This window comes from Kitasatospora sp. NPDC087314 (genome assembly GCF_044744365.1).
In the GTDB taxonomy this organism is placed as follows: Bacteria; Actinomycetota; Actinomycetes; order Streptomycetales; family Streptomycetaceae; genus Kitasatospora.
In genome coordinates, this window is the sequence record NZ_JBIUYE010000009.1 from 54640 (window position 1) to 284846 (window position 230207).

The following is a 230207-nucleotide window of genomic DNA, read 5'->3' on the forward strand; positions in this document are numbered from 1 at the left end:
CGACTCGGTGGACGCCGTCCGGCACGCCTACGTCACCCACCTGGCCGCCCGCGTGGTGCTCTCCGGGCAGTGGCTCCCGGACGGCTTCGCCACCCCCGAGCAGCTGCGCGAGGCCGAACGGCGCCGGGAGGCCCGGATGCGGGCCGGCCGGCCCGCCTGGCTCCAGGAGGTCCCGGACCTGCACGGCAAGCCCTCGGTGGAGACGGTCTGGGACCGCCACGTCGAGTGAGCGCCGGGCCCGGCCCCGGAAAACGACCGGGGAGCGGACCCCAAGGCCCGCTCCCCGGCTAAGTGTTCAGGTGTCGCCGTGGTCAGCGCGTCAGCGCCACCACTGGACCGCCTTCTCGGCGTTGATGATGCCGGCGCCGTAGAAGCCGTTGTCGTCCGCGCCGCCCTCGCAGGTGGCCTTGTACTGCCCGGTGCCGCCCGGGTTGTACTCGCCGGTCGGGCACGGGTGCGACTCGGCCTGGTTGGTGAGCAGCTCGGTCAGCTCGTCCGGGCTGGCCCACGGGAAGGTGCTGGCGAGCAGGGCGACCACGCCGGTGACGTGCGGGGTGGCCATCGAGGTGCCCTGCATGTAGCCGTACTTGTTGCCCGGGATGGTGGACAGGATCCGGCCGTTCTTGTCCGGGGTGTCCGGGATCTGGTAGCGGGCGTCGCCACCCGGCGCGGCGACGGTCACGACGCCCTTGCCGTAGCTGGAGTAGTACGACTTCTCGCCCTTGACGCCGACCGCGGAGACGGCGACGACGCCGGGCAGCTCGGTCGGCAGCGACAGGCAGTCGTTGGTGACCGGGCGGGTACCGGGGGTGGTGTCGTCCGGGCTGGAGACGTCAGTGGTCTTGTGCGCCAGGTCGATGTTCTCGTTGCCCGCCGCGGCGACGTTGAGGACGCCCTTGCGCTGCGAGAACGACACCGCCTTGCGGACGGCGGCGGTGATCGCGGCCTGGTCCTTGTCGTTCGGGCAGTTGAACATCCACGGGTCGACGTAGTAGCTGTTGTTGGTCACCTTGAAGCCGTGCTCACCGGCCCACACGAAGCCGCAGATGGCGTACTCGGGGTAGATGAACCCGCCGTCGTCGACGACCTTGACCGCGGCCAGCTTCACGTTCGGGGCGATGCCGACGACGCCCTTGCCGTTCTTGGCGGCGCCGATCGTGCCAGCCACGTGGGTGCCGTGGTCGCTGGTGGTGGGCTGCCAGGACTTCCAGTCGGTGTTCGGCTTGCCGCCGTCGATGCAGGAGACCGACTGCGAGGCGTCCACGTTGGCCGCCAGGTCCTCGTGCGTCGCGTCGATGCCGGAGTCCAGCACACCGACGGTGACGTTGCGGCTGCCGAGCGAGAGCTTGTGCGCCTTGTCGACACCGATCTGGCGCATGTCCCACTGGTTGGCCTCGTACGGCTCCTGACCGTCCGCGGGGGCGGCGGCGGGCGCGGGCGCGACGTCGGCCTTCGTCTGGTCGGCGGCGGTGATGCCCTTGGTGCGGCTGGCACCGACGGAGTCGACGCCCTTGGTCTGGCGCAGCTTCGCGGCGAACGCGGTGTCGTTCGAGCGGGCGATGACGACGCCGATCTGCTCGTACGAGTACACCACCGAGCCGCCCAGGGCGGTGATCGCCTTCTCGACCTTCTGCACCTGACCGTGGTTGGCCTTGGTGTTGACGACGTAGCTGAGCAGCGGACCGGTCGTCGAGCCCGCCGAGGGGGCGGCCGCGACGGCGGTGCCGGCCGGCAGCGCGAGGGCGCCGGCGGTGGCGAGCACGAGGCCCACCGCCGCGAACCGGGTCCGGCTGATCCGAGGAACTCTCATAGGGGTTGGCCCTCCCGAGTCGTCATGCGGCAGCTGCGGTGTGGCAGGTGCGCTGGAATGATCGGGACGCTAATGAATATTCGCTGAGATGCGCAAGAGGTAGTCATCTAATCGTCACATCTTGGCCAACAGCGGAGGGCAGGAGTCCACAGTTCAACCGTGGAAACAGAGTTGAAGAGTGTTAAAAAGTGATGGTTCGCCGACGGAGCTGGTCGACGAACCATCGGATACAGTGCGGGCGGCCCGGAGCCAACGGCGGCGCACAACAGCTGCCGAACGGCGGCGGTTCGAGCGTCCCGCCCGCGGGCCGGGGTGCCGGTCAGTAGCGCCAGCGGGTGGCGGCGACCAGTTGCTCGGGGGTGGCGGCGGCGTACTGCTCGCCCTCGGCCCGGCGCACCGCCAGCACCGCCTCGTACAGCGGCCCGCCGAGCGCCTCGCGCAGCACCGCCGAGCGCTCGTACGCGGCCAGCGCCTGCGCCGGGCCGACCGGCAGCCGGGGCACCGTGCCGGGCTCGGCGGCGGCCGGGTCGCCGGTGAACTCCGGCGGTAGCGAACGGTGTCGGTCGAGACCGGCGAGGCCGGCGGCGAGCACCGCGCCGACCGCCAGGTACGGGTTGGCGCTGGCGTCGAAGCACTTGATCTCGGCGTTCGCGGCGGCCGCCCGCTCCCCCGCGGAGCCCGTCACCAGGCGCAGCGCGGCCTCGCGGTTCTCCAGGCCCCAGCACTGGTAGGCGCCGGCCCAGCGCGAGGGCACCAGCCGCAGGTACCCGGCCGGGCTGGAGCAGCCCAGCACCAGCAGTTCGGGCAGCGCGTCCAGCACGCCGGCGAGGAAGCCCTCGGCCTCGGCGGTCAGGCCGTGCGGGCCGGAGCCGCCGTCGCCGAGGTTGCGGCCGTCCCGCCAGAGGCTGAGGTGCAGGTGCCCGCCGTTGCCGACCGTGTCGGGCTCGACCACGGGGGCGAAGGAGACCCGCAGGCCGTGCCGGGCGGAGACGGCCCGGACGGTGTGCCGGACCAGGACGGAGGTGTCGGCGGCGCGGACCGGGCCCTCGGGGGCCACCGAGACCTCGAACTGGCCCGGGGAGTACTCGGGGTGGATCTGCAGGACGGTCAGCCCCTGCTCGCCGAGGGCGCGCAGGACCTCCCGCAGGTAGTCGGAGAGGTCGGTGAGCCGGTGCATCCCGTAGGCGGGGCCGTGCGTCGGGTACTGCGGTTCGTCCTGCGGCCCGCCGGCCAGGGCGACCACCCACTCGACCTCGATGCCGGCCTTCAGGGCCAGCCCGCGCTCGGCGGCCGCCGCCTCCATCCGGCGGGCGAACAGCCGCTGGCAGCCGGGGTGCGGGGAGCCGTCCTGGGTGTACCGGTCGCCCGGGGTCCAGGCCCAGCCGGGCTGGGCGGCCAGCGGGACGACCCGGGTGAGGTCGGGGTAGAGCCTGAGGTCCCCGATCGGGCCGCCGACGCCCGGGCCGGTGGTGAAGCCGTCGTCGGCGAGGATCGCGTCGAAGCAGGACGCGGCGCCGACGCCCCACTGCGCCGCGTGCACCAGGCCGCCCAGCGGGACGGCCTTGACCCGGGTGATGCCCGCGTTGTCCACCCAGGTGACGGCCACCGCCTCGACGGCGGCCGTGCGCAGCCGGTCGGCGGCCGCCTCGGCCTGTTCGACCCGCACGGCGCGTGGGGGCAGCGCGACGGCGGCCGACTGCCCGTCGAGGCCGGCGTCCTGCCCGGTGGGGCCGGAGGGGGACGCGGTGGGGCCGGCGGCGGTTCCGAGGGTCATGCGGTCCATGCTGCCCGGCCCGCCGGGGCCAGGTAATTCCCCGATCGGGTGGTCCGGCCGGACGCCCGTCCACCCGTTCACCCGTTCGGGTCGGCACGGGCAGGCCCGCCCTCGTCGAGGTTTCCGCCCGCACCCCCTTCCTACTCGTGAGTAGCTTCGCTACAGTGGCCGCACGCATCACCGCCGGGCTTCGGGAGCCGCACCGGCGGGGTCCTGCGGTCGCCGTGTCTGCGGCGGGCGCGCGGTGCGTCTTTCACCGGCCGGTGCCGCGAACCGCGGCGAGCCGGGTTCCCTTCCTCGTATCAGAGTCGCTTCCTCGTCACCCCTGAGCGCCTGAGCACCACGGCACACCCGCAGTTCGGCCGGAGCGGACCGGCCGCCGCACCGGTGTGCCGGAACCCGTCATCTCCCCACCCCCGCGCGCGGACCCTCCTCCGGCGACGGCCGCCCCCGCACGTACCCGCGGGCGCGGCGGCCCGCCCGCCGGGGCACGCGCGGGCCCCTCATGACTAGGAGTCAGGACAGATGAAGCGTCCCTTTTCCACGGTCGCCGTCGTCGGCCTCGGCACGATGGGTGCCGGTGTCGCGGTGGCCGTCGCCAGGAGCGGCCGCCGGGTGATCGGCATCGAGGCCACCGAGGACTCGGCCGCCCGGGCGCTGGCCCGGATCGAGGAGGCGACCGCGCACGCGGTCGACCGGGAGCGGATCACCGCCGGGGAGCGCACCGCGCTGCTGGCGCTGATCTCGGTCGGCCACGAGCTGTCGGCCGCCGCCGAGGCGGACCTGGTGATCGAGGAGGTGCCCGAGCAACTGGAGCTGAAGCGGGAGCTCTTCGCCGAGCTGGACCGGATCTGCCCGGAGGCGACGGTGCTGGCCACCGGCACCACCGCGCTCTCGGTGACCCGGATCGCCGCCGCGACGGCCCGCCCGGAGCGGGTGCTGGGCCTGCACTTCTTCAACCCGGTGCACACCATGAAGCTGGTCGAGGTGGTCCGCACGGTGCTGACCTCGCCGCAGACCGCCGAGGACGCCGCCGCGTTCGCCCGGGACCTCGGCAAGGAGCCGGTGGCGGCCGGCGACCGGGCCGGCTTCGTGGTGAACGGCCTGCTGTTCGCCTACCTGAACCAGGCCGCCGCGATGTACGAGTCCAAGTACGCCTCCCGGGAGGACATCGACGCCGCGATGCGGCTCGGCTGCGGCCTGCCGATGGGCCCGCTGGCGCTGCTCGACCTGATCGGCGTGGACACCGCGCGGACCGTCCTGGAGGCGATGTACGAGCAGTCCCGGGACCGCCTGCACGCGCCCGCCCCGATCCTCGGCCAGCTGGTCGCGGCCGGGCTGCTGGGCCGCAAGTCCGGCCGCGGCTTCTACACCTACGAGGCGCCCGGCTCGTCCCGGGCCGTGGACGCGGCGACCGGACCGGCGAGGCCCGGGGTGGCGGGTCGGGAGGTCCGTACGGTCGGCGTCTGCGGCTCGGGCACCATGGCGACCGGCATCGCCGAGGTGTTCGCCAAGGCCGGCCACCCGGTGCTGCTGGCCGCCCGCAGCCAGGACAAGGCCGACCGCGCCAAGGCACAGCTGGCGAAGTCGCTGGCCCGCTCGGTCGACCGGGGCCGGCTGAGCGCCGAGCAGCGGGACGCCGCGCTCGCGCTGGTCACGCCGGTCGGCCAGTACACCGAGCTGGCCGAGGCGGACCTGGTGATCGAGGCGGTGGCCGAGGACCTGGCGGTCAAGCGCGAGCTGTTCGCCACCCTGGACAAGATCGTCAGGCCGGGCGCGGTGCTCGCCACCACCACCTCCTCGCTGCCGGTGATCAGCTGCGCGACCGCGACCTCGCGGCCGCAGGACGTGATCGGCATGCACTTCTTCAACCCGGCGCCGGCCATGAAGCTGGTCGAGGTGGTCTCCACCGTGCTCACCGCGCCGGACGTCACCGCGACCGTGCTGGAGCTGACCGCCAAGGTCCGCAAGCACCCGGTGGAGTGCGGCGACCGAGCCGGCTTCATCGTCAACGCGCTGCTCTTCCCCTACCTGAACGACGCGGTGCGGATGCTCCAGGAGCACTACGCGACGGTGGACGACATCGACACCGCGATGAAGCTGGGCTGCGGCTACCCGATGGGCCCGTTCGAGCTGCTGGACGTGGTCGGGCTGGACGTCTCGCTGGCCATCGAGCAGGTGCTGCACCAGGAGTTCCGCGAGCCGGGCCTGGCCGCCGCGCCGCTGCTGGAACACCTGGTCGCGGCGGGCTGCCTGGGCCGCAAGACCGGCCGCGGCTTCCGCGACCACGCGCGCCGGTGACCACGCCACCGGCCGGGGGCGCCGCGCCCGGGACCGCTCCCGGCCGGGCCTGGCCGGGCTGGAGCCCTGGAGCGGTGTCCACACGCTGGCCCAGACCGGCCGTGACCGGCCCGGTCGCGCCGGCCCTGCGGGGAAGGGCCGCAGCCGTGCCGTCGGGGCCGTGTAGCGTTCCGGACATGGATCGGGTTCAGTCAGCCACCCCGCAGCACTCCGCCGGACCCCGCGGCGCCGACCGGACGGCCCCCTCGACCGGGGGCACCGGGCCGGAAGGCGGGCCGGGCAGCCGCCGGGCGGCGGCGCAGCGCCAGCAGATGCGTCAGGACCTGGCCACCGCCGCGATGGAGCTGTTCTCCTCGCAGGGCTACGAGGAGACCACGGTCGATCAGATCGCGGCCGCCGCCGGGGTGGCCCGGCGGACCTTCTTCCGGTACTTCCGGTCGAAGGAGGAGGCGATCTTCCCCGACCACGACGACACCCTCGTCCGGGTGGCCGACCTGCTGGCCAGCGCCGAGCCGGAGGAACACCCGCTGGACGTGGTCTGCCGCGGCATCAAGGAGGTGCTGCGGATGTACGCCTCGACGCCGGGGGTGTCGGTCGCGCGGTACCAGCTGATCCGTCAGGTGCCGGCGCTGCGCGAGCGGGAGATCGCCGTGGTGGCCCGGTACGAGCGGCTGTTCACCCGGTACCTGCTGGGCCGTTTCGACACCGGCGAGTCCATCCCCTCGGGCTGGCAGCGCGGCGGCGAGGACGACTCGATGCTGGCCGAGGTGTCGGCGGCGGCGGTCGTCGCGGCGCACAACCACGTGCTGCGGCGCTGGCTGCGGGCCGGCGGGCGCGGGGACGTGGAGGCGCAGCTGGACCACTCCTTCGAGGTGATCCGGCGGACCTTCTGGGCCTCCAGCGAGCCGGGTGCCAGGCGCCGGGGTTCGTTGGTGGCACCGGGTGCCAGTGGGGCACCCGGGGACGTCCTGGCCGAGAGCGCACTGAGTGCCAGCCCTGGAGGTGAGGTACTCATCACAGTCGCCCGGACGGACGCTCCGCTGGACGTGGTGGTGGACAGCATCCGGGCCGCACTGAGTGGCGCCCGGGAGTCCTAGGAGCAGCGTTTACACAGGTCAGAGCAGTATCGAGGGCCCGCGTCGAACAGTCGGCGCGGGCCCTTCGCATGCCCGCCCGAATGCCGCCGCAGGCCGTTCCAGCGCGCCGGAATTCGTGACACCCGGTGTCTTTACGAGTGGCACAGGGTGCCACTACCTTGTTGTCCACCAGTCGCGGCGCCGCGGCTCCCCACCTCGGCGCGCCGTCGTCCGGCGTTCCCACACCCCCGGGAGCAGCGTCCCGCCCGGTCCACCCGGGCGCCCAGCCTGACCGACCACCACCCACCTCAGCGAAGCCGGTGTCCGCTCCCGGCTACCCCAGACGCCCTGTGCCCTCACACAGGTACGCCTTCGGAGGCAGCCATGCAGGAAATCCTCGACGCGATCCTCAGCAACGACGCCACGTCGGAGGACTTCGCCGCCGTCAAGCTGCCCGAGTCCTACCGAGCGGTGACGCTCCACAAGGACGAGGAGCAGATGTTCGCGGGCCTCGACAGCCGCGACAAGGACCCCCGCAAGTCCCTTCACCTCGACGAGGTCGCTCTGCCGGAGCTCGGCCCCGGCGAGGCCCTGGTCGCCGTCATGGCCAGCGCGGTGAACTACAACACCGTCTGGAGCTCGATCTTCGAGCCGGTCTCCACCTTCTCCTTCCTGCAGCGCTACGGCCGGCTGTCGCCGCTCACCAAGCGCCACGACCTGCCGTACCACGTCGTCGGCTCCGACCTCGCGGGCGTGGTGCTGCGCACCGGCGCCGGCGTCAACGCCTGGAAGCCGGGCGACGAGGTGGTCGCGCACTGCCTCTCGGTGGAGCTGGAGTCCCCGGACGGCCACGACGACACGATGATGGACCCGGAGCAGCGCATCTGGGGCTTCGAGACCAACTTCGGCGGTCTGGCCCAGCTCGCCCTGGTGAAGACCAACCAGCTGCTGCCCAAGCCGAAGCACCTCACCTGGGAGGAGGCCGCCTCCCCCGGCCTGGTCAACTCCACCGCCTACCGCCAGCTGGTCTCGCGCAACGGCGCCGGCATGAAGCAGGGCGACAACGTGCTGATCTGGGGCGCCAGCGGCGGCCTCGGCTCGTACGCCACCCAGTACGCGCTGGCCGGCGGCGCCACCCCGATCTGTGTGGTCTCCAACGACCAGAAGGCCGAGATCTGCCGCGCCATGGGCGCCGAGGCGATCATCGACCGCTCCGCCGAGGGCTACCGGTTCTGGAAGGACGAGAACACCCAGGACCCGCGCGAGTGGAAGCGCCTGGGCGCGAAGATCCGCGAGTTCACCGGCGGCGAGGACGTCGACATCGTCTTCGAGCACCCGGGCCGGGAGACCTTCGGCGCCTCGGTGTACGTCACCCGCAAGGGCGGCACCATCGTCACCTGCGCCTCCACCTCCGGCTTCATGCACCAGTACGACAACCGCTACCTGTGGATGTCGCTCAAGCGCATCGTCGGCTCGCACTTCGCCAACTACCGCGAGGCCTTCGAGGCCAACCGCCTGATCGCCAAGGGCAAGATCCACCCGACCCTGTCCAAGGTCTACTCCCTGGAGGAGACCGGCCAGGCCGCCCTCGACGTGCACCACAACAAGCACCAGGGCAAGGTCGGCGTGCTCTGCCTGGCCCCCGAGGAGGGCCTGGGCGTGCGCGACGCGGAGTTCCGTGCCCGGCACCTCGACGCCATCAACCGCTTCCGCAACGTCTGAGGCCGATCCGATGACCGACCAACGTGTCCAGCGCGACCGCCCCTGGCTGATGCGCACCTACGCCGGGCACTCCACCGCGAGCGACTCCAACGCGCTCTACCGGCGGAACCTGGCGAAGGGCCAGACCGGCCTCTCCGTCGCCTTCGACCTGCCCACCCAGACCGGCTACGACTCCGACCACATCCTCGCCCGCGGCGAGGTGGGCCGGGTCGGCGTCCCGGTCGGCCACGTCGGCGACATGCGCACCCTGTTCGACGGCATCCCGCTCGAACAGACCAACACCTCCATGACGATCAACGCCACCGCGATGTGGCTGCTGGCGCTCTACCAGGTGGTCGCCGAGGAGCAGGGCGCCGACGTCGCCAAGCTCACCGGCACCACCCAGAACGACATCGTCAAGGAGTACCTGTCGCGCGGGACGCACGTCTTCCCGCCCGGCCCCTCGGTGCGCCTGATCACCGACATGATCGCCTACACCGTCGGCCACATCCCCAAGTGGAACCCGATCAACATCTGCAGCTACCACCTGCAGGAGGCCGGGGCCACGCCCGTCCAGGAGATCGCCTACGCGATGTGCACCGCCATCTCGGTGCTCGACGCCGTCCGCGACTCCGGCCAGGTGCCGGCCGAGCGGATGGGCGAGGTGGTCGCCCGGATCTCCTTCTTCGTGAACGCCGGCGTGCGCTTCGTCGAGGAGATGTGCAAGATGCGCGCCTTCGCCCAGCTGTGGGAGAAGGTCACGCTGGAGCGCTACGGCGTCCAGGACCCGAAGCAGCGCCGCTTCCGCTACGGCGTCCAGGTCAACTCCCTCGGCCTGACCGAGGCCCAGCCGGAGAACAACGTCCAGCGGATCGTCCTGGAGATGCTGGCCGTCACCCTCTCCAAGGACGCCCGCGCCCGCGCCGTCCAACTGCCCGCCTGGAACGAGGCGCTGGGCCTGCCCCGGCCCTGGGACCAGCAGTGGTCGCTGCGGATCCAGCAGGTGCTGGCCTACGAGTCGGACCTGCTGGAGTACGGCGACCTCTTCAACGGCTCCGAGGTGGTCGAGGCCAAGACCGCCGACCTGCTGGCCGGCGCCGAGGCGGAGATCGCCAAGGTGCTGGAGATGGGCGGGGTGATCCCCGCCGTCGAGTCCGGCTACCTGAAGTCCAACCTGGTCGCCTCGCACGCCGCCCGCCGGGCCCGGATCGAGTCCGGCGAGGACCGGATCATCGGCGTCAACTGCTTCGACACCACCGAGGAGAGCCCGCTCACGGCCGACCTCGACACCGCGATCATGGTCGTCGACCCGGCCTCCGAGCAGTCCGTGCTCGCCGCCCTGGAGGCCTGGCGCGGACAGCGCGACGAGGCCGCCGCCCAGACCTCGCTGGCCGAACTCAAGGCCGTCGCGGCCACCGAGGCCAACCTGATGCCGGCCACGCTCGCCTGCGCCCGGGCCGGCGTCACCACCGGCGAGTGGTCCTTCGCCCTGCGCGAGGTCTTCGGCGAGTACCGCGCGCCCACCGGCGTCGGCGGCGCACCCGTCGCGGTGACCGCCGAGCCCGGCGGGGAGCTGGCCGCGGTGCGTGCCGCCGTCGCCGCCACCGCCGAGGAGCTGGGCACCGGCAAGCTGCGCCTGCTGGTCGGCAAGCCCGGCCTGGACGGGCACTCCAACGGCGCCGAGCAGATCGCCGTCCGGGCCCGCGACGCCGGGTTCGAAGTGGTCTACCAGGGCATCCGGCTGACGCCGGAGCAGATCGTCTCCGCCGCCGTCGCGGAGGACGTGCACTGCGTGGGCCTGTCGATCCTCTCCGGCGCCCACTCCGAACTGGTACCCGACGTTCTGCTGCGGCTGCGCCGGGCCGGGGTGCAGGATGTCCCGGTGATCGTGGGTGGCATCATCCCGGCAGCGGACGGCGAGGCCCTCAAGGCCGCCGGCGTCGCCGCCGTGTTCACCCCGAAGGACTTCGGCATCACGACCATCATCGGCCGGATCGTGGACGAGATCCGGCTCGCCAACAAGCTCCAGCCCTGGACGCCCGCACCCGCGCCCACCAGCTGACCACTGGGAAGGAACCGAAAGACCCTCATGAGCAACCTGAACCGCCTGCGCCCGCGCCGCTCCTGCCTCGCCGTGCCCGGCAGCAACCCGCGCTTCCTGGAGAAGGCCCAGGACCTCCCCGCCGACCAGGTCTTCCTCGACCTGGAGGACGCCTGCGCCCCCCTGGTCAAGGAGAGCGCCCGCCACCTCGTCGTCGACGCGCTCAACAACGGCGACTGGGGCGGCAAGACCCGCGCCGTCCGGGTCAACGACTGGACCACGCACTGGACCTACCGCGACGTGATCACCGTCGTCGAGGGCGCCGGCCCCAACCTCGACTGCATCATGCTGCCCAAGGTCCAGGACGCCGAGCAGGTCAAGGCGCTCGACCTGCTGCTCACCCAGATCGAGAAGACCATGGGCTTCGAGGTCGGCAAGATCGGCATCGAGGCGCAGATCGAGAACGCCAAGGGCCTGGTCAACGTCGACGCCATCGCCGAGGCCTCGCCCCGGCTGGAGACCATCATCTTCGGCCCCGCCGACTTCATGGCCTCGATCAACATGAAGTCCCTGGTGGTCGGCGAGCAGCCGCCCGGGTACCCGGCCGACGCCTACCACTACATCCTGATGCGGATCCTGATGGCCGCCCGTGCCAACGACCTGCAGGCGATCGACGGCCCGTACCTGCAGATCCGCAACCAGGAGGGCTACCGCGAGGTCGCCGGCCGCTCGGCCGCCCTCGGCTTCGACGGCAAGTGGGTGCTCCACCCCGACCAGGTCGCCGCCGCGAACGAGATCTTCTCGCCCTCGCAGGAGGACTACGACCACGCCGAGCTGATCCTCGACGCCTACGACTGGTGCACCTCCGAGGCGGGCGGCGCCAAGGGCTCCGCGATGCTCGGCGACGAGATGATCGACGAGGCCAGCCGCAAGATGGCCCTGGTCGTCGCCGGCAAGGGCCGGGCCGCGGGCATGGAGCGCACCACCAAGTTCGAGATCCCGGAAAGCTGAGGGCCGGAGCCATGCAGTTCGGACGCACCTACGAGGAGTTCGAGGTCGGCGCGGTCTACAAGCACTGGCCCGGCAAGACCGTCACCGAGTACGACGACCACCTCTTCTGCCTGCTCACCATGAACCACCACCCGCTCCACATGGACACCAACTACGCGGAGCGGACGACGGACTTCGGCAGGAACGTCGTGGTGGGCAACTACATCTACTCGCTGCTGCTGGGCATGTCCGTCCCGGACGTCTCCGGCAAGGCCATCGCCAACCTGGAGATCGAGTCGCTGCGGCACATCGCGCCGACCTTCCACGGCGACACGCTCTACGGCGAGACCACCGTCCTCGACAAGTGGCCGTCCAAGTCCAAGGACGACCGCGGCATCGTCCACGTCGAGACCAAGGGGTACAAGCAGGACGGCACGGTCGTCTGCGTCTTCCGCCGCAAGGTGATGGTGCCGACCGAGACGTACATCAAGGAGCGCGGCGGCGAGCAGCCCGGCCGCCCCACCCCGCTCTCCTGATCCGCTCCACCCCTCTATGACCCCGGAGGGGGCGGGCCGCCGTCATCGGCCGACCCCCACCCGGAACGGGGGCCCTGCTGCCGCAGCCACGCCGGCAGGGCCCCCGGCAATCCCCCCCCCCGACCCTCAGACTTTTTCGGAGCCGCACGATGGGACGCCTGGCACAGACCGACGGCCTCACCGAGATCCAGCGGGACATCCTCGCCACCGTGCGGGATTTCGTCGACAAGGAGATCATTCCGGTCGCGACCGAGCTGGAGCACAAGGACGAGTACCCCACCGCCATCGTCGAGGGCATGAAGCAGCTCGGCCTCTTCGGGCTCACCATCCCCGAGGAGTACGGCGGCCTCGGCGAATCGCTGCTCACCTACGCCCTGGTGGTCGAGGAGATCGCCCGCGGCTGGATGAGCGTGTCCGGCATCGTGAACACCCACTTCATCGTGGCGCACATGATCAACGCCCACGGCACCCAGGAACAGAAGGACCACTTCCTGCCGAGGATGGCCGCCGGCGAAATCCGCGGCGCCTTCTCGATGTCCGAGCCCGGCCTCGGCTCCGACGTCGCGGCCATCTCCACCAAGGGCGTCAAGGACGGCGATTCCTACGTCCTCAACGGCCAGAAGATGTGGCTCACCAACGGCGGCACCTCCACCCTCGTCGCGGTCCTGTGCAAGACCGACGAGGGCGGCGACAGCCCGTACCGGAACATGACCACCTTCCTGATCGAGAAGACGGCCGGCTTCGGCCCGAACCCGACCGTGCCCGGCCTCACCGTGCCCGGGAAGATCGAGAAGATGGGCTACAAGGGCGTCGACACCACCGAGCTGGTGCTGCAGGACGTCCGGATCCCGGCCGACCGCGTCCTCGGCGGCGTCCCGGGCCGCGGCTTCTACCAGATGATGGACGGCGTCGAGGTCGGCCGCGTCAACGTCGCCGCCCGCGGCTGCGGCGTCGCCCGCCGCGCCTTCGAGCTCGGCATCTCCTACGCCCAGCAGCGCTCCACCTTCGGCAAGAAGATCGCCGAGCACCAGGCCATCCAGTTCAAGCTCGCCGAGATGGCCACCAAGGTCGAGGCCGCCCACCAGATGATGGTCATGGCCGCCCGCAAGAAGGACGGCGGGGAGCGCAACGACCTGGAGGCGGGCATGGCCAAGTACCTCGCCTCCGAGTACTGCAAGGAGGTCGTCGAGGACGCCTTCCGCATCCACGGCGGCTACGGCTTCTCCAAGGAGTACGAGATCGAGCGGCTCTACCGCGAGGCCCCGATGCTGCTCATCGGTGAAGGAACTGCGGAGATCCAGAAGATGATCGTCGGACGCCGGCTCCTGGAGGAGTACCGGATCGCGGACTGAGCACCAGGTCACCCCGGCTCGACGAGCGGCCACCGGACCGCTCCGGGCCGGCCGGACGACCTCTCCGAACCGCCGGTGACGGGCGTGCGGGCCCGTCACCGGCAGCCTGCCGTGCCGACCCGACCCCGGCCTGGTCCGCCTGGGGTCCGGCACGGCCCTCCGGAAGCGGCCGCAGGGCGTACAGCTGCGACAACACGCCCTGCGGCCGCTTCCGCACACCCTCGGCAGGCCGTGTCCGCCGCCCTCCGCAGCGCGCGAACGGCCCCGCCCCCGCACCGGGTTCCGTCGACAGACCTGTTGAGACAAGTGTCACCAGCCCCGTCGGGTCCCTTGGGAACCGGACCGGGTCGAGCTACGGTCGTATCGGTGGACGCGCATACGCGCTGCCACCGGACACCTGAACGAGCAGGCGGGTTGCCCACCCACCGTGTGCTCCCGATAGCATCCACCGGGACAGCAAGCCGTCCCTCTATTACCCGATCCCGCGGTGGCCCCCGTCCAGCGGCCATGATCCCCCGCGACAAAGGTCTTCGATGCCCATCAGCCCGTCCCCTCACACCTCCGTCACGGACCGCGATGCCCTCGCAGCCACGACGGCCGGTCGGCGACCCCGCGTGACCATCGCGCGCGGAGCCACCCCCTGGTTCGTCCCCACCCTCGCCACGGCCGCCGTGACCACCGCCCTCACCCGGCGCAGCGGCAAGTGGGCCCTGGCAGCGGTACCCGCCTGCGCGCTCGGCGCGGGCATGCTGTGGTTCTTCCGCGACCCCGAGCGTGAGATCGGCACGGGCAGAGTGATCTCCCCCGCCGACGGCGTGGTGCAGAGCATCGACGCCTGGCCGGACGGCCGCACCCGGGTCGCGATCTTCATGAGCCCGCTCAACGTCCACGTCAACCGCGCGCCACTGCCCGGCACGGTGACGTCGGTCGAGCACGTCGCGGGCGGTTTCGTCCCCGCGTTCAACAAGGACAGCGACCAGAACGAGCGGGTCGTCTGGCACTTCGACACCGAGCTCGGCGACATCGAGATGGTGCAGATCGCGGGGGCCGTCGCCCGCCGCATCGTGCCGTACGTCGACGCCGGTACCAAGGTCGAGCAGGGCGACCGGATCGGCCTGATCCGGTTCGGCTCCCGGGTCGACACCTACCTGCCGGCCGGCGTCGAGGTCGGCGTCGAGGTCGGCCAGAAGACCACAGCCGGGGTGACGCGCCTTGACCGTGACTGATCCTGAGACAATCGTCGGCCTGGACGACGAGGAGACGGCCCTGCGCCGCCGCCGCTGGGCGCGCGACCGCGAGCTGCGCGCCCCGCGCTCTCCCCAGCACCTGTCCACCGCCGACTTCCTGACCCTGGGGAACGCCGTCTGCGGCTTCCTGGCGATCTACTCGATCACCACCGGGGTGCTCGTCCCGCACATCACCAACCCGGACGTCGCTCCGGACCGGCACAGCGCCGCGACCGCGGTCACGCTGCTGCTCATCGGCTCGATGTGCGACCTCTTCGACGGACTGGTGGCGCGCAAGCTCCGCTCCTCCGCCCTCGGAGCGGAACTCGACAACCTGGCCGACCTGATCAGCTTCGGCATCGCGCCGGCCTACTTCGTCGCGGTCTGGGGCATGGTCTCCCAGGGCTCCAACACCAAGCTCTCGGCGGTCATCGCGCTGACCGTGCTGCTCGCGGTCGTCCTGCGGCTGGCCCGCTTCTCGGCCGTCAAGATGAGGCCCGGGGTGTTCCAGGGCATGCCCTGCCCGATGGGCGCGATGACGGTCATCGCCATCGTGCTGCTCGACCCGCCGTTCCTGCCCGGTCTGGTCGCCATCTTCGGCGCCGCGTACCTCATGGTCAGCCGGATCGAGTACCCCAAGCCGCAGGGGCTGCTGGCCACCGCGACGCTCTGCTGGATCGTCGTCTCGATCGGCTGCCTGGCCGCCTGGGCCACCGGTCTGCCCGGCGGCGACGCCCTGATGCACGTCGGCGCCTTCGCCCAGATCACGCTCGCCGCGATGGCCCCGCTGCTGGTCATCCGGCGCAAGGTCGGGCAGAAGGTCGGCGACGTCCGCGCCCGGCGGGCGGAGTCCCGCCTCGGCTGAGCCGTTGCGAGCCGCCTGGAATCGCACATCGCATGAGGAAGGGCCCGGATCCGGTCGGATCCGGGCCCTTCCCGCGTTCCCGGGGCCTACGCGCCGCCGGTGTGGACGCTGAACGCCGAACGGCGGGCCGCCCGCGCCACGCCCGGATCCGGGTGCACGCCCGAGACCGCCGTCAGCACCGAGGCCGCCCGCGGGTGCCCCGACTGCCGGGCCCGGGCGAACAGCCGCACCGGATCACCGGCCGAGGCGCCCTCGACGTGGCCCACCAGCAGCTCGGTCTCCCCGTGGTCCAGCACCGCGGCCGCGGTGTCCACCCACAGCCAGGCCGCGTCCTCCGCGCCCAGCACGTCCGCCGGGGAGACGCCCTCGTCCGAGCGCTCCGCCAGCCACAGCAGCGCGTACGGGCGCAGCACCGGCTCGTCCACCGCCGCCCGCACCGCCTGCTCCGCCGGGCCGCCGGCCACCCGCAGCGCCTCGAAGGCCAGTCCGCGCACCAGCGCGTCGTCCCCCTGGGCCGCGTCCAGCAGCTCGGCGACCGCCCGGTCCGCCGGGCGGGCCGCCACCCAGGCGCGGAACTCGGCCCGGGCCGGGCCCGGCGAGTAGTCCGCGCAGGCGTTCAGCAGCTCGAAGGCGCTCTGCTCGATGTGGCCGGCCGCGGTCTGCGCGACCGTGCAGATCTCCTCGAGCTTCGCGCGGACCGCCCAGTGGCCCAGCGGCGACAGCTCGGCGGCGTCGTTCCTGCGCACCACCGCGCCGACGGCCGCCAGGCCGTCCAGCATCCAGTCCAGGACGGCGGCCACGTCCGAGGGCGAGGGCGGGGTGTCGATCTGCGGCTCGCGGCAGGTCCCGCGGACCGCCGACACCGCCGAGGCGGCGTGCGGCACGGGCGACAGGCCCGAACCGTCGGCGCCGCCCACCCGGCGCTCGTCCAGGCCTCGGCGCAGCAGCTCCAGCAGTTCGTTGTCCGAGACCGGGCCGTCCACCAGGTGCAGGAAGGACAGCAGCTGGGGCGCCTGGTCCACCGCCTGCCCGGCCAGCACCGCGAACACGCCGCGCAGGGCGGCGGGCGGCACCGGGGCCAGCAGCGTCCAGGCGTCGAACAGCGCCGACCAGCCGCGGATCACGGCCTCGTCGTCGTGCTCCCAGGCGTGCAGGCGCCAACCCGGGCCGGCACCCCCGTCCCGGGCCTCGACCAGGCCGACCAGCAGGGCCTGCCCCCACGCCTTGGCGGCGGCGGCGACCGTCATGGCCAGCGCCCGGCCCGCCGCACGGGCGTCCTCCGGCAGCAGCTCGCCCCGCTTGTCTACCTCCTCCAGCTCCCCGGCCCAGCGGGCGATCCGGACGGCGTCCACCAGCATCCGGCGCGCCAGCGGTGCCAGCTCGGCAGGCGCCGGGAAGCCGTCCGGCAGGGGAACCCGCCCTCGACCGGGCGCCGGAGCGGGCCCTCGTCGGCGGGGTACCCCGGCCCCGCCCGGCCTGCCTGCGGCGGGTCGATGGGCTGTACCTGGGAGACGGGTCACCGTCGCACCGGTACCGATCGTCGGCGGGAGCGGGGCATCACGGTCGCGCGGATTCCGAGACGTCACGTCGAGCAGTCTTCCCCTTGTACCGGCCTTCTGTCACATCCGGTTGGCCGTACGGACGGGCTGCCGTCGACGGCACCTCCCCAAGATCGGGCAACAGAGGCAAACCGCCTGGCCGGAAACAGGTGGCGGGGTCATGCCAGGCCGGCCCGACGCCCGGAACGCCGGTCGCGGTGCCCGTTCGAGCGGTCACACTGCGTGCGCATCGGGTGGCTGGAGAGGCCGTATCCGGCATCCCGAAACGGGCGCCGACTCGCGGGGGGGCGGAATCAGAGCAAGGGGGTGAGCCAGCGGCGGAGGAGTTCGGTGTAGTGGGTGGGGGCGGAGTTCCACAGGGTGGCGTGGCCGGCGCCGGGGAAGGGCTGGAGGCTGACCACACCGGGGCGGGCGGCGGCGAGGCGCTCCGCGGCGCCGTAGGGGGCGAGCTCGTCGTCCGGGCTGTGCAGGAGGAGGGTGGGCACGCGCAGGTCGGCGCCTTCGGCGATGCGGGAGAAGTCGGCGAGGTCGACGCCGGTGCGGCCCTCGGCGGCGAGGGCGCCGAGTTCGGCGGCGGCACCGGTGTAGCCGGCCCGGGCGGCGCCGCGGCGGGCGGTGGCGGGCAGGTCGAGGACCGGCGAGTCCAGCACCAGGCCGCTGATGGCGTGGGCCCAGGCGGAGCGGGCGGCGGTCTGGAGGGCCATGGTCGCGCCGAGGGACCAGCCGTACAGGATGACCCGGCCGGCGCCGCTGTCGAGCGCGAGCCGGACCGCCGACTCGACGTCGCGCCACTCGGACCCGCCGAAGTGGCCCAGCCCGTCCGGGGAGGCGGGGGCGCCCTGGTCGCCGCGGTAGGTGACGGCGAGGACGGGAAGCCCGAGACGGTCCAGGACGGGGAGGACCGGGAGGGTCTGCTGGCGGTCGGCACCGGGGCCGTGGATCAGGATCACCCAGACACCGCGCTTGCCGTCCAGGCGCCAGGCGGGGAGGGCGCCGAGTTCGCCGTCGGCGGCGGTGTCGGTGAACGGGAGGCCGAGCGCCTCGGTGGGGTCGCCGAGGTGGACGCGGGGGGTGAAGCGGACCTCGGTGCCGGGGGCGAGGGCGCCCCGGTCGGCGCGGACCAGGCGGCGGGTGACACCGTGCTCGTCGCCGTGCAGGACGTCCTCGACGACGGCGTGGCCGTGGTCGTCCCATTCGACGGCCCAGCGGCCGGGGCGCAGGCTCTCGGGGCTGCGGGTGAAGGTGACCCGGCCGGCGGCGAGGCTCTGCACGCGGACCGGGCCGGACTCCTGGACGGCGCTCGCCGGGTGGACCATCCGTTCGGAGGCCCGGCGGCCTATCACCAGGACGGCGGCCCCGGCGCCGACGGCGGCGGCCGCCACGGCGGCCGCGGTTCCCCAACGCATATCGCTCCCCGCTCTGCTGGTCTCGGACCGGACGGTGTTCGTACACCAGTTCATCGGGGGGCCTCGCGGGTGGCCACCGGACTGGGCCGTCCGGGTTACGGCGGTGCGGGCGGGAACGGGAGGGGCAAGCGGGTGCGGTCGGACGGGGCCGGCAGGTGCGTCAGACCGGAACGTCCGGTTCGAGTCGCCCGAGGAGCTCCCAGAAGCGTTCCGCCAGCGGGCGGTCGCGGGCGGGTTCGGGCCGGGCGGCGGGGTCCGGGGAGCCGCCCCAGCTCCCGGAACCCCAGTGGCAGGAGACCTGGTTCTCCTGCTGGAGCACCGTCAGGACGGCGGCGAGGTCGTTCCGGTGGACCGGGACGATCCGGGCGATCGCCCGGACGTGGGCCTGCCAGCGGCCGTCGAACGCACGAAGCGGCCCCGGAGGCCCCTTCGGGCCGCTGGACGATCGCACAGGGTGTCATTCCCCTGCGGGCCGCCTGATCGGAGGTAGCGACGGGGCCCGCGTGTGACCAACCCCTCCGTGACCTCGGTTGACGCCCGGTTCGGCCGCGTGATGGGATCCTGGGGCCAAACGGAGGCATGCAGAGGAAGCCGGTGCGAGTCCGGCGCGGTCCCGCCACTGTCACCGGGGAGCACGCTCGGATTGTTGTTGCCACGGCGGGCCGTCAGAAGCCGCTGGAAGGCCCGGGGGTGCGTTCGACCCGGAAGCCAGGAGACTCTCGCCCCCGCTACGTCGATCCAGGGCGCGGACCCTGAGTGAGGACACGCACGCGATGCAGGCTGCCCCGCCCCGCCGGACCCCACGCGGCCTTCCGCCGAACCTGTCGCGCCCGCCGATACGTTCGCTCCCGTCGTGCGCCCGCTGACCCGCGCCGCCGCGTTCGCGCTGGGCGCCGTCGCGGGCTATGCCGCCGACACCCGCTTCGGCGATCCCCGGCGCGGCCACCCGGTGGCCGCGTTCGGCGCTGCGGCGACCCGGCTGGAGCGCCGGGTGTGGCGGGACGACCGGGTGGCCGGCGCCGGGTACACGGCGCTGTGCGTGGGCGCGGTCACGGCCGGCGCGGTGGCCCTGGACCGTACGGTGGGCCGGCGTCCGCTGGGCCGGGCCGCGCTGGCGGCCGCTGCGACCTGGACGGTGCTCGGCGGCACCTCGCTGACCAGGGAGGCGCGCACCGTCGGCCGTTCGCTCGCCGCGGGCGATCTGGCGGCCGCGCGGGAGCGGCTGCCGCACCTGTGCGGGCGGGATCCGAGCGCGCTGGACGGGCCGCAGATCGCCCGGGCGGTGGTCGAGTCGGTGGCGGAGAACACGGCGGACGCCGTGGTGAACGCACTGGCCTGGGGCACGCTGGCGGGCACGCCGGGGCTGCTGGCGTTCCGCGCGGTGAACACCCTGGACGCGATGGTGGGCCACCGCTCGCCCCGGTACGCCCGGTTCGGCTGGGCGTCGGCCCGGCTGGACGACCTGGCGGGCTGGCCGGGCGCCCGGCTGACGGCGCTGCTGACGGTGGCCGCCGCGCCGGAGCCGCGGACGGCCTGGCGGGTCTGGCGGCGGGACGGCTCGGCGCATCCGAGCCCGAACGCGGGCCAGGCGGAGGCGGCCTTCGCGGGAGCGGTGGGCGTCCGGCTGGGCGGGACCCTGCAGTACGGCGAGCGGGTGGAGCACCGGCCGGTGCTGGGCGCGGAGCTGCGGCCGGTGACGGTGGACGACATCGAGCGGGCCTGCGCGCTCTCCCGGCGGGTGGGCGTGCTGGCCCTGGGTACGACGGTCGCGGGGCATCTGGCGATCCGGTCGTTGGCGGCTTCGAGGCCACGGACGGCTTCGAGAAGGAGGGGCACGGCATGAGCAACGCGCTGCTGGTCGCCGGGACGACCTCGGACGCGGGCAAGAGCGTGGTGACCGCGGGCATCTGCCGCTGGTTGGCCCGTCAGGGGGTCTCGGTCGCGCCGTTCAAGGCGCAGAACATGTCGCTGAACTCCTTCGTCACCGCCGACGGCGCCGAGATCGGCCGGGCGCAGGCGATGCAGGCGCAGGCGGCCCGGGTGGAGCCGGAGGCGGCGATGAACCCGGTGCTGCTGAAGCCGGGCGCGGACGGCCGCAGCCAGGTGGTGCTGCTGGGTCGGCCGGTCGCCGAGGTGGGCGCGCTGGACTACCGCGAGCGCAAGCCCGTCCTGCTGGAGCGGGCGCTGGAGTGCCTGGCGGATCTGCGCAGCCGCTACGACGTGGTGGTGTGCGAGGGCGCCGGCTCGCCCGCCGAGATCAACCTGCGGGACCGGGACATCGCCAACATGGGCCTGGCCACGGCCGCCGGGCTGCCGGTGGTGGTGGTCGGGGACATCGACCGCGGCGGCGTCTTCGCCGCGATGTACGGGACGCTGGCGCTGCTGTCGGCGGAGGACCAGCGGCATGTGGCGGGCTGGTTCGTCAACAAGTTCCGCGGCGACGCCCGGCTGCTGGCGCCCGGCCTGGAGATGCTGCACGGGCTGACCGGCCGCCCGGTGCTGGGCACGCTGCCGATGCTGCCGGGACTGTGGCTGGACGCCGAGGACTCGCTCGATCTGACGACCGTGGTGGACCGCACCGAAGGGCGCGGGCCGCTGGGCGCGGACGTGCTGCGGGTGGCCGTGGTGCGCTTCCCCCGGCTGTCGAACTTCACCGACCTGGACGCGCTGGCGCAGGAACCGGGCGTGCTGGTGCGCTGGGCGACCCGGCCGGAGGAGTTGGCCGACGCCGACCTGGTGGTGTTGCCCGGCACCCGGGCCACCGTGGCCGACCTGGCCTGGCTGCGCGAGCGCGGCCTGGAGCCGGCGCTGAGGGCGCGGGCGGCGGCCGGGCTGCCGGTCCTCGGGGTGTGCGGCGGCTACCAGATGCTGGCCCGCTCGATCGAGGACGAGGTGGAGTCCAAGGCCGGCTCGGTCGAGGGCCTGGGACTGCTGCCGACGAACGTGCGGTTCGGCGCCGAGAAGGTGCTGGCCCGGCCGGTCGGCGAGGCGTACGGGCAGCGGGTCGTGGGGTACGAGATCCACCACGGCGTGGTGGCGGTCGAGGGGGGCCAACCCTTCCTGGACGGCTGCCGGGTGGGCTCGGTGTGGGGCACGACCTGGCACGGCGCGCTGGAGAACGACGGGTTCCGCCGTGAACTCCTGCGCGAGGTCGCCGAGTTGGCGGGCCGGGCGTTCGTGCCAGCGCCGGACACCTCGTTCGCCGAGGCGCGCGAGGCCCGGCTGGACCGGCTGGGCGACCTGATCGAGGAGCACGCGGACACCGACGCGCTGTGGAAGCTGATCGAGGGCGGGGTGCCGGCGGCCGGATCGCTGCCGTTCCTGGCGCCCGGGGCACCTGGGGAGTATGCATGAGTGACGTCCGCTATCCGTTCACCGCGATCGTCGGCATGACCGACCTACGACTCGGGCTGCTGCTCAACGCGGTCTCCCCGGCCGTGGGCGGCGTGCTGGTGCGCGGGGAGAAGGGCACCGCGAAGTCGACCATGGTGCGCGCGCTGGCCGGCCTGCTGCCGTCCCTCGCGGCCGTCGACGGCTGCCGCTTCGCCTGCGACCCGTCGGCTCCGGACCCGCAGTGCCCGGACGGCCCGCACCTCGACGCCGGCTCGCACCGACGACCGTCCGAACTGGTCGAGTTGCCGGTCGGCGTGGCCGAGGACCGGATCGTCGGCTCGCTCGACCTGGAGCGGGCGCTGGCCGAGGGCGTCAAGGCGTACGAGCCGGGGCTGCTCGCCAAGGCGCACCGCGGCGTGCTCTACATCGACGAGGTGAACCTGCTCCAGGACCACGTGGTGGACCTGCTGCTGGACGCCGCCGCGATGGGCCGCTCCTACGTCGAGCGCGAGGGTGTGTCGGTGCGGCACGCGGCCCGCTTCCTGCTGGTCGGCACCATGAACCCGGAGGAGGGCGAGCTGCGGCCGCAGCTGCTCGACCGGTTCGGCCTGACCGTCGAGATCGCCGCCACCCGGGACCCGGTCGAGCGCGCCGAGGTGGTCCGCCGCCGGCTCGCCTACGACGCCGACCCGGCCGGCTTCGCCGCGCGGTTCGCCGAGGACGAGCGGGCGCTCGCCGAACGCATCACCGCCGCCCGGGAGTTGCTGCCCAAGGTGGAGCTGAGTGAGGTGGCGCTGCGTCAGATCACTGCGGTGTGCGCCGCGTTCGAGGTGGACGGACTGCGCGCCGACATCGTGATGGCCCGCACCGCCGTCGCGCTCGCCGCCTGGGACGGGCGGACCGAGGTGCTGGAGGAGGACGTCCGCAAGGCCGCCCGGCTGGCGCTGCCGCACCGGCGGCGCCGCAACCCCTTCGACGCGCCGGGGCTGGACGAGGAGCGGCTGGACCGGACGCTGGAGGAGCACACGCAGCCGGAGGACCACGAGCCCGAGGGCGGGGGCAACGGCGAGGGGCAGGGCGACGGCGACGGGCCCGAGGACGACGGCCCCGGGCCGGACGGCGGCCCCGGCGACGGCCCGGACGGCGGCGGGGCCCCCGAGCCCTCGGACGCCGGGTTCTCCGACGCCGGACCGCCGGACGCCGGGTCGGAGGCGTCCGCCGCCGGCACCGAGCAGCCGGCCCAGCAGCCGGTACCGGCCCAACACCCCGCCCCCGCCCGGGAGTCGGCGCCGGTCGCGGCCGGCGATCCGTACCGGACCAGGCTGTTCACCGTGCAGGGCACCGGCCACGGCGCGCAGGGCCGCCGCTCCCCCGCCGAGACTGCCGGCGGGCACACCGTGCGCGCCCGGCGCCCGCAGGGCACGCTCAGCCGGCTGCACCTGACCGCCACCCTGCAGGCCGCCGCGCCGCACCAGGCGGCGCGCGGGCGGACCGGCCGGGCGCTGGTGCTGCACAAGGACGACTTCCGCGAACAGGTCCGCCAGGGCCGGGAGTCCAACCTGGTGCTGTTCGTCGTCGACGCCTCCGGCTCGATGGCCGCCCGGCAGCGGATGACCGCCGTCAAGGGCGCCGTGCTGTCGCTGCTGATGGACGCCTACCAGCGGCGCGACAAGATCGGCATGATCACCTTCCGGGGCGCGGACGCCGAACTGGCGCTGCCGCCGACCTCGTCCGTGGAGGTCGGCGCGGCCCGGCTGGAGTCGCTGCCCACGGGTGGGCGGACCCCGCTGGCCGCCGGGCTGCTGCGCGCGCACGAGGTGCTGCGGGTGGAGCGGCTGCGCGACCCGAGCCGCCGCCCGCTGCTGGTCGTGGTGACCGACGGCCGCGCCACCGGCGGGCGTGACGCGCTCGCCCGGTCCCAGCGCGCGGCCGGGCTGTTCGCCGCACAGGGCACGGCGAGCGTGGTGCTGGACTGCGAGTCCGGCCCGGTCCGCCTCGGCCTGGCCCGTACCCTGGCCGGGCTGCTCGGCGGCACCGCCGTCAGCCTGGACGAGCTGCGCCCCGAGGGCGTCGCCTCGCTCGTCCGCGAGAACCGACCCACGACGATGCGAAAGGCGGCCTGAGCGCCATGCCCAAGGGAGTGCCCGAGAACGTCCCCGCCGACGGCCTGACGACCCGCCAGCGCCGTACGCTGCCGATCACCGCCGTGCACACCGGCCCCGGCAAGGGCAAGTCGACCGCCGCGTTCGGCATGGCGCTGCGGGCCTGGAACCAGGGCTGGCCGATCGGGGTGTTCCAGTTCGTGAAGTCCGCCAAGTGGAAGGTCGGCGAGGAGAACGCGCTGCGCGTGCTCGGCGCCTCCGGCGAGGGCGGGACGGTCACCTGGCACAAGATGGGCGAGGGCTGGTCCTGGGTGCAGCGCGACATCGAGAGCAGCGAGGAGGCGGCCAAGGAGGGCTGGGAGCAGGTCAAGCGCGACCTGGCCGCCGAGTCCTACCGCTTCTACGTGCTCGACGAGTTCACCTACCCGATGCACTGGGGCTGGATCGACGTCGAGGAGGTGCTGGCGGTGCTCAAGGACCGTCCGGGCAGCCAGCACGTCGTCATCACCGGCCGGTACGCCCCCGAGCCGCTGACCGAGTTCGCCGACCTGGTCACCGAGATGACCAAGGTCAGGCACCCCATGGACGCCGGCCGCAAGGGCCAGCGCGGTATCGAGTGGTAGGCCGTTGAGTACCGTTCCCCGCCTGAGCACCGTTCCCCGTCCGAGCGCCGTCCCCCGCCTCGTCGTCGCCGCGCCCTCCTCCGGCGCCGGCAAGACCACCGTCGCCACCGGCCTGATCGCGGCGCTCGCCGCGCGCGGGCTGGCGGTGTCGCCGCACAAGGTCGGCCCCGACTACATCGACCCGGGCTACCACGCGCTCGCCGCCGGGCGCCCGGGCCGCAACCTGGACGCCTTCCTGTGCGGGCCGGAGCGGATCGCCCCGCTGTTCCTGCACGGCGCGGCGGGGGCGGACGTCGCGGTGGTCGAGGGCGTCATGGGCCTGTTCGACGGGGCGTCCGGGCGCGGCGAGCTGGCCTCCACGGCGCACGTCGCCAAGCTGCTGAAGGCGCCCGTGGTGCTGGTCGTGGACGGCTCCTCGCAGTCCCGGTCGGTGGCCGCGCTGGTGCACGGCTTCGCCTCCTGGGACCCTGAGGTGCGGCTGGCCGGGGTGATCCTCAACCGGGTCGCCTCCGACCGGCACGAGCACCTCCTGCGCGAGGCCCTGGAGGAGGGCTCGGGCGTGCCCGTCCTGGGGGCGCTGCGCCGTTCGACGGCGGTCGCCACGCCGTCCCGCCACCTCGGGCTGATCCCGGCCGTGGAGCGCTCGGCGGAGGCCCTCAAGGCCGTCGCCGACATGGGCGAACTCGTCGCCGCCTCGGTCGACCTGGACGCCCTGCTCGAACTCGCCCGGACGGCACCGGAGCTGGACGCCGAGCCGTGGGACGCCTCGGCCGAGGTCGACCCGGTGGCCGGCACCCCGCGGATCGCGGTCGCGGGCGGCGCCGCCTTCTCCTTCTCGTACGCCGAGAACGCCGAACTGCTCACCGCCGCGGGCGCGGAGGTGGTCCCGTTCGACCCGCTGCACGCCTCGGCCCTGCCGGAGGGCACGGCCGGCCTGGTGATCGGCGGCGGCTTCCCCGAGCTGTACGTCCGGGAGTTGAGCGGCAACGCGGCCCTGCGCGGGGCCATCGCGGCGTTCGCCGCCGACGGCGGCCCGATCGCCGCCGAGTGCGCCGGACTGCTCTACCTGGGGCGGGAGTTGGACGGTCTGCCGATGTGCGGCGTGCTGGACACCGGCGCCCGGATGACCGAGCGCCTGACCCTCGGCTACCGGGAGGCCGTCGCCCTGCACGACTCCCCGCTCGCCCGGGCCGGCACCCGGCTGCGCGGCCACGAGTTCCACCGGACGGTCTGCGAACCGGGCGCGGGCGAGTCCCCCGCCTGGGGCTGGCGGCTGCCCGCCGGGCCGCGCACCGAGGGCTTCGCGGACGGCTCCGTCCACGCCTCGTACCTGCACCTGCACTGGGCCGGAACGCCGTCGCTGGCCACCTCCTTCGCCTCCGCGGCGGCCGCTCACCGGGCGGCTGCGGCGACCTGATCGGCCTCGACGGCGACTCGGGCTTGTCTGACACCTCGCGCGCGCGGCGGGAAGTGTCAGACAGGCCCTGGGACGCGGGACTCGGCCCCGGGCATCGCCCGCCACCCGCGGTCACCCGGCAGCGGTCACTCCCGGTCGAGCAGCGCGGCGACGTAGCGGGCCACCTCGCCGCGCAGCGCGTCCAGGGTGAGCTCCTGGCGGTGGCCACTGCCGGCCGTCGCGTTGAACAGCACCCCGTCGCACCAGCGGATCAACCGGCGGGCGTCACCGGCCGGGTCGGAGGATCCGGAGCGGGCCAGCAGCACGGCCGCGTGGTCGTGGAAGCGCGCGCCGAACCGGTCGTAGACGGCGCGCAGTTCGGGCCGCCGGGCGGCCTCCAGGGCGAGTTCGAGGCGGGCCAGGGTGAGCGTGCGCCCCACGGTGAGCGCCTGGTGCAGCGCGTCGGCGCCGGTCCGGACGAGCAACTCCCGGGACGGCGCGCCGGCGAGGGGCTCATCGGCCAGGGGCTCGCCGGCGCCGGGCCCACCGCCGGCGCCCAGGTAATCGCCGGTCTCCACCTCGACGATCCGGGTGAGCGCGAGTTCGAGCAGGGCCGCCCTGGTCCGGGCGAGGTTGGAGGTCGAGCCGGCGGGCAGGCCGGCCGCCTCGTCGACCGCACGGTGGGTCAGCCCGCGCAGGCCGCGTTCGGCGATCAGGGCGATGGCGGCGTCGGCGATCAAGGTCGGGCGCGGGGCTGTCATGCGTCCGATCATGACCGTTCTCCCCGGCCGACCCCAACTCACTACATGTGTAGTACGGTGGAGGCTATGGCAACTACAGACGTAGTGCGATGAGAGGAGTCCCATGGGCAAGCGCCAGGCGATCGTCATCGGCGGCGGCATCGGCGGACTCACCGCCGCGCTCGCCCTCCACCGGCAGGGCGTCCCGGTGACCGTCCACGAACGCGCCGCCTCCCTCGAACCCGTCGGCGCCGGCCTCGCCCTCGCCCCCAACGCCCTTCGCGCCCTCGACCGGCTCGGCGTCGGCGACCGCCTGCGCGCCCTCGCGACCCCGTACCCCGCCCTCGGCCTGCGCCGCCCCTCCGGCCGCTGGCTCGCCCGCACCAGCAGTTCCGCCGTCGAGGCCTACTTCGGCGACACCGTCGCCGCCGTCGCCCGCGCCGACGTCATCGCGGCCCTCGTCGACGCCCTCCCGGCCGGCACCGTCCGCACCGGCTCCCCCGCCGAACTCGTTCGGCCCGGGGACACCGGCTCCCCCGCCGTCGTCCGCACCGCCGACGGGGAACAGCCCGCCGCGCTCGTCGTCGGCGCCGACGGCATCCGCTCCGCGACCCGCGGCGCCCTCTTTCCCCGGCACCCCGGCCCCCGCTACAGCGGATTCACCACCTGGCGCACCATGGTCACCCCCGCCCGGCCCCCGGCAGCCGTCGGCGAGGTCTGGGGGCGCGGGCGGCTCGCCGGAGTCGTCCCGCTCGCCGACGGCCGCGTCTACGTGTACGGCGCCGCGCTCGCCCCGGCCGGCGAGCGGGCCGCCAGCGAGCACGCCGAACTCCTGCGCCGGTACGGCGACTGGTGCGCGCCCGTGCCCCAGTTACTCGCCCTCGCCGACCCCGAGCGCATCCTGCGCCACGACGTCTGGGACCTCGCCGACCCCCTGCCCGCCTACCACCACGGCCGGGTCGCCCTCCTCGGCGACGCCGCCCACGCCATGTCACCCTTCCAGGGCCAGGGCGCCTGCCAGGCCATCGAGGACGCCGTCGTCCTCGCCTCCCCCCTGTCCCCCGGCGACGACCCCGCCACCACCCTCCCCGGCTACACCGCCGCCCGCCTCCCCCGCACCACCGCCATCGTCACCGGCTCCCGCCGCATCGGCGCCCTCGTCGCCGTCCGCTCCCCCGCCGCCGCCCTCCTCCGCGACACCGTCCTCGCCCTCGGCGGTCTCCTCCCCACCCGAGCCCTCCTCAGCCGCTCCGCCGCCACCTACGACTGGCAGCCCCCGGCCCCGCGCGGCGCCGCCTGAGGACCGCCGGTCCGATGTCAGTGGGGGTTGCGACAATGCCCGCCATGAGCGACCCCACCCGCGCCATCGCCGACTACTGGGACGCGGCCGCCCCGTCCTTCGACGACGAACCCGACCACGGACTGCGGAGTGCACCGACCCGCGCCGCCTGGGCCCGGCGGCTTCGCGCCTGGCTGCCGCCCGCCCCCGCCGACGTCCTCGACGTCGGCTGCGGCACCGGCTCGCTGTCCCTGCTGCTCGCGGCGGACGGACACCGGCCGACGGGCGTGGACCTGGCGCCGCGCATGGTCGAACGGGCGAGGGCCAAACTGGCGGCGGCCGGCCTGTCGGGCCGGTTCCTGGAGGGCGACGCTTCGGCGCCCCCGCTCGGCGCCGACACCTTCGACGTCCTGCTGTCGCGCCACCTGCTCTGGACGCTCCCCGACCCCGAAGCCGCACTGCGCACCTGGGTGAAGCTGCTCCGCCCCGGCGGCCGACTCGTCCTGGTCGAAGGCCGGTGGCGCGAAGCCGGACAGGCCTCGACACCGTACGTGGCCGGGGCGGACCACCTGCCGTGGAACGGCGGCGTCGGCGCCGGCGAACTCGCCGCCGCGCTACGGCCCCTGGTGGCCGGGCTGCGCGTCGAACCGCTCGACGGGGACACCGACCTGTGGGGCGGCCCGGTGGACGACGAACGCTACGCGCTGATCGCCCGGCTCTGACCCGGCACGGCGTGCCGTTGCCGAAGGTGCCGGCCAGCGGGTCCCTGCGGTGGCAGGTGGCGCAGCGGAGGCGGGTGTGGATCGAGTTTTTCGGGGTGGTTGGGAGCCACTTGATGTGCTGGTGTGTGAGATGCCGCTTTCGGAGTCATCGGGTGGTGTGGGCCGTTCGACCGTCACGCTGCGCTTGTTGATCACGGTCCGGGGCAGGGAGACTGCCGGTGAACAGGTCGCGTGAGGTGCTGTCCGAGAGGATCCGCCGAGCCCATCGCGGGCAGGGACTGTCGGGACGGGAACCGGCGGCATTGAGCGGGCACGACGAGAGGGGCGGCCGTGGGCGGGAACAGCGAGGACCAGGGGCGGCTGAGCGGGCGGATCTGCGTCATCGCCGGCCCCATGGATCGCGAGGACCACGGCCTGTTGGAGACGACCCACGAGGTCTGGGAACGGGTCTTCCAGGCCGTCCTCACCCCTGCGGTGCTCAGCTGCCGCTACGGGGTGCCGGTGATGAACCCCGGCGGCTCGGTCGTGCTGACCGGCTCCTTCCTCGCGGGCATGGGCGCCGCGACCGCCCAGATGGCCTTCTCCGCGGCCAAGGCCGCGGTGACCCAGCTCGGGCGCGACCTGGGCACGCATCTCGCACGGCGTGGCATCCGCGTGAACACCCTGGCTCTGGGCCCGGTCGAAGCCCCGGAGACCCGTGCCATGTTCGATCGGATGGGGGAAGAGGAGACCCGACGGCGCTTCGCCCACATCCCGATGGGCCGCTTCGCCACCCTCGACGAGATCGCGGCCGCGGCCGCCTACCTCGCCGGCCCGGATTCGGGCTACCTGACCGCCTCCGAACTCCCCGTCTACGGCGGCATCCGCGCCGCTTACACCCTCCCGGACCACTGAGTCCCCGGCGCCCGCGAGTGTGCCCCACCGCCGGGGCGATCGCGGGCACCGGACGGCCAGGCCCTGGGGGCGTTGACGCGCAGTTCGAGGCCGGGACGGGAGGCATCGCACCCCACGCGCGGAACGCGAAGGCGTCGCCGATGCGGAGGTGGTCGTCCGGGGCCACGACGTCCGCGAGGCCGGATTCGTCCACCCGGTGCAGGGCCAGCCGCAATGCCGTTGACCTGCGTTGCCGACGGTGGCTCACCGGACGCAAGGGGTGGTGTCCGTGGCCGCTCGGTCGGTCACGCCAGTGACACACGAAGATCAACATAACGTCCTCGCAGGTCGGGGCCGTCACGCAACCCGTGTACGTGCCTACGCCACGCGCCACCCCACCGGACGAGGACTAGCCGAACAGGGACTCGGTGTCTCCGTGAGCGATGAGGAGCTTCCGGAGCAGGGCGTCCAGTTGGGCGCGCTCGTCGCCGTCGAGGACGGCGAGCAGGCGTTCCTCGTTCCGGACGTGGCCGGCGAGGGCGGCGTCGATCAGGTCCTTGCCGGCCGGAGTGAGGCGGACCAGAACGGCGCGGCGGTCGTTCGGGCAGGGGTTGCGTTCGACGAGGCCCTTGGCGGACAGGCGGTCGACGCGGTTGGTGATGGCGCCCGAGGTGACCATGGCGGCCTTGAGGAGGGCGCGGGCATTGAGCTCGTAGGGCTCGCCGGCGCGGCGGAGGGTCGCCAGGACGTCGAACTCGGAGGAGTCCAGGCCGCAGGAGACGAAGTACTCGCGCAGGGCGTTGTCGACTCGGACGTTGAGGCGTCGCATCCGGCCGATCAGGCCGATGACCTCCAGATTCAGGTCAGGGCGGGTCCTGGTCCACTGCTCGACGATGTCGTCGACGGTGTCGCGCTGCTGCATGGTCCTCCACCTTTCACCGCCCTGGACTGACGGCAACTATCTTAACATTCACATACTTGACGTTCGCTCATCTCGGGGCGTAGAACTTATCTCAACGTTCAGATAATCAACGTTGAGGGGGATGTCATGGAGGGGAAGCGCGCAGGGATCGCCGTCACGGCGGCGCTGGCTCCGGCGGCCTGGGGCACCACCTACCTGGTCACCACGCAGCTGCTGCCCGAAGGCCGTCCACTCCTGCTCGCCGCACTGCGGGCGCTCCCGGCGGGGCTGCTCCTGCTGCTGATCGGCCGCAAGCTGCCCAGAGGCCGCTGGTGGGGGCGCGCGGCGGTGCTCGGGATGCTCAACATCGGGCTGTTCTTCCCACTGACCTTCGTCGGCGCCTACCGCCTGCCCGGCGGCGTCGCAGCCACCATCGGGGCGATCCAGCCCCTGCTCGTCGCCGGGCTCTCGATCGGCGTGCTCGGCGCCCGGCCCGGGCGGCGGGCACTGCTCGCGGGTCTGGTCGGGGTCGGCGGGGTCGCCCTCCTGGTCCTCAAGAGCGGCGCCCGGCTGGACGGCGTGGGGATCGCCGCGATGGTCACCGCGATCGCGCTGATGGCCGTGGGCACCGTCCTCACCCGACGCTGGGGGCGGCCCGAGGGTGCCACCCTGCTCGACCTGACGGCCTGGCAGCTCCTCGCCGGCTCCGTTCTCCTGGTCCCGCTCGCCGGCTTCGTCGAGGGCGCACCGCCGGCCCTGAGCGCCACCAACCTGGCCGGCTTCGCCTATCTCGGACTGTTCAGCACCGCGCTCGGGTACGTCCTCTGGTTCCGCGGCATCGAACGCCTCGGCGCCGGCCCCGCCTCGTTCCTCGGACTGATCAACCCGGTCGTAGCGACCGCGGGCGGCCTCGTCGTCCTCGGCCAGACCCTCACCGGATGGCAACTTCTCGGCCTGCTGCTGGCCCTGGGCGCCATGTTCGCGGGCCAGGCCCCCGCCCGGCAGCCCAAACCCGCCGCACCCCCGCTCACCCCTGTCGCCCCCGCCACCCCCGTCACCCCCGTCACCCGCTGACCGGCACAAGGAGTCACACCATGCACTACATCGTCATCACCCGCACCGACAGCACCCCCGACGCCGACCTGGGCCACTACCTCGCCAACGTCGGCGCCACCATGGAGCCCCACCAGGGCCGCCTGCTCGCCTTCGACGCCCCGGCCCGCCTGGAGGGCGACACCACCTACACCAAGACCGCCATCCTCGAATTCCCCACCGAGGCCGACGCCCGCGGCTGGTACGACTCCCCCGCCTACCAGGCCCTCGCCGCATGGCGTACCGCCACCATGGGTCACCCCGTCACCATCGCCGCCGTCCCCGGCCTGCCGGCCTGACCCGCCGCAAACCACCAAGGCCCCGCCAGGCACCACCGGCGGGGCCGAGGCACGTCGGCGGCCGGCCGGTCCGCCGGAGGTCCCCGACTCCCGTGCGCCCGGCGATTCCCGGCCAACTGCGCTCCCGGCCACACCTGTTCGACTCCCGGGGCGTGGCGCGTGAGGCCCCCAGGCGGGTGGCCGACCGCCAGCCTGCCCGAGCGATCGGGGCGTGTCCCGAGCTGCCGGTGGCGCGGTCAGCCGGTGGCGCGGATGTAGATGTCGGCGGCGCCCGGGGGGCCGCCGGGGATGGTGGCGACGTAGATGCGGCGGGCGGTGGGGGCGTGGGTGGGGGGCGCGGTCGGGGTCGGGGTCGTCCTCGGACCGGGGGTCAGGGTCTCGGTCGGGAGCGGGGCGGCGGCGAGGCCGGGGACGACGGTGGGCGTGGGCTCGGGGGTGTCGTCGGCGGGGTCGGGGTCCTGGTCGGCGGCGTCCGGGTCGGGGGCTGGGTCGGCGGCCTGGAGACCGGGGGGTGCCGGGTCGACGGTGGGGATGAGGGTGGGTGACGGCGTCGGGGTCCAGGTGGGAGGAGGAGCGGGCGTGGGCTCGGGGTCTTCGGGGAGTTCGGGGGCCTCGGCCGGTTCGTCGCCGCCGAGGGCGGCGGTGAGGTCGGGCGGGAGGGGGGCGGTGGCGCCGGGGGCGGGGAGGTCGTAGGTGCGCAGGAAGTCGCCGAGGCCGACGTCCTTGCCCGCGATGCGGTAGTGCAGGTAGGCGATGGGGGTGCCGTCGGCGGCGCGGGTGTAGATGGCGCCGACGGGGACGTAGTAGCGGCCGGCGCCGGGGTGCTGGGAGGGGTGGAGGCCGGCGAGGCGTTCGGCGCGGTCGCGGTCGGTCTCGCGGCCGGTGCCACCGACGGTGAGCGAGTTGACCCCACGCACCACCAGGGCGGCCGCGACCGACACGCAGAGCACCAGCCCGACGGCGACGGTGCGCCGCAGGACGGGTCGGCCGTGCAGGGCGGGCCAGGAGTCGGTGACCGTACGCTCGGGTGGAATGCCGTCCACGGTTCTCGTTCCCCCGTTCGATCAGGACGTCACTGTGCTCGACGAGGGACCGTAGCCCAGAGTTCCTCAGCCCAGGTAGGCGGGGGCCACCGCAGCCTGGGTGACCCGCCGGGGAGCGCCGCCGCCGTCGGCCGGGACGGTCCACAGGTCGGCGCCGTAGTCGCCGGGCATGGCGTAGAGGAGCGTGCCGGTGTCCGACCAGACGGCCTGGTCGTCGATGTTGCGCTGCTCGGCGGTGGCGGTCTCGGTCATGGTGGCGAGGTCGAGGACGTACAGCCGCCAGGGCGCGTCCGGCGACGCGCCGGGGACGCGCTTCTTGTACGCGATGCGGGTGCCGTCCGGGGAGAGCGAGGGGCACTCGACGTTCTCGTGCAGGGTGGTGAGGCTGTGGGCGGCGAGGTCGCCGTGGACGAGGTAGGTGTGGCCGCCGGTGGCGAGGGTGGCGTAGAAGGCGTTGTCGTCGGCGAAGGTGACGCCCCAGATGTTGATGTCGTGGGCCTGGTACGGGTGGCCGTCCTTGATCACGTCGAAGGTCTCCAGGTTGTCCCGGAGGTTCCAGTCGCGGACGTCGACGATCGAGGTGCGGGTGGAGAAGTCGGTGCCCGCGTAGGAGTCGCCGCTGACGAAGACCGTCCAGGCGGCGAGGTGCCCGGACGGGGAGACCCGGGAGCGGGTGGGGATGCCGGCGGCCGGGAAGGAGCGCCGCTCGCGCAGGTGGTCGTCGAGGACCACGGCGCGGTAGGTGTCCTCCAGGGCGCCGTGCTGGGACTGGAGGCAGATACCGGTGCCGGCGGCGGCGTAGAAGCGCAGGCACTGGACGCCGGAGGCGGTGCGCGGGCCGTCGGGCCGGTCGGCGGGGACGGCGGTGAGCTCGTCGCGGTGCGGGCCCCAGGCCATGTTGCGGAACACCAACTCCCGCCCACCGGAGGGTCCTTGCAGGGTGACGGCGCCTTCGCCGACGGCGGGGCCGCCGGGCTGGGCCTGGTCGCGCTGGGCGGTGCGGTCGGCCGCGTAGAGGACGGCCCCGGTGCCGACGGCGCCGAGCAGCAGCACGGCGACCAGCAGCACGATCACCCTGGTCCGGTTCTGGAGTCGGTTCACGAGGGCTCCTCGGAGGCGGTGGCGGCGGGTTCGCGCGGGGCGGCGGGTTCACGCAGGACGGCGGCCGCGCCGAGCACGCACAGCGCGAGCGCCCCCGCCGACCAGCCCAGCGCGCCGGTGCCGCCGACCGCGCTCCACAGCGCACCGAACAGCAGCGAGCAGGCGAACCGGGCGAGCGCCTGCCCGGTGCCGACCAGGGCGAGCCCGGCGCCGCGCTGCTCGGCCGGGACGGCGTCGGCCGCGGCCGCGGCGAGCACGCCGTCGGTGGCCGCGTAGAACGCGCCGTGCAGCAGCAGGACGCAGACGACCGCGGGCACGCCGTTGACCGGCGAGAGCAGCAGCCCGTACGCGAGCAGCAGGACCGCGTGCCCGGCGAGGAAGAGCCGGCGGCGGCCGATCCGGTCGGCGAGTGCGCCGAGCGGGACGGCGAGCAGCAGGAAGGCGGCGGCGGTGCCGAGCGGCAGCAGCGGGAAGAGGCTGGTGCCGAGGCCGAGCCGGCGCTGGATGAGCAGGTAGAGGAAGGAGTCGCTGACGGTGGTGAGTCCGAGCAGGACGGCGCAGAGCGCGAGCCGCCGCAGCCCGGGAAGCCGCAGCAGGGTGAGGCTGTCCCGCAGCGAGGGGGCCGCCGCTGACGGATCGTCAGCTGTCTGTCGATTCGGCACGAACAGCAGCAGGATCAGCACGCCGAGCGCGGCGACGCACGCGCTGACCGTGAACACCGCGTCGTAGCCGTGCCGTTCGCCGCCGTCCGCGAGCAGCGGCCCGCCGGCGAGGCGCAGGACCAGGAAGGCGGTCAGCGGGCCGAGCAGGGCGCCGGCCGTGTCCATCGCCCGGTGCACGCCGAACGCCCGTCCGCGGTGGGCGGGTTCGGTGGAGAGCGAGATCATCGCGTCCCGGGGCGCGGTGCGCAGGCCCTTGCCGGTGCGGTCGACGGCGATGACGGCGCCGATCAGCGGCACGGTGTGGACGAGCAGCAGCAGCGGCTTGCAGAGCGCGGACAGGCCGTAGCCGACGGCCGCGACGGCCTTGTGGCGGGCGGCGCCGTCCCGGCCGCGGCGGTCGGCGAGGTGGCCGCCGGCGAGGCGGACGAGCGCGCTGAAGCCGTTCTGGATGCCGTCCAGCAGGCCGAAGCCGAGCGGGGAGAGGCCCAGCCCGGTGAGCAGGTAGAGCGGCAGCACGGCGCTGACCATCTCGGAGGAGACGTCGGTGACCAGGCTGACGGTACCGAGGGCTAGCACCGTCCCGGGTACGGCGCGCAGGGCCCCCCGCCGCCCCGGCCCGCCGGATGCGGGGGCCGGGGCGGCGGGGGCCTTGGAACTGCGGGAATCCGCGACGTACACGGGCGTCAGTTCCAGATGCCGGCGATGTCGGCGGCGTTGGCGGCGTTGCCCGCGTGGGTGCTCAGCCCGGCGAGGTCCTCCAGGGTGCGCAGCACGTTGTAGTGGTTGTAGCGGGTGCCGGTGCTGCTGCCGGGGGTGACGTGGGCGCCGTAGACGAGGGTCGGGATGCGGTTGCCGGCGAGGCGGTTGTCCTCGTCGAAGGTGACCACGAGCAGGCTGTTGTGGCTCTTGGCCCAGTCCGCGTAGGCGGCGAGGTTGGTCTGGAGCCAGGTGTCGCCGGTGCCGACGGAACAGTCGTGCATGTCGTTGCAGAGGTCCGGCACGACGAAGGAGACCTTGGGCAGGGTCGTGTAGTCGGTCGGGAAGGCGTCCATGCCGTAGGCGCTGGAGGCGGGCACGTTGCCGAAGCCGAACCACGGGTTGTGCTTCTGCGCGTAGTTGTCGACACGGCAGTCGGTGGCGCCCTGGGAGGGCAGGCCCTCGTTGTAGCTGGCCCAGGTCTGGCCGGCGGCGAGCAGCTCGGAGCCCAGGTTGGGCTGCTGGAGGGCGCCGACGTCGACGCAGCTGTCGTCGGTGACGCCCTGCGCGCTGCCCGAGAACAGCATGTAGTAGTTGGGCTGGCTGGGGTGGGTGAGCGCGAAGGACTGGGTCAGCGTCGCACCGCCGGCGACCAGCGTGTTGTTGGTGTACGGCGCGCTGGAGCTGTCGATGACCTGCGAGTAGGCGTGGTTCTCCATGACCACGACGATCACGTGGTCGGGCGAGGGCAGCCCGGCGGCGGTGTCGGCGGCCGCGCTGCCGCCGGCGGCCCACAGGCCGAGCGAGCCGCCGACGAGACCGAGTCCGGCGGCGAGGGCGGTGAGGGGGCGGCGGAGCGGGCGGCGGGGGCTGGTGGTTCCGAGGGTGCGGAGTCGTGCGAAGGCCATCGGGTCCTCCGTGCGTCGGGGCTGCCTGGATGGAGCGCCCAGAACAGTAGGATCGCGCCGGTGTCGTGTACCGCACAAGAAGAATGAAGAACAGACGAACAGCTGCCGCCCACCGGCGATGCGCGTCACAACCGCCCCGATTGACCCGTTCCGGCCGGGCGTGGTGGGATCACGGGGGCTTGTGACCACGGGTGCTCGTGGGTGCTCGTGGGGGCTCGTGGCGAAGGAGCGGGACGTGATCGGACTGGTCGCCCTCAACGGGGCGGGCCGCCTGCTGGCCGAGGAGATCCACACCGCCTGGCCCGACACCACCCACGTCTACAAGGCCTCCGTCTCCTCCTGCTTCGGCCCGACCGAGGCCCTGGACCACGCCCTCGACCGACACGACCTGGTGGTCTGCCTCGCGTCCGTCGCGACCACCGTGCGGCTGTTCTCCGACGCTTCGCACCAGGGCTCGCGCCGGCCCGGGCTGGTCAGCCTGGACCTGGGCCTTCGCTACGCCGTGCCGCTGACCGACCGCGGCAGCGGCGCCGAGGAGCTGGCCGAGGAACTGGCCGCCCTGCTCGGCGTCCGGGCGGTCCTGACCGGCGGCCCGCCGCCCGCCGAGGCCCCGGGCCGGGCTCTGGCGCCGACCCTGACGCCGACCCTGGCCGGGCACCTCGACGGGCTTGCCTCCACCGCCACCCGCGGCCCGCGCGGGGCGGCGGCCTCGCAAGCGGTCGCCGAGGGCCGGCCGGTCCGGCTGGAGAACGACCTGGCGTACCCGCTGCCCGCCCTGCCGCCCTCGGTCCGTCCCGACGCGCCCGCCGACGCCCCCGTGGTGCGGGTCACCGACCGCAGCTACCCCGACGAGGACGTGCTCCTGGTCCACCCCCGCACCCTGGTCGTCGGGGTCGGCGCGGGCGGCGGCGCCGAGCAGAGCGAGCTGATGCGGCTGCTCGTGGACACGCTGGAGGAGGGCGGCCTGGCCCGGTCGTCGGTGGCCCGGTTGGCCACCGTGGCCGGCAAGGCGGACCACCCGGCGGTGCGCTGGGCCGCCTTCTGCCTCGGCGGGGTGCCGGTGGACGAGCACCCGGCGGCGGCCCTGGCCGCGGTGCCGGTGCCGACCCCGTCGGAGCTGGTCGGCGCGGCCGTGGGCACGCCGAGCGTCGCCGAGGCGGCCGCCCTGGCGAGCGCGCCCGGCGGCGAACTCGTCGTCACCAAGCGGAAGTCGGCCGCGGCCACGGTCGCGATCGCCCGCACCGCGCCGCGCGGGCGGCTCGCCGTCCTAGGGCTCGGGCCCGGCGAGCAGGATCTGCTGGTGCCCCGCGCGCTGGCGGAACTGCGGCGCGCCTCGGCGGTCGTGGGCACGCCGGGCGCGGTCGAGGCGGTCGCCGGACTGCTCCGGCCCGGGACCCGGCGGATCGCGACGGACGACTGCACCGAGGCGGCCCTCACCCTGGCCGCGCACGGGCACGCCGTCGCGCTGGTCGCCCTCGGCGACGGCGCCGCACCGACCGTGCCGCCCGGCCCGTACGACGTCCACCGCGTCCCCGGCCTGCCCGCCCACCCGCAAGGAGACCCCGCGTGACCGCCCCCGAACCCGACCTTCGCCACCACGGCGACGCCGAGGTGCGCGCCGACGGGTCCGGCCTGGTCGACCTCGCCGTCAACGTCCGCACCGGCACTCCCCCGGCCTGGCTGCGCGAACGGCTCGCGGCCACCCTCGGCGACCTCGCCGCCTACCCCGACCAGGGCGCCGCCCGCGCCGCCGTGGCCGCCCGGCACCGGCGGCCCGCCGCCGAGGTGCTGCTCACCTCGGGGGCGGCGGAGGCCTTCGTCCTGCTCGCGCGCGTCGTGACGGCTCGTCACATCGTCGTGGTGCACCCGCAGTTCACCGAGCCCGAGGCGGCGCTGCGGGACGCCGGGCACCAGGTGCACCGGGTGCTGCTCTCCCCCGACGACGGGTTCCGGCTGGGGTCCGTCCCGGAGGAGGCCGACCTGGTCGTCCTCGGGAACCCGACCAACCCGACCTCCGTCCTGCACCCCGCCGACGCCGTCGCCGCACTCGCCCGCCCCGGGCGCACCCTGGTGGTCGACGAGGCGTTCATGGACACCGTGCCCGGCGAACGCGAGTCCCTCGCCCCGATCCGGGACCTGCCCGGCCAGGTCGTCGTCCTGCGCAGCCTCACCAAGACCTGGGGCCTGGCCGGACTGCGGATCGGCTACGTGCTCGGGCCGGCGCCGCTGATCGCCGCGCTCGGCGCCGCGCAGCCGCTGTGGCCGGTCTCCACCCCCGCGTTGGCCGCCGCCGAGGCGTGCAGCGCACCGGCCGCGCTCGCCGAGGCCGAGCAGGCGGCCGCCGAACTGGCGCTCTGGCGTGAGCACCTGCTGAAGGGGCTGGCCGGATTCCCGTCGGTGCGGGTGTACGGCGAGCCGGCCGCCTCCTTCGTCCTGGTACGGCTGCCGGGCGCGGCGGTCGTCCGGGAGCGGCTGCGCGGGCGAGGCTTCGCCGTGCGGCGCGGGGACACCTTCCCCGGGCTGGGCGAGGAGTGGCTGCGGATCGCCGTCCGGGACGAGGCGACCACGGACCGCTTCCTGGACGCCCTCGCGGCGGTCCTCGGCTCGGCCTGACCGCCCGTTGCCCGCTGGCCCCCCGGTGGCTGCTCAGCCGAGCCTGACCTCGTCCCCCACCGCGATCCGGCCGGGCGCCAGCACCTGCGCGTACACGCCCGCGCAGGGCAGCGCGGGCATGCCCTCCAGCGGGACCAGCCGGTTGTGCTCGGCCGGTCCGCGCAGGGCGGACGTGCTCCGGGGCAGCGGACCGTGCCGCAGGGTGGGCACGGCGCAGCGCGGGGTGGGCACCACGACGCGCAGCCGCAGTGCCGGCCCGATGGCCAACTCCCGCCCCACCCAGGCGTTCTCGACGTACCCGTCGCCCTCGGTGCGGATCACCAGGTTGGGGCGGTAGCGCTCCGCCTCGGCGCCGGTCGCGGCCAGCGTGGAGGTGGTGATCAGGTGCAGCGGGGCGAAGTCGAAGAACCCGCCGGCCGGCGCCTCCCGCCCCAACTCGTTGACGGTGACCTCGACTTCGGCCTCGATACCGTGCGCCAGCACCTCTTCCGGGACGGCCCGCTCGATCGTCGCCCCGGGCGGGCGCTCCGCGACCAGGACGACCTTGCGGCCGAGCGCCTCGGACAGTTCCGCCTCGTCCACCTGCCGTCCGTCCGGCCCGGTGATCGCCACGCCGTCGCCCGTCGTCGCGGTGCCGGTGACCGTCGCCGCCACCGCCGTGTAGCCCAGCAGGCCGGCCCACCGGCGCGGGTTCTTGGCACTGGCGATCCTGCCGGTGCCGAGGTCGAGCAGGGCGCGGGCGCGGTCCCGGTCCACGCCGCGCACGTCCACCTCGGCCGCCGCCAGCTCCTCCCCCAGCAGCGACTTCACCGGGTAGCGCCGCAGCCGTTCGACCGTCCCGAGCCTCATGCCGCGGCCGCCCACTCGCGCAGGGTCGCGAAGTCGCCCTCGCGCAGGCCGAGTCGGGGGTTGATGTGCAGGGCGAGCGCCGGGCCGGGGTGGTGGGCGGCGATCCACTCGTCGTCCTGCGGGCCGAGTTCGTCGTCCACCCAGACGAACGGGCGGCCGTCCGCCCAGGCCACCACGTCCCGGGTCTTCCAGTGCAGGCCGTCCGGGTCCGCCCCGAAGAGGGCCGTCCAGCGGATGTACGGGAGCTCGGGCAGGCCGATGTGCGGGCCGATGTGGGTGTTCGCGTCGGCCATCCAGGTGGTCGCCCACACCAGTTCGTAGGGCAGCGCGAGCAGTTCCGGCCCGTGTGCCGGGTTCAGCCACACCCGCAGCGGCTTCGCCCGCGTGTCCGAGCGGTGCGCCTGCCGGTCCGCCCACCAGGTCGGGAGCATGCGGTACGTGTCGTAGCCGTCCGGCCGGCGCGTCTTCGGCGCGGCGTAGGGGTTGAGCGGTCCGTCCACGTCGAGGAGGAGCAGGGGCAGCGTCATACCCCGAATTCTCCGGCCGCCCCGGCGGATTGACCACCGAATTGACCACGGGATCAATGACCGGACCGACGACGGGATCTCGGCGAGCGTCTGGCCGAGGTGCCGGCCGCGGAACGACGGAACGGCCGCCGGGCCTCCCCTCGCGTGGAGGGGAGGCCCGGCGGGGTGCTCAGGGGAGGGCGGCTCAGACGAGGCCGGCCTTCTCCAGGGCGGAGCAGCAGGTGTTGACCAGGAGGCGGGTCACCACGTAGGGGTCGACGTTGGCGTTCGGGCGGCGGTCCTCGATGTAGCCCTTCTGGTCCACCTCGACCTGCCACGGGATGCGCACCGAGGCGCCGCGGTTGGAGACGCCGTAGCTGTAGACGTTCCACGGGGCGGTCTCGTGCTTGCCGGTCAGGCGGGACTCGATGTCGGCGCCGTACTGGGTGACGTGCTCCAGGACCTTCTCCTGCGAGGCGCCGAGCGACTCGCAGGCGGTGATGATCGCGTCGTAGTTCTCGCGCATCGCCTTGGTGGAGAAGTTGGTGTGCGCGCCGGCACCGTTCCAGTCGCCGCGGGCGGGCTTGGCGTCGAGGGTGGCGTCGATGCCGAACTCCTCGGCGGTGCGGTAGAGCAGGTAGCGGGCGACCCACATGTGGTCGGAGACGGTCAGGGCGTCGACCGGGCCGATCTGGAACTCCCACTGGCCGGGCATGACCTCGGCGTTGATGCCGCAGATCGCCAGGCCGGCGTCGATGCAGCGGTCCAGGTGCAGCTCGACGATCTCGCGGCCGAAGACCTCCTCGGCGCCGACGCCGCAGTAGTAGCCGCCCTGCGGGGCCGGGAAGCCGCCCTCGGGGAAGCCGAGCGGGCGGGAGCCCTTGAAGAAGGTGTACTCCTGCTCGATGCCGAAGATCGACTCCTGAGCGGCGAACTGCTCGGCGATCGGGCGCAGCAGCGCACGGGTGTTGGACTCGTGCGGGGTGCCGTCGATCTCGTTGACCTCGCACAGGACGAGGATGTTGTCACCGCCGCGGATCGGGTCCGGGAAGGTGGCGACCGGCGCGAGTACGCGGTCCGAGGCGTGGCCCTCGGCCTGGTTGGTGGAGGAACCGTCGAAGCCCCAGGTGGGGATCTTGTCCGCGTTGGCCAGGACACGAGTCTTGGAACGGAGCTTCGCGGTCGGCTTGGTGCCGTCGATCCAGATGTACTCGGCCTTGATTGCCACGGCGGTGTACCTCGCATAGCTGGGTGGTGGGTGCCCGCGTAGCGTCGCAAGCCGCCGTTTCCCGGTTGTTCCTCTCGTGTAACGCGCATGTGAACCAACCGTCCGCGTTGGCACGGTCACGGTGCGGGAGTGCCGGAGGCGGCACTCCCGCACCGCGGGGTGCCGAGGCTCAGTGCCGGCGGGCGTGCGCGGCCCGGCGGCGCCGGGTGGCCCACAGCGCGCCGGCCCCGCCCGCGACGAGGGCGGCGGCCCCGGCGGCCAGCGGGCCGGTGGCGCTGCTGCCGCCGGTGGCGGCGAGGCCGGCGGCCGGGGCCGGCCTCTCGGCCTTCCCGGTGCTCCCGGGCTTCCCGGTGGCGGCCGGCGGGGCGGCGGCGTCGGTGGTGGTGTCGGCCACCGGCTGGGCGGCGGAGGCGGTGGTGGGCGCGTCCGTGGCGGGGACGGTGGCCGGGGTGGTGGGCGGCGCGGTGGGCTTCTCGCAGCTCACCGAGGCGACGGTGATCGTACCGGTGACCTTGGCGACGTTCAGGTTCAGCGGGTTCACCTCCACCTGCACCTCCAGCGCGGAGGCGGCGGCGGTGGTCGAGGTGGTGGTCTTCTTGGAGAGCTCCACGGAGACGCTGCCGATCAGCGGCACGTCCACCTTGGTCGGCCCGTACAGGCCGATGGTGACGGGCTTGCCGAGCACGGTCAGCCTGGCGGGCGCGACGACGTTGGCGGTCGGCTGCCCGTCGACCGGGCAGGTCGCCTCGGCGCTCATCGCCTCGAGGCCGAGCAGCGTGGTGGCGGGCAGGCCGGGGGCGTGCACGTCGGCGTTGACCAGCTGGACGGAGGCGGCGGTGCCCTTGGCGTCGGCGTGGGTCACGGACTTGCCGATGTCGGCCTTGACCAGGGTGACCGGGCCCTGCTGGTCGACGCCGTCCACCTTCGCGGTGAGGACCGAACCGTCGCGCTGCGCGGGCGTCTCCACCTTGTTGAGCGCGATGTTCACCGGGACGTCCACCGCCTTGTTCAACAGGCTGACGTCCAGGGTGAGTTCGGCGGTGACGGCGCGCGCCTTGCCGGGCGACGCGGCGGGCGTCCCGGCGGGCGCCCCGGATCCGGCGGGCGCCGGGGCGGCCCCCGGAGCCGCCGGGGCGGCGTAGGCCGGTGGAACGGTGAGCAGGGTGCAGGCCGCGACGACGGCGGCGGCGGAAACGATTCGGCGAGAAGGCCGGGAAGACATGGCGGTACCCCCACAGGTGCTGTTGCTCCGGAGCACGCCCAGGACGTCACCCGCGACAGGCGGGGAGGGGCCGGCGCTCCGAACGGTGAGCCGCCAGTCTTCTCGAACAATCCGTCACATGAGTCACACAGAACGTCATTTCACTCGTTGGAGTGAGATTGACGCCTGCCACCGACTCCGGTCTGCTAGGGCCTGCCCGGCGTTCAGCTCAGCGGCACGATCTCCGGGGCGCCGAGCCGTACCGCGTCCGCCGTCAGGTCGTCCGGCTGGTGCTGCGCCTCACGCTCGGCCTCGACCCGCTTGAGGTAGTGGTCGACCTCGCGCTCGATCTGCTCCGGGCCCCAGCCGAGCGGGCCGGCCATCAGCTCGGCGACCATGCGCGCGGAGTCCACGCCGCGGTCCCAGGTCTCGATCGAGATCCGGGTGCGCCGGGCCAGCACGTCGTCCAGGTGCCGGGCACCCTCGTGGGTGACCGCGTAGACGGCCTCCACCCGCAGGTAGTCGTCGGCGCTCGGCAGCGGCTCGCCGAGCGAGCGGTCCTCGGCGACCATCGCGAGCAGCTCGTACAGGAGCGAGCCGTACCGGTGCAGCAGGTGCTCGACCCGGGCGACGTGCAGGCCGGACTGCTCGGCGAGGGTGTGCCGGGCGTTCCAGATCGCGTGGTAGCCATCGGCGCCGATCAGCGGGACGTCCTGCGTGGTGCTCGGCGGGACCTTCTCGTCCAGGTTGCGCACCGCCTCGTCCACCGCGTCCTTGGCCATCACCCGGTACGTCGTGTACTTGCCGCCCGCGACCACGACCAGACCGGGGACTGGGTGCGCGACCAGGTGCTCGCGGGAGAGCTTGCTGGTCTCGGCGGCCTCACCGGCCAGCAGCGGCCGCAGCCCCGCGTAGACGCCCTCGACGTCCTCCGGCGTGAGCGGGGTCACCAGCACCTTGTTGACGTGTTCCAGCAGGTAGCCGATGTCGCTGGAGCTGACTGCCGGGTGGGCCTTGTCCAGATCCCACGCGGTGTCGGTGGTGCCGACGATCCAGTGCCGGCCCCACGGGATGACGAAGAGCACGCTCTTCTCGGTGCGCAGGATCAGCCCGGTGCGGGAGTTGATCCGGTCGCGCGGCACCAGCAGGTGGACGCCCTTGGAGGCCCGGACGTGGAACTGGCCGCGGGTGCCGGCCATGCTCTGCGTGTCGTCGGTCCACACGCCGGTGGAGTTGATCACCTGCTTCGCCCGGACCTCGAACTCCTGCCCGCTCTCCAGGTCCCGGACCACCGCGCCGACGACCCGCTCGCCCTGCCGCAGGAATCTGGTGACCCGACTGCGGTTGGCCACCAGCGCGCCGTAACAGGCCGCCGTGCGCACGATGGTGACGGTGTGCCGGGCGTCGTCCACCTGCGCGTCCCAGTACTGGACGGCGCCGACCAGAGCGTCCGAGCGCAGCGCCGGCGCCTCGCGCAGCGCCTGCCGCTTGAGCAGGTGCCGGTGGTGCGGCAGGCCGCGCGCGGTGCCGGAGGTGATCCCCATCGTGTCGTACAGCAGCACGCCGGCGCCGACGTACGGTCGCTCCCAGATCCGGTGGGTCAGCGGGTAGAGGAACGGCACCGGGCGGACCAGGTGCGGGGCGAGTCGCTGGATCAGCAGGCCGCGCTCCTTGAGAGCCTCGGCGACCAGGCGGAAGTCGAGCATCTCCAGGTAGCGCAGGCCGCCGTGGATCAGCTTGCTGGAGCGGCTGGAGGTGCCGGACGCCCAGTCGCGGGCCTCCACGAGTCCGACGCTCAGGCCCCGGGTGACCGCGTCGAGGGCCGAGCCCGCGCCGACCACGCCACCCCCGACCACCAGCACGTCGAGCTCGCGCTCAGCCATCCGGGTGAGCGCCTCGGCCCGGGCCTGCGGGGAAAGCGGCACTGGCTTCGCCATGGTCTAGCCCTTCTCTCTCTCGTTGAGGTGCTACTTGGCGTACTACTTGACGTCGACCCAGTCGAGGGTGCGCTGCACGGCCTTCTGCCACCCCGCGTACCCCTCGGCCCGCCGCTCCTCGGTCCACGAGGGCTCCCAGCGTTTCGACTCCTGCCAGTGCAAGCGCAGTTCGTCCTCGTCCCGCCAGAAGCCGGTGGCCAGGCCGGCCGCGTACGCGGCGCCGAGCGCGGTGGTCTCGGCGACCACCGGACGGCTGACCGGGACGCCGAGCACGTCGGCCTGGGCCTGCATGCACAGGTCATTGGCCGTCACCCCGCCGTCCACCTTGAGCACGTCGAGGTGGACGCCGGAGTCCTGCTCCATCGCCTCGACCACGTCCCTGCTCTGGTAGCAGATCGCCTCCAGCGTGGCCCGGGCCAGGTGCCCGTTCGTGTGGTACCGGGCCAGGCCGACGATCGCGCCGCGGGCGTCGGAGCGCCAGTAGGGCGCGAAGAGCCCGGAGAAGGCGGGCACGAAGTAGACGCCCTCGCTGTCGTCGACCGTGCGGGCGAGCCGCTCGACCTCCGGGGCGCTGTCGATGATCTTCAGCTGGTCCCGCAGCCACTGGACGGCCGAGCCGGTGACCGCGATCGAGCCCTCCAGCGCGTACACCGCCGGGCTGTCGCCGAACTGGTAGGCCACCGTGCTGAGCAGGCCGTGCCGTGAACGGACCAGCGTGGTACCGGTGTTGAGTACCAAGAAGTTGCCGGTACCGTAGGTGTTCTTCGCCTCGCCGGGCGCGAAGCAGACCTGCCCGACGGTCGCCGCATGCTGGTCGCCGAGCACCCCCGTGATCGGTACGGCTGTGCGCAGCGGCCGCGAGGTGCGGGTGGTGCCGTACGCCCCGGCGTGCGAGGACGGGTGGATCACCGGCAGCATCGCGCGCGGAATGCCGAACAGCGCCAGCAGTTCGTCGTCCCAGTCCAGCGTCTCCAGGTTCATCAGCATGGTGCGGCTGGCGTTGGTCACGTCGGTCGCGTGGGTCCCGCCCGCCGGGCCGCCGGTGAGGTTCCACAGCACCCAGCAGTCGGTGGTACCGAAGATCGCGTGGCCCTGCTCCGCGTCCGCCCGGACGCCCTCGACGTTGTCCAGGATCCACTTGATCTTGCCGCCGGAGAAGTACGTGGCCGGCGGCAGCCCGGCCTTGCGGCGGATCACCTCGCCGTGCCCGTCGCGCTCCAGCGCGGCCGCGATCGAGTCGGTGCGGGTGTCCTGCCAGACGATCGCGTTGTAGTACGGTCGGCCGGTGCGCCGGTCCCAGACGACCGTCGTCTCACGCTGGTTGGTGATCCCGATCGCCACCAGGTCGGCCGCCGACAGGTTGCCCTGCAGGACGGCGTTCTGCATCACCGAGTTGGTCCGCTCCCAGATCTCCACCGGATCGTGCTCCACCCAACCGGGGCGGGGCAGGATCTGGGTGTGCTCCAACTGGTGCATCGCCACCTCGTTGCCGGCGTGGTCGAAGATCATGAATCGCGAACTCGTGGTCCCCTGGTCCACCGCTCCGATGAACTCTGGCATGGCTGCCGCCTCTGCTTCCGTGCTGCCGCTTCCGCCTTCGCGTCCGCCGGGTGGGGCTGGTACTGCCGGCCGGTACGGACGACTCAGCTGATCGACTTGACCGGCTCGATCGGGGCCTGGCCGGGCTCCTCGGGCCCCTCGGCCCCGAGATGGGGAGTGACCAGGTAGCGGTACCCGACACCGCCGACCAGACAGCCGATCAGCGGGCCGACGATCGGTACCCAGAAGTACAGATGGCCGTACTGGTCCCGCCAGGCATGCGAGTATCCGGTGAGGTAACTGGCCAGGCGCGGTCCGAAGTCGCGGGCCGGGTTGATCGCGTAGCCCGCGTTGGTGCCCCAGGCCATGCCGATTCCCACCACGATGAGGCCGACGACGAGCGGGCCCAGGTTGGCTTCGGGCGGCGTGGTGAGCACGTCGGACACCGCGAGCACCAGGAAGACCAGGATGGCGGTGCCGATGACCTGGTCGCGCAGCGCACCCCAGTCGCTCACCGGAGCCGTGCCGTTGCCCGGGAGGGTGGAGAAGACGCCCTGGGTCTTGAGGGTGTGGCCGGGATCGACCTTGTTCAGCACCTCGGTGTAGTTCCAGCGCACCAGCAGCGCCGCGACGAACGCCCCGGTGGTCTGTGCCAGCACGTACGGCAGCACCTTGCGCCACTCGAATCCCCTGAAGACGGCGAGCGCGACGGTGACCGCCGGATTGAGGTGGGCTCCGCTGATCCGAGCGGCCGTGTAGATGCCGAACGTGACACCGAGGCCCCAGGCCCAGGCGATGCTGTCGTGGTCGCCGATGCCGCCGGCGACCACCTGGGCCACCACGCCGACGCCGAAGAGGATCAGGATCATCGTGCCGGCGAACTCCGCGCTGAGTTCACCGAGCAGTCTTCGGGTGGAACTGTGCGTGGCCCTGCTCGCGCTCGGCGTCTTTCCCGTGTTCTCCGTCATGGAATCCGATTCCCGTCGACCGGGGTCGCCCGTGAAGGCTGTACGCGACCCAGCCTCTGCGAGAACCGGCACGGTGGCCCGCGGAGACGGCCATTCGAGCCACGCCGATCGGGCTCGCAGGGGTTGCTCGGCGTCGGTCGGACGGCGGCCGCATCCGGCTCGGCGTGCTCGTGGATCGGTGTGCCGGCGGTGCGCCCCGCCCGGTGCGACGGGGTCCGACTCAACCGGCCTGAGGCAGCCGCCAATCCACGGGCTGCGCGCCCTGCTTGATCAGCAGCTCGTTCGCCCGGCTGAACGGCCGCGAGCCGAAGAAGCCGCCGCTCGCCGAGTACGGGCTCGGGTGCGCCGACTCGATCGCCGGGATCTCCCCGAGCAACGGCCGCAGGTTACGGGCGTCGCGCCCCCACAGGATCGCCACCAGCGGACCGCCGCGCGCCGCCAGCGCCCGGATCGCCTGCTCGGTGACCTCCTCCCAGCCCTTGCCCCGGTGCGCGGCGGGCTTGCGCGGCGCGGTGGTCAGCGCGCGGTTGAGCAGCAGCACGCCCTGCTGCGTCCACGGCGTGAGGTCGCCGTTGGACGGCTGCGGCAGGCCGAGGTCGGTGCCGTACTCCTGGAAGATGTTGACCAGGCTGGCCGGGATCGGCCGCACCTCCGGCCCCACCGAGAAGCTGAGCCCGACGGCGTGGCCCGGGGTCGGGTAAGGGTCCTGCCCGACGATCAGCACCCGCACGTCGGCGAACGGCTGCTGGAAGGCCCGCAGCACGTTCGGGCCGGACGGCAGGTAGGTACGGCCGGCGGCCAGTTCGGCGCGCAGGAAGTCGCCCATGGCGGCGACCCGCCCGGCGACGGGTTCCAGGGCGGCGGCCCAGCCGGGCTCGACGATCTCGTTCAGTGGACGCGGTGCCATGGTGGCCACCCTATCGGCCTACGCCGACAGCGCGTTCAGCGGATGATCATGTGAACGAAGGCCCCCGAGGCAGGCGTGAGAAGGCCCGCGCGACAGGTGGACGCCGGCCCGCGCGACAGGTGGACGAAGGCTCGCGGCAGGTGACCGACGCCCCGCGCGATCACCCGACCGGGCGGCCGCGCAGCACCACCAGCCGGGGATCGGCGAGCACCCGGACGTCCGCCCGCGGATCCTCCCCGTAGACCACGAAGTCGGCCGACGCGCCCTCCTCCAGCCCCGGCCGCCCCAGCCACTCGCGTGCGCCCCAGGTGGCCGCCGACAGCGCCTCCGCCGGGCTCAGCCCCGCCTTCACCAGCTCCGCCACCTCGTCCGCCACCAACCCGTGCGCGAGCGAGCCGCCCGCGTCCGTCCCGACGAACACCGGGATGCCCGCGTCGTGCGCGGCGCCCACGGTGGCGTAGCGGCGCTCGTGCAGCCGGCGCATGTGGGCCGCCCAGGCCGGGAACCTGGCCTCGCCGCCCGCCGCCAGGCCCGGGAAGGTGGCGATGTTGACCAGCGTCGGGACGATCGCCACGCCGCGCTCGGCGAAGGCCGGGATCAGCTCCTCGGTCAGCCCGGTGGCGTGCTCGACGCAGTCGATGCCGGCCGCCAGCAGGTCCGGCAGCGACTCGGCGGCGAAGCAGTGCGCGGTGACCCGCGCGCCTTCCTCGTGCGCCGCCGCGATCGCCTCGGCCAGCGCGTCGCCGGGCCAGCAGGCGGCGAGGTCGCCGCGCTCGCGGTCGATCCAGTCGCCGACCAGCTTCACCCAGCCGTCGCCACTCCGGGCCTCCGCGCGGACGTACGCGGCGAGGTCGCCGGGCTCGATCTCGTGCGCGTAGTTGCGGATGTAGCGGCGGGTGCGGGCGATGTGCCGCCCGGCGCGGATGATCCGGGGCAGGTCCTCGCGCTCGTCGATCCACCGGGTGTCGGCGGCCGATCCGGCGTCGCGGATCAGCAGGGTGCCGGCGTCACGGTCGGTGACCGCCTGCTTCTCGCTGGTCTCCGCGTCGACGGCGCCGTGCGCGTCCAGGCCGACGTGGCAGTGCGCGTCCACCAGACCGGGCAGCACCCAGCCGGTCACCGTCCGGACGTCCTCGGCGCCGGGCGGGCGGGTGAAGCTCACCCGGCCGTCCACCACCCAGAGTTCGTCCCGGACGTCCTCCGGACCGACCAGCACCCGACCCCGAACGTGCAGCACCGCGCCATCGCTCATGGCCGCACTCTACCGAGGGGCGGGTTCCGGGTGAGCGGCGAGAATGCGGCAGACTCGTTCTCGTCCCCACCACGCCGTGTGCGAAAGGTCCCCACCGTGAGCCCCTTCCTCGACCTCCCCCCGCTCAGCGCCGCCGAGTTCGCGGCGATCGAGGACCAGGTGGCCGCGCTGCTGCACACCAGCGCCGATGTCATCGTCACCCAGGGTGAGGCGCTCCTGCCGCTGGAGGCCGCGATCCGCGGCGCCGCGCACCCCGGTTCCACCGCGCTCAACATCGTCACCGGCCCGTACGGGCAGACCTTCGGCAACTGGCTGCGCTCCTGCGGGGTCGAGGTCGTGGACCTGGCCGTCCCCTTCGACAGCGCGGTCAGCGCGCAGCAGGTCGCCGATGCGCTCGCCGCCCACCCGGCCGTCGACTTCGTCTCCCTGGTCCACGCCGAGGCCGCCACCGGCAACACCAACCCCGTCGCCGGGATCGCCGCCGTCGTCCGCGAGCACGGCGCCCTGCTGATGCTCGACGCGGTCGCCTCCGTCGCCGCCGAGCCGCTGCTCACCGACGAGTGGGGCGTCGACCTGTGCGTCATCGGCGGCCAGAAGGCCATGGGCGGCCCCGCCGGGGTCTCCGCCGTCTCCGTCTCCGGGCGCGCCTGGGAGCGGATCGCCGCCAACCCGGCCGCCCCGCGCCGCTCCTACCTCTCCCTGCTGGACTGGAAGGAGCGCTGGACGGACGCCGGACGCACCGTACTCCCGCACGCCCCGGCCCAGTTGGAGATGCTCGCCCTCGGCGCCTGCCTCGACCGCATCACCGCCGACGGCCTGCCCGCCGTCATCGCCCGCCACCGTGCCGCCTCCGCCGCCACCCGCGCCGGTGTCCGCGCCCTCGGCACCCTCACGCCGTTCGTCCCCGAGGACGCCCACGCCGCGCCCGTCGCCACCACCCTGCGCACCCCGGACGGCCTGCCCGCCACCGACCTCGCCGCCGCCGTGCTCCGCCTCGACCCGGCCCTCCCCGTCCAGCCCGGCGGCGGCACCCTCGCCGCCTCGATGCTCCGCATCAACCACTACGGCCCCGCCGCCTCCCTGGCCACCGTCCACGCCTGCCTCACGGCCCTCGCCACGGCCACGAACGCAGGGGCCGCCCCCGCCCTGGCCGCCGCCGACGCCGCCTGGACGGCGACCGTCCGGGCCTGAGCACGCCGGAGCGGCCCCCGTTCGCACGGGGGCCGCTCCGTTCACGCGGGCGGAACCGGCCGCCGATGCCGACCAGTACCCTTCCGCAGCAGCGCCAGAGGCGTGTCCTCCTGCGGCTCGATGAGCTCCCCGTCCCGCCGCACAAGCAGCGGATACGCCTCCGCAAAGTCGTCCGCGACCGCAAGCGGCCGCCAGGCCCGGCCGTCCCACTCGACCACCAGCCGCGGGAGGTCCTCGAAGGGGTGCAGCTCCCGGCGGTTCTCAGGAACGATCGCCAGCGCGTCACGGGTCCCCGGCGGCCGGTGGCGGTCGGCGCGGGCGGCGTACCAGTCCGAGAGCGATTCGTCGTCGGGAAAGACCACGTTCTGATCCTCCTGCTCAGCGTCGGTCCGAGGGTAGCCCGTTCCGCCCCCACCTCCATCGGCGGCTTGCCCTACTTCGGCTCCTGGTTGAGCACCGACAGCCGCTGTGCCGATCGGAGTCGCAGCGCAGCCGGTTCCGCAAGCTGTTCGGTCGCCCACCTCGCCAGCACCGCCCGCAGGTCCGCCGAGAGGCCGAGGAAGTCCCGGCCGCCGAGGTCCGGCGGCAGAGCGGAGCGAAGCGGGGCCGGGCCTCCGCGCACGGCGGCTTTCGGCCATGGGTTGCCGACACAGTTCCCCCGGCGTTCATCTGCCCGGCACGCCGATCTCACCGGCGCCCGGCAGGCTCCGGCCAGGGCGAAGTTGGCTATACAACTCTGCCCGGGAAGCCGCCGAGGAGGAGACCACCATGACCGAGCTGCCGCCGTACTGGCTGCGCGACAACTGCCCGTGCGCCGAGTGCCGGGACCCCCGGAACGGGCAGAAGCTGTTCCAGATCAACGATCTGGAGGAGGGGCTGACGATCTCCGCGAGCACGGAGATCGACGGCCACCTGGAGACCCTCTGGTCGGACGGGCACCGGTCGCGGCACCCGCTGGCGTGGCTCGACGCGGAGAAGGACGGCGACGGGCGGACGGAGGCCGACAAGCGACTCTGGGCGGCGGCGGACTTCGCCCGCGGCCTCCCCGAGGCGCAGTGGGCGGCCTACCTGGCGGACCCCGCCGAGCAGGCCGCCGTCCTCACCGCCGTGCGCCGCAGCGGCTTCGCGGTGCTGCGCGGGGTGCCGGCGGTGGAGCGGCAGGTCCTCCAGGTGGCCGAGACCTTCGGGTACGTCCGGGTCACCAACTACGGGGAGCTGTTCGACGTCCGGGTCGAGCCGGACCCGAACAACCTGGCCTTCACCAGCGTCGCGATCGCGCCGCACACCGACAACCCGTACCGGGACCCGGTGCCGACCCTCCAGCTCCTGCACTGCCTGGAGAACTCGGCGACCGGCGGCGACTCCGGCCTGGTGGACGGCTTCCAGGCCGCTGCGATCCTCCGGGCGGAGGCGCCCGCGGACTTCGCGGCGCTGACCGGCACGCCCGTCCCGTTCGTCTTCCGCGACCGCCGCACCGAGCTGCGCGCCGACCGCCCGCTGATCGAGCTGGACGCGCTCGGACGGATCCGCGAGGTGCGGTTCAACAACCGCTCGATCGGCACCCTGCGCGGCACCCCCGAGGAACTGAACGCCTTCTACGCCGCCTACCGCCGCTTCGCCGCGATCACCCTGCGCCCGGAGCTGCAGCTCACCTTCCGCCTCGACCGCGGCGACTGCCTGATCTTCGACAACACCCGCCTGCTGCACGCCCGTACGGCCTTCCAGCAGGACGGCCACCGCCACCTCCAGGGCTGCTACGCCGACCTCGACTCCCTGGCGAGCACCCTCGCCGTGCTGCACCGCCGCACCGCCGCCCTGGACGCGATCGCCGAACTGTTCGCGGGCGAGGGCGCCGGGGAGTACCTGGGCGAGGAGGTCACCATGGCCGAGCACATGCTGCAGGCCGCCGCTGCCGCCGAGGCGGCCGGGGCGCAGCCGCACCTCGTCGCCGCCGCGCTGCTGCACGACGTCGGGCACTTCCAGGGCGCCCTGCACGGACGGGACCTGATGGGAGGCCAGGACAACCGCCACAGCGACACCGGCGCCGACTGGCTGGCGCGCTGGTTCGGCCCCGAGGTGACCGAACCGGTCCGCCTGCACGTGGCCGCCAAGCGCTACCTGTGCGCGGTGGAGCCGGGCTACCGGCAGCAGCTGTCCGAGGCCTCGGAGTACACGCTGCAGGTGCAGGGCGGCCCGATGGACCAGCGGCAGGCCGCCGCCTTCGCCGAACTCCCGGGCGCCGCCGACGCGCTGGCCGTGCGCCGCTGGGACGAGCAGGCGAAGGTGGCCGGCGCACCGACGCCGGGCTTCGAGCACTACCGCCCGCTGCTGGCCGCGCTGATGGGCTAGCGCTTGCCCGGCAAGCGCCAGGGCCCCGAGTCGGGAGGCCCCGCCCGGGCGGGGCCTCCGCTCAGTCCTGTTCCCGCGCGTGCCGCGAAAGCGCCGACGTGGCGAGCGAGTTGTGGATGCTGAACGCCACCGTCCCGGGCAGGTAGCGGTCCTGGGACCACTCCACCGGGGTGCCGGTCGGGTCCGTCGTACGCCGCCGCTCGCGCAGCAGCGGGCCGCCGCGGCGGCAACCGAGCAGGCGGGCGTCCTCCGCGTTGGCGGCCACGATGTCGATGGTGTGGTCGGCGTCGGTGAACAGGATGCCGTGCTCGCGCAGGACCTCGGTGTGCGAGACGACGTCGGGCGGCAGCTCGGCGACGATCTCGCCGACCCGCGGCGGGTAGATGGTGCGCTCGACCATCACGGGCGCGCCGGAGAGGGTCCGCAGCCGGACGGTCACGTACACCTCGGCGCCGGGCTCCAGCCGCAGCTGCTCGCGTTCGGCGGCGTCGGCCGGGCGGCGGACCAGCGAGTCCAGGATGCCGCCGGGCTCCTCGCCCATCGAGTACGCCCAGTGCGTGAAGCTGAGCAGTTCGGAGAAGCTCTGCACCCGGGCGCCCCCGAGCACGACGCGCCGGGTGCCGCGGCGGGAGGTGACCAGGCCGTCGGAGCGCAGGACGGCGAGCGCCTGGCGGACGGTGCCGCGGGAGACGCCGTACTGCTCGGCGAGCGCGCCCTCGGCGGGCAGCCGGCCGGCCTCGCCGTACGCGCCGGTGGTGATCGCCTCGCGCAGGTCGGCGGCCACCTTGCGGTAGAGCGCACCGGGGGCGCCTGCCACGGCCGGCGCCGGGCGCTGCTCGGCGGCCGGACGCTGCTGGGCTGCCGGGCGCCGCTCGGCCGCCGGGCGCTCGGGCTCAAGTGCCACGTCAGTCAATGTCCCTCCTGGGGCGGTGTCCTGCGCAGCCGTACCGGCACGGACAGCCCGACCTTATCCCGCTGCGCCTTCGAAGCATCGCACCGAACGGATCACGCTCCGATGGCCTGATTCCACCGTTCCCGCAGCCGACCCCGGTTCTGGGCCGTCCGTTCACCTTCCCGTCACCGGACTCCGGCGTACTTACCTCCGTCAGCGAAGTTGGCTAGTCAACTCGGACGGTCTCGAACGGACCCGGGTGACTCCGAACGGCACCGGGCACACCAGAACGGCTCCGAACGGCCACTCGCACGATCCCCCGATCAGACAACCCCCGCAGCTCACCCCCTTGCAGTACACCCGATCAGGAGACTGACCCGTGTCCGTGCACCGCGCCCGTTCCGCCGCCTTCGCAGCGGTCTTGACCGCCGCCGCGCTGTCCCTCACCGCCTGCGGCTCCGCCGGCTCCTCCTCCGCGAAGTCCGGCGACGCCGCGGGCGGCAAGAACGCCAAGACCGCCACCTCGGTCGCCGACTTCGGCGGGATGGACGGCCTGATCGCCGCCGCCAAGAAGGAGGGCAAGCTGCACGTCATCACGCTGCCGCGCGACTGGGCGAACTACGGCAAGCTGATGGACGACTTCAAGGCGAAGTACGGCATCGAGATCGAGGACGAGAACCCGGACGGAGCCAGCCAGGACGAGATCAACGCGGTCACCTCCCGCAAGGGCCAGGACCGCGCCCCCGACGTCCTCGACCTCGGCTCCGCCTTCGCCATCAGCGCCGCCAAGCAGGGCCTGCTGGCCCCGTACAAGGTCGTCGACTTCGACAAGATCCCGGACACCATGAAGGACCCGGCCGGCCTGCGCTACAACGACTACGGCGGCTACATGTCGATCGCCTGCGACGCCAAGAAGGTGTCCGCCTGCCCGAAGACCTTCGCCGACCTGCTGAAGCCCGAGTACAAGGGCATGGTCGCCCTGAACGGCAACCCGACCAAGGCCGGCGCCGCGTTCGGCGCCGTCTACGCGGCCGCGCTCGCCAACGGCGGTTCGCTGGACAACATCCAGCCCGGCATCGACTTCTTCGCCAAGGTCAAGCAGGCCGGCAACTTCAACCCGGTCGAGGTCACCCCGGCGACCATCGAGAAGGGCGAGACCCCGATCAGCATCGACTGGTCGTACCTGAACGCCGGCTACGCCGACAAGTTCAAGGACAAGGGCATCGACTGGCAGGTGGCCATCCCCTCGGACGGCTCCTACGCGCAGTACTACAACCAGGCGATCAACAAGGACGCGCCGCACCCGGCCGCCGCCCGCCTGTGGGAGGAGTACCTGTACAGCGCCGAGGGCCAGAACGGCTTCCTGGGCGGCTACGCCACCCCGGCCCTGTTCGACGCCATGAAGACGGCCGGCACCCTGGACAGCACGCTGGCCGCCAAGCTCCCGCCGGTCGAGAAGCCCTTCACCACCTTCCCGACCCAGGAGCAGACGGACGCGGCGAAGAAGACCGTGACCGAGAACTGGGCCAAGGCGATCGCGGGCTGACCTGACGATGACCACGGCTCCCACCCCGGTGCCGGCCCACGCCTCCGCCGCCCAGAGCGGCGGGGGCGCCCCCGGCCCCGCAACCCCCGCCGGCACGGCCGACGCCGCGAAGGCCACCACGGCCACCGCCGCGAACGCCACCGCCCCCACGACCACCACCTCCGGTGCCAAGGCCGCCAAGGCGCCCCGCCCCGGCAAGGCCCGGACCAGCCGCGGCCGCGCCTGGCTGGCCGCCCTCCCCCTGCTGCTGTTCTTCCTGGTCGGCTTCGGCCTGCCCGCCGTCGCGATCGCCATCGGCGCCTTCACCACCTCGTCCGACGCCCCCGACGGCGGCGGCACCTTCACCACCGACAACCTCACCAACTCGCTGCAGGGCGCCTACTGGACCGCCCTGTGGGGCAGCGTCAGGCTCTCGCTGCTGACCGCGCTGATCGCCACCGTGGTCGGCCTGCCGCTGGCCCAGGCCGTGGCGACGTCCCGGTTCCGGATGTTCCGCGAGGCGGTGATGTCCGCCTCCGGCGTGCTCGCCAACTTCGGCGGTGTGCCGCTCGCCTTCATGTTCGTCGCCACCCTCGGCAACGCCGGTGAGGTCACCAAGCGGTTCGGCCTGACCTCCCACGGCTGGAGCCTCTACACCTTCTCCGGCCTCTCGGTGGTCTACCTGTACTTCCTGGTCCCGCTGATGGTCATCACCGTCACCCCGGCCCTGGAGGGCCTGCGCACCCAGTGGCGCGAGGCCGCGTACAACAACGGCGCCACCGTCGTGCAGTACTGGCGGCACGTGGCGCTGCCGGTGCTGGTGCCCTCGCTGCTCGGCGGCTTCGTGCTGCTGTTCGGCGCCTCCTTCGCCGCGTACGCCACCGCCGAGGCCATGGTGGGCAGTTCGGTGCCGCTGATCTCGATGCAGATCGGCGACGCGCTGTCCGGCAACGTCCTGGTCGGCCAGGGCAACCTCGCCCTCGCCCTCGGCCTCGACATGATCGTGGTCGCCTGCCTGGTGATGGCCGTGTACCTGCCCCTTCAGCGCCGGAGTGCCAAGTGGCTCGCCTGATCAACCGCATCCGCCTCGGCCGCGGCCTCGTCCTGCTGCTCTGCGGCGTCTACTTCGCGGTGCCGCTGGCCTCGTCGGTGTACTTCAGCATCGACGACAACAAGGGCGGCACCACCTTCCGCGCCTACACCGACCTGCTGAACGCGCCCGGCTTCACGGACAGCCTGGTGCTGAGCCTGGAGCTGGCCGGCGTCACCGTGGCGGTGCTGCTGCTCCTGCTGGTCCCGGCGATGCTCGCCGCCCGGCTCGGTGCGCCCAGGCTGCGCCCGGTGATCGAGGTGATGTGTTCGATGCCGCTGGTCGTCCCGGTGGTCGCGCTCACCACCGGCATCATCGGCGTGCTGCGCTGGGGCCCGGACTACCTGCAGGACACCCCGCTGTTCCAGACCATCGTGGCCGTCCAGGATCCGAAGTTCCCGATCGTCCTGGTCATCGCCTACGTGCTGATGGCGCTGCCGTTCGCCTACCGCGCGCTGGACGCGGGGCTGCGCGGCGTGGACGTCGCCACCCTGGTCGAGGCCGCCCGCAACTGCGGCGCCGGCTGGCTGCGCGCGGTGTTCACCGTCGTCCTGCCGAACCTGCGCAGCGCGCTGCTGAACGCGGCGGTGCTCACCGTCGCCCTGGTGCTCGGCGAGTTCACCACCGCCTCCATCCTCGGCTTCGCCCCCTTCTCGGTGTGGATCAACTCCAACGGCAAGAGCGACGGCCAGATGTCCGTCGCCGTCTCGATGCTCAGCCTGCTGATCGTCTGGGTCGTCCTGCTGCTGATGTCCGCCGTCGGCCGGGGCCGCAAGGCCGCACGGTCCTGAACCACCCCACGCTTTCCAGGAGTTACCAGCCATGACCACGGTTACCGCCCCCGTCACCGGTGTCGCGCTCGCCCCCGGCAGCGCCACTGTCGAGTTCCGGTCCCTCCGCCGCTCGTTCGGCGCCACCACGGCCCTGGACGGCCTGGACCTGACCGTCCACCCCGGCGAACTCGTCGCCCTGCTCGGCCCGTCCGGCTGCGGCAAGACCACCGCGCTGCGGATCCTGGCCGGCTTCGAGCAGCACGACTCCGGCGAGGTCCTGGTCGACGGCCAGGACATCACCGCGATCCCCGCGCACAAGCGCGACGCGGGCATGGTGTTCCAGTCGTACAGCCTCTTCCCGCACCTGACCGCGCTGGACAACGTCGCCTTCGGGCTGCGGATGCGCGGCGCCGGCAAGGCCGAGCGCCGCAAGCGCGCCCAGGAACTGCTGGAACTGGTCGGCCTGCCGCACCGCGCCGAGCACTACCCGCACCAGATGTCCGGCGGCCAGCAGCAGCGCATCGCGCTCGCCCGCGCGCTCGCCCTGCAGCCGCGCGTGCTGCTGCTCGACGAGCCGCTGTCCGCGCTGGACGCCAAGGTCCGGCTCCAGCTGCGCGAGGAGATCCGCCGGCTCCAGCAGGAGCTGGGGATCACCACCCTGTTCGTCACCCACGACCAGGAGGAGGCGCTGTCGATGGCCGACCGGGTCGCGGTGCTGCGCGCGGGCCGGCTGGAGCAGTGCGCCGCGCCGTCCGAGCTGTACGGCCGGCCGGCCACCGCCTTCGTCGCCGAGTTCGTCGGCACCATGAGCCGCATCCCGTGCACCCGCACGTCGGAGGGCGTCGAGGTGCTCGGCCGCCGGCACGCGGTGGACGGCGAGCTGCCGGCCGACGGCGAGCTGCAGGTGCTGGTCCGCCCGGAGAACGTCACCCTGACGCCGGCCGAGAACGGCCCGGCACTGGTGGTCGCCGCGTCCTTCCTGGGCGCCGTCACCCGGCTCACCGTCCGCCTCGACGACGGCACCGAGGTCAAGGCCGACCTGCCCACCGAGGCCACCGCCGCCCTGCCGGCCGGCGCGCGCGCCGAACTCGTGCTGCCGGAGCGCCCGGTGCTGGTGGACCGCCGCGCCTGACCGCCCTGTCCCGGCTCGGCGTCTGACCGCCCTGCCTGACCGTCCTGTCCAGGCGGCGGCGCCCGATCGGCTCGCCGTCTGAAACCCTCGTGTCTCCACCTGATGAACCACCGAAGGTACCGCCATGCCTGAGACCGCCCTGCCCGCCGCCGTCCTGTTCGACATGGACGGCACCCTGGTCGACACCGAGCAGCTGTGGTGGCAGACCGCCGCCGAGCTCGCCGACGAGCTCCACCACCCGCTCACCGACCGGGACGCCCCCGAGGTGCTCGGCCAGGCCGTCGAGCACACCGCCGCCCACCTGCACAGGGTCAGCGGCACCACCCTCTCCGAGGCCGAACTCGCCGACCGGCTCGGCGAGTCCTTCGCCGGCAAGGTCGCCGCCGAGACGGTGCCGCGCCCCGGCGCCCTCGCCCTGCTGGCCTCGCTGCGGGACGCCCGGGTGCCCACCGCGCTGGTCTCCGCCTCGCCGCGCCGGGTGGTCGACCTGGTCCTCTCCGCCATCGGCCGGGACTGGTTCGCCGTCACCCTCGCCGCCGAGGACACCGCGCGCACCAAGCCCGCGCCGGACCCGTACCTCGCCGCCGCCGAGCGCCTCGGGCTGGACCCGGTCACCTGCGTCGCCGTCGAGGACACCCCGACCGGGGTCGCCTCCGCCACCGCGGCCGGCTGCGCGGTGCTGGCCGTGCCGTCCACCGCGACGCCGATGCCGGACGGCTCCCGGATCACCCTGCTCGCCAGCCTGGAACAGGCCGACCTCGCCCTGCTGGGGAAGCTCGGCGCCGCTCCGGCCGTTTGACGCTGACATGCCTTATCTCCTGCTCTCCCTCGCCATCCTGAGCGAGGTCTGCGCCACCAGTTGCCTCAAGCTCACCGAGGGGTTCACCCGCCTCTGGCCGAGCGTGGGGGTGGCCGTCGGCTACGTGCTGTCCTTCGTCCTGCTGGGGCGCGCGCTCAAGCACATACCGGTCTCGGTCGCCTACGCCGTCTGGTCGGGGGCCGGGACGGCCGCGGTGGCCGGGATCGGCGTGATCGCCTTCGGCGAGTCGCTGGGCCGCCTCCAGTGGCTGGGGATCGCCCTGGTGATCGTCGGGGTGGTCGTCCTGAACCTCAGGAGCGGTCACTGACGTCCTGACGGGCCATCCATCCCGAAGGTGCTGGTCAACTCCCCTTTCGGAGCGGGAAGTCGGGTGGGCCGACTGCCCGCTCCGGCCGGTTCGCTACCGTGACCCCATGACGGATCCCCGCCCCCACCACTACCGCTTCGTCCACCGCGAACTCCCCCGCCAGGTCCTCGAATTCGGCCCGCGGCTGACCGTCCCGGACGGCGGTGGCAGCCTCCTGCCCGTCCTCACCGGCATCTGGGACGACCTCGGCCAGACCCTGCCGCCCGAGGACCGCCTGCCCAGCCACGGCCTCGACTGCCGCCACCTGGAGGCCGACGGCCACCCGCTGCTGCTGGTCGTCCTCCCCACCCCGGTCGGCGCCACCGAGGCCCACTTCGTCGCCGCCGTCCACCCCAAGGGCACCAAGGGCGTCCGCTACCTGACCCTGGAGCACGCGTTCAGCCCGCTCGACGGCAGCCCCGGCACCGTCCTCGGCGAGTGGTCCGCCGAGGGCCACGTCAACCACGGCCAGGGGCCCTCCCCCGTCGCCGAGCTCTTCGTCGCCGCCGTGGCGAAGCTCGTCACCCCGAAGAAGCGCGGCTTCTGGCGCCGCTGACCCCGGGGGCAGCCGCCCGTCCGGCGGCCGCCGCCCGCCCCGTACCGAACCCGTCAGCGTGGCGGAAAGCCGCCGTCAGAACGGATCGCCTGCGTACCGACTGCGGCTATGCTCGGCCGGTCACGCCATCGACACACCGGGGGAGAAGTGGCCGACTTCACGGTCAGCACCGAGTTCCTCGCCAAGCTGGCCAAGGACCTCAAAGGCTGCGGCGACGAGCTCGACCAAGGACTCAAGGCGCTCAAGGAGGCGAGCCGCAGCGGACTGGGCTACGACTTCCTCGACGAGGCCTGCGGGCACTTCCAGAGCAAGTGGGAGTACGGGCTCAAGAAGGTCCGCGAGTGCGTCAAGGTCCTCGACGAGGGGCTGGAGAAGGTCCAGCAGACCTACGACGGCACCGAACAGAGCATCACCAAGGCCCTCACCCCGGCGGGGCAGTCGTGACCGACCCCGCGCCCGACTGGTCCGGCCTCGGCTTCAACCCGGCCCCCGGCGACGCCGCCGCCGTCACCGGCCTCAGCGGGAGCCTGCGCCGGGTCGGCCAGCACCTGACCGACGTCCACACCACGCTCTCGCAGCTCTCCGCCAACCAGGGCCAGTGGACCGGCGAGGCCGCCAAGTCCTTCGCCGGCCAGTTCGGCAAGCTCCCCACCTACCTCCAGGACGCCGCCGACTCGATCACCGCCGCCTACCAGGCCCTCGACGTCTGGTACCAGGCGCTGACCGAACACCAGCCCAAGGCCGCCGAGTTGGCCCGCGCCGCGGTCGCCGCCAAGCGGCAGAAGGAGCAGGCCGACCAGGCGCACACCGCCGCAGCCGCCGCCCCCGACCTCAAACTCGCCGGCCAGACCTTCCCCGACGACGCCGGCCTCGCCGCCGCCGAACAGCGCTACGCCAAGGCGAGGAACCACCTGGACGCGGCCGCCGACCTCGTCCGCAGCGCCGCCGCCGACCTCACCGGCCTCCGGAGCCAGGCCCACGAACTCGCCGAAGGCCACAAGGCGGACGCCCGCAAGACGGCCGACGCCATCCGCAAGGCCGCCGACAGCAAGGCCCCACCGGAGCCCGGCTGGCTCAGCAAGGTCGGCACCTGGCTCAAGAACCACGGCGCGGACCTGCTGACGGTCGCGGCCGGCATCTGCGGCGTCGCGGCGATCTTCTTCCCCGCCTTCGCGTTGCCGGCCATCCTGCTGAGCGCCGCCGCGGCGGGTACGCACGCGACCAAGTACGCCCTTGAGGGCAAGCTGTTGCCGCCGCAGAAGAACATCAGCAACTGGCTGACCCTGGGCGGCGACGTGCTCGGCGCGATCCCCGGGGTGGGCGTCGCCAAGTCCGGCTTCACCGCCGCCCGGGAGGCGAGCGCCGCCGGCGCGGGCGTCCGTGGAGCCGTGAGCGCCGGAACGACCGAGGTCCGGACCGCCGCCCGCGCCGTCGACCCGGCCAACCCGATCTTCACCACCGCGATCGAGAAGCCCGCCATCAAGCTCGGGGTCTCCAAGGCCACCGCGATGAACGTCTCCGACGGCGTCCAGGCCGTCACCACCGTCGGGCTCAACGCCCCGACGGCGTACGCCCTCACTCAGGACAACCCGAGCGACGGCCTCACCAGCGCCGTCAACTACACCACCGGCGGCAACAGCCTCATCGGGTCGGTCGGCGTCGGCACCGGCGGCGGCAAGGCCAACGCCGTCATCGGCACCGTGTCCACCGTCGGCAACCTGCTCGGCATGGGCGGATGGGCGGCCGGCTATGGCCGTTGAGACCACCGAGATTCCGCCACTCTGGCTCACCCTGCCCGCAGGCTTCACCACCCTCGACCTGGACGAGGACCTCGGCGACCGGATGGCCCGCACGGCGGAGAGCCTGGACGCGGCCTTCCCCGGCGCCCGGCCCGAGCAGAAACTCAGCACCGTGATCGCCGCCGAGACCGCCTTGCAGGCCCAACTGCGCGAGGGTGCCGTCCACGTCTCCAGCTGCCTGGTCCGGGCCGAGGACGGCGAGCCCATCCACGGCATGCTCACCGTCTTCGTCCGCCCGCAGGACCTCGGCGCGCCCGGCAGCTACCCCGCCCGGGTCGCCGAACAGCTGGCCGAGGCCTGGCCGGACGCCGACGTCGGCGTGGTGGAACTGCCGACCGGCCGCGCCGCCCTCGCCGCCCGCGACCTGACCGTCCCGGTGCCCGGCGCGGTGTTCGGCGTGCCCGAATCCACCGTCAACACGGTGCGCCAGCTCGAACTGCTGATCCCGCACCCGTGGAGCCCGCACGTGGTCGCCGCCGTCTTCACCACCGAGGACATCGACTACTGGGACGAATGGCTGCCGCTCCTGGCCACCGCGTTCCGCGGCATCGCCTTCCACCCACCCCGGAACGAGAGCGCCGACGCGCTGCCGCCCGACCAGTGGGACAACATCCGAAAGGCCTTCGGATGACGGCCGCCACCGGCCCGGCTCCGCCGAAGGCCGAACCCCGCCGGGGCTCGATCCCGCTGACGATCGCCCTGGCGATCGCCGCGCCGCTGTCGATCGTCGGTCTCACCGCCGCCTACGGCGCCTACGGCTGGCCCGCCGGCCTCGCCGTCCTGGTGCTTGCCACCGCCGTCCTGTCGACAGGCCTCGGCCGACTGGCCGGCGGGACCCGCGGCTGCCTCGCGGCCCTGATCGTCCCGATCGTGCTCCTCGTCGCGGCGTCCGCGACGAGCAACATCCGCGACGACCTGGTCCTGAGCTCCGGGCCCACCGTGACCGCCCGCGTCGTCGACAAGGAGCGCACCGCCGGGACGCGCGACCCTTCCTGGGACTACAGCCTGGCGACCGTCGACGGCGCCCCCGTGCCCGGCGGCCGCCTCAACCAGCGCGACCAGTCCCTGCGGGTCGGCGACCAGGTCACCGTCCGCTTCGACCCCGACGGCACCGCCAGTCCCAAGCGCCCCGAGCAGATCGACCTCGGCACCGACCTCTTCTGGGCCGTGGCCGTCCTGCTCGCCGCCGCCCTCGCCGTGGCCTGCCTCGGCCTCTCCAGCCGCCCGGCCAGCCCGCTGCGGGACCGTCTCGCCGCCCGCTCCCGCACCGGCCGCGAACGGGCCGGCCGCCTCGGCGCCGCCCGTACCGCACTCGCCTGGAGCGCGGTCACCGCGCCCTGGCTGCTGGTCTACCTGCTCGCCCGCCAGTACGTCGGCAGTCCGCTGACCACCGGACTGTTCGCGCTGTACGTGCTCGCCGTCACGGCCTGCTCCTGCTGGCTCGTCACCGACAAGAACTCCGTCAAACCCGGCGTCACCGTCCTCGCCACCGGCTCCGCCTGGTTCGTCCTCACCCTCTTCCTCTGATGAGTGACCCAGATCACGCCAGCTCGCTGAAACGTCGCCGTCCCATCCCATCGTCCTACCCTTCGCACTTTCTGACGCACTGACGGTCACACACGGGGGATGACACCATGGCAGATGACGGAGCGAAAGCCGGCGGCCCGGAATTCAAGATCCGGCCCGGGGACCTGAAGGCGGCCGCGCCGACCTTCGAGGCTCAGAGCAAGGCGCTCAAGGACGCGCTCGACACGCTCAAGCACAGCCTCGCCGACGCCGGCAGCCCGTGGGGCGACGACAAGCAGGGCAAGGAGTTCGCCCAGGCCTACAACGGCCCGCACGACCACGTGCTCTCCGCACTCGACACCCTGGTCAAGGGGCTCACCAGCATCCACGACGGGCTGAACGCCCACGCCGACAACCACACCGACGCCGACAACCACGTCCGGAAGAACCTGACGCCGTGATCGGCCGCCCTTCACGGAGGGAGTCGGCGCATGGGTGAGTCCACGGCGGAGAAGATCGTCCGCAAGGTCACCGGCATGTGGTGGCCCGACGCCGACCCCGGCAAGCTCCGCAAGGTCGCCGACGCCTGGGACGCGATGGCCACCGCCATCGACAACGTGACCGCGCCCACCAACCAGGCCGCCGCCGCCATCGTCGCCAACAACCACGGCCCCGCCATCGACGCCTTCGGCACGTTCTGGGGCAACTACTACGGCGGCAAGGACGGCGCGGGCCAGGGCAAGGGCTGGCTGCCCGACGCCGCCGCCGTCTGCCGGGCCCTCGCCAAAGCCCTGCGTGCCTTCGCCGACGAGGTCGACAAGGCGCTCAAGAAGCTGAAGGAGGAGGCCGCGATCGTCGGCGCCACCCTGGTCGCCGGCACCGCCCTCGCCTTCTTCACCGCCGGCATCTCCGAAGCTGCCGCCGGCACCGCCGCCGCGGGCATCATCGCCACCGCCGCCGGCCTCGGCGTCGCCGTCTCCGAAACCATCGCCACCATCGCCGCCACCGTGCTGGTCGGCGCCGCCTTCGGCGCCGTCGAGGCCATCACCGTGGACATCGCCGTCGCCCAGCCGGTCCGGATGTCCTTCGGCGACGGCGGGTTCAGCCTCACCGAGGCCGTCGACTCCGCCGAGACCGGCGGCATCATGGGCGGCGCCGGCTCCGCCCTCGGTGCCGGCGGCCGGGTCGTCTCCACCGCCGCCGAGGTCTCCGACAGCACCTCCGTCGCCCTCGCCGCCGCCGGCAAACTCGCCGGCGCCGCCGACACCCTCCCCGGCCGCATGGTCACCGGCGCGGGCCTCACCTACGGCTACGACGCCGCCTTCCAGACCGGCCCGGTCATGCCCCTCGACCTCGTCCTCGGCGCCGTCGGCGGCGCAACCGGCCCGAGCGGCAAGGGCGTCGACACCGCCAAGCGGATCGCCGACCTCGGCGGCGAGGGCCACGCCCCGGGCCGCCACGTCAAACCCGACGACACCGCCCTGCAGACCCGCCTGGGAACCACGATGACCAACCCGGACGGCTCGCCGAAGATCTACACCCAAGCCTCGAACAACGCCGGCCACGTCAAGTCGAAGGACCACATCGACCCGCTAACCGGCACGACGGTGGACGGCGAAAATGGCGGCGTACACAAGTGCGGGCCGTACGCGACACGGTACGACGATCCCGCAGACCTGGTCACGGTCGACAAATACATGCGCAAATACATCAGGGAGAACGGGCGCCCGCTCAACAGTCCGGTCCCCATCGAAGATATCCTCGGCCCCGAGGGGCACAAGCGCTTCACCGGCTTCTACAAGGATCCACAAGATCCGATCCGCTACTTGCCGGTCGACTTCGAAGGCGGCAATATCGCCACCTTCTACGAACCTGATGCACATGGAAAGTGGCATCTCGTCACTTCCTATGCGAATCCCGCACAGGGAAAGCACCCGTAAGGACATCATGGAACCAGAACTCGCCGGATTCATGCAGCAGTATCTGAACGTCGAGATGGCTCACTCCTACCTGGAGCGCATCAAGAGGACCATCAACATGTCGAACCCCGTATGGGGCGAGGACCTGCAGAAATGGTTCAAGCAACTCTTCGAGGAGCGGGACCTCACCCGGGGCGAGTACTGCGAACTCACTTGGGTCGAGTTCGAGACAGACGAGGAAATGTATGCGTATCTGGAGAAGGTTCACGCGTACCTCCTCCTCGGCTCCGAGGAAGTTCCGATCCCACCCGATTGAGGCTTCAGCCCTTTGTGGGCGGATCCGGCCACGCCCGAACCGCCCACGCTCCGAACTAGCCGAACTCCCCGCCATCCGGCGTCGCAGCCGATGACCGGGACCCCGCCCGGAGGCCGTCAGGATCCGGGCGTAGCCTTCCACCCCGTCGTAGGGAGATCGGGGGAGGCCATGGCCGGGGAGAGAAGCCGCCGCGGAACCATCGCGCTGACGGGCGCGCTGGTGGCGGCGGTGCCGGTGGGGACGTTCGGGCTGGTGCTGCTGAGCACGTACGTCAGCGGGGGCCTGGCGTGGCTGCTCGGGCTGGTTGTCGGGGTCGCCTGGATCGTGGGCGCCGTCCGGCTGGTCGGGGTGGTGGGCTGTTGGGTGGCGATCCTGTCCGTCGCGCTGTGGGGCGGCGCGCTGGGAGAGGTGATCGCGGCCCGGGACGCGGTGGTCCTGAACGCCACCGGGGTCACCACCTCCGCCCGGATCACGGCGGCACACGACCACCCCGAGAGCAAGCACCCGGACTCGACGTACGACCTCGCCGACGAGTGGGGCATGCCGATCCCGAACGGCACGGTGTACGGGGGCCTCCGCTCGCACGCGGTCGGCGACCGGCTCACCGTCCGCTACGACCCCAGGGGCGTCGCGGCCGCGCGCACCCCTGACGACATCGACCTCTCGAAGGACCTGGCCATCGCCGGCGGCCTGGACGCCGTCCTGATGGCGGCCGTCGGCGGTCTGGGCGTGGCCGTGGTCCGCAACGGTCGCCCACGTCGGGTCCCGTTCCGCCGGGCGGGCGGAGTCCGGGACACCCCCCGCGACTCCGCCCGCCCGTAGCGCGCTGGACCAACCGCCTCTAACCGAGCAGCGACGGCAGTTCCGCCACCGAACCGAGCACGTGGGTCGCCCCGTCGGCACGCAGGCGGGCCTCGTCGTGGGCGCCGGTGAGGACGCCGGCGACGACCGACGCGCCCGCCCGCACACCGGTCAGCATGTCGTAGCCGGTGTCCCCGGCGACCGCGATCTGCCGCACCGAGTCAACCCGGGTGCGCAGCAGCGCGGTGAGCGCGAGGTCCGGGTACGGGCGGCCGCGGCCGGCCTCGGCGGGGCAGAGGGTGAGGTCGGCGATGGACTGCCAGCCGAGCGCGGTGAGGATGCGGTCCTGGGTGGCCCGGGAGAAGCCGGTGGTGAGGACGACCTTCCGGCCCTGGCCGCGGAGTTCGGCGATGGCCTCGGCGGCGCCGGGCAGGGCGGCGCAGTGGCCGGCGTCGACGAGGTCGTGGTAGGCGGCCTCGAAGGCGGTGTTGGCCCGCTGGGCCTTCTCCTCCTCGCCGAACAGGTGCCGGAAGACGGAGATCTTGGACTCGCCCATGGTGGCGCGCACGTGCGCCACCATGGGCTCGTAGGCGGGGCTGCCGGCCTCGACGCCGAGCGTGGCGGCGGCGGCGCCGAAGGCCTGCTCGACGAGACCGTCGTCGGCCACGGTGGTGCCGGCCATGTCGAGGACGACCAGGCGGATATCAAGAGACATGTCAATTACCCTTACAGATTTGCGAGTTCGGCGGTGGTCTCGGCGATGGCCGGGGAGCAGGTCATCCCGCGGCCGCCGGGGCCGGTGACCAGCCAGACGCCGTCGCGGACGCGTTCGCGGTGGACGACCCGGGTGGTGTCGACGCACTGGGCGTACACCCCGGCCCAGCGGCGGCGCACGCGCGGCAGCGGGCGGCCGAGCAGTTCCTCGGCGACGCCGACCAGGTGGTCGTACGGGTCCTCGACGACGTCGAAGCCGAACGGCTGGTCGTACTCGTGGGTGTCGCCGATGGTGAGGCCGCCGTCCCGGCGCTGGACCATGAGCAGTTGCATCTTGTGCTCGGCGGCGACGTCCGGCTGCGGCTGGGTCTCGCGCAGGCGGTCCAGGGCGCTGCCCGCGAAGGCGGGGTAGTAGCGGAAGCTGTCGCCGTCGGCGACGGAGGTGGTGAGGGTCTCACCGAGCGGGTCGGTCTGCATCATCTGCAGCCGGACCCGGCGGACGGGCAGGGCGGGGGCGAGTTCGCGGACGAGGCCGCCGAGCCAGGCGCCGGTGCAGAGGACGACCAGGTCGCCGGTGTGGACGTCGCCGTGGTCGTCGCGGACGGCGTTCTCGCCGATCACGTCGCGGACCTCGCGGCCGGGCAGGAAGGTGTAGCGGCCGGTGGCCTGCAGGGCGGCGCGCAGCGCGGGCTGGGCGGTGCGGGGTTCGACGGCGGCGTCGCGGTCGCACGACAGGGCGCCGAGCAGCTTGCCGCGCAGGGCCGGGTTGGCGGCCCTGGCCTGGTCGGCGTCGAGCAGCCGGTAGCCGCGGGCGGCGGCGTCCGGCAGCGTGAGCGCCTGTTCGGCGACGGCGAGTTCGGCCTCGGTGCGGATCGCGGTGAGCGACCCGTTGGCGCGGAAGCCGAGGTCGGGGACGCGTGCGCCGATGCCCTCCCACAGGTCGCGGGCGCGCAGCGCGGTGTCCAGTTCCTCGCCCTGTGCGCGGCCGCTGACCCAGACCAGGCCGAAGTTGCGCACCGAGGCGCCGCGCGCCTCGGTCTCGCGCTCCAGGTGGACGACCTCGTGGCCGCGTTCGACGGCCTGCCAGGCGTGCATGGTGCCGAGCACGCCTGCTCCTACGACGATGACTCTCATGCGGCCAGGCTGATGCGGCCAGGTGTCCGAGGGGCGTCCGGGTGACGTCCCCCAGGTGAATCACCCGAAAAGTTGTACAGACAACATGGCCGGACAACCCGGCCAGACAATCCAGCCAGCCAGCCCGGCGGGGCAACCCGATCAGAGACCCCACCACCGGGCCGTCACCGCAGCACCCGCGCCCGCAGGTAGTTGCGCCGCCCGAAGTTCGGCTCGTCCACCGCCGTCAGCTCCTCCACCTGGAACCGGTACAGCGCCGCCGCCCCGCCCCCGGTGAGGAACTGCCGCCGGACCTCCTCGTCCTGCGCGAAGGACGGGTACCGCCCCTGGTAGGCAGCGAGCGCCGCCTCGGCCTGCCGCCCCCAGGCCTCGCTCGCGCCGCCGGTCAGCTGCAGGCCGCGCAGCTGCTCGCCGAAGACCGGCGGCGGCAGGAAGACGGCGGCGGCGGCCCGGGCCTCCTCGGCGAGGTGGTGGCTGTGCCGGGTGGAGCGCTCGCTGACGAAGTAGAGGACGAGGTCGTCGTCGTACGCGAAGAAGGCCAGGTTGGCGTGCGGGCCGTGCTCGTGGCCGGCGGTGGCGAGGGTGAGCACCATGGCCTCCGAGAGCAGGCCCTCGACGCCCTTGTGCGGCGACTCGCCCGGCCAGTCCCCCTGCGTGATGTCGAGTCGGTACGGCATTGGCACTCCCTCCGCTGGCACGCCCGGCGCTCCCGCGCCCCGGCACGACTGAGCCGGGCGGGTTCCCCGCGAAGGGGCCCCACGCCCGGCTCACATGCTCTACCCGCCACCCCGGCCAGACAAGGGTCGGACGGGCTACGGGCAGGCTACGGAATCAGTGCCGTCGGGTCTCGTACGAGGCGTGGCCGCGGGCGACGACCGGCAGCGTCCCCGGGCCGAGCAGCGGGCGCAGCGCGCCCGCCCGCATCCGGTCCACCAGCGGTCCGCAGCGCCCGACGAGCGGCGCCAGCACCAGCGCGACCAGGAGGCCGACCAGCGCGCCGACGGCCACGTCGTGCGGGTAGTGCACGCCGACCCAGACCCGGGAGGCGCCCATCAGCACCGCGAAGATCCCGGCGATCCAGCCGAGCCGCCGGTCGGCGAACCAGAGCGCGGTGGCGGCGGCGAAGGCGATCACGGTGTGGTTGCTGGGGAAGGACCAGTCGCCGGCACCCGGGCAGGTCTCCAGCGAGACGCTGCCGGGGATCTGGGCGCACGGCCGGACCTCCTCGACCATGCCCTTGAGGACCGAGTTGACGCCGTACGCGACGACCACGATCACCGGAGAGGCGAGCACCCGGGCCATCACCACCGAGTCGGCGCCGCGCGCCCGCCACCAGGCGTAGAGCATGAAGACCGCGAACAGGCCGAGGCCGATCGCCGACCAGACCTTGATCAGCTCGTCCAGCCAGTGCGGGGCGTCTTGAGCCCACCCGTTCACCCGGGTGTAGAGACTGCCGTCGATGCCGCTGCCGTCGTACACGGCCAGAGCCCGAGAGGACATCACGCGTCACCTCCGTGACGGCGCGCCTTACGGGCGCGGAACAGTTCGAGAACAATGGGGAGCACGGAGATAACTACTACCAGACCGATGATCGGGAGCAGATATTTGTCGATGCTCGGGATCGACGATCCGAGCCCGTACCCGGCGAGCACCACGCCGACGGTCCAGATCGCACCGCCGGTCACCTGCCAGAAGGTGAACGAGCGGGCCGGCACTTCGAGCACGCCGCAGAGCGGGTTCAGCACCGTTCGGACCACCGGGATGAACCGGGCGAGCACGATCGCCTTGCCGTGGCCGTACTTGCCGAGCAGCTCCTCGGCCCGCTCGACGCCCTCCAGCAGGCTCTTGCGCTTGGTGCGGCGCAGCAGCGCGCGGCCGCCGCGCTTGCCGATCAGGTAGCCGACCTGGGCACCGGCCAGCGCGCCGACCAGGGCGGCGGGCAGCACCTGGTAGAGCTCCAGCTGCGGGCCCTTGGTGACGCCGGGCACGCAGAGCAGGCCGGCGGTGAACAGCAGCGAGTCGCCGGGCAGGAAGAAGCCCACCAGCAGGCCGGTCTCGGCGAAGAGCACGACGGCGATGCCGAGCGCGCCGAAGGCGGCGAGCAACGAGGACGCGTCCAGCGGGTTCACCGCGAGGTGAGCGGCCGGATCGGCGAGGAACTGAAGCAAGGCTGGCGGACCTCCCGTACGTTGGAGGGCGGATCGCAGCGAAACCCACCCTGACCGTCTACAGTGACGTAGACGGTCTACATGACTGTAGACGAAACCTGGAGGAAGCGCCGCCATGTCCGACGTACCGTCCGCCCGCCGGCCCGCCGGGGAGCTGGAGGCCGAGGTGCTGGCCGCGCTCTGGTCGGCCCGGCAGCCGATGACCCCGCAGGACGTCCAGACGGCGCTCGGCGGGGACCTCGCCCGCACCACCATCGCCACGATCCTCGCCCGGCTGCACGACAAGGGCACCGTGGAACGCACCCGGGCCGGCCGCGCCTACGCCTACACTCCGACCGTCCAGGACACCGCGGGCCTCGCCGCCCGCCGGATGCACACCGAGCTCGGCCGCGAGGCCGACCGCTCCACCGTGCTCGCCCGCTTCGTCTCCGACCTCTCCGCCGAGGACGAGCAGCTGCTGCGCGACCTGCTCGGCGACGGCACCCCGGGGCTCGGCGACGGCGCCGGTGCCCCCGGCCTCGGCGACGGCATTCCCGGCTTCGGCCACGGCGCCCCCGGCCTCGGCGGCGGAACCCCCGGGGCGGCCGGATCGTGATGCTCGCCGTCTGGGCCCCGCTGCTGCTGCCGTTCCTGGCCGCCCCGCTGGCCCGCCGCCTCGCCGACGCCCTGCCGCCCCGGGCCGCCGCCTGGATGCTCGCCGGGACGGCCGCCGTCCTGGCCGTCGGCACCCTCTGCTCGCTCGGCCTGCTCGCCACCGCCGGGCTGCTCCAGCTGCCACCGGTCGCCGCCATCGGCCACCTGTCGCTGCCCTGGCTCACCGCCGCCGCACCCAGCGCGCCGCCGGCGGCCGCCGCGGCCGGCCTGGTGCTCGCCGCGCTGACCGCCCAGGCCGTCCGCACCGCCCGCCGCCACCGGCTGGAGCTGAGAGCGGCCCGGGCCGCTCTCCCGGCCTGCCCGGCGGCGGCCGACGACCGGCATCCGGACACGCGCCCCCGGCACGCCACCATGCGCCGGGCGCGCACCCCGCAGGCCGTCCTGGCCTGCGCCCACGCCCTGCTCCAGCCGGGCGAGCACCCGCTCGCCGTCCTCGACGACGAGCGCGCCGACGCCTTCGCCCTGCCCGGGCGGCTGCGCCGACCCGGCCGACCCGGCGAACCCGGCCGGATCGTGGTCACCTCCGGCATGCTGCGCGCCCTCACCGGGCCCGAGCGGGCCGCCCTGATCGCCCACGAACGCGCCCACCTGACCGCCCGCCACCACGTCTTCCTCGCCCTCGCCGAGCACGCCGCCGACCTCCACCCGGCGCTGCGTCCGCTGCGCGCGCCCCTCGGGTACCACCTGGAGCGCTGGGCCGACGAGGTGGCGGCCGCCCGGGTCGGCGACCGCGCGGTGACCGCCCGCGCGGTCGGCCGGGCCGCCCTGGCCGCCAGCCGCTCCCCCTGGCCGGCCCGGCCCCGGCTGGTCCCCGCCGCCCACTCCGGGCCGGTCCCGCGCCGGGTCGCCGCCCTGCTCCAGCCCCGCCCGGCCACCACCGGCGCCCGGCTGCGCCCGGCCGCGATCGCGCTGGCCGCCTGCCTGGCCCTGAGCACCGCCGCCACCCTGGAGGCCACCGCCGACCTGCACCACACCGTCGAGGCGGCCCAGCGCGGCACCGGCGCGGAACGCTGACCCCGGCACCCACGACTCCGGCGACGCCAGGGCCCGTCCGACCGATCCCGCCGGTCGGTCCTAGCCGTCACACCTCGACATGTCCACGGTCATACCGTCCGGTATGCCGAGTTGGCAGACCCCATCCCCAGATACCCACCGCCCCCGTACTCTTTCGTCAGCGCGTCGACCCCGGCGCGTCCTCGAACGGCGGCGAGGAGCAACGCGAGTGCGGCAGACCGGACGGCAGTCCCGACGACCAGAACGCCGTACCCCGCCGACCGCGGCCGAGCTGGCCAGAGTCCACGAGCGCACCCTCGCCGAAGCCGCCGCCCGCGAACTCGCCCAGCCCCCGTTCCCCGACCCCGCCGCCCCCGGCCGGCTCGAACCCCGCCCCGAGATCGGCGACTCCTGGGCCCGGCTGCGCCGCCTCGGGCTCGACCCCGACGCCGGCGCCGCCGCCGTCCACCTCGGCCCCGCCGAGATCGAGCAGCGCCGCCGCGCCAGCGGCCTGGACGCGGTCATGCCGGTGCTGCGCGACACCCTGCTGGAGCCGGTCGGCCAGACCCCGCTGATCCTCGCCATCGCCGACGCCGAGGGCCACGTGCTGTGGCAGGAGGGCGAGCGCGGCCTGCGCCGCAGCGCCGACCGGATCGGCTTCCTCACCGGCGCCCGCTGGATCGAGGAGAGCGTCGGCACCAACGGCATCGCCGTCGCGCTGCGCGCCCAGCGCCCGATGCACGTCCACTCCGCCGAGCACTACCTGCGCAGCCACCACTCCTGGACCTGCGTGGCCGCTCCCGTGCACGACCCGGGCACCGGACGGCTGGTCGGCGCGATCAACCTCAGCGGCCCCGCCCGCAGCATCCGCCCGTACCTGCTCCAGCTGACCGCCACCGCCGCCCGGCTCGCCGAGACCGAGCTGCGCGCGCACCGGCTGGAGGCGTTGAACCAGCTGCGCACCCTGGCCGCCCCGATGCTCGCCCGGGTGGCCGGCCCGGCCCTGGTGGTGGACGCCGCCGGGTGGACCGCCGCCGCGGCCGGCCTGCCGCCGCTCGGCCGGCTGCGGGTGCCGGTCGACGGTTGGGGCGCCGCCGCCGTGCACTGGGTGCCCGGCCTCGGCGAGTGCGCCCTGGAACCGCTCGCGGACGGCTGGCTGGTCCGGCCGGTCCGGCCGCCCGAGACGGACGGCTCCGGCACGGTGACCGCCGAGCAGGCCGAGGGCGCCCGGCTCCGGCTCGACCTGCGCCGCCACGACCGGCCGGAACTGACCGTGCAGGGCGCGGCCGGCAGCTGGTCGCACCCGCTCAGCCCGCGCCACGCCGAACTGCTGCTCCTGCTCGCCACCGGCCGCGAGGGCAGCACCGCCGCGCAGCTCGCGGAGGCGCTGTTCGGCGACCCGGGCCGGACGGTGACGGTGCGCGCCGAGCTGTCCCGGCTGCGCCGCTACCTGGGCGGCCTACTGGCCCACCGGCCGTACCGCTTCGCCGAGTCGGTGCTGGTCACGGTGGACGGACCGGAGGACCCGTACGACCTGCTGCCCGCCTCCTCGGCCCCGGCCGTCCGGCGGCTGCGGGCCGGGCTGGCCGCGGGGACGGTCCGGCTGCCCGGCACGGCGTCCGTCCCGCAGCCGCGCGCGCCCGGGGACGCCCCGACCGCGCCTCAGCCGCCCGCGAGCAGCGCGGCCAGCTGGTCGTCGGTCGGGCCGCAGGCACGCTCCGCCTCGCCGGAGACCAGCGCGTAGGTACGGTCCAGCCAGGCCTGCACCCGGGGCTTGGAGGCCTCCAGCAGGGCGCTGCCGTGCGGCGATTCGAGCGCCAGGTGCAACGTCGAGCCGTGGCACGGGCAGTACGCCGGCCACAGTTTGACGTCGCCCTGACCGCTCAGCGTGTGCAGGCCGTCGCGCAGCAGCTCGCGCGAGAACACCCAGTCGGCCTCGTCCGGGCGTCCCAGGTGGAAGGTCAGCAGCACCTCGTACGGGCGGGCGGCGTCGAACCGGAACCGGGTACGCACCTCGCCGACCACCTCCTCACCCAGCGAGATCCGCAGGGTCAGCACCTCCTCCACCGCCGCCGGAGCGGCGGTGGAGCCGTCCCCATCGCCGCCCGTGGGGGTGGCGGCGAGGGGTGGACTGGAGGCTGCGGACAGCGGGTCGGGCGGCATGACGGTCTCTCCGGGACGGCGTGGGATGACCTCAGCCTGGTCCACCGCGGGCCGGGCGGGCAAGGGTTGCAAGGAGGTTGCAATATCCTCCGTTCGGGCGAAGAGACCCTTACCGGCCTTGTCAGACTGACCGTCAACTTCCGCATGTCGAACGGGTGTCCACGTAATGGATGGAAACCGTCCGGGATGCGATCACCCGCTGGTACGCTCTCCCCCTCCCGGCGTGGGCCCCACCCGGACCCCGGCCGACCGACCCCGGGCGGCCGATGCCGACCCGGCCTCGGCGCGTGGGAGAATACCGCGACGGCGACTTCGGGGAGGGAGGGGTCCGGTGGCTGTGCGCGAGGACGCCGCACGGGACGTGCAGCACGAGCCCGTACGACACGGCCGGCACGGGCGGCCGCGCCCGTTCGGCGGCCGGCTCCGGCTGCCCACCCTGCGCTTCTCCGGTGCCGCGATGGCGATGTCCACCGTCGTCGGCATCAGCATCGCCACCACGCTCCTGCTCAACGAGCAGCAGGGCGTGGGCCGGCGGGCCGGGGTCGCCCGGGTCGGCACCACTCCGCCGCCCACGCCCACCCCGGGCGAGCAGGCCCAGGCGGCCGCCGACCAGGTCCCGGCCGGGCAGAACCCCACCGATCCCCCGGCCACCGGCCGGCCCTCGGCGCCCCGGCCCGCCGAGTCCCGGGCCCCGTCGCAACACTCGGGAGCGGCGTCGAGCACAGCCTCCGGATCGGCCTCGCCCAGCGCGTCCGGCACCCGGTCGGAGGTCCCGGTGGAGACCGGCGGACAGGCCGCCGCCGATCGCGGCTCCGGCCGCGGGCCCGGCTCCTGGCCGGCCGACACCGGCACGCCCGCCACGCAGGCCGACGCCGCCGCCGGGCCCTCGCCGTCGGCCCAGCCCGGCGTGCCCGCCACCGACCAACCCACCGCGACGCCTTCGACCTCCCCCTCGCCGACCGTGCCGCACGCGCCCGGGCCCCGCCCGGTCGGCGGCCCGACGCCCGCCCCGGGTGAGTCCACCGCCCCGTCCGGCCCCTCCGACGGCACCGGCACCGGCACCCCCGCCCCGGGCGCCGACCCGGACGTCGACCAGGCCCTGGCCGGCGTCGCGACCGTCACGCCGCTCGGCCGCGACGGCCTCCGGCACCAGCTCGACCTCGCCGCCGCCGAGCCGCTGACCGCGCTTCAGGCCGAATTCCGGCTATCCCCGGGCGAGTTGGCCCCCGGCAGCGGCACCGCCTGGACCGATCTGCCCGGCGCGGTCGTCACCGCCCAGCAGGACCGCGGCACCCTGGTCTACCGCTTCACCACCCCGGCCGGCACCGACGTCCCGCCTGGCCGGTACACCTTCGTCGTGCGTGGCACCCGCCCGACCGCCGGTCCGTCCGGCCCGTCCGGCCTGGTCCGCAAGCCCGCCGCGGTGGAGAGCTGGAGCGCCGCCGCCTTCGGCATCGACCACCCCCGGGCGGTCGCCGCCCTCGGCTCCTTCGGCCCGGTCGCGCCCCAGCCGGCCGAACCGCAGGCGCCCGGGCTCCCGCCGGCCACCGCACCGCGCACCACCGCATCGCAGAACACCGCGCCGCAGAACACCGCGCCGCCGGCCATCGCACCCCGCTGAGGCCCAGCCGTACCGTCCGACGATCCGACAGGTCACCGCCCCGGACGGGCTCATCCCGGCACCCCCGTTCGTTACTGTGGGCAGCACCCGGCCCGGTGGCCCCGACGGCCCCGGCCGGCCGCCGTTCCGCACCCGAGGAGGAGTCCGTGTCCACCGTCCTGACCCAAGGCGGCAACGCCCCGCTGACCGCCGCGCGGGTGACTGTCGAGGTCACCGCACCCAAGGCGCTGGACGTCTCCGGTCTGCTGCTGACCGACGCCGGAAAGGTGCGCTCGGACGACGACTTCGTCTTCTTCAACGCCCCGCACGGCCCCGGCGTCAGCCACCGCCCGGCCACCGCCGGAACGCCGGACGCGATCACCGTCGACACCCTGGCCGTCCCGGCCGACATCACCAAGATCGTGGTGGCCGCCAGCCCCGCCGACGACTCCGCCACCTTCGCCGGAATGGAGCCGACCGCCACCGTCCGCGACGCCGACACCGGACAGGTCCTGGTCACCTTCACCCCGCCGCAGCTGGGCCGGGAGACCGCGCTCATCGTGGTCGAGGTCTACCTGCGCGGCGGCGCCTGGAAGGTGCGCGCGGTCGGCCAGGGCTACGCCAACGGCCTGGCGGGCATCGCCACCGACTTCGGCGTCACCGTCGACGACGCCCCGGCCCCGGCCGCCCCGGCCCCGGCCGCCCCGGCCCGGACCGCGCCCGTCCCTCCCGCGCCGCCCGCACCGCCCGCCGCACCCGTCACTCCCCCTGCGGCCCCACCGGCCCCCGCCCCGGTCCCGGCCCCCGTCGACCCGCGGATCGCCCTCGCCTCCACCGCACCCGTACCGCCGGCGCCCCCGGCCGCACCCCCGGCCCCGCCGGCCCCCGCCAAGGTCACCCTGGACAAGGGCCGGGTCAGCCTGGTCAAGGGCAGCTCGGTCTCCCTGGTGAAGAACGGCCGCCCCTTCCTCTCCTCAGTCCGGATGGCACTCGGCTGGGAGCCCGCCGGCCGTGGCCGCAGCGTCGACCTGGACGCCTCCTGCCTCGCCTTCGACGCCCGGCGCAAGAAGCTGGAGACGGCCTGGTTCATGAAGCTGACCGTCTTCAACGGCGCGATCGCCCACTCCGGCGACAACCTCACCGGCGGCGGCGCCGGCGACGACGAGTCGATCACCGTGCACCTGGACGGCCTGCCGGCCGAGGTCACCGGCCTGGTCTTCGTCGTCAACTCCTTCTCCGGCCAGCGGTTCACCGAGGTGAAGAACGCCTACTGCCGCCTGCTGGACGCCCGGACGGAGGAGGAACTGGTCCGCTTCGACCTCACCCACTCCGAGCCGAGCACCGGCGTGGTGATGTGCAAGCTGGTCCGCCAGACGTCCGGCGAGTGGGTGATGACCGCGCTCGGCGAGTACGTCGACGCCAAGACCGCCCGGGCGATGGTCGATCCGTCCGCCGCCCTGCTCTGACCCACTCCGGGGGACGGCCCAACGTCACGGTCACGCCGACGAATTCACCCCCCTGAGGTATCAAGTCGTCCACACCGCGACTCGATTTACCTCTAGGGGGGTGAATCGCGCTCTCCCGCGCACTCGTTGAGGGAGAGACCGTGCCACGCTTCCTGTCCCGCCTGGTCGTCGCCGGCAGCGCCGTCGTACTCACCGCCGGCCTGATCACCCCGTCCGCCGCCGAGGCCGCCGCCAGGCCGTCCGGCCGTGCCGGGGCCCTCACCTGGGCCGCGCTCGGCGACTCCTACACCGCCGGCGTCATCGAGGCCACCGGCGACGAGACCGAGCCCCACGACGGCTGCGCCCGCACCACCCTCTCCTACCCCGAGGTGATCCGCCGCGACCTCGGCCCGCTGCTCGACCTGCGCAACGCCAGCTGCGGCGGCGCCACCGCCAAGGACGTCTACCAGACCAAGCTGACCCCGCTCGGCCGCCCGCTCCCGCCCTTCGGCACCGACCCCGACGCCCCCTTCCCGCCGGTCCCGCCGCAGATCGACACCGTCTCCCCCGACACCGACCTGATCACCGTCGGGGTCGGCGGCAACACCCTCGGCTTCGCCGAGATCCTCAAGGCCTGCATCGAACTCGGCGCGGGCAACCTCGGCAAGGGCACGCCCTGCAAGGACGAGTACGACGCGAGCCTGCCCGGGCGACTCGACCAACTGCGCGGCGACTACGACCAGATGCTCGGCGCGCTGCACGCCAAGGCCCCGTTCGCGCGGCTGCTGACCGTCGGCTACCCGCACCTCGTCCCCGAGGACGCCACCCGCTGCCGGTACGGCGACCTGCACCAGTTCGCCACCTTCACCACCGGCGACCTCGCCTGGGCCCGCACCGCCATCCTGGAGCCGCTCAACGCGGTCATCACCCAGGAGACCGCCGCCCACGGCGACACCTTCGTCGACCTCTACCCCTCCACCGCCGGCCACAGCGTCTGCGACGACGACCACTGGCTGGACGGCGTGCTGACCAGCATCATCCCGCTGCGCTACGCCCTGGTGCACCCCAACGCCAAGGGCCAGGCCCACGCGGCCGCCCTGGTCGAGGACGCCATCCTCGGCTGACCACGCCGGACGATCCACACCCGGACGATCCGCACCCGGCGGGCGGAGTCCCGAAAACCCGTTGCCCCGCCCGCCGGGTACGGATCATGCTGAGCGGATGCTCATCCGCGAAGCCACCGCCGAGGACTGGCCGGCCATCTGGCCCTTCTTCCACGCCATCGTCGCCGCCGGCGAGACCTTCACGTTCCCGCTCGACCTGGACTTCGAGCAGGGCCGGGGCTGGTGGCTGCTCACGGCCCCGAACCGCACGGTGGTCGCCGTCGACGAGACCACCGGCGCGGTGCTCGGCACCGCCAAGATGAACCGCAACCACCAGGGCAACGGCTCGCACATCGCCAGCGCCAGCTACATGGTCGACCCGGCCCACTCCGGCCGGGGCATCGGCCGGGCCCTCGCCGAGTACACCATCGCGTGGGCCCGTGAAGCCGGTTACCGGGCGATGCAGTTCAACGCCGTGGTCGCCTCCAACGAGCACGCGGTGAAGCTCTACGAGTCGCTCGGCTTCACCGTCATCGGCACCTTCCCGGAGGGCTTCCACCACCCCACCGAGGGCTACGTCGGCCTGCACGTCATGCACCGGCCCCTGTAGGGAACTTCGCTACTCCTCGATCGCCCCGCCGACCCGCCGCAGGTGCTGCCGGAAGCTGTACGACGGGTCGGCGGCCCGGCGCTCCAGGTACGCGTCGAAGGCGGTCTGCCGGCGCAGCGTGTCGCCGGAGGCGATCCGCTCGGCCTGCGCCCGCTCGGTGCGGGCGATCGCGGCGGCCGTCTCCAGGACCTCCCCGGCCCGGTCGGCCGGCACGAACAGCACCCCGTCCGCGTCGCCGAACACCACGTCACCGGCGCCCACCAGGTGCGGCCCGACCCGCGCGGCCACGAGGGCCTCCGGCTCCCGCTCGTCCAGCCGCATCGGCCCGAGCGGCAGCGCACCGTAGCTGAACACCGGCAGCCCGATCTCCACCAGTTCGGGGGTGTCCCGGTGCAGCCCCCACACCACGATCCCGGCGACCCCGGCGGCCCGCGCCTCCAGCACCGCGAGGTCCCCGATGCAGGCCTCGTCGGTCCGCCCGCCGTTGTCGATCACCAGCACGTCCCCGTCCCGGGCCGCACCGTACGCCTCCAGGAACACGTCCACGCTCCCGTAGTGCCGCACCGGCAGCACCCGCCCGGCGACCCGGCCCCCGGCCGTCACCGCCGCCACCCCCGCCGGCGCCGCCCGCAGCCCCACCCCCAACCGCACACACGCATCCGCCACCACCGGCGTCGACAGCCCCGCGAACTCCTTCAGCATCCCCAACTCCTCCCGCCAAACGCCCAGTTCACCAAGCTCCGATCCTAGTCCGAAACTCAAACCCACACATCGAGTGAAATCAAACCGTGCACGGCATAACCCGGTTCGGCACTCGCTAGCGTGACGTCCATCTGAAGGAGGGGCATCATGAGTGCTGTGGCGCATGAGCAACCGATCACGGACTCCCCGTCGCAGGCCGACATCCTGCTGGAGAGCTTCCTGAGCCTGCACTCCCCCGAAGGCTTCCGAGCCGAGCTCATCGAGGGAGAGATCATCGTGGCACCACCGCCGGACGGCGATCACGAGGACCACATCAGTCACCTGATCAAGCAGGTGATCCGGCATTCCACGACCGACATGAGCGTTTCCGGCGGCAAGGGCCTTCGACTCGCGAGTGGCGGTCTCTGCCCGAAGAACCACGTCATCCCCGATGCCACCTTCGCCCCCGAGGATCTCCGCCTCTTCCGGGGCGCCCCGTCCTGGATGGAGCCGGACGGTGTCGCCATGGTGGCGGAGGTGACGTCCGGCAAGCCCGACCAGGACCGCATCGCCAAACGCCACTGCTACGCCCGCGCCGCGATCCCGCTCTACCTCCTCATCGACCGCGAGAGGTCGCAGATCAGCCTGTTCGGCAAGCCCCACCGCGACGAGTACACCGAGGTCCAGCTGGCCGCCTTCGGCGAGCCTCTCGCACTGCCCGAACCCTTCGGCTTCGAGCTGGACACCAAACCGTTCCTCTGACGCGAAAACGGCCCGCCCCCCTTCCACCGGGGGTGCGGGCCGTTCGACGTGGCGTCAGGGTCAGCCGCGGGTGGCCATGGCGCGCAGGAAGAAGGTGAGGTTCGCCGGGCGCTCGGCGAGGCGGCGCATGAAGTAGCCGTACCACTCCTGGCCGTACGGGAGGTACACGCGCATGGTGTTGCCCTCGCCGGCGAGGCGCAGCTGCTCCTCGGGGCGGATGCCGAACAGCATCTGGTACTCGAAGGAGTCCCGCTTGCGGCCGTTCCACTGGGCGAGCTGGCCGGCGATCTTGATCATGTTGGGGTCGTGCGAGGCGATCATCGGGTAGCCCTCGCCGGCCATCAGGATCTTCAGCGCGCGGACGTACGCGAGGTCGACCTCGTGCTTGCCCTGGTACGCGACCGACTCGGGCTCCTTGTAGGCGCCCTTGCACAGGCGCACGCGCGAACCGGGGCCGGAGAACTCGCGGCAGTCGGCCTCGGTGCGGCGCAGGTAGGCCTGGAGCACGACGCCCAGCCAGGGGAAGTCGGCCCGCAGCTCGCGCGCGATGGCGAGGGTGGAGTCGGTGGTGGTGTGGTCCTCCATGTCGAGGGTCACCGTGGTGCCCGCGTCGGCGGCGGCCTCGCAGATGCGGCGGGCGTTCTCCAGCGCGATCTTCTCGCCGTCCACCGGGAGGAACTGGCCGACGGCCGACAGCTTGACCGACACCTCGGCACCGGCCGCGAGGCCGGTCTCCTTGAGCGCCTTGAGCAGGTGCTCGTAGGCCTCGGCGGTGCCGGCGGCCTGGGCCGCGTCCTGGGTGTCCTCGCCGAGGTGGTCCAGGGTGACCTTGCGGCCGGTGGCAACCAGGTCGTCGCAGGCGGTGACGGCGTCGTCGAGGGCCTCACCGGCGACGAAGCGCTCGACTATCGCGTGGGTCGGCGGGAACTTCTCGACCACGGTGCGGACCTGCGGCGACCGGGAGGCCGCGAGAAGGGCGGAACGGAGCATCGTGACTCCTGGAGCTGGTGCTTCTAAGGGTGGCAGAAAGGGGCCGGGGCGGCGGTACGGGGGTGGGGCCCGCCGCCCCGGCGGGCGACGCCCGGCTGCGGGGCCGGGCGTCAGGTGACCGATGTGGTCGGGAGGGGCACTCAGCCCATGTGCGGGTAGCGGTAGTCCGTCGGCGGGACGAAGGTCTCCTTGACCGAGCGGGTCGAGGTCCAGCGCGCCAGGTTCTGCTTGGCGCCGGCCTTGTCGTTGGTCCCCGAGGCCCGGCCGCCACCGAAGGGCTGCTGGCCGACGACGGCGCCGGTCGGCTTGTCGTTGATGTAGAAGTTGCCGGCCGCGAAGCGCAGCTTGTGCATGGCGTCCTGGGCGGCCGCGCGGTCCTGGGAGATGATCGAGCCGGTCAGGCCGTACGGGGACACCGACTCCATCTGGGCCAGCATCTCCTCGTACTTCTCGTCCTGGTAGACGTGCACGGCGAGGATCGGGCCGAAGTACTCGTCACGGAAGTACTCGGACGCCGGGTCCTCGCAGACCAGGACGGTCGGGCGGACGAAGTAGCCGACCGAGTCGTCGTACGTCCCGCCGGCCAGGACCTCGACCTCGGGGTCGGCCTGGGCGCGGTCGATGGCGGCCTTGTTCTTGGCGAAGGCGCGGTCGTCGATGACGGCGGACATGAAGTTCGCCAGGTCGGTGACGTCGCCCATGGTCAGGCCCTCGACCTCGGCCGCGAACTCGTTCTTGAGGCCGGCCCAGATCGAGGCCGGGACGTAGGCGCGGGAGAGCGCCGAGCACTTCTGGCCCTGGAACTCGAAGGCGCCGCGGGTCATCGCGGTCTTCAGCACGGCCGGGTCGGCGGACGGGTGGGCGACCAGGAAGTCCTTGCCGCCGGTCTCGCCGACGATCCGCGGGTAGGTGCGGTACGAGGCGATGTTGGTGCCGACCTCGCGCCACAGGTGCTGGAAGGTGGCGGTGGAGCCGGTGAAGTGGATGCCGGCCAGCGCCGGGTGCTTGAGCGCCACGGCGGAGACGTCCAGGCCGTCGCCGGTCACCATGTTGATGACGCCCTTGGGCAGGCCGGCCTCCTGCAGCAGCTGCATCAGCAGGTGCGCGGAGTACTGCTGGGTCGGGGACGGCTTCCACAGCACCACGTTGCCCATCAGCGCGGGCGCGGTCGGCAGGTTGCCGGCGATCGCGGTGAAGTTGAACGGGGTGATGGCGTAGACGAAGCCCTCCAGCGGGCGGTGGTCGCTGCGGTTCCACACACCGTCCGAGGAGATCGGCTGCTCGGCCATGATCTGGCGGGCGAAGTGGACGTTGAACCGCAGGAAGTCGACCAGCTCGCAGGGGGTGTCGATCTCGGCCTGCTGGGCGGTCTTGGACTGGCCGAGCATGGTGGCGGCGGCCAGGGTCTCGCGCCAGGGGCCGGCCAGCAGGTCGGCGGCCTTGAGGAAGATCGCGGCACGGGAGTCGAAGGAGAGCGCCTGCCAGGCCGGGGCCGCGGCCAGGGCAGTGTCGATGGCCTCCTGCGCGTCCGCCTGGGTGGCGTTGCGCAGGGTGCCGAGCCTCGCCGCGTGGTTGTGCGGCTGGACGACGTGGATCTCGGTGCCGCCGCCCATCCGGCGCTCACCGTTGATCGTCATGGTCAGCTGGACCGGCTCCTGGCCGCCCAGCTCCTTCAGCTTGGCCTCCAGGCGGGCCCGTTCCGGGCTGCCCGGGGCGTAGCTGTGGACCGGCTCGTTCACCGGCGCGGGGACCTGGGTCACAGCGTCCATAGAGCGCACGCTCTCCTTCGTTGTTGCGGGGGGATGCCGGCGCGGGTCGCACGCCGGCCACAGCACGAACGCTATTCCTGCCCCCGGGGCCACTTGATTGGCCGGAAGGCTAAATTCCCCCGTACGGCGTTGTCCGGCCCGACGAAGGGATCACGGCGCGGTCACGGCCCGCCCCTGACGGCCCGTCGCGGCGCCCGTCGCCGCGGAGGCCACCGGGCGGTCCCAGTCGATCCGGTGGCCGTGCACCGGGCGGAGCATCTTCTCCGGGCTCATGAAGGTCCGCATCGCGATCGGCGCGAGCAGCCGGAACAGCGCCCGGCCGACCGGACCGGAGGCCTTCTGGTTGTTGGTGCGCGCCGCGTCGGCGGCGATCTTCTCGACCCGGGGCCGGCGCAGCGCCTCGTACGCGGCGAAGGCGGCGGTGTGGTCGGGCAGGTCCCGCAGGCAGCGGGCGAGTTCGACGGCGCTCTCGACGGCCAGCGAGACGCCCTGGCCGGAGCTGTTGGAGGGCGCGTGCACGGAGTCGCCGACCAGCACCATCCGGCCGCGGCACCAGTGCGGGACGGACGGCATGATCTCCAGCCGCGGGAAGACCTCGACGGTGTCGGCGTCGGCCTCGCGCAGCACGTCCCGGGCGGGCAGGTCGTCGGCGTGCAGGTCGCGGACCCGGCGCAACCACTCCTCCCGGCCGACGGCGCGGACCTGCTCGGCGCTCTGCTGCTCGGGCTGCGGGATGTTGCTGAACCAGGCCGTCCCGGCGCCGTCCGGCAGCCCCCAGTAGCCGAAGAAGGCGCGGGCGCCGTTGGCGAAGTGCATGGTCTCGCCGCGTCCGGCCCGGCCGGGCAGCCGGTGGGGGCTGTAGCCGCCGACGCCGAGCAGGCCGGTGTACCGCGCGCCGGGCGCGGCCGGGTCGATCAGCGTGCGGACGGTGGAGCGGGTGCCGTCGGTGCCGATCAGCAGGTCGCCGGTGGCGGTGCTGCCGTCGGCGAAGCGGGCGGTGACGCCGTCGGCGCCCTCCTCCGCGCCGACCAGCCGTTTGCCGTACCGGACCTCGATGCCGGTCTCCCGCAGCCGCCGCTGGAGCACCTCGTACAGTTCGGCGCGGCGCATGACCCGGCCGGGCGGCAGGTCGGCGAGGCCGGCGAACTCGGCCAGCACGCCGCCCTTGCCGTCCTCGATCAGCATCGGACCGATCGGCTGCCCGATCGCCCCGACCTCCGCCGCCAGGCCGACGACCGCCAGGGCGTCGAGCCCGTTGGGCGCGATCATGAAGGTGCCGCCGATGCCCTCGGCCGAGGCGTCGTAGGCCTCGAGGACGACCGCTTCGATGCCGGCCTTGCACAGGGCCAGCGCCATCACCGGTCCGGCGATCCCGCCGCCGATGACCAGCGCCTTCTTCGCGGTGCGGATTGCGTTCACTGCAGACTCCCGAAGATCTCGTGCCAGGTCCGGATGAACTCCGGCTCCTTGAGCTGTCGGACGAGGTGCTCGACGAAGCGGCTCTCGGCCTCCAGCCCGCCGGCCCGGTACTCCTCCTCGATCAGGAACATCCAGGCCACGCCGTCGTCCAGGGCCGTCCGCAGGCTCGCCCGGATGCCCGTCACCTCGGCGGCCAGCGCGGCCAGGCGCTGCTCCAGCAGCTCCACGGCCTCGGCCGGCGGGAGCACCATGAGCAGCGACAGCGAGACCCCGAACGCGGGGTACTCGTGCCGCGGTTCGGCGACGAGTTCGCGCATCCAGTCGCGGAGCTCCGTCCGGCCCTCGGGGGTGACGGCGTAGACGGTGCGCTCCGGTCGCTGGGTGTCGCGGACGGTCTCCTGCTCGGCGACGAACCCGGCCTTCCGCAGCTGCTCCACGACCATGTAGAGCGAGCTGCGGTTGTACTTGATGTTGCGGTCCTTGCCGTGCTCCTTGAGCCGGCGCCCCATCTCGTACGGGTGCATCGGCTCGGCCACGAGCTCGGCCAGGACCGCGAGGGCCAGCGGGTTCGACACCTTGCGTCGCTTCGCCACGAGACGTCCTCATCTCTTGGTCAGTACCGACTATCCACTCCTGAATAGTCAGAGTCAACTATTTACGAAAGCCGGACCGCAAAGCTGTCCGCCCGGCTAAAATCAACCACACGGCCTTGTCCGAGCGGATGAAGGAGGCCCGATGACGACCCCCGGCCTCCCGCTCCGGCAGCTCCTGATGTCCCTCGGCGAACCCCTGGTCGAACTGCAGGCCGCCCCGCACGGCCTGGACGTCCCGGTCCGCGACGTGGCGATCCTCGACCCGGAGGACCCGCCGACCGCCGCCCCCGGCGAACTCGTCCTCGCGATCGGCGCCCGCGGCCGCGCCGCCCTCCCCGCCCTGCGCGCCGCCGGACGGGCCGGCGCCGCGGCGGTGGCCGTCAAGCTGGACGGCCCCGGCCAGGCGGACGCGCTGCGCGAGGCCGCCACCGACGCGGGCGTCGCCCTGCTCTCGGTCCGCCGCGAGACCCGGTGGGAACACCTCGACTCGCTCGCCCGCGCGATCATCGCCGGCCCGGACGCCCCGGACACCCCCGGCGCCCCCGAGCCCAACGCGGGTGACCTCTTCTCCCTCGCCCAGACCGTCGCCGTGCTCACCAACGGCATCGTCTCGATCGAGGACACCTCCAGCCGGGTGCTGGCGTACTCCCGATCCTCCGACTCGGACGAGGTCGACGACCTGCGCCGGCTCTCCATCCTCGGCTGGCAGGGCCCCGAGCCGTACCTGTCCAAGCTCCGCGAGTGGGGCATCTTCCAGCACCTGCGCAGCTCGGACGCCCCGATCGCGGTCGAGCCGCACCCCGAACTCGGCCTGCGCCGCCGCCTGGCGATCGGCATCCGGGCCGGGGCACAGCCGCTCGGCACCATCTGGGTGCAGGAGGGGGCGCAGCCGCTGGCGCCGCTCGCCGAGCAGGCCCTGGTCGGCGCCGCCCGGGTGGCCGCCGCCCAGCTGGTGCGCCGCCGACGGGAGTTGTCCGCCGACATGCGGCTCACCCGGACCCTGCTCACCGGCCTGCTGGAGGGCTCCACCGGCCCGCAGTCGCTCGCCACCCACCTGGGCCTGGACCTGCGCCGCCCGGCCACCGTGCTCGCGTACAGCGCGCACACCACCGAGGCGCTGCACCGCTCCGACGTCACCGGCCTGATCTCGGTGCACACCGCCGCCCGGCACCGCACCGCGCTGCTCGCCCCGATCGAGTCCCGGGTGTACGTGCTGCTGCCCGAACTCCCGCCCGGCCTGCCGATGGCCACCGTGCGCGGCTGGGCGGACGAGGTGGTGACGGCCGCCCGGGAGCACCTCGGGGTCCCGCTGCGCGCCGCGATCGGCTCGACCGTGGACGGCCTGGCCCAGGTGCCGCACTCCCGCGTGCAGGCGGACCGCATCCTGGACGCGATGGGCCGCGGCGGGGTGGACCTCGACGTGGCGGCGCTGATCGACGTCCAGGCCGAGGTGCTGGTCAGCGAGATGCTCGCCCTGCTGCAGGAGCGCACCGGCCTGCGCGACCCCCGGCTGACCGCGCTCGCCGCGTACGACCGCCGGCACGGCACCCGGCTCGCCGCGTCGGTGCTGGCCTGGCTGGACGCGCTCGGCGAGGTCCGGGTCGCCGCCGACGCCCTGCACATCCACCCCAACACCCTGCGCTACCGGGTGCGCCGGGCCGAGCAGTTGACCGGCATCGACCTCGCCCAGCCGCAGCAGCGCCTGCTGGCGATGCTGCAACTGCGGCTGCCCGCGGACGAGTGACCGCGGGCAGCCGATTCACCTCACACTACGAACCCCGGGTCACTCGCCGTAGCCCTGTCCGCGCTTGTGCTCGTTCAGCCGGTGCCACGGGCCGGTGATGGCCAGCTGGATGCCCGGGGTCTGGATGTTGGCGAAGAGGGTCTTGCCGTCGTCCGAGAAGGTCACCCCGGTGAACTCGCTGAACTCCGGCTTCTCGGCGGTGCCGATGTTCAGCTCGTTGCGGGCGATGGAGTAGGTCAGCCCGTCCTCGGTGGCGCCGAACAGGTGCGACACGCCCTCGCCGTCCTCGGCGATCACGATGCCGCCGTACGGCGAGACGGTGATGTTGTCCGGGCCGTCGAAGTTGTCGTGGTCGCCCCAGACGTCGGTGTTGACGCCGAGCAGCACCTTCAGGGTGATGGTGCGGCGGGTCGGGTTGTAGAACCAGACCTGGCCGTCGTGCTGCACCGGGCTCTCCGAGCGGGCGAAGCTGGAGACGAAGTAGAAGCCGCCGTCACCCCACCACATGCCCTCCAGCTTGCGGGCACGGGTGACCTCGCCGTCCTTGAACTGCTTGCGGACCGAGACGGTCCTGGCGTCGCGGTCCTGGACCTTGACCCAGTCCGCGCCGTAGGTGGTGCCGACCTTGGTGGCGCGGGAGAGGTCGTCGACGAACTTGCCCTGGGCGTCGAAGACCTTGAAGGCCTCCAGCACGCCGGCGTCGGCGGCCAGCTTGCGCAGCTGGTAGCGGCCGTGCTTGAAGCCGGCCGGCGGGGTCCAGCGGAACAGCAGGCCGTTCGGGTTCGAGGCGTCCTCGGTCAGGTAGACGTGGCCGCGCTTCGGGTCCACCACGACGGCCTCGTGCGCGTACCGACCGAAGGCCTTCACCGGCTGCGGGTCGCGGTTGTAGTCGTCGTCGAACGGGTCGACCTCGAAGATGTACCCGTGGTCCTTGGTGAAGCCGTTCTTGCCGGCCTTGTCCTCGGTTTCCTCGCCGGACAGCCAGGTGCCCCACGGGGTCACACCGCCCGCGCAGTTGGTGGAGGTGCCGGCGATGCCGACCCACTGCTCGACCGAGCCGTTCCGCTTGGCGTGCACGATGGTGCAGCCACCGGCCGCGCCCGGGTCGTAGACGTGGCCCTCGGTCAGCGGCACCGGGTGCGGCCAGTTGGCGCGGGCACCGGACAGCTCGTGGTTGACGACCAGCAGGTTGCCGCCGCGCTCGTCCTCGAAGGCGGAGGTGCCGTCGTGGTTGCTCGGGGTGAACTCGCCGGTGCGCAGCTTGGTGACGCCGGCGCGGTTCACCACCTTGTACGAGAAACCCTTCGGCAGCGACAGCAGCCCGGCCGGGTCCTGCACCAGCGGGCCGTAGCCGACGGCGGCGCGTGCGCCGTCGGCGACAGCGGCGGCGGCCGCGTCCGGCAGCTCGCCACCGGCCGGGGCGGCGATCGCGCCCGGGGCGCTGGCCAGCGCCTCCGCGCTGCCGGCGATCAGCACGCCGGCCCCGACGAGGGTGGAACGGTTGACGAAGTCCCGGCGGGACAGCGGCATGGCAGCAACTCCTGAGGAATCGGCCGCCGGACCGGGGCGGGCCCGGTGGCCGGCGAGCGGGGCGTCGAGGCAGGTCGTCGACGCCCAGCAGACTCCGCCGCAGGGATGAACCGGGTATGACGCCCACCTCACGCCGAGGCGGCCATTTGCCAACCGATGACCGACGCATGACCTCCGCTTTGCCTTGGTCCGCCCTCGAACCCGCACCGGTGCGCCCGGCCGGAGGTCATCCTGCCCGCCCGGCCGGAGGTCATCCGCGTGCCCGGCCGGAGGTCATCCTGCCCGCCCGGCCGGAGGTCATCCGCGTGCCCGGCCGGAGGTCATCCTGCCCGCGTCGCCCGCCACTGCTCCCAGGCCGACAGCCACAGCTGCTCGGCGAGCCGCTGCTCCTCCCAGACCCCCGGCCCGCCGCCGCCCGGCCGCTCCCGCCACAGCTGCTCCCAGGCCCGCTGCGCCGGCAGGCTCGCCACCTCGCTGGCGAACACCGTGTACCGGACGACCTCCTCGACGGCCGCCGTGCCCTCCGGCGTCCCGATCAGCCAATGCGTCTGCCGGGACAGCCGGTTGAGGTGGTTGACCATCCCGGTCACCGCCACCGTGGCCTCCTCCCGGGTCTCGGTGGCCAGCCGCATCTGCTGACGCACCGCCACCTCCCAGCGCACCGCGTAGCCGTCCCCGCGCAGCCCGCGCGGACGCCGCGGGGTCCGCCCGGCCCGGACCTGCGCCTCGATCGCGGCGGACTCGGCGATGCTCTGCACGATCAGCTCCCGGTGCGCCTCCAGCCCGACGGCGGGCGGCAGTTCGCGCTCCTCGACCGGGACCTGCCGGGCCCGCCGGGCGGCCAGGTCGTCCAGCACCTCGGTGCGGCCGCGCAGGTACGGCTCGAAGTCCGCGATCCCGCCGAGTTCCACGCCGCCGGGCGACACCCCGCGCCCGCACACCGTCACGGTCAGCCCGCCGATCCGCAGCCGCCCGGCCCAGACCGGGCCCGCCCCGCCGCCGGCCGGCGCACCCGGCCAGAGCACCGGCCGGTCCTCGTGCACCTCCACCGGGCACGGCTCGCCGTCCACGGTGATCCACTCGCGCAACGCCCGTACCCGGCCGGGCCCGTCGCCCTCGTCGACCCCCAAGTGGTCGTAGACGCGGTCGCGTTCATCCTCGACCACGTCCTCCAACTCGGGCAGGTCCTCGCCGAGCTCGGCGCTCGGCCGGTAGGTGCGCACGGTCACGTACGGGCCGGCCGCCGAACCCCGGTCGCCGGACTGCACTTCGACCCAGGAGAGTTCGCCGCCGGAGGTCTCGAAGGCGGCCAGCGCGTCGCCCCCGCGGTCCAGCCCGGCGACCACGCCGTACACCGGGAAGTCGGCCGCCGCCAGGGTCCGGCGGGAGAACTCCTCCACGGCGGCGAAACGATCCTCCTGGCTCCTCGGGTCGGGCACGCGCGCACGACCCGTCCGCTCGACGTTCCGCTCGGCGTTTCGCTCCGGGGGCCTGCCGCCGCTCTCCCGCATCATCCTGTGCCGCACCCCCGAGTCCTCGCGCCCGCATCGCCGACGCCACCTTACGTGCCGGGGACCTGCCGGGTCATCAGCTCGGGTGCGGGGCAGGGACGCAGACCGTGTCAGGACGCGCGGTTGTCAGCAGTGCTCCCTACCCTGGCGGCATGACAGCAGAGAGCAGCCTCCCGGCCCGGATCAGCATCGTCACCCTCGGGGTCGCCGACCTCGACCGCAGCACCCGCTTCTACGAGGACCTGGGCTGGCGGCGGTCCTCCGCCTCCAGCCCGGAGATCGTCTGGTTCCGCACCGCCGACTCGGTGCTCGGCCTCTTCCCCACCGAGGAACTGGCCGCCGACGCGGGCGTGCCCGCCACCGGCGAGCCCGCCTTCCGCGGCGTCACCCTCGCGGTGAACCTGGAGTCCCCCGCGCTGGTGGACGCCGCGCTGAAGACGGCGGTCGAGGCCGGCGCCGTGGTGGTCAAACCGCCGGCCCCGACCAGCTGGGGCGGCTACTCGGGCTACTTCGAGGACCCGGACGGCCACCTCTGGGAGCTGGCCCACAACCCGTTCTTCCCCTTCACCGAGGACGGCTCCCTGGACCTTCCCTAGGGCGCCGCGGGAAGCCGCGGAAAGCCGCAGGAAGGCACGGGAAGCCGCCCCCGCGCAGCCCGTCAGTTCTTGGACCGCGCCTTGAAGGCCGCCTTGCGGGCCTCCTTGGCCACCGCCCGGTCCAGGTGCAGCTCCCCGACGGCCTCCAGGACGTCCGCCGTGTACGGGTGGTCGACCCGCCAGAGCTCGCCGAAGTAGGACGCCGGGTTGCCGGTCACCGGAAGGTCCGCGATCAGCTCGCGCAGCAGCCCGGCGTCGCCGCCGCTGTCCAGCAGCTGGGCGGCGAAGGTGTCGACCACCGTCCACAGCGCCATCGCCCGCTCCGGCACCGGGACGTCCGTGGCACCCAGCGAGGTCAGCCAGGCCCGGGCGGCACCGCCCAGCTCGGGGTCGTCCAGCACGTCCCGCACGGCCGGCTCGGCGGGCGTGCCCAGCAGGTCCAGCGCCGAGACGGTGAGCATCCGCCGCATCGGGGCGTACGCGTCCTCGCCGCGCGCCGCCGCCAGCAGCTCGCGCGCCGCCGCCACCGGCTCCCGGTCGGTGATCCAGACCCGCAGCTCCTCCTCCGGCAGCACGTTGGCGGACTCGCACACCGCGCGCAGCAGCTCGGCCGCGTCCCCCTGGGCCAGCTCGCCGACCAGCGGCGCGTCGTAGCCGTCCTCCAGCAGCCACTGCCGGATGCCGTACTGGCCGAGCGGGGTGAGCCGGACCAGCCCGAAGCGCGCCGACTCCTCCTCGTCCAGCGGCGCCTCGCCGACGAGGGCGGGCTCCTCGCCCTCGGCGCCCTCCTCCTCGTCGAACAGCTCCGGGTCGATCGGCCGGTACTCCAGCAGGCCCAGCTCGGCCAGGTCGCCCAGCATCGGGTCCAGTGCGACCATCACATCGGTGATGTCGCCCAGCAGCTCCTCGCTCGGCTCCTCGCCCTCCGGCACCACCAGCAGCGCGGCCAGCACGCCCAGTGGCACCGTCTCGTTACCGGGCTCGGCGAAGGCGGTGGTCTCGTACAGCACCTGCAGCGCCTCGTCCAGCAGCTCGGCGGCGGCGTCCCGGGCCTCCTCGACCTCGTTGAGGCCGTCCTCGTCCTCCTCCGCGCCCGCTGCGGTCGCCGTGGCCGTCGTGGCCTCGGCACCGGCCTCGGCCTCCTCCTCCGGCAGCGAGTCCGCCTCCACGGCCAGCTCCCGGACGATCCCGGCGGCGGTGAGCCACAGCTCCAGGACGGTGTCCGGGTCCCCCTGCTCGGCGGGCTCCAGGTCCGGGCCCGGCACGGCGACGTGTTCGCCGGCCGCGGTCGTCCCGATCTCCACCAGGTCCAGGTCGCAGGCCAGCGACCAGGCCCGCATCGCCTCGATCTCCGCGTCCTCCGGCACCTCCCCCTCCACCGGGGCCAGGCCCAGCAGCCGCGCCGCGGGGGTCCGGTCCTCGTCCACGAGGTCGCCGAACTCGTCCACCGCCCGGTGCGGGGCGGCCCAGCGGGCCAGCGCCAGCGCGTACCCGAACATCGGTACGGCCTTCGCCTGGGCGGCCAGTTCCTCCTCGGTGGGCAGCTTCACCGGCGGCACCAGGACCGCCGCGTCGTCGAGGTCCTCGTCGTCCAGCCCGTGCGCGGCGAACGCCCCGTAGAGGTCCTGAAGCTCCAGGTCGGCGGGCAGGACCGCCTCGGCCGCACTCTCTTCCGCCGAAGCCCCGGCGTTCTTCCGACGTCGTCCGGCCATCGTTGTGCGTTCTCCCTCAGCCAGCGGTCCGCCCATCAGCTCAGCGTCCCGATCCACAACCTCAGCGTATAGGCCGGGCACCCCCGATGCCCGGCCTCAAGGGGCGCGCGCCGCAACCGTGCGCCCACCCCTTATCCTTCGACTCGGTACCGTGCACACCCCGTACGGGCCATCGGGCAACGAAGCCCTTCGCCCTCCCCGCCCGACCCCGGGCAGGAGGGGCCCACTTCAGCTCACCCGCTCCACCAGGGAGCCCCGCACCGCGGCCACCACCACAGCGCCTCAGGACGGGCGCGCCGGCACACCCAGCCGACCCCGGTGGTGCCCGGCTACAGGAGACCCCTGCCATGGCGGACCTCTCCCCCGCCGGCTCCGGCCTGCGCACCGCGCAGCTCGACGGACGCCGACTGTCGGAGGCCCTGCTTCCCCTGGAGCTCGCGCCGCGTGCCCAGCTCCAGCTCGCCGCGATCAGCCGCTGGAACGCCCTGCGGGGCGTCCGCGTCGGCCTGGTCGCCGCCGCCCTGCTGTTCATGCTCATCGGTGCCAACCTGGCGACGCCGATCTACCCGCTCCTCCAGCAGCGCCTCGGCCTCGGCCCGCTCGACACCACGATCCTCTTCACGATCTACGTGTTCGCGCTGGTCCCCGTGCTCGCCGTGGTCGGCCACTGGTCCGACCACCTCGGCCGCCGCGCCCTGATCCTGCCCGCCGTCGCCCTGGCCGCCGCCGGCGACGTCGTGTTCGCCACCTCGGGCAGCTTCTGGCAGCTCGCCGCCGGCCGGGCCGTCCAGGGCATCGCCGTCGGCCTGTCCACCGGCGCCGCCGGAGCCGCCCTCGGCGACCTGCTGCCGGACCACCCGACGCTCGCCGCCAAGCTCACCCTGGCCTGTTCCGCCGGCGGCGTCGCACTCGGCCCGGTGGTCGGCGCCCTGCTCGCCGGCGGCTCGGACCCGCTGCTGACGCCCTTCCTGCTGCACGCCATCGCCCTGCTGGCGCTCTGCGTGCCGCTGGCCCTCGTCCACCCGCGGATGCCCGGCCGCAACCGCCCGCCGACCACCCCGCCCCGCATCACCACCCCGGCCCACCTGCGCCCGCGCCGGCTCGCCCTGCCCCGCACCGGCCGCCGCGAGTTCCTGCTCGCCGCCTCGGCCGGCTTCGTCTCGTACGCGGTGTTCGGCGTCTACCTGGCGCTCGCCCCGGCGTTCTCCGCCAAGCTGCTGCACACCTCCTCGCACCTGACCGGCGCGATCGTGGCCGCCCTGCTGCTCGGCTCGTCCGCGCTGGCCCAGCTGCTCGTCCCGCCCACCTCCGACCGCCTGGTCATCGCCCTCGGCATGACCGGCCTGGCCGCCGGCCTCGCCCTGGTCGTCGCCGCCCAGTACACCGAGACCCCGGCACTGCTGTTCATCGGCAGCGTCCTCGGCGGCGTCTGCCAGGGCGTCGCCTTCCGCTCCCTCTTCACCACCGCCGTCGCCGCGATGGACCCGGAACGCCGTGGCTCCGAGCTGAGCTCCCTGTGGATCATCGTCTACCTCGGCAGCTCCCTGCCCATCGTCGCCGTCGGCGCCCTGGTCCAGCACTACGGCCTGCTCCCCGCCGTCAGCGGCTTCGCCGCTCTGGCCGCCACCCTCTGCGCGGCCCTCGCGATAGCCGTCGCCCGCAAACCCAAGCAGGCCTGACCAAGCCAGAAACGCCGCCGCCCGGGACGAGGATTCGTCCCGGGCGGCGGCGCATTCACCTCGGGCCTACGCCCAGGGCTTCCATTTGTCGGTACCGATCTCAACGTCAAAGGGGTTCGGCAACCGAACGGTCTCACCGAACTTCCACTCCCCCAACACCTCGACGTCCCCTCAGTCTTGTTCGGCACACCGAACAATGTGACACCGGGCTGCCGTGGATCGCGATCCACCAGCAGGTAGTACGGCACACCCGCCCGCGCATACCCGCTCCATTTGGTGGGCTTACCGGATACCGGGCGCCGGTCATTGTGTGCGTTGGGATGCGCAGTGACCTCAGCCACCAAGCTGATCTCGCTTGGACTGAGATATCGATCTTCTACCCTTGCCAAAAGATCCACCTCAGCGGTCACCACAATGAGGTCGGAGCAGTAGCCATCCCCGATCTCCGCGAGATCGACGCCGACATGCTGCACCATCTGCCACGGGAAACCTCCACCCCCGAGTTCGGCGCGGAACAGCCATTCATGAATGTCCCTGAGCATCAGGGCGTGGTTCACCGGCGGATATGGCGTCACAACGAACTCCCCACCGATCACCTCAACCCGCAGCACTTCTGGCAGCCCCAGCCGTTCGTCGAGCTCGCCCCGAACCCAGAGCGCGTAGGGCGATTCGGGCAAGGTCCACTGCCCGAACGCAACAAAAGACGACATAGCCCCACCTTGGCTGCCCGCTGCCGCGCAAAACTTTTCCCCCGAAGGGGAGGTTTGCGCGGCAGCAGGTTGACGAAAGGCCCGCCGTCCGACGATCAGCAGATGGGGCGGAACATCGAGTCGTAGCGGGGCGCGTCCGGGAACGGCTGCATGGTGCCCATCCACCGGTAGCCCCACCGTTCATACAGAGCCCGCACCCTTGGGTGCTCCTCCTCGACCAAAAGGTGCGAACGCTCCTCGATGCGGTGGGACAGCAGTTCGTCGTGCAGAATGCGGGCGATCCCGCTCCCGCGCCACGGGGAGCGGACCATCACCTCACACAAGGCGAAGGTGCGGGTGTCGGTCTCCGCGAGGTCCTCGGCTGGCACCGGAGTGACCAGGCCGTTCCACCGGTACGAGGTTGTACGGGCGAAACCGTAGGCGTAGCCGACCGGCTCACCACCGACTTCGCCGAACGCGCAGCCCCAGCGTGGGGCGGCGGCGTGGGAGTGGAGGCGCTGGGTGAACCGTTCGATCGAGAAGAACGGATCGCTGGCGGCCTCTGCCGCGTAGACCTCGGCGTACACCGCGATGAGCCGCTGCTCGATGGCGGGCGAGTCCTCCGCGGTGCAGTAGGTGACGGTGAGCGTTGTGGCAGCGTCCACGGGCGACTGCTTCCTGTCAGGCGGTGTACATCGAGGCATAGCGTTCTACGAATGCTTTGGCCTCGGGAAGGTTGGCACCGGCCAGCTTGGAGCTGAAGCGGCCCAGACGTACGGCCCAGCGGGGGCAGTTGACCGACTTGTACAGGTCGAGTGCCTGGTGCCCGGTGGCGGTGGCCTGTTCGGGTCGGCCGGCCGCGAGGTGACACTCAGAGAGATGGACGAGCTTGGCGAAGCGGTTACGGCGAAAGCGCGGGTCGAGCAAGGCCATCCCCTGCTCTTCCTGATAGGCGGCTCTGTCGGGTTGGGCGAGATCCATGTGGGCCATGGCGGCGGCACCGAGAACTTCTCCGGGGCCAACGAAGGCAAGCCAGGCCGGTGGGGTGCTGGCGGCCCGGTCGAGGCAGATCTCGGCGCGGGCGAGGGCGCCCGCGCAGCGGGAGCTCTCGCCGGAGGCGGCATAGCCGAGGGCCATGCGACCGTGCAGGAGAGCGCTGAGGCGGTGGTCACGGCCTTTGCGGGTTACCTCCAGAGCGGCGCGGGCAATGGTGACGGTCTCCATGGCACGACCGAGTTCCCAGGACTGGCGGGACATGTAGGACCAGATGCGGGCCTGGAGCATGCGGTCGCCCGCCAACAGGCCCGCGCGCAGACCGGCATCGAAGTTGTGGGCGGCGCGCGGGTGGTCACCGCTGTCGAAGGCGAACCACCCGGCGGACGCGTGGAGTTCGCCGATGACCTGGTAGAGGGCTTTCTCCACGTTCGGCCCGTACAGGCAACGGGCCATTGCGCCCTCGATCTGGCGGACGTAGTTCTCGGCGACGTCGGCGAGTTGCTCGCCGCCGTAGGCGTCATCGACGGCGTGAAGCTGGTCGATGCTCTCGCGGATCCGCCCGACATCGCTCATCCCGACGCGGCCAGCGGCCGGAAGCGGGGCGAAGGCGAAGCTGAGCAGGTTGCCGGTGGCGGCGAGGACGAAGTCACGGCGGAGCATGGTGGATGACTCCTGGAGATCGGCGGGACGGTCTGGGAGGGGCGTGGATCCGGCTTCCAGAGTGGCCAGCTGCCGCGACCTGGAGCCGGTGAGTGCGAAGCCGAGCTGTTCGGCCGGCACCTTGAAGACCGTTATCAGCGCCGTGAGGTAGTGCAGGTGCGGGGTGCCTGACTCGCCTGCGAGCCAGCGTCGAATCTGTCGGTCGGTGGCGTTGCCAGGGCGCCCAAACAGGGATTCCTCGGCTGTATTGATGGCATCGGCGAGCTTACGGGCGCTCAGCCCGTACTCGTTCATCAACGCCTTCAGGGCCAGGTTCGGATGGACTTCGGCCATGGCGCTCCTCGGTTCCGTACCGGTGACCGTACTCGGCTTGGCCAGCCAGTCAACACGGCACCACCTCAACGAAAAACGTCCGGGGGCTGGGGCCGTGATGCTCCCGGAAACGTCCTATCTCATGATGCGTGATCACACGTTTACTTACTGTCATCAGCACCCAGCCCGCCTCCAGGACACCCCTGGAGGCCCGCCTGAGAGGAATGTCCGCGATGAGCAACTCCGGCAACGAGAACGAGAGCGGCAACCAGCACGAGAACGACGGCGGGAACGAGAACCACGCCGAGTAGTCCCACCGACGTCCCGCCGGGGCGCCCGGGCGCCCCGGCAGGCACCTCCGCACCACCCAACCAGCAACTCCGAAGGCCGAAGGTGTACAGGTGATCGAGCAGAAGCCCCCCAAGCACCCGATGGGGACAAGCTGGGCTCGCTGGAGCGTGGACAGTCGCCAGCCCGATGCCGTGCCACGAGTTCGCGGCCACATCCTGGCCAATCTCGCCTGCTGGGGGATGCGCCCTGATGACGAGCAGCCTTTCACCGTCGGCCTGGTAGCCACCGAGCTCGTCACCAACGCCATCCGTTACGGCAATCCGCTCCTCGACCTGGTCGACGTCCTGATGTGGACCGACGACGGCACAGTGACCATCGTCGTACACGACAGCACCCCGACCGGCCTCACCGAGACCGTGGCCGGAGAGGACGACGAGTCCGGACGAGGCCCGGCCTTGACCCGGGCATGCGCTCGGCAATCCGGCTGGTGCCGCCAGGAAGACGGCAAGCGCGTCCGGGCGATCATCGGGCCCGACCCATTGACCGCAGCCAACACGTCTCCTGAACCCCTGGTTTCCGCCCGCGTTCCCACAGTGGGCACACCGGACGGACGGAAGTCGGTACCGGCCGCGTGAGCCCACGGCACGCGGCCGACATCACCACCTGAGCTCCGAAACCACCGTTGAGCAGAAGGAAGGACCTTGATGCATCGGAGGCCCGGAAAGGAACGATGGCGTTGAGGATGTCACAGCCCCTACCCAGCAAGGAATTTCACACTATCCAGATCATGGAAGCACGGCACCTTCGACTGGTCGAGACACCCGCTCCGCAGCTCTCCGTCGAGCATCAGTCGGCCAGGGACCACATTTGGGAGAACGCCGTCCGTGCCAACCCGTCCCTGTTCGACGGCCCAGCCGTGGTGTGCACGGCGCTGGTGTGGGAGGACAAGGGCGTGTTGTGCTTTTCCTGGGCGCGAACCACCTACCGGTCCTTCGCCTTGCGTCGAGTTCCCGGCGCGCCCGCCGTGTCGTCCGTGTTCGTGACCGTCGCGCAGCCGACCGACGATGGCCGGCTGGTCGTGGGACGCATGTCGCCATCGACGGCGGCCCCGGGCCGGTGGCAGTTCCCCGGCGGCAACGTAGAACCGCCGACCGCAGGCCGGACGCTGGACGAGAACGAGCTGCGCCGCCAGGCCTGCAAGGAACTGGCCGAGGAGATCGGCGTGCACGTGGCACCCGAGGATCTGACGCTGTGGACGGTCACGCGCGGCGAGCACGGCAACATCGGCGTGCACTTCCAGCCGCAGCCGCTGCCGGAGGACATCCTGCTCAGGCAGTTCGAGGCCCTGACCGAGTCGGAGACGGCGGACGGCCGCACGCCGGAATTTGAGCGGATCGTCGCCGTGGACTGCGCCGACGCCGGAAGGCTGGAGGGCCCGCACGCGGACTACCTGGAGACCCTCCTCGCCCAGCACAGCCCTCAGACCGCTGGGAGGTCCGATGATTGACCCCGGCCACGCCCCCGCGTGGGTCATCGAAGCCGCTCAAGAGCTGCGGTCGGCCGAACTGTCGGGCCTGGCCACGGTTCCCCTGTCGAGGGCTTATCCCGGCCTGACGCTGGAACAGGCATACCGGATCCAGGCGGTGGCGATCGGCCGCCGTCTGGCTGGCGGCGACCAACCTCTCGGGCACAAGATCGGCCTCACCTCACTGGCCATGCAGCAACAGATGGGTGTGAACGAGCCGGACTCCGGAATCCTTCTGGAAGACATGCAGGTCGCCTGCGGCGGCTACCTGCGCACGAGCACACTGCTCGCCCCGCGCGTCGAGGCGGAGATCGCTTTCCGGCTCGGCCACGACCTGGACGGCCCCGCCGTCGACGGCCAGACAGCCCGCGCCGCCGTGGCCGAAGTGTTCCTCGCACTCGAAATCATCGACACCCGATACGGGGACTGGGGGATCACGCTGGAGGACAGCGTGGCTGACAACGCCTCCGCCGCTCGCTTCGTCATCGGGGCGGCCGTACCCTACAACGCCGACATGGACCTCGGCGCCGCGTCCGTCGCGGTCCTGGCGAACGACGTGCTGACCGCCGACGGCCACGGCCGCGATGTCCTCGGCGACCCGATCAACGCCCTGGTATGGCTCGCACGCCGCCTGAACGGCCTCGGCGCAGGCCTGCACGCCGGAGACATCGTGTTGCCCGGCTCGGTCCACGCCAGTATCCCCCTGCGCCCCGGTACCACGGTTGAGGCGTCGTCGCCGCACCTTCCCGCCGCACGGTTCCGTGTCATCTGACCAGCCGTCTCCCGCACTCCCCACTCACCACTGTTCTGGAGCAACCGTGCCCGTGAACAACCGGCTCAACGTCGCCGTCCTCGGGGCCGGCCTGATCGGCATCGACCTGCTGGACAAGATCCACCGCTCACCCTCACTCGACTGCCGTCTCGTCGTCGGCCGCAACACCCAGACCGTCGGACTGACGCGAGCCGCCGAGATGGGCTACCCGACCACGGCCGGCGGCATCGCCGCGCTCATGGAGTCCGACACCGCCTTCGGCATGGTCTTCGAAGCCTCGAACGCCGACTCCCATGCCGAGCACTGGCGGCACCTGGAGCCCACCGGGGCCACGCTCGTGGACCTCACCCCGAGCAACCTCGGCGCGCTGACCGTCCCCACCGTCAACGGGGCCGACGCGCTGACCGAGCACCACATCAGCCTGATCAGCTGCGGCGGCCAGGCCGCCATTCCGGTCCTCCACGCCATCGCCCAACACCGCACACCCCACTACGTCGAGGTGGTCTCCACCGGCGCCAGCCGAAGCGCGGGCCGGGCGACCCGTCTGAACCTGGACGAGTACATCGCCACCACCCGGGACGCCGTGTGTGTCTTCACCGGCACGCCCCGGGCCAAGGTCCTCGTCAACGTCACGCCGGCCACGCCGCCGCCCCCGTTCCGCGTCACGATGACCGCGCTGGCCGCCGACATCGACCCGTACACCGTGCACCACCTGATCGCTGCTGCTGTCGACCGCGTCCAGGCCTACCTGCCCGGCTACAGCGTGGCCCGCATCGAGGCCTCCCCCGAGCGGGTCACCGCCACCGTCGAGGTCATCGCGCCCGGCCACCGCCTGCCTGCCTACGCCGGAAACCTGGAAATCATCAACGCGGCAGCGATCTACCTGGCCCGGATGCACGCCGACGCTCAGGTCTCCGAAGGAGCGCGCCCGTGATGACGAACCGCCCCCGCGTGGTGATCCACGACCCGACCCTGCGCGACGGCCACCATGCCGTACGCCACCAGCTCGACCGCGAACAGCTGGCCGCCTACGCCGCAGCCGCCGACCGAGCCGGGGTGCCCGTCATCGAGGTCGGCCACGGGAACGGCCTCGGAGCCTCGTCCCTGCAGATCGGCCTGGCCAAGCTGAGCGACACCGAGATGCTCGCCACCGTACGCGGAGTCCTCACCTCCGCCCGCATGGGCGTCTTCATGGGCCCCGGCTGGGGAACCAGCGACGACCTGCGTCTGGCCGTCAGCCACGGAGCCCAGGTCTTCCGCATCGCCGCGCACTGCACCGAAGCCGACGTCACCGAACGCCACCTCGGGTTCCTGGCCGAGGGGGGCCTGGAAGCCCAGGGCGTCCTGCTGATGAGCCACATGGCCACTACCGGCCAACTCGTCGAGCAGTGCGCGCTCATGGCGCGCTACGGCGCCAAGGCCGTCGGGATCTACGACTCCGCCGGCCACTATCTCCCGGCGGACGTGGCCGAGCGCATCACCGCGATCACCCAGGCCGTCACCGTCCCGGTGGTCTTCCACGGGCACAACAACCTCACCATGGCCACGGCGAACTCGATCGCCGCCGTCCAGGCCGGGGCGACGATCATCGACGCCTGCGCCCGCGGCTTCGGCGCCGGGGCCGGCAACACTCAGATCGAGGCCTTGGTGCCGGTCCTGGAACGCCTCGGCTACGCCACCGGCATCGACCCGCAGGACCTCTTCGCCGCCGCCGATCTCGCCGAACAGCAACTGATGAAAGCCCCGCCCTGCACTGACTCCGTGGCGGTGATGAGCGGCCAGGCCGGGGTGTTCTCCGGCTTCAAGGACCGCGTCCTCGACGTTGCCGCCCGCGAGGGCATCCATCCCGGCGTCCTGTTCGCCGAGCTCGGCCGCCGCCAGGCCGTCGCCGGTCAGGAAGACCTGATCCCGCAAGCCGCCATGTACCTCAAGGAGGAGACCGTGACCGACACCGCGCCGATGGAGATCGACCCCGGGCTGAAGGACATGCTGGTCCGCGAGCTGCGCGTGAATCCCGGAGCGATGGACCCGGGCGCGACGCTGGAGGCGCTCGGGCTGGACTCCCTCTCCGTGGTCGAGCTGTCCGTGATGCTGTCCGAGCACCTCGGCGTCCGGGTCACCGAGGACCAGATCCACGACGTGCGCACGCTGGCGGGCCTGAGCCGCTTCGTCCTGTCGCACCGTACGAGGTGACCGCGGTGACTACACCCCGCCTCGGACCGGTGTGGTTCATGACCCCCGGCACGCGCCCGGACCGGTACGCCGCTGCGACAACGTTCGGCGCCGACGTCGCCCTGGTGGACCTGGAGGACTCGGTCGCCCCAGACGCCAAGGAGCAAGCCCGGCAGGACGCCTGGAGATTCTTCGACCGCCCAGAGGCCGGGTCGTGCACGCTCGGCATCCGCGTCAACGCGCTCGGCACCCTGGACGGCGTGAAGGACCTCGCGGCCATCGCCGCCTACCGGCACCAACCCGCCGTCGTGCTGATCCCCAAGACCGAGTCTGCCCGGGACGTCGCCATGGTGGCCGGCATCCTCGACACCGTCGTCTACAACCCGTTCCTGTTCGCACTGATCGAGACCCCGCGCGCCATCGCAGACCTGCCCGCGATCGTGGCCGCGCCGCGCCTGGCCGGCGCGGTCTTCGGGTCCGCCGACTACGCCGCCCTACTCGGTACCGGCACGGCAACCAACTGGGAGCCGATGCTCCACGCCCGGCACACCGTGGCCAACGCCTGCTCCGCCGCCGGGCTCCTGGCCATCGACACCCCCTTCTTCGCCATCGACGACCCCGACGGCCTCAGGGAGGAGGCCCAACGGGCCAAGGCGATCGGTTTCCACGGCAAGGGCGCCATCCATCCGCGCCAGATCGCCACCATCACGGCCGTGTTCCAGCCCAGCGCGGCAGAGATCGCCGAGGCCCGCGCGATCGTCGCCGCCGCCGAGCACAGCGCCCGCCACATCACCTCCGTCAACGGGCAGATGCGTGGCAGGCCGTTCTTCGCCAAGGCCCGCGCGTTGCTCGACCGCCTCGGCGAGCAGACCGCCCAGGAGCAGCAGGCACGACAGGAGCAAGCGCGGTGAGTGTCACGATCCCCCTCGGCTTTCGGCAGGTCGGCAGGAATCGCATCCGCGAGGTCATCGGCATCGGCTACGACGACATCACCGAGGGCCTGGTCATCGAGCATCGCCCCGGCCGCACTGTCACTGACGCCGACAACGCCCTGATCACCACCCTCAGCGGCAACCAGGCGCCGATCCACACCGACGCCGTCTACGCCTCCCACACCGAGTGGGGCCGGATCCTGGTGTGCAGCGCCGTCACCCTGGCGATCGTGGGCGGTATGACCGCACGCTGTGTCAGCGGCCTGACGACTGCCAACCTCGGTATGGACGACGTGCGGTTCCTGAACCCGGTGTTCGTCGGGGACACCCTCTACGCCGAAACCGAGATCACCAGCAAGCGCCCCTCACTCAGCCGCCCGCACCAGGGCGTCGTCACCTGCCGCACCACCGGCGTGAACCAGGGCCAGCAACCGGTGCTCACCTTCAGCCGAGCGTTTCTCGTGCCGATCGACCCCGGCCCGATCCGGGCCCTCACCAACTACTAGGAGGCCGCCGCACCGTGGACGACGACATCTCCTTCATCGAGGCCGACGACGGGCTGATCGCGGAGTACGACGCGATGGCCGAACGCAGCTACGGCCACACCATCGGCGACATCGCGCACCTGCGCGGCCGCGCGGACATCCGGGTCGCGATCCAGGCCGGCAACGTCGTGGCCGGCGGACTCGGGCTCCTCGTCCCGCAGTTCTTCGGAGGTGCCCCGGTGCCCAGTGCATGCCTCGCCGCGGGCAGCGTCGCTCCTGAGGCCCGCGGCGGCCGACTGTCCGAGCGGATGGTCGCCGAACGGCTACGCCCGCTCCGCGCGCAGGGCGCGGTGATCTCCACCATCTCCACGGTCTCCAACGGCTACGCCCGCCGCATGGGCTGGCAGGCCCCCGTGTCAGTGTTCTCCTGGACAATGCGCACCGACGAGCTCAAACGCAGCTTCGCCGCCGGGGGCTTCCGCATCGAGCACGGTCTCACCAAGGACGCCCTGGGCCTTCAGCAGGAACTTGCCCGGCCCTGGAACGGGCCTGTGCGGCGCCCCAACTGGTGGTCGGCCTGGAAGGCGGCCAAGGACCGTCTCACCACCTACCGCTTCAACCAGCCCGATCAGCCAACCGCCGGCTGGTTGTCCCTCTCGACCAGCCGCCGCGACCAGCACGGCGTGGACCTCACCGTCCACGACTTCTGGGCTTCCAACGAGGACTGCGCCGCTGCGATGCTCGCTTTCCTCGGCCGACACGACAGCCGTGCCGAAACCATCCAGTTCCGCCGAGGCACCCTGCCGCCGTACCCGGTGCTACTGCACAACCTCCACCGGCACCGCGTCACCGCCGACGCCTGGCACCCGTGGATGCTGCGGGTCCTCGACCTGCAAGGTGCGATTCGGCTGCGTGGTTGGCCAGCGGACATCGACGTTGAGATCCCCGTCGAAATCGCCACGGCCGGCAGCACAGCGCCGCGCCGCTACCTGCTCCGGATCTGCGCCGGGTCCGCCGACATCACCCCCACCCGAGATCAAGGACATGTGACATTCACCGACGGCCAGTTCGCGGCCTGGTACGCCGGGGGCTACCGCAGTCCCGCTGCAGCCCGGCTGTCTGGCGTCCGAGCCCGCACGGACGATTCCCTCGTGGCGCTCCTGCGGCTCACCGCCGATGCGGAGCCCTGGCTGCCCGACCACTTCTGACCCACAGTCATATGCACTGCTCTGGCGCCGGATGCCACAAAAGGCCTCACGCTGCGTCAAGTGCCGTGATACGTTCCGTACTCGAACAGAAAATAGGCGACCCCGGCAGCGCGCCAACGCTCCGGGGTCCGGCAACAGGAGCAGACCTCCCGATGCGCGTCCATCGTAGCGCCCACGTGCGCAACTTCACCGTGCTGCCCAACGCCGCACTCCAGTACCGGCGGCTGAGCTACACCGCCCGCGGCCTGCTCGCGGATCTCCTCTCCCGTCCCGACGGCTGGCGTGAGGACGGCCGGCACATGGCCGACACGAGTCCGCAGGGGCGCGGCGCCATCCGCAAGGCCCTCAAGGAGCTCACCGCCGCCGGTTTCTACCGCGTCGAGAAGATCCGCATGCCCGACGGCACGATCCGCAGCGAGGCCCACGTCTACGACACCCCACGGCCTTCCACTCCGAGTGCCACCCCTCCGGCGCCCGGTGAAGCGGCAACCGGCGCTGCTGGCAGCCCTGTTGTAAAGAACCGGCAGGAAGGAACCTCCCTCCCCGCGAATCCGGCCGACGGGAAAGACCCGGGCGGAGGGGAGGGAACTCCCGGGAACGCCAGGAGGCCAACTGCCGTGCCGGATGAACAGGTCCGCGAAGCAGTGGCCACCCTGTTCCGCGTGATCCGGCCCGAACCCCGCCTGCGCCTGGGCCAGGCCGAAACGCAGGAGCTGGCGCCCCTGGTCGCGCAGTGGCTGGAACGCGGCAGCACCCAGGCCGACTTGGCCCAGGCCCTGCTGCCGGGCTTGCCCGTCCCGGTGCACTCGGCGGCGGCCGTACTCCGCTACCGCCTGGAGCACAAGATGCCTCCCTCACGCTCGCAGGAGCGGCCCCCGGAAGCCCGCTACTCCGAGTGCGCCAAGTGCCACGACCCGGTACCCCGGCCGGGCATCTGCCGCGCCTGCGCGGGCCTCGGAAGACGAACTGTCGCGGTCGGGGGCGGGGCTTCCGTGGCGGCCAGAGGTGCCGCACGCGCACGCGCAGCCCTCCTGTCGGCTGGGGCGCCGTTCCCCGGCTCTCGCCCCGGCGAGGCCATCGCCCGCTGAGGCGCAGATACCGCAGATACACCGCTGCCGCGCGAACCCTTCCCCCGAAGGGAGGATCGCGCGGCAGCGGGTTGACCGAAAAGCCGTCCGTCAGACGTTGAAGCCGAGTGCGCGGAGCTGCTCGCGGCCGTCGTCGGTGATCTTGTCGGGGCCCCACGGCGGCATCCAGACCCAGTTGATGCGCAGGTCCTGGACCAGGCCGTCGGTGGCGGTCTTGGCCTGGTCCTCGATGACGTCGGTCAGCGGACAGGCCGCCGAGGTGAGCGTCATGTCGATGGTGGCCACGTCGGACTCGTCGATGTGGATGCCGTAGATCAGGCCCAGGTTGACGACGTCGATGCCAAGTTCGGGGTCGACGACGTCCATCAGGGCCTCGGTCAGGTCCTCGACGGACACGGTGCCGGCGGTGGTGCCGACGATGTTGAGCTGGCCGGTGTCCTCCGCGGCGGGGGACGCGGCGTCGGTGGTGTTGTCACTCATGGTCTGTCCTCCTTCGCGGATTCAGTCGTTCACGGCGGGGTTCTGGGCGAGCGCCTTGGCGGTGGCGTCCTTCCAGGCCATCCAGCTGAGCAGCGCGCACTTGACCCGGGCCGGGTACTTGGAGACGCCGGCGAACGCGACCGCGTCCTCCAGCACCTCCTCGTCGCCCTCGCCCTGGCCCTTGCTCTGCATCAGCTCCAGGAAGGCTTCCTGGACGGCCTGCGCCTCGCCGACGGTCTTGCCCACGACCAGGTCGTTCAGCACCGAGGCGCTCGCCTGGCTGATCGAGCAGCCCTGGGACTCGTACGAGACGTCGGCGACCGTCGGGCCGTCGAGCCGCACCCGCAGGGTGATCTCGTCACCGCAGGTCGGGTTGACGTGGTGCACCTCGGCGTCGCCGTCCCGCAGCCCCTTGCCGTGGGGGTTGCGGTAGTGGTCCAGGATGATGTCCTGGTACATCGAGTCGAGCTTCATGTCCTGCCCTGTCCCGTCAGCCGAAGAAGTTCCGGACGTGGTGCAGGCCGTCGATCAGCGCGTCGACCTCGCCCGGCGTCGAGTACAGGTAGAACGACGCCCGCGTGGTCGCCGGAATTCCGTACCGCAGGCAGACCGGCCGCGCGCAGTGGTGGCCGACGCGCACCGCGATGCCCTGCTCGTCCAGCACCTGGCCCACGTCGTGCGGGTGGATGTCGCCGAGGGTGAAGGAGATCGCGGCGCCGCGGTCGACGGCCGTGCGCGGGCCGATGATCCGCAGGTCCGGGACCTCCAGCAGGCGCTCGACCGCGTACGCGGTGATCGCGTGCTCGTGCGCGGCGATCTTCTCCATGCCGATGCCCGACAGGTAGTCGATGGCCGCGCCGAGCCCGACCGCCTGGGCGATCGGCGGGGTGCCGGCCTCGAACTTGTGCGGCGCCGGGGCGTAGGTGGACGAACCCATGGTGACGGTCTCGATCATCTCGCCGCCGCCGAGGAACGGCGGGAGGTCCTCCAGCAGCTCCTGGCGGCCCCAGAGCACGCCGATGCCGGTCGGGGCGAGCATCTTGTGGCCGGTGAAGGCGACGAAGTCGGCCTCCAGCGCCTGGACGTCCAGCACCATGTGCGGGGCGGCCTGCGAGGCGTCGATGACGACCAGCGCGCCGACCGACTGGGCCTTGCGGACGATCGTCTCGACCGGGTTGACGGTGCCGAGCAGGTTGGAGACCAGGGTGAAGGACACCACCTTGGTCTTCTCGGTGATCAGCTCGTCGATGTTCGAGAGGTCGAGCCGGCCCTCGTCGGTCAGCCCGAACCACTTCAGCTTCGCGCCGGTGCGCTGCGACAGCAGCTGCCACGGGACGATGTTGGAGTGGTGCTCCATCTCCGTGATGACGATCTCGGAGTCCGCGTCCACCCGGTACGGCTCGTCGGCCCAACCGAGCATGTTGGCCACGAGGTTGAGCGACTCGGAGGCGTTCTTGGTGAAGATCACCTCGTTGCGGCTGGGCGCGTTGATGAAGTCCGCGACCTTGTCCCGGGCGCCCTCGTAGAGCGCCGTGGCCTCCTCGGCGAGCACGTGCACGCCGCGGTGGACGTTGGCGTTGTGCCGCTCGTAGTAGGCGGTCAGCGCCTCCAGTACCTGGCGCGGCTTCTGCGAGGTGGCCGCGTTGTCCAGGTAGACGAGCGGCTTGTCGTCGTGCAGCAGGCGCTGCAGGACGGGAAAGTCCTTGCGAATCGCATCGGTGTCGAGCAGACCCGTCAGGGACGCCGACTCATGGGCATGGGTCACTCGGAAGCGCCACCCTTCACGTACGCCTCGTAGCCCTCGTTCTCCAGCTTGTCGGCCAGCTCCGCGCCGCCGGACTCGACGATGCGGCCGCCCGCGAAGACGTGGACGTAGTCGGGCTTGATGTACCGCAGGATGCGGGTGTAGTGGGTCACCAGCAGGGTGCCGACCTCGCCGGTCGAGCGGACCCGGTTGATGCCCTCGGAGACGATCCGCAGCGCGTCGACGTCCAGGCCGGAGTCGGTCTCGTCGAGGATCGCGATCTTCGGCTTGAGGAGCTCCAGCTGGAGGATCTCGTGGCGCTTCTTCTCACCGCCGGAGAAGCCCTCGTTCACGTTGCGCTCGGCGAAGGCCGGGTCCATCTGGAGGGCGGCCATCGCCTCCTTGACCTCCTTCACCCACAGGCGCAGCTTGGGGGCCTCGCCGCGGACGGCGGTGGCGGCGGTGCGCAGGAAGTTGCTCACCGAGACGCCCGGGACCTCGACCGGGTACTGCATGGCCAGGAAGACGCCGGCCTTGGCACGCTCGTCGACGGACATCTCCAGGACGTCCTCGCCGTCCAGCAGCACCGTACCGCCGGTGACGGTGTACTTGGGGTGGCCGGCCAGCGAGTAGGCGAGGGTGGACTTGCCGGAGCCGTTCGGACCCATGATGGCGTGGGTCTCGCCCTGCTTCACGGTCAGGTCGACGCCCTTCAGGATCTCGCGCGGGCCGGTCTCGGCGTCGACGGAGACGTGCAGGTCGTGGATTTCAAGGGTTGCCATGTGTACTCAGGACTCCTGGTTGACGGAGACGAGCACATCGTCCCCTTCGATCTTTACGGGGTAGACAGCGACCGGCTTGGTGGCGGGCAGGCCGGAGGGCTTGCCGGTGCGCAGGTCGAAGCTGGAGCCGTGCAGCCAGCACTCGATCATGCAGTCCTCGACCTCGCCCTCGGAGAGCGAGACGTTCGCGTGCGAGCAGATGTCGTTGATCGCGAACACCCCCTCGTCGGTGCGGACGATCGAGACCGGCACGCCGTTGAGGTCCACGCGCTTGGGGACGTCCTCCTGGAGGTCGCTCAGCGCGCAGGCACGGAGGAAGGTCATCGGGATCAGACCGCCGCTTCCAGCTCGGCCTCGATCTTCTCCATCAGGTGGTCCTGGATCTCGGCGACGCCGATCTGCTGGACCAGCTCGGCGAAGAAGCCGCGCACCACCAGGCGGCGGGCCTCGTCGGCCGGGATGCCGCGGGCCTGCAGGTAGAAGAGCTGCTCGTCGTCGAAGCGGCCGGTCGCGGAGGCGTGGCCGGCGCCGACGATCTCGCCGGTCTCGATCTCCAGGTTCGGGATCGAGTCGACCCGGGCGCCGTCGGTGAGCACCAGGTTGCGGTTGTGCTCGTAGGTGTCGGTGCCCTCGGCGGCGGCGCGGATCAGCACGTCGCCGACCCAGACGGCGTGCGCGTCCTGGCCCTGCAGCGCGCCCTTGTAGACCACGTTGGAGCGGCAGTGCGGGGTGTCGTGGTCGATGACCAGACGGTGCTCCAGGTGCTGGCCGGCGTCGGCGAAATAGAGGCCGAACAGCTCGGCCTCGCCGCCGGGCGCGGCGTAGTTGACCCGCGGGTGGATCCGGACCAGGTCGCCGCCGAAGCTGACGACCACGGACTTGAACGAGGCGTCCCGGCCGATCAGCGCGGTCTGCTGGGCGACGTGCACCGCGTCACGCTCCCAGTCCTGGACCGAGACGAAGGTGAGCTTCGCGCCGTCGCCGACCAGCAGCTCGACATTGGCGGCGCGGGTGCCGGTGCCGGTGTGGTTGATCACCACGACGGCCTCGGCGAACGGCTTGACGTCGATCACCACGTGGGCGAAGCGGGTGCCGCCCTCGCCGTGCACGTCGATCTTCACCGGCTCGGTGAGCACCGTCTCCTTGGGGACGGTGACCACGAGCGCCTGCTCGAAGGCGCTGAACGCCTGCGCGGCGACCCGGTCGACCGGCGTGCCGGCCTTGCCCAGGCGGGCGTCGTCGCGGCCGACCGTCTCGGCGGTGACGCCGTCCGGCAGGCTCAGCTCGACCTTGTCCTCGCCCTTGGCGGCGCTGACGGCCGAGCCGTCGTGCAGGCCGGCGAGGCGGTGCAGCGGGGTGAAGCGCCAGTCCTCCTCGCGGCCGGTGGGCACCGGGAAGTCGTTCACGTCGAACGAGGGCTTGACCGCGACGCGGGCGTCGATCGGCTGCTGGACGGTGGCGCGGCCGGTGCCGGGGCCGGCGAGCTGCGCGCCGGCGCCGGCAGTGCCGACCTCGATCGAACCGGCGGTCGTGGAGCCGGTGGGGGTGTTGACGTCAGCCATGGCTGTCGTGGTGCTCTCTTCCTCAAAAGTGCGGACTGGACTGCGTGCGGCCGTTCGTCAGCCGACGGAGCCCTCCATCTGCAGCTCGATCAGCCGGTTCAGCTCCAGCGCGTACTCCATCGGCAGCTCGCGCGCGATCGGCTCGACGAAGCCGCGGACGATCATCGCCATCGCCTCGAACTCGGTCATGCCCCGGCTCATCAGGTAGAAGAGCTGGTCCTCGCTGACCTTGGAGACCGTCGCCTCGTGACCCATCGACACGTCGTCCTCGCGGACGTCCACGTACGGGTAGGTGTCCGAGCGGGAGATGGTGTCGACCAGCAGGGCGTCGCAGAGCACGTTGGACTTGGCGCCCTTGGAGCCCTCGCCGATCTCGATCAGACCGCGGTAGGAGGTGCGGCCGCCGCCTCGCGCCACCGACTTGGAGACGATGTTGGAGGAGGTGTTCGGCGCCATGTGCACCATCTTGGCGCCGGCGTCCTGGTGCTGGCCCTCGCCGGCGAAGGCGATCGACAGGGTCTCGCCCTTGGCGTGCTCGCCCATCAGGTAGACGGCCGGGTACTTCATGGTCACCTTGGAGCCGATGTTGCCGTCGACCCACTCCATGGTCGCGCCCTCGTACGCCACGGCGCGCTTGGTGACCAGGTTGTAGACGTTGTTCGACCAGTTCTGGATGGTCGTGTAGCGGCAGCGGCCGCCCTTCTTCACGATGATCTCCACGACCGCGGAGTGCAGCGAGTCGGAGGAGTAGATCGGCGCGGTGCAGCCCTCGACGTAGTGGACGTAGGCGTCCTCGTCGACGATGATCAGCGTCCGCTCGAACTGGCCCATGTTCTCGGTGTTGATCCGGAAGTAGGCCTGGAGCGGGATGTCGACGTGGACACCCTTCGGCACGTAGATGAACGAGCCGCCGGACCACACGGCGGTGTTCAGCGCGGCGAACTTGTTGTCACCGGCCGGGATGACGGTGCCGAAGTACTCCTTGAAGATCTCCGGGTGCTCACGCAGCGCGGTGTCGGTGTCCAGGAAGATGACACCCTGCTGCTCCAGGTCCTCGCGGATCTGGTGGTAGACCACCTCGGACTCGTACTGCGCCGCGACACCGGCGACCAGGCGCTGCTTCTCCGCCTCCGGGATGCCGAGCTTGTCGTACGTCGCCTTGATGTCGGCGGGCAGGTCCTCCCAGGACTCGGCCTGCTTCTCGGTCGACCGGACGAAGTACTTGATGTTGTCGAAGTCGATGCCCGAGAGGTCCGAGCCCCAGGTCGGCATGGGCTTCTTGCCGAACAGCTTCAGGCCCTTGAGACGCAGGTTGAGCATCCACTCGGACTCGCTCTTCTTCGCGGAGATGTCGCGGACGACGTCTTCGCTGAGCCCGCGCTTGGCGGTGGCACCGGCGGTGTCCGGGTCCGCCCAGCCGTACTCGTAGGTGCCCAGGCCTTCGAGCTCCGGGTGCGAAACGGTGTCAGTCATGCGAGCTTCCTAACGCGCGGACGCTGAATCTTCGGTGGACGTACCGGCAGTCGGCACTGCATCGGAGCCCTGGCCGGCGGGGCGCCGGGCAGGCGACGATGCGGCACCGGGTGCCGGCACATAGGTCGTGCAGACCCCGTCGCCGTGGGCGATGGTGGCCAGCCGTTGCACATGGGTGCCCAGGAGTTGCGAGAAGACCTCGGTCTCCGCCTCGCAGAGCTGGGGGAACTGCTCGGCGATGTGCGCGACCGGGCAGTGGTGCTGGCAGAGCTGGGCGCCTGCCGGGGCCTTCGCCACGGCCGGCGGGACCCGCCGCACCGTGGCAGCGTACCCGTCGGCGCTCAGCGCCTGGGCGAGCGCCTCGGTGCGCTCCCCCGCCTCGGCCAGCCGCAGGATTTCCAGGTACTTCTCGCCCTGCTTGCCGAACCGGGCCCGGGCGAAGGCGGCGACCGCCTCCTCGCCCGCCTTGCCGCCGCCGACCGAGTCGGAGATCCAGCGCAGCGCATCGGCGGCGAGCTGGTCGTACGCCTGGTAGAAGGCGTCCCGGCCGCCGTCGGTGAGGGCGAAGACCTTGGCCGGACGGCCCCGGCCGCGGCTGCCGTAGACCCGCTGTTCACGGGACTCGACCAGGCCTGCGGCGGCCAGCCCGTCGAGGTGGCGGCGGACGGCGGCGGCGGTGAGGCCGAGCCGGCTCGCCAGGTCGGCGGCGGAGGAGGGGCCGTGGTCGAGGATCGACCGGGCGACCCGGTCCCGGGTGGCCCGGTGGCCCTCCAGCAGCACCTCGGCCGCCGTCACGGGCACGTCACAACCGGGGGCCGACTCGGCCTCCTGGTCCGTGGCGTGCTCGCGCATGTTTTTCACAACACCAGTGTTGCGTAATTACTTCCGACAGGACAAGCCGTGATGCAGGCCTCACTCGTGTCATCTGTCACGCAGGCAAGCCTTACCTGACCTGCGGAAACGATCACCGAGGCCGCCGTCCGGGCCGGGCGTTCGCCCCTCTTAGACTCGCCGGTATGCACTCCGAACCCGCGGTGAAGATCGCCGGGCTGGTCAAGCGCTACGGCGACAAGCCCGCGGTGGACGGCCTCGACCTCACCATCGCACGCGGCGCGATCACCGCCGTCCTCGGCCCCAACGGCGCCGGCAAGACCACCACCATCGAGACCTGCGAGGGCTACCGCCGCCCCGACGCCGGCACCGTCCGCGTCCTCGGCCTCGACCCGGTCGCCCAGAACGCCGCGCTGCGCCCCCGGATCGGCGTCATGCTGCAGTCCGGCGGCGTGTACGCGGGCGCGCGCGCCGTCGAGATGCTGCGCCACACCGCCCGGCTGCACGCCCACCCGCTGAACGTCGACGCGCTGGTCGAACGACTCGGCCTCGGCTCCTGCGGCCGCACCACCTACCGACGGTTGTCCGGCGGCCAGCAGCAGCGGCTCGCCCTGGCCATGGCCGTGGTCGGCCGCCCCGAGCTGGTCTTCCTGGACGAGCCCACCGCCGGCCTCGACCCGCAGGCCCGGCGGGCGACCTGGGAGCTGGTCCGCGACCTGCGCCGGGACGGCGTCACGGTGGTCGTCACCACCCACCACATGGACGAGGCCGAACAGCTCGCCGACCAGGTCGCCATCGTCGACCGGGGCCGGGTGATCGCGACCGGCAGCCCCGAGGAGCTGTGCCGCGGCGGCGCCGAGAACGCCCTGTGCTTCGACGGCCCGCCCGGGCTCGACCTCGGCCCGCTGCTCATGGAGCTGCCCGAGGGCGCCACCGCCGCCGAGACCTCCCCCGGCGGCTACCGCATCGAGGCGCCCGTCGACCCGCAGCTGGTGGCCACCGTCACCGGCTGGTGCGCGGCCTCCGGCATCCTGCCCGAACGGCTGTCCGTGCGGCGCCGCAGCCTCGAAGACGTCTTCCTCGACCTGACCGGACGGGACCTGCGCTCGTGAGTACCACCGACTACGCGCCCGAGCCGGACGCCACCGACTACACCCCCGAGCCGGGCGCCGCCCCGGTCGGCCGGATGCTGCTCGCCCAGACCGCCTTCGAGACCAGGATGCTGCTGCGCAACGGTGAGCAGCTGCTGCTCACCGTGGTCATCCCGACCGTGCTGCTGGTGCTGTTCTCGGCCGTGGACATCGTCGCGGTCGAGGGCCCGGGCAAGCGGGTCGACTTCCTGGCCCCCGGCCTGCTCGCGCTGGCCGTGATGTCCACCGCCTTCACCGGGCAGGCCATCGCCACCGGCTTCGAGCGCCGCTACGGCGTGCTGAAGCGGCTCGGCGCCAGCCCGCTCCCGCGCTGGACGCTGCTGACCGCCAAGACCGGCTGCGTGCTGGTCACCGAGGCGCTGCAGGTCGCGCTGCTGTCGGTGATCGCGCTGGCGCTCGGCTGGTCCCCGCAGGGCAACCCGCTGACGGTCGCCGCGCTGCTGGTCCTCGGCACCGCCGCCTTCTCCGGGCTCGGCCTGCTGATGGCCGGCACGCTCAAGGCGGAGGCCACCCTGGCCGCCGCGAACCTGGTGTTCATCCTGCTGCTGCTGGCCGGCGGCGTGATCGTGCCGCTGAGCAGGTTCCCCTCGGCGGTGCAGTCGGCGCTGGAGCTGCTGCCGATCTCCGCCCTCTCGGACGGCCTGCGGTCGGTCCTGCAGCACGGGGCCTCGGTGCCCTGGTCGGACCTCGGCATCCTGGCCGGCTGGGCCGTCCTCGGCCTGGCCGCCGCAGCCCGCTTCTTCCGCTGGGAGTAGGCCTCCCAGCCCCCGTAACGCGAACCGCCCCCCGGCCACTTCGGCCGGGGGGCGGTTCGCGTGTGCCACGGAACGTCAGCTCTGGTTTCCCCGGCGCTTGCGGGCCAGCAGGACGAGCGCGCCGCCGACCAGCAGCACGCCGCCGCCGGCCGCCGCGATCATCGGGGTGGCGTCGCTGCTACCGGTCTGGGCGAGCGCCGGGCCGCTGCTGGTGGGCGACGGGACCGGGGTCGGGGTCGCGGTCTTGCTCGCGGTGGGCGAGGCCGACGGGGTCGGGGTGGCCGACGGGGTCGGAGTCGGCGTCACGGTCCGCGACGGGGTCGGGGTCGGGGTGGGGGTGGGCGTCGAAGTCGGGGTCGGAGTCGGGGTGGGCGTCGGGGTGGGAGTGGGCGTCGGAGTCGGCGTGTGGCACGGCTCGATCGCCTTGGTCTCGTTGATGTTCCAGCCCTTTTCGTTGGGGTTCTCCGTGGTGTTCACCACGAGGTTCGCCTTGATCGGGGCCGTGTGGTCCTTCACCGGGAAGGTGCCGTGGAACTCCGCGGGGAAGGCCTTGGCGTCCAGGACCTTCTCGCCGTCGATGGTGAGGCTGACGGTGTTCTTCACGTCAGGCTTGGGGCTGTAGTTGATCAGATCGATCACGATCTTGTCGCAGGTCACCGACCAACTCGGCACGTGCGCCGAGGCGTTGGTTGCCAGCGCCAGAGGCAGGAGAATTCCGGCCGCCGCCGTCCCGGCGAGTGCCGCCGCGCCGATCCGCATGTGCCGCTGCTGTCGCGCCATTTACGCTGTTCCCCTTCGAATGGTCTTGCGCAGCAGGCGTGTTGAAGGTTTCGCGGTGGCCCGCTACGACTGTCCGGGGGACTCTACCGGCACTCCCGCACCTCTCCACACCCCGCCGCACGACCGGATTTCGTCTGTTGGTCCGTCGCCTGATGTGTATGACCAGCCCATCACAGCCGCCACCTCGCAGAACGCGGATTCGGCAAACTTGAATGAACTTCGTCACCTGACTGAAAAACGTGCGCCCCCGGCGATCAGGTTCAATCACCGAGGGCGCAGCACCGGTCGACCGGCGAAACCGTCAGGCCTTCCGGACCGCCCGACGCCGGACAGCGACCACGATCGCGCCACCGGCCGCGAGCACCACCGCGCCGCCGATCGCCAGCGGCACCACGGGCCCGGAGCCGGTGTGCGCGAGGTTGCCGCCCGCGTTCACCTGGGCGGACGGGCTCGCCGAGGGCGAGGCGGAGGCGGAGGCGGCCGGCACACCCGCCGAGCCGGTGGCCGACGGACTGGCGGAGGCACCCGTGCCGGGCTTGCCACTCCCCGAGGCGGACGGCGTGGCCGAGGGGCTCGCCGAGGTCCCGGGGGTGGCCGAGGCGCCGGGCGTCCCGGGCGTGGTGGGCGTGATGGAGGCCGACGGCGTGCCGCTCGGCAGCACCGGCGGCACGGTGGACGTGGCGGACGGCGTCGGGACGACGGCCGGCAGGCACCCGGTGAAGGGGTAGTGGTGCGTTTCCGCGCCACCCTTTCCGGTCAGCGAGGCGGCGATCACCGAGCCGTTGACCGGGCCGCCGCTGCCGAGGTCGAAGGCGGCGTTCGGCGCCAGCACGGTGCCGGCCCAGGCGGCGGCGCCGTTCTTGACCACCTTGGTCGCGGTCGAGAAGTTCCAGAGCAGCTTGGCCCGGATCGCCCCGCCCGCCGCGCTCTGCAGCTTGTCGTCCAGGACGAACGACGCCTTGCCCTCGTCCCACAGGTGGAAGCCGGTGGTCCCGGCCGCCGCCATGTCATAGGAGCCGCCGGTCACGTTGACCACGGTGACCGAGCCGGCCGGCACCTTGAGGTAGACGTCCTTGGCGCCCTGCAGCTTCGCGGCGTCGACGGTGAAGCTGTTGTACTTCGCGTCCCCGCCGGTGAACGTCAGCTTGGCGCCCTCGGCCTGGACGCCGGCACCGGCGGTCTGCGGCGCGGCGGCCAGCGCGGTGGAGGCGGCGCGCAGCTTGGCGAACTCGGCCTTGAAGTCGATCGGCGAGGGGCCCTGGGCGACGGCGCCCTGGTGGGCCTGGACGACCGCGCCCTCGGCCTTGCCGCCGTAGACGCCGTTGCCCTTCATCACCTGGGTGTTGTGGCCGGCGATGCGGCCGGCCACGACCAGGGCGTTGTGGCCGGGCAGCGCCGCGACCTGGTCGGCGGTCAGTTCCTGGCCGACCGAGAAGCCGCCGGTGAAGTCGGCGTTCCCGCCCACCGCGACAGCGCCCTCGGCGTCTGGGGTGTGGGTGTCGTCGCCCTCGATGAACTCGCCGTAGAGGTTGGCGACCCCGAGGCTGCGGCACTCCTGGCCGGGGTCGGCGGCGTGGGCGGTGGGGGCGATCAGGCCGGCCAGTGCGAGCGAGCCGCCGACTGCGAGCGCGGCGGCGGACGTGGATATGCGCATGTGCAGGATCTCCGCTTACGTGCGGGAGGAGTGGGAGAGGCCCGAAAAAGGTATGGACCAATCCGCACTCTTTCGGCCGAGCGGGTGATTGGTCAAGACCATTGACCGCCTTGCCCGAACAGTCCGGTTTGCGCCCACCCGATCCCGGGTAACCGTCGCGCCCGCGCCCCGCCCCAAGATCGGCTGTAAGGGCGCCTACGATTGACCCCGTGCCTAACCCCTTCTCCCTGCTCGCCGACCGCTGGCAGCCGTCCGCCGCGATGGTCCGGCGCGCCGCGTTCGCCGCGCTGGTGATGAGCGTGGTGATCGTCGTCACCGGCGGCGCCGTCCGCCTCACCGCCTCCGGCCTCGGCTGTACCACCTGGCCCCGCTGCACCGACGAAAGCCTGACGCCCACGGCCGAGATGGGCTTCCACGGCGTCATCGAGTTCACCAACCGGATGCTCACCTACGTGCTGAGCGCCGCCGTCGGCTGGGCGATCCTGGCCGCCCGCTGCCACCGTCCGTGGCGGCGCAGCATGACCAAGCTCGGCTGGGCGCAGTTCTGGCTGGTGATGAGCAACGCCGTGCTCGGCGGCATCACCGTGCTGACCGGCCTCAACCCGTACACCGTCGCGCTGCACATGGTCGCCGCGATGGCCCTGGTCTGGGTAGCGCTGCTGATGTGGGAGCGCAGCAAGGAGGGCGACGGCCCGGCCAAGCTCTCCGTGGCCCGACCGATCCACCAGCTCTCGTACGTCCTGGTCACCGTGATCGGCCTGCTGGTCGCGGCCGGCACCCTGGTGACCGGCGCCGGCCACCACCCGGGCACCCCCAAGGACAACAAGATCGTCCCGCGGATCCCGATCGACTACGACCGCCTCGCCCAGTTCCACGCCGACTTCGCCTTCGTCTCGGTCGGCCTGGCCATCGCGGTGATCTTCGTCTTCGCCGCCGTCAAGGCCCCGCAGCCCGCCCGCGCCCGGGCCAAGGAACTACTCGCCGTCCTGCTACTGCAGGGCGTGCTCGGCTTCATCCAGTACTTCACCGACGCCCCCGAGCTGATGGTCGGCATCCACATGCTGTTCGCCGCGCTGACCTGGATCGCCGCCCTGCGCATCCCGCTCGCCCTGCGCGTACGGGAGACCGAAGCACCCCCCGAGCAGCTGCCCGCGCAGACCCCACAAGCTGCCACCGTCTGAACACAGGCCCGACGTACGGCGAAGGCCCCCATCCCGCGATGGGGGCCTTCGCCGTACGCCAAGGAGTCACATCGGCCGAAGGGCTATCGCAACGTGAAACGGCGGCTCCGGGTCGCGTCCATCGATGATCAGCTCCAACATGGTCGTTTACTTCGACTAACCGAGCGGCACCTGGGCAAACGACTGCCGCTTGTTCACCCACCCCCAAGGGGGACCTTCCTTGTCACAGTACGTGTCGGCCGTCGTGGGTTCGGATACTCGGTGTTGTATCGCCCCGAAGCGCGTCCAGGACGCGTACGGCGTAGACCTCGGCCATGCGGTCGGAGACCTCGGCCGGCGTGAGCCAGTCGACCTCGACCGACTCATCCGAAGGCCGCTCGGCACCGCCCTCCGGTGTGCAGCGGAAAACGAGGGCGACGATCCCTCGACTTACGTTCTTGTACACGCCGGTCAGCCGTTCCATGCCGACCTTGATCCCGGTCTCCTCGTAGACCTCGCGTCGGACGCCGTCCTCAATGGCTTCACCCAGCTCCAGCACGCCACCCGGGGGTTCCCAAGTCCCGTTGTCGGCCCGGCGAATCGCCAGTACCCGACCGTCCTCCCGCACCACCACCCCGGCGACGGACACCGAGTGGAGCGGCGTTGACTGGAACTTCCCGGCACTGTTACTCATGTGCAGGAGAATAGGAGCCCTGAAGGACTATGGCGAGTAGTGAGGTGGCCTCGTCGGCCACGGCGAAGTACCTGCAGATCGCAGCTGATCTTGCCGCACAGATCAAGTCGGGCGCTCTCGCTCCCGGTGCGACCGTGCCCAGCGAGGCCGAGCTCATGCAGCGATACGGAGTCGCATCCGGGACGGTTCGCAAGGCCATCGCCGAACTCCGAACAACTCAGCTCATCGAGACGCACCATGGTCGAGGCTCATTCGTCCGCTCCCGCCCACCGGTTCAGCGCAAGTCTGCGGACCGATTCCGCCGCGCCCATCGCAAAGCCGGCAAGGCCGCGTACCTCGCAGAGGCGGAGACCTCCGGCGGCATCCCGTCCGTGACCGTGCTGTTCGTGGGCCCCACAGCAGCACCTCCCGAGATCGCCGATCGCTTGGGTCTTCCCGCCGGCACCCAGGTACTGGCCCGCAAACGCCGGTACTTCCGAGATGGGGTGCCCACCGAGGAGGCCACGTCATACCTGCCGTGGGACGTGGTCAAGGACATCCCTGAAGTCTTCGCCGAGAACCCCGGTGACGGCGGCATCTACGCCCGCCTCGAAGAACACGGCCGCTCCCTCGCCGAGTTCACCGAGTCCGTGCGGGCCCGACTCGCGACCAAGCCTGAAACCAAAGCGCTCACCCTGAGCCCCGGTGCGCCAGTGATCCATCTCGTTCGTGATGCCATCACTGCGGATGGCCGCGTGGTGGAGGTGTGCGACACCGTCATGGCCGCCGATCAGTTCGTTCTCGACTATCGCTTCCCCGCACATGACTGACTAGCGATCAACTCCCTCGACCCGTCGCGAGATTCCTCCCGCGACGGGTCGACTCATGTACAGGAGTCGGGCACTCTTCTACTCGTCACTCATGTACATGAGTGCATGGAAACACCAGGAGATGGTCGTGTCCGAGGCCGACATCCTGGAAGTTCCCATGCAGCACGCTTCGACGGAGAGTCGTGCGACTCTCGACACCAACTCGATGTCGGCGTCAACGGCAGCGGAGCTGCCGCTGCCCTACCTGCCGGAGTCGGTGGCTGTGACCCGCCGGTTCGTCGCGGCGAAGCTGCGGGAATGGGGGCTGGACGAGCTGGTGGACGACGCCGTCGTCATCGTCAGCGAGTTGGTCACCAACTCGGTCGAGACCTGCTGCCAGACCCACATGCTCGTCGGCATCCGCCGCCCGACCGACCGGATCGTCCGCCTCCTCGCCGGTGACGGTTCCCGCTCGATGCCCGTGATGGTCCAGGCCGGACCCGACGCCACGTCCGGCCGGGGTCTGGCGTTGGTCCACCGGCTCGCTCACGGCCGCTGGGGCGTCACGCCCCTCCCGTTCGGGAAGGTCGTCCATGCCGACCTCCAGGGCTCCAAGAACGTGCACTTCTGCCGCACCCGCGAGCAGGCCCGCGTACTGTGCGAACTGGCGCCCTCCCCTATCGTCCAGCAGCGCGCCCGGGGCGTGGAGTTCACCACCGACTGCCTGACGGACCACAACGGCCGCACCTCCGCGATCCTGCGCCGGCGCCTGATGGTCCAGGCCGGCATGTCGATGGTCGCCGTCACGATCGACGACCCGGAGGCCACCAAGCGGGTCACCGAGGCGATCCGGGCGATCCGCGCCGTCGGGCCGGTGGACGTCCAGGGCTTCATCACCGAAGGCGCCGACCCACGGGTGGTCCTCACGGAGATCAACTCCCGGCTCGCCGCCGGATTCCTGCTCGCCGAGGAAGCCGGAGCCGACCTGGTCCGCCAGGCCATGAACGGCCTCTTCCGGCAGCCCGTCGACCACCGGCGGCTCACCTACCGCAGCGGCACCTTCCTCACCAAGTACGTCGCCGTGATGTCCACCGAGCCCCGTGCCATCCCCGGCGCGCTCTGACGAAGGAGCACCCGGTCTTGACCCCGACCACCACGCGACCCCCGGGCGTCGAACGCAACGCCGCGCCGCTGCTGCACGGCACCGAAGCCGCCGCACTGGCCGCCGTCCTGCCCGGCGGCCAGTGGGGACACGGCCCCGCCACCGACCAGTTCGAGGCTGGCGTGGCCGACCTGCTCGGCGTCACCGACACCGTCGCCGTGAACTCCGGCACCACGGCACTGCACCTCGCTGTGCGCTCGACCGGCATCGTTCCCGGCGACGTCGTCGTCCTCCCCTCGCTCACCTTCTGCGCCAGCGTCCAGGCCATCACCTGGAACGGCGCCGCACCCCGCTTCGCCGAGATCGATCCCCGCACGCTGGCCGTCACCCCGGACACCGTGCTGGAAGCCCTGACCCCGAACACCCGGGCCGTCATGCCCGTGCTCTACGGCGGCCGGGCCGTGGACCTCACCCCGATCCGCGACCACCTGGCCAGCCGGGACATCCAGATCATCGAAGACGCCGCCCACGCCTTCGGCTCCCGCCACCCGGACGGAACCATGGTCGGCGCCGACCCCACCGTGCTGACCTGCTTCTCGCACGACCCGATCAAGAACCTCACCACCGGCCAGGGCGGCACGATCATCCCCCGCACCCGCGAGGAAGCCGACACCCTCCGCAGCCTGCGCCTGTTCGGCATCGTCCAGTCCAAGGACGCCCGCGCCTCCCTGACCTCCTACGAGGTCCAGGGCCCCGGGATGCGCTTCGACATGTCCCAGCTGAACGCCGCCATCGGCGTCGCCCAGCTGAAGCACTTCCCACAGACCGCCGCACACCGCCAGCACCTGTGGCGCACCTACCAGGCCGAACTGGCCGGCCTGGACGGCGCCCGCCTGGTCGACGTGGACGTGGCGAACACCGTGCCGTTCAACTGCGTGGTGGTCCTCGTGGTCTGCCTGGGCAACCACAACCGCTCGCCGCTTGCCGCCGCGGTGCTCGCCCACCTCGGCGGGGAGAAGGTCGAGGTCCGTTCGGCCGGGCTGCGCGAGCGCCACGTCGGTGCCCCGGCGCACAGCAACGCCATTCGGGCCGCCGAGGACGCCGGCTACGACATCCGCGACCACCGCGCGGTCAAGGTCAACCACCGCATGCTCGACTGGGCCGACGCCGTGCTGGCCATGGACCGCGCCGTCCTCGCCGAACTCCAGACCATGACGGACGGCACCCCGGCCGCCGGAAAGCTCGACCTGTACATCAGCGGCGAGGACGTGCCCGACCCCTGGGAGAGTGACTACCCGGCCTACCTGCTGTGCGTGGACACCGTCCAGGCCGGCGCCGTCCGGCACCTGCTGGACCTGGAGAACTAACGGTCCACGACCGACAGCAGCACGTCCACGAGACGGTCAGCAGCATCCGGCCGACCGTGCTCGGCGGCCCGCCGCGCGATGTCCGCGCGGCGGGCCGGGTCGGTCAGGAGCGGCCCGATCGCGTCCTGAAGGGTGTCCGGAGCGGCCCGGCCGATCAGGGCTACCGCCGCTCCGGCATCCGACAGGTGACGGGCGTTGTGCTCCTGCTCGTTCCCGGCCGACGTCGCCAGTGGGATGAACACCGCGGCCCGCCCCAGCGTGGTCAGCTCGGCCAGCGTCCCCGCACCGCTGCGGGAGACGACCACGTCCGCGAGGGCCAGCACGTCCGGCAGCTCCGGGCCGACGAAGCCGGTCACCAGGTACCGGGCACGTAGGTGCTCGGGAAGCGACGCCGCCCGCTCCCGCAACCGCGCTTCGTGGCTGGGCCCGCACTGGTGGACCACGTTGGCGTGGCCGAGCAGCCACGGCAGAATCTCGCTGACCAGCTCGTTGATCTGCTGGGAGCCCTGCGCTCCGCCGGTCACGTACACGGTAGGCAGGGAACGGTCGAAGCCCCACAGCCCGAGCGCCTGAATAGCCTTGTCGCCCTGGCCAGTCAGTACCTCCGGGCGTACCGGGTTGCCGGTCACCACGGCGGTGGCACGGGCGGCTTCGGGCAGGAACTGGAGCGTCGACTCGGAGGAGACCGCGACACGCGTCGCCACCCGGGCCAGGGCCCGGTTGCCCAGACCGAGCCGGACGGTCTGCTCGTGAACGACCAGCGGCCGGTGACACCGGGCGGCCATCCCGACCGGCACCGCGACGTAGCCGCCCGTGCCGAGCACCACGTCCGGAGCGAACTCGGCGACCGCTGAGCGGGCCTGCGCGACGCCCAGGGGGACACGGCCCATGTCCTTGACGTTGGCGGGCGACACCAGCTTGAGCGGGTTGGCGGAGCGCCGGATCTTCCCGGTGGCGACGGTCCTGAACGGAATGTCCTCGGCGGCGGTCACCTTGGCCTCAAGGCCGGTGGCAGTGCCGATCCACAGCACGTCCAGCGCGCCGTCGGCCTCGGCGAGACGCGAGCGCAGGGCACGGATCGCGGTGAGGGCCGGATAGGTATGGCCGCCGGTCCCGCCGCCCGTGACGATCAGCCGCAGAGGCCGGCCAAGACGAGAGACGAGAGCGCTGACGTCACGGTTCACGCCTGGAACACAGCAGCCTCCGGGCCACGTGCCGCCGGGCACACCATGACGGCCCGGCTCCCCCGAACGGAGGAGCCGGGCCGTCGGCGTTCCCAGGGGCCTCAGCCGCCGAGCTGGATGCCAGCCATCCGCTTCCACTCGTACGGGCCGGTCTTCACCTTGAGGGCCAGCTCGCCCTCGAAGTCGTCGTGCAGGGTCAGCCCGGCCAGCTCGGCGGCCCGGCGGCCGACGGCGTAGCTCGGGGCCACCTGGTCGCCCCAGGCGCCGTCCGCGCCGACCACGACGATCCGGGTGGCCACGGCGCCGACGTACTCGACGACCGCGTCGGCGCCGCCCCCGTGCTGGCGGGCGAAGCTGCTGAGGTGCTTGGCGATGCGCTTGGCGCGGCGCTCGGTACGGGCGTCCGGCGCGGCGGCGGTGGCGGTCTCTGCGCTGCTCATGCCCGCATGCTACCCACCGGTAGCGGCGCTGGCGACGGGGGCGGCCTGTGCACCGGGCCACATACTGGAGGGGTGACCTTCTCCGGCTGGCCGGCCGAGGCGTTCGACTTCTACGAGCACCTGGAGGCCGACAATTCGAAGACCTTCTGGCAGGCCCACAAGGACCGGTACGACGACGCCGTACGGGCCCCGATGGAGCTGCTGCTCGCCGATCTGGAGCCCGAGTTCGGGCCGGGGAAGATCTTCCGCCCGAACCGCGACATCCGCTTCAGCGCCGACAAGTCCCCGTACAAGACGCACATCGGCGCGCACCTGGAGGCCGGCGGCTACATCCAGCTCTCCGCCGACGGCCTGGCCTGCGGCAACGGCATGTACCGGCTCGCCCCGGACCAGCTGGAGCGCTACCGCGCCGCCGTCGCCAAGGACGTCAGCGGCGCCGAGCTGGAGCGGGTGATCGCCGCGGTGGAGCAGGACGGCCCCCAGGTGTTCGGCCGGGACTCCCTCAAGTCCGCCCCACGCGGCTTCCCCAAGGACCACCCGAGGATCGAGCTGCTGCGCCACAAGGGCCTGGTGGCCTGGCAGGAGTGGGCGCCCGCGAAGTGGCTGGGCACCCGGACGGCCTACACCCGGATCACCGCCTTCCTGCACGCCTCCCAGCCACTCAAGGACTGGCTGGACGGCCACGTCGGCCGCTCCGAACTGCCCGCCCGCTGAGACGGTTCAAGGACTCGAAAGTGCCCCCGGACGCGAGAGAGCCCCGGTCCACCGGACCGGGGCTCTCTCGCGTCAGCCTCTACTTCACGAACGGGTCGATCGCGCACACCACGAACAGCAGCGACAGGTAGGTGATCGACCAGTGGAACAGCCGCATCTCCTTCAGCTTCGCGCCCACGACCCCGGCCTTGGCCCGCGCGTACAGCGCGTGCGCCTCGCGCAGCCAGAACGCGCCGAGCAGCACCGCGGCGACGGCGTACAGCCAGCTCATGTGCCCCAGCGGCCACACCGCCAGCGAGGTCGCCACCATCACCCAGGAGTAGACGACGACCTGCTTGCCGACCTCGACGTTGCCCTTGATCACCGGCAGCATCGGCACACCGGCCCGCTCGTAGTCCTCGCGCACCTTCATCGAGAGCACCCAGGTGTGCGGCGGCGTCCAGAAGAACACCACCAGGAACAGCGCCACGGCCGCCCAGGACAGCGAGTTGGTGACCGAGGACCAGCCGATCAGCACCGGCATGCAGCCGGCGATGCCGCCCCAGACGATGTTCTGCGAGGTGCGCCGCTTGAGCCCCAGCGTGTAGACGAACACGTAGAACAGCAGCGCGCCGAGGGCCAGTCCGGAGGAGAGCCAGTTGACGCCGAAGCCCAGCAACAGGGTCGAGACGATCGCGAGGACGACGCCGAACACCAGCGCCTCGCGCGGCGACACCATCCCGGTGACGATCGGGCGCCGCTCGGTCCGCGACATCACCGCGTCGATGTCGCGGTCGATGTACATGTTGAGGGCGTTGGCGCCGCCCGCCGAGAGGTAGCCGCCGACCACGACCTTCAGCACCAGCAGCATGTTCGGGACACCCTGCTGGGCCAGGAACATCACCGGCACCGTGCTCATCAGCAGCAGTTCGATGATCCGCGGCTTGGTCAGTGCGACGAAGGCGCCGACACGGGCCCCGATGGGCCGGTGCGCAGGAGTCGCCCCGGTGACCCCGGCGGGACGGGTTTCGACGGCGGTCACTAACACCCCAACTGAAGATGAATCCTCGCAGGCGTCCACGGGAACGAAGGTCCCGAATCGTCCGCTCTGCGCGTACCACGCCACCTTAGACGCTCCATATATCCCATCCGGCTCCGGGGTCCCTCGGCGAGGCCGATGGCACACCCCCGAGTGAACCGACTGGGTGAAGCGACGAAACCGCCCCGGCGCGCGTGCGCTCCCCCGTCCTGACCACCCGAGCGGCAGGGTGCCGTAAATCAGGAGAGGCTGGGGCAAAATCATGCAGACCGCCCTCGTGGGAATCACCATACGGATTTCCTGGTTGTCCCAGCACGGAGGGTGAGCCCCGGCCCGGACGGTAGGCTCGCACGCAGAAGCGGGATCTACCCTCCGTGACCGGCACCACCCAGCGTCGAGACCACAGCGCCGTGGCCGACCCGGTCCCCATTCACGGGGTCACTCTTCACAACGGAAGGAGCCCTGAGACAGGGTGAGCACGACGCCGACGAACGCATTCGAGTGGTCCGAACTGGATGAGCGCACGGTTGACACAGCGCGGGTTCTGGCCATGGACGCCGTCCAGAAGGTCGGCAACGGACACCCCGGGACGGCCATGTCGCTGGCCCCGGCCGCGTACCTGATCTTCCAGCGGTTCCTGCGCCACGACCCGACCGACCCCTCCTGGGTCGGCCGCGACCGGTTCGTGCTGTCCCCGGGGCACACCAGCCTGACCCTCTACACCCAGCTGTACCTCTCGGGCTACGGCCTGGAGCTCGACGACCTGAAGGCCTTCCGCGTCGCGGGCAGCCGCACCCCGGGCCACCCGGAGCACGGCCACACCGCGGGCGTGGAGACCACCACCGGCCCGCTCGGCCAGGGCATCGCCAACGCGGTCGGCATGGCGATGGCCGCCCGCTACGAGCGAGGCCTGTTCGACCCGGACGCCCCGGCCGGCGAGTCTCCCTTCGACCACACCGTCTGGGCCATCGTCTCCGACGGCGACCTGGAGGAGGGCATCTCCGCCGAGGCCTCCTCGCTGGCCGGCCACCAGAAGCTGGGCAACCTGGTCGCCCTGTACGACGACAACCACATCTCGATCGAGGGCGACACCGAGACCGCCTTCTCCGAGGACGTCCTCAAGCGCTACGAGGCGTACGGCTGGCACGTCCAGCGGGTCACCCCGAAGTCCAACGGCGACATCGACGTGGCCGCCCTGGCCGACGCGCTGGCCGCGGCCAAGGCCGAGACCGGTCGCCCGTCGATCATCGCGATGCGCACGATCATCGCCTGGCCGGCCCCGGACGCCCAGAACACCGCCAAGGCGCACGGCTCCGCGCTCGGCGCCGCCGAGATCGCCGCCACCAAGAAGGTCCTGGGCTTCGACCCGGAGAAGACCTTCGAGGTCGACGACCGGGTGATCGAGCACGCCCGCGAGGTGATCAAGCGCGGCAAGGCCGTCCGCACCGGGTGGGAGCAGTCCCTGGAGGCCTGGCGCGCCGCCAACCCGCACCGCGCCGCCGAGTTCGACCGCATCCAGGCCGGCGAGCTGCCCGAGGGCTGGAAGAAGGCCGTCCCGTCCTTCCCGGCCGGTAAGGACGTCGCCACCCGCAAGGCCTCCGGCGAGACCCTCAAGGCGATCGGCGCGGTGATCCCGGAGCTGTGGGGCGGCTCGGCCGACCTCGCGGAGTCCAACCTCACCACCATCGACGAGGACAGCTCGTTCCTGCCCGAGGGCAACCCGCTGAAGAGCGCCAGCCCGTACGGCCGGACGATCCACTTCGGCATCCGCGAGCACGCCATGGGCTCGACCATGAACGGCATCGCGCTGCACGGCAGGACCCGCGTGTACGGCGGCACCTTCCTGGTCTTCGCCGACTACATGCGCCCGGCCGTCCGCCTGGCCGCGCTGATGAAGCTGCCGGTCACCTACGTCTGGACGCACGACTCGATCGGCCTCGGCGAGGACGGCCCGACCCACCAGCCGGTCGAGCACCTGGCCTCGCTGCGCGCCATCCCGGGCCTGGCCATGGTCCGCCCGGCCGACGCCAACGAGACGGCCGTCGCCTGGCGCACCGTCATCGAGCGCCAGACCAGCCACCCCGGCCCGGTCGGCCTCGCGCTCACCCGCCAGAACGTCCCGACCTTCGACCGCGAGGTCTTCGGCTCCGCCGAGGGCACCGCCAAGGGCGCCTACATCCTGGCCGAGGCCTCCACCGGCGACCCGCAGGTGATCCTGCTGGGCACCGGCTCCGAGGTCCAGCTGGCCGTCAAGGCCCGCGAGGTGCTGGAGGCCGAGGGCATCGCCGCCCGGGTGGTCTCGGTGCCGTCCTTCGAGTGGTTCCAGGAGCAGGACCAGGCCTACCGCGACAGCGTGCTGCCGCCGTCGGTCAAGGCCCGGGTGTCGGTCGAGGCCGGCATCGGGCAGGGCTGGCGCGAGCTGGTCGGCGACCACGGCCGGATCGTGTCGCTGGAGCACTTCGGCGCCTCCGCCGACTACAAGGTGCTGTTCGAGGAGTTCGGCCTGACCGCCGAGCGCGTGGTGGCCGAGGCGCACAACGCCCTCCGCTCCCTTGAGGCCGTCAACCGCTGACGCCTCCTCGGGCCGTGTGCCCGCCCGCACGCGGGCACACGGCCCCTCCGACTACCCCACGAAGACAGCGGAAAAAAGGACTGAAGCACCATGACTGACGCATTGAAGCGCCTCAGCGACGAAGGCGTGGCGATCTGGCTGGACGACCTCAGCCGCAAGCGGCTGAACACCGGCAACCTCGCCGAGCTGGTGCAGAACAAGCACGTGGTGGGTGTCACCACCAACCCGACCATCTTCCAGAAGGCCATCGGCGGCGGCGACAGCTCCTACGACGGCCAGCTGCGCGACCTCGCCGTCCGCAAGGTCACCACCGACGAGGCCGTCCGCATGATCACCACCTCGGACGTGCGCGACGCGGCCGACGTGCTGCGCCCGGTCTACGACGCCTCCAACGGCCGCGACGGCCGGGTCTCCATCGAGGTCGACCCGCGCCTGGCCCACGAGACCGCGGCCACCGTGGCCGAGGCCAAGCAGCTGTGGTGGCTGGTCGACCGCCCGAACGTCTTCATCAAGATCCCCGCCACCAAGGCCGGCCTGCCGGCGATCAGCGAGGTGATCGGCCGGGGCATCAGCGTCAACGTCACGCTGATCTTCTCGCTGGAGCGCTACAAGGCCGTCATCGACGCCTACCTGACCGGCCTGGAGGCCGCCAAGGCCAAGGGCCTGGACCTCTCCCAGATCGAGTCGGTCGCCTCGTTCTTCGTCTCCCGCGTGGACACCGAGATCGACAAGCGCCTGGACAAGATCGGCGGCGAGGCGAAGAACCTGCGCTCCAAGGCCGCCCTGGCCAACGCCCGCCTCGCCTACCAGGCGTACGAGGAGGTCTTCGGCTCGGTCGACGGCAAGACCGCCGGCGGCGCCCGCTGGCGTTCCCTGGAGGCCGCCGGCGCCAAGCCGCAGCGCCCGCTGTGGGCCTCCACCGGCGTCAAGGACCCGGCCCTGCCGGACACCCTGTACGTCACCGAGCTGGTCGCCCCCGGCACGGTGAACACCATGCCCGAGGCCACCCTGGAGGCCACCGCCGACCACGGCGTGGTCACCGGCGGCACCATCGTCCCCAACTACGCCGACGCCAAGGCCGTGATGGACGCCATCACCGCCGCCGGCGTGGACTACGACGACGTGGTCCAGGTGCTGGAGGACGAGGGCGTGGAGAAGTTCGAGCAGTCCTGGAACGAGCTGCTCGACACCGTCACCGCCTCGCTCGCCTCCTTCGCCGACGAGAAGTGACCGTTCGCTCACACAGCCAGCGCACGAAAGCGGAGCCCATCAAGTGAGCACTGATTTCCCCGAGTTGACATCGGAGTCGGACGCGGACGACCTCCCGCCGGCGCCGATCAACCCGCTTCGTGACCCGGCCGACCGACGGCTCCCGCGCATCGCGGGGCCGTCGGGGCTGGTCATCTTCGGAGTCACCGGCGACCTCTCCCGCAAGAAGCTCATGCCGGCCATCTACGACCTGGCCAACCGCGGCCTGCTGCCGCCGGGCTTCTCGCTCGTCGGCTTCGCCCGCCGCGAGTGGGACGACGAGGACTTCGCCAAGGAGGTCCACGACGCGGTCAAGGACCACGCCCGGACCCCGTTCCGGGAGGAGGTCTGGCAGCAGCTCGCCAAGGGCATGCGCTTCGTCCACGGCACGTTCGACGACGACGACGCCTTCGACAAGCTGCGCGAGACCATCCAGGAGCTCGACAAGGCGCAGGGCACCGGCGGAAACTTCGCCTTCTACCTGTCCGTCCCACCGAAGTTCTTCCCGACCGTCGTCCAGCAGCTCAAGAAGCACGGCCTGGCCGACCCGCCGCAGGGCTCCTGGCGCCGCGCCGTCATCGAGAAGCCCTTCGGCCACGACCTGGAGAGCGCCCAGGAGCTGAACCGGATCGTCCACGAGGTCTTCCCCCGGGACGAGGTCTTCCGGATCGACCACTACCTGGGCAAGGAGACGGTCCAGAACATCCTGGCGCTGCGCTTCGCCAACCAGATGTTCGAGCCGATCTGGAACCGGTCGTACGTCGACCACGTGCAGATCACCATGGCCGAGGACATCGGCATCGGCGGCCGGGCCGGCTACTACGACGGCATCGGCTCCGCCCGCGACGTCATCCAGAACCACCTGCTCCAGCTGATGGCGCTCACCGCCATCGAGGAGCCGGCGTCCTTCCACCCGAAGGCGCTGGTGGCCGAGAAGCTCAAGGTGCTCAGCGCCGTCAAGCTCCCGACCGACCTCGGCCGGCACACCGTGCGCGGCCAGTACGCGGCCGGCTGGCAGGGCGGCGAGGAGGTGGTCGGATACCTGGACGAGGACGGCATCAACCCGGACTCCAAGACCGACACCTACGCGGCGATCAAGCTGGAGATCAACAACCGCCGCTGGGCGGGAGTTCCGTTCTACCTGCGCACCGGCAAGCGGCTGGGCCGCCGGGTCACCGAGATCGCGGTGGTCTTCCAGCGCGCCCCGTACCTGCCGTTCGACTCCTACGCGACCGAGGAGCTGGGGCAGAACGCCCTGGTCATCCGGGTCCAGCCGGACGAGGGCGTGACGGTGCGGTTCGGCTCCAAGGTGCCGGGCACCTCCTTCGAGGTCCGGGACGTCACGATGGACTTCGCGTACGGCGAGTCCTTCACCGAGTCCAGCCCGGAGGCGTACGAGCGGCTCATCCTCGACGTGCTGCTCGGCGACGCCAACCTGTTCCCGCGCCACCAGGAGGTCGAGCTCTCCTGGCAGATCCTCGACCCGATCGAGAGGTACTGGGACACCCACGGCAAGCCCGCCCAGTACGCGGCGGGGACCTGGGGCCCCGTCGAGGCGGACGAGATGCTCGCACGAGACGGCAGGAGCTGGCGCCGGCCATGAAGATCGACCTCACCAACACGACGTCCAGCAAGATCAACGCCGCGCTGATGGAGGCGCGTCGGGCCAGCGGCTCCACCGCCGCCGGCATGGTGCTCACCCTGGTGATCGTGACCGACGAGGGCAGCGCGTACGACGCCCTCAAGGCCGCCAACGACGCCTCCCGCGAGCACCCCTCGCGCACCCTCGCGGTGATCAAGCGCGCCGGGCGCTCGCCCCGGGCCCGCGCCGAGACCCGGCTGGACGCCGAGATCCTGGTCGGCACCGACGCCGGCTCCGGCGAAACGGTCATCCTGCGCATGCACGGCGAACTCGCCGCGCACGCCCAGTCGGTGGTCCTGCCGCTGCTGCTGCCGGACGCCCCGGTCGTCGTCTGGTGGCCCGACAACGCGCCGCTGCACCCGGCGCAGGACCCGCTGGGCGCGCTCGCCCAGCGCCGGATCACCGACGCGGTCACCGCCGAGTCCCCGGTCGGCCAGCTCGCCCAGCGGGCCCAGAGCTACACCCCGGGCGACACCGACCTGGCCTGGACCCGGATCACCGGCTGGCGCTCGATGCTGGCCGCCGCGCTGGACCAGCGCCCGGCCACGATCACCTCCGCGGCGGTCGAGGGCGAGTCCTACAACCCCAGCGTCGAACTGCTCGGCCTCTGGCTGCACAACCGGCTGCACGTGCCGGTCGAGCGGGTCGTCACCGGCGGCCCCGGCATCACCGCGGTGCACCTGCGCACCAAGGACGGCGACATCACCCTGGACCGCCCGGACGGCCTGATGGGCACGCTCTGCATGCCCGGCTCCCCGGACCGCCAGGTCGCGCTCAAGCGGCGCGAGACCTCGGAGCTGATCGCCGAGGAACTGCGCCGGCTCGACCCGGACGACATCTACGCGACGGCCGTGCGCACGCCCGTCGAGCAGCTGCGCGAGCCGGTCAACGCCGAGACGACGGCGGCCGAGCGGGTCGCCCGCGCGGCGGCCGCCGAGGCCGCGGTGGCCAACCCCGCCCGGGTGACCGCCAAGGTCACCGCCGAGGGCGCGGCGTCGGCCGACGAGGCGGCGGAGGAGGCCCCGGTCAAGAAGCCCGCCAAGCGTGCCGCCAAGGGGAGCGCATGACCGCCGCCACCCCGCAGCTGGTCGTCCACCGGGACAAGGAGCTGATGGCCCAGGCGGCCGCGGCCCGGCTGATCACCCGGATCGTGGACGCCCAGGCCGCCCGCGGCGCCGCCTCGGTGGTGCTCACCGGCGGACGCAACGGCAACGCCCTGCTGGCCGCGATCGCCGCCTCCCCGGCGCGCGACGCGGTCGACTGGGCGCGGCTGGACCTCTGGTGGGGCGACGAGCGCTTCGTCCCCGCCGGGGACCCCGAGCGCAACGCCGTCCAGGCCCGCGCCGAACTGCTGGACTCCGTCCCGCTCGACCCGGCGCGGGTGCACGAGATGCCCGCCTCGGACGGTGTGGACGGCTCGGACGTGGAGGCCGCCGCCGCCCGCTACGCGGAGGAGCTGGCGAAGGCGGCCGGCCCGGGCGACCGGCTCGGCGTCCCGGCCTTCGACGTGCTGCTGCTCGGCGTCGGCCCGGACACCCACGTCGCCTCGCTCTTCCCGGAGCACCCGGGCGTGCGGGAGACCGAGCTGACCGTGATCGGCGTGCGCGGGGCCCCCAAGCCCCCGCCGACCCGGATCTCGCTCACCCTCCCGGCGATCCGGACGGCCCGCGAGGTCTGGCTGCTGGCGGCCGGCGAGGACAAGGCGGGCGCGGTCGCGATGGCCCTGTCCGGTCCCGGCGAGCTCCAGGCGCCCGCCTCCGGCGCGTACGGCCGCAGCCGCACCCTGTGGCTGCTGGACCGGGCCGCGGCGGAGCAGATCCCACCCCAGCTGTACCCGCCGGCCTCGGCTTAGCAGCCGGCGAACGCCGAAGGGCGCCACCGTCGTCGACGGTGGCGCCCTTCGGTCGTCAGGGTCAGATCTCGCCGCGCAGCTTGGCCAGCGCCTCGGCGAGGATCGCCTCGCCGTCGGCGTCGGTGCGCCGCTCGCGGACGTAGGCGAGGTGGGTCTTGTACGGCTCGTTGCGCGAGGGCGCGGGCGGGTTGTGCTCGTCCTGGCCGGCGGGGAAGCCGCACCGCGGGCAGTCCCAGGTGTCCGGGATGACGGCCTCGGCGGCAAAGCTCGGCCGGGTCTCGTGCTTGTTGGCACACCAGAAGGAGATCCGGTTGCGCGGGGCGGACTCGCCGCGCTCCGCCTCACCCATCGGGCCCGCTCCGACCCTGCTGCCACGGATGGCGTTGCCACTTGCCACGGTCTGACTCCCTGCGTGCTGGTGCGCCGACCCGCCGCGGTGCGCGTCGGTGGCGAAAGTCGTCCTAGTGTAAGCAGGAGTTAAGCGTCCACCGCCATCGCCTCCGCCCCCGACCGTCCCAGGATAGGCGCTCGGGCGACGGGGCGTCAGGGTTACGTCAGCTCTTGTACTTCAGCACCAGGCCCAGCACGATGATGCAGGCGAACCAGCCGAGACCGACCACGATCGTGATGCGGTCCAGGTTGCGCTCGGCCACCGCCGAACCGCCGCCGGTGGACATCGCGCCGCCACCGAACATGTCCGACAGGCCGCCGCCCTTCCCCTTGTGCAGCAGCACCAGCAGGATCATCAGCAGACTGAAGATGATCAGGGCAATCGAGAACCCGAGAACCACGACGGGACCAACTCTCTCGTATCTTCTTCGGCGACGGGGCCGGGCCGCTTACGGCGGTCCGGCCCCAAAGCCTACGTTGCTGCGGAGGCGTTAGCCTACTGCCTGCTCACGGTAGCGCACGATCTTGACGAACTCGTCGGCGTCCAGCGAGGCACCGCCGATCAGGCCGCCGTCGATGTCGGGCTTGGCCATCAGACCGGCCGCGCTCGACGACTTCACCGAACCGCCGTACAGGACACGGACCTTGTCGGCCAGCTCGGCGTCGTACAGCTCGGCGATCCGCCGGCGGATGGCGGCGCAGACCTCCTGCGCGTCCTCCGGGGTGGCCACCTCGCCGGTGCCGATCGCCCAGACCGGCTCGTAGGCGACCACGATGGACTCGGCCTGGTGGGCCGGGATGTCCGCCAGGGCGCCGTCCAGCTGGGCCAGGGTGTACTCGACGTGGGTGCCGGCCTTGCGGATGTCCAGCGGCTCGCCGATGCACAGGATCGGGGTGATCCCGGCCCGGTAGGCGGCCTTCACCTTGGCGTTGACGATCTCCTCGCCCTCGCCGTGGTACTGGCGGCGCTCCGAGTGGCCGATCACCGCGAAGGTGCACTTCAACTTGGCCAGCATCGGGCCGGAGACCTCGCCGGTGTAGGCACCGGAGTCGTGCTGCGAGATGTCCTGCGAGCCGTACTTGATCTTCAGCTTGTCGCCGTCGACCAGGGTCTGCACCGAGCGCAGGTCGGTGAACGGGACCAGGACGGCGACCTCGACGGCCTCGTAGTCCTTGTCGGCCAGCGCGAAGGCCAGCTTCTGGGTGTGCTGGATGGCCTCAAGGTGGTTGAGGTTCATCTTCCAGTTGCCCGCCATCAGCGGGAGACGCTCAGTCATTGCTTTCAGCCTTCCAGGGCGGCGAGACCGGGGAGGGTCTTGCCCTCCAGGTACTCGAGGCTGGCGCCACCGCCGGTCGAGATGTGTCCGAATGCGTTCTCGTCGAAGCCCAGGATGCGGACGGCCGCGGCGGAGTCGCCACCGCCGACCACGGTGAAGCCGGGGCTGTCGAGCAGGGCCTGCGCGACGGCCTTGGTGCCGTTGGCGTAGTCCGGGTGCTCGAAGACGCCCATCGGGCCGTTCCAGAAGACCGTCCCGGCGTCCGCCAGCTTCGCGGCGAACAGCTCACGGGTCTTCGGGCCGATGTCCAGGCCCTCCTGGTCGGCCGGGATGGCGTCCGCGGCGACGGTCCCGAAGTCCGCCGGCGCCTTCGTCTTGAGGTCGGGGAAGTCCTTGGAGACCAGGACGTCCACCGGCAGCACGAACTCGACGCCGCGCTTCTCCGCCTCCGCCAGGTACTCCAGGCACCTGCCCTTCTGGTCTTCCTGAAGCAGCGAGATGCCGACCTCGTGGCCCTTGGCCGCGAGGAAGGTGTACGCCATGCCGCCGCCGATCAGGATCCGGTCGGCCTTCTTCAGCAGGTTGTCGATCACGCCGAGCTTGTCGGAGACCTTGGCACCGCCGAGCACGACCACGTACGGGCGCGCGACCTCGTCGGTGAGCTTCTTCAGCACGCCGACCTCGGTGGCGATCAGGTCGCCGGCGGCGTGCGGCAGGCGCTGCGGCAGGTCGAACACCGAGGCGTGCTTGCGGTGCACCGCACCGAAGCCGTCGCCGACGTACAGGTCGGCGAGGGTGGCCAGCTGATCGGCGAAGGCGCCGCGCTCGGCGTCGTCCTTGCTGGTCTCACCGGCGTTGAAGCGCAGGTTCTCCAGCAGCGCGACCTCGCCGTCGCCCAGCGCGGCGACGGTCGCCGTGGCGCTGTCGCCGACGGTGTCGGTCGCGAAGGCGACCGGCTTGCCGAGGATCTCGCCGAGGCGGCCGGCCACCGGCGCGAGGGAGAACTGCGGGTCCGGCGCGCCCTTGGGACGGCCGAGATGGGAGGCGACGACGACCCGGGCGCCGCGCTCGACGAGCTTGGCGATGGTCGGGGCGACGGCGCGGATCCGGCCGTCGTCGGTGATCCGGCCGTCCGACAGCGGGACGTTCAGGTCCGCGCGGACGAACACGCGCTTGCCGGCGACGTCGAGGTCTTCGATGGTCTTCACGGGGATTGGCTCTCCTGGGGAGATGGTTGGTGCGCAGAGGCGGCACGGCGCAGGGGCCGCCTGAGAAGTCCTTGTGCGCAGAACGAGGGCCCGGTCGGCACAGTGCGCCAGCCGGGCCCTCGCCCCTACATCACGTCAGCTCCCGCTGCGTCAGAGCTGGCCGCCGACGAGGGAGGTCAGGTTGACGAGGCGGTTCGAGTAGCCCCACTCGTTGTCGTACCAACCGAGCACCTTGACCTGGTTGCCCTGGACCATGGTGAGCTGGGAGTCGAAGATGCAGGAGGCCGGGTCGTTGACGATGTCCGAGGAGACGATCGGGTCCTCGGTGTAGGCCAGGATGCCCTTGAGCGGGCCCTCCGCGGCCTTCTGGAACGCGGCGTTGACCTCGTCCTTGGTGACCTCGCGCTCCAGGGTGACGACCAGGTCCGTGATGGAACCGGTCGGGACCGGGACGCGCAGCGAGGTGCCGTCCAGCTTGCCCTTGAGCTCCGGCAGGACCAGGGCGGTCGCCTTGGCGGCACCGGTCGAGGTCGGGATGATGTTCTGCGACGCGGCGCGGGCGCGGCGCAGGTCCTTGTGCGGGAAGTCCAGGGTCACCTGGTCGTTGGTGAACGCGTGGACGGTGGTCATCAGACCCTTGACGATGCCGAAGCTCTCGTTCAGCACCTTGGCCATCGGCGCCACACAGTTGGTGGTGCAGGAGGCGTTGGAGATGATCGTGTGGTTCGCGGCGTCGTACTTGTCGTCGTTGACGCCCATCACGATGGTGACGTCCTCGTCGGTGGCGGGCGCCGAGATGATGACCTTCTTGGCGCCGGCGGCGAGGTGCTTCTTGGCCGCCTCGGCCTTGGTGAAGATGCCGGTGGACTCGACGACGATGTCGGCGCCCAGGGCGGCCCACGGCAGGTTGGCGGGGTCACGCTCGGCGGTGACCTGGAAGGTCTTGCCGTCGACGGTGATGCTGTCCTCGGTGTGCGAGACCGTGCCCGGGAAGGTGCCCAGGGTGGTGTCGTACTTGAGCAGGTGAGCCAGGGTCTTCGTGTCAGTCAGGTCGTTGACACCGACGATCTCGATGTCCGCGCCCTGCGCCTTGACCGCGCGGAAGAAGTTGCGGCCGATGCGGCCGAATCCGTTGATGCCTACCCGGATCGTCACGAACCGATCTCCTCGTTAGGTACGCCGGAGCTAAGCCGACGGGGGTGAGATTTGGGAAGTCCCCGACCGCCTATGACCCTACCCCTCCTACGCCTGGGAGGGCACATCGCGCCACGTGCGACGACCTGGCGTGGCGCGAAATCAGGCCGACCGTCCTTGGCCGTCAGGGCAGTTGGTCCCGGCCCAGTGGTCTCTACCAATTTCGATGCCCGGGCGCGTCCGGGCACCCCGTCCGGAGACAACGGCGGCCGGTGCCCGGAATCCGGACACCGGCCGCGAATCAGTCACGCAGCGTGGCGGTCAGTTCATCGCCATCTCGTCGGTCAGGTTGGCCTCGGTGCTCGGCAGGCCGAGCTCGGAGGCGCGCTTGTCCGCCATCGCCAGCAGGCGGCGGATCCGGCCGGCCACCGCGTCCTTGGTCAGCGGCGGGTCGGCAAGTGCGCCCAGCTCCTCCAGCGAGGCCTGCTTGTGCTGCATCCGCAGCTGGCCGGCCGCGGCCAGGTGGTCGGGCACCTCGTCGCCGAGGATCTCCAGCGCCCGGGCCACCCGGGCGCCGGCCGCCACCGCGGCGCGGGCCGAGCGGCGCAGGTTGGCGTCGTCGAAGTTGGCCAGGCGGTTGGCGGTGGCCCGGACCTCGCGCCGCATCCGGCGTTCCTCCCAGGCGAGCACCGACTCGTGCGCGCCGAGCCGGGTCAGCAGCGCGCCGATCGCGTCGCCGTCGCGGATCACCACCCGGTCCACGCCGCGCACCTCGCGGGCCTTGGCCGGGATGCCGAGCCGGCGGGCCGCGCCGACCAGGGCGAGCGCGGCCTCGGAGCCGGGGCAGGTGATCTCCAGCGAGGAGGAGCGACCCGGCTCGGTGAGCGAGCCGTGGGCCAGGAAGGCCCCGCGCCAGGCCGCCTCGGCGTCGCAGGTGGCCCCGGAGACGACCGCCGGGGGCAGCCCCCGGATCGGTCGGCCGCGGCCGTCCACGAGGCCGGTCTGGCGCGCGAGCAGTTCGCCGTCCTTGACCACCCGGACGACGAAGCGGCTGCCGCGCCGCAGTCCGCCGGGGGCCATCACCACGAGGTCGGAGGAGTGTCCGAAGATCTCCAGCAGGTCCTTGCGCAGCCGGCGCGCAGCCGCGCCGGTGTCCAGCTCCGCCTCGATCACGATGCGGCCGCTCACGATGTGCAGCCCGCCCGCGAACCGCAGGATCGCCGACACCTCCGCCTTGCGGCAGCAGGCCCGGGTGACCGGGAGCCGGCTGATCTCGTCCTTCACCGCTGGAGTCATCGCCATGGCCCGATCCTTCCATGTGTCCGGAAAATCCGGTCGTACGCGGCCGCCAACAGCTCCGGGTCGTGTCGCGGGGTGCCGTCGGTGCGGGCCACCCGGCCGAGCACCAGGGCGGCGCCCATCCGCTCGGCGGCCTTCTCCAGCCCGGCCAGGTCCGCCTGGCCGAAGGCGCCGCCGGTGACGGCGCGCTCGTCCACCAGGATCGCATCCACCGCGAGGCCGGGGGCGTGGTCGGCGATGACCTCCAGGTGGCGCTGCGGGGTGAAGCCCTCGGTCTCGCCGGGCTGGGGGGCCAGGTTCAGGGTGAGCAGGCGGCGGGCGCGGGTCTCGGTGAGCGCCTTGGCCAGCTCCGGCACCAGCAGGTGCGGCAGCACGCTGGTGAACCAGGAGCCGGGCCCGAGCACCACCCAGTCCGCCTCCCGGACGGCGGTGACCGCCTCCGGGACGGCCGGCGGCCCGTCCGGCAGCAGCCGGATCGACTGCACGGTGCCGGGCGTGACCGCTACGCTGGCCTGGCCGCGGACGGCCGTCACCTCGCCGGGGCGCTCCGGGTCGTGGCCGCGCACGGTCGCCTCGATGTCCAGCGGCACCGCCGACATCGGCAGCACCCGTCCCTGGACGTTCAGCAGCCGGCCGACCCAGTCCAGGGCCGCGACCGGGTCGCCGAGCTTCTCCCAGAGCGCGACGATCAGCAGGTTGCCGACGGCGTGGCCGCCCAGCTCGCCGGTGCCGGTGAAGCGCTGCTGGATCACCTCGGACCAGGTGCGGCCCCAGTCGTCGTCCCCGCACAGCGCGGCCAGCGCCTTGCGCAGGTCGCCGGGGGGCAGCACCCCCAGCTCGGTGCGCAGCCGGCCGCTGGAGCCGCCGTCGTCGGCGACGGTGACCACGGCGGTCAGGTCGCTGGTGAGCCGGCGCAGCGCGGAGAGCGAGGCGGACAGGCCCTGGCCGCCGCCGAGCGCGGTGATCCGGGGGGCCGGATTGGCCCGGGCGGGGCTGCTGCGCGGCCGGCTCGGGGCCGGCGGCCGGGCCGGGCCACCCGCCCGGTCGGCACTCCTGTTCTGCGGCTGCCGCCCGGGCACGTATCCCGCCACACTCACCTCGCGTTCCTCGCCGCCGCCACCGGCCCCGCCGGCGACCCGGCTAGGAGGCGGCGGTCACTCCCGTCCCATGTCACGGTGGACGAGCACCGTCTCCACTCCGTCGGCGATGAGACGCTTGGTCAGGCGCTCGGACATCGCGACGCTGCGGTGCTTGCCACCGGTGCAGCCTACGGCAAGCGTCATGTAGCGCTTCCCCTCGCGGCGGTACCCCTCGGTGATGATGCGCAGCAGCTCCGCGTAGCCGTTCAGGAACTCGTTGGCGCCGGGCTGCTGGAACACGTAGTCGGCGACGTCCGCGTCGGTGCCGGTGCGGGCGCGCAGCTCGGGCACCCAGTGCGGGTTGGGCAGGAAGCGGCAGTCCACCACCAGGTCGGCGTCGACCGGCAGGCCGTACTTGAAGCCGAAGGACATCACGGTGGCGCGCAGCTCGGGCTCGTCGTGGTCGGCGAACTGGGCGTCCAGCTTGGCGCGCAGCTGGTGCACGTTGAGGTTGGAGGTGTCGATCACCAGGTCGGCCTCGCCGCGCAGGTCGCGCAGCAGGTCGCGCTCCTGGGCGATGCCGTCGACGATCCGGCCGTCGGCCTGCAGCGGGTGCGGGCGGCGCACGCTCTCGAAGCGGCGCACCAGCGCGTCGTCGGAGGAGTCCAGGAACACCACGCTGAGCCGGACGCCGCGCTTCTCCAGCTCGTCGAGCGAGGTGAGCAGGTCGTCGAAGAACTGGCGGCCCCGGACGTCCACGACCACGCCGATCCGGGCGACGTTGCCCTGGGAGCGTGCGCCCAGGTCGACCATGGTCGGGATCAGGGCCGGCGGCAGGTTGTCCACCACGAACCAGCCCAGGTCCTCCAGGCACTTCGCGGCGGTGGAGCGGCCGGCTCCGGACATGCCGGAGATGATCACCAGCTCCGGCGCGTTCTCGGCCACGTCTGACACGGTCACTTCGGTTCCCCGCTCTCGGTCTTTCTGCTGGGGAGAACGCGCAGGGCACGGCCGCCCTTCCCCTGCCCGGACAGGCGGGCGGGAGTGGGGCGCGCCGCCCGACGGGCGACGTCGGCCGTCATGGCGTCTCCTGGGATGGTGCGGTCTGGGGTGCTGCGGCCACCGGCTCGTCCCCGTCCCCGATGATCTCGCCGGTCGCGGTGTTCACCGCGGGGGCGGCGGGTGTACGGGACGACAACGCCGCCGCAACAGTCTCCGCCGTGCGGCGTCCGATGCCGGGTACGGCGCAGAGTTCGTCGACGGTGGCGGCCCGGAGCCTCTTCAGCGAGCCGAAGTGCTTGAGCAGCGCCTGGCGGCGAGTCTCGCCGAGGCCCGGGACGGAGTCCAGCTCCCCGGCGGTGAGTCGCTTGGAACGCTTGCTGCGCTGGTACGTGATCGCGAAGCGGTGGGCCTCGTCGCGGACCCGCTGGAGCAGGTAGAGGCCCTCGCTGGAGCGCGGCAGCACCACCGGGTCGTCCTCACCGGGCAGCCAGACCTCCTCCAGGCGCTTGGCCAGGCCGCACAGCGCGACGTCGTCGATGCCGAGTTCGTCCAGGGCGCGTTTGGCGGCGGCGACCTGTGGCTGGCCGCCGTCGACGACCAGCAGCTGCGGCGGGTAGGCGAAGCGGCGCGGACGGCCCGTCTCCGGGTCGATCGGGCCGGCCGGGGCCACGGTGCCGTCGGCGGCGCCCGGGTCGTCGGCCTCGGGGACGACCCACTCACCGGTCTGCTCGCGCTCCTGGAGGTAGCGGCGGAAGCGCCGGCCGATCACCTCGTGCATCGAGCGGACGTCGTCCTGGCCCTCGAAGCCCTTGATCTGGAAGCGCCGGTACTCGCTCTTGCGGGCCAGGCCGTCCTCGAAGACGACCATCGAGGCGACCACGTCCTCGCCCTGGAGGTGGGAGATGTCGAAGCACTCGATGCGCAACGGCACCGAGTCCAGCTCCAGCGCGTCGGCGATCTCCTGCAGGGCGCGGCTGCGGGTGGTGAGGTCGGAGGCGCGCTTGGTCTTGTGCAGCGCCAGCGCCTGCTGGGCGTTGCGCTGCACGGTGGTCATCAGGTCCTTCTTGTCGCCGCGCTGCGGGATGCGCAGGTCGACCTGGCTGCCGCGCAGGCCGCTCAGCCACTCCCGGACCGGACCGGCCGGCTCGGGCAGCGCCGGGACCAGCACCTCGCGCGGGACGGACTCGTTGCGCTCGTCCTGCCCGGCGCCGCCGTAGAGCTGCTGGAGGGCGTGCTCGACCAGGGCGGCGGTGTCGACGTCCTCGACCTTGTCGGTGACCCAGCCGCGCTGGCCGCGCACCCGGCCGCCGCGGACGTGGAAGATCTGGACGGCGGCCTCCAGTTCGTCCTCGGCGACGGCCAGCAGGTCGGCGTCGGTGGCGTCGGCGAGCACGATGGCGTTCTTCTCCATCGCGCGCTTGAGGGCGCCGATGTCGTCCCGCAGCCGGGCCGCCTTCTCGTACTCCATCTCCTCGGCGGCCTCCCGCATCTGCTCTTCGAGCCGGCGCAGGTAGTTGCCGGTGCGCCCGGCCATGAAGTCGCAGAAGTCCTCGGCCAGTGCCCGGTGTTCGTCCGGCGTGACCTTGCCGACGCAGGGCGCGGCGCACTTGCCGATGTAGCCGAGCAGGCAGGGCCGGCCGATCTGCCGGGCGCGCTTGAACACGCCGTTGGAGCAGGTGCGGACGGGGAAGACGCGCAACAGCAGGTCGACCGTCTCGCGGATCGCCCAGGCGTGCCCGTACGGGCCGAAGTAGCGCACGCCCTTCTTGTGCGCCCCGCGCATCACCTGGACCCGCGGGTACTCCTCGTTCAGGGTGACGGCGAGCTCCGGATAGCTCTTGTCGTCGCGGTACTTGACGTTGAACCGCGGGTCGAACTCCTTGATCCAGGAGTACTCCAGCTGGAGCGCCTCGACCTCGGTGGCCACCACCGTCCACTCCACCGAGGCGGCCGTGGTGACCATCGTCGCGGTGCGCGGGTGCAGGCCCGCCAGATCCTGGAAGTAGGACGACAGGCGCGGCCGCAGGCTCTTGGCCTTGCCGACGTAGATGACCCGGCCGTGGGCGTCACGGAACTTGTAGACGCCCGGCGAGGTCGGGATCGCGCCCGGCGCCGGCCGGTAGGTGCTCGGGTCAGCCATGAGTCCACCGTACCGAGTGGGGCCGGGGCTGCGGAGGGGAGATCAACTGCTTCAGCTCGGGGTCACCTTGAGGTTCCCGCCGTCGACCGTGACGGTGTAGGCGGGCAGCGGGCTGGGGGCCGGGCCGTCCTGGACGGCGCCGTCGGTGATGGCGAACCGGCTGCCGTGGCAGGGGCACTGGATCTGCTGGTTCTTCACCTGGTCGACGATGCAGCCGGCGTGGGTGCACTTGGCGCTGAAGGCCTTGTACTCCCCGGCGGCCGGCTGGGTCACGACGATCTTCTGCTCGCGGAAGACCTTGCCGCCGCCCTCGGGCACCGCCGAGGCCGGGCCGAGGTCCACCGGACCCTTGGCGGCGGTGCTCGCGCCGGAGGAACTCGTGGCGGAACCGCAGCCGGTGACCGCCACCGCGCCGCCGGTCGCGAGGACGGCCGCGGCCCCGCAGAGCAGGGTGCGGCGGGAGGTGGCGGGGCTCGTCTCGGGGGCCTCTGACATCGGTGCGCTCCTGCGGTTCGGCGTGCTGCGTGGGACGTCGGAAGTCTATGCGGCACACACCCCGCCGTTCCCGGGGACGGGAGCGGCGGGGCGGTGTCGGCCGTACTTCTTCGCTGCGGCTCTACTTCTTCGCTGCGGCGGCCCGCTTGCGCGGGGCGGCCACCTTGGCCCGCGTCCTGGTCGGGGCGGCGACCGGGGCGTCCGCGAACCCGCCCGGCAGGATGTCCCGCAGGAACTTGCCGGTGTGGCTCTCCGGGACGGCCGCGATCTGCTCCGGGGTGCCCTCGGCGACCACCGTGCCACCGCCGGAGCCGCCCTCGGGGCCCATGTCGACGACCCAGTCGGCGGTCTTGATCACATCGAGGTTGTGCTCGATGACGATCACCGTGTTGCCCTTCTCCACCAGCCCGCTGAGCACCTTGATCAGCTTGCTGATGTCCTCGAAGTGCAGGCCGGTGGTGGGCTCGTCCAGCACGTAGACCGTCCGCCCGGTGGAGCGCTTCTGCAGCTCGGAGGCGAGCTTGACGCGCTGCGCCTCGCCGCCGGACAGCGTCGGCGCGGACTGGCCGAGCCGGACGTAGCCGAGGCCGACGTCGTTGAGCGTCCTGAGGTGCCGGGCGATCGCCGGGACGGCCTCGAAGAAGGCCAGCGCCTCCTCGATCGGCATGTCCAGCACCTCGGAGATGGACTTGCCCTTGTAGTGCACCTCCAGCGTCTCCCGGTTGTACCGGGCGCCGTGGCAGACCTCGCACGGCACGTAGACGTCCGGCAGGAAGTTCATCTCGATCTTGATGGTGCCGTCGCCCGAGCAGTTCTCGCAGCGGCCGCCCTTGACGTTGAAGGAGAACCGGCCCGGCAGGTAGCCGCGGACCTTCGCCTCCTGCGTCTCCGCGAAGAGCCGGCGGACGTGGTCGAACACCCCGGTGTAGGTGGCCGGGTTGGAGCGCGGGGTGCGCCCGATCGGCGACTGGTCGACGTGCACCACCTTGTCCACCAGGTCGGTGCCGGTGATCCGGGTGTGCCGGCCGGGCACGCTGCGGGCGCCGTTCAGCTCCCGGGCGAGGTGGGTGTAGAGGATGTCGTTGACCAGCGTCGACTTGCCGGAGCCGGAAACACCGGTGATCGCGGTGAAGGTGCCGAGCGGGAAGCCGACCGTGACGTCCTTGAGGTTGTGCTCGCGGGCGCCGTGGACGGTCAGCTGGCGCTTCTTGTCCCGGTCGCGGCGGCCGGCCGGGATCGGGATGGACCGCTTGCCGGAGAGGTACTGGCCGGTCAGCGACTCCTTGTTGGTCAGCAGCTGCTTCAGCGAACCGGAGTGCACCACCTTGCCGCCGTGCTCGCCGGCGCCCGGGCCGATGTCGACCACCCAGTCCGCCGTCTTGATGGTGTCCTCGTCGTGCTCGACCACGATCAGGGTGTTGCCGATGTCGCGCAGCCGCACCAGCGTCTCGATCAGCCGGTGGTTGTCCCGCTGGTGCAGGCCGATGGACGGCTCGTCCAGCACGTACAGCACGCCGACCAGGCCGGAGCCGATCTGGGTGGCCAGCCGGATCCGCTGGGCCTCGCCGCCGGACAGGGTGCCGGCCGCGCGGTTCAGCGAGAGGTAGTCCAGGCCGACGTCGACCAGGAAGCGCAGCCGCTCGTTGACCTCCTTGAGGACGCGCTCGGCGATCTGCTTGTCCCGGTCGTTGAGCTTCATCGCGCCCAGGAACTCGGCGCAGTCGCTGATCGACATCGCCGAGACGTCGGCGATCGAGCGGTCCTCGACGGTGACCGCGAGCACCACCGGCTTGAGCCGGGTGCCGTCGCAGGTCGGGCAGGGCACCTCGCGCATGTAGCCCTCGAAGCGCTCGCGGCTGCTGTCGCTCTCCGCCTCGGTGTGCCGGCGCTGGATGAACGGGACGGCGCCCTCGAAGCCGGTGCTGTACGAGCGCTCGCGGCCGAAGCGGTTGCGGTAGCGGACCTGCACCTGGTGCTTGTGCCCGTACAGCAGCGCCTTCTTGGCCCGGGCGGGCAGCCCGGCCCACGGGATGTCGGTGCGGAAGCCCAGTTCCTCGGCGAGCGCGTCGATCAGGCGCTGGAAGTACTCCTTGGCGTGGCCGGCCGACCACGGGTGGATCGCGCCCTCCTCCAGCGAGCGCTCCGGATCGGGGATGACCAGCTCCGGGTCCACCTCCATCCGGTTGCCCAGGCCCGAGCAGTCCGGGCAGGCGCCGAACGGCGAGTTGAAGGAGAACGAGCGCGGCTCCAGCTCCTCGAACGACACGTCGTCGTACGGGCAGTAGAGGTGCTCGGAGTACATCCGCTCGCGCTCCGCGTCGTCCTCGGGAAGGTCGACGAAGTCGAGCACGACCATGCCGCCGGACAGCCGCAGCGCCGTCTCCACCGAGTCGGTGAGCCGCCGCTTGGCGCTCTCCTTGACGGTCAGGCGGTCGACGACCACCTCGACGGTGTGCTTCTCCTGCTTCTTGAGCTTCGGCGGCTCGGCGAGCTGGATCGTCTCGCCGTCCACCCGGGCGCGCGAGTAGCCCTTGGACTGGAGGTCGGCGAAGAGGTCGACGAACTCGCCCTTGCGCTCGCGCACCACGGGGCTGAGCACCTGGAAACGGGTGCCCTCGGCGAGCTCCAGCACCTTGTCGACGATCGCCTGCGGCGACTGCTTGGCGATCGGGCGGGCGCAGTGCGGGCAGTGCGGCTTGCCGATCCGGGCGAACAGCAGGCGCAGGTAGTCGTAGACCTCGGTGATGGTGCCGACGGTCGAACGGGGGTTGCGGTTGGTGGACTTCTGGTCGATCGAGACGGCCGGTGAGAGGCCTTCGATGAAGTCCACGTCGGGCTTGTCCATCTGCCCGAGGAACTGACGGGCGTAGGACGACAACGACTCGACGTAGCGGCGCTGGCCCTCGGCGAAGATCGTGTCGAAGGCGAGCGAGGACTTGCCGGAGCCGGAGAGGCCCGTGAAGACGATGAGGGAGTCGCGGGGCAGGTCGAGCGAGATGTTCTTGAGGTTGTGCTCGCGAGCACCGCGGACGATGAGGCGGTCGGCCACTGCTTCTGGCGCCTTTCTCCGGGGCGAGAGGGCTTGCGGTGAGATTCGGTACTTCTTCCAGGATGCGGCAGCCAGCCTATAGCTCAGGCGTTCGAATATCGACCTTGTCCAGTGGAGTCCACCCGAACGAGTGAGGGCGCCCCTCGGACCGTCCGCACCCGGACCGAAAAAGGCCCTGCTCAGCGGCCGGATTCGGCGGTAGCGTCAGCTGGTCAACGAGCGAAGCCCCGTGCGGGCAACGCGCCGTCTCCCACAGAAGGCCGATCCGATGACCGACCCGCAGACCGCCGCCGCCTCCGCCGCCCTCGCCACCGAGCGGCTGGGCCTGGTCGAGGAGAGCACCCGGCACCTGCTGCACACCGTGTCCGAGCTGAAGCCCGCGGCCGTCGCCGAGCCCTCCGCGCTGCCCGGCTGGACCAGGGGCCACGTGCTGGCCCACATCGCCCGCAATGCCGACTCCCTGGTCAACCTGCTGAACGGCGCCCGCACCGGCACCGACATCCCGCAGTACGCCAGCACCGAGGCCCGCGACCGGCAGATCGAGGACGACGCGCCCCGCCCGGTGGACGTCCAGCTGGCCGACCTGGCGGCCAGCCACCAGCGCTTCGCCGCGGCGGCCGCGCCGATGACCGGCGAGGCCTGGACGGTCGAGGTCCGCCACCGCACCGGCTACGTCTTCCCGGCCTCCGACATCCCGTGGAAGCGCCTCGCCGAGGTCGAGTACCACCACGTCGACCTGGCCGCCGGCTACACCCCCGCGCAGTGGCCGGAGGCGTTCGCGGTGGCCGAGTTTGGCAGGCTCGCCGCCGGGCTGGCCGGCCACGCCGGGCTGCCCGCCGTCCGGCTCGTCGCCGACGACACCGAGGACCGCGGCACGATCGGCGAGGGCGAGCCCGCCCTGACCGTCGAGGGCCCCGTCCGCGCCCTGCTGGCCTGGCTCTCCGGCCGCTCCGACGGCGACGGCCTGCGTCGCACCCCCGACACCGCGCTCCCCCAGCTTCCCCCCATGGGCTGACGGCGGGACGATGATCCTGACCCCTGCAGTCGGACGAGGAGCGGACGGATGACGTACCACGGAGCGGTCAAGGTCGGCGGACCGCCGGACGTGCGCGAGCTGGCCCACCTGATCATCACCAAGGTGGCCGTGGGCCCGTACGACAACAACGCCTACCTGCTGCGCTGCCGGGCCACCGACGAGCAGCTGCTGATCGACGCGGCCGCCGACGCCCCGACGCTGCTGGAGAGCATCGGCGACGAACTGGCCACGGTGGTCACCACCCACCGGCACCACGACCACTGGGGCGCGCTCGCCGAGGTGGTCGCCACCACCGGCGCCCGCACCGCCGCCGGTGCCCACGACGCCGAGGGCATCGGCGTGCCCACCGAGCTGCTGCTCGCGGACGGCGACCGGCTGCGGGTCGGCCAGGTCGAGCTCACCGTCCGGCACCTGGTCGGGCACACCCCCGGCGCGATCGTGCTGGTCTACGACGACCCGCAGGGCCACCCGCACGTGTTCACCGGCGACTGCCTCTTCCCGGGCGGCGTCGGCAACACCTGGGGCGATCCGGCGGCCTTCGAGAGCCTCTTCCGGGACGTCACCGGGAAGCTCTTCGACGTGCTGCCGGACGAGGCCTGGGTCTACCCCGGCCACGGCAACGACACCACCCTCGGCGCCGAGCGCCCGCACCTCGACGAGTGGCGCGAGCGCGGCTGGTGAACCCGGACACGGCCGAGGCCCCCGCGACCGTCAGCGGTCACGGGGGCCTCGGCCGTCAACGGGCTCAGGCGTCCAGCTTCTCGGCCTCGCGCTCGGCCCGCTCCCGCTTCTTCGAGGCCGTCAGGCTGGTGACCGTGGTGACGGCCAGCACGACCACGATGACGCCCAGCGAGAGCGGGATGCCGATCTCCGGCACGTTCGCGCCCGCCTCGTGCGCCGCGTGCAGCACCAGCTTCACGCCGATGAAGCCGAGGATCACCGACAGGCCGTACGACAGGTGGACCAGCTTCTTCAGCAGGCCGCCGATCAGGAAGTACAGCTGGCGCAGGCCCATCAGGGCGAAGGCGTTGGCGGTGAAGACGATGTACGGGTCCTGGGTGAGGCCGAAGATCGCCGGGATGGAGTCCAGCGCGAACAGCACGTCCGTGGTGCCGATCGCCAGCATCACGATCAGCATCGGGGTCATCAGCCGGCGGCCGTTCTCCCGGATGAAGAGCTTGGTGCCGTGGTACCTGTCGGTGGACGGGAAGCGCTGCTCGATCGACTTGAGCAGGCGGTTCTCCTCGAACTCCTCGTCCTCCTCGCCGGCCCTGGCCTCCTTGATCAGCTTCCAGGCCGTCCAGATCAGGAAGGCGCCGAAGATGAAGAACACCCAGGAGAACTCGGAGACCAGCGCCGCGCCGCCAGCGATGAACACCGCCCGCAGCACCAGTGCGATGATCACACCGAACATCAGCACGCGCTGCTGGTAGATCCTCGGCACCGCGAACTTGCCCATGATCAGGATGAACACGAAGAGGTTGTCGACACTGAGCGACTTCTCGGTGATGTAACCGGCGAAGAACTCACCGGCCGGCTGCGCGCCGGAGTGCCACCAGAGGAACCCGCCGAAGATCAACGCCAGCACGATCCAGACCGCGGTCCAGATCCCGGCCTCCTTGATCGAGACCTCGTGCGGCTTGCGCCCCCCGATGAAGAAGTCCGCCACGATCAGTGCGATCAGCACACCGATCGTGGTGACCCACATGGCTACGGAAACGTCCACTACTGCTCCTCCGGCAGGTAGGCGAGACAGTCATCGTCACTGCCGGAGGTCTCTTCCGCCCGCCGGGCCCGCTCCGGGGCGTCCGCACGGACCAGCGCCCCGGGGCGCCGCTCGTGGGCACCCGTGATGACGGGACAACTGCAGGGGAATACTCCCCTCCGCTGCCATCGAGAGTAACAGGAAGCCCAAAGAAAGGTAAAGAAGGTAAAGAACCGTCAGAGGTACGGCTCGATCGCCGGGAGCAGGTCCTGGAAGGTCCGCCCCTTGGCCGGCGCGCCGATCGCCTGCATCTCCCAGCCGCCGGACCCGTCACGGAACACCTTCGCCATGATCTGCCCGGTGTGCGGCCCTCCCCCGGCCAGCTCGTACCGGGCCAGCTCCTCGCCCGTGGTCTCGTCCACCAGCCGGCAGTGCGCGTTCTGCACCTCCGCGAAGGTCTGCCCGGTGTACGAGCTCACCGTGAACACCACCTGGGTGATGTGCGGCGGCACGTGCAGCAGGTCCACCAGGATCGCCTCGTCGTCCTCCGCGCCGGAGCCGCCCTCCAGGTTGTCCCCGGTGTGCCGGACGGAACCGTCCGTGCTCTCCAGGTGCTGGAAGAACACCACGTCGGACGGGGTCTTCTCGGCGTACAGGAGCGCCGAGGCGTCCAGGTCGATCGTCCTGGTCCGGCTGCCGAACAGGCCCCGCTTGGGCGCGGCCTGCCAGCCGAGCCCCATCCGGACCACGGTGAGCGTACCGCCGGGCCCCTTCTGGAGACTGACCCGCTGGCCCTTGGCAAGGTTCACCGACACGGCGTTGTCCTCTCTGCCCGGCCGCGCGGTCGGTCCCCGCGCGGCACCACGGTGGAACACCCCGTGCCGTCCCCCGGCTGAGGCCCCCTGTTGCTGCCGCACCGCCCCGTCCCGAGGTCGATGCCGCAGGCCAGCCTAGGGCCTGCGGAACCCTGCTTCCCCCGGCGTTCGCCGCTTTGTGGCAAGGCTGAGACAGCGCCGGGCTTGACCGGTGTCACACCGGCCCGGCGGACCGACGACCCCCGGCGGCCCCTGCGCCCCACTCAGGCCACGCCCGCCTCCCGCATCTGGCGCAGCTCCTTCTTCAGCTCCTTCACCTCGTCGCGCAGCCGGGCCGCGACCTCGAACTGGAGGTCGGCGGCGGCCGCGTGCATCCGCTCCGTCATCGACTGGATCAGCTCCGCCAGCTCGGTGGCCGGCCGGCTCTCGCCCTGCTTGCGCTCGATGCCCAGAGCCGGCACCGGCGCCTTGCCCTTCGACGCGGCCCCGCGGTAGCCGGTGGAGAGCAGCTCGTCGGTGTCCACGTCCTCGCGGGCGAGGGTGTCCAGGATGTCGCCGATCTTCTTCCGCAGCGGCTGCGGGTCGATCCCGTGCTTCTTGTTGTAGGCCTGCTGCACGGCCCGGCGGCGGTTGGTCTCGTCGATCGCCTTCTCCATCGACGGGGTGATCCGATCCGCGTACATGTGCACCTGGCCGGAGACGTTGCGGGCGGCGCGCCCGATCGTCTGGATCAGCGAGGTGCCGGAGCGCAGGAAGCCCTCCTTGTCCGCGTCCAGGATCGCCACCAGCGACACCTCGGGCAGGTCCAGGCCCTCGCGCAGCAGGTTGATGCCGACCAGCACGTCGTACCGGCCCGCCCGCAGCTCGCGCAGCAGCTCCACCCGGCGCAGGGTGTCCACGTCGCTGTGCAGGTACCGGACCCGGATGTCCAGGCCGAGCATGTAGTCGGTGAGGTCCTCGGCCATCTTCTTGGTCAGCGTGGTGACCAGGACGCGCTCGTCCCGCTCGACCCGCAGGCGGACCTCGTGCACCAGGTCGTCGATCTGGCCCTCGGTCGGCTTGACGATCACCTCCGGGTCGATCAGGCCGGTCGGGCGGATGATCTGCTCGACCTGGCCGTCGCCGCGGGACAGCTCGTACGGGCCCGGCGTCGCCGACAGGTACACCGTCTGGTCGGTCCGCTCCAGGAACTCCTCCCACTTCAGCGGGCGGTTGTCCATCGCGGAGGGCAGCCGGAAGCCGTGCTCGACCAGGGTGCGCTTGCGCGAGGCGTCGCCCTCGTACATCGCGCCGATCTGCGGGACGGTGACGTGCGACTCGTCGATGACCAGGAGGAAGTCCTCCGGGAAGTAGTCGAGCAGGGTGTTCGGCGGGGAGCCCGGCTCGCGGTCGTCGAAGTGCATCGAGTAGTTCTCGACGCCCGAGCAGGTGCCGATCTGGCGCAGCATCTCGATGTCGTAGGTGGTGCGCATCCGCAGCCGCTGGGCCTCCAGCAGCTTGCCCTGCTTCTCCAGCCTGGCGAGCGTCCCCTCCAGCTCCTCCTCGATGCCGGTGATCGCCCGCTCCATGCGCTCCGGACCGGCCACGTAGTGCGAGGCGGGGAAGACGTACACCGACTCGTCCTGGCTGATGATCTCGCCGGTGAGCGGGTGCAGGGTGTACAGCGCCTCGATCTCGTCGCCGAACATCTCGATCCGGACGGCCAGCTCCTCGTAGACCGGGAAGATCTCGATGGTGTCACCGCGGACCCGGAAGGTGCCCCGGGTGAACGCCACGTCGTTGCGCGCGTACTGGATGTCCACGAAGCGGCGCAGCAGGACGTCCCGGTCGATCTCCTGGCCGACCTTCAGCGGCACCATCCGGTCCACGTACTCCTGCGGGGTGCCGAGGCCGTAGATGCAGGACACCGACGCGACCACCACCACGTCCCGCCGGGTCAGCAGTGAGTTGGTCGCCGAATGCCGCAGCCGCTCGACCTCCTCGTTGATCGAGGAGTCCTTCTCGATGTAGGTGTCCGTCTGCGGGACGTACGCCTCGGGCTGGTAGTAGTCGTAGTACGAGACGAAGTACTCGACCGCGTTGTTCGGCAGCAGCTCGCGGAACTCGTTGGCCAGCTGGGCGGCCAGCGTCTTGTTCGGCGCCATCACCAGGGTGGGCCGCTGCAGCCGCTCGATCATCCAGGCCGTGGTGGCCGACTTCCCGGTACCGGTGGCACCGAGCAGGACGACGTCCTTCTCGCCGCCCTTGATCCGCCGCTCCAACTCGGCGATCGCCGCCGGCTGATCCCCGTTCGGCTGGAAGGGACTGACGACCTCGAAGGACGCCACTGACCGCTCAATACTCGTGATGGGTCGCACGGGTCCACCGTACGACCCATCACTGACAAGCGGCACCGGTCCGCTCAGGCCGCGTGCGCCTCGAACCTCATGGCGGGCTCGCGCGCGGGGTCGATCCGGACCACGGAGTCGAAGGCGGCGGCCAGTCGCTCGATCAGCGGCAGCGTCGGATCGACGCCGCTCTCCTCGATGCTCTCGACCGTCTCCTCGTCCAGCCCGGCACGCTCTGCGAGCTCGGCGGGCGTCCAGCCGAGAGCGGACCGGCGGGCGTACACGGCCTCGGCCAGCGCCATCCGCCGCCCGGCCGCCCGGTACTCCTCGCTCTCCCGATGCTCCGGCGGCACGACCCACCGCGTGTGATAGCCGCTGCTCACTCGCGCACCTCGGGTTCGATCTCGATCGAGTAGCCCTCTACGGACCCGCCACCGGCCATGCGTCCCCTCCTCTGTTCCAGGAGGGAGCAACGTCCGACCGGAGTCGCGGGTTACGGGCTCAGGCCTTCGCGCTGTCGCGGGCGAGGGCGACCAGGCGGGAGATGGCGCGGAGGTACTTCTTGCGGTAGCCGCCGCGGAGCATGTCCTCGGGGAAGACCTGGTCGAAGGGGAGGCCGGAGGCGGTGATGGGGAGTTCGCGGTCGTACATGCGGTCGGCGAGGACGACCAGGCGCAGTGCGGTGGACTGGTCGTCGGCCTGGCGGACGCCGCGCAGGCAGACGGCGGTGACGTCGTCGAGCAGGGCGCCGTAGCGGCTGGGGTGGACGGCCGAGAGGTGGGCGAGGAGGGTGTCGAAGTCGTCCAGGGAGGCGCCGGGGGTGCGGGCGGCGACGGCCTCGACGGTCTCGCCGGGGTAGGGCGGCGGGGCGTCCGGGAGGCCGCGGTGGCGGTAGTCCTGGCCGTCGATCCGCATCGGGCGGAAGTGCGCGGACAGACCCTGGATCTCGCGCAGGAAGTCGGCGGCGGCGAAGCGGCCCTCACCGAGCTTCTCCGGCAGGGTGTTCGAGGTGGCGCACAGCTTGACGCCGTTGTCGACGAGGCGGCCGAGCAGGGTGGAGACCAGGACGGTGTCGCCCGGGTCGTCGAGCTCGAACTCGTCGATGCACAGCAGCGTGTGCCCGGAGAGGGTCCGGACGGCCTGCTGGAAGCCGAGGGCGCCGACCAGGTTGGTCAGCTCGACGAAGGTGCCGAAGGCCTTGGGACCGGGCGCGGCGTGCCAGAGCGAGGCGAGCAGGTGGGTCTTGCCGACGCCGTAGCCGCCGTCGAGGTAGACGCCGGCCGGGCCGGTGGGCGCGGGGGCGGAGCGGCGGAACCAGCTGCGCTTGGGCGCGGAACCGTTTCCTCCACCGAGGGTGGAGGCGAACTGCTCCAGGACCTGGACGGCCTCGTACTGGCTGGGCTGGTTCGGGTCCGGGATGTACGTCCCGAAGCTCACGTCGGAGAACCGGGGCGGCGGGACCATCTCGGCGACCAGCCGCTCGGCGGGCACGACGGGGCGGCGGTCGGCGAGCGCGATCGGGGAGCCGGCCGCGCTCGCGGCGGCTATCGACTCGGTCGCGGTGTCGGGGCGGGGAGCTGCGGGCACGTTAGTAGAGGGTACGCCTGCTCCCACCCCCCTCCGGACGGCCTCCGGTGGAAGACTGTTGGCATGCAACAGTTGATCAGCCCGCTGGGCGAGCCGGTCGCCGACCCGGCCTCGCTGGAGTCGCTCGCCGCCGTCTACGCGTACCCCGACCAGGTGAACCGGGGGCGGCCCTGGCTGCGCGCCAACATGGTGGCCGGCCTGGACGGCGGGGCGAAGCTGGACGGCCTCTCGGAGGGCCTGTCCGGGGACGCGGACAAGCGGATCTTCGGTGTGCTGCGCGCGCTGTCGGACGTGGTGCTGGTGGGCGCGGAGACGGTCCGTGCGGAGGGCTACCGGCCGGCCCGGGCCCGGGCCGAGTTCGCGGCGGCGCGGGCGGCGGCCGGGCAGGCTCCGGCCCCGGCGATCGCGATCGTGAGCCGCTCGCTGACCCTGGACCTGAGCGCGCCGCTGTTCACCGCGCCGCTGGTCAGGACGGTGGTGATCACCACCGCGGACGCACCCGAGGAGCGCCGCCGGGCGGTCGCCGAAGTGGCCGACCTGGTGCTCGCCGGCGAGGGGTCGGTGGACCTGCGGGCGGGCGTGTCGGCGCTGGCGGAACGGGGCTGGACGCGGTTGCTGAGCGAGGGCGGCCCGCGGCTGCTGGGACAGCTGGCGGCGGCGGGCCTGCTGGACGAGCTGTGCCTGTCGCTCGCCCCGCTGATCACGGGCGGCGACGCGCCGCGGATCATCCACGATGCGGAAATGCCTGACGTGCAGCGGATGCGACTGGTCTCATTGATCGAGCAGAAAGGATTCCTCTTCACCCGCTACCTGCGTCCGCTGACCCCGTGACCCCCAGGTCCCGATCCCGTTCCCCAGTGGGGCCTTCGTCCACGTGGCCGGTGTGCCGGGGGAGCCCGGACGAGCGGCGCGTGGCGAAAGCTTCCGCCGGGCACCATGGGATCCGATGCCGGGGCCCGGGGGCCGGCCACTGGAAGGGACTCACGTGTTCAAGACGGTACTGATGATCGAAAAGGCTCTCTCCGACGCGGACGTGGAGCTCGTCACCACGCTCCACAGCGACGAGAAGGTCTCCTTCGTCGTCCTGATGCAGCCGCGCGGCAAGCAGGACGAGCTGCTGCGGGCGCTGGACGACGTCGCGCTCGGCCACCTCGACAAGATGGTGCACGAGCACGACGAGTCCGAGACCGGGCCGACCGTGGCCTCCGAGTCGCTCGAACACAGCCTGCGCCACCTGCGCGAGGCCGGGGCCGAGGCGGTCGGCGAGCTGGTCGAGGAGAAGCCGCTGGACCGGCTGCGGGCGGCGGTCGAGGAACACCGGGCGGACGAGGTGGTGGTGCTCACCTCCCCGCACTTCGTGGAGGAGTTCTTCCACCGCGACTGGGCCTCCCAGGCCCGGCACAAGGTGGGGGTTCCGGTGCTGCGGCTGTTCGCCAGCGACTCCTAGGACCTGTCGGGTCGGTCTGCGCGGGCCCGGCAGGATCGGCCGGACAGGCCCTGAGTCACCCGGCCGGTGGTGCAGAATCGTCCTTGCGGTCCGCCCGCGAGGACGATTCCCCTCGTCCGCCCGATCTGTCCCGCCCTCCTCGCCCGCCGCCGGGCGGGAGGGGTCCCCATCGCCCTACGGAGCCCCGCCTTGAACGACGCCGCGCACGACCTGCACGCCCCGCACTTCATCGGCATCGGCGGCGCCGGGATGTCCGGCCTGGCGAAGATCCTCGCGGTGCGCGGCGCCAGCGTCTCCGGCAGCGACTCCAAGGAGTCCGAGACCGTCCTCGCGCTGCGCGCCCTCGGCGCGACGGTGCACGTGGGCCACGCGGCCGAGCACGTGCCGGACGGCGCCAGCAGCGTGGTGGTCTCCAGCGCGATCCGCGCCGACAACCCGGAGCTGGCCGCCGCCCACCACCGTGGCATCCCGGTGGTGCACCGCTCCGATGCGCTGGCCGCGCTGATGGGCGGCCGCCGGGCGCTGGCGGTGGCCGGCACCCACGGCAAGACCACCACCACCAGCATGCTCGCCGTCGCCCTCGGCGAGCTCGGACTGGACCCGTCCTACGCGATCGGCGGCGACCTCGACGCGCCCGGCTCCAACGCCCACCACGGCGTCGGCGAGATCTTCGTCGCCGAGGCCGACGAGAGCGACCGCAGCTTCCACAAGTACGTGCCCGAGGTGGCGATCGTGCTCAACGTGGAACTGGACCACCACGCCAACTACGCCTCGATCGAGGAGATCTACGAGTCCTTCGAGGCCTTCGTCGGCCGGATCTCCCCCGGCGGCACCCTGGTGGTCTCCGCCGACCACGAGGGTGCCCGCGAGCTGACCGCCCGGGTGGCCGGCCGCGAGGGCCTCACCGTGGTGACCGTCGGCGCCGCCGAGGACGCCGACGTCCGGGTCCGCTCGGTGGTCGCCCACGGCATGACCAGCGAGGTCACCGTGGAGCTGGACGGCGCCGAGCTGGTCTTCACCGTCTCGGTGCCCGGCCGGCACTACGCGCACAACGCGGTCTCGGCGCTGGCCGCGGGCGTCGCGCTGGGCGTCCCGGCCGCCGACCTGGCCAAGGCGCTCGGCGCCTACACCGGCGTGCGCCGCCGCCTCCAGCTCAAGGGCGAGGCCGGCGGCGTCCAGGTGGTCGACTCCTACGCCCACCACCCGACCGAGATGACCGCCGACCTGGAGGCGATCCGGGAGGGTCTGGAGGGCGAGGGCCGGGTGCTGGTGGTCTTCCAGCCGCACCTGTTCAGCCGCACCCAGCAGCTCGCCGAGGAGATGGGCCAGGCGCTGGCGCTGGCCGACGCCTCGGTGGTGCTGGACATCTACCCGGCCCGCGAGGACCCGATCCCGGGCGTGACCAGCGAGCTGATCATCGACGCCGCCCGCCGGGCCGGCGCCGACGTCGCCGCCGAGCACTCCTTCGCCGCCGCACCTGCCCTGCTGGCCGGCCTGGCCCGCCCGGGCGACCTGCTGCTCACCATGGGCGCGGGCGACGTCACCAACCTGGGGCCGGCCGTCCTGGACGAGATCAAGGGAAGCCTGAAGCACCTCTCGAACGTTGCCTCCAACGTCTGACGTACCCCGACCGGGAGCCGTGATGAGCTACGAGATCGAGAAGACCGAGGCCGAGTGGCGGGCCCAGCTGAGCCCCGAGGAGTACCACGTGCTCCGCGAGGCGGGCACCGAGCGCCCGTTCACCGGTGAGTACACCGACACCAAGACCGTCGGTGTCTACGGCTGCCGGGCCTGCGGCGCGGAGCTGTTCAGCTCCGAGACCAAGTTCGACAGCCACTGCGGCTGGCCGTCGTACTACGCGCCGCTGGCCGGGGACCGGGTCCAGTACATCGAGGACACCACGCTCGGCATGCGCCGGGTCGAGGTGCGCTGCGCCCGCTGCGGCGGGCACCTGGGCCACGTGTTCGAGGGCGAGGGCTACGGCACGCCGACGGACCAGCGCTACTGCATCAACAGCGTCTCGCTGACGCTGAAGCCGGCCGAGTAGGACGGCACAGGAGGCCCGGGCAGCCGTGACGGCGGTCCGGGCCTTCGTGCGGTCCCGTGCCGTCCCGTGCTATCCGGCGACCGGGGCGAAGCGGACCGGGAGGTGGACCAGGGCGCGGTGGAAGGGGCCGGGGCGCCAGATCAGGTCCTCGGCCGGGGTGGCCAGCTCGAGGTCGCTGAGCCGGCTGGTCAGCTGCTCGATCGCGGTGATCGCGATCAGCAGCGCCGGGTCCCGGGCCGGGCAGGCGTGCGGGCCGGCCGCCCAGGCCAGGTGGGCGCTCTCACCGCTGCGCAGTTCGGTGCCGTCGGTGGGCGGCGCGGCCTGCGAGTTGGCGGCCGCGTAGGAGACCAGCACCAGGGTGCCGGCCGGGATCTCCCGGCCGTGGAAGGTGATGTCGTAGCGCGGGTAGTGGGCGGAGAGGTTGGCCAGCGGCGGCTCGTGCCAGAGCACCTCGTCGATCGCCTGGTAGGCGGTCATCGCGCCGCCGATGAGGGAGCCGGCGTAGCGGGCGTCGGTGAACAGGCGCAGCAGGGCGTTGCCGATCAGGTTGGTGGTCGGCTCGTGCCCGGCGATCATGGTGAGGGTGATCTGCCGGATCACCTCCTCGTCGTCCAGCTCCGCCGGGTGGGTGACGAACCAGGAGGCGAGGTCGTGCCGGGGCCGCTCGCGCCGCTCGGCGACCATCGCGGTGACCACCGCGACGAGGTCCCCGTACGCGGCGACGGCCTTCTCGGTGGACTCGATCATCCCGGCGATCCCTGCGACCAGTCGGGCGCTGTGCTCCTCGGGCACGCCGAACCAGGTGGTGAGGACGAAGGCGGGCAGCTGGCGGGCGTACTGGGCGATCAGGTCGGCGGTGCCGGCCGCCTCGAAGCGGTCGATCAGCTGGTGGGCGACCTCGGCGACCCGGCGCTGGAGCCGGTGCGGTTCGAGCAGGGCGAGGCCGTCGGTGATCACCGCGCGGTAGCGGGCGTGCACCTCGCCGTCGCTGAACAGGGCGGTCGGGCGGTAGCCGAGCACCGGCAGCAGCGGGTTGTCCGGCGCGACGGTGCGCTGCCAGGCGCGGGAGTCCTTGGAGAAGGTGTCGGTGTCGCGCAGCAGGTCCAGGGCGGCCTGGTAGTCGGTGACCAGCAGGGCCTCGACGCCGGGCGCCAGCTCCACCGGGGCGACCGCGCCGTGGCGGCGCATCCGGTCGTAGACCAGCTGCGGATCGGCGGCGAAGACCGGGCCGTAGATCGGGGTCGGGCGGGTCTCGGTGGTCACGGGCGCTCCTCGGCGGCGGAGGCGGCAGGGGCGGGGGCGGGCGGCACGGGAGCGGCAGGGGCGGGGGCTGCCTCGGCGGGCAGGCCGTCCAGGACGTGCTCGGCCAGCGCGATCAGCGCGTCGAGGCTGGCGCCGCGCTCGCGGGCGTCGCAGAGCAGCAGCGGGGTGGCGGGGTGCAGGTCCAGGTGGGCGCGCAGCACCTCGACCGAGTGGACCGGCGCGTCCGGGAAGCAGTTGACGGCGACGGCGTACGGCAGGCCCTGCTCCTCGACCATGTCCATGATCTCGAAGGAGTCGGCGAGCCGTCGGGTGTCGGCGAGCACCAGGGCGCCGAGCGCGCCGCGGGCGATGTCCTGCCAGAGCGGGAAGAAGCGGCGCTGGCCGGGGGTGCCGAACATGTAGAGCACGAGGTTGCCGGGCAGGGTCAGCCGGCCGAAGTCGACGGCGACCGTGGTGGTGGCCTTCTCGGGCAGGCCCGCCAGGTCGTCCACCGGCCGTCCGGTCTCGGTCATCGCCTCCTCGGTGTGCAGGGTGGCGATCTCGGAGAGGGTGCGGATGAGCGTGGTCTTGCCGACCCCGAACGGGCCGGCCACCAGCAGCTTCATCAGCGTCTGGTCCCGGTCGGGCAGGTAGCCCACCCGGCTCGGCCGGTCGGCCGGGCTACCGGAGCGCACGGAGTCCAACGAGGAGCCTCTCGACGATGGAGCGGTCGGTCTGCCGGGCGCGGGGGATCGGCGCGCGGGCGCGCAGGCAGCCCGCCTCGACCAGATCGGCCGCGAGGAAGACCGTGGCGCTGACCGGCAGGCGCAGGTGCGCGGCGGCCTCCACCACGGTCAGCGCGCCGGGGCGCAGCAGTTCCCAGAGCCGGTGGTGTTCGGGTTCCAGTTCGCGCGGCGGTTCAGCGCGGTCCGCGAACAGCACGGTGAGCCGGTCGAAGCCGGCGGTGCCGGGGCGGGTGCGGCCGCCGGTGGCCAGGTAGGCGGGCACCATCCGCCTGCGAGGTACGGCGGTCATGATCGGGCGGTGCTGTCCTGCTGCCGGGTCGGACTCGCGAGGGCACGGCCCAGGGCGGCGACCTGCACCTGCATCTGGTAGGCCACGTTGCCGAGTTGGGCCTCCGGGGAGGTGAACACGGCGAGTGAGGTGTTCTCCCCGGCCGGGACGACGACGGCGTAGCCGAGGTCGGACTCGACCACGGTCTGGGCCAGCCGGGGCCGCTCGGTGTCGGTGAAGGCGCTGGTGAACGCGCGGGCGGCGGCGTGCACGGTGGCGGTCATCGCGGCGACCCGCTCGGCAGAGGCCCGGTCGAGCCCGTCCGAGGCGCCCTCGACGAGGCCGTCGCCGGTGGCGATGACCGCGTGCAGCACCCCCGGCAGCTCCAGCAGCGGGGTCAGCACCCACGAGATCTCGTCGGTGGTGGTCGGGCTGGGCGTGCTGCTCACTGCTCGGCTCCTTCAGGGGTCGGGGCGGGCGGGCGGCCGGTGGTGCGGGCACCGGTGTCGCGGGCGGCCGCGGGCGGGCCGGGCTCGCCCGTCGTGCCGGTCCCGCCGTCCGGGCTGGTCTCGTCGGTCGTACGGGTCTCGTCGGTCGTACGGATCTCACGGGCGGCCCGGGTCACGGCGGCCCGGCCGGAGCCGGTGCCCTGCTGCAGTGCCTGCCACTGCTCGGCGGCCCGCTCGGGCGTCCGGACCGGCGGCTCGGCCGGTGCGGCGGACGGCCGGGCGGCGGCCTCGGGAGCGTCCGGGCCGTCGGCGGGGAGCGGACGGCGGCGGCGCCGGCTGGGCAGGCCGGTGCCGTCGTCGGCCGGGTCGGCGGGGCCGGCCGACGCGTCGGGCACCACGTGGATGGCGGGCGCGGGGTGCGGGCCCGGCTGGTTGTGCCGGTCGGCGAGCGCGGGCGGACCGTCGCCCTCGTCGGCGTCGCGCATCGGCGGGACGGCCTGGACGGTGGGCGCGGGGGCCGGGCCGGCGCCGGCCCGCAGCGGCAGCGGGGTGAGCACCGACAGCTGCTGCTCGTCGTCGACGACCGTCACCAGCGCGGCCGGGATCCGCAGGAGGGTGCGCATCCCGCCGTACGGCGAGGGCTCGATGTGGCAGGAGAAGCCGTACTGGCGGGCCAGCTTGCCGATCACGGCGAAGCCGGTCTTGGGCGGGTTGCCGAGTTCGGTGAGCAGGACGTCGGGCGGGCCGGCCAGCAGTCGGCGGGCCCGGCGCAGCTGGTCGTCGTCCATGCCGATGCCGCTGTCGTCGATGATCACCAGCGCGCCGCGGCCGCCCTGCTGGACGGTGACCGGGATGTCCGTCTCCGGATGCGAGTAGGCGGAGGCGTTGGCGAGGAGTTCGGCGACGGTGATGGCCAGCGGCTCGGCGGCCCGGGCGACCACGGCGAGCCGCTGCTCCCGCAGGTGGTTGGCGACCTTGATCCGGGCGTAGCCGGGCACCCGGGAGAGCGCGCCGACCACCACCTCGGCGAGCGGCGAGTCGGTGCGGGCCAGGCCCGGCCAGGCCTCGCAGAGCACGGCGACGGTCTGGATCCGGCGCAGCGCGACCTCGTTGCGGAAGTCGACCTCCAGCAGCCGGGGGTCGTCGTTGTCGTCCTGGAGCTGCTGGACCAGGCTCTGGATCTGGTAGAGCAGGGTCTGGATCCGGGAGGTGGCGCCGCGCATGGCGGCGCGGGCGGCGGCGTCGACCCGCTCGCGCTCGTCGGTGAGGGCGGCGGTGGTGGCATCCAGGACGGACTGCAGCGCCCGGACCGCCTCGGGGCCGACGGTCTGCGGGTCCAGCGGGCCGACCAGCGGGGCGTTGGCGTGGCTGAGCCGGACGGCCGTGGCGGCCACCCGTTCCTGGGCGAGGTGGCCGATCTCTGCGAGCAGGGCGGCGGTGTGCGCCTCGACGGCGGCGAGCCGCCGTTCGGCCTCCTCGGCCCGGGTGCCCGCGGCGGCGGCCCGCTGGTCGGCCTCCCGGGTGGCGTCCTCGGCGGCGCGGCCGCGGCTCTCGGCCTCCCGGCCGCGCTCCTCCGCGGCCCGGTAGCGGCTCTCCGCGTGGCGGGTCTCCTCGACGGAGCGCCGGGCGGCCTCCTGTGCCTCGCGCAACTGCTGCTCGGCGCGGGCCAGCCGGCCCTCGGCGGCGCGGGCGCGCTCCTCGCCGTGGCCGCGGGCCGTCTCGGCGGCGACCGCCCGGGCGAGGGCCCGGGCCCGGCCGCGGGCGAGCAGGGCCGCCGTCGCGGCGGCGACCAGCGCCAGGGCGATCAGCGCGATCTGCGTCATCGAAGTCCTCTGGAATCCTCAGGGGGTCCTGGCCGGTGGGCTGCTGCCGCGGCCGGACGGGTGGCGGTCCGGACCGGGCGCGGCGGGCGGTCGGTCCCGGGCGGTCAGTCCCGGACGGCGGCGCGCGGACGCGGGATGCGGGCGGCGTCCTCGGCCAGTTCGCGGGCCACCAGGGCGACCTCGCTCATGGCCTCCAGGACGTTCGGCACCTCGGTGCCGTCCAGGTGCCGGTACTCGGCGGCGATGGTGAGCACCAGGCGCTCGGGCAGGCCGAGTTCGGGGTGCCGCTGCTCGGCTATCACCCGCCGGGCGGCGTCCAGCGCGGGGAGCCCGGCGGTGTGCAGGGCGTGTGCGCGCTCCCGGACGTACTCCAGGTAGGCGATCTGGGCGCGGACGCCGTCGCGGTCGAGCACCGGGCCGTGGCCGGGGACGAAGATCTCCGCGCCGGTGGCCAGCACCAGCTCGCAGGCGGCGATCACGTTCTCGAGCGGGCCGGCCCAGTGCACCGGGTGGTCGCCCGGGTACTCCGGGGTCGAGCCGAAGATCACGTCGCCGGTGAACACGGTGCGCTGGTACGGGAAGTGGACGATCAGGTCGCCGCCGGTGTGGGCGGCGGGCAGCCCGGTCACCTGCACCGGGTACTCCCCCACCCGCAGCTCCAGCTCGCCGGTGAAGACGGTGTCCGGGTGCACGGGCGCGGTGGCGGACCAGTCGAACCGTCCGAAGTGCTCCCGGAGGTAGCCGCCGAGCGGGGAGTCCGGGTCGCCGCCGACGACGAGCGCGTGCTGCTGCTGCGGGGTGGGCTCGTAGTGGATGTGCTCCAGCGCCTCGCGGGTGGAGATCACCTCGGCGTCCGGGACGACCCCGGCGCCCCACAGGTGGTCGCCGTTGGCGTGGGTGACGATCACCCGGTCGACCTCGACCCCGGCCGGCAGCAGGCGGCGGCTGGCGGCCAGGAACTCCCCGGCAAGGGTGGGGTCGTAGGGGGTGTCGATCCAGAGCGCGGTCTTCGCCGAGGCCAGCAGCCCGCAGTTGGCCAGGCCCCAGCCCCGCTTCGGGGGGAGCCACACGTACAGGTCCTCGGCAATCGCGCTCACGTTCGCACGGTTGATCGTCATGTGCGCGATTATGCCCATACCGTGTCAGGAGTGGGGCAAAACCTGTACGACCGCCAGGAGTTGCTGCCCCAGACTCTCCCGAGCTGTCCGGTTTCACCCCTGGTGGTCGAGACCAATCGTCTCAATGTTCGGGATCGTCCGTGGACACCTTGAGTGCCCGGACGCCCCGCCCGGCGATCTGGGCAGGGGCCGGGACGGAGACCAGGGCGGGGCCCGACTCAGGGCGTCGGCAGGATCCGGCAGACCTCGACCGTGACGTCCACCGTGTCCAGGCCGATCACCCGCCCCTCGACCGCGACGAATCCTTTCTCCCCGGAGCGGAAGATCGCCGCCAGTGGCGATTGCCGGCCCGCCGCGGCCAGCGCCTCCACCGCCATCGCGGACCCGAATGCGAACACCCCGCAGAGCACGATGCACGGCGCCTGCCGGGGCGTCCGGGTCACGAAGATGAAACCGTGGTCCCGGATCAGCTCCCCGGCCGTGTTGTACAGCGACTCGAAGGTCATTCCGCCCCAGCGGGCGCGGGCCTCGTCCGGGTACTCGATGCCGAAGTCCGGGAACACCGCGTCCAGGACGCCCCGGGAGTAGGAGTTGACGCCCGGGCCGCCGATCGAGAAGGTCGGCATCCGCGGGTCCTGCGCGCCGGCCACGACCAGTTCGATCGTCGCCTTCCGGTTGACCTTCCGCAGCAGGTCCGTCAGCTGCGCTATCGCCCTGGCCTCGGCCATCGGCATGAACAGCACGTTCTTCGGCCCCCGACTGGTCAGCTGACAGCCGTCCACGGCGAAGGCGAACTCCTCGACCTCGATGCTCGGCGTGATGATCTGCACCCGGCCGTACGGGGCGAGCATGGCCCGGAGGAAGCCGTACTGCAGGAACAGCCGGGTGCGGGCGAGGGAACGGGCCGCGAGGAAACCGATCACGGCCGGAACCGAGGCGATCAGGACCTGAAGCAGGATCTCCATATCATTCCCCCGGGGGAAGACTCGGCCACGAACTGTGTGCCCTCAGGTAAGTCCCCGCCGACGGACCGGAATACCCCCGTTACCGCACCCCGAACACCCCCACCGGCACAATTCCCCGCCGCCCTCCCGGGGAATATCCTCAACCGATCCGGCTCCGGCCATTCCGACGTACCGTCACATCCGCGTGCCGGGTGGCGACTTCAGGCGCCCAACCGCTTGATCCCCTTGAACTCCCCGGCACAGCGCTCGTACCCCAGCCACGCGTTGATCGCGAGCATCGGTGCGTTGGTCGCGTCGTTGGCGGTGTACGCGTGCCGGACACCGGCCGCCGCGGCCAGCCGCAGCGACTCCAGCTTGGCCAGCTTGCTCAGGCCCCGCCCGCGGAACTGCCGACGACAGGCGGTGAATCCGGACCAGTACAGGCCCCGTCCGTCGGTCTGCGCGATGGTGAACGCGGCCGGTTCGCCCTCCACCACGGCGACCGTGGTCAGCGCCTGGTCCAGGTCCGGCCGGTTCCAGACGCCCTGCCGCCAGTCCTCGTACTCGGTGGCGTCCAGCACCACCTCGCCGGGCTCGTCGCGGCTCGCGTCCTCGTCGATCACGAAGAGCGGGAGCGGGTCGTCCGCCCAGTCGGTCCCCGGGCGCAGCTCCACGCCGGCCGGGAGGACGGGCGCCTGCGGCAGCGGCAGCGTCAGGTCCCGTCCGGAGAAGTAGCCCTGTCGCCCGATCACGAAGCCCCGGGCGGCCGCGAAGGCCAGCGACCCGGGTGCGTCGTCCACCCAGCCGTGCACCTCGGTCACGCCGCGCTCGGCCAGGTGCCGCTCGGCGGCCGCGAGCAGACCGGTGAACGCGCCGCGCCGCCGGGCCTCGGGCAGCACGCTGCCGTTGGCGTAGCCGACGCCCACGGTCGTCGTCCCGACCGCCACCGCGCAGCGGACCGAGCCGACCACCCGGCCGTCCAGTTCGGCGACGAAGGTACGGAAGTGCTCGCCGGGCAGCTGCCGGTCGTTCATCCAGACCAGGTTCTCGGCGGTCATCACCAGGTGCTCGCGCCCGGCCCGGTGCGCGGCCACGGCCGCCTCGGCGTCGTCGGGGCGGAAGTCACGGATCGTCAATGAGGTCTTCGAAGTCATGGATTCGCACGCTATCCGCGGTGGGCCGTCCGCCGCTGCGCATTTTCCGGCGGCGGGCCCGCCGTTGTGGCACCCCACCTGCGGCAACGTCCGGGTCCGGGGACTAAAGTCCCTCATCACCAGGACGGCAAGCTCAAATAATGCTCTGAGATGACCGGGTGAGGCTTGGCAGCCACCCCGCCCGGGGACATCCTCAGCAGCACGGCCGCGCGGTCCTGGCGACGACGCCCGCACCACCCGACGGCCCTCCCCACCCAGCCCTCCGAAGGGGGCGAACCGATGACCTCCCCTGCACTGGAACTGCCCGCACGGGCAACCGCCGGCCCCGCCACCGCGGACCGGACCGCGGCGGAACGGACGACCGTGGACCGGACGGCCGCGGACCACGCCGCCGCGAACCGTCTCGGTGTCGGCCTCGGCTGGCGCGCGGAGATCGACACCGTGGTCGAACGCCAACCCGGCCTGGACTGGGTCGAGGTGGTCGCCGAGAACATCTGCGCCGACCACCTGCCCGAGTCCCTGACGGTGCTGCGCGCCCGCGGCGTCACCGTCGTCCCGCACGGCGTCGCGCTCGGCCTCGGCGGCGCCGACCTGCCCGACCCCGCCCGGCTCGCCCGGCTCGCGGAGACGGCGCTCGCGCTCGAATCCCCGCTGGTCACCGAGCACCTGGCGTTCGTCCGGGCCGGCGGCCTGGAGGCCGGCCACCTGCTGCCGGTCCCCCGCACCCGGGACTCGCTGCGGGTCATCGCCGAGAACGTCCGGATCGCCCAGGACCAGCTCCCGGTCCCGCTCGCCCTGGAGAACATCGCCGCCCAGCTGGCCTGGCCCGACGACGAACTGACCGAGGGGCAGTTCCTCGCCGAACTGGTCGAGCGCACCGGCGTCCGGCTGCTGATCGACGTCGCCAACCTGCACACCAACCGGGTCAACCTCGGCGTCGACCCGGCCGCCGAACTCGACCGCCTGCCGCTGGAGGCGATCGCCTACGTCCACGTCGCGGGCGGCACCCTGGTCGACGGGGTCTGGCACGACACGCACGCCCACCCCGTCACCGAACCGGTGCTGGACGTCCTGGCCGAACTCTGCGCGCGGATCGCACCACCCGGCGTCCTGCTGGAGCGGGACGCCGCCTTCCCGCCGCCCACCGAGCTGGCCGGTGAACTGGACGCCATCCGCCGGGTGCTGGAGGGGAGCACCCGGCGGATGGGCAACCTGCCCACCCGCGCCGAGCCGAAGGGCACCGGGACCGAGCGCCCCGGAGGCGAGTGCGCGACCGGCACCGCCCGCGCCCGGCTGGCACGGCGCCAGAAGGAGCTGCTGGCCGCCCTGGTGGCCGGCGGCCCCGTCCCGCCCGGCTTCGACCCGGACCAGGTCCGCGCCCAGTCCACCGGCCTGGCCACCAAACGACGGGACACCGTCGCCAAGGTGGTCCCCGACCTGCCCCGCCTGCTCGGCCCGCAGTACGGGCCGCTGTTCCTCGGCTACGCCCGCCGGCACCCGCAGACCGTCGGCTACCGCGCCGACGCCCGGGCCTTCGCCGCCTGGGCGCTGGCCGACGGCGGCCCACTCGCCGCCGACCGCCGCCGGGCCCTGGAGCAGTGGCTCCACCCGGCCCCCGAGCGGCCGACCGGCCCGCTCGCCCGTCTGCGCCAGGCCCTGCGGCGCTGAGTACCCGCCTTCACCGCACACCTCGGGGGAACCCGCCCATGTGGCACAACAGCTACTTCGTCATCCCCGCCGTCCTGCTGGCGGCGGCCGCCCTGTACGCGACCCGGACCAGGCAGCGGATCGGCCACGTCCGGTACGCCCGGGGCCTGCCCGGCCGCGGCCTGCCGCTGATGGACACCGCGTTCCTGTCCGGCGGCCCGGGCCGGGTGTTCGACACCGCCCTGGTCCGGATGCACCTGGCCGAGCGGGCCGTGGTCAACCGGGCCGGCCTGGTCACCCTCATCGGCCACAAGCCGTACGAAGCCGTCGACCAGGCCATCCTGGAAGCCGTCGGCCCGGGCGGCAGCCGTGAACTCGCCCCGCTGCGCCGCGCCGTGATGCGCTCCGCCGCCGTGCAGGAGATCGGCGACCGGCTCGCCGACCGCGGTCTGATGCGCCGGCCCGAGCGGCTGCGGCGGGCCCGCACCGCCCGGCGCCTGCTCTGGCTCGCGCTGCTCGGCGTGGTCGTCTTCACCGTCCTCGCCTACGTGCTGGACGACGGCGGCGCCGGCTCCGACCGGCCCGCGGTGTGGATCCCGCTGCTGCTCCTGTTCATCGGCGTGGTCAGCCTGCTCGTCACCCCGGCGGTCGAGGGCCGGATCACCCCGGCCGGGCAGCGCCAGCTCTCCCTGATGACGGTCGGCTCGCCGTGGACGCCGAGCGCCGGCCTGTCGCCGAAGATGACGGGCGGCGTGCTGCTGGGCGCCCTCGCGCTCGGCGGGTTGGCCGCCGCCGGGCTGGAGAACGACGAACTGCAGGAGGTGATGCTGGCGGCCGCCCAGGAGGAGGCGGTGAAGTCGGCCGCCGCGAGTGCCTACTCCTCCTCGACGAGCTCCTCCTCGTCCGGCTCGTCCAGCTGCTCCAGCTCCTCCGGTTCCTCCTGCGGGGGCGGCTCCGCGGCCTGGTGCGGCTCCTCCGACTCCGGCTCCGGCTCCCACTCCTGCGGCGGAAGCGGCAGCAGCTGCGGCTCCAGCTCCAGCAGTTGCGGCTCCTCGTCCTCCAGCTGCGGGTCCTCGTCCTCCAGCTGCGGCTCGTCCTCGTCGAGTTGCGGGTCGAGCTGCGGTGGCGGCGGCTGCGGCTCCTGACGTCACAGTTCGGTATCGCGGTCCGGTAAGCCGTTCCCCGCGCCGTCGGCCCAGGCATACAACAAGCCCATGTGGTTGCTGTTCCTGATACCGGCGTGTGTCGCCGCGGTCCTGTCCTGCATCCGGCTGGTCCGGACGACCGCCGCCGCCGACGCCCTGGCCGAGGCGGACGGGATGCGGCCGCCGGAGGCCGTCGGGATCGGCCTGTACGAGACGGCCTACCTGGCCGGCGGCCCGGGCCGGGTGGTCGAACTCGCCCTCGTCCTGATGGCCGGCCGGGGCCGGCTGCACCTGGCGCACACCGGCTGGACCACGGTGGTCGACCCCAAGGGCCGCAGCCGCCTGGAGCGCGCGATCATCACCACCGTCGGCCCCGACGGCCAGTGCCGCACCGACGAGCTGCGCCGGGCGATGGCCGAGCACCCGACCGTCCTGGAGATCGGCGCCCGGCTCTCGCTGGCCGGCCTGGCCACCCCGGCCCTGATTCAGCGCAGCACCGTCCTGGTGGTCCGGCAGGTGCGGCACGCGCTGCTGCTGTCGCTGCTCCTGCTGGCCGCCGCGCTGGCCCTCAGCGGCTTCACCGGCGGTGACGCCCTCGCCCCGCTCGCCTGGTTCTCCCTGCCACTGGTGCTCACCTCGGGCACCCTGCTGATGGCCCGGGTCGACGTCTACCCGTACACCCGCTGGGCGTCCCCGGTCGGCCAGGAGGTGCTGCGCGAGGTCCGCCCGGCCCGCCAGCGCGGCCTCGCCGACGACGAGGAGCGCGAACTGCTCACCGCCGTCGCCATGAACGGCCCCGCCGTCCTCCCCGACGCCCGCCTGCGCGCCGCTCTCCGCCCGCACCGGACCTGACGGCACCGCGCCGGACGCACCGGACTCACCGGGCGTGACAAACGGAACGGGGCCCGCCGAAGCGGACCCCGTTCCCCGGCCCCGAAGTGGTCAGGCCAGGCCGTTCAGCAGCTCGCTGACCGGCTTGCGGCGACCGGTGAAGAACGGCACCTCCTCGCGGACGTGCAGCCGGGCCCGGGAGGGGCGCAGGTCGCGCATCAGGTCGACGATGCGGTGCAGCTCGTCAGCCTCGAAGGCGAGCAGCCACTCGTAGTCGCCGAGCGCGAACGAGGCCACCGTGTTGGCCCGCACGTCCGGGTAGCCGCGGGCCATCTGGCCGTGCTCGGCGAGCATCGCGCGCCGCTCGGCGTCCGGCAGCAGGTACCACTCGTAGGAGCGGACGAACGGGTACACGCAGACGTAGTCGCGCGCGCGCTCGTCGGCGAGGAACGCCGGGATGTGCGACTTGTTGAACTCGGCGGGGCGGTGCAGCGCCATGTTCGACCAGACCGGCTCCAGCTGGCGGCCCAGGCCGGTGCGGCGGAAGCGGTTGTACGCCTCCTGCAGGTCGTCCGAGTCGTCGGCGTGCCACCACACCAGGATGTCGGCGTCCGCGCGCAGCCCGGACACGTCGTACGTGCCGCGCACCGTGACGTCCTTCGCGGCCAGCTGGGCGAACAGCTCGTCCACCTCGGCGGCCAGGGCGCCGCGGTCCTCGGGCAGCGCGCCCTTGAGCTTGAACACCGACCACATGGTGTAGCGGATGACCTGGTTCAGGTCGCGCGCCTTCTTCTTCTCGGGCTGCTGCTCCGGCTGCTCCGGCTGCCGCTCAACGGTCTCAGTCATGCGCCCATTGTCCTCTCCGTGGAACCTTCCCCGGTCGCCGGGGCCAACAGTTTGTCGAGGGCGGCCACCGCGGCGGCCGCCGAGCCGATGCAGGCCGGAATGCCCACTCCGTCGTACGCGGCGCCACACAGCGCCAGTGCCCCCACCCGGGCCGCCGCCGCCCGCACCCGGGCCACCCGGTCCAGGTGGCCCACCGGGTACTGCGGCAGACCGGCCCGGAAGCGTGAGACGGCGGTGCCGTACGGCCGGGCGGTCAGGCCGATCGCCTCCCCGAGGTCCGCCAGCGAGCGGGCCACCAGCTCCTCGTCCGGCAGCGCCAGCGCCTCCTCCTCGCGGTAGCGGCCCAGCGAGGTGCGCAGCAGGAACGCGTCCGGGGCGGAACGCTCCAGCCAACCCCACTTGTTGGAGGAGAACGTCGACGCCTTGATCCGCCGCCCGTCCACCGGCGGCACCAGGAACCCGCTGCCGACCGGCACCTCGGCCAGGTCGGCCCGGCGGAACGCCAGGGTCACCAGCGCCATACCCGCGTACTCGACGGTGTCCAGCTCGGCGGCCGCCGTCGGCGCGTCCGCGCGCAGCAGCCGGGCCGCGGCCGGGGCCGGGGCGGCCAGCACCACGGCGTCCGCGTGCAGCACCTCACCGCCGGTCACCACCCGCCAGCCCTCGGGGGTGCGGCGCAGCTCGTCCACCGGCGCGTTCGTGCGCAGGTCCACGCCCGCCTTCACGCAGGCTGCGGCGACGGCCTCCGGCAGGGTGCCGAGGCCGCCGTGCAGGCCCTGGAACACCGGGGTGCCGACCACCTTCGGCCGCGAGGCCAGCTCGTGCACCCCCTCGACCAGCGAACCGCCGCCGCGGGCGATCGACAGCAGCTGCGGTACGGCGGCGCGCAGCGAGATCTCGTCGGCCCGCCCGGCGTAGACGCCGCCCAGCAGCGGCTCGACCAGCCGGTCCACCACCTCCCGCCCCAGCCGGTCGGCGACGTAGCGGCCGATCGCCACGTCGTCCCCGACCTCGGTGGCGCCCTCGTGCCGGGCCCGCTCCAGCCCCTCGGCGGTGAGCACCCCGGAGGCCGCCAGCGCGTCCAGATCGCCCGGGACGCCCATCACCTGCCCGCCCGGCAGCGGGCGCAGCGCCCCCCGGGTCCAGATCGACGCCTTCGCGGTGGTCGGCGGCTCCAGCCGCTCCGCCAGCCCGACCGCCCGCGCCAGCTCCACCGCCTCCGGCCGCCGGGCCAGCATCGACTCGGCCCCCAGGTCCACCCGGACCCCGCCGACCTCGCCGCCCCACAGCTTTCCGCCGACCCGCTCCGACGCCTCCAGCAGCGTCACCCGCGCCCGCACCGGCCCCCCGGCCGCCCCGCTCAGAAAAGCGGCCGCAGCCAGCCCCGCGATCCCACCACCGACGACGACGACCTGTGCATCCGACATGCCTCGCAGTCTCGCAGGTCTTTACACCGACGCCTCAATCCGCCAGCGCGTTCAGGTCGATCATGATCGGGAACGGCACCAGGCGTTCAAGCGTCCCCCGGAAGATCCGGCGGGCGCGTATGCAGAGGTCGCCCGGTCCAGCTCGTAGACGTGTACGGCCGGCCGACCGGCCTCCTCTTCCTCGACCACCCAGTAGTGCGGGATACCCGCCTCGGCGTACTTGCGGACCTTGACCGTGCGGTCGCGGTGTGCGGACTCCGGCGACACGACCTCGACGGCGAGCAGGACCTCGTCGGGAGTGAACTGCGTGCGTTTCCCCTCAAACTCGGCTTTGACGATGAGAACGTCCGGCTCGGGTCGGTTTCGCTTGTCGAGCTTGATCGACATCTCCCGCCCGACCCTGGCACCCGCCGGCACCTGGGCACTCAACGCGAGCTTCAGGTTGTCGACAACCTCGCCGTGCCACCAACGCCGCGGGGACATCATGAAGACCAGTGCTCCATCGATCAGTTCGGTGTGCCGCGGCGCCTGCGGCAGGTGGTCGAGGTCATCGGCAAACCAGCCCTCGTCTCTGGGCGCGTACATCCAGTCCGGCAGCTCGCTCATGCTCCCAAGACAGCGAGTTCCGAGGCCCTGCGAGCCGCTGCTTAGGCTGTGTGGCATGGAACCGATCGTGGTGAGTGCGTGTCTGGCCGGGGTGCCGTGCCGGTACGACGGACGGGCGAAGACCTCCCCGGGCGCCGTGCGGCTGGTCGAGGAGGGGCGGGCCGTCGTGGTGTGCCCGGAGGGGGCGGGCGGGTTGCCGACGCCGCGGCCCCCGGCGGAGATCGTGGGCGGGGACGGGGCCGACGTGCTAGACGGGCGGGCGCGGGTGGTGGACGCGACGGGGGCCGACTGCACGGCGGAGTTCGTGGCCGGGGCCCGGGCGGCGCTGGCGGCGGCCGAGGCGGCGGGCGCGCGGCGGGCGCTGCTGATGGCGCGCAGCCCGTCCTGCGGCTGCGGCCGGGTGTACGACGGGACGTTCACCGGGGAGCTGCGCCCCGGGGACGGGGTGACGGCGGCGCTGCTGCGGCGGGCGGAGATCGAGGTCGCGACCGGGTAGCGGCGGGTCCGGCCCGCCGCCGAGCCGTGATCGAGTCGCGATCTCCCGGTGGGGTCCGTTCGGCCCGCCCTCTCGTCCAATGAGGAGATCTGCCAACGGACTTGGGGAGGGCCCGATGAGGGGACGAAGAGCGGGAGCAGGGGCGTCGGCGGCGGTGGCGGTGGCCGTCCTGCTGCTCGGGGGGTGCGGCGCGGGGGGCGAGCGGGATGCGTCGGCCGGCTCGGCGGCGGGGAAAGGGGACGCCGCCGCACCGGCCGCACCCGCGGCCGCACCGAGCGCCGCCGCGGCGGCTCCGACCGCGGGCGCGGGCATCACGCCGGTCGCGGACAACCGGCTGATCGCGTACACCGCGCAGTTGGCGCTGCGGACCGGGGACGTCGCCCAGGTCCTGGCGAAGGCCAGGGAGTTGGCGACGGCCACGGGCGGCTACGTCAGTGCCGAGTCGGTCTCCGGTGCGACCGGGGGCGAGGGCACGGCGGGCGGCCAGCTGACCCTCAAGATCCCCTCGGCCGCCTACCAGCAGACGCTGGACCAGCTGGCCGCGCTGGGCGAGGTGGTGTCCCGGAAGAGCCAGGCGGACGATCTGACCCAGCAGGTCGCGGACGTGGCGAGCCGGGTGCAGACCCAGCAGGCGAGCGTGGAGCGGGTGCGGGCGCTGATGGCGCAGGCGAAGTCGCTGAGCGAGGTCACCACGCTGGAGGCCGAGTTGAGCCGCCGCGAGGCCGATCTGGAGTCGCTGCAGAAGCAGCAGAAGGAGCTGTCCGCCAGGACCTCGCTCTCGACCGTCACGCTGGACGTGCGCCGGGAGGCTGCCTCACCGACGCACGCCCCGGCGCCGCCGAGGGACGGCGGGGGCTTCGGGGCCTCGGTCGGCTCCGCGCTGGGCGGCGGCTGGCACGTGCTGGTGACGGTCCTGCGCGGGCTGGCGGTGGGGATCGCGGCGGTGGCACCGTTCCTGCTGGTGCTGGGCGTCCCGGCGGCGCTGGTGTCCCGGGTGTGGCGCCGGCGCCGCCCGGCGGCCGTGCTGCCCCCGGAGCCCGGCCCGGAGGAACCGGACGAGGACTGACCGCGCCGGTGGCGGCCCCGGACAGGGGGCCGCCACCAGGGGGCTGTCAGCGGGCGCTGGCCTCGTGGACGAAGGCGACGAGACGGGAGAGCGCGTCCGGGTCCATGGACGGCAGGACGCCGTGGCCGAGGTTGAAGATGTGGCCGCTGGTGCCGAGCGCCTGGGCGGCGTGCAGGACCTCGCGGGCCTTGGTCTCGACGACCTTGGTGGGGGCGTACAGCACGGCCGGGTCGAGGTTGCCCTGCAGGCCCTTGCCGGGGCCGACCCGCTCGGCGGCGACGTTCAGCGGCACCCGCCAGTCGACGCCGACGATGTCCGCGCCGGCCTGGCCCATCAGGCCGAGCAGCTCGCCGGTCCCGACGCCGAAGTGGATCCGCGGCACGCCGTAGTGGGCGACGGCGTCGAACACCTTGGTGCTGGACGGCATGACCGAGCGGCGGTAGTCGTCGGGGGCGAGCGCGCCGACCCAGGAGTCGAAGAGCTGGACGGCCGAGGCGCCGGCCTCGATCTGCACCTTCAGGAAGGCGGAGGTGATGTCGGCGAGCCGGTCGACCAGGGCGGCCCACAGCTCGGGCTGCCCGTACATCATGGCCTTGGTGTTCTCGTGGTTCTTGGACGGCCCGCCCTCGATCAGGTAGCTGGCCAGGGTGTACGGGGCGCCGGCGAAGCCGATCAGCGGGGTGGTGCCGAGCTCGTCCACCAGCAGGCCGACGGCCTCGGTGATGTAGGGGACGTCGTCGGGCTCCAGCGGGCGCAGCCGCTTGAGGTCCTCGGCGGTGCGGATCGGGTCGGCGATGACGGGGCCGATGCCCGGCTTGATGTCGACGTCGATGCCGACGGCCTTGAGCGGCACCACGATGTCGCTGAAGAAGATCGCCGCGTCCACCTGGTGCCGGCGCACCGGCTGCAGGGTGATCTCCTTGACCAGCTCGGGCCGCATGCAGGACTCCAGCATGGGGATGCCCTCGCGGACCTTCAGGTACTCGGGCAGCGAGCGGCCGGCCTGGCGCATGAACCACACCGGGGTGTGCGGCACCGGCTCGTGCCGGCAGGCGCGCAGGAACGCGGAGTCGTGCGCGGCGCCGCGGCGCGCGGGGGTGGGCGGGCCGTCGATGGTGGCCGCCGTGGTGTCTGCCGTAGTCTCGCTCACGGTTCAAATCTTCGCATGCGCCTCGGGGCGGCTTTCCCGGCCGGTCTCGTGGGTTCCTCCAAGATCTGACCGGGTTTGCTGTTCCGGCACGCCGCTCGGACGGAAGTTGCGGCGTTAACCGAAGTTTTCGACCTAGTCTTCGGGTCATGGCAGCGGTCGGCGGGCACCCCGCGCAGGGTGGCGGAGCAGGTGGCGGAACAGGTCGGGAGGGGGCGCCGAGCGAGTTCCGGGCCGCCGTGGAGGCCCTCGACGGAGTACGGCTGCGGCCCGAGATCCAGCTCTCCCCCGCGCCGGCCCCGCGCCGGCTCGCCCCGTACGCCTTCGCGGTGACCGCCTCGGTGGAGGTGGACGGCGAGGAGTTGGCGGACGGCCGGCTGGTGCTGCTGTACGACCCGGCCGGGCAGGAGGCCTGGAACGGGGACTTCCGGGTGGTGACGATGACCCGGGCGGAGCTGGAGCCGGAGATGGCCGGCGACCCGATGCTGTCGGAGGTCGGCTGGGCCTGGCTGCTGGACGCGCTGCAGGCGCACGGCGCCGGGTACGCGGAGCCGTCCGGCACGGTGACCCACTGCGCCTCGCAGTACTTCGGCGCGCTGGCGGAGCGTCCGTCCTCGACCGAGATCGAGATCCGGGCCTCCTGGACGCCGGCCGACGGCCGGTTCGAGAGGCACCTGGCGGCCTGGGGGGATCTGCTGTGCATCAGCGCCGGTCTGCCGCCGGCCGCGCCGGCCCCGCAGGCGCCGGCCGACGGGCCGTCACTCGGTGGGGTGGTCCCGATGCCCGCGCGACGGCGTCCGCGTTCGCACTGAGGAGTGGCGCACGGGCCGGGCGACACCCCTCGGCCCGACGCCACCCCCAGGGCTGACGGAGTGTGACTTCGACCTCGATCTGCGTCAATTAACCGGTCGAAGACGATCGATCAGCACCGGATCTGATCGATTTTGTGCGAATACGGGACATGTCCCATCACTCATATGCGCGATTTGTCCGTATTGTTACTCACTAGATCGTGATCATTCGCTAAAGCCGGGCACGGTAGCTGCCGAAGCAGACTGTGACCCTTTCCGAACGCGGAACACTCCGACCGCCCCCTCGGGGTTCCGTCCGCCACTCCCCGCAGGAGGCCTGGTGTCGGTCCTTCTTGAGCACCCCGCAAACGTGGTCGCCTACCGGCCGACCAAGCCCACCGCCATGGTGGTCATCGCCGATCCCCGCGTCCGAAACACCGTCACCCGTCACCTGTGGGCGCTAGGCGTCCGGGACGTGATCGAGGTGTCGTCGATCGCCGAGGCCCGCCCACGGGTCTCCACCCCGCGCGACATCTGCGTCGCCGACGTGCACCTGCCGGACGGCTCCGGCCTGACCATCCTGGCCGAGACCCGCGCCGCGGGCTGGCCCAACGGTCTGGCCCTGTCCGCCGCCGACGACATCGGCGCCGTCCGCAGCGCGCTGGCCGGCGGCGTGAAGGGCTACGTCGTCACCGGCACCCGTACCAACGTCGCGATGCCCGGCCGCCCGGGCCTGCCGCTCGGCGCCGCCGGGCTGGCCGGACGGATGCGCCGCCCCGGCATGCCGGGCGTGCCGGGCGCCGCCGGTGCGCCGGGCGCCCACGGAGCCCCCGGTGCGCCCGGTGCTCCGGGCGCGCAGCAGTCCGCCTACCGCGAGCTGTCCGGCCGCGAGGTCGAGGTACTGCGGCTGGTCGCCGAGGGCCAGTCGAACAAGGCGATCGGCGTGGCGATGGGCCTGTCCGCACTCACCGTCAAGAGCCACCTCGCCCGGATCGCCCGCAAGCTGGGCACCGGTGACCGCGCCGGGATGGTCGCGGTCGCGCTGCGCACCGGCATCATCCACTGAGTCCCCGAACGGGCCCGCCACGGCGGTCGAGGAGGAACGTTTCCTCCTCGACCGCCGTCGGCGTGTGCCGCAGCCACCCGTCCGGCCCCCGCAGCGCGGTCATGGACCCGGTCTGACCAGTCCGACAACACTCCCGGCCGCGAGGACCGTCGTACCCTTGGTGGGTGACCGACGCCGTAGCAGCCATCCCAGAAGAAGCAGCCCCGGTCCCGCTCCTCGAACCGAAGGAGGGGATCCCGCCCGTCGTGGCGGACGAGCAGGCGCTGGCCGCCACCGTCGCCGCCTTCGCCGCGGGCACCGGACCGGTCGCCGTCGACGCCGAGCGGGCCTCCGGCTACCGCTACGGGCAGCGCGCGTACCTCATCCAGCTGCGCCGTACGGGCGCCGGCACCGCGCTGATCGACCCGATCGCCTGCCCCGACCTCAGCGGCCTGGGCGACGCCCTCGCCGACACCGAATGGGTGGTGCACGCCGCCACCCAGGACCTGCCCTGCCTGGCCGAGGTCGGAATGAGACCCCGGCGGCTCTTCGACACCGAGCTGGCCGGACGGATCGCCGGCTTCGCCCGGGTCGGCCTCGGGCCGATGACCGAGAACGTGCTCGGGCTGAGCCTGGCCAAGGAGCACTCGGCGGTGGACTGGTCCACCCGCCCGCTGCCCGAGCCGTGGCTGCGCTACGCCGCTCTGGACGTCGAGGTGCTGGTCGAGCTGCGCGACGCACTCGAACAGGAGCTGGACGCCCAGGGCAAGCTCGGCTGGGCCCTGGAGGAGTTCGCGGCGATCGCCGCCGCGCCGCGGCCGGCCCCGCGCACCGACCCGTGGCGCCGCACCTCGCAGCTGCACAAGGTCCGCCGGCGCCGCCAGCTGGCCGTGGTGCGCGAGCTGTGGCTGGCCCGGGACCGGCTGGCGCAGGAGCGCGACGTCTCGCCGGGCCGGGTGCTCTCGGACGCCGCGATCGTCAACGCCGCGCTGGCCATGCCGCTGAACATCGCCGCGCTGCAGGCCGTCCAGGGCTTCGGGCCGCGGGTGCACCGGCGCCAGCTGGAGCAGTGGCTGGCAGCCGTCCAGCGGGGCCGGGAGGTCCCGGAGAACCAGCTGCCGCCGGCCGCCGCGCCGCACGACGGGCCGCCGCCGCCGCGGGCCTGGGCCGAGAAGGACCCGGTGGCCGCCGCCCGGCTGTCCGGGGCGCGCGCCGCGGTCGCGGACCTCGCCGAGCGGCACAACCTGCCGGCCGAGAACCTGATCACCCCGGACCTGGTCCGCCGGGTCTCCTGGGAGCCGCCGGCCGCTCCGGACGCCGAGGGCGTGGCCGCCGCGCTGCGCCGGCTCGGCGCCCGGCAGTGGCAGGTGGACCTGGTGGCACCGGCGGTGGCCGCCGCCTTCACCGAGGCCGCGGCCGCACAGGCCTGAGCGAGCCCACCCGGAAGGGGGCACCGTCCTCGCGGCGGCGCCCCCTTCGGCGTGTCCGGGGCGACCGCGCCGGTCGGACGTGTCGCGGGACACACGGTCCGAACCCTCCGAGGGGCCTGGGCAGGCTGGTTACCGACCGGTAGCATGACGGTGAAGCGGCGCCGCTCGGATCTTCGCCGGCGGCAGCCTGCCCACCTCGAAATGTTGGTCCCTGGGAGGAGAGCCCCCGTGCCTCGTACCGTGAGGGACGTCGTCTTCGTCGATGGCGTCCGCACCCCGTTCGGCAAGGCCGGCCCGAAGGGCATCTACCACGAGACGCGCGCCGACGACCTCGTCGTCAAGTGCATCCGGGAGCTCGTGCGTCGTAACCCGAACCTGCCCGTCGAGCGCATCGACGAGGTCGCCGTCGCGGCCACCACGCAGATCGGTGACCAGGGTCTGACCATCGGGCGCACCGCCGCCCTGCTGTCCGGCCTGCCCAAGTCCGTCCCCGGCTACGCGATCGACCGCATGTGCGCCGGCGCGCTGACCGCCGTCACCACCACCGCCGGCGGCATCGCCTTCGGCGCGTACGACGTGGTCGTGGCCGGCGGCGTCGAGCACATGGGCCGCCACCCGATGGGTGAGGGCGTCGACCCGAACCCGCGCTTCGTCTCCGAGAAGCTGGTCGACGAGTCCGCCCTGTTCATGGGCATGACCGCGGAGAACCTGCACGACCGGTTCCCGCACCTGACCAAGGAGCGCTGCGACGCCTACGCCGTGCGCTCGCAGGAGAAGGCCGCCAAGGCGTACGCCAACGGCGACATCCAGCCCGACCTGGTGCCGATCTCGATCCGCAACACCAACCCCGAGGTCGGCGAGACCGGCTGGGGCCTGGCCACCGTGGACGAGCCGATGCGCCCGGGCACCACGATGGAGAGCCTGGCCGGTCTGAAGACCCCCTTCCGCCCGCACGGCAACATCACCGCGGGCAACTCGGCCGGTCTCAACGACGGCGCCACCGCCTCGCTGCTGGCCGCCGAGGACGTCGCCGAGGAGCTCGGTCTCCCGGTCAAGATGCGCCTGGTCTCCTACGCCTTCGCGGGCGTCGAGCCCGAGGTCATGGGCATCGGCCCGGTGCCGGCCACCGAGAAGGCGCTGGCCAAGGCCGGTCTGACCATCGACGACATCCAGGCTTTCGAGATCAACGAGGCCTTCGCCGTCCAGGTGCTGTCCTTCCTGGACCACTACGGCATCGCGGACGACGACGAGCGGGTCAACCCGTACGGCGGCGCGATCGCCTTCGGCCACCCGCTGGCCTCCTCCGGCGTGCGCCTGATGAACCAGCTGGCCCGCCGCTTCGAGCAGCGCCCGGACGTCCGCTACGGCCTCACCACGATGTGCATCGGCTTCGGCATGGGCGGCACCATCATCTGGGAGAACCCGCATTGGAGCGGGGCGGAAAAGTCGTCCGAGTTCGAGGGTGGTAAGTGAGCATGAGCACCACTACTGAGCTGCTGCAGCACGGCGCCGAGCTGTTCCCGGGCGAGGTCGTCACGACCGCGCACGTGCGCCACCTGGACCTGCCGCTGCAGGCCGGCCGGCTGGCCCTGATCACCCTGGACAACGGGTTCGACCACACCAAGCCGACCACCTTCGGCCCGGGTTCGCTGCTCAAGCTGTCCGCCGCACTGGACCAGGTCGAGGCCGAGGCCGCCGAGGGCGAGATCGTCGGCGTCGCGGTCACCGGCAAGCCGTTCATCTTCGCGGTCGGCGCCGACCTCAAGGGCGTCGAGATCCTCAAGGAGCACGCGGACGCGCTGGCCATCGGCAAGGGCGGCCACGAGGTCTTCAAGCGGATCGCCGCGCTGCCCGTCCCGTCCTTCGCGTTCTACAACGGCGCGGCGATGGGCGGCGGCGTCGAGGTCGGCCTGCACGCCACCTACCGCACGGTCAGCGCGGGCGTCCCGGCGTTCTCGCTGCCGGAGGTCTTCCTGGGCCTCGTCCCCGGCTGGGGCGGCTGCACCCTGTTGCCGAACCTGATCGGCCCCTCGAAGGCGATCAAGGTCATCATCGAGAACTCGATGAACCAGAACAAGCAGCTCAAGGGCAAGGACGTGTTCGAGCTGGGGATCGCCGACGCGATCTTCGAGCCGGCCGACTTCCTGGAGCAGTCGCTGCTGTGGGCCGCCAAGGTCCTCAAGGGCGACGTCGTCGTCGAGCGCGAGGAGATCGACCGCGGCAAGGCCTGGGACGACGCCGTCGCCTGGGGCCGCCTGGTCGCCGACGCCAAGGTGCACGGCGCCGCGCCGGCCGCCTACAAGGCGCTGGACATCATCGCCCAGGTCAAGGACTCCGACCTGCAGGCCGGCTTCGACGCCGAGGACGCGGCCCTGGCCGACCTCATCATGAGCGGCGAGCTGCGCAGCGGCATCTACGCCTTCAACCTGGTGCAGCGCCGGGCCAAGCGCCCGGTCGGCGCGCCGGACAAGTCGCTGGCCCGCCCGGTCACCAAGGTCGGCGTCGTGGGCGCCGGTCTGATGGCCTCGCAGCTGGCGCTGCTGTTCGCCCGCCGTCTGGAGGTGCCGGTGGTCCTCACCGACATCGACCAGGAGCGCGTCGACAAGGGCGTCGGCTACGTCCACGCCGAGATCGACAAGCTGCTCGGCAAGGGCCGGATCGGCCAGGACAAGGCCAACCGCCTCAAGGGCCTGGTCAGCGGCTCGCTCGACAAGGCCGCCGCCTTCGGCGACGCGGACTTCGTGATCGAGGCCGTGTTCGAGGAGATGGGCGTCAAGCAGGCCGTCTTCGCGGACCTGGAGAACGTGGTCTCGCCGACCTGCGTGCTGGCGACCAACACCTCCTCGCTGTCGGTCACCGAGATGGCCTCGAAGCTGAAGCACCCCGAGCGGGTCGTCGGCTTCCACTTCTTCAACCCGGTCGCGATCCTGCCGCTGCTGGAGATCGTCCGCGGCGAGCAGACCGACGACGCCTCGCTGGCCACCGCCTTCGGCGTCTCGAAGAAGCTGAAGAAGACCTCGGTGCTGGTCAAGGACGCCCCGGCGTTCGTGGTGAACCGGATCCTGACCCGCTTCATGGGCGAGATCCAGACCATCATCGACGAGGGCACCCCGATCGCCACCGTCGAGAAGGGCGTCGAGCCGCTCGGCCTGCCGATGTCCCCGATCGTGCTGCTGGAGCTGGTCGGCCCGGCCATCGCGCTGCACGTCTCGGAGACCCTGCACGGCGCGTTCCCGGAGCGGTTCGCCGTCTCCGAGAACCTCGGCAAGGTGGTCAAGGCCGGCAAGCGCGGCTTCTACACCTGGGTGGACGGCAAGCAGGTGCTCGACCCCGAGGTGCTGGAGCTGCTGTCCTTCGGCGACACCGTGCTGACCGAGGAGCAGGTCCTGACCCGCGCCCTGGAGGCCGTGGCGCAGGAGATCGGCCTGATGCTGGAGGAGGGTGTCGTCGCCGAGGCGCAGGACATCGACCTCTGCATGATCACCGGCGCCGGCTGGCCCTTCCACCTGGGCGGGATCACCCCGTACCTGGACCGTGAGGGTGTCTCGGAGCGGGTGAACGGCAAGCGCTTCCTCGCCCCCGGCGTGGCCTCGGTGCCCGCGTAGGGCGCAGCGGTACGAACGCCGGAGCCCCGGTGACCTGGTCCAGGTCACCGGGGCTCCGGCGTGTGCGGGGCGGTCAGTGCTTGAGGCGGTAGACCACGGTGTCCGCGAAGACGCCGACCATCTCGTAGTGGGTGTCCAGCAGGTTCTCGATCCGCGGAACCATCCCCGGCTGGTACGGGGCGATGCCGGAGTCGTCCACCACGACCTCGGGCAGGTTGTCGGCGAGCTCCTTGTCGAAGGTCTGCCAGGCGTTGCTGACGCTGAACTGCTCGCCCACGTTGGGGTTGCCGTCCTTGCCGCCGCTGTAGTTGGTCAGGAAGCCGGCCGTCAGGTAGCGGGTGGCGGGCTTGCGGTCGGCCAGCCAGTACAGCTCGGGGTGCATGCCCCAGACCAGCACGGTGTCCTTCGGGCTGGTCTGGGCGGCGACCGCGGTGGCGACCTCGGTGGTGCGGTCGAGCCGCTCACCCGGCCAGGCCAGGGCGAGCGCCCAGAAGACCGTCGAGGCGACCGTGGTGTACACCAGGACGGGCTTCCAGCGGACCGCCGAGGTGGCCACCGCCCCGGTGCCCAGCAGCACCAGCGGGGGGATCAGCTGCAGGTAGTAGTGGCCGAAGAAGTGGAAGCCCACGCTGACCGCGACGACCGAGGAGGCCAGCCAGACCCAGAGGTCGGCGGTGGAGCCGTGCTCCTCCCCGGCGACCGGCAGCGGGCGGTGGCGGTACTTGAGCCAGAGCCGGCGCCCGACCGGGAGCAGGAAGCCCAGCCCGGCCGCGACCAGGATGGCCGAGTTGCCGAGCGCGCGGCCGGTCATCTGCAGCCAGGCGCCGCCGAAGGAGGCGTAGTCCCCACTGCCGGTGACCACCCAGAACAGGAAGCCCTTGGGCTTGGTCAGGATGACCGCGACCAGCGCTATCGGCAGGGTGAAGCCGAAGCCGATCTTGAACAGGGCGGGCGGCCAGCGCACCCCGCGCCGGCGGGCGTCCTGGAACAGCATCCAGAGCACCGGCAGCAGCACCGCGCCGCCGGTCTGCTTGGTCAGCGAGCAGAGCGCCACCGCGATGCCGGCGGCCAGCCAGCGGCGGCGCTCGGCGTACCGGAAGGCGGCCACCATCGCGGGCAGCATGAAGACCTCGAAGGTCGCCGCCTGGGTGTCCTCCGGGGAGAGCCCGATGGAGACCAGCAGGTAGAGCAGTCCCGCGCCGGCCCCGGCCCGGTTGCCCCAGCGGCCGCGGGCGAGGGAGGCCAGCAGGATCGCGGTGCCCAGGTGGGCGACCACCGCCAGGGTGCGCAGCGGCCACAGCGAGGCGGAGCCGAAGACCGCGAAGCAGGCCTGGTAGAGCCAGGGCAGCAGCGGCGGCTTGCGGTCCACCACGGTGTCGTACAGCACGCCGCCGTCGGCCAGCATCCGGGCCTGGGTCGCCAGGAACCCCTCGTCGGGGCTCCAGACGGGCCGGGCGAAGGAGGGGATGTGGGTGAGCAGCGCGACCAGCGCGAGCACCGGCACCAGCCTGGTCCAGTACCCGGTCAGGACTTGGGTACGGACACGCTCGGGCAGGCGCTCGGCCAGTCCGGCGAGGCGGAGGCGGGTGGGGGTGGGCACGGGTGACAACCTACCCGGCGGGATCGGCGCGGGCCGCGCCGGTCCCGCCTTTCGGTGCGATTGTCAGCTTGTTTCGTGACGAACTGTGACAGGGTTACGACGAACGGTCGTCGACGGAACGCGCTCCGGGCTGCGCCCTCAGGCCTCGACCGGCGCCGCGTCCAGACTGCCGACCAGGGCCGTCACCTTTCGGGCGATGTCCGGGGCGTTCAGGCCGATCTCGGCCAGGATCTCGTTCCGGCTCGCGTGGTCCAGGAACTCCTGCGGGATCCCGAAGTCGCGCACCGGCAGGTCCACGTCCGCGTCGCGCAGGGCCTGCGCCACGGCGGCGCCGACACCGCCCACCCGGCCGTTGTCCTCGATCGTGACGACCACCCGGTGCTCGGCCGCCAGGCCGGGCAGGGCCTGGTCGACCGGCTTGACCCAGCGCGGGTCCACCACGGTGGCGGTGATGCCCTGGGCGGCCAGCAGGTCCGCGACCTCCAGGCTGGTGGCGGCCATCGCGCCGACCGAGACGATCAGCACGTCCGCGCGGTGCGTGCCGCCCGGCGCCTCGGCGGCGCGCAGCACGTCCATGCCGCCGATCCGGCCGACCGCGGCGACCGCCGGGCCGACCGTGCCCTTGGAGTAGCGGACCACGGTGGGCGCGTCCTTGACCTCGACGGCCTCGCGCAGCTGGGCGCGCAGCTGGTCGGCGTCGCGCGGGGCGGCCAGCCGCAGGGTCGGGACGACCTGCAGGATCGACATGTCCCACATGCCGTTGTGCGAGGCGCCGTCGCTGCCGGTGACGCCGGCCCGGTCGAGGACGAAGGTGACGCCCAGCTTGTGCAGGGCGACGTCCATCAGGACCTGGTCGAAGGCCCGGTTCAGGAAGGTCGCGTAGACCGCGAAGACCGGGTGCAGGCCGCCGGTGGCCAGGCCGGCCGCGCTGGTGACGGCGTGCTGCTCGGCGATGCCGACGTCGAAGATGCGGTCCGGGAAGGCCTCGGCGAACGGAGCCAGGCCGACCGGGTGGAGCATCGCGGCGGTGATGCCGACGATGTCCTCGCGCTCGCGGCCGATCGCGACCATCTCCTCGGCGAAGACGGACGTCCAGTCCTTGCCGGAGCTCTTGATCGGCAGGCCGGTCTCCGGGTGGATCACGCCGACCGCGTGGAAGCGGTCCTCGTCGTTGTTCTCGGCGGCGTGGTAGCCGCGGCCCTTCTCGGTGAGGCAGTGCACGATCACCGGGCCGCCGAAGCCGCGCGCCTTGGTCAGCGCGGACTCCAGGGCGGTCAGGTCGTGGCCGTCGATCGGGCCGATGTACTTGAGGCCGAGGTCCTCGAACATGCCCTGCGGGGCGATGAAGTCCTTGAGGCCCTTCTTGGCGCCGTGCAGCGTCTCGAACAGCTGCTGGCCGACCACCGGGGTGCGCTGCAGGGCGTCCTTGCCCCAGGACAGGAAGCGCTCGTAACCCCGGGTGGTGCGCAGCGTGGCGAGGTGGTTGGCCATGCCGCCGATGGTCGGCGAGTAGGAGCGCTCGTTGTCGTTGACGACGATGACGAGCGGGCGGTCCTCGGCGTCGGCGATGTTGTTCAGCGCCTCCCAGGCCATGCCGCCGGTGAGCGCGCCGTCGCCGATCACCGCGACCACCGGGTCGGAGGTGCCGCGCAGCTGGTTGGCCTTGGCCAGGCCGTCGGCGTAGGAGAGCACGGTGGAGGCGTGCGAGTTCTCGATCACGTCGTGCTCGGACTCGGCGCGGGACGGGTAGCCGGACAGGCCGCCCTTCATCCGCAGCATCGAGAAGTCCTGGCGGCCGGTGAGCAGCTTGTGGACGTAGCTCTGGTGGCCGGTGTCGAAGAGGATGTGGTCGCGCGGCGAGTCGAAGACCCGGTGCAGCGCGATGGTGAGCTCCACGACGCCGAGGTTGGGCCCGAGGTGGCCGCCCGTCTTGGAGACCTCGGTCACCAGGAAGGTCCGGATCTCCTGGGCCAGTGCGGCCAGCTGTCCGGGCGTGAGCCGGTCGAGATCGCGCGGTCCCCGAATGCGGGTCAGCAGGGCCACCCGTTCCTCCTCGTTCAGTGTTCGCGGACCGCGGGCGGTCCGACGGGCGTCGCTGCCCGGTCTGGCGGCTGGCCGGCGGTCGCGGCCGGTGCCGACCGGTCGAGTCTAATGTCCGCTTGCCGGACACCGAGCGGCGCGCCCGGTGCCACCGACCCGTTACCGCCATTCCCGGAGGTCGGCCCGGGGGTCCGCGTCAAGACGGATTGACGAACGGGCGTGCGGACCGGCTCGGGTGCGCCCCGGGCCGGTCAGACGAGCCCGAGCGCCCCGGACTCGCCCATCTCGCTCATCACCAGGGCCAGTGCACCGAGCACCTCCGCCCGGCCGCCCAGGGTGCCGGGGACCACCGAGAGCTGGCGGGCGGCGCTCGGGATGGCGTAGCGGGCCACCGAGTCGCGGATCGGGGCGAGCACCAGCTCACCGGCCTCGGCGAGGTCGCCGCCGAGGATCACCCGGCGCGGGTTGAGCAGGTTGCACAGGGTGGCGACGCCGGTGCCGATCTGCCGGCCGGCGTCGGCGATCACCCGGCGGCAGCCGAGGTCGCCCTGGTGGGCCAGCTCGACCACCCGGGTCAGGGTGAGGTCCGGGCCGAGGGTCGAGGTGAGCAGCGAGAGCAGGTAGCGGGAGCCCACGAAGGTCTCCAGGCAGCCGCGGTTGCCGCAGCGGCAGACCGGCCCGGCCTCGTCCAGGGTGATGTGCCCGATCTCACCGGCGGTGCCGCCCGGCCCCCGGTAGATCTGGCCGTTGACCACCAGACCGGCTCCGACCCCGCTGGCGATCTTGATGTACGCGAGGTCGCTCAGCCCCCGCCCGGCACCCCAGACCAGCTCGCCGAGCGCGCCCAGGTTGGCGTCGTTGTCCACGTGCACCGGCATGCCGAGCCGCTCGGCCAGCTCCCGGCCCGGGGCGATGCCCGTCCAGCCGGGCAGGATCGCGGTGGAGCCGAGCGCGCCGGTCTCCACGTCGATCGGGCCGGGCACGCCGAGGCCGACGCCGATCACCTTGTCCGGGCGGAACCCGGCCTGCTGGAGCAGCCGCTCCACCATCGCCTCGGCCCGGTCGAAGCCCTGCGCGGCGGAGACGTCCACGTCGATCGGGGCGCTCTCCTCGGCCAGCACCCGGTGCGCGAGGTTGCCGACCGCGACCCGCAGGTGGGTGTGGCCGAAATCGATGCCCACCACGATGCCGGCGTCCCCGCTGAGCGAGACGCTGCGCGCGCGCCGGCCGCCGGAGGAGGTGTCGGCGACCACGACGGTGCCGCTCTCCTTCAACTCCCGCACGATGTTGGACACGGTGGCCGCGGAGAGGCCGGTGCCGCGGGCGATCTCGGCCTGGGTCAGCGAGCCGGCCATCCGCACCGCACGCAGCACCCGTTCCAGGTTCGCCCGGTGCAGTGACGACTGCGAGCCCGGTGTGTCCGTCGACATGATCCACCCTCCCAGGGCGGGGACCCCTCCGCCGGACGTCCCCTTCAACTCCTGAAGGGTAGGGCCTGTGCCGTGGATCGGCGCGGATCGGACCTGAGACCGACCGGCACACGGTCTTGGCCGAGGCCGGTGGGACCGGCGGCGGCCGGGGCGGGGAGCAGCGCGGCCGGCACGGTCGGGAGCTGCGGAAACGGGCTACGGGAGTCCTGGCGTTGGCCGAAAACCACTCACCACTACCATGGTGCCCTATCTCACGCGTCCCCCCGGAACCGCGGACGGTACCGGCAGGGGGCACTTCCAGACATGACGGGGAATCAGATGGCAGGGGATCACCCTACGCCGGGGGCGGGCGAAAAGCCCGGCAGCGGGCCGCAGGACAACCGGGGCGTCTCGTTCGGGCGCCCGCCCGGCGGCGTGGACCCGGCCGCCGTGGCGGACCAGATGACACAGCTCGACGGCTCGGCGATCCCGGGCCCGGCCTCGCCCGCCGGACCGCCTCCGGCCCAACCGCCGGCACCGCCCGCGCAGCCGCCGGCCGGCGGCGCCGGGTTCCAGCCGTACGCGCCGACCGCGGCCGCCTTCCCCAGCCAGGCCCCGCCGCCGCCGGCCGGTGCACCGATGGGCCCGTACGACCCGGTGCCCGGTGGTGCCTACGGCGCGCCGGACGCCGGGCAGGCCTACGGCGCCGGCTACGGATACCCGCAGCAGCAGCCCGGGTACGGCTACCCGGGTGCGCCGGTGCCCCCCGCACCCAAGCAGCGCAACCCCGTGATGCTCTGGGGCGGGATCATCGGCGGCGTCCTGGCGATCGCCATCGTCGCCGGGCTGATCGTGCTCCTCAAGGGCAACGACCCCGACCCCACGCCGAATGCCAGCTCCGGCGGCACCACCACCTCGGGCGGCACCACCTCGGGCGGCACCGCCGGAGGCACCGTCACCGACGCCCCGACCGCCGACGGCACCAGCGGCGGGGCCGGCTACAACATCGCGTGGAGCGCCGCCAAGGCCGCCAACGCGGACAGCAGTTCGCAGATGCTCGGCATCTGGGGCACCGACAAGGTCGCGGTGCGCGCCGACAGCGCCGGCATCCGGGCGTTCAACACCTCGGACGGCAAGGAGGCCTGGACCATCCCGGTGCCGGCCGGCAGCAAGGAGCTATGCAGCGCCTCCTACTCGACCAACTCGAAGAACATCGCCGCCGTCTCCTTCAACACCGGTGACAGCGACTGCTCCACCGTCGGCGCCGTCGACATCAGCCAGGGCAAGCTGCTGTGGACCGTCAAGGTCTCCAACGACCGGGTGTCCTCGCCGACCCTCAGCGTCACGGACAAGGTGGTCGCCATCGGCGGCAACGTGGTCGGCGGCCTGAGCATCGACAACGGCTCCGCCGTCTGGCAGTTCCAGCCCCGCGACAAGGACTGCAGCCTCTACGGCCGCGCGGCCGGCAACCAGCTCGCGGTCAGCGACCGCTGCTACGGCGGCTCCGGTCCCAAGTCGCAGCTGGTGATCGTGGACGCCGACAGCGGCAAGGCCGCCAGCACGCCGATCACCCTCACCGGCACCATCGAGCGGATCGACAAGGTCGTCCAGGACCAGCCGCTGGTGCTGCTGATGAGCAGCGGCCCGAACGGCGACTACATCCTGCCGTTCGACAAGACCAACAAGCCCGGGAACCAGATGTCGGTCAAGGAGCCCGGCGCGGACAGCCTGCGCCTGTCCGGCCAGTCCGACGCCTACACCCAGAACGTGGTCAGCGGCACCACCCTGTACGCCCAGATCACCGGCACCAAGTCGGCCGTCAACGCGTACGACCTGACCACCGGCAAGCGCCTCTGGTCCGCCGCCAGCGCCACGTCCAGCCAGGACATCCGGCTGGTGTCCGGCACCGACAAGGACGGCAAGGCCCGCGCCATCGTCAGCCAGGGCTACAACAAGCCCGCCCGGCTGGTGACGCTCTCGCCGACCGACGGCTCGATGACCGACCTCGGCACCATGGCCATGCCCAACGGCCTGGACATCGGGATGAGCCTGTCCGAGTACGTCGTCTCCACCGACGGCAGCGCGGTGTACGCCTTCCGCCGCGGCAGCTCCGACGCACCGCTGACCAAGTGGAAGAAGTGACGCCGCGGGGCTGACCCCCCACCGGGCGCGGGCCCTCGGGCCGGACGGGGCGGGGCGGGAACGGGCCATCGGCCCGGGCCCGCCCCGCCTGCGATTTTTCCGGCGGCTCGTCCGTTGGGTCGTGGGAGGATTCGCCCCATCAGCCTGACGAAGGAGTGCAGCGAGTGCCCGGCACCAACTTGACCCGCGAGGAGGCCCGCACCCGGGCCGACCTCCTCCACGTGGACGCGTACGACATCGAGCTCGACCTGAGCTCGGCCCGCGAAGGTGGCACCTTCCGGTCCACCACCGTGGTCCGGTTCACCGCCACGACCCCCGGCGCGGACACCTTCATCGACCTCGTCGCGCCGAGCGTCGAGGAGATCACCCTCAACGGCGCGCCGCTCGACCCGGGGAGCTTCACCGACAGCCGGATCCCGCTGCCGAACCTGGCCGCGGAGAACGAGCTGCGCGTCGTCGCCAACTGCGCCTACACCAACACCGGTGAGGGCCTGCACCGGTTCGTCGACCCGGTCGACGGCGAGACCTACCTGTACACCCAGTTCGAGGTGCCGGACGCCCGCCGAGTCTTCGCCTCCTTCGAACAGCCCGACCTGAAGGCCGCGTTCGCGTTCACCGTGACGGCCCCCACGGGCTGGGTCGTGGTCTCCAACTCGCCCACCCCGGCCCCGGTCGGCGAGGGCTCCGCGCAGGTGTGGACGTTCGAGCCCACCGGCCGGATCTCCAGCTACATCACCGCGCTGATCGCCGGCCCGTACGTCGGCGTCTTCGACACCTACGAGAACGGCGCGCAGAAGGTGCCGCTGGGCGTCTACTGCCGCCCCTCGCTGCGCGAGTTCCTGGACGCCGAGGACGTCTTCGCCGTCACCAAGCAGGGCTTCGACTACTTCCAGGAGAAGTTCGACTTCCCCTACCCGTTCGCGAAGTACGACCAGCTGTTCGTCCCGGAGTTCAACGCCGGTGCGATGGAGAACGCGGGCGCCGTCACCCTGCGCGACCAGTACGTGTTCCGCTCCAAGGTCACCGACGCCGCGTACGAGGCCCGCGCCGCGACGATCCTGCACGAGCTCGCCCACATGTGGTTCGGCGACCTCGTCACCATGGAGTGGTGGAACGACCTCTGGCTGAACGAGTCCTTCGCCACCTTCGCCGAGGCCGTCTGCCAGGCCGAGGCCCCCGGCTCGAAGTGGCCCCACTCCTGGACCACCTTCGCCAACCAGATGAAGACCTGGGCCTACCGGCAGGACCAACTGCCGTCCACCCACCCGATCATGGCCGACATCAACGACCTGGAGGACGTCCAGGTCAACTTCGACGGCATCACCTACGCCAAGGGCGCCTCGGTGCTCAAGCAGCTGGTGGCCTACGTCGGCCAGGACGCCTTCTTCCAGGGCGTGCAGGCCTACTTCAAGCGCCACGCCTGGGGCAACACCCGCCTCAGTGACCTGCTCGGCGCCCTGGAGGAGGCCAGCGGCCGCGACCTGCGGACCTGGTCCAAGGCCTGGCTGGAGACCGCCGGCATCAACGTGCTGCGGCCCTCGATCGTGCTGAACACCGACGGCGAGATCGAGTCCTTCGCCGTCCTCCAGGAGGCCCCCGCGCTGCCCGCCGGCGCCAAGGGCGAGGCCGTGCTGCGCCCGCACCGCATCGCCATCGGCCTGTACGAGCTCGCCGACGGCGCGCTGGTGCGCACCGACCGGATCGAGCTCGACGTCGACGGCCCGCGCACCGAGGTGCCCGAGCTCGTCGGCCGGCACCGCCCGGCCGTCGTGCTGCTCAACGACGACGACCTCTCGTACGCCAAGATCCGGCTCGACGAGGACTCGATGACCGTCGTCACCGAGCACCTCGGCGGCTTCACCGAGTCGCTGCCGCGCGCCCTGTGCTGGGCCTCCGCCTGGGACATGACCCGCGACGGCGAACTCGCCGCCCGCGACTACCTCGCGCTCGCCCTCGCCGGCATCGGGCGGGAGAGCGACATCGGCGTCGTGCAGTCCGTGCAGCGCCAGGTCAGGCTCGCCCTCGACGCCTACACCGACCCCGACTGGCGCGAGCAGGGCCTCGCCCGGTGGGCCGCCGCCGCCGAGGAGTACCTGCGCGCCGCCGAACCCGGCAGCGACCACCAGCTCGCCTGGGCCCGCACCCTGGCCTCCGTCGCCCGCACCGACGGGCAGCTCGGCCTGCTCAGCGGCCTGCTCGACGGCACCGCCGAGATCAAGGGCCTCGCCGTCGACACCGAGCTGCGCTGGAGCCTGCTCATCCGGCTCTGCGCCACCGGCCGCGCCGACGAGGCCGCCGTCACGGCCGAGCTGGCCCGCGACAACACCGCGGCCGGCCAGGAGCACGCCGCCACCTGCCGCGCCGCCCGGCCCACCGCCGGGGCCAAGGCCGAGGCCTGGGCCGCCGTCGTCGAGTCGGACACCCTCACCAACTACGTCCAGGAAGCGACCATCGCCGGCTTCCAGCAGAGCGACCAGCGCGAGCTGCTCGCCCCGTACGCGGCCAAGTACTTCGCGGCCGTCAAGGACATCTGGGAGACCCGCAGCCACGAGATCTCGCAGCAGATCATCGGCGGGCTGTACCCGTCGCTGCAGGTCACGCAGGCGACGGTGGACGCGACCGACGCGTGGCTGGCCGAGGCCGAGCCGGCGCCGGCGCTGCGGCGCCAGGTCGTCGAGGCCCGGGCCGGGATCGAGCGCGCGCTCAAGGCCCAGGCGGTCGACCGGGCGGCCGGCGCCCGCTGACCCGCTGAAAAGCCTCGAAGGGGCACCGGAGAGATCCGGTGCCCCTTCGAGGCTTGTGCGGTCCTGGTGGACGCGGCGGCTACTTCTTCTTGCCCTTGCCGTACGGCAGGCCCGCGAGGGCGGCGATGATCGCGAAGGCGGCGATCGGGATCAGCACGTACAGACCGATGGTCTGGCCGACGCTCAGGCCGGAACCCGGGTCGTCGCCATCGTCCCGGGTGAAGGCCATGGCGGGCGACGACAGCAGCATCATCAGCGTGACCGTTGCGGAGACCGCGCCGGCTCGCAAAGCGTTCCTCTTGTCCACGTTTCCAACTTACCCGCCCCTTACGCGCCCCCGCGCGCCGGGGTCGGCCCTTCGGGCACGGGGTTCGGGGACGGGGGCGCAGGTGGGGGCCGGGTCGGCCGGTCGGGGACGGGGGCGCTCGACAGTCGGACGGGTTCAGACCGACGGGTGGGGCCCGGGCGGGGCCAGCAGGTGGGCGAGCAGGCGGGCGGCCGGGGTGGCGGCCAGGCGGTCGAGGGTGACCGGGTCGCCGGCGTGGTCGGCGACCGGCAGGCGCCAGTTCGGGTACTGGTCCCAGGTGCCGGGCAGGTTCTGCGGACGCGGGTCGCCGACCAGGTCCGGCAGCCAGACCCCGACCAGCTCCGCCGGGGTCGAGCGCAGGAAGCGGTACAGCACCGGCATCGACAGCGGCTCACCCGGGGTGAGCAGCCCCCGCCGGGTCAGCTCGGCCCGCCAGTCCGCCAGCTCGGCCGCCGCCTCCTCCTGTTCCTCGCCCAGCGGACGGGCCAGCAGCCCGAGCCGGTGCCGCAGCTCGACGTGCTCGCCGGAGAGCCGGGCCGCGGTGCTCGGCAGGTCGTGGGTGGTGAGGGTGGCCAGGCAGCCCGGGCGCCAGCGGTCCGGGGCGAGGATCTCGCCCCCCGCCTGCCAGTCCCGCTCGAACCAGAGCACCGACGTCCCCAGGATGCCGCGCGCCGCCAGCTCCTCCCGGACGCCCGGCTCCACCGTGCCCAGGTCCTCGCCGATCACCGCCGTCCCGGCCCGGTGCGCCTCCAGGGCCAGCACGCCGAGCATCGCCTCCGCGTCGTAGCGAACGTACGCGCCCTCGGTCGGCGGGTGGCCGTCCGGCACCCACCAGAGCCGGAACAGGCCCATCACGTGGTCGATCCGGAGCGCCCCCGCGTGCCGGGCCGCCGCGCGCAGCAGCTCCGCGTACGGGGCGTAGCCGGCCGCGGCCAGCGCGTCCGGGCGCCAGGGCGGCAGGCCCCAGTCCTGGCCGTGGGCGTTGAAGGCGTCCGGCGGGGCGCCGACCGAGATGCCGCCGGCCAGGACGTCCTGGAGCGCCCAGGCGTCGGCGCCGTCCGGGTGGACGCCGACGGCCAGGTCGTGGATCAGGCCCACCGGCATGCCGGCCCGGCGGGCCGCGCGCTGGGCGTCGCCGAGCTGCTGGTCGACCTGCCAGGCGAGCCAGCGGTGGAACTCGACCCGGTCGGCGAGGTCCCGCGTGGCCTGGCCGACCTGTGGGCCGTCCGGGTGACGCAGCCCCTTCGGCCAGCCGTGCCAGTCGGCGCCGTGCACCTCGGCGAGCGCGTTCCACAGCGCGTGCCGGCGCAGCCGGTCGCCCTCCCGGCGCTGGTACGCCTCGTACGCGGCCTGGCGGCCGGCCCCGCGCGGCACCTCGTGCAGCAGTTCCAGCGCCTCGCGCTTGAGCGTCCAGACGGCGTCCCGGTCGATCAGGCCGTCGTGCGCCAGCACCTCGTCGCGCAGCCGGGCGGCCCGGCGGCCCAGTTCCTCCGCCTCGGCCCGCTGGTCGCCCGTCAGGTAGGCGTACTCGGGCACCGCCTCGACCCGCAGGTGCACCGGGTCGGCGAAGCGGCGGGAGGAGGGGCGGTAGGGGGACGGGTCGGCGGGGGCGGTGGGCAGCGCCTGGTGCAGCGGGTTGATCTGGACGAAGCCCGCGCCGAGGCCGGCGCCCGCCCACTGCACCAGTTCGGCGAGGTCGCCGAGGTCGCCCATGCCCCAGGAGCGGTCGGACAGGACGGAGTACAGCTGGGCGAGGAACCCCCAGCCGCGGCCGGGGAGCGCGGGCAGCTGCTCGGGGGCGACGATCAGCGCCGCCTCGCTCTTGCCCTCGCCCGTCTCGGCCCTGAGGACGTGTCGGCCGAGCGGCAGGTCGGCCGACAGCCAGTGCGAGTGCCCGCGCGGCAGCTCCCACACCCCGCCGTCCTCCAGCGCCACGTGCAGCCGCGCGTCGGCCGGCACGTCCAGCGCCGTCCGCCGCCCGGCCCGCACCACCACGCACGGCGGCAGCAACCGGGCCTGCTGCTCGGCCCGGTGACGCTCCAGCGCCTCCCGCACCTCCTCCGGCGTCCCCGCCGCCACCCCCAGTGCCCCCAGCACCGCGACCAGCGTCCGGGCCCCCACGGCCGGACCCCCCGGCCCCGGATTCCGGGTGTCCACCCCGTACGCCTGCGCCAGCGCCACCAGCTCCGCCGGCGGTGGTGGCGCGTCCTGCGCCGGTACCCTCAGCCCGTCGGCTCCGTCACGGTCGAGATAAGCGGCCACTCGCGGCTCCTGCGATGTCTCGGCAACGCCTGGTCAGGACGACCACAGTCCTACCCGGGTGACGGCCCGACGACGCTGCGCGACACGAGCGCGCGGGTGGATCGGTCGGGTGCCGGGGGCTCTCACAGCAGCTTCACCGAATTCGCCAATCGGGGTAAAGCGGGCATAGCAGTCGGCTGCGTTGACACCGGGTTTGGGTAGCTGGTGGGGTTGCGGCGATGTGGTCCAGGCCTGGCGAGGAGGCCCCTGTGCAAGCCCGAGTGTCCGTTGTGGCCGGGCGGCGGCTGCGGCAGCAGCTGGAGCAGAGTGCGGCGCTGCGGGAGGTGCTGTACCACCCGACGGCGCTGGCGGCGCGGCGGGCCACGGCGCGGACGTGCCGTCAGCTGGCGCCGAGGACGGCGGACCGGCTGATCGCCGACCTCAAGGGGACGGAACCGCTGTTGGCGTCGGTGCGGGCGGAACGGGCCGGGCGGGCGGCGGGGCCGCCGGGGCGGCGGACCCTGCAGATCGCGGCGGGTGTCGTGGCGGCGGCGGTGGTCGGCGGGCTGCTGGCCGGGCCGGTGCCGTCCGCGGCGGCGTACGCGGCGACCGGGCCGGACGTGGTGAGCAGCGCGCCGCAGACGCCGCTGGGGAGCGTGACGAACCCGCAGGTGTTCCCCCGGCCGCAGGAGCAGACGGTGGCCGGGAAGCCGGTCGCGGTGCCGGCCGCGGTGACGCTGGTGCCCGCGCCGAAGGTCGACTACGGCGCGGTCGACGCCGTCCACGAGGTGCTGGGCGTCGCCGGGGCGACGGACGTGACGCCGCGGCCCGACGCCGGGACGCCGGCCGCCGGATCGCTGGTGGTGTACGTCGGCGGGCCGGCCGAGGGCGCCGACGGCGCGGTGGACCGGGCGCTGCGCGAGCTGTCCGCCGCAGCCGGCGGCAAGGACGGCGCCGCGCCCTCGACCGCGGGCCTGCCGGCCGGCGGGTACGTGCTGTCGGCCGGCCAGCTGCCCGCCCAGGGCGGCGGGACGTACGGCGTGGTGGTGCTGGCGGGCGCGGACGCGGCGGGCACCTTCTACGCCGCGCAGAGCCTGCGCCAGCTGCTCGCCGCCGTACCGGCCGGGCAGGGGCAGGCACCGGGCGCCGCCGGACTCGGCCTGCCAGGGATCACGCTGCGGGACTGGCCGAGCGGCGCGCCGGTGCGCGGCACCGCGGAGGCGTTCTACGGCACCCCGTGGACCGCGCAGCAGCGGCTCGACCAGGTCGACTTCCTCGGCCGCTCCAAGCAGAACTTCTACCTCTACGCCCCCGGCGACGACCCGTTCCGGCTCTCCCGCTGGCGCGACGCCTACCCGGCCGCCCGGACCGACGAGCTGCGCGAACTGGGCGGCCGCGCCCGGCAGAACCACGTCACCCTCGGCTACGCGATCGACCCGGGCCAGTCGCTCTGCTTCAGCTCCGGCAAGGACGTGGACGCCCTGGTGGCCAAGCTGGACGGGCTGCGCAAGCTCGGCTTCACGGCCTTCCAGCTGCAGTTCCTGGACGTCAGCTACGACGAGTGGCACTGCGGTGACGACCGCGACGAGTACGGCACCGGGCCCGCCGCGGCCGCCAAGGCGCAGGCCGAGCTGGTCAGGAAGGTGCAGGACCGGCTGATCGCGAAGAACCCGGGCCTGGCCCCGCTGTCCGTCGTGCCCACCGAGTACCACCAGCAGGGCGCCACGCCGTACCGCAAGGCGCTGGCCGCGGCGCTGCCGGACGGGGTGCAGGTGGCCTGGAGCGGGGTCGGGGTGATCCCGGAGAAGATCACCGGCGCCCAGGCCGCCGACACCGGTGCCCTGTACGGGCACCCGCTGGTCACCATGGACAACTACCCGGTCAACGACGCCAGCCCGGACCGGCTCTTCCTCGGCGCCTACACCGGGCGCGAGCCGGAACTGGCCACCCGCTCGGCGGTGATGCTCACCGGCGCCATGCAGCAGCCGGTGGCCTCCCGGATCGCCCTCGCCACGGCCGGCGACTTCGCCTGGAACCCGATCGGCTACAAGCCGGAGGACTCCTGGCAGGCCGCGGTGCGCTCGCTCGCCGGCCCGACCGGTGCCGGCAGCACGCCCGCCGGCAGCGCCCTGTCCGCGGTCACCGCGCTGGCCGGCAACAGCTCCTCCTCGCCGCTGTCCGCGCAGGAGTCCGGCTACCTGACGCCGCTGCTCGACCGGTTCTGGGCCAACGCCGAACCCACCTCGGGCACCGCGCCGGACCTCGCCAGGCTGATAGCGGCGGCCGCGCCGCTGCGCGAGGCCTTCGCCGCGATGGCCACCGCCCAGCAGACCCTCACCGGCACCCAGGCCACCGCCCAGCTCGCCGCCGAGGCCGCCCCCTGGCTCGCCCCGCTGCGCGACTACGGGCAGGCCGGGCAGGCCGCGCTGGACATGCTGCTGGCCCAGCACGGCGGCGACGGCGCGGCCGCCTGGAAGGCCCGGGTGCAGCTCAACCGGCTGCGCGAGCAGCTCGCCCAGAGCCCCGCCACGATCGGCGCGGGCGTGCTCGGCCCGTTCCTGGAGCGCGCCGTCCGGGCTGCCGACAACTGGGCCGGGGTGGTCGGCGGCGGGGTCACCCCGACCACCACCATGGGCACCGCGCAGGACCACCTGCCCGCGCTGATGACCGACGGCGTGGCCGACACCTTCTACTGGAGTTCCGCTCCCCCGCAGCCCGGTGACGCGGTCGGCGTGGACCTCGGCAGCGGACGTCCGGTCGGCTCCGTCACCGTGCTGATGGGCTCCTGGGGCGGCGGGCCGGACGGCCAGAACGCGGTCGACGACTACATCCGCGACGGCGTGCTGGAGTACACCACCGGCGAGGGCGGCTGGCAGCCGCTCGCCACGGTCAGGAACCAGAAGACGATCAGCGCCCGCCTGCCGGCCGGCACGGTGGTGCGGGCCGTACGGCTGCGGGCCACCGCCGCCCAGAAGACCGCCGTCGCGGTGCGCGAGTTCAGCGTCACCGCGCCCGACGACGCCCCGGCCAGCGTCACCGGCGGCCCCGACGCGCTGCCCGGCTCCTCGGCGGCCTCGGTGCTGGACGGCAACCCGGACACCGCGTACCGGGCCGCCAAGCCGCCGACCGCGCAGGACGAGCCGCTCACCGTCGAGCTGGGCACCGCCCGTCCGCTCGACCGGCTCACCGTGCTCACCGACCCGAGCGTGCACGCCACCGCCACCGTCTCGGTGCGCCGGCCGGACGGCGGCTGGACGGACATCGGCACCGTGCAGCCCGGCTACAACGAGCTGCCGGCCGGCGGGCAGGTCGCCGACGCGTTCCGGCTGGCCTGGAAGCCGGGCGGCGACCCGCCGGTGGTCAACCAGGTGATCCCCTGGTACTCGGACGTCCCGGCGGCCCGGCTCAGCCTGTCCGACCCGGCCCTGGACGTGGTGACCGGCGCGGCCGCGCCCACCCAGACCCGGGCCACCGTCGAGGCCGGGCGCCCCGAGGGGACCAGCGGCGAGCTGCGCACCGAGGTGCCGGCCGCCGCCAAGGGCCTGACCGTGGCCCCGGCGAGCGGGGTGACCGTGCCGCGCGGCGGCCGGGTGGGCGTGCCGCTGCTGGTCAGCGCCGCCCCCGGGACGCCGTCCGGGACGTACCAGGTGCCGGTGCAGTTCGTGGCCGGCACCACCACGGTGAAGCAGGTGCTCCAGGTGCACGTGGTGCCGCCGACCGGCGGGCCGGACCTGGCGCTCGGCGCCAAGGCGACCTCCTCGGGCGACGAGACGGCCAACTTCCCCGCCTCGGCGGTCGCCGACGGCGACCCGAAGACCCGCTGGTCCTCCCCCGCCAAGGACGACGCCTGGGTGCAGCTGGAACTGCCGCAGGCCGCCCGCCTGGGCGCGGCGGTGCTGCACTGGCAGGCCGCGTACGCCGCCTCGTACAAGCTCCAGGTCTCGGCGGACGGGACCACCTGGACCGACGCGGCGACGGTGGACAACGGCAAGGGCGGCGACGAGACCGTGCGCTTCGACGCGGTCGGCGCCCGGTTCCTCCGGGTGCAGGGCGTGGCCCGGGCCACCAAGTACGGCTACTCGCTGTGGGGCGTCGAGCTGTACGCCGTCACCCCGCCGGCCCAGCCGCCGACCGTACCCCCGGCGCAGCCGGGCGGCACCCCGGCCACCCCGGCCACCCCGCCGTCCACGGCCCCGGTCCAGCCGACCACCCCGGCCACGCCCCCGGCGACCGCGCCGACGGGCGGGTCCGCGCCGAAGCAGTAGCCGCCGGCCGGCCGAGCAGGCGCGGGAGCGCCCGGACAACGCGGCGGGCCGCCGTGCTCCCCGGTGGGGGGCGCGGCGGCCCATGAGGCGTACCGACGATGTGACGGGCTGGCCCTTGTGGAGCGGGGTCAGGCGGAGAGCGGTTCGGGCTGCTCACCGCGGCGAACCGGGGCGGAGTGGGCGGAGTGCGCCCGGCCGAGCGGGACGGGATGGCCCTGCTCGATACGGTCGTGGTGCTCGTGCTCGCCCCACTGCGGGGCGCGCAGCTGGTCGCCGCCGCCGTAGGGCTCCAGGTAGGGGCGCCAGCGGGGGTCCTTGATGCCGGTGCCGATGATCCGCCAGGCGAGGCCGCTGGGCGGGGCTGGCGGGCGCTTCATGCGCCAGCCGAGTTCGGTGAGGTGGCGGTCGGCCTTGGTGTGGTTGCAGCGGCGGCAGGCCGCCACCACGTTGTCCCACCGGTGCTGGCCGCCCCGGCTGCGCGGGATGACGTGGTCGACGCTGGTGGCGGCGGCCCCGCAGTAGACGCAGCGGCCGTGGTCGCGGGCGAACAGCGCCCGGCGGGTGAGCGGGACGGGCCCGCAGAACGGGACCCGCACGAAGCGGGTCAGGCGGACGACGGACGGCGCCGGAAGGGCGCTGGTGGCGCTGTGCAGAGTGACTCCCGAGTCCTCCAGGCTGACCGCCTTGTGGTTGAGGACCAGGATAAGTGCGCGGCGCATCGATACGACGCCGAGTGGCTCGTAGGACGCGTTGAGGACCAGGACATGCGGCACGGATGCCTCCTTGGACGCCTGCGGCGCGTGGCTCGCGCCGGGACGAGCGGTTGGATCGCACAACTGGTGCGCGATCTCCCCCAGTGTCGCCTTACGCCTTTGTACGGCGCCACCACTCCTGTGTAACGGACCTGACCTGAACTTCCGGTGTGGCTTCCGTCATAGCCGGTATGCCCTGGGGACCGTCGGGTTGCACCCGGGTGCCGTCGGGGGCCGCCCGGTGGCCCTCCCGGGGGACCGCTCGGCCGGTCGGAGCAGCGGCCGCGCCCGGTGTCCGGGGGAGCGCACCGGTGCGTTGACGGGGCGTCCGAGCGGTCCCGTACGCCCTTCGGCGTGTCTGGTCGGGTGTTCGGTGCCGGATAGGCTATGGCGGACGGTCCGCGGGCGGCGTGCCGCGGCGCGGGCCCGCCATGCCCCCTGCAGGAAGGTCCCGCACGTGTTCCGCTCCGGTGTCACCGGTATCGCCGACGCGTCCCCGACGCTCTCCACTCCGACGCCGGCGCCCAGCCCGACCGCACCGCAGCTTCCGCAGCTGGACCTGAGAATCCCGACCAGCGCGCAGGAGGTCAGCGACACCACCAGGCAGGCCGCCAGCTGGTTCGACACGCACTGGCAGGGCTGGCTGGCCGGCGGGGTGCGGATCGTCTTCATCGTGCTGCTGGCGCTGGTGCTGCGCGCCGTGGTGCGCAAGCTGATCACCCAGCTGATAACGCGGATGGCGCGCACGCACGACCACCACGAGGAGAGCCGGCTGGGCGGGCTGCTCGCCAACACCGGGGTGGTGAACCCGGAGCGGCGCCAGCAGCGCTCGGAGGCGATCGGCTCGGTGCTGCGCAGCGTGGCGTCGTTCTCCATCCTCGGCACGGCCGCGCTGATGGTGCTCTCCGCGCTGGGCGTGAACCTGGCGCCGCTGCTGGCGAGCGCCGGTGTGGCCGGTGTGGCGATCGGTTTCGGCGCCCGCAACCTGGTGACGGACTTCCTCTCCGGGGTCTTCATGATCATGGAGGACCAGTACGGCGTCGGCGACGAGATCGACACCGGGGTGGCCACCGGCACGGTGCTGGAGGTCGGGCTGCGGGTGACCAAGCTGCGCGGGGCCAACGGCGAGATCTGGTACATCCGCAACGGCGAGGTGAAGCGGATCGCCAACATGAGCCAGGGCTGGTCGACCGCCTCGGTGGACGTCCAGGTCGGCTACAAGGAGGACCTGCTGCGGGTCGAGGACCTGATCCGGGAGACGGCCGAGGCGCTGTCCAAGGAGGCGCCGTACGACGAGCTGGTCTGGGCGCCGGTGTCGATCCTGGGTGTGGAGTCGGTCGCGGCGGACTCGGTGATGGTGCGGATCGAGGCGCGGACCGCGCCGGGCAAGTCGCCGACGGTGTCCCGGGCGCTGCGCCAGCGCCTGAAGGCGGCCTTCGACCTGGCCGGGATCAAGGTCAAGGAGGAGGCCCCGGCGGTGGCCGCCGCGGCGCCGGCGGCCCCGGCCACCGGGGTGGTGATCGCCCCGGCGACCGAGCCGGGCCCGCCGTCCGCGCTGTCCGACCCGGCCTCGCCGCGGTACCGGGCCACCGAGCCGATCCCGCTGCCCAAGTCGGAGACGCCGTAGCGGACGCGCCCGGGCCGAGAACGCCGCAGGACAGGACCGAAACGGACGAAAGCCCCGCTCCCAACCACCTTGGGGGCGGGGCTTCGTGCTGCCCGGTAACGCTTCGGCATCCACCGAGCGGCGGACCATTGACACTCCGCTGACGGGGCCCGTACGGTCCTTCCCAAGCGACTGGAAACTTTCCTAACAGTTCGGCTCGCCGAGCTCGACGGCACCCTCGTCGCCTCCCCCACCAGCCGAAAGAGGAGGATTCGCGCGTGACCAAGACCACCGCCAAGGCTCCTCTCGCCGGCACCCCCAGCCTGCTGCGCGCCATCAACGACCGCGCCGCCCTCGAACTGCTGCTGGAGAACGGCCCGCTCTCCCGCACCCAGATCGGCACCCTGACCGGACTCTCCAAGCCCACCGCCTCCCAGCTGCTGGCCCGGCTGGAGGCGGCCGGACTGGTCCTGCCGGTCGGCACCACCGCGGGCGGCCCCGGCCCCAACGCGCAGCTCTACCAGGTGAATCCGGCCGCCGCCCACGTCGCGGGGCTGGACGTCACCAACAGTGAGATCCGGGTCGCCGTCGCCGACATCACCGGCTCCACGCTGGCCGAGCACACCGTGCCGACCAAGGGCGTTCCGGCCGCCGAGACCGTCGCCAAGGTCGCCGCCGCCGTCGCCGGTACCGTCCGCGCCGCCGGACTCGCCGAGGGCGACCTGCGCGCCGCCGTGATCGGCCTCGGCGGTGCCCCCGACCCGGTCACCGGCAAGCTGCGCTACGCCTCCCACCTGCCCGGCTGGCACTCGCCGCGGCTGGTCGAGGAGCTGTCCGAGGCGATCGGCGCGCCCGTGTCGATCGAGAACGACGTGAACCTCGCCGCCGTCGCCGAGCAGTCCTCCGGCGCGGCCCGGGGCTCCGAGGACTTCGTCCTCCTCTGGGCCGGTACGGGCACCGGCGCCGCGATCGTCATCGCCGGCCGGCTGCACCGCGGCTTCACCGGCGGCGCCGGGGAGGTCGGCTACATGCCGGTGCCCGGTTCACCGGTCGTGCGGGACGTGCGCCGCCGCAACTTCGGCGGGTTCCAGGACCTGGTCGGCACACCCGCCGTCCGGACCCTGGCCCGCGAACACGGGCTCGGCGCGCCCACCGCCGAGGAGTCGATCGCCAAGGCCCTGGAGACCCCGGGCGCCGGCGACGCGTTCCTCGCCGAGCTGGCGGCCCGGCTCGCCGTCGGACTGGCCGTGATCGTCGCCGTCGTCGACCCCCAGCTGGTGGTCCTCTCCGGCGCGGTGCCCAGCGCGGGCGGCGAACGCCTGCGCGCGCTCGTCCAGGACGAGCTGGCCCGGCTCTCCATCGCCAGACCGGAAGTCCGCAGCAGCGCCCTGTCCGGCTCGCCCGTCCTGCTCGGCGCCCTGCAACGCGCCCTGGCGGACGTCCGCGAGGCGGTCTTCTCCACTCACTGACGCGTCCCGCCGCCACCGCTCCCCCGCCACCCCGCACGCACCCTGCACCCACCTCTCCCCACCCCCGAACGCGGGCCCCGAGGCAATGACGCCTGTCCGCGCACCCCCAGGAGGACCTCGAAGTGCACTCCACCACCTCCCGCAGAGGCCGCCGCACGATCGCCGCCATCACCGGCAGCGCCGTCCTGGCCCTGCTCGCCACCGCCTGCACCGGCAGCAACGACGCCGGCGGCAACGACGACTCGGCCAGCGGCAAGGACGTCACCATCACCTTCTGGCACGGCTGGAGCCAGGACAACGAGGTGAAGGCGATCAACGACAACATCGCCGCCTTCGAGAAGGCCCACCCGAACATCCACGTCAAGGCCGTCGCCAACATCGCGGACGACAAGGTCAACCAGGCGCTGCGGGCCGGCGGCGACGACGCACCGGACGTGGTGTCCTCCTTCACCACCAACAACGTCGGCATGTTCTGTTCGACCAAGTCCTTCGCCGACCTCAAGCCCTTCCTGGACAAGAGCGGCATCGACACGGCCCGGACCTTCCCGTCCGCGATGCTCAGCTACACGCAGTTCCAGGGCAACCAGTGCTCGCTGCCGCTGCTCGGCGACGCCTACGGCCTCTACTACAACAAGAAAGCCTTCGCCGACGCGGGCATCACCGCCCCGCCGAAGACCTTCAGCGAGTTCGCCGCCGACGCCGTCAAGCTGACCGTCAACGACGGCGACGGCTACAAGCAGCTCGGCTTCATGCCGCTGTACCACGGCTACGAGTCCACCACCGAGCACTTCCTCGGCCAGTACGGGCCCACCTACTTCAACACCGACGGCAAGTCGGCCATCGCGACCGACCCCAAGGTCGCCCAGATGCTCACCTGGCAGAAGAGCCTGGTCGACAAGCTCGGCGGCTACGCCAAGCTGGACAAGTACCGCTCCACCTTCGGCGAGGAGTTCAGCGCCAAGAACCCCTTCCACACCGGCCAGGTCGCGATGGCCATCGACGGCGAGTGGCGCACCACCTCGCTCGCCGAGAACAAGCCCGACTTCGACTGGGCCACCGCGCCGTTCCCCGTCCCGGACGACCAGGCCGACTCCTGGGGCCGCGGCTACCAGACCGGCACCATCATCGGCATCGCCAGCGGCAGCAAGAAGCAGGCCGCCTCCTGGGAGCTGGTCAAGTACCTGACCACCGACACCGACGCGGTCGTCAACTTCGCCAACGCGATCCACAACGTGCCGAGCACCTTCGACGCGCTCAACTCGCCGAAGCTGGTCAGCGACCCGAACTTCAAGACCTTCCTGGACATCGCCAAGCACCCCAAGTCGGGCACCACCCCGGCGAGCGTCAACGGCGGCGGCTACATCGTCTCGCTGCAGAACCTCGGCTACGACTACGAGTCCGGCAAGCAGGGCGACCTCGCGGCCGGACTGGCGGCCACCGCCAAGGAGATCGACGCCGCCATCGCCCAGGCCAAGTAGCGGCCAAGGTCCACGGAGCTCCCATGTCACTCGCGTTCGGCACCCGCAAGGGCACCGGATCGCCCGCCCCGGCGGCGCCCTCCACGCAGCACCTGCTGCGCCGGAAGCGCCGCCGGGAGGCGGCCCGCACCCTCGCCTTCCTCTCCCCCTGGCTGATCGGCTTCGGCGTCTTCTTCCTGTACCCGCTGATCTCGACCATCTACTTCTCCCTGACCAAGTACAACGGCTTCGGCGCCCCCACCTTCAGCGGCCTCAAGAACTGGGACTACGTCTTCAACGACCTCCCGGCGTTCTGGCAGGGCCTGCGCAACACCCTGTGGCTGGTCGTCATCATGGTGAGTCTGCGGGTGGTGTTCGGACTCGGCATCGGACTGCTCATCACCAAGGTCAAGACCGGCGTGGGCTTCTTCCGCACCGTGTTCTACCTGCCGTACCTGGCACCGCCGGTGGCCGCCACCGTCGCCTTCGCCTTCCTGCTCAACCCCGGCACCGGCCCGGTCAACCACCTGCTCGGCGAACTGGGGCTGCCGCAGCCCGGCTGGTTCTCGGACCCGGCCTGGTCCAAGCCCGCGCTCACCCTGCTCGCCATGTGGGGCATCGGCGACCTGATGGTCATCTTCATGGCCTCGCTGCTCGACGTCCCCAAGGAGCAGTACGAGGCGGCCGAACTGGACGGCGCCGGACCCTTCCAGCGCTTCCGGTACGTCACGCTGCCGAACATCTCGCCGATCATCATGTTCTCGGTGGTCACCGGGGTCATCCAGACCATGCAGTACTACACCCAGGCGATCGTCGCCGGGAAGGTCGCCGGCGGCATCGCGGGCAACTCCGGCCAGCAGTTCGAGCCGGGCTACCCGCAGGGCTCCACCTGGACCCTGCCGCAGATGGTCTACAACCTCGGCTTCCAACGCTTCAACTACGGCGCGGCCTGCGTCGTCGCCCTGGTGCTGTTCGTCATCTCGATGGCCGTCACCTCGATCCTGCTCCGCCGCAAGTCCGGCTTCATGGCGAGCGACGACTAGGGCGTGTCCGACACGCCCTGACGGACCCAGCGGACCAGTGAGGACCCCATCATGACTCTCAGCTCCACGCTCACCAAGGCGCCGTCCCCGGCCGGCGCCTCCGGCACCGGCGGCGCCGCCGCCCGGGTCGCCCGCCGCCGCGCGCTGCTCAACTGGGTGGCCGTGCACGCCCTGGCGATCGCCGCCGCGCTCTTCTTCCTGCTGCCGTTCGTGTTCGCCTTCCTCACCTCGGTGATGACGGACCGGCAGGCGCTCACCACCGACTACTGGCCCACCTCCTGGGAGTGGGGCAACTACGGCAAGGTCTGGGACACCCCCGGCTTCCTGACCTGGTGGCGCAACACCCTGCTCTACGCCGGCCTCGGCACCGTGCTGACCATCGTCTCCAGCCTGCCGGTCGCCTACGCGCTCGCCAAGTTCCGCTTCCGGGGCCGCAACCTCGCGCTGATGGCCGTCATCGCCATGATGATGCTCCCGCCGCAGGTCACCGTCATCCCGATGTACCTGTTCTGGGCGAAGCAGCTCGGCCTCGGCGGCTCGCTCTGGCCGCTGATCATCCCGATGGCTTTCGGCGACGCGTTCTCGATCTTCCTGCTGCGTCAGTTCCTGCTGACCATCCCCAAGGAGTACATCGAGGCCGCCCGGATCGACGGCTGCGGCGACCTGCGCACCCTGCTCAAGGTCGTCCTGCCGATGGCCAAGCCGGCCATCGCCGCCGTCGCGCTGTTCCAGTTCTTCTACTGCTGGAACGACTACTTCGGCCCGCAGATCTACGCCAGCAACAACCACGAGGCGTGGACCCTCTCGTACGGCCTGGAGTCGTTCAAGGGCGCCCACCACACCAACTGGAACCTCACCATGGCCGCCACCCTCCTCGTGATGGCGCCGGTGATCATCCTCTTCTTCTTCGCACAGAAGGCCTTCATCGAAGGCGTGACACTGACAGGGGTCAAGGGCTGATGTCCGCACTCAAGTTGGCAATCGTCGGCGGCGGTTCGACGTACACCCCGGAGCTGATCGACGGCTTCGCCCGGCTCCGCGACACCCTGCCGATCGGCGAGCTGGTGCTCATCGACCCGGCCGCCGAACGCCTGGAACTGATCGGCGGGCTCGCCCGGCGGATCTTCGCCAAGCAGGGGCACGGCGCGGTCGTCACCACGACCACGGACCTGGAGACGGGCGTCGCCGACGCCGACGCCGTCCTGCTCCAGCTGCGCGTCGGCGGCCAGGCCGCCCGCAACCAGGACGAGACCTGGCCGCTGGAGTGCGGCTGCGTCGGCCAGGAGACCACCGGCGCCGGGGGCCTCGCCAAGGCGCTGCGCACCGTCCCGGTCGTCCTCGACATCGCCGAGAAGGTCCGGCGCACCAACCCCGACGCCTGGATCGTCGACTTCACCAACCCCGTCGGCATCGTCACCCGCGCCCTGCAGAACGCCGGCCACAAGGCCGTCGGCCTGTGCAACGTCGCCATCGGCTTCCAGCGCAAGTTCGCTACCCACCTCGGCGTCGACCCGGAGCTGATCCGCCTCGACCACGTCGGCCTCAACCACCTCACCTGGGAGCGCGGCGTCACCCTGCTCGACGCGCCCGGGGCCGCCACCGGCCGGGAGGTGCTGCCGGAGCTGCTGTCCTCCTTCGGCAAGGAGATCGCCGAGGACCTGCACCTGCCGCAGCCCGTCATCGAGCGCCTCGGCGTCGTGCCGTCCTACTACCTGCGCTACTTCTACCAGCACGACGCGGTCGTCGAGGAGCTCAAGGTGCAGGGCTCGCGGGCCGCCCAGGTCTCCGAGATCGAACGGCAGCTGCTGGAGATGTACGCCGACCCGACGCTCGACACCAAGCCGGAACTCCTCGGCAAGCGCGGCGGCGCGTTCTACTCCGAGGCCGCGGTCCAGCTGATCGCCGCGCTGCTCGGCACCGGCGGCGCGACCTCCGTGCAGGTCGTCAACGCGCGGAACAACGGCGTGCTGCCGTTCCTGCCCGACGACGCCGTCATCGAGGTCCCGGCCGAGGTCGACGCCGACGGCGTCCGGCCGCTCCCGCAGCGGGCCGTCGAGCCGCTGTACGCCGGCCTCATCGCCGCCGTCACCTCGTACGAGCACCTCGCGCTCGACGCCGCCCTGCACGGCGGCCGCGACCGGGTCTTCGACGCCCTGCTCGCCCACCCGCTGGTCGGCCAGATCGATCTCGCCGACCAGCTCACCGATCGGCTGCTCGCCCACAACCGCGAGCACCTCGCCTGGGCCTGACGCCCACCGAGCCGCCCGGCCCGCGATATGAGGGTGTCGCGGGCCGGGCACTGCGAGGAGACCGACCACCCCCGGCCGGGGACAACGCCACGGCCGGGCCACGTACGAGCCGCGGGGACCTGATGACCCACCAGCCCGAACCACTCCTGCCCGGCGTTCTCGCCATCGACGCCGGCAACTCCAAGACCGACGTCGCCCTGATCGGCGTCGACGGCACCGTCCACGGCACCGCCCGCGGCGGCGGCTTCGCACCCCAGAAGATCGGCGGCGCCGCCGCCGTCGCCGGCCTCGTCCCGCTGGTCGAGCAGGCCGCCGCGGCGGCCGGCCACCCCGCCTGGAGCGGTGTCCTCACCAGCCACGTCAGCGCCTGCCTGGCCAACGCCGACCTGCCCGTCGAGGAAGAAGCCCTGCGCACCGCCCTGGAGTCCCACCCCTGGGGCGCCAGCAACACCGTCGTGAACGACACCTTCGGCCTGCTGCGGGCCGGCACCGACGGCCCGCGCGGCGTCGCCGTCGTCTGCGGCGCCGGCATCAACTGCGTCGGCCTGCTGCCCGACGGCCGCACCGCCCGGTTCCCCGCCCTCGGCGAGCTCACCGGCGACTGGGGCGGCGGTGGCGGCCTCGCCGTCACCAGCATGTGGCACGCCGTCCGCCACGAGGACGGCCGCGGCGGCCCCACCGCGCTCTCCCGCGCCATCGCCGAACACTTCGGCCTGCCCAGCGCCGGCGCCGTCGCCGAGGCCGTCCACCTCGGGCACCTGCCGAACAGCCGGCTGCACGAGATCGTCCGGGTGCTGTTCGCCGCCGCCGAGGCGGGCGACGAGGTCGCACTGGGGCTGATCGACCGCCAGGCCGACGAGATCGTCCGGCTCGCCGTCGTCGCCCTGCGACGGCTGGAACTGCTCGGCTCACCGACCCCGGTCGTGCTCGGCGGCGGCGTGCTCGCCTCCCGGCAGCCGCTGCTGCTCGACAACGTGACCGCCCGGCTGGCCGCGGCCGCGCCGCTCGCCGAACCGCGGGTCGTCGTCGCGCCGCCCGTCCTGGGCTCGGCGCTGCTCGGGCTCGACCACCTCGACGCGGGCGCCGAGGCCCAGGCCCGGCTGCGCCGGGCGTACGAGGCGCAACGGCCCGTCGCCGCCTGACGGTTCCCCCTCAAGACCCCCGCCCCCGCCGGATCCGCACATCCGACGGGGGCGGGAACCACGGACCGTACACCGGTCGTGTACCTGGGTGACGACGGCTACCGCCAGCGGGGAGACTAGTGCCATGGCCGTGCCTCGAACCCTCCTCGCCGCTCTGCTGTGCTGTAGTGCCGCAGCCACCCTCGCCGCCTGCACCCCCGCCGACTCCGCACCCACCGTCGCGGCCGCCTCCGCCGCCGCGGTCGCCGACGGGGCCTACGACGACGAGGACGACCTGCTGGACGACGACCTCGCCGACCCCGAGCCCAGCATGGACACCGCCTCCGTCCCCGCCGCCCCCACCGCCGAGTGCGCCACCCCGACCCCGACCGAACTCCCCGGCCACACCGTCCTCCTGGTCGTCGCGGTGGAGGAGAACGACCTCACCGCCCAACCCGCCCGCTACCTCTGCGACGAGGCCCGCTACGACGCGGCGGGCACCGCGGAGCACTACGGCTTCGCCACGGCGGGAGTCGAGGCCACCCTGGTGGACCGCGCGCACGGGGACCTGGTCAGGCCGGTCCGGCTGGACGCGGTGATCAGCCACCTCGACGACTGCCTGGCGGGCCGCGACCCCGGCTCGCCCTACGGGTGCTCCGGGAACGCGTACGACGTGGTGCTGGACTCGCACGGGCGGATCATGCGGATCGGGGAGCTGGCCGTGCCGTAGGCGGTTCACCTGGCGGCTCGCGGTCCCCTGGGCGCCGCACCGTCGCGCAGGGGGCTCAGGCCGGGGCGACGAGGCCGAACTCGTAGGCCTGGATGACCAGGTGGACCCGGTCGCGGGCGTCGAGCTTGGTGAACAGCCGGGCCACGTGCGCCTTGGCGGTGGCCACGCTGATGGTGAGCTCCTCGGCGATCTCGGTGTTGGAGAGCCCGCGGCCGACCAGGGTCAGCACCTCGCGCTCGCGCTCGGTGATCCCGTCGACGGCCGTCCGGCCGGTCCGGACCGCGGCGGGCTGCGGACGGGCGGCGAACTCGCCGATCAGGCGGCGGGTGATGCTCGGGGCGATCAGGGCGTCCCCGGCCGCGACGACCCGGACGCCGTCCAGGATGGTCTCCAGGGCGAGGTCCTTGACCAGGAAGCCGCTCGCGCCGGCGCGCAGCGCGCCGTACACGTAGTCGTCGTCGTCGAAGGTGGTGAGGACCAGGACGTGGGTCGGCAGGTCAGGGGTGGCGGTGATCCGGCGGGTGGCCTCGATGCCGTCCATGCCGGGCATCCGGATGTCCATCACGGCGACGTCGGGGCGCAGCCGGGTGGCGAGTTCGACCGCCTCGGCGCCGTTGCCGGCCTCGCCGACGACCTCCAGGTCCGGGGTGTCGGCGATGAGCACGCGCAGGCCCGTGCGGATGAGCGGCTGGTCGTCGACCAGGAGGACGCGGATCATGGTGAGACCTCCACGGGGAGCGGCAGTCGGGCGGCGACCTGGAAGCCGCCGTCGGGGCGCGGGCCGGCGCTGAACTCGCCGTGCAGCAGGCCGACCCGCTCGCGCATGCCGGCGATGCCGTAGCCGGAGCCCGCGGACGGCCCGGTGGTGCCGGCGCCGAGGTCGACGACGGTGACGGCGAGTTGCTCGGTGCCGTAGTCGACGGTGACGTGGCAGTCCCGGGTGCCCGCGTGCTTGACCACGTTGGTGACCGACTCCTGGACGATGCGGTAGGCGGCGAGGTCCACCTCGGGCGGCAGCGCGCGGGGTTCGCCCCGGCGGGTGAGCGCGACCCGGACTCCGGCGCCGGCCGTCTTCTCGACCAGCCGGTCCAACTCGCCCAGCCCCGGGGCGACCTCCAGCGGCGCGGACTCCGGCTCGCCCTGACGCAGTGCGCCGAGCATCCGGCGCAGGCCGGCCAGGGTCTCCCGGCTGGTGTCCTCGATGGCGTTCAGCGCGTTGCGGGTCTCGGCGGGCTGGGTGTCCATGACCCGGCTGCCCATGCCGGCCTGGATCGCGATGATGCCGATGTTGTGCGCGACCATGTCGTGCAACTCGCGGGCGATCCGCAGCCGTTCGGCGGTGATCGCCTGCTCGGTGGCGCGGCCGCGCAGCGCCTCGGCGTGCGCGCGGTTCTGCCGGACGGTGTTGCCGACCAGCCAGGCGATCACGGCGGTGGAGGCGAGCGCGGCCTGGGCGAACAGGTCGGTGGGGTAGTCGCTCGCCAGGCGCCAGCCCGCCATGGCGGCCACCGCGGCGACCGGCATCGCGGCGGCGCACAGCGACACGGCCCGGGAGCGGGTGGCCGCGCAGTAGCCGATCGCCGCCTCGGCGAGCAGCAGCTGCACCGCGGCCGTCTCCTGGATCCGCATGCCGATCGTGAAGACGCACGCCGCGAGCGGGATCGCGACCGCCAGCAGCGGCAGGCGGACCAGCAGCGACGCCATCAGGACGGTGACCACCGCGGTGACCAGCAGCGGCATGTCCTCGAAATTGCCGTTGTAGCGGAACAGACGGGCCAGTTCGTCGTCCCGTTGGAAGCAGCGGACCGCGACGACCGTCACCCAGAACGCCGCCACCCACGCGGCCGGCGGCAGGCGCCTGAGCAGGGGCGGACGAGGGTTGGTGATCATCGTCCGATGGTAGCGGCGGCCCGCAGGCCGGCGCATTGGCCCGTGGGCGTAATCCCCGGGGCCGGTCCGGCGGCCGCCGGTTGTGGCCCGCGGCCCGATGTCCGGGCGGGGCTCCGGGCGGCACCGTGGTCCCCGTGATCGAGATCGAGCGACTGACCAAGCGGTACGGCGCCACCACGGCCGTCGACCAGTTGACCTTCACCGTCCAGCCGGGCACCGTCACCGGCTTCCTGGGCCCCAACGGCGCCGGGAAGTCCACGACCCTGCGCATGATCCTGGGCCTCAACACCCCCACCGAGGGGACCGTCACCGTGGACGGGGTGCCCTTCGCGAACCGGCCGCGCGGCCTGCGCCACGTCGGCGCCCTCCTGGACGCCCAGGACGTGCACGGCGGGCGCAGCGCCCGGGCCCACCTGTCGGCGCTCGCCCGGGGCAACCGCATCCCGCTCGGGCGGGTGGACGAGGTGCTCGCCGAGGTCGGACTCGGCAAAGCGGCCGGGCGCCGGATCGGCGGCTACTCGCTGGGCATGAAGCAGCGGCTCGGCATCGCCGGTGCGCTGCTGGGCGACCCGCCGGTGCTGCTGTTCGACGAGCCGCTCAACGGGCTCGACCCGGAGGGCGTGCTGTGGGTGCGCGGGCTGTTCCGCCGCCTCGCCGAGGAGGGCCGGACGGTGTTCGTCTCCAGCCACATGATGGCGGAGATGGAGCACACCGCCGACCGGCTGGTGGTGATCGGCCGGGGCCGGCTGATCGCCGACGAGAGCCTGGCGGAGTTCTCCACCCGCAACGCGGTGACCTCGGTGGCCGTCCGTACGCCCGAACTGGCAGCCCTGGCGCAGGTGTTGCAGGCGGAGGGGGCGAGCGTACGGCGGGCGGAGCCGGAGGCGGGTGTGGTGACCGGCCTGCCCGCCGCCCGGATCGGTGAACTCGCCCTCCGGCACGGCCTGGTGCTGCACGAGCTCGCCACCCGTACCTCGTCCCTGGAGTCGGCGTTCATGTCCCTGACCGCCGACAGCGTCGAATACCTGGCAGGAGAAGCCCGATGAGCGCGACCACCCTCTCCCCCGTCCGGCCCGGCGGCACCCGCCCGGCCGATCCGAGGCCGCGGTTCGCCGACCTGCTCGCCGCCGAGTGGATCAAACTGCGCTCGCTGCGGTCCACGTACTGGGTACTGGCCCTCGCCTCGCTGGCCGCGATCGCGATCAACCTGAACGCCGTCCACACCGACCTGACCTACATCGACCATCCGCCCGCACCGGTCCCCGGCTTCCCCCCGTACCGGTACGACCCGCTCTACCACGGCCTCAACAGCATCTCCGCCGCGCTGATGGCCGTCGCCGCCGGCAGCCTCGGCGCGATCACCGTGTTCGGCGAGTACACCACCGGCATGATCCGCACCACCTTCGCCGCCGTGCCCGACCGCCGGGGCGTGGCCGCGGCCAAGGTGGTGCTGATCGCCGGCCTCACCTCGCTGGCCGGCGCCGTCGTGTCCGCGGCGTCCTTCTTCGGCAGCAACGCCATGCTGGCCTCCCGGCACGTCGGGCTCTCCCTCACCGACGAGGGCTGCCTGGGAGCCGTCCTCGGCTACGCGGCGATCGTGCCCGTCTGCGCGCTGATCGGCATGGCCCTCGGCGCCCTGCTGCGGCACGCCACCGCCTCGATCGTCTCGCTGGTCATGCTGCTGCTCATCGTGCCGATGATGTTCGGCGGCGACCGCTACCGCCTGCTGAAGGAGATCGGCAACCACCTGCCGCTCGCCGCCGAGGTGCGGCTGACCTTCAACCCCAACTCCTCGACGACGATGGGCAAGTACGCGCCGAGCGTGCTGGACTCCTGGATCACCCTGGGGGCCTGGGCGGCCGTCGCGCTGACGGTGACGGTGGTCCTGATGCGGCGGCGGGACGTGTAGGACCGTGCCTCGGATCGGCGTCTTCACCGAGAAGGTGCTGGAGTACCGGGAGGCCCCCTTCTCGCCGGCGTACGCCGAGAACCGGGTCACGCGACTTCGCCGTCACCGCGCTCGAACCGTTCGCCCCCGTCACCGCCGAGCAGGCCCTGGCCCACTTCCACGCCGCCACCACCGGCAACTGAACCCCGGGCACAGCCCCGCCCCCGGCCCCGGAGTCGCCATCGCGGCTCCGGGGCCGGGGGCGTCAGCGGGCGGCGCGTCAGAGGGCGGGGGCGGTGGCCTTGGTGCGGAAGGCGCCGAGGGTGGTGGCGGGGACGCCGCAGGCGGGGAGGAAGGAGGCGGCGCCGCCGTGGCGGGTGCGGACGCCGTCGAGGAAGACGGCCATGGCTTCGGCCGGGGCCTGCAGGAGCGGGGCGGGGATGCTGAGTTCGCGGCCCTGGGAGTCGGTGACGCGGGCCTGGCGGTCGTTGAGGGCGGTGCGGTGGCGCTCGGCGAGGCCGGCGAAGATCTGCGGCAGGGCGTCGGCGGTGCGGGCGTAGTCGGCGACGATCCGTTCGGCGGGCACGTCGAGGAGGTCCAGCAGCAGGGCGGTCAGCAGGCCGGTGCGGTCCTTGCCGGCGGCGCAGTGCAGCAGGACGGCGCCCGGGCGGGCGGCGGCCTCGACGGCGGCGGCGACGGCCTCGGGCGCGGACTCGGCCAGCAGCACGTAGTAGTCGCCGAGGTCGGCGGCGGTGGCCATGGTGCGCATGCGCGCGGCGAGGTCGGCGGTGGTGGGGTTGACCGGGGCCGCGACGACGGCTATCCCGGCGGCCTCGGCGGCGGCCCAGTCGGCGGGGTCGGTCTCGCGGGTGTCGCGCAGGTCGACGATGGTGCGGATGTCGCAGGCGCGCAGCTGGGCGACGGTGGCCTCGTCGGCGGCCGGGAAGGGCTGGGCGGAGCGGTACAGCACGCCGGGGCGGATCCGCCGGCCCTCGGGGTCGCTGAGGACGGCGGGGTCGCGGAAGTTGACCAGGGACATGCGCGAGGCCTTTCGGTGGAGCCACAGGAGAAGGGGCCGGACATCTAGACGTCTAGATGTCTAGTCTCTCCCCCGGGCGTCGGGCAAACCGCGCCCGCCCGCACCCCTCCATCCCACCCCCGCGCGCGGCTCCCGTCGACCCGGGGAGCGGGCGCGGCGGCCCGGCGGGCTGCGGGCCGCGGGCCGGCGGCGGGCCCGGGGCTTCGTAGGATCGGGCATGTGGCGACGAACCCTCCCAAGACCCCGCTCTACCGCCGGCTGGCCCGGCGGCTCCAGGAGCGGATCGACTCCGGCGCGTACCCGGCGGGCACCCGGCTGCCGAGCGAGCCCGAGCTGAGCGCCGAGTTCGGGGTGAACCGGCTGACCGTCCGGCAGGCGGTCGCGGAGCTGGAGCGGGCCGCCGTGGTGGAGATCCGGCGGGGCGTGGGCACGTTCGTCCGCGCGCCGGCCGTCCGCGTCTCGATCGCGGTGGATCCGCGCAGCCAGCGGTTCGACCTGGGCAGCGTGCACGCCGCGCTCCCCGGCACGGCGGACGGCGGGTCCGCTGACGGCGACGTCACGGACGACGAACGCACGGACGACGAACGCACGGACGGCGAGTTCGTGCTGGGCGCCCCGCCGGTGTCCGGGTCGGCGGAGGACGAGGAGGCGGCCCGCCAGCTGGACCGGGCTCCGGCGGAGCTGTCCCGGGTGGACACGGTGATCCGGCTCGCCGGACGGGCCCGGGCGGTGTGCAGCTACTGGGTGCCGTTCGGCCCGTTGCCGGGCGCCCTGGTGCGGCCCGGCCGGCCCGGGAACCTGGTGCTGGACCTGGCCCGGGCGACCGGGGTGGAGCTGGAGTACGACTGGCGGGCGTTCGGCGCGATCGGCGCGGACCTGGCCGACGCCGAGCTGCTGGGCGTCCCCGCCGGCACCCCGCTGCTGGTGCGCGAGGGGGTCAGCTGCACCCCGGACGGCGCTCCGGCGCTGTACGTCCGGCGGCGGATCGACGGCAGCAGCGCGCGCTTCGTCCTGAACTTCCGCGAGCCACGACCGGAGCAGCCGCCGGTGCCCCCGTCCGGCCCGCGATAGCCGCAGGTCAGACCGCCGGCCCCGGGACGATTCGCGCCGTATGGATCCTGCTAAAGTTCCGCGCCGGATCATCAGGCGTCACGGGGGGCGGAGCACGGCGATGTCCGAGGGAATCGAGCACGACATACCCGCCGAACTGGCCGAGGTCTACCTCGGGCTGCTGGCCGACACCTCCCGCACCGGCAGGCTGCTGCGCCGGGACGAGCTGGAGTGCCTGCGCACGCTGGGCGAGCACAGCGCCGAGGCCGGGTACGGGCTGCGCGACGTGGTCGCGCACTGCCTGTCGGCCACCCGACGGGCCTGGCAGACGCTGCCGGGCATCGCCGCGGCGGGCAGCGTCGGGGAGCTGCGCCGGACGGGCGACGCCGTGCTCGCGGCGACCGAGGCCGCGCTGGCCGCGCTCGGCGAGGGGCACGATCGCGCCCAGCGCATGGCGGTCCGTCAGGCGGAGTCCGCCCGGCAGGAGTTCATCGACGACCTGCTGTACGGCCGCAGCGACCTCGGGCTGCTCGCGGAGCGCGCGGAGCGGTTCGGACTGCGGCTGGCGGGCGCGTACGCGGTGGCGGTGGCGGTGGGCGGCACGCCGTTCGCGGACGTCCATCCGCTGGTGCACCGGGTGGAGCGGGAACTGGTCGGACGGTTCGGCGAGCGGGACGTCCTGCTGGCCAGCAAGGACGGCCGGCTGGTGTGCATCGCCCCGGACTCCGAGCGCGCCGTCCTGGAGGCCTTCACGGACCTGGCGCTGAACCCCGGCCCCGGCTACCGCCCGGTGCTGCGGGTGGCGACCGGGCGCCGGCACTCGGGGGCGAGCGGGGTACTGCGCAGCTACGAGGAGGCGCTGGGCGCGCTGGACTACGCGGACCGGCTGCACCTGCCGGCGAAGCAGCTGAAGGCCGAGGAGCTGCTGGTCTTCCCGGTGCTGATGCGCGACCGGGCGGCGATGGCCGATCTGGTGCGCAGCGTGCTGGGCCCGCTGACCGAGGCGCGGGGCGGCGCGCGTCCGCTGCTGGACACGATCGCGGTGCAGGCGGAGGCCGCGTACGTGAACGCGGAGGCGGCCCGGCGGCTGGGGCTGAGCGTGCGCACGCTCGGCTACCGGCTGGAGCGGATCAAGGCGCTGACCGGCTACGACCCGTCGGACGCGCTGCAACGGTTCACCCTGGAGACGGCGGCGATGGGGGCCCGGCTGCTGAACTGGCCGGAGCAGCCGCTGTAGGCGGCGGCCGGGCGCCCCCGGCCGGTGCGTACCAGGGTGTCAAAGGGCCGTAAAGATTGCCGGATCCTGGCAATGTGCGGACGGCCCCCGCGCTGTCACGATCTCCGTGGCGCCGAAGTGCGGCGCCGTGGGAAAAGCGGGGGAGCGTGGCCGGGATGGGGGGATTCATCGCGGCCGCGTTGGCTTTTCCGACGGCGTTGTTCAGCTTCGCGCTGGTGGTGGTCGTCGGGTACTGGCTGCTGATGCTGCTCGGTGGCCTCGGGTTCGACGCCCTGCACGGGGGGCACGGCGTCGGCCATGCGGGCCACGTCGGGCATGTCGGGCACGTGGGCCACACGGGCCACGTCGGGCACGGCGGTCAGGCCGGTCAGGCCGGTCAGGCAGGTGACGTGGGGCACGGTGCCGGGGGGCACGCGGGCCGCGGGGGACACGGCACCGGCGACCACGGCACCCACCACCACGGGGGCGTGCTGGGCGCGCTGGGGCTGGGCGGGGTGCCCGTGACGGTGGCGGTGTCGCTGCTGGTCGCGCTCGCCTGGTTCGTCAGCCTGGCCGGCACCGTCCTCACCTCGGGGGCACCGGCGCGCGGCGGCGTGTTCGCCGTCGCGCTGGTCTCCTCCTGGGCGGGCACCCGGTTGCTGGTCCGCCCGCTGTCCCGGCTGTTCCCCGAGGACCGCCCGGCGACCCGGGGGGACTTCGTCGGCCGCGTCTGCGTGATCCGGACCGGCCGGGTGACGGCCGAATTCGGGCAGGCGGAGGTCACCGCCGAGGACGGCTCCACCGCGACCGTCCAGGTCCGCGCGCTCACCGACGAGCCCGGGCTGGCGGCCGGCCGCACCGCCCTGATCTTCGACTACGACGCCGACGGCGAGCACTTCCTGGTGGCGCCGTTCGACCCGGCGGCGTTACCGGGCACCTGACGCCCCCACACCTGACGTCCCTGGACACCCCCGCGTCCGCTGAAGTCCGACCCCCCGACGTCCCCCGGCCCCGGCCGCCGCGTCCCCGGACACCTGGCTTCCCCGGGCACCTGGCGCCCCGGGCGTCGACCCCTTCCGCTCACCTTCGCACCGTCTCGTCAAAGGACTCCGTGATGGACACCATCGCCGTGGGTTTCGGCGTGCTCGTCGCCGTCGTGCTGCTCATCGTGCTCGCCATGCTGCTGTTCGTGGGCCGCCTGTTCCAGAAGGTCGAGCAGGGCAAGGCGCTGATCGTCTCCCGCACCAAGAAGGTGGACGTCACCTTCACCGGCACGATCGTCCTCCCGGTGCTGCACAAGGCCGAGTTGATGGACATCTCGGTGAAGACGGTGGAGATCCACCGGGCCGGCCGGGACGGGCTGATCTGCCGGGACAACATCCGGGCGGACATCCGGATCTCCTTCTTCGTGCGGGTGAACAAGACCGTCGAGGACGTCATCAAGGTCGCGCAGGCCATCGGCACCGCCCGGGCCAGCGACCCGTCCGCGATCCAGGACTTCTTCGCGGCCAAGTTCGCCGAGGCGCTGAAGACCGTCGGCAAGCAGCTCGACTTCACCGACCTCTACACGCACCGGCACGAGTTCCGGGACCAGATCATCGCGGTGATCGGCACCGACCTCAACGGCTACACCCTCGAGGACGCGGCCATCGACCACCTCGAACAGACCCCGATGAACCAGCTGGACTCCGACAACATCCTGGACGCCCAGGGCATCCGCAAGATCACCGAGCTGACCGCGATCGAACACGTGCGCACCAACGAGTACCAGCGCACCGAGGAGAAGGAGATCACCCGGCAGAACGTGGACGCCCGGGAGACCGTCCTGGAGCTCCAACGCCGCCAGGCCGACGCCGAGATCCGCCAGCGCCGCGAGATCGAGACCCTGCGGGCCAAGGAGGACGCGGTGATCGCCCGGGTGCAGGAGGAGGAGCGGCTGAACGCCCAGACCGCCTTCCTGCGCACCGAGGAACTGCTCGGCGTGCAGCGGGAGAACCAGGCCCGCGAGGTCGCGGTGGCGCAGAAGAACCGCGAGCGGGTGATCGCGGTGGAGAACGAGCGGATCGAGAAGGACCGCCTGCTGGAGGTGATCGGGCGCGACCGGGAGACCGAACTCGCCTCGATGGACAAGCAGAAGGAGGTCGAGTCCCGCCGGCGGGAGGTCGCCGACGTGGTCCGCGAACGGGTCGCGGTGGAGCGGACCGTCGCCGAGCAGGAGGAGGCCGTCAAGACGCTGCGCGCCACCGAGGACGCCGAGCGCACCCGGCGCGCGGTGATCATCCAGGCCGAGGCGGAGGCGCAGGAGAAGCTCGTCAAGGACATCAAGGCCGCCGAGGCCGCCGAGACGGCCGCCTCGCACAAGGCCCGCGAGTCGCTGGTGCTGGCCGAGGCCCGGCAGCAGGCCGCCGAGCTGGACGCGGCCGCCAAGATCCGGATGGCCGAGGGCATCCGGGCGGAGGCCGCCGCCGAGGGGCTGGCCCAGGTGCAGGTGCGCGAGCAGGAGGCCGCGGCGGTGGAGAAGGTCGGCCGCGCCGAGGCCGCCGTCCAGGCCGAGAAGGCGAAGGCCGCCGCGCTGGAGATCGGCGCCAGGCTGAAGGCGGAGGCCGAGGGCCTCACCGAGAAGGCCGCGGCGATGGCGAAGCTGGACGAGGCCTCGCGCGGGCACGAGGAGTACCGGCTGCGGCTGGCCGCCGAGAAGGACGTCCGGCTGGCCGGGCTGGACACCCAGCGGCAGATCGCCGAGGCACAGGCCGCGCTGGTCGCGGCGGGGCTGGAGAAGGCGAAGATCGACATCGTCGGCGGCGACGGGGTGTTCTTCGACCGCCTGGTGCAGTCGGTGACGGCGGCCAAGAGCGTGGACGCCTTCGTCGGCCACTCGCAGACCGCCCAGACCCTGGCCGGGCCGTGGCTGGACGGCAGCGCCAGCTTCACCGAGGACCTGACCAAGGTGCTGTCCTCGGTGTCCACGGCGGACGTGCAGAACCTGACGGTGTCCGCGCTGCTGATGCGGATGATCGGCTCCGGGGGCGGCGAGCAGGCCGGCCAGCTGCGCCAGCTGCTCGCCTCGGCCAAGAAGTTGGGCATCGCCGAGACCCCGATCGGGGCGCTGGCCTCGGCCAACGGCTCCAAGTGACCGGCCGGGTGCCCGGGCTTCCGACGGCCCGGGCACCCGATCGCCAGCCTGAGTACCCGATCATCTGAGCACCCGATCGCCCGCCTGAGCACCCGATCGCCCGATCACCCCGAGGAACTGACGTGGTGGACGCCCTCGACGCCCGGCTCGACGCCGGCACCTACGAGGTCCTGCGCGACCGGCTCGCCCGGTCCGCCGCCGAACTCGCCGAACGCGCAAGGGCGTTGAACGCCCGACGGGTCGAGGAGTTCGGCGGCGGGGAGCTGCGGCTCACCGGCACCGGCCGGCTCACCACCGACCGGGCCTGCCTCCCGCAGGACCTCACCGCCGCCGGCGGACTGTTGCTGCTCGGTGCCCGCCCCGGCACCGCCCCCGGGGCCGCCGACGCGGCGGCGTCGTCCGGCGCCTTCTCCGACGGGGGCGCCGGGCTGCTCGGGGACGTCCTCAGCGTCCACCACCCCGACCTCTCCCCCGCCCCCGCCGAGGGCAGCCTGCTGGACGACCCGCGCCTGCGCCAGGACCTCACCGACCTGCACCGCTACTTCCGGGACGCCCGGCTGGAGCGGCTGCGCCCCGTCGGCGGCCGCCTGCTCGCCGTCTTCCGCACCGGCCCGGCCGCCGGCGACGTCCGGGTGCTGCGCTGGCGCCTCGCCGACGACGAACACGCCGAACAGCCCGCCTACCAGGACGGGCGCGCCGAACGCGACCACACCCCCGCCGACGGCCAGCAGCTCGCCTGGACCGCCCTCACCCGGGACGACCAGCTGCCCGCCGCCCCCGGCAGCCCGCCGCGCGCCGACCTCGGGGGCGAACTCCGGCTCGGCGTCGACGGCGGCCGGTTGACCATCGCCGCCGCCGACGGCCGGGAGCTGCACCACGAGCCGCTCGCCGAGGCCCTGCAGACCCTCGCCGACGCGCAGATCGCCCACACCCGGCTCGGCACCCTGCTGCTGGTGCGCGTGCGCCCGTACCAGGAGGAGACCGTCCGGCACCTGGTCTGCCACCTGCCCACCGGCCGGATCACCCGGATCGACGCGCTCGGCCAGGCCTGCCTGCGGCTGCCCGCCGACCAGGGCGTGGCCTTCCCCGGCGGCTGCCACCTCGCCGACGGCACCGTGCGCACCTTCGACCAGCCGGTGGACGGCCTGGCCTACGAGCGCACCCTCGTCTCGCCCAACGGCGAGGACGTGCTCTACGAGTTCCGCTCCCCCGCCGACGGCCACACCCTGCTCCAGCCGTACAACAGTGTGCGCCAGGAGGCCGCCGCGCCGCTGCCCTGCCGGGGCTACGCGCTGCTCGCCGACGGCACCCTCGTCGCCCTCCGCCCGGCCGAGGACGGGCCCACCCGACTGCACCCCGTCCAGCTGTGGCAGACCCCGTTCACCAGCGAGCGGTACGCCGCCGCGCAGCCGCCCGGCACCGGCCCGCTCGCCCGGATCGGCAACGCCGACCTGGTCCGCGGCCTCGCCGACTGCCTCTCCCTGGCCCGACTGGCCGCCGCCGGCGCCGACACCCCGGCCGGCCACCACGCCGTCCTCGCCGCCTGTACCCGCACCACCGACCGGCACCACTGGCTCGGCCAACCCGGCCTCGGCGACCTCGCCGCGCCGCTCGCCGAGATCCGCGACACCGCCCGGCAGGTCATCGCCGAGTACGAGGCCGTCGCCGAACTCACCGCGCACGCCGCCCGGCAGACCGAACAGACCGCCGATCACGTCGAGGGCCTGCTGCGCACCGCCCGCGGCGAGACCCTCGCCGACGCCGCCGAGTGGGTCGACCGGCTCGCCGGACTGCGCCGCGCCCAGGGCCGGGTCGAGGCACTGCGCGACCTGCCGCGCGCCGACCCCGCCCGGATCGACGCGCTCGCCGCCCACCTGGCCGAAGGCCTGGCCGAGGCCGCGGTCCGCGCCGTCGGCCAGCTCGCCGAACCCGAGGCCTTCGCCCAGCACCGGCGGCGCGCCGGCGAACTCGCCGACCGCTGCACCGCCCTCGCCACCGCCGCCGAGGCCGACCCGCTGGGCGCCGAACTCACCGCGCAGAGCGAGGCGTTGCAGACCGTATCGGAACTGGTCGGCACCCTCGACCTGGCCGACGCCACCACCCGCACCGCCATCCTGGACCGGCTCGCCGACGTCCTCGGGCTGCTCAACCGCGCCCGCGCCGCCCTCACCGTCCGCCGCCGCGAACTGCGCACCCGCGAGGCCGCCGCCGAGTTCGCCGCCGAGACCGCCCTGCTCGCCCAGGCCACCACCGCCGCGCTCGCCGCCGCCGACACCCCCGAGGCCTGCGACGACCAGCTCGGCCGACTCCTGCTGCGCATCGAGCAGTTGGACACCCGCTTCGCCGACGCCGACCCGGCGCTGGGCGAGCAACTCACCGACCGGCGCGCCGAGATCCACGACGCCCTCACCGCCCGCCGCCAGCAGCTGCTCGACGAACGGGCCCGCCGCGCCGACCGGATCGCCTCCTCCGCCGAACGCATCCTCGACACCCTGCACCGGCGGCTGACCGCCCTCGACACCGCGGCCGAGATCGACGCCGCCCTCGCCGCCGACCCGACCGCCGTCAAACTACGCGACCTCGCCGCCCAGTTGACCGCGCTCGGTGACCGGGTCAGGGCCGAGGAGCTGACCGGACGGCTGCGCGCCGCCCGCGGCCGCGCCCACCGGTCCCTGCGCGACCGCGCCGAACTCGCCGGCGACGGCCCCGGCACCCTGCGACTGGGCCGCCACCTGTTCGCCGTCACCACCCAGCGGCCCGAACTCACCCTCGTCCCCTGGCGCGGCCGCCCCGCCTTCACCCTCACCGGCACCGACTACCGCTCCCCCGTCACCGACCCGGCGTTCGCCGCCACCGAGCGCTACTGGGACCGGCCGCTGCCCTCGGAGACCCCCGCGCTCTACCGGGCCGAGTACCTCGCCGCCGGCCTGCTGCTGGCCGCCGAACCGGACGGGCTGGACGCCCTGCGCGCCGAGGGCGACCTGCTGGAGTTCGTCCGCCGAGCCGCCGAGCAGCGCCCGGACGAGGGCTACCAGCGCGGCGTGCACGACCACGACGCGGCGCTGCTGCTCCGCGCCCTGCTCGAACTCCACGCCGACGCAGGACTGTTGCGCCACCCGGCGGCCGCCCGGGCGGCCGCGCAGCTGTACTGGGTGTACGGCGCCGACGAGCGGCAGCGGCTGGTCTGGCGGACCCGGGCCCGCTCGCTCGCCCTCGCCCGGCAGGCGTTCGGCGCGGCCCCGGCGCCGGCCGTCCTGACCGCCCTCGACGCCTTCGCCGGCGAACTCGGCGCGGCCGTCTCGGCGTTCGCCGCCGGGGCCGGGGCGGACGGGTCCGCGGGGCTCGGTGCGGCCGCGGGGCTCGGCGGATCCGCGGGGCTCGGCGTTTCCGCCGGGCTCGGTGCGGCCGCGGGGCCGTACCTGGTGGCCGAACTAGCTTCCGCCGAACCGGCGTTCGCGCTCTCCCCGGGGGCGTCCGCGCTGCTCGACAAGTTCCACGCCGCACCCGAGTCGGTCGGGCTCACCGACGCCCTCGCCGCGCTGCCCGCCGAGCCCGCGCTGCTGCCCGCACGACGCCAACTCGCGCTCGCCTGGCTGGAGTCCAGCGCCGACGCCGCCGACCCGGCCGACCTCGCCGAGGCCGCCGCCGTACTGCTCTGCCCGTCCCTGCCGCGCCGACCCGCCGAGGGCGCCGTCGCCACCCGCCTCACCGGGCTGCTCGGCGACCACCCCCGGCTCACCGGCGGCGCACTCGACCTGCGGCTCGACGAACTCCTGGACCGTGCGACGGAGTTCGCCGCCACCGAAGTCCCCGGGTACCGGGCCTACCAGCGGCTGCGCGCCGAGCTGCTGGCCGCCGAGCACACCCGGCTACGGCTCGACCGGTACCGCCCGGCCCCGCTCAACGGCTTCGTCCGCAACCGGCTCATCGACCAGGTCTACCTGCCGCTGGTCGGCGACAACCTCGCCAAGCAGCTCGGCACCGTCGACATCGGCGGACCGGTCGACCGCAGCGGCCTGCTGCTCCTGGTCTCCCCGCCCGGATACGGCAAGACCACCCTGGTCGAGTACCTCGCCGAACGGCTCGGCCTGCTGCTGGTCACCGTCAGCGGCCCCGCACTCGGCCACCGGGTCACCTCCCTCGACCCCGCCGAGGCCCCCGACGCCACCGCCCGCCGCGAGGTCGAGAAGCTCAACTTCGCCCTGCACGCGGGCAACAACGTGCTGCTCTATCTCGACGACGTCCAGCACACCTCGCCCGAGTTCCTGCAGCGCTTCATCCCGCTCTGCGACGCCCAGCGCCGGATCGACGGGGTGTGGGACGGCGAGGCCCGCGAATGGGACCTGCGCGGCAAGCGCTTCGCCGTCGTCATGGCCGCCAACCCGTACACCGAGTCCGGTCGCCTCTTCCGGCTGCCCGACATGCTCGCCAACCGCGCCGACGTCTGGAACCTCGGCGACGTCATCGCCGGGCGCGACGACCTCTTCGCGCTCAGCTTCGTCGAGAACGCCCTGCCCGCCAACCCGCACCTGGCCCCGCTCGCCACCGCCGACCGCGCCGACCTGGACGCCCTGCTGGCCCGCGCCGCCGGCTCCCCGAGCGGCCCCCTCGCGGGCGCGTGGCCCGCCGCCGAGGTCGAGCGGATGACCGCCGTCCTCGCCGGGCTGCTCCACCTGCGCACCACCGTCCTCGCCGTCAACCGCGCCTATCTGGCCTCCGCCGCCCAGGACGACCGCACCCGCACCGAGCCGCCGTTCCTCCTCCAGGGCTCCTACCGCAACATGTCCAAACTCGCCCAGCGCCTCGACCCCGCCCTCACCCGCCCCGAACTCGACGCGCTCCTCACCGACCACTACCGCGCCGAGGCCCAACCCCTCGGCGCCGAGGCCGAGGCCCAACTCCTCAAGCTCGCCGCCCTGCGGGACACCCTCACCCCGGACCAGGCGGCCCGCTGGGCCGAGCTGCGGCGCGCCTGGCGGAGTTGACATCGGCGGCGGCCGCCCGGGAGTCCACCGGGCCGACCGCCTCCTCCCGAGTCGACTACGCCCTGCCGATGTCGTCCACAAGTTCCAGCCACAGTCCGAGCTCGGGCGCCACGAACTTGAACTTGTGGTTCGAGCCGCGTAGCCGCGCGTAGGAGGCGACCAGCCGGTGCGCGACCCGTTCGGTCTCCGCCGGGAGATCACCGCGAATGCGGTCCATCCAGCGGGGCGACTTCCTGCTTCCGTCGTGGAGCGTCTCCAGCGGAAGCATCCGACAAGCCGTCCAGGTCACCAGCTCGGGCGCATACTCGAGCAGCTTGTAGCACCCTGTGTTGTGGCGCCTGAGGATCCGGGCGATGGCCTTCTGTGTCTCCTGCCTGGCTTCCACGGCGCGCTGGACGCTGATGGCATGCAGGTCCGCGTGCACGAGGCTGCGGTAGGACGGACTGGTGATGTCCGACCAGAGTTCGTCCAAGCCCTTCTCGACCTGGAGCTGGTTGCTCAGGTGAGGGTGCGGCGCGAGCGCTGCGAGCGACCGGAACACGTCTGCGGGTGTGAATCCGACCGGGTGCGGTCCGGCCACGATGCCTCGCCGGGGGTCGAAGTAGCTCCCCTCCTTCCGGAACTCCGCCTGAACGGCGAGGAGGTACTGACAGCGCGACAGATTGTCCTGCGGTACCGGCGAGTTGACGTAGTGGGCAGCCTCGTCGCACAACTCCCGGATCCGCTGACGCTCGTCGCCGGTGACCACGACGACCCACAGGACGGCCTTGGCCAGTTCCGCGGGCGACAGTTCGCGCGCGACGTGGGCGATCACGACCAGCCGTTGGAACCCCTCGTAACACTGCAGCCCCGCCAGTCCGAGCCAGCCGGCACCGCCTGAGCGGTCGGGCCCCAGGTGGAGGCTCTGCGCACCGAGGACGATGGGCCCCCCGACGAGCCCGAACTCCTCGGGCCGCTCGCGGAGCAGAGCCGCGAGGGCCCGGTTCTCCGGACTGTCCGCCAGGTAGCCCCGTCGGCTCCCCAGGACGACGGCCGCATCGGGCAGGTCCGCCAGCGCAGCCAACTCGGTCGCCTCGATCTGGGCGAAACACCGGCGGCCGAACATCGTGGCGTGCAGTGCCCTGAGGATATGGCGGTCAGGAGCCGCAGGGGTGTCCGCCGCCAGCGACAGCCCTTGCCAAGCACCAAGCGGTTCGGCGTTGTTGTCCATGGCCGGTTCAACGCCGAGCGGGCGGCAAGGTTGCGGCGCACAGCAGCCTCGGCACGTCGGCCGGCCTCCGCTCACCAGGAGGAGCGAGGCATCTGATCAGCTCATCGTGCGACCGTGCAAGACCTCCCGGCGGGGCAAGTCCCGGGTCGCGTGCGTGGCGTGCGAGTCCGAGCACCACGTCCGGGGCTAGCTTTGGGCACATGGGCGCTCAGGAACTCGATCTCGCCGGGCTGCGCCGCGTCTACGGGCGCACCGGGAGCCGGTTGTTCTACACCCGGGTGGCCAGGAACGCCCGGCACTGGGGCTGGACGGAGCCGGGGCAGTCGAAGTGGCGGCTGTGGCGGGCGCAACGGCAGCTGGAGGACGTGCTGGGCCGCAAACTGGCGCTGTCGGCGGGCGCCCGGGTGCTGGACGCCGGGTGCGGGGCGGGGGTGGTGGCACGGGCGATGGCGGACCGGTTCGGTCTGCTGGTGACCGGGGTCGACGTGCTGGACTTCCACCTCGCCGAGGCCCGCCGGCTCAGTGCCCGGGCGGCACTGGCGGAGCGGACCGTCTTCTCCTGGGGCGACTACCACCGGCTCCCCTTCGAGGAGGGATCGTTCGACGGCGCGTACTCGATGGAGACGCTCGTCCACTCCTACGATCCGCCGCGCGCGCTGGCCGAGTTCCACCGGGTGCTGCGCCCGGGCGGACGGCTGGTGCTGCTCGGCCCGATGAGCACCGCGCCGCTGGACGAACTCGCCCCGCAGACACGGGCGGTGCTGGAACCGTACCTGGACGCGATGGTGTTCCCCGGCGCGAAGGTCTACCACGCGCGCAACCTGCCGCAGCTGCTCGCCGAGGCCGGGTTCGAGGTCGAGGAGGCGCTGGACGCGACGGCGTACTACACGCCCACCTCGGAGGCGGTGCACGCGTACTTCCGGCTGCCGTGGGCGGTGCTGCGGCGGTTCGGCGATCCGGCGCGGTGGCTCAACCTCCGCTCCACCGTGGAGATGTACGCCGTCCGCGAGTACATCGCCTGGTACGTCCACACGGCCGTGAAGCCGGGTAGGTAGCACCGGCACCCGGACCCGAACCGGAGAGGTGCCCCATGGACGAGCGCTCCGCCCCACTGCCGTACCGAGCGGCTGGTTCTGCGTCGGCCGCGCCCGGGACCTGCCGCCCGGGCGAGTGCGCACGGCCAGGCTGATGGGCGAGGACGTGGTGCTGTACCGGACCGGGCCGGGCGCGGTGCGCGCGGTCGGACCGCACTGCCCCCACCTGGGCGCGCGCTTCGGGGCCGGCGGCACCGTCCGGGGCGAGGACCTGGTGTGCCCGTTCACCGAGGCGGCGGGCGGTTCAGCGGTAGGCGTTTCAGCGGCGGGCGTTTCGGCAGTGGGCGTTTCGGTAGTGGGCGGCGCCAGCGGGCAGCGGCGGGCAGTGGGCGGTCAGGTGCCGCCCGGCGCGGCCAGCGTCTCCCACACCGGATCGGGCTGCCCGGGGACCGTCCGCCCCGCGGCCTGCCATATCCGGGCCAACTCGGCATAGATCGGCGCCTCCGGGTCGAGGTGCAGATAGCTTTCCGCACCTTGGAGGATCGTTTCTTCGACCGACCGCCGCCGCGGAGCCGGCATCACCCCAGGACTACTACTCACGCCCGCCCAACGGACCCCGTCCGGCCCCGGACACGGCCGCGTCAACCCCACAGCCCGCACATCAACCCGCGCGGGCTCATGCTGCTCCGGAGAAACTATGCAGACCGGTCTACAGGTTCCTGCTGGACATCGCGTGCGCAGGAAGTCGACCTGTCCGACTTCCTGCGCACGGGAATGAATCAGTAGACCGGTCGACATATTTCTCCAGGCCCACACCCGCCTACCGCCGTCTACCGCCGCCCGCGGGCTGCGGCCAGCAGCTCCGGGACGGTGGCGAGCTTCACCCGGGGCCGCCCCTCGGCCTCGCCGCGGGTGCGCTCGGCCCGCTCCACGGCGCGCAGTTCCTTCAGACCGACGGCGTCCGGGCGGCGGTGGCGGACGAGGCGGTCGAAGTCCTTGCGGCTCGCCGTCGGCGCGACCAGGGCCCGGGCGGTCGCGTCGTCGAGGAGCGCGTCCACGGTCTCGCGGGCGCAGGCCCGGTTGGCGCCGATGCCGCCGGACGGTCCGCGCTTGGCCCACCCCACCACGTACGCCCCCGGCAGCGGCCGCCCCGTCCCCGGGTCGACGACCCGCCCGCCGTGGTGCGCGACCGTCGCGGTCCGCTCGTCGAAGGGCAGTCCCGGCACCGGCACACCCCGGTGCCCGATCGAGCGCACCACCAGCCCGGCCCGCAGCACGTCCGTCCGCCCGGTCGGCTCGGCCCGGTCTCCGGTCGGGTCGCCCGCCCGGCCGCCGACCAGGGTGGTCCGGGCGACGGTCAGGCCGGTCACCCGCCCGTCCCCGGTGAGCGCGGTCGGCGCGGACAGGAAGCGCAGCACGATCCGCCGGCCCGGCGCCGGCCCGGCACCCCCGTCGAACGGCACCAGCGGCAGCCCGGCGAGCAGCGCGGCCCGCGAGTCCGGCGCGGCCGTCTCGATCACGGCCCGCACCTCCGGGTGGTCCTCGACCACCACGTCGACACCCGGCAGTTGCCGCAGCGCCAGGAACTCCGCCGTGGTCCAGGCCGCCTGGGCGGGCCCGCGCCGGGCGAGCAGCACCACCTCCCGGACCCGGCTGCGGCGCAGCGCGGCGAGGGCGTGGTCGGCGATGTCGGTGGCGGCGAGCCGGTCGGGGTCGGTGAGCAGGATGCGCGCGATGTCGACGGCGACGTTGCCGTTGCCGACCACCACCACCCGTTCGGCGCCGGGCCCGGACAGGTCCACCGCGTCGGCGGGCACGGTCGGTTCGGCGTTGTACCAGCCGACGAAGGCGGTGGCGGGCAGGCTGCCCGGCAGGTCCTCGCCGGGGATGCCGAGCCGCCGGTCGGCGGCCGCGCCGACGGCGTACACGACGGCGTGGTGGTGGGCGGCGAGTTCCTCGTGGCTGACGTCGGCGCCGATGTCCACGTTGAGGTGCATCCGCAGCCGGGGGTCGTGGAAGACGCTCGCGAAGCTGTCGGCGATGCGCTTGGTGGACTGGTGGTCGGGCGCGACCCCGTGGCGCAGCAGGCCGCCGGTGACGGGCAGCCGGTCGATCATGGTGATCTCGGCGCCGGTGCCGCGCAGCAGTTCCTGCGCGGTGTACCCGGCGGCCGGGCCGGTGCCGACGATGGCGACGCGCAGCACGCCGAGCCCGTCGGGCAGACTGCGCGGGAAGCTGGGCGCGCCCCAGGCGTGGTCACTGGGGTGGTCGCGGTACCAGTCGCGGTTGAGGTCGCCGAACGCGGTGTCGGGCCCGCGCAGCCGGTCGACGGGGAAGACCGCGTCCACCGGGCAGGCGTCCGCGCAGGCGCCGCAGTCGATGCAGGCCACCGGGTCGATGTACAGCATGTCGGTGGTGCCGAACTCCGGTTCGTCCGGGGTCGGGTGGATGCAGTTGACCGGGCAGACGGACACGCACGAGGCGTCGTTGCAGCAGGTCCGGGTGATCGCGTAGGCCATGGCCGGGGTGGGATCCTCGCTGGAGGTGAAGACGTGCGGGGGATTAGGAGCGGCAACTGGCGCATCCGGAGGGATGCCTGACGCTACGTCAGAGCATGTGGACGCGGCGGTAGACGGCGGCCGATCGGCTGGTGATCAGCCCGGTCTCGGCGAGGAAGGCCATCAGGTGCCGGGAGCTGGTGCGCATCATCGCCTTGCGGTGCTCGTTGGCCCGCACTTCGGCGAGCGCCCGTTCGATGTCGAGCCCGGCGGCGCGGTAGACCCCGGGGTGGACCATGCTGCTGACGATGACGTACGCGCCGACGGCGATGCCGGTGGCCGAGGTGCGGCGGCGGGCGGGGCCGGCGTGGCGCATCCGCTCGCGGATCTCCTGCCGGGCGAACTTCATGTGCCGTGACTCCTCGACCACGTGGATCCGGGAGGTGCCGCGGACGATCTCCAGGACGTTCTCGCCGCGCATCCAGTCGCGCTGCATGACGTCGAGCACCTCTTCGGCCACCAGGATTCCGCCGTAGGCCAGTTCACCCTTCGCGAGGGCTTTGAACGCGCGCCCGGCCTGGGCGATGACCTTGTTGGGCCGGTAGGCGGGGACGCCCATCTTCTCGCAGGCGCGGGCGAACATGATCGAGTGGCGGCACTCGTCGGCTATCTCGGTGAGGGCGAACCGGAACTCGGCGTTGGCGGGGTTCTTGAGGTACTGGTCACGCAGCACCATCTGCTGGAGGATCATCTCGAACCAGATCCCGGTGTTCATGATCGAGCAGACCTCGTGCCGGGTGAGGGTGACCCGCTGCTGCTCGGTCATCTCGTCCCACAGCCGGGTTCCGTAGAGGGTGCTCCACTCCGGGTTGAGTCCGTAGTGATCGTCCGGGAGGGGCGCGTCCCAGTCGATCTCGGTCGAGGGGTCGTAGGAGAGGGTGGCGGCGGAGTCCAGCAGCCGCTTCGAGACGTCGTCGTCGGCAGCGGTGTGGCCGTGCGTGCCCGCCGCCCGCCCCGCCGCCGCGTTGGTGAGAGCCATGGCTGCCTCCAGGTGCCTGCTCCGCGGATGCCCGCTCACCCGCTTATTAGACGGACAGTACAATAGGAGCCCGCCCCCGAGAACCCCCTGCGCAGCACCAAGCAGGCGCACGGCCCCAGGACCGCGCCCCCTCCCTGCTTCGGGGGACGACGAAGGGCGGGGCCCGCCCGGACCCCGCCCCTGCCCCACACCGCCCTGCGTCACCCGCCGATCGCCCCCCGCAGCGCCTCCGCCGCCTCCGCCGTCGCCTCCCGGAAGCGGCGGCCGACGCCGAGGTAGTTGGCGTAACCGTGGATGAGGTCCGGCTGCCGGCTCAGCCGCACCGTCACCCCGGCCGCCCGCAGCGCCTCGGCGTAGGCCTCCCCCTCGTCCCGCAGCGGGTCGAAGCCCGCGGTGCCGACGTACGCGGGCGGCAGCCCGGACAGGTCGGCGGCGAGCAGCGGCGACAGCCGCGGGTCGGTCGGGTCGGCCGGCCCGGGCGCGTAGCGGTCCAGGAACCAGTCCATGTCCGCGCTGGTCAGGAAGAAGCCGTCGCCGAACAGTTCGCGCGAGGGCCGCCGGACGGAGGCGTCGACCGCCGGGTACAGCAGCAGTTGGAACACCGGCGCCGGCCCGCCCCGGCGCACCGCCACCTGCGCGGTGACGGCCGCCAGGTTCCCGCCTGCGCTGTCCCCGCCGATCGCGATCCGCTCCGGGTCGGCGCCCAGGTCGACCGCCTTGGCGTAGGCGTAGTCGAACGCGGACAGCGCGTCGTCCGCCGCCGCCGGGAACGCGTGCTCGGGCGCGCGCCGGTACTCCACCGACAGCACCCGCACCCGGGCCCGCTGCGCCAGGAACCGCACCACGTGGTCGTGGCTGGCCCGGCTGCCGACCACCCAGCCCCCGCCGTGCAGGTACACCAGCAGCCCGGAGCCCGCCGCCAGCCCGCCGGGCGTGTACAGCGTGGCCGCCAACTCGCCCTGCTCCTGCGGGATCCCGACGTTCCGCACGGCGACCGGCTCGATCCTCGCCCCGCCCACCAGGTACCGCGCGTGCTCCATCGCGGCCCGCGACGGCCCGACGCCGCCGGGCATCACCAGGGCGGCCTTCGACAGCCGCTGCAGCTTGAGGATCAGTTGCGCGTCCAGTGCCAGCACCTGCCCGTCCCGGACCACCGGCGCGCCCGCGATCGCCCGCCGCAGCCCCTCCGGCAGCGCGTACGCGCCCCGGACGACGGCGGCCTGGATCCGGACAGGGAGTGGAATCGTCATCGCTGCTGCCTCCTGGGGCCTCTCCCGGAGCCCCTCGGCTGGGGGCCCTGACCGGGAGCCCATGATGGGCCCGGCCCGGCGGCCTGGGAAGCCCCCTCGACGCCCCCTGCACCCGCCCTCGACCCGACCGACCGGCACAGGCGGCCGGTGCCGGCGACTCTCACTCGTACGAGTGAACGACCGCCCGGGGCACGGCCGGAGCGCCGACCGGCCCGACAGACTCGGAATGAAGGCCGACGGCGGCAGCTGACGGCTCTCCCCTGCCCGACTCCCGCACTCCGGCCCCCGGCACGCCCCCCGCGCCGGGGGCCGCGCCGCCGTCAGGAACGGTCCCGCGCCTTACTCCCCCGGCCCGTCCGCGCACGCCGGTCCCCGGCGTCGAACGCCGCCAGGGTGCGCGCCCCGGGCCCGAGGGCGCCCTCCAGTGCGCGCAGGACGTCGCCGTCCAATCCCCCCACCGCCTCGGCGAGTTCCTCCGCCACGTCCCGGGTGATCTCCGCCGCCACGACGTCCTCGGGCGTACGCGGTCCGAGCTTGCTGACGGCGGCGGCCGCGCGGGCGGGGGTGAGCAGGGCCGAGGCCTGGACCAGGAGCCAGGCGGGGACCCCGGCCGCGCCCTGCGGCGGGACGAGGTAGGGACGGGCGCCGTCGTAGCGCTCGTCCTCGGCGAAGGCCTGCTGCTTCACCTTCAGGACGGGGCGGACCGCCGCGCCCGTCTCCCGCCACTCCCCCGCGGGCTTGAGCACGTACCCCTCGGCGAGGTTGTCCGCCGGCTCGGGCAGTCCGAACAGCGCGGGCACCCGGCTGGGGAAGACCACCGGC

Annotated in this window: 202 protein-coding genes, 2 pseudogenes and 1 riboswitch (2 of these 205 only partly in view); of the genes and pseudogenes, 109 read left to right on the forward strand and 95 right to left on the reverse strand. The window is 72.8% G+C overall.

From position 1 onward, the window contains the following. Positions 1–229: the final stretch of a HipA family kinase gene (locus ACIO5E_RS20500; protein WP_400669680.1), read on the forward strand. Its footprint begins 665 nt before the window's first position; the window shows 229 of its 894 coding nt (coding positions 666–894); its start codon lies off the left edge, out of view; its stop codon occupies positions 227–229. A 90-nt stretch (positions 230–319) separates the two neighbouring features. On the opposite strand, the gene ACIO5E_RS20505 is transcribed toward ACIO5E_RS20500, so the two are convergent. Together ACIO5E_RS20505 and ACIO5E_RS20510 are read right to left on the reverse strand one after the other, a co-directional pair. Beyond that, positions 320–1810 carry a S8 family serine peptidase gene (locus tag ACIO5E_RS20505; RefSeq protein ID WP_280678215.1) on the reverse strand — a complete coding sequence of 497 codons (1491 nt, stop codon included), beginning with the start codon at positions 1808–1810 and terminating at the stop codon, positions 320–322. 319 nt (positions 1811–2129) lie between these two features. Next, positions 2130–3584 carry a glutamine synthetase gene (locus ACIO5E_RS20510; protein WP_400669684.1) on the reverse strand — a complete coding sequence of 485 codons (1455 nt, stop codon included), beginning with the start codon at positions 3582–3584 and terminating at the stop codon, positions 2130–2132. Positions 3585–4109: 525 nt separating this feature from the next. On the opposite strand from ACIO5E_RS20510, the gene ACIO5E_RS20515 reads away from it, so the two are divergent. The 9 genes from ACIO5E_RS20515 (at position 4110) to ACIO5E_RS20555 (ending at position 15672) form a co-directional block, all read left to right on the forward strand. After that, complete coding sequence (locus tag ACIO5E_RS20515; RefSeq protein WP_400669686.1) at positions 4110–5885, forward strand: 3-hydroxyacyl-CoA dehydrogenase family protein; 1776 nt, start codon at positions 4110–4112, stop codon at positions 5883–5885. Positions 5886–6061: 176 nt separating this feature from the next. Then, positions 6062–6982, forward strand: a complete 921-nt coding sequence (locus tag ACIO5E_RS20520; RefSeq protein ID WP_400669689.1) for a TetR family transcriptional regulator — start codon at positions 6062–6064, stop codon at positions 6980–6982. Positions 6983–7345: 363 nt separating this feature from the next. Continuing rightward, complete coding sequence (gene ccrA / locus ACIO5E_RS20525; RefSeq protein ID WP_400669692.1) at positions 7346–8683, forward strand: crotonyl-CoA carboxylase/reductase; 1338 nt, start codon at positions 7346–7348, stop codon at positions 8681–8683. Between the two features lie 10 nt (positions 8684–8693). Next, entirely contained in the window at positions 8694–10724 is a 2031-nt protein-coding gene (locus tag ACIO5E_RS20530; protein ID WP_400669694.1) for a protein meaA, read from the forward strand. Positions 10725–10751: 27 nt separating this feature from the next. Then, positions 10752–11714, forward strand: coding sequence for an HpcH/HpaI aldolase/citrate lyase family protein (locus tag ACIO5E_RS20535; RefSeq protein WP_400669697.1), 963 nt, complete (start codon positions 10752–10754; stop codon positions 11712–11714). Positions 11715–11725: 11 nt separating this feature from the next. Then, a complete protein-coding gene (locus ACIO5E_RS20540; protein ID WP_400669700.1) occupies positions 11726–12229 on the forward strand; it encodes a MaoC family dehydratase in 504 nt (167 codons plus the stop codon). A 149-nt stretch (positions 12230–12378) separates the two neighbouring features. Then, the gene (locus ACIO5E_RS20545) at positions 12379–13581 is read left to right on the forward strand and encodes an acyl-CoA dehydrogenase family protein (RefSeq protein WP_280678201.1); all 1203 of its coding nucleotides are present in this window, start codon (positions 12379–12381) and stop codon (positions 13579–13581) included. Between the two features lie 533 nt (positions 13582–14114). After that, the gene (locus tag ACIO5E_RS20550) at positions 14115–14807 is read left to right on the forward strand and encodes a phosphatidylserine decarboxylase (RefSeq protein WP_280678199.1); all 693 of its coding nucleotides are present in this window, start codon (positions 14115–14117) and stop codon (positions 14805–14807) included. Next, positions 14794–15672: a CDP-alcohol phosphatidyltransferase family protein gene (locus tag ACIO5E_RS20555; protein WP_400669704.1), complete on the forward strand. Its 879-nt coding sequence runs from the start codon at positions 14794–14796 to the stop codon at positions 15670–15672. Before ACIO5E_RS20550 ends, ACIO5E_RS20555 begins: the two co-directional genes overlap by 14 nt. 86 nt (positions 15673–15758) lie before the next feature. Here the strand turns inward: ACIO5E_RS20555 and ACIO5E_RS20560 are convergent, their stop codons facing one another. The 3 genes from ACIO5E_RS20560 to ACIO5E_RS20570 all read right to left on the reverse strand — a co-directional run bounded on the left by ACIO5E_RS20560 (position 15759) and on the right by ACIO5E_RS20570 (position 19088). Then, on the reverse strand, positions 15759–17030 hold the full coding sequence (locus ACIO5E_RS20560; RefSeq protein ID WP_400669707.1) for a hypothetical protein: 1272 nt from the start codon (positions 17028–17030) through the stop codon (positions 15759–15761). Positions 17031–17524: 494 nt separating this feature from the next. After that, on the reverse strand, positions 17525–18637 hold the full coding sequence (locus tag ACIO5E_RS20565) for an alpha/beta hydrolase family protein (RefSeq protein WP_400669709.1): 1113 nt from the start codon (positions 18635–18637) through the stop codon (positions 17525–17527). 160 nt (positions 18638–18797) lie between these two features. After that, positions 18798–19088 (reverse strand): hypothetical protein, encoded by a 291-nt coding sequence (locus ACIO5E_RS20570; protein ID WP_400669712.1) that lies wholly within the window; start codon positions 19086–19088, stop codon positions 18798–18800. Between the two features lie 132 nt (positions 19089–19220). Further along, positions 19221–19356: riboswitch (cobalamin riboswitch) on the forward strand. Between the two features lie 134 nt (positions 19357–19490). Here ACIO5E_RS20570 and ACIO5E_RS20575 point away from each other — a divergent pair. From ACIO5E_RS20575 to ACIO5E_RS20595, 5 genes are read left to right on the forward strand one after another with little or no spacing between them, the layout of a single operon-like run. After that, the gene (locus ACIO5E_RS20575) at positions 19491–20480 is read left to right on the forward strand and encodes a cobalamin biosynthesis protein (RefSeq protein WP_400669715.1); all 990 of its coding nucleotides are present in this window, start codon (positions 19491–19493) and stop codon (positions 20478–20480) included. Beyond that, positions 20477–21991, forward strand: a complete 1515-nt coding sequence (locus ACIO5E_RS20580; protein WP_400669718.1) for a cobyric acid synthase — start codon at positions 20477–20479, stop codon at positions 21989–21991. Before ACIO5E_RS20575 ends, ACIO5E_RS20580 begins: the two co-directional genes overlap by 4 nt. Then, a complete protein-coding gene (locus ACIO5E_RS20585; RefSeq protein ID WP_400669720.1) occupies positions 21988–24093 on the forward strand; it encodes a putative cobaltochelatase in 2106 nt (701 codons plus the stop codon). The genes ACIO5E_RS20580 and ACIO5E_RS20585 overlap by 4 nt, the downstream gene beginning before the upstream one ends. Positions 24094–24098: 5 nt before the next feature. Continuing rightward, positions 24099–24695, forward strand: coding sequence for a cob(I)yrinic acid a,c-diamide adenosyltransferase (gene cobO, locus ACIO5E_RS20590; RefSeq protein ID WP_400669723.1), 597 nt, complete (start codon positions 24099–24101; stop codon positions 24693–24695). 4 nt (positions 24696–24699) lie between these two features. Next, the gene (locus tag ACIO5E_RS20595; protein WP_400669726.1) at positions 24700–26112 is read left to right on the forward strand and encodes a cobyrinate a,c-diamide synthase; all 1413 of its coding nucleotides are present in this window, start codon (positions 24700–24702) and stop codon (positions 26110–26112) included. 125 nt (positions 26113–26237) lie between these two features. On the opposite strand, the gene ACIO5E_RS20600 is transcribed toward ACIO5E_RS20595, so the two are convergent. Then, positions 26238–26852 carry a TetR/AcrR family transcriptional regulator gene (locus ACIO5E_RS20600; RefSeq protein WP_400669728.1) on the reverse strand — a complete coding sequence of 205 codons (615 nt, stop codon included), beginning with the start codon at positions 26850–26852 and terminating at the stop codon, positions 26238–26240. Positions 26853–26955: 103 nt separating this feature from the next. On the opposite strand from ACIO5E_RS20600, the gene ACIO5E_RS20605 reads away from it, so the two are divergent. From ACIO5E_RS20605 to ACIO5E_RS20615, 3 genes are all read left to right on the forward strand, one after another. Beyond that, a complete protein-coding gene (locus ACIO5E_RS20605) occupies positions 26956–28131 on the forward strand; it encodes an FAD-dependent monooxygenase (protein ID WP_400669729.1) in 1176 nt (391 codons plus the stop codon). Positions 28132–28175: 44 nt separating this feature from the next. After that, positions 28176–28832: a class I SAM-dependent methyltransferase gene (locus ACIO5E_RS20610; RefSeq protein WP_400669732.1), complete on the forward strand. Its 657-nt coding sequence runs from the start codon at positions 28176–28178 to the stop codon at positions 28830–28832. 330 nt (positions 28833–29162) lie between these two features. Next, positions 29163–29726 carry an SDR family oxidoreductase gene (locus ACIO5E_RS20615; RefSeq protein ID WP_400669735.1) on the forward strand — a complete coding sequence of 188 codons (564 nt, stop codon included), beginning with the start codon at positions 29163–29165 and terminating at the stop codon, positions 29724–29726. Between the two features lie 388 nt (positions 29727–30114). On the opposite strand, the gene ACIO5E_RS20620 is transcribed toward ACIO5E_RS20615, so the two are convergent. Continuing rightward, positions 30115–30627: a MarR family winged helix-turn-helix transcriptional regulator gene (locus tag ACIO5E_RS20620; RefSeq protein WP_400669737.1), complete on the reverse strand. Its 513-nt coding sequence runs from the start codon at positions 30625–30627 to the stop codon at positions 30115–30117. Positions 30628–30753: 126 nt separating this feature from the next. Between ACIO5E_RS20620 and ACIO5E_RS20625 the strand changes: the two genes are divergently transcribed. Beyond that, a complete protein-coding gene (locus tag ACIO5E_RS20625; RefSeq protein ID WP_400669740.1) occupies positions 30754–31680 on the forward strand; it encodes an EamA family transporter in 927 nt (308 codons plus the stop codon). A 20-nt stretch (positions 31681–31700) separates the two neighbouring features. Then, positions 31701–31997 carry a DUF1330 domain-containing protein gene (locus tag ACIO5E_RS20630; RefSeq protein ID WP_400669742.1) on the forward strand — a complete coding sequence of 99 codons (297 nt, stop codon included), beginning with the start codon at positions 31701–31703 and terminating at the stop codon, positions 31995–31997. A gap of 236 nt (positions 31998–32233) precedes the next feature. Here the strand turns inward: ACIO5E_RS20630 and ACIO5E_RS20635 are convergent, their stop codons facing one another. The 4 genes from ACIO5E_RS20635 to ACIO5E_RS20650 all read right to left on the reverse strand — a co-directional run bounded on the left by ACIO5E_RS20635 (position 32234) and on the right by ACIO5E_RS20650 (position 36407). Next, positions 32234–33040: a hypothetical protein gene (locus ACIO5E_RS20635; protein WP_400669745.1), complete on the reverse strand. Its 807-nt coding sequence runs from the start codon at positions 33038–33040 to the stop codon at positions 32234–32236. A 66-nt stretch (positions 33041–33106) separates the two neighbouring features. Continuing rightward, the gene (locus tag ACIO5E_RS20640; protein WP_400669747.1) at positions 33107–34141 is read right to left on the reverse strand and encodes a TolB family protein; all 1035 of its coding nucleotides are present in this window, start codon (positions 34139–34141) and stop codon (positions 33107–33109) included. Next, the gene (locus tag ACIO5E_RS20645) at positions 34138–35481 is read right to left on the reverse strand and encodes an MFS transporter (RefSeq protein WP_400669750.1); all 1344 of its coding nucleotides are present in this window, start codon (positions 35479–35481) and stop codon (positions 34138–34140) included. The genes ACIO5E_RS20640 and ACIO5E_RS20645 overlap by 4 nt, the downstream gene beginning before the upstream one ends. A gap of 5 nt (positions 35482–35486) precedes the next feature. Next, entirely contained in the window at positions 35487–36407 is a 921-nt protein-coding gene (locus tag ACIO5E_RS20650; protein WP_400669752.1) for an alkaline phosphatase family protein, read from the reverse strand. A gap of 235 nt (positions 36408–36642) precedes the next feature. On the opposite strand from ACIO5E_RS20650, the gene ACIO5E_RS20655 reads away from it, so the two are divergent. Continuing rightward, positions 36643–37977 carry a cobalamin biosynthesis protein gene (locus ACIO5E_RS20655; RefSeq protein WP_400669755.1) on the forward strand — a complete coding sequence of 445 codons (1335 nt, stop codon included), beginning with the start codon at positions 36643–36645 and terminating at the stop codon, positions 37975–37977. Then, positions 37974–39020, forward strand: coding sequence for an Rv2231c family pyridoxal phosphate-dependent protein CobC (cobC, locus tag ACIO5E_RS20660; protein ID WP_400669758.1), 1047 nt, complete (start codon positions 37974–37976; stop codon positions 39018–39020). Before ACIO5E_RS20655 ends, cobC begins: the two co-directional genes overlap by 4 nt. Before the next feature lie 33 nt (positions 39021–39053). Here the strand turns inward: cobC and ACIO5E_RS20665 are convergent, their stop codons facing one another. From ACIO5E_RS20665 to ACIO5E_RS20705, 9 genes are all read right to left on the reverse strand, one after another. Further along, the gene (locus ACIO5E_RS20665; RefSeq protein WP_400669760.1) at positions 39054–39869 is read right to left on the reverse strand and encodes an MOSC domain-containing protein; all 816 of its coding nucleotides are present in this window, start codon (positions 39867–39869) and stop codon (positions 39054–39056) included. Further along, positions 39866–40396, reverse strand: coding sequence for a hypothetical protein (locus tag ACIO5E_RS20670; RefSeq protein WP_400669763.1), 531 nt, complete (start codon positions 40394–40396; stop codon positions 39866–39868). The genes ACIO5E_RS20665 and ACIO5E_RS20670 overlap by 4 nt, the downstream gene beginning before the upstream one ends. A 184-nt stretch (positions 40397–40580) precedes the next feature. After that, complete coding sequence (glnII, locus tag ACIO5E_RS20675) at positions 40581–41603, reverse strand: glutamine synthetase (protein ID WP_280678147.1); 1023 nt, start codon at positions 41601–41603, stop codon at positions 40581–40583. Between the two features lie 169 nt (positions 41604–41772). Continuing rightward, on the reverse strand, positions 41773–42825 hold the full coding sequence (locus tag ACIO5E_RS20680) for an SCO1860 family LAETG-anchored protein (protein WP_400669766.1): 1053 nt from the start codon (positions 42823–42825) through the stop codon (positions 41773–41775). 203 nt (positions 42826–43028) lie between these two features. Next, positions 43029–44741 (reverse strand): glycerol-3-phosphate dehydrogenase/oxidase, encoded by a 1713-nt coding sequence (locus tag ACIO5E_RS20685; RefSeq protein WP_400669769.1) that lies wholly within the window; start codon positions 44739–44741, stop codon positions 43029–43031. Positions 44742–44783: 42 nt separating this feature from the next. After that, positions 44784–46301: a glycerol kinase GlpK gene (glpK, locus tag ACIO5E_RS20690; protein WP_400669771.1), complete on the reverse strand. Its 1518-nt coding sequence runs from the start codon at positions 46299–46301 to the stop codon at positions 44784–44786. An 83-nt stretch (positions 46302–46384) separates the two neighbouring features. Further along, the gene (locus ACIO5E_RS20695) at positions 46385–47248 is read right to left on the reverse strand and encodes an MIP/aquaporin family protein (RefSeq protein WP_400669773.1); all 864 of its coding nucleotides are present in this window, start codon (positions 47246–47248) and stop codon (positions 46385–46387) included. 220 nt (positions 47249–47468) lie between these two features. Beyond that, the gene (locus ACIO5E_RS20700) at positions 47469–48155 is read right to left on the reverse strand and encodes a uracil-DNA glycosylase (protein WP_400669776.1); all 687 of its coding nucleotides are present in this window, start codon (positions 48153–48155) and stop codon (positions 47469–47471) included. A 160-nt stretch (positions 48156–48315) separates the two neighbouring features. Further along, entirely contained in the window at positions 48316–49407 is a 1092-nt protein-coding gene (locus ACIO5E_RS20705; protein WP_400669778.1) for an amidohydrolase family protein, read from the reverse strand. Positions 49408–49503: 96 nt separating this feature from the next. On the opposite strand from ACIO5E_RS20705, the gene ACIO5E_RS20710 reads away from it, so the two are divergent. Beyond that, positions 49504–50598 carry a pyridoxal-phosphate-dependent aminotransferase family protein gene (locus ACIO5E_RS20710; RefSeq protein ID WP_400669781.1) on the forward strand — a complete coding sequence of 365 codons (1095 nt, stop codon included), beginning with the start codon at positions 49504–49506 and terminating at the stop codon, positions 50596–50598. A gap of 41 nt (positions 50599–50639) precedes the next feature. On the opposite strand, the gene ACIO5E_RS20715 is transcribed toward ACIO5E_RS20710, so the two are convergent. Next, a complete protein-coding gene (locus tag ACIO5E_RS20715) occupies positions 50640–50960 on the reverse strand; it encodes a DUF6087 family protein (protein ID WP_400669784.1) in 321 nt (106 codons plus the stop codon). Between the two features lie 406 nt (positions 50961–51366). On the opposite strand from ACIO5E_RS20715, the gene ACIO5E_RS20720 reads away from it, so the two are divergent. Continuing rightward, positions 51367–52947, forward strand: coding sequence for a phosphonate degradation HD-domain oxygenase (locus ACIO5E_RS20720; RefSeq protein ID WP_400669787.1), 1581 nt, complete (start codon positions 51367–51369; stop codon positions 52945–52947). Positions 52948–53008: 61 nt separating this feature from the next. Here ACIO5E_RS20720 and ACIO5E_RS20725 read toward each other — a convergent pair whose 3' ends face one another. Then, entirely contained in the window at positions 53009–53851 is an 843-nt protein-coding gene (locus ACIO5E_RS20725) for a GntR family transcriptional regulator (protein WP_400669789.1), read from the reverse strand. 367 nt (positions 53852–54218) lie between these two features. On the opposite strand from ACIO5E_RS20725, the gene ACIO5E_RS20730 reads away from it, so the two are divergent. From ACIO5E_RS20730 to ACIO5E_RS20800, 15 genes are all read left to right on the forward strand, one after another. Next, entirely contained in the window at positions 54219–55385 is a 1167-nt protein-coding gene (locus ACIO5E_RS20730; RefSeq protein WP_400669792.1) for an ABC transporter substrate-binding protein, read from the forward strand. A gap of 7 nt (positions 55386–55392) precedes the next feature. After that, positions 55393–56436 carry an ABC transporter permease gene (locus ACIO5E_RS20735; RefSeq protein WP_400669794.1) on the forward strand — a complete coding sequence of 348 codons (1044 nt, stop codon included), beginning with the start codon at positions 55393–55395 and terminating at the stop codon, positions 56434–56436. Beyond that, complete coding sequence (locus ACIO5E_RS20740) at positions 56436–57245, forward strand: ABC transporter permease (protein WP_400670333.1); 810 nt, start codon at positions 56436–56438, stop codon at positions 57243–57245. Before ACIO5E_RS20735 ends, ACIO5E_RS20740 begins: the two co-directional genes overlap by 1 nt. Before the next feature lie 31 nt (positions 57246–57276). Then, on the forward strand, positions 57277–58359 hold the full coding sequence (locus tag ACIO5E_RS20745) for an ABC transporter ATP-binding protein (RefSeq protein WP_280678129.1): 1083 nt from the start codon (positions 57277–57279) through the stop codon (positions 58357–58359). Positions 58360–58483: 124 nt separating this feature from the next. Further along, positions 58484–59158: an HAD family hydrolase gene (locus ACIO5E_RS20750; protein WP_400669796.1), complete on the forward strand. Its 675-nt coding sequence runs from the start codon at positions 58484–58486 to the stop codon at positions 59156–59158. 7 nt (positions 59159–59165) lie between these two features. Continuing rightward, positions 59166–59486: a DMT family transporter gene (locus tag ACIO5E_RS20755; RefSeq protein WP_400669799.1), complete on the forward strand. Its 321-nt coding sequence runs from the start codon at positions 59166–59168 to the stop codon at positions 59484–59486. A gap of 106 nt (positions 59487–59592) precedes the next feature. Continuing rightward, entirely contained in the window at positions 59593–60081 is a 489-nt protein-coding gene (locus tag ACIO5E_RS20760; RefSeq protein ID WP_400669800.1) for a hypothetical protein, read from the forward strand. A 147-nt stretch (positions 60082–60228) separates the two neighbouring features. Then, complete coding sequence (locus ACIO5E_RS20765) at positions 60229–60525, forward strand: hypothetical protein (protein ID WP_280678122.1); 297 nt, start codon at positions 60229–60231, stop codon at positions 60523–60525. Next, positions 60522–61841, forward strand: coding sequence for a putative T7SS-secreted protein (locus ACIO5E_RS20770; protein WP_400669803.1), 1320 nt, complete (start codon positions 60522–60524; stop codon positions 61839–61841). Before ACIO5E_RS20765 ends, ACIO5E_RS20770 begins: the two co-directional genes overlap by 4 nt. Next, complete coding sequence (locus tag ACIO5E_RS20775) at positions 61831–62511, forward strand: hypothetical protein (RefSeq protein WP_400669806.1); 681 nt, start codon at positions 61831–61833, stop codon at positions 62509–62511. The genes ACIO5E_RS20770 and ACIO5E_RS20775 overlap by 11 nt, the downstream gene beginning before the upstream one ends. Then, positions 62508–63407, forward strand: coding sequence for a DUF3592 domain-containing protein (locus tag ACIO5E_RS20780; RefSeq protein WP_400669809.1), 900 nt, complete (start codon positions 62508–62510; stop codon positions 63405–63407). Before ACIO5E_RS20775 ends, ACIO5E_RS20780 begins: the two co-directional genes overlap by 4 nt. A gap of 107 nt (positions 63408–63514) precedes the next feature. Further along, positions 63515–63847: a WXG100 family type VII secretion target gene (locus ACIO5E_RS20785; protein ID WP_400669811.1), complete on the forward strand. Its 333-nt coding sequence runs from the start codon at positions 63515–63517 to the stop codon at positions 63845–63847. Positions 63848–63877: 30 nt separating this feature from the next. After that, positions 63878–65326 carry a hypothetical protein gene (locus ACIO5E_RS20790; RefSeq protein ID WP_400669812.1) on the forward strand — a complete coding sequence of 483 codons (1449 nt, stop codon included), beginning with the start codon at positions 63878–63880 and terminating at the stop codon, positions 65324–65326. Between the two features lie 7 nt (positions 65327–65333). Next, complete coding sequence (locus tag ACIO5E_RS20795; RefSeq protein ID WP_280678107.1) at positions 65334–65621, forward strand: hypothetical protein; 288 nt, start codon at positions 65334–65336, stop codon at positions 65619–65621. A 168-nt stretch (positions 65622–65789) separates the two neighbouring features. Then, positions 65790–66443 (forward strand): hypothetical protein, encoded by a 654-nt coding sequence (locus tag ACIO5E_RS20800; protein WP_400669815.1) that lies wholly within the window; start codon positions 65790–65792, stop codon positions 66441–66443. A 19-nt stretch (positions 66444–66462) separates the two neighbouring features. Here ACIO5E_RS20800 and ACIO5E_RS20805 read toward each other — a convergent pair whose 3' ends face one another. The 5 genes from ACIO5E_RS20805 to ACIO5E_RS20825 all read right to left on the reverse strand — a co-directional run bounded on the left by ACIO5E_RS20805 (position 66463) and on the right by ACIO5E_RS20825 (position 70438). Continuing rightward, complete coding sequence (locus ACIO5E_RS20805; RefSeq protein ID WP_400669818.1) at positions 66463–67137, reverse strand: phosphonatase-like hydrolase; 675 nt, start codon at positions 67135–67137, stop codon at positions 66463–66465. An 11-nt stretch (positions 67138–67148) separates the two neighbouring features. Further along, positions 67149–68270, reverse strand: a complete 1122-nt coding sequence (locus ACIO5E_RS20810; protein WP_400669821.1) for a TIGR03364 family FAD-dependent oxidoreductase — start codon at positions 68268–68270, stop codon at positions 67149–67151. Between the two features lie 164 nt (positions 68271–68434). After that, positions 68435–68947, reverse strand: a complete 513-nt coding sequence (locus ACIO5E_RS20815; RefSeq protein WP_400669823.1) for a pyridoxamine 5'-phosphate oxidase family protein — start codon at positions 68945–68947, stop codon at positions 68435–68437. A gap of 154 nt (positions 68948–69101) precedes the next feature. Next, positions 69102–69770 carry a phosphatase PAP2 family protein gene (locus tag ACIO5E_RS20820; RefSeq protein ID WP_400669825.1) on the reverse strand — a complete coding sequence of 223 codons (669 nt, stop codon included), beginning with the start codon at positions 69768–69770 and terminating at the stop codon, positions 69102–69104. Beyond that, positions 69770–70438 carry a DedA family protein gene (locus ACIO5E_RS20825; RefSeq protein WP_400669827.1) on the reverse strand — a complete coding sequence of 223 codons (669 nt, stop codon included), beginning with the start codon at positions 70436–70438 and terminating at the stop codon, positions 69770–69772. Before ACIO5E_RS20825 ends, ACIO5E_RS20820 begins: the two co-directional genes overlap by 1 nt. Positions 70439–70553: 115 nt before the next feature. On the opposite strand from ACIO5E_RS20825, the gene ACIO5E_RS20830 reads away from it, so the two are divergent. The 3 genes from ACIO5E_RS20830 to ACIO5E_RS20840 all read left to right on the forward strand — a co-directional run bounded on the left by ACIO5E_RS20830 (position 70554) and on the right by ACIO5E_RS20840 (position 73829). After that, positions 70554–71033: a BlaI/MecI/CopY family transcriptional regulator gene (locus tag ACIO5E_RS20830; RefSeq protein ID WP_400669830.1), complete on the forward strand. Its 480-nt coding sequence runs from the start codon at positions 70554–70556 to the stop codon at positions 71031–71033. After that, positions 71033–72106 (forward strand): M56 family metallopeptidase, encoded by a 1074-nt coding sequence (locus ACIO5E_RS20835; protein WP_400670336.1) that lies wholly within the window; start codon positions 71033–71035, stop codon positions 72104–72106. Before ACIO5E_RS20830 ends, ACIO5E_RS20835 begins: the two co-directional genes overlap by 1 nt. Before the next feature lie 208 nt (positions 72107–72314). Then, entirely contained in the window at positions 72315–73829 is a 1515-nt protein-coding gene (locus ACIO5E_RS20840) for a GAF domain-containing protein (RefSeq protein WP_400669832.1), read from the forward strand. On the opposite strand, the gene ACIO5E_RS20845 is transcribed toward ACIO5E_RS20840, so the two are convergent. Then, complete coding sequence (locus tag ACIO5E_RS20845) at positions 73748–74248, reverse strand: SsgA family sporulation/cell division regulator (RefSeq protein ID WP_400669834.1); 501 nt, start codon at positions 74246–74248, stop codon at positions 73748–73750. The genes ACIO5E_RS20840 and ACIO5E_RS20845 overlap by 82 nt on opposite strands. Before the next feature lie 331 nt (positions 74249–74579). Here ACIO5E_RS20845 and ACIO5E_RS20850 point away from each other — a divergent pair, with 331 nt between their 5' ends. The 4 genes from ACIO5E_RS20850 to ACIO5E_RS20865 all read left to right on the forward strand — a co-directional run bounded on the left by ACIO5E_RS20850 (position 74580) and on the right by ACIO5E_RS20865 (position 79006). Next, complete coding sequence (locus tag ACIO5E_RS20850; RefSeq protein ID WP_400669837.1) at positions 74580–75869, forward strand: hypothetical protein; 1290 nt, start codon at positions 74580–74582, stop codon at positions 75867–75869. 158 nt (positions 75870–76027) lie between these two features. Further along, positions 76028–77314 (forward strand): TerD family protein, encoded by a 1287-nt coding sequence (locus ACIO5E_RS20855; RefSeq protein ID WP_400670339.1) that lies wholly within the window; start codon positions 76028–76030, stop codon positions 77312–77314. Between the two features lie 140 nt (positions 77315–77454). Continuing rightward, positions 77455–78417 carry an SGNH/GDSL hydrolase family protein gene (locus ACIO5E_RS20860; protein WP_400669840.1) on the forward strand — a complete coding sequence of 321 codons (963 nt, stop codon included), beginning with the start codon at positions 77455–77457 and terminating at the stop codon, positions 78415–78417. Positions 78418–78514: 97 nt separating this feature from the next. Further along, complete coding sequence (locus tag ACIO5E_RS20865; RefSeq protein WP_400669843.1) at positions 78515–79006, forward strand: GNAT family N-acetyltransferase; 492 nt, start codon at positions 78515–78517, stop codon at positions 79004–79006. Positions 79007–79015: 9 nt separating this feature from the next. Here the strand turns inward: ACIO5E_RS20865 and ACIO5E_RS20870 are convergent, their stop codons facing one another. Continuing rightward, entirely contained in the window at positions 79016–79708 is a 693-nt protein-coding gene (locus ACIO5E_RS20870; protein WP_400669846.1) for an RraA family protein, read from the reverse strand. A gap of 147 nt (positions 79709–79855) precedes the next feature. On the opposite strand from ACIO5E_RS20870, the gene ACIO5E_RS20875 reads away from it, so the two are divergent. After that, a complete protein-coding gene (locus tag ACIO5E_RS20875) occupies positions 79856–80449 on the forward strand; it encodes a Uma2 family endonuclease (RefSeq protein ID WP_400669849.1) in 594 nt (197 codons plus the stop codon). A 60-nt stretch (positions 80450–80509) separates the two neighbouring features. Here the strand turns inward: ACIO5E_RS20875 and ACIO5E_RS20880 are convergent, their stop codons facing one another. From ACIO5E_RS20880 to ACIO5E_RS20895, 4 genes are all read right to left on the reverse strand, one after another. Next, on the reverse strand, positions 80510–81439 hold the full coding sequence (locus ACIO5E_RS20880) for a proline dehydrogenase family protein (protein WP_280678081.1): 930 nt from the start codon (positions 81437–81439) through the stop codon (positions 80510–80512). 140 nt (positions 81440–81579) lie between these two features. Then, a complete protein-coding gene (pruA, locus tag ACIO5E_RS20885; RefSeq protein ID WP_400669854.1) occupies positions 81580–83208 on the reverse strand; it encodes an L-glutamate gamma-semialdehyde dehydrogenase in 1629 nt (542 codons plus the stop codon). 150 nt (positions 83209–83358) lie between these two features. After that, positions 83359–84627 carry an FAD-dependent oxidoreductase gene (locus ACIO5E_RS20890; protein WP_400669856.1) on the reverse strand — a complete coding sequence of 423 codons (1269 nt, stop codon included), beginning with the start codon at positions 84625–84627 and terminating at the stop codon, positions 83359–83361. Then, a complete protein-coding gene (locus ACIO5E_RS20895; RefSeq protein WP_400669858.1) occupies positions 84624–85220 on the reverse strand; it encodes a PadR family transcriptional regulator in 597 nt (198 codons plus the stop codon). The genes ACIO5E_RS20890 and ACIO5E_RS20895 overlap by 4 nt, the downstream gene beginning before the upstream one ends. A 142-nt stretch (positions 85221–85362) precedes the next feature. Between ACIO5E_RS20895 and ACIO5E_RS20900 the strand changes: the two genes are divergently transcribed. Then, positions 85363–86964, forward strand: coding sequence for a PucR family transcriptional regulator (locus ACIO5E_RS20900; protein ID WP_400669859.1), 1602 nt, complete (start codon positions 85363–85365; stop codon positions 86962–86964). 39 nt (positions 86965–87003) lie between these two features. Here the strand turns inward: ACIO5E_RS20900 and ACIO5E_RS20905 are convergent, their stop codons facing one another. Beyond that, positions 87004–88494, reverse strand: coding sequence for an alkaline phosphatase PhoX (locus tag ACIO5E_RS20905; protein ID WP_400669862.1), 1491 nt, complete (start codon positions 88492–88494; stop codon positions 87004–87006). A gap of 320 nt (positions 88495–88814) precedes the next feature. Then, positions 88815–89933: a hypothetical protein gene (locus ACIO5E_RS20910; RefSeq protein WP_400669864.1), complete on the reverse strand. Its 1119-nt coding sequence runs from the start codon at positions 89931–89933 to the stop codon at positions 88815–88817. 224 nt (positions 89934–90157) lie between these two features. On the opposite strand from ACIO5E_RS20910, the gene ACIO5E_RS20915 reads away from it, so the two are divergent. After that, positions 90158–90601, forward strand: a complete 444-nt coding sequence (locus ACIO5E_RS20915) for a VOC family protein (protein WP_400669867.1) — start codon at positions 90158–90160, stop codon at positions 90599–90601. A 62-nt stretch (positions 90602–90663) separates the two neighbouring features. On the opposite strand, the gene ACIO5E_RS20920 is transcribed toward ACIO5E_RS20915, so the two are convergent. Beyond that, positions 90664–92313 carry a hypothetical protein gene (locus tag ACIO5E_RS20920; protein ID WP_400669869.1) on the reverse strand — a complete coding sequence of 550 codons (1650 nt, stop codon included), beginning with the start codon at positions 92311–92313 and terminating at the stop codon, positions 90664–90666. A gap of 347 nt (positions 92314–92660) precedes the next feature. Here ACIO5E_RS20920 and ACIO5E_RS20925 point away from each other — a divergent pair, with 347 nt between their 5' ends. Next, positions 92661–93992: an MFS transporter gene (locus tag ACIO5E_RS20925; RefSeq protein WP_400669872.1), complete on the forward strand. Its 1332-nt coding sequence runs from the start codon at positions 92661–92663 to the stop codon at positions 93990–93992. Here ACIO5E_RS20925 and ACIO5E_RS20930 read toward each other — a convergent pair. From ACIO5E_RS20930 to ACIO5E_RS20940, 3 genes are all read right to left on the reverse strand, one after another. Beyond that, positions 93893–94702: a Uma2 family endonuclease gene (locus ACIO5E_RS20930; protein ID WP_400669874.1), complete on the reverse strand. Its 810-nt coding sequence runs from the start codon at positions 94700–94702 to the stop codon at positions 93893–93895. The two genes, ACIO5E_RS20925 and ACIO5E_RS20930, sit on opposite strands and share 100 nt — an antisense overlap. A gap of 95 nt (positions 94703–94797) precedes the next feature. Beyond that, complete coding sequence (locus tag ACIO5E_RS20935) at positions 94798–95346, reverse strand: GNAT family N-acetyltransferase (protein WP_400669877.1); 549 nt, start codon at positions 95344–95346, stop codon at positions 94798–94800. Between the two features lie 16 nt (positions 95347–95362). Further along, complete coding sequence (locus tag ACIO5E_RS20940) at positions 95363–96670, reverse strand: hypothetical protein (protein WP_400669879.1); 1308 nt, start codon at positions 96668–96670, stop codon at positions 95363–95365. Between the two features lie 128 nt (positions 96671–96798). Here ACIO5E_RS20940 and ACIO5E_RS20945 point away from each other — a divergent pair, with 128 nt between their 5' ends. The 11 genes and pseudogenes from ACIO5E_RS20945 (at position 96799) to ACIO5E_RS20995 (ending at position 105122) form a co-directional block, all read left to right on the forward strand. Next, positions 96799–96960, forward strand: a complete 162-nt coding sequence (locus ACIO5E_RS20945; protein ID WP_400669882.1) for a hypothetical protein — start codon at positions 96799–96801, stop codon at positions 96958–96960. Positions 96961–97050: 90 nt separating this feature from the next. Further along, entirely contained in the window at positions 97051–97575 is a 525-nt protein-coding gene (locus ACIO5E_RS20950) for an ATP-binding protein (protein WP_400669884.1), read from the forward strand. A 152-nt stretch (positions 97576–97727) separates the two neighbouring features. Then, positions 97728–98447: an NUDIX hydrolase gene (locus ACIO5E_RS20955; RefSeq protein WP_400669887.1), complete on the forward strand. Its 720-nt coding sequence runs from the start codon at positions 97728–97730 to the stop codon at positions 98445–98447. After that, positions 98440–99237, forward strand: coding sequence for a 2-keto-4-pentenoate hydratase (locus ACIO5E_RS20960; RefSeq protein WP_400669889.1), 798 nt, complete (start codon positions 98440–98442; stop codon positions 99235–99237). Before ACIO5E_RS20955 ends, ACIO5E_RS20960 begins: the two co-directional genes overlap by 8 nt. A gap of 46 nt (positions 99238–99283) precedes the next feature. After that, positions 99284–100171: an acetylating acetaldehyde dehydrogenase gene (locus tag ACIO5E_RS20965; RefSeq protein WP_400669892.1), complete on the forward strand. Its 888-nt coding sequence runs from the start codon at positions 99284–99286 to the stop codon at positions 100169–100171. After that, a pseudogene (gene dmpG / locus ACIO5E_RS20970) lies at positions 100171–101166 on the forward strand (4-hydroxy-2-oxovalerate aldolase); the annotation flags it as partial. The gene ACIO5E_RS20965 and the pseudogene dmpG, both read left to right, overlap by 1 nt. Before the next feature lie 57 nt (positions 101167–101223). Then, positions 101224–101430, forward strand: a complete 207-nt coding sequence (locus tag ACIO5E_RS20975; protein ID WP_400670342.1) for an acyl carrier protein — start codon at positions 101224–101226, stop codon at positions 101428–101430. A gap of 5 nt (positions 101431–101435) precedes the next feature. Further along, positions 101436–102320 carry an HpcH/HpaI aldolase/citrate lyase family protein gene (locus tag ACIO5E_RS20980; protein WP_400669894.1) on the forward strand — a complete coding sequence of 295 codons (885 nt, stop codon included), beginning with the start codon at positions 101436–101438 and terminating at the stop codon, positions 102318–102320. Next, entirely contained in the window at positions 102317–102847 is a 531-nt protein-coding gene (locus tag ACIO5E_RS20985; RefSeq protein ID WP_400669896.1) for a MaoC family dehydratase, read from the forward strand. Before ACIO5E_RS20980 ends, ACIO5E_RS20985 begins: the two co-directional genes overlap by 4 nt. Positions 102848–102861: 14 nt before the next feature. Then, positions 102862–104034: an enhanced intracellular survival protein Eis gene (eis, locus tag ACIO5E_RS20990; RefSeq protein ID WP_400669899.1), complete on the forward strand. Its 1173-nt coding sequence runs from the start codon at positions 102862–102864 to the stop codon at positions 104032–104034. 176 nt (positions 104035–104210) lie between these two features. After that, on the forward strand, positions 104211–105122 hold the full coding sequence (locus ACIO5E_RS20995; RefSeq protein WP_400669902.1) for a hypothetical protein: 912 nt from the start codon (positions 104211–104213) through the stop codon (positions 105120–105122). Between the two features lie 90 nt (positions 105123–105212). Here the strand turns inward: ACIO5E_RS20995 and ACIO5E_RS21000 are convergent, their stop codons facing one another. From ACIO5E_RS21000 to ACIO5E_RS21035, 8 genes are read right to left on the reverse strand one after another with little or no spacing between them, the layout of a single operon-like run. Continuing rightward, complete coding sequence (locus ACIO5E_RS21000) at positions 105213–105602, reverse strand: metal-sulfur cluster assembly factor (protein ID WP_400669905.1); 390 nt, start codon at positions 105600–105602, stop codon at positions 105213–105215. Between the two features lie 21 nt (positions 105603–105623). Next, positions 105624–106076 carry a Fe-S cluster assembly sulfur transfer protein SufU gene (gene sufU / locus ACIO5E_RS21005; RefSeq protein WP_400669907.1) on the reverse strand — a complete coding sequence of 151 codons (453 nt, stop codon included), beginning with the start codon at positions 106074–106076 and terminating at the stop codon, positions 105624–105626. Positions 106077–106092: 16 nt separating this feature from the next. Then, positions 106093–107340 carry a cysteine desulfurase gene (locus tag ACIO5E_RS21010; RefSeq protein WP_400670345.1) on the reverse strand — a complete coding sequence of 416 codons (1248 nt, stop codon included), beginning with the start codon at positions 107338–107340 and terminating at the stop codon, positions 106093–106095. A gap of 23 nt (positions 107341–107363) precedes the next feature. Continuing rightward, positions 107364–108128 carry a Fe-S cluster assembly ATPase SufC gene (sufC, locus tag ACIO5E_RS21015; protein WP_400669910.1) on the reverse strand — a complete coding sequence of 255 codons (765 nt, stop codon included), beginning with the start codon at positions 108126–108128 and terminating at the stop codon, positions 107364–107366. Between the two features lie 6 nt (positions 108129–108134). Next, complete coding sequence (locus tag ACIO5E_RS21020) at positions 108135–108452, reverse strand: bifunctional 3-phenylpropionate/cinnamic acid dioxygenase ferredoxin subunit (RefSeq protein ID WP_280678046.1); 318 nt, start codon at positions 108450–108452, stop codon at positions 108135–108137. A gap of 5 nt (positions 108453–108457) precedes the next feature. Beyond that, complete coding sequence (gene sufD, locus ACIO5E_RS21025; RefSeq protein ID WP_400669913.1) at positions 108458–109690, reverse strand: Fe-S cluster assembly protein SufD; 1233 nt, start codon at positions 109688–109690, stop codon at positions 108458–108460. A gap of 57 nt (positions 109691–109747) precedes the next feature. Next, positions 109748–111163, reverse strand: a complete 1416-nt coding sequence (sufB, locus tag ACIO5E_RS21030; RefSeq protein ID WP_280678042.1) for a Fe-S cluster assembly protein SufB — start codon at positions 111161–111163, stop codon at positions 109748–109750. 9 nt (positions 111164–111172) lie between these two features. Then, positions 111173–112015 (reverse strand): helix-turn-helix transcriptional regulator, encoded by an 843-nt coding sequence (locus ACIO5E_RS21035; RefSeq protein WP_400669916.1) that lies wholly within the window; start codon positions 112013–112015, stop codon positions 111173–111175. Positions 112016–112179: 164 nt separating this feature from the next. Between ACIO5E_RS21035 and ACIO5E_RS21040 the strand changes: the two genes are divergently transcribed. Continuing rightward, complete coding sequence (locus ACIO5E_RS21040; RefSeq protein WP_400669919.1) at positions 112180–113106, forward strand: ABC transporter ATP-binding protein; 927 nt, start codon at positions 112180–112182, stop codon at positions 113104–113106. Between the two features lie 74 nt (positions 113107–113180). After that, positions 113181–113900, forward strand: a complete 720-nt coding sequence (locus tag ACIO5E_RS21045; protein ID WP_400670347.1) for an ABC transporter permease — start codon at positions 113181–113183, stop codon at positions 113898–113900. A 75-nt stretch (positions 113901–113975) separates the two neighbouring features. Here the strand turns inward: ACIO5E_RS21045 and ACIO5E_RS21050 are convergent, their stop codons facing one another. Then, on the reverse strand, positions 113976–114680 hold the full coding sequence (locus tag ACIO5E_RS21050; protein WP_400669922.1) for an LAETG motif-containing sortase-dependent surface protein: 705 nt from the start codon (positions 114678–114680) through the stop codon (positions 113976–113978). A 301-nt stretch (positions 114681–114981) separates the two neighbouring features. Then, complete coding sequence (locus tag ACIO5E_RS21055; RefSeq protein ID WP_400669925.1) at positions 114982–116334, reverse strand: choice-of-anchor A family protein; 1353 nt, start codon at positions 116332–116334, stop codon at positions 114982–114984. Positions 116335–116543: 209 nt separating this feature from the next. Between ACIO5E_RS21055 and ACIO5E_RS21060 the strand changes: the two genes are divergently transcribed. Continuing rightward, positions 116544–117515: a heme A synthase gene (locus ACIO5E_RS21060; protein WP_400669927.1), complete on the forward strand. Its 972-nt coding sequence runs from the start codon at positions 116544–116546 to the stop codon at positions 117513–117515. A 223-nt stretch (positions 117516–117738) separates the two neighbouring features. Here ACIO5E_RS21060 and ACIO5E_RS21065 read toward each other — a convergent pair whose 3' ends face one another. Further along, positions 117739–118200, reverse strand: a complete 462-nt coding sequence (locus ACIO5E_RS21065) for an NUDIX hydrolase (protein ID WP_400670349.1) — start codon at positions 118198–118200, stop codon at positions 117739–117741. A 17-nt stretch (positions 118201–118217) separates the two neighbouring features. Between ACIO5E_RS21065 and ACIO5E_RS21070 the strand changes: the two genes are divergently transcribed. The 3 genes from ACIO5E_RS21070 to ACIO5E_RS21080 all read left to right on the forward strand — a co-directional run bounded on the left by ACIO5E_RS21070 (position 118218) and on the right by ACIO5E_RS21080 (position 121445). Beyond that, positions 118218–118997, forward strand: a complete 780-nt coding sequence (locus ACIO5E_RS21070; RefSeq protein WP_400669930.1) for a GntR family transcriptional regulator — start codon at positions 118218–118220, stop codon at positions 118995–118997. A 127-nt stretch (positions 118998–119124) separates the two neighbouring features. Further along, entirely contained in the window at positions 119125–120099 is a 975-nt protein-coding gene (locus tag ACIO5E_RS21075) for an ATP-grasp domain-containing protein (protein WP_400669933.1), read from the forward strand. 17 nt (positions 120100–120116) lie between these two features. Then, the gene (locus ACIO5E_RS21080) at positions 120117–121445 is read left to right on the forward strand and encodes an aminotransferase class I/II-fold pyridoxal phosphate-dependent enzyme (protein ID WP_400669935.1); all 1329 of its coding nucleotides are present in this window, start codon (positions 120117–120119) and stop codon (positions 121443–121445) included. On the opposite strand, the gene ACIO5E_RS21085 is transcribed toward ACIO5E_RS21080, so the two are convergent. Then, the gene (locus tag ACIO5E_RS21085) at positions 121442–122629 is read right to left on the reverse strand and encodes a UDP-N-acetylglucosamine--N-acetylmuramyl-(pentapeptide) pyrophosphoryl-undecaprenol N-acetylglucosamine transferase (RefSeq protein ID WP_400669937.1); all 1188 of its coding nucleotides are present in this window, start codon (positions 122627–122629) and stop codon (positions 121442–121444) included. The genes ACIO5E_RS21080 and ACIO5E_RS21085 overlap by 4 nt on opposite strands. A 101-nt stretch (positions 122630–122730) precedes the next feature. After that, complete coding sequence (locus ACIO5E_RS21090) at positions 122731–123069, reverse strand: hypothetical protein (protein WP_063349518.1); 339 nt, start codon at positions 123067–123069, stop codon at positions 122731–122733. A gap of 72 nt (positions 123070–123141) precedes the next feature. On the opposite strand from ACIO5E_RS21090, the gene ACIO5E_RS21095 reads away from it, so the two are divergent. After that, positions 123142–123783: a DUF2461 domain-containing protein gene (locus ACIO5E_RS21095; protein WP_400669940.1), complete on the forward strand. Its 642-nt coding sequence runs from the start codon at positions 123142–123144 to the stop codon at positions 123781–123783. 79 nt (positions 123784–123862) lie between these two features. Here ACIO5E_RS21095 and ACIO5E_RS21100 read toward each other — a convergent pair whose 3' ends face one another. Continuing rightward, positions 123863–124810: a heme o synthase gene (locus ACIO5E_RS21100; protein ID WP_400669943.1), complete on the reverse strand. Its 948-nt coding sequence runs from the start codon at positions 124808–124810 to the stop codon at positions 123863–123865. A 463-nt stretch (positions 124811–125273) separates the two neighbouring features. On the opposite strand from ACIO5E_RS21100, the gene tkt reads away from it, so the two are divergent. From tkt to pgl, 5 genes are all read left to right on the forward strand, one after another. Beyond that, on the forward strand, positions 125274–127373 hold the full coding sequence (gene tkt / locus ACIO5E_RS21105) for a transketolase (protein ID WP_400669945.1): 2100 nt from the start codon (positions 125274–125276) through the stop codon (positions 127371–127373). Positions 127374–127463: 90 nt separating this feature from the next. Further along, positions 127464–128603: a transaldolase gene (gene tal / locus ACIO5E_RS21110; RefSeq protein ID WP_400669948.1), complete on the forward strand. Its 1140-nt coding sequence runs from the start codon at positions 127464–127466 to the stop codon at positions 128601–128603. Between the two features lie 106 nt (positions 128604–128709). Next, entirely contained in the window at positions 128710–130224 is a 1515-nt protein-coding gene (zwf, locus tag ACIO5E_RS21115) for a glucose-6-phosphate dehydrogenase (RefSeq protein ID WP_280678321.1), read from the forward strand. After that, the gene (opcA, locus tag ACIO5E_RS21120; RefSeq protein ID WP_400669951.1) at positions 130221–131330 is read left to right on the forward strand and encodes a glucose-6-phosphate dehydrogenase assembly protein OpcA; all 1110 of its coding nucleotides are present in this window, start codon (positions 130221–130223) and stop codon (positions 131328–131330) included. The genes zwf and opcA overlap by 4 nt, the downstream gene beginning before the upstream one ends. Beyond that, positions 131327–132115, forward strand: a complete 789-nt coding sequence (gene pgl, locus ACIO5E_RS21125) for a 6-phosphogluconolactonase (protein WP_400669954.1) — start codon at positions 131327–131329, stop codon at positions 132113–132115. Before opcA ends, pgl begins: the two co-directional genes overlap by 4 nt. Positions 132116–132176: 61 nt before the next feature. On the opposite strand, the gene ACIO5E_RS21130 is transcribed toward pgl, so the two are convergent. From ACIO5E_RS21130 to uvrA, 11 genes are all read right to left on the reverse strand, one after another. After that, a complete protein-coding gene (locus ACIO5E_RS21130; protein ID WP_030308030.1) occupies positions 132177–132464 on the reverse strand; it encodes an RNA polymerase-binding protein RbpA in 288 nt (95 codons plus the stop codon). Between the two features lie 205 nt (positions 132465–132669). Beyond that, positions 132670–132906 carry a preprotein translocase subunit SecG gene (gene secG / locus ACIO5E_RS21135; protein ID WP_400669957.1) on the reverse strand — a complete coding sequence of 79 codons (237 nt, stop codon included), beginning with the start codon at positions 132904–132906 and terminating at the stop codon, positions 132670–132672. Positions 132907–132996: 90 nt separating this feature from the next. After that, the gene (gene tpiA / locus ACIO5E_RS21140) at positions 132997–133782 is read right to left on the reverse strand and encodes a triose-phosphate isomerase (RefSeq protein ID WP_400669959.1); all 786 of its coding nucleotides are present in this window, start codon (positions 133780–133782) and stop codon (positions 132997–132999) included. Positions 133783–133787: 5 nt separating this feature from the next. Beyond that, positions 133788–134990, reverse strand: a complete 1203-nt coding sequence (locus tag ACIO5E_RS21145) for a phosphoglycerate kinase (RefSeq protein ID WP_400669962.1) — start codon at positions 134988–134990, stop codon at positions 133788–133790. 150 nt (positions 134991–135140) lie between these two features. Next, a complete protein-coding gene (gene gap, locus ACIO5E_RS21150) occupies positions 135141–136145 on the reverse strand; it encodes a type I glyceraldehyde-3-phosphate dehydrogenase (RefSeq protein WP_280677998.1) in 1005 nt (334 codons plus the stop codon). Between the two features lie 300 nt (positions 136146–136445). Then, complete coding sequence (gene whiA / locus ACIO5E_RS21155; RefSeq protein WP_280677996.1) at positions 136446–137426, reverse strand: DNA-binding protein WhiA; 981 nt, start codon at positions 137424–137426, stop codon at positions 136446–136448. Next, a complete protein-coding gene (gene yvcK, locus ACIO5E_RS21160) occupies positions 137417–138514 on the reverse strand; it encodes a uridine diphosphate-N-acetylglucosamine-binding protein YvcK (protein WP_280678319.1) in 1098 nt (365 codons plus the stop codon). The genes whiA and yvcK overlap by 10 nt, the downstream gene beginning before the upstream one ends. A gap of 63 nt (positions 138515–138577) precedes the next feature. Then, positions 138578–139462, reverse strand: a complete 885-nt coding sequence (gene rapZ / locus ACIO5E_RS21165) for an RNase adapter RapZ (RefSeq protein WP_400669965.1) — start codon at positions 139460–139462, stop codon at positions 138578–138580. Between the two features lie 118 nt (positions 139463–139580). Continuing rightward, positions 139581–141644, reverse strand: coding sequence for an excinuclease ABC subunit UvrC (gene uvrC, locus ACIO5E_RS21170; protein ID WP_400669968.1), 2064 nt, complete (start codon positions 141642–141644; stop codon positions 139581–139583). A gap of 51 nt (positions 141645–141695) precedes the next feature. Next, on the reverse strand, positions 141696–142139 hold the full coding sequence (locus tag ACIO5E_RS21175) for a Rieske (2Fe-2S) protein (RefSeq protein WP_400669971.1): 444 nt from the start codon (positions 142137–142139) through the stop codon (positions 141696–141698). 121 nt (positions 142140–142260) lie between these two features. Next, positions 142261–145188 (reverse strand): excinuclease ABC subunit UvrA, encoded by a 2928-nt coding sequence (uvrA, locus tag ACIO5E_RS21180; RefSeq protein ID WP_400669972.1) that lies wholly within the window; start codon positions 145186–145188, stop codon positions 142261–142263. A 268-nt stretch (positions 145189–145456) separates the two neighbouring features. Between uvrA and ACIO5E_RS21185 the strand changes: the two genes are divergently transcribed. Continuing rightward, positions 145457–146203 carry a maleylpyruvate isomerase family mycothiol-dependent enzyme gene (locus ACIO5E_RS21185; RefSeq protein ID WP_400669974.1) on the forward strand — a complete coding sequence of 249 codons (747 nt, stop codon included), beginning with the start codon at positions 145457–145459 and terminating at the stop codon, positions 146201–146203. Between the two features lie 48 nt (positions 146204–146251). Continuing rightward, positions 146252–146905 carry an MBL fold metallo-hydrolase gene (locus tag ACIO5E_RS21190; RefSeq protein ID WP_400669976.1) on the forward strand — a complete coding sequence of 218 codons (654 nt, stop codon included), beginning with the start codon at positions 146252–146254 and terminating at the stop codon, positions 146903–146905. Between the two features lie 64 nt (positions 146906–146969). Here ACIO5E_RS21190 and ACIO5E_RS21195 read toward each other — a convergent pair whose 3' ends face one another. From ACIO5E_RS21195 to zapE, 5 genes are all read right to left on the reverse strand, one after another. Continuing rightward, on the reverse strand, positions 146970–147950 hold the full coding sequence (locus ACIO5E_RS21195; protein ID WP_400669979.1) for a TerC family protein: 981 nt from the start codon (positions 147948–147950) through the stop codon (positions 146970–146972). 215 nt (positions 147951–148165) lie between these two features. After that, positions 148166–148744 (reverse strand): TerD family protein, encoded by a 579-nt coding sequence (locus ACIO5E_RS21200; RefSeq protein WP_400669982.1) that lies wholly within the window; start codon positions 148742–148744, stop codon positions 148166–148168. Between the two features lie 263 nt (positions 148745–149007). Next, positions 149008–151101: an excinuclease ABC subunit UvrB gene (gene uvrB / locus ACIO5E_RS21205; RefSeq protein ID WP_400669984.1), complete on the reverse strand. Its 2094-nt coding sequence runs from the start codon at positions 151099–151101 to the stop codon at positions 149008–149010. A 44-nt stretch (positions 151102–151145) separates the two neighbouring features. Continuing rightward, the gene (locus ACIO5E_RS21210; protein WP_400669986.1) at positions 151146–151454 is read right to left on the reverse strand and encodes a helix-turn-helix domain-containing protein; all 309 of its coding nucleotides are present in this window, start codon (positions 151452–151454) and stop codon (positions 151146–151148) included. A 118-nt stretch (positions 151455–151572) separates the two neighbouring features. After that, positions 151573–152619 (reverse strand): cell division protein ZapE, encoded by a 1047-nt coding sequence (gene zapE, locus ACIO5E_RS21215; protein ID WP_400670352.1) that lies wholly within the window; start codon positions 152617–152619, stop codon positions 151573–151575. Positions 152620–152721: 102 nt separating this feature from the next. On the opposite strand from zapE, the gene ACIO5E_RS21220 reads away from it, so the two are divergent. The 4 genes from ACIO5E_RS21220 to msrB all read left to right on the forward strand — a co-directional run bounded on the left by ACIO5E_RS21220 (position 152722) and on the right by msrB (position 156152). Beyond that, a complete protein-coding gene (locus ACIO5E_RS21220; RefSeq protein WP_400669989.1) occupies positions 152722–153489 on the forward strand; it encodes a pyrimidine reductase family protein in 768 nt (255 codons plus the stop codon). 154 nt (positions 153490–153643) lie between these two features. Beyond that, the gene (locus ACIO5E_RS21225) at positions 153644–154105 is read left to right on the forward strand and encodes an indole-3-glycerol phosphate synthase (RefSeq protein ID WP_400669991.1); all 462 of its coding nucleotides are present in this window, start codon (positions 153644–153646) and stop codon (positions 154103–154105) included. Between the two features lie 189 nt (positions 154106–154294). After that, positions 154295–155725 (forward strand): UDP-N-acetylmuramate--L-alanine ligase, encoded by a 1431-nt coding sequence (gene murC, locus ACIO5E_RS21230; RefSeq protein WP_400669994.1) that lies wholly within the window; start codon positions 154295–154297, stop codon positions 155723–155725. Between the two features lie 22 nt (positions 155726–155747). After that, complete coding sequence (gene msrB / locus ACIO5E_RS21235) at positions 155748–156152, forward strand: peptide-methionine (R)-S-oxide reductase MsrB (protein WP_400669995.1); 405 nt, start codon at positions 155748–155750, stop codon at positions 156150–156152. A 69-nt stretch (positions 156153–156221) separates the two neighbouring features. Here msrB and ACIO5E_RS21240 read toward each other — a convergent pair whose 3' ends face one another. The 8 genes from ACIO5E_RS21240 to ACIO5E_RS21275 all read right to left on the reverse strand — a co-directional run bounded on the left by ACIO5E_RS21240 (position 156222) and on the right by ACIO5E_RS21275 (position 163896). Further along, entirely contained in the window at positions 156222–157415 is a 1194-nt protein-coding gene (locus ACIO5E_RS21240) for a cytochrome P450 (RefSeq protein WP_400669998.1), read from the reverse strand. After that, positions 157412–158020: a GTP-binding protein gene (locus ACIO5E_RS21245; protein ID WP_400670354.1), complete on the reverse strand. Its 609-nt coding sequence runs from the start codon at positions 158018–158020 to the stop codon at positions 157412–157414. The genes ACIO5E_RS21240 and ACIO5E_RS21245 overlap by 4 nt, the downstream gene beginning before the upstream one ends. Positions 158021–158075: 55 nt before the next feature. Continuing rightward, positions 158076–158429 (reverse strand): DUF742 domain-containing protein, encoded by a 354-nt coding sequence (locus ACIO5E_RS21250; protein WP_400670001.1) that lies wholly within the window; start codon positions 158427–158429, stop codon positions 158076–158078. Continuing rightward, positions 158426–158857 carry a roadblock/LC7 domain-containing protein gene (locus ACIO5E_RS21255; RefSeq protein WP_400670003.1) on the reverse strand — a complete coding sequence of 144 codons (432 nt, stop codon included), beginning with the start codon at positions 158855–158857 and terminating at the stop codon, positions 158426–158428. Before ACIO5E_RS21255 ends, ACIO5E_RS21250 begins: the two co-directional genes overlap by 4 nt. Next, complete coding sequence (locus tag ACIO5E_RS21260) at positions 158854–160680, reverse strand: ATP-binding protein (RefSeq protein WP_400670006.1); 1827 nt, start codon at positions 160678–160680, stop codon at positions 158854–158856. The genes ACIO5E_RS21255 and ACIO5E_RS21260 overlap by 4 nt, the downstream gene beginning before the upstream one ends. 104 nt (positions 160681–160784) lie before the next feature. Then, on the reverse strand, positions 160785–161798 hold the full coding sequence (locus tag ACIO5E_RS21265; RefSeq protein ID WP_400670008.1) for an MBL fold metallo-hydrolase: 1014 nt from the start codon (positions 161796–161798) through the stop codon (positions 160785–160787). Between the two features lie 218 nt (positions 161799–162016). Continuing rightward, complete coding sequence (locus ACIO5E_RS21270) at positions 162017–162763, reverse strand: hypothetical protein (protein ID WP_400670011.1); 747 nt, start codon at positions 162761–162763, stop codon at positions 162017–162019. Between the two features lie 200 nt (positions 162764–162963). Beyond that, the gene (locus ACIO5E_RS21275) at positions 162964–163896 is read right to left on the reverse strand and encodes a GNAT family N-acetyltransferase (protein WP_400670012.1); all 933 of its coding nucleotides are present in this window, start codon (positions 163894–163896) and stop codon (positions 162964–162966) included. A gap of 279 nt (positions 163897–164175) precedes the next feature. Here ACIO5E_RS21275 and ACIO5E_RS21280 point away from each other — a divergent pair, with 279 nt between their 5' ends. The 3 genes from ACIO5E_RS21280 (at position 164176) to ACIO5E_RS21290 (ending at position 167540) form a co-directional block, all read left to right on the forward strand. Next, entirely contained in the window at positions 164176–165564 is a 1389-nt protein-coding gene (locus tag ACIO5E_RS21280; protein WP_400670014.1) for a DUF692 domain-containing protein, read from the forward strand. Between the two features lie 38 nt (positions 165565–165602). Beyond that, positions 165603–166688, forward strand: coding sequence for a TIGR04222 domain-containing membrane protein (locus ACIO5E_RS21285; protein ID WP_400670017.1), 1086 nt, complete (start codon positions 165603–165605; stop codon positions 166686–166688). A 69-nt stretch (positions 166689–166757) separates the two neighbouring features. Further along, on the forward strand, positions 166758–167540 hold the full coding sequence (locus tag ACIO5E_RS21290) for a TIGR04222 domain-containing membrane protein (RefSeq protein ID WP_400670019.1): 783 nt from the start codon (positions 166758–166760) through the stop codon (positions 167538–167540). Positions 167541–167630: 90 nt separating this feature from the next. Here the strand turns inward: ACIO5E_RS21290 and hemQ are convergent, their stop codons facing one another. From hemQ to ACIO5E_RS21305, 3 genes and pseudogenes are all read right to left on the reverse strand, one after another. Next, entirely contained in the window at positions 167631–168365 is a 735-nt protein-coding gene (gene hemQ, locus ACIO5E_RS21295; protein ID WP_400670021.1) for a hydrogen peroxide-dependent heme synthase, read from the reverse strand. Continuing rightward, entirely contained in the window at positions 168362–169792 is a 1431-nt protein-coding gene (hemG, locus tag ACIO5E_RS21300) for a protoporphyrinogen oxidase (protein WP_400670024.1), read from the reverse strand. The genes hemQ and hemG overlap by 4 nt, the downstream gene beginning before the upstream one ends. 34 nt (positions 169793–169826) lie before the next feature. Next, positions 169827–170398: pseudogene (locus tag ACIO5E_RS21305) on the reverse strand (Uma2 family endonuclease). A gap of 55 nt (positions 170399–170453) precedes the next feature. On the opposite strand from ACIO5E_RS21305, the gene ACIO5E_RS21310 reads away from it, so the two are divergent. Together ACIO5E_RS21310 and ACIO5E_RS21315 are read left to right on the forward strand one after the other, a co-directional pair. Further along, complete coding sequence (locus ACIO5E_RS21310; RefSeq protein ID WP_400670026.1) at positions 170454–170894, forward strand: DUF523 domain-containing protein; 441 nt, start codon at positions 170454–170456, stop codon at positions 170892–170894. 115 nt (positions 170895–171009) lie between these two features. Then, the gene (locus tag ACIO5E_RS21315; RefSeq protein WP_400670028.1) at positions 171010–171960 is read left to right on the forward strand and encodes a DUF4349 domain-containing protein; all 951 of its coding nucleotides are present in this window, start codon (positions 171010–171012) and stop codon (positions 171958–171960) included. 46 nt (positions 171961–172006) lie between these two features. On the opposite strand, the gene hemE is transcribed toward ACIO5E_RS21315, so the two are convergent. After that, positions 172007–173074: a uroporphyrinogen decarboxylase gene (gene hemE, locus ACIO5E_RS21320; protein ID WP_280678311.1), complete on the reverse strand. Its 1068-nt coding sequence runs from the start codon at positions 173072–173074 to the stop codon at positions 172007–172009. Positions 173075–173256: 182 nt separating this feature from the next. On the opposite strand from hemE, the gene ACIO5E_RS21325 reads away from it, so the two are divergent. From ACIO5E_RS21325 to ACIO5E_RS21345, 5 genes are all read left to right on the forward strand, one after another. Then, positions 173257–173919: a DUF3000 domain-containing protein gene (locus ACIO5E_RS21325; protein ID WP_400670031.1), complete on the forward strand. Its 663-nt coding sequence runs from the start codon at positions 173257–173259 to the stop codon at positions 173917–173919. A gap of 319 nt (positions 173920–174238) precedes the next feature. Further along, positions 174239–174964, forward strand: coding sequence for a response regulator transcription factor (locus ACIO5E_RS21330; RefSeq protein ID WP_280677938.1), 726 nt, complete (start codon positions 174239–174241; stop codon positions 174962–174964). A gap of 164 nt (positions 174965–175128) precedes the next feature. Further along, a complete protein-coding gene (locus ACIO5E_RS21335; protein WP_400670034.1) occupies positions 175129–176373 on the forward strand; it encodes a ribonuclease D in 1245 nt (414 codons plus the stop codon). Positions 176374–176601: 228 nt separating this feature from the next. After that, on the forward strand, positions 176602–177846 hold the full coding sequence (locus ACIO5E_RS21340) for a thiolase family protein (protein ID WP_400670036.1): 1245 nt from the start codon (positions 176602–176604) through the stop codon (positions 177844–177846). 2 nt (positions 177847–177848) lie between these two features. Beyond that, complete coding sequence (locus ACIO5E_RS21345; RefSeq protein ID WP_400670038.1) at positions 177849–179978, forward strand: 3-hydroxyacyl-CoA dehydrogenase NAD-binding domain-containing protein; 2130 nt, start codon at positions 177849–177851, stop codon at positions 179976–179978. 73 nt (positions 179979–180051) lie between these two features. Here the strand turns inward: ACIO5E_RS21345 and ACIO5E_RS21350 are convergent, their stop codons facing one another. The 3 genes from ACIO5E_RS21350 to ACIO5E_RS21360 all read right to left on the reverse strand — a co-directional run bounded on the left by ACIO5E_RS21350 (position 180052) and on the right by ACIO5E_RS21360 (position 185048). After that, positions 180052–181578 (reverse strand): ArnT family glycosyltransferase, encoded by a 1527-nt coding sequence (locus ACIO5E_RS21350; protein WP_400670040.1) that lies wholly within the window; start codon positions 181576–181578, stop codon positions 180052–180054. Between the two features lie 138 nt (positions 181579–181716). Continuing rightward, the gene (dxs, locus tag ACIO5E_RS21355) at positions 181717–183621 is read right to left on the reverse strand and encodes a 1-deoxy-D-xylulose-5-phosphate synthase (protein WP_400670041.1); all 1905 of its coding nucleotides are present in this window, start codon (positions 183619–183621) and stop codon (positions 181717–181719) included. Positions 183622–183869: 248 nt separating this feature from the next. Then, positions 183870–185048, reverse strand: coding sequence for an ROK family transcriptional regulator (locus ACIO5E_RS21360; protein ID WP_280677925.1), 1179 nt, complete (start codon positions 185046–185048; stop codon positions 183870–183872). A 441-nt stretch (positions 185049–185489) separates the two neighbouring features. Here ACIO5E_RS21360 and ACIO5E_RS21365 point away from each other — a divergent pair, with 441 nt between their 5' ends. Together ACIO5E_RS21365 and pepN are read left to right on the forward strand one after the other, a co-directional pair. After that, positions 185490–187169 carry a PQQ-binding-like beta-propeller repeat protein gene (locus ACIO5E_RS21365; RefSeq protein WP_400670044.1) on the forward strand — a complete coding sequence of 560 codons (1680 nt, stop codon included), beginning with the start codon at positions 185490–185492 and terminating at the stop codon, positions 187167–187169. Between the two features lie 164 nt (positions 187170–187333). Beyond that, positions 187334–189913, forward strand: a complete 2580-nt coding sequence (gene pepN / locus ACIO5E_RS21370; RefSeq protein WP_400670046.1) for an aminopeptidase N — start codon at positions 187334–187336, stop codon at positions 189911–189913. Between the two features lie 79 nt (positions 189914–189992). Here the strand turns inward: pepN and ACIO5E_RS21375 are convergent, their stop codons facing one another. Both ACIO5E_RS21375 and malQ read right to left on the reverse strand, forming a co-directional pair. Continuing rightward, positions 189993–190220, reverse strand: a complete 228-nt coding sequence (locus ACIO5E_RS21375; protein ID WP_400670047.1) for a hypothetical protein — start codon at positions 190218–190220, stop codon at positions 189993–189995. Positions 190221–190355: 135 nt separating this feature from the next. Further along, positions 190356–192482, reverse strand: a complete 2127-nt coding sequence (malQ, locus tag ACIO5E_RS21380; protein ID WP_400670049.1) for a 4-alpha-glucanotransferase — start codon at positions 192480–192482, stop codon at positions 190356–190358. A gap of 248 nt (positions 192483–192730) precedes the next feature. Here malQ and ACIO5E_RS21385 point away from each other — a divergent pair, with 248 nt between their 5' ends. Further along, complete coding sequence (locus tag ACIO5E_RS21385; RefSeq protein ID WP_400670051.1) at positions 192731–196726, forward strand: beta-N-acetylglucosaminidase domain-containing protein; 3996 nt, start codon at positions 192731–192733, stop codon at positions 196724–196726. Positions 196727–196854: 128 nt separating this feature from the next. On the opposite strand, the gene ACIO5E_RS21390 is transcribed toward ACIO5E_RS21385, so the two are convergent. After that, positions 196855–197499 carry an HNH endonuclease gene (locus tag ACIO5E_RS21390; RefSeq protein ID WP_400670053.1) on the reverse strand — a complete coding sequence of 215 codons (645 nt, stop codon included), beginning with the start codon at positions 197497–197499 and terminating at the stop codon, positions 196855–196857. Between the two features lie 436 nt (positions 197500–197935). Between ACIO5E_RS21390 and ACIO5E_RS21395 the strand changes: the two genes are divergently transcribed. The 8 genes from ACIO5E_RS21395 to ACIO5E_RS21430 all read left to right on the forward strand — a co-directional run bounded on the left by ACIO5E_RS21395 (position 197936) and on the right by ACIO5E_RS21430 (position 207153). Beyond that, positions 197936–199105, forward strand: a complete 1170-nt coding sequence (locus ACIO5E_RS21395; RefSeq protein ID WP_400670055.1) for a mechanosensitive ion channel family protein — start codon at positions 197936–197938, stop codon at positions 199103–199105. Between the two features lie 257 nt (positions 199106–199362). Then, entirely contained in the window at positions 199363–200553 is a 1191-nt protein-coding gene (locus ACIO5E_RS21400) for an ROK family protein (protein WP_400670057.1), read from the forward strand. A 122-nt stretch (positions 200554–200675) separates the two neighbouring features. Then, positions 200676–202031, forward strand: coding sequence for an ABC transporter substrate-binding protein (locus ACIO5E_RS21405; RefSeq protein WP_400670059.1), 1356 nt, complete (start codon positions 200676–200678; stop codon positions 202029–202031). A gap of 23 nt (positions 202032–202054) precedes the next feature. After that, positions 202055–203053, forward strand: a complete 999-nt coding sequence (locus ACIO5E_RS21410) for a carbohydrate ABC transporter permease (protein ID WP_400670061.1) — start codon at positions 202055–202057, stop codon at positions 203051–203053. 51 nt (positions 203054–203104) lie between these two features. Continuing rightward, positions 203105–204013 (forward strand): carbohydrate ABC transporter permease, encoded by a 909-nt coding sequence (locus tag ACIO5E_RS21415; RefSeq protein ID WP_400670063.1) that lies wholly within the window; start codon positions 203105–203107, stop codon positions 204011–204013. Next, complete coding sequence (locus ACIO5E_RS21420; protein ID WP_400670065.1) at positions 204013–205302, forward strand: 6-phospho-beta-glucosidase; 1290 nt, start codon at positions 204013–204015, stop codon at positions 205300–205302. Before ACIO5E_RS21415 ends, ACIO5E_RS21420 begins: the two co-directional genes overlap by 1 nt. A gap of 122 nt (positions 205303–205424) precedes the next feature. Further along, positions 205425–206444 (forward strand): N-acetylglucosamine kinase, encoded by a 1020-nt coding sequence (locus ACIO5E_RS21425; protein ID WP_400670068.1) that lies wholly within the window; start codon positions 205425–205427, stop codon positions 206442–206444. Positions 206445–206568: 124 nt separating this feature from the next. Beyond that, entirely contained in the window at positions 206569–207153 is a 585-nt protein-coding gene (locus ACIO5E_RS21430) for a hypothetical protein (protein ID WP_400670070.1), read from the forward strand. 55 nt (positions 207154–207208) lie between these two features. Here ACIO5E_RS21430 and ACIO5E_RS21435 read toward each other — a convergent pair whose 3' ends face one another. Next, the gene (locus tag ACIO5E_RS21435) at positions 207209–207871 is read right to left on the reverse strand and encodes a response regulator (protein ID WP_400670073.1); all 663 of its coding nucleotides are present in this window, start codon (positions 207869–207871) and stop codon (positions 207209–207211) included. Continuing rightward, positions 207868–209043, reverse strand: coding sequence for a sensor histidine kinase (locus ACIO5E_RS21440; protein WP_400670075.1), 1176 nt, complete (start codon positions 209041–209043; stop codon positions 207868–207870). The genes ACIO5E_RS21435 and ACIO5E_RS21440 overlap by 4 nt, the downstream gene beginning before the upstream one ends. 134 nt (positions 209044–209177) lie before the next feature. On the opposite strand from ACIO5E_RS21440, the gene ACIO5E_RS21445 reads away from it, so the two are divergent. Both ACIO5E_RS21445 and ACIO5E_RS21450 read left to right on the forward strand, forming a co-directional pair. Further along, positions 209178–210089 (forward strand): ABC transporter ATP-binding protein, encoded by a 912-nt coding sequence (locus ACIO5E_RS21445; RefSeq protein WP_400670078.1) that lies wholly within the window; start codon positions 209178–209180, stop codon positions 210087–210089. Next, positions 210086–210952: an ABC transporter permease subunit gene (locus ACIO5E_RS21450; RefSeq protein WP_400670080.1), complete on the forward strand. Its 867-nt coding sequence runs from the start codon at positions 210086–210088 to the stop codon at positions 210950–210952. Before ACIO5E_RS21445 ends, ACIO5E_RS21450 begins: the two co-directional genes overlap by 4 nt. Positions 210953–211211: 259 nt before the next feature. On the opposite strand, the gene ACIO5E_RS21455 is transcribed toward ACIO5E_RS21450, so the two are convergent. Next, the gene (locus ACIO5E_RS21455; protein WP_400670083.1) at positions 211212–211970 is read right to left on the reverse strand and encodes a tyrosine-protein phosphatase; all 759 of its coding nucleotides are present in this window, start codon (positions 211968–211970) and stop codon (positions 211212–211214) included. 219 nt (positions 211971–212189) lie between these two features. On the opposite strand from ACIO5E_RS21455, the gene ACIO5E_RS21460 reads away from it, so the two are divergent. From ACIO5E_RS21460 to ACIO5E_RS21480, 5 genes are all read left to right on the forward strand, one after another. Then, positions 212190–213041, forward strand: a complete 852-nt coding sequence (locus tag ACIO5E_RS21460; protein ID WP_400670086.1) for a GntR family transcriptional regulator — start codon at positions 212190–212192, stop codon at positions 213039–213041. Positions 213042–213141: 100 nt separating this feature from the next. Continuing rightward, positions 213142–214257, forward strand: coding sequence for a PucR family transcriptional regulator (locus tag ACIO5E_RS21465; protein ID WP_400670089.1), 1116 nt, complete (start codon positions 213142–213144; stop codon positions 214255–214257). A gap of 155 nt (positions 214258–214412) precedes the next feature. Then, positions 214413–215177, forward strand: a complete 765-nt coding sequence (locus tag ACIO5E_RS21470; protein WP_400670092.1) for a hypothetical protein — start codon at positions 214413–214415, stop codon at positions 215175–215177. Positions 215178–215350: 173 nt separating this feature from the next. Continuing rightward, a complete protein-coding gene (locus ACIO5E_RS21475) occupies positions 215351–217369 on the forward strand; it encodes a flotillin family protein (RefSeq protein WP_400670095.1) in 2019 nt (672 codons plus the stop codon). 122 nt (positions 217370–217491) lie between these two features. Further along, on the forward strand, positions 217492–222354 hold the full coding sequence (locus ACIO5E_RS21480) for a DNA repair ATPase (protein ID WP_400670098.1): 4863 nt from the start codon (positions 217492–217494) through the stop codon (positions 222352–222354). 55 nt (positions 222355–222409) lie between these two features. On the opposite strand, the gene ACIO5E_RS21485 is transcribed toward ACIO5E_RS21480, so the two are convergent. Then, positions 222410–223564, reverse strand: coding sequence for a hypothetical protein (locus tag ACIO5E_RS21485; RefSeq protein ID WP_400670101.1), 1155 nt, complete (start codon positions 223562–223564; stop codon positions 222410–222412). A gap of 200 nt (positions 223565–223764) precedes the next feature. Between ACIO5E_RS21485 and ACIO5E_RS21490 the strand changes: the two genes are divergently transcribed. Both ACIO5E_RS21490 and ACIO5E_RS21495 read left to right on the forward strand, forming a co-directional pair. Continuing rightward, the gene (locus tag ACIO5E_RS21490) at positions 223765–224619 is read left to right on the forward strand and encodes a methyltransferase domain-containing protein (RefSeq protein WP_400670104.1); all 855 of its coding nucleotides are present in this window, start codon (positions 223765–223767) and stop codon (positions 224617–224619) included. A 28-nt stretch (positions 224620–224647) separates the two neighbouring features. Then, on the forward strand, positions 224648–225091 hold the full coding sequence (locus ACIO5E_RS21495; protein WP_400670106.1) for a Rieske 2Fe-2S domain-containing protein: 444 nt from the start codon (positions 224648–224650) through the stop codon (positions 225089–225091). A 337-nt stretch (positions 225092–225428) separates the two neighbouring features. Here the strand turns inward: ACIO5E_RS21495 and ACIO5E_RS21500 are convergent, their stop codons facing one another. The 4 genes from ACIO5E_RS21500 to ACIO5E_RS21515 form a co-directional block, all read right to left on the reverse strand. Continuing rightward, complete coding sequence (locus tag ACIO5E_RS21500; protein WP_400670109.1) at positions 225429–227117, reverse strand: FAD-dependent oxidoreductase; 1689 nt, start codon at positions 227115–227117, stop codon at positions 225429–225431. Between the two features lie 88 nt (positions 227118–227205). Next, complete coding sequence (locus ACIO5E_RS21505) at positions 227206–228135, reverse strand: diiron oxygenase (RefSeq protein ID WP_400670112.1); 930 nt, start codon at positions 228133–228135, stop codon at positions 227206–227208. Between the two features lie 200 nt (positions 228136–228335). Then, a complete protein-coding gene (locus ACIO5E_RS21510; RefSeq protein ID WP_400670114.1) occupies positions 228336–229385 on the reverse strand; it encodes an alpha/beta hydrolase in 1050 nt (349 codons plus the stop codon). A 320-nt stretch (positions 229386–229705) separates the two neighbouring features. Beyond that, positions 229706–230207: the 3' portion of an RNA ligase family protein gene (locus ACIO5E_RS21515; RefSeq protein WP_400670117.1), read on the reverse strand. Its footprint extends 551 nt past the window's final position; only the last 502 of its 1053 coding nucleotides appear in the window; its start codon lies beyond the right edge, outside the window; it ends in the stop codon at positions 229706–229708.

What these genes read in the sequence shown, in the direction of transcription:
- ACIO5E_RS20505 (WP_280678215.1), bottom strand. Translation starts at nt 1,810, where the DNA reads ATGAGAGTTCCTCGGATCAGCCGGACCCGGTTCGCGGCGGTGGGCCTC.
- ACIO5E_RS20510 (WP_400669684.1), bottom strand. Translation starts at nt 3,584, where the DNA reads ATGACCCTCGGAACCGCCGCCGGCCCCACCGCGTCCCCCTCCGGCCCC.
- ACIO5E_RS20515 (WP_400669686.1), top strand. Translation starts at nt 4,110, where the DNA reads ATGAAGCGTCCCTTTTCCACGGTCGCCGTCGTCGGCCTCGGCACGATG.
- ACIO5E_RS20520 (WP_400669689.1), top strand. Translation starts at nt 6,062, where the DNA reads ATGGATCGGGTTCAGTCAGCCACCCCGCAGCACTCCGCCGGACCCCGC.
- ccrA (WP_400669692.1), top strand. Translation starts at nt 7,346, where the DNA reads ATGCAGGAAATCCTCGACGCGATCCTCAGCAACGACGCCACGTCGGAG.
- ACIO5E_RS20530 (WP_400669694.1), top strand. Translation starts at nt 8,694, where the DNA reads ATGACCGACCAACGTGTCCAGCGCGACCGCCCCTGGCTGATGCGCACC.
- ACIO5E_RS20535 (WP_400669697.1), top strand. Translation starts at nt 10,752, where the DNA reads ATGAGCAACCTGAACCGCCTGCGCCCGCGCCGCTCCTGCCTCGCCGTG.
- ACIO5E_RS20540 (WP_400669700.1), top strand. Translation starts at nt 11,726, where the DNA reads ATGCAGTTCGGACGCACCTACGAGGAGTTCGAGGTCGGCGCGGTCTAC.
- ACIO5E_RS20545 (WP_280678201.1), top strand. Translation starts at nt 12,379, where the DNA reads ATGGGACGCCTGGCACAGACCGACGGCCTCACCGAGATCCAGCGGGAC.
- ACIO5E_RS20550 (WP_280678199.1), top strand. Translation starts at nt 14,115, where the DNA reads ATGCCCATCAGCCCGTCCCCTCACACCTCCGTCACGGACCGCGATGCC.
- ACIO5E_RS20560 (WP_400669707.1), bottom strand. Translation starts at nt 17,030, where the DNA reads ATGCTGGTGGACGCCGTCCGGATCGCCCGCTGGGCCGGGGAGCTGGAG.
- ACIO5E_RS20565 (WP_400669709.1), bottom strand. Translation starts at nt 18,637, where the DNA reads ATGCGTTGGGGAACCGCGGCCGCCGTGGCGGCCGCCGCCGTCGGCGCC.
- ACIO5E_RS20580 (WP_400669718.1), top strand. Translation starts at nt 20,477, where the DNA reads ATGAGCAACGCGCTGCTGGTCGCCGGGACGACCTCGGACGCGGGCAAG.
- ACIO5E_RS20585 (WP_400669720.1), top strand. Translation starts at nt 21,988, where the DNA reads ATGAGTGACGTCCGCTATCCGTTCACCGCGATCGTCGGCATGACCGAC.
- cobO (WP_400669723.1), top strand. Translation starts at nt 24,099, where the DNA reads ATGCCCAAGGGAGTGCCCGAGAACGTCCCCGCCGACGGCCTGACGACC.
- ACIO5E_RS20600 (WP_400669728.1), bottom strand. Translation starts at nt 26,852, where the DNA reads ATGACAGCCCCGCGCCCGACCTTGATCGCCGACGCCGCCATCGCCCTG.
- ACIO5E_RS20605 (WP_400669729.1), top strand. Translation starts at nt 26,956, where the DNA reads ATGGGCAAGCGCCAGGCGATCGTCATCGGCGGCGGCATCGGCGGACTC.
- ACIO5E_RS20610 (WP_400669732.1), top strand. Translation starts at nt 28,176, where the DNA reads ATGAGCGACCCCACCCGCGCCATCGCCGACTACTGGGACGCGGCCGCC.
- ACIO5E_RS20620 (WP_400669737.1), bottom strand. Translation starts at nt 30,627, where the DNA reads ATGCAGCAGCGCGACACCGTCGACGACATCGTCGAGCAGTGGACCAGG.
- ACIO5E_RS20625 (WP_400669740.1), top strand. Translation starts at nt 30,754, where the DNA reads ATGGAGGGGAAGCGCGCAGGGATCGCCGTCACGGCGGCGCTGGCTCCG.
- ACIO5E_RS20630 (WP_400669742.1), top strand. Translation starts at nt 31,701, where the DNA reads ATGCACTACATCGTCATCACCCGCACCGACAGCACCCCCGACGCCGAC.
- ACIO5E_RS20650 (WP_400669752.1), bottom strand. Translation starts at nt 36,407, where the DNA reads ATGGCCTTCGCACGACTCCGCACCCTCGGAACCACCAGCCCCCGCCGC.
- ACIO5E_RS20665 (WP_400669760.1), bottom strand. Translation starts at nt 39,869, where the DNA reads ATGAGGCTCGGGACGGTCGAACGGCTGCGGCGCTACCCGGTGAAGTCG.
- ACIO5E_RS20670 (WP_400669763.1), bottom strand. Translation starts at nt 40,396, where the DNA reads ATGACGCTGCCCCTGCTCCTCCTCGACGTGGACGGACCGCTCAACCCC.
- ACIO5E_RS20680 (WP_400669766.1), bottom strand. Translation starts at nt 42,825, where the DNA reads ATGTCTTCCCGGCCTTCTCGCCGAATCGTTTCCGCCGCCGCCGTCGTC.
- ACIO5E_RS20685 (WP_400669769.1), bottom strand. Translation starts at nt 44,741, where the DNA reads ATGGCGAAGCCAGTGCCGCTTTCCCCGCAGGCCCGGGCCGAGGCGCTC.
- glpK (WP_400669771.1), bottom strand. Translation starts at nt 46,301, where the DNA reads ATGCCAGAGTTCATCGGAGCGGTGGACCAGGGGACCACGAGTTCGCGA.
- ACIO5E_RS20695 (WP_400669773.1), bottom strand. Translation starts at nt 47,248, where the DNA reads ATGACGGAGAACACGGGAAAGACGCCGAGCGCGAGCAGGGCCACGCAC.
- ACIO5E_RS20700 (WP_400669776.1), bottom strand. Translation starts at nt 48,155, where the DNA reads ATGGCACCGCGTCCACTGAACGAGATCGTCGAGCCCGGCTGGGCCGCC.
- ACIO5E_RS20705 (WP_400669778.1), bottom strand. Translation starts at nt 49,407, where the DNA reads ATGAGCGATGGCGCGGTGCTGCACGTTCGGGGTCGGGTGCTGGTCGGT.
- ACIO5E_RS20720 (WP_400669787.1), top strand. Translation starts at nt 51,367, where the DNA reads ATGACCGAGCTGCCGCCGTACTGGCTGCGCGACAACTGCCCGTGCGCC.
- ACIO5E_RS20735 (WP_400669794.1), top strand. Translation starts at nt 55,393, where the DNA reads ATGACCACGGCTCCCACCCCGGTGCCGGCCCACGCCTCCGCCGCCCAG.
- ACIO5E_RS20745 (WP_280678129.1), top strand. Translation starts at nt 57,277, where the DNA reads ATGACCACGGTTACCGCCCCCGTCACCGGTGTCGCGCTCGCCCCCGGC.
- ACIO5E_RS20750 (WP_400669796.1), top strand. Translation starts at nt 58,484, where the DNA reads ATGCCTGAGACCGCCCTGCCCGCCGCCGTCCTGTTCGACATGGACGGC.
- ACIO5E_RS20755 (WP_400669799.1), top strand. Translation starts at nt 59,166, where the DNA reads ATGCCTTATCTCCTGCTCTCCCTCGCCATCCTGAGCGAGGTCTGCGCC.
- ACIO5E_RS20760 (WP_400669800.1), top strand. Translation starts at nt 59,593, where the DNA reads ATGACGGATCCCCGCCCCCACCACTACCGCTTCGTCCACCGCGAACTC.
- ACIO5E_RS20775 (WP_400669806.1), top strand. Translation starts at nt 61,831, where the DNA reads ATGGCCGTTGAGACCACCGAGATTCCGCCACTCTGGCTCACCCTGCCC.
- ACIO5E_RS20780 (WP_400669809.1), top strand. Translation starts at nt 62,508, where the DNA reads ATGACGGCCGCCACCGGCCCGGCTCCGCCGAAGGCCGAACCCCGCCGG.
- ACIO5E_RS20785 (WP_400669811.1), top strand. Translation starts at nt 63,515, where the DNA reads ATGGCAGATGACGGAGCGAAAGCCGGCGGCCCGGAATTCAAGATCCGG.
- ACIO5E_RS20790 (WP_400669812.1), top strand. Translation starts at nt 63,878, where the DNA reads ATGGGTGAGTCCACGGCGGAGAAGATCGTCCGCAAGGTCACCGGCATG.
- ACIO5E_RS20795 (WP_280678107.1), top strand. Translation starts at nt 65,334, where the DNA reads ATGGAACCAGAACTCGCCGGATTCATGCAGCAGTATCTGAACGTCGAG.
- ACIO5E_RS20800 (WP_400669815.1), top strand. Translation starts at nt 65,790, where the DNA reads ATGGCCGGGGAGAGAAGCCGCCGCGGAACCATCGCGCTGACGGGCGCG.
- ACIO5E_RS20805 (WP_400669818.1), bottom strand. Translation starts at nt 67,137, where the DNA reads ATGTCTCTTGATATCCGCCTGGTCGTCCTCGACATGGCCGGCACCACC.
- ACIO5E_RS20810 (WP_400669821.1), bottom strand. Translation starts at nt 68,270, where the DNA reads ATGAGAGTCATCGTCGTAGGAGCAGGCGTGCTCGGCACCATGCACGCC.
- ACIO5E_RS20815 (WP_400669823.1), bottom strand. Translation starts at nt 68,947, where the DNA reads ATGCCGTACCGACTCGACATCACGCAGGGGGACTGGCCGGGCGAGTCG.
- ACIO5E_RS20820 (WP_400669825.1), bottom strand. Translation starts at nt 69,770, where the DNA reads ATGTCCTCTCGGGCTCTGGCCGTGTACGACGGCAGCGGCATCGACGGC.
- ACIO5E_RS20830 (WP_400669830.1), top strand. Translation starts at nt 70,554, where the DNA reads ATGTCCGACGTACCGTCCGCCCGCCGGCCCGCCGGGGAGCTGGAGGCC.
- ACIO5E_RS20835 (WP_400670336.1), top strand. Translation starts at nt 71,033, where the DNA reads ATGCTCGCCGTCTGGGCCCCGCTGCTGCTGCCGTTCCTGGCCGCCCCG.
- ACIO5E_RS20845 (WP_400669834.1), bottom strand. Translation starts at nt 74,248, where the DNA reads ATGCCGCCCGACCCGCTGTCCGCAGCCTCCAGTCCACCCCTCGCCGCC.
- ACIO5E_RS20865 (WP_400669843.1), top strand. Translation starts at nt 78,515, where the DNA reads ATGCTCATCCGCGAAGCCACCGCCGAGGACTGGCCGGCCATCTGGCCC.
- ACIO5E_RS20870 (WP_400669846.1), bottom strand. Translation starts at nt 79,708, where the DNA reads ATGCTGAAGGAGTTCGCGGGGCTGTCGACGCCGGTGGTGGCGGATGCG.
- ACIO5E_RS20875 (WP_400669849.1), top strand. Translation starts at nt 79,856, where the DNA reads ATGAGTGCTGTGGCGCATGAGCAACCGATCACGGACTCCCCGTCGCAG.
- ACIO5E_RS20880 (WP_280678081.1), bottom strand. Translation starts at nt 81,439, where the DNA reads ATGCTCCGTTCCGCCCTTCTCGCGGCCTCCCGGTCGCCGCAGGTCCGC.
- pruA (WP_400669854.1), bottom strand. Translation starts at nt 83,208, where the DNA reads ATGGACGCTGTGACCCAGGTCCCCGCGCCGGTGAACGAGCCGGTCCAC.
- ACIO5E_RS20900 (WP_400669859.1), top strand. Translation starts at nt 85,363, where the DNA reads ATGACGACCCCCGGCCTCCCGCTCCGGCAGCTCCTGATGTCCCTCGGC.
- ACIO5E_RS20905 (WP_400669862.1), bottom strand. Translation starts at nt 88,494, where the DNA reads ATGCCGCTGTCCCGCCGGGACTTCGTCAACCGTTCCACCCTCGTCGGG.
- ACIO5E_RS20915 (WP_400669867.1), top strand. Translation starts at nt 90,158, where the DNA reads ATGACAGCAGAGAGCAGCCTCCCGGCCCGGATCAGCATCGTCACCCTC.
- ACIO5E_RS20920 (WP_400669869.1), bottom strand. Translation starts at nt 92,313, where the DNA reads ATGGCCGGACGACGTCGGAAGAACGCCGGGGCTTCGGCGGAAGAGAGT.
- ACIO5E_RS20925 (WP_400669872.1), top strand. Translation starts at nt 92,661, where the DNA reads ATGGCGGACCTCTCCCCCGCCGGCTCCGGCCTGCGCACCGCGCAGCTC.
- ACIO5E_RS20930 (WP_400669874.1), bottom strand. Translation starts at nt 94,702, where the DNA reads ATGTCGTCTTTTGTTGCGTTCGGGCAGTGGACCTTGCCCGAATCGCCC.
- ACIO5E_RS20940 (WP_400669879.1), bottom strand. Translation starts at nt 96,670, where the DNA reads ATGGCCGAAGTCCATCCGAACCTGGCCCTGAAGGCGTTGATGAACGAG.
- ACIO5E_RS20955 (WP_400669887.1), top strand. Translation starts at nt 97,728, where the DNA reads ATGGAAGCACGGCACCTTCGACTGGTCGAGACACCCGCTCCGCAGCTC.
- ACIO5E_RS20960 (WP_400669889.1), top strand. Translation starts at nt 98,440, where the DNA reads ATGATTGACCCCGGCCACGCCCCCGCGTGGGTCATCGAAGCCGCTCAA.
- ACIO5E_RS20975 (WP_400670342.1), top strand. Translation starts at nt 101,224, where the DNA reads ATGCTGGTCCGCGAGCTGCGCGTGAATCCCGGAGCGATGGACCCGGGC.
- ACIO5E_RS21000 (WP_400669905.1), bottom strand. Translation starts at nt 105,602, where the DNA reads ATGAGTGACAACACCACCGACGCCGCGTCCCCCGCCGCGGAGGACACC.
- sufU (WP_400669907.1), bottom strand. Translation starts at nt 106,076, where the DNA reads ATGAAGCTCGACTCGATGTACCAGGACATCATCCTGGACCACTACCGC.
- sufC (WP_400669910.1), bottom strand. Translation starts at nt 108,128, where the DNA reads ATGGCAACCCTTGAAATCCACGACCTGCACGTCTCCGTCGACGCCGAG.
- ACIO5E_RS21020 (WP_280678046.1), bottom strand. Translation starts at nt 108,452, where the DNA reads ATGACCTTCCTCCGTGCCTGCGCGCTGAGCGACCTCCAGGAGGACGTC.
- sufD (WP_400669913.1), bottom strand. Translation starts at nt 109,690, where the DNA reads ATGGCTGACGTCAACACCCCCACCGGCTCCACGACCGCCGGTTCGATC.
- sufB (WP_280678042.1), bottom strand. Translation starts at nt 111,163, where the DNA reads ATGACTGACACCGTTTCGCACCCGGAGCTCGAAGGCCTGGGCACCTAC.
- ACIO5E_RS21035 (WP_400669916.1), bottom strand. Translation starts at nt 112,015, where the DNA reads ATGCGCGAGCACGCCACGGACCAGGAGGCCGAGTCGGCCCCCGGTTGT.
- ACIO5E_RS21040 (WP_400669919.1), top strand. Translation starts at nt 112,180, where the DNA reads ATGCACTCCGAACCCGCGGTGAAGATCGCCGGGCTGGTCAAGCGCTAC.
- ACIO5E_RS21045 (WP_400670347.1), top strand. Translation starts at nt 113,181, where the DNA reads ATGCTGCTCGCCCAGACCGCCTTCGAGACCAGGATGCTGCTGCGCAAC.
- ACIO5E_RS21050 (WP_400669922.1), bottom strand. Translation starts at nt 114,680, where the DNA reads ATGGCGCGACAGCAGCGGCACATGCGGATCGGCGCGGCGGCACTCGCC.
- ACIO5E_RS21055 (WP_400669925.1), bottom strand. Translation starts at nt 116,334, where the DNA reads ATGCGCATATCCACGTCCGCCGCCGCGCTCGCAGTCGGCGGCTCGCTC.
- ACIO5E_RS21070 (WP_400669930.1), top strand. Translation starts at nt 118,218, where the DNA reads ATGGCGAGTAGTGAGGTGGCCTCGTCGGCCACGGCGAAGTACCTGCAG.
- ACIO5E_RS21090 (WP_063349518.1), bottom strand. Translation starts at nt 123,069, where the DNA reads ATGAGCAGCGCAGAGACCGCCACCGCCGCCGCGCCGGACGCCCGTACC.
- tal (WP_400669948.1), top strand. Translation starts at nt 127,464, where the DNA reads ATGACTGACGCATTGAAGCGCCTCAGCGACGAAGGCGTGGCGATCTGG.
- opcA (WP_400669951.1), top strand. Translation starts at nt 130,221, where the DNA reads ATGAAGATCGACCTCACCAACACGACGTCCAGCAAGATCAACGCCGCG.
- pgl (WP_400669954.1), top strand. Translation starts at nt 131,327, where the DNA reads ATGACCGCCGCCACCCCGCAGCTGGTCGTCCACCGGGACAAGGAGCTG.
- ACIO5E_RS21130 (WP_030308030.1), bottom strand. Translation starts at nt 132,464, where the DNA reads ATGGGTGAGGCGGAGCGCGGCGAGTCCGCCCCGCGCAACCGGATCTCC.
- tpiA (WP_400669959.1), bottom strand. Translation starts at nt 133,782, where the DNA reads ATGACTGAGCGTCTCCCGCTGATGGCGGGCAACTGGAAGATGAACCTC.
- whiA (WP_280677996.1), bottom strand. Translation starts at nt 137,426, where the DNA reads ATGGCGATGACTCCAGCGGTGAAGGACGAGATCAGCCGGCTCCCGGTC.
- uvrC (WP_400669968.1), bottom strand. Translation starts at nt 141,644, where the DNA reads ATGGCTGACCCGAGCACCTACCGGCCGGCGCCGGGCGCGATCCCGACC.
- ACIO5E_RS21175 (WP_400669971.1), bottom strand. Translation starts at nt 142,139, where the DNA reads ATGTCAGAGGCCCCCGAGACGAGCCCCGCCACCTCCCGCCGCACCCTG.
- ACIO5E_RS21185 (WP_400669974.1), top strand. Translation starts at nt 145,457, where the DNA reads ATGACCGACCCGCAGACCGCCGCCGCCTCCGCCGCCCTCGCCACCGAG.
- ACIO5E_RS21190 (WP_400669976.1), top strand. Translation starts at nt 146,252, where the DNA reads ATGACGTACCACGGAGCGGTCAAGGTCGGCGGACCGCCGGACGTGCGC.
- ACIO5E_RS21220 (WP_400669989.1), top strand. Translation starts at nt 152,722, where the DNA reads ATGCAACAGTTGATCAGCCCGCTGGGCGAGCCGGTCGCCGACCCGGCC.
- msrB (WP_400669995.1), top strand. Translation starts at nt 155,748, where the DNA reads ATGAGCTACGAGATCGAGAAGACCGAGGCCGAGTGGCGGGCCCAGCTG.
- ACIO5E_RS21245 (WP_400670354.1), bottom strand. Translation starts at nt 158,020, where the DNA reads ATGAAGCTGCTGGTGGCCGGCCCGTTCGGGGTCGGCAAGACCACGCTC.
- ACIO5E_RS21250 (WP_400670001.1), bottom strand. Translation starts at nt 158,429, where the DNA reads ATGACCGCCGTACCTCGCAGGCGGATGGTGCCCGCCTACCTGGCCACC.
- ACIO5E_RS21260 (WP_400670006.1), bottom strand. Translation starts at nt 160,680, where the DNA reads ATGACGCAGATCGCGCTGATCGCCCTGGCGCTGGTCGCCGCCGCGACG.
- ACIO5E_RS21265 (WP_400670008.1), bottom strand. Translation starts at nt 161,798, where the DNA reads ATGACGATCAACCGTGCGAACGTGAGCGCGATTGCCGAGGACCTGTAC.
- ACIO5E_RS21270 (WP_400670011.1), bottom strand. Translation starts at nt 162,763, where the DNA reads ATGGAGATCCTGCTTCAGGTCCTGATCGCCTCGGTTCCGGCCGTGATC.
- ACIO5E_RS21275 (WP_400670012.1), bottom strand. Translation starts at nt 163,896, where the DNA reads ATGACTTCGAAGACCTCATTGACGATCCGTGACTTCCGCCCCGACGAC.
- ACIO5E_RS21280 (WP_400670014.1), top strand. Translation starts at nt 164,176, where the DNA reads ATGACCTCCCCTGCACTGGAACTGCCCGCACGGGCAACCGCCGGCCCC.
- ACIO5E_RS21285 (WP_400670017.1), top strand. Translation starts at nt 165,603, where the DNA reads ATGTGGCACAACAGCTACTTCGTCATCCCCGCCGTCCTGCTGGCGGCG.
- ACIO5E_RS21290 (WP_400670019.1), top strand. Translation starts at nt 166,758, where the DNA reads ATGTGGTTGCTGTTCCTGATACCGGCGTGTGTCGCCGCGGTCCTGTCC.
- hemQ (WP_400670021.1), bottom strand. Translation starts at nt 168,365, where the DNA reads ATGACTGAGACCGTTGAGCGGCAGCCGGAGCAGCCGGAGCAGCAGCCC.
- hemG (WP_400670024.1), bottom strand. Translation starts at nt 169,792, where the DNA reads ATGTCGGATGCACAGGTCGTCGTCGTCGGTGGTGGGATCGCGGGGCTG.
- ACIO5E_RS21310 (WP_400670026.1), top strand. Translation starts at nt 170,454, where the DNA reads ATGGAACCGATCGTGGTGAGTGCGTGTCTGGCCGGGGTGCCGTGCCGG.
- ACIO5E_RS21315 (WP_400670028.1), top strand. Translation starts at nt 171,010, where the DNA reads ATGAGGGGACGAAGAGCGGGAGCAGGGGCGTCGGCGGCGGTGGCGGTG.
- ACIO5E_RS21325 (WP_400670031.1), top strand. Translation starts at nt 173,257, where the DNA reads ATGGCAGCGGTCGGCGGGCACCCCGCGCAGGGTGGCGGAGCAGGTGGC.
- ACIO5E_RS21345 (WP_400670038.1), top strand. Translation starts at nt 177,849, where the DNA reads ATGAGCACCACTACTGAGCTGCTGCAGCACGGCGCCGAGCTGTTCCCG.
- ACIO5E_RS21360 (WP_280677925.1), bottom strand. Translation starts at nt 185,048, where the DNA reads ATGTCGACGGACACACCGGGCTCGCAGTCGTCACTGCACCGGGCGAAC.
- ACIO5E_RS21365 (WP_400670044.1), top strand. Translation starts at nt 185,490, where the DNA reads ATGACACAGCTCGACGGCTCGGCGATCCCGGGCCCGGCCTCGCCCGCC.
- ACIO5E_RS21410 (WP_400670061.1), top strand. Translation starts at nt 202,055, where the DNA reads ATGTCACTCGCGTTCGGCACCCGCAAGGGCACCGGATCGCCCGCCCCG.
- ACIO5E_RS21415 (WP_400670063.1), top strand. Translation starts at nt 203,105, where the DNA reads ATGACTCTCAGCTCCACGCTCACCAAGGCGCCGTCCCCGGCCGGCGCC.
- ACIO5E_RS21420 (WP_400670065.1), top strand. Translation starts at nt 204,013, where the DNA reads ATGTCCGCACTCAAGTTGGCAATCGTCGGCGGCGGTTCGACGTACACC.
- ACIO5E_RS21425 (WP_400670068.1), top strand. Translation starts at nt 205,425, where the DNA reads ATGACCCACCAGCCCGAACCACTCCTGCCCGGCGTTCTCGCCATCGAC.
- ACIO5E_RS21430 (WP_400670070.1), top strand. Translation starts at nt 206,569, where the DNA reads ATGGCCGTGCCTCGAACCCTCCTCGCCGCTCTGCTGTGCTGTAGTGCC.
- ACIO5E_RS21435 (WP_400670073.1), bottom strand. Translation starts at nt 207,871, where the DNA reads ATGATCCGCGTCCTCCTGGTCGACGACCAGCCGCTCATCCGCACGGGC.
- ACIO5E_RS21440 (WP_400670075.1), bottom strand. Translation starts at nt 209,043, where the DNA reads ATGATCACCAACCCTCGTCCGCCCCTGCTCAGGCGCCTGCCGCCGGCC.
- ACIO5E_RS21450 (WP_400670080.1), top strand. Translation starts at nt 210,086, where the DNA reads ATGAGCGCGACCACCCTCTCCCCCGTCCGGCCCGGCGGCACCCGCCCG.
- ACIO5E_RS21455 (WP_400670083.1), bottom strand. Translation starts at nt 211,970, where the DNA reads ATGTCCCTGGTCAACTTCCGCGACCCCGCCGTCCTCAGCGACCCCGAG.
- ACIO5E_RS21465 (WP_400670089.1), top strand. Translation starts at nt 213,142, where the DNA reads ATGTCCGAGGGAATCGAGCACGACATACCCGCCGAACTGGCCGAGGTC.
- ACIO5E_RS21470 (WP_400670092.1), top strand. Translation starts at nt 214,413, where the DNA reads ATGGGGGGATTCATCGCGGCCGCGTTGGCTTTTCCGACGGCGTTGTTC.
- ACIO5E_RS21475 (WP_400670095.1), top strand. Translation starts at nt 215,351, where the DNA reads ATGGACACCATCGCCGTGGGTTTCGGCGTGCTCGTCGCCGTCGTGCTG.
- ACIO5E_RS21485 (WP_400670101.1), bottom strand. Translation starts at nt 223,564, where the DNA reads ATGGACAACAACGCCGAACCGCTTGGTGCTTGGCAAGGGCTGTCGCTG.
- ACIO5E_RS21490 (WP_400670104.1), top strand. Translation starts at nt 223,765, where the DNA reads ATGGGCGCTCAGGAACTCGATCTCGCCGGGCTGCGCCGCGTCTACGGG.
- ACIO5E_RS21500 (WP_400670109.1), bottom strand. Translation starts at nt 227,117, where the DNA reads ATGGCCTACGCGATCACCCGGACCTGCTGCAACGACGCCTCGTGCGTG.
- ACIO5E_RS21505 (WP_400670112.1), bottom strand. Translation starts at nt 228,135, where the DNA reads ATGGCTCTCACCAACGCGGCGGCGGGGCGGGCGGCGGGCACGCACGGC.
- ACIO5E_RS21510 (WP_400670114.1), bottom strand. Translation starts at nt 229,385, where the DNA reads ATGACGATTCCACTCCCTGTCCGGATCCAGGCCGCCGTCGTCCGGGGC.